Source organism: Glutamicibacter sp. AOP5-A2-18 (assembly GCF_052446055.1).
Lineage (GTDB): Bacteria > Actinomycetota > Actinomycetes > Actinomycetales > Micrococcaceae > Glutamicibacter.
Map to the genome: position 1 here is coordinate 966784 of NZ_JBQSVW010000001.1, position 230686 is coordinate 1197469.

211 protein-coding genes, 1 tRNA gene and 3 rRNA genes (2 of these 215 running past the window's edge) are annotated in these 230686 nt (G+C 55.9%); 155 read left to right on the forward strand and 60 right to left on the reverse strand.

Translation table 11 applies throughout. The annotated features are described in order from the left end of the window. The 4 genes from pyrH to ACT3RW_RS04680 all read left to right on the forward strand — a co-directional run. Positions 1-112: the 3' portion of a UMP kinase gene (gene pyrH, locus ACT3RW_RS04665; protein WP_131090031.1), read on the forward strand. 611 nt of this gene lie to the left of the window's left edge; 112 of the gene's 723 nt are visible here — the last part of the coding sequence; the start codon falls outside the window, past its left edge; the stop codon is at positions 110-112. A gap of 78 nt (positions 113-190) precedes the next feature. Then, positions 191-748, forward strand: coding sequence for a ribosome recycling factor (gene frr / locus ACT3RW_RS04670; RefSeq protein WP_131090030.1), 558 nt, complete (start codon positions 191-193; stop codon positions 746-748). Continuing rightward, on the forward strand, positions 748-1875 hold the full coding sequence (locus tag ACT3RW_RS04675; RefSeq protein WP_444612982.1) for a phosphatidate cytidylyltransferase: 1128 nt from the start codon (positions 748-750) through the stop codon (positions 1873-1875). The genes frr and ACT3RW_RS04675 overlap by 1 nt, the downstream gene beginning before the upstream one ends. Before the next feature lie 156 nt (positions 1876-2031). After that, a complete protein-coding gene (locus ACT3RW_RS04680) occupies positions 2032-2604 on the forward strand; it encodes a DivIVA domain-containing protein (protein WP_131090029.1) in 573 nt (190 codons plus the stop codon). A gap of 70 nt (positions 2605-2674) precedes the next feature. On the opposite strand, the gene ACT3RW_RS04685 is transcribed toward ACT3RW_RS04680, so the two are convergent. The 6 genes from ACT3RW_RS04685 to ACT3RW_RS04710 all read right to left on the reverse strand — a co-directional run bounded on the left by ACT3RW_RS04685 (position 2675) and on the right by ACT3RW_RS04710 (position 8516). Further along, positions 2675-3883, reverse strand: a complete 1209-nt coding sequence (locus tag ACT3RW_RS04685; RefSeq protein ID WP_444612983.1) for an MFS transporter — start codon at positions 3881-3883, stop codon at positions 2675-2677. Beyond that, the gene (locus tag ACT3RW_RS04690) at positions 3884-4555 is read right to left on the reverse strand and encodes a GntR family transcriptional regulator (protein WP_444612984.1); all 672 of its coding nucleotides are present in this window, start codon (positions 4553-4555) and stop codon (positions 3884-3886) included. Positions 4556-4663: 108 nt separating this feature from the next. Continuing rightward, positions 4664-6139 carry a sodium/solute symporter gene (locus tag ACT3RW_RS04695; protein WP_444612985.1) on the reverse strand — a complete coding sequence of 492 codons (1476 nt, stop codon included), beginning with the start codon at positions 6137-6139 and terminating at the stop codon, positions 4664-4666. After that, positions 6132-6554, reverse strand: a complete 423-nt coding sequence (locus ACT3RW_RS04700) for a hypothetical protein (RefSeq protein WP_242632571.1) — start codon at positions 6552-6554, stop codon at positions 6132-6134. Before ACT3RW_RS04700 ends, ACT3RW_RS04695 begins: the two co-directional genes overlap by 8 nt. A 17-nt stretch (positions 6555-6571) precedes the next feature. After that, the gene (locus tag ACT3RW_RS04705) at positions 6572-7288 is read right to left on the reverse strand and encodes a LytR/AlgR family response regulator transcription factor (RefSeq protein WP_444612986.1); all 717 of its coding nucleotides are present in this window, start codon (positions 7286-7288) and stop codon (positions 6572-6574) included. A gap of 46 nt (positions 7289-7334) precedes the next feature. Beyond that, a complete protein-coding gene (locus ACT3RW_RS04710; protein ID WP_444612987.1) occupies positions 7335-8516 on the reverse strand; it encodes a sensor histidine kinase in 1182 nt (393 codons plus the stop codon). Between the two features lie 195 nt (positions 8517-8711). Here ACT3RW_RS04710 and ACT3RW_RS04715 point away from each other — a divergent pair, with 195 nt between their 5' ends. Further along, entirely contained in the window at positions 8712-9056 is a 345-nt protein-coding gene (locus ACT3RW_RS04715) for a DUF485 domain-containing protein (RefSeq protein WP_131090023.1), read from the forward strand. Further along, positions 9057-10682 (forward strand): solute symporter family protein, encoded by a 1626-nt coding sequence (locus ACT3RW_RS04720; RefSeq protein WP_444612988.1) that lies wholly within the window; start codon positions 9057-9059, stop codon positions 10680-10682. A gap of 76 nt (positions 10683-10758) precedes the next feature. Here ACT3RW_RS04720 and ACT3RW_RS04725 read toward each other — a convergent pair whose 3' ends face one another. Continuing rightward, entirely contained in the window at positions 10759-11220 is a 462-nt protein-coding gene (locus tag ACT3RW_RS04725; protein ID WP_444612989.1) for an Lrp/AsnC family transcriptional regulator, read from the reverse strand. A 163-nt stretch (positions 11221-11383) separates the two neighbouring features. On the opposite strand from ACT3RW_RS04725, the gene pdhA reads away from it, so the two are divergent. The 11 genes from pdhA to ACT3RW_RS04780 all read left to right on the forward strand — a co-directional run bounded on the left by pdhA (position 11384) and on the right by ACT3RW_RS04780 (position 27072). Beyond that, the gene (gene pdhA, locus ACT3RW_RS04730) at positions 11384-12499 is read left to right on the forward strand and encodes a pyruvate dehydrogenase (acetyl-transferring) E1 component subunit alpha (RefSeq protein ID WP_444612990.1); all 1116 of its coding nucleotides are present in this window, start codon (positions 11384-11386) and stop codon (positions 12497-12499) included. A 2-nt stretch (positions 12500-12501) separates the two neighbouring features. After that, positions 12502-13503, forward strand: coding sequence for an alpha-ketoacid dehydrogenase subunit beta (locus ACT3RW_RS04735; RefSeq protein WP_444612991.1), 1002 nt, complete (start codon positions 12502-12504; stop codon positions 13501-13503). Further along, a complete protein-coding gene (locus ACT3RW_RS04740) occupies positions 13503-14801 on the forward strand; it encodes a dihydrolipoamide acetyltransferase family protein (RefSeq protein ID WP_444612992.1) in 1299 nt (432 codons plus the stop codon). The genes ACT3RW_RS04735 and ACT3RW_RS04740 overlap by 1 nt, the downstream gene beginning before the upstream one ends. A 196-nt stretch (positions 14802-14997) precedes the next feature. After that, a complete protein-coding gene (locus tag ACT3RW_RS04745) occupies positions 14998-16629 on the forward strand; it encodes a peptide ABC transporter substrate-binding protein (protein ID WP_444612993.1) in 1632 nt (543 codons plus the stop codon). A gap of 189 nt (positions 16630-16818) precedes the next feature. Beyond that, complete coding sequence (locus ACT3RW_RS04750; protein WP_131090017.1) at positions 16819-17745, forward strand: ABC transporter permease; 927 nt, start codon at positions 16819-16821, stop codon at positions 17743-17745. Further along, entirely contained in the window at positions 17738-18760 is a 1023-nt protein-coding gene (locus ACT3RW_RS04755; RefSeq protein ID WP_131090016.1) for an ABC transporter permease, read from the forward strand. The genes ACT3RW_RS04750 and ACT3RW_RS04755 overlap by 8 nt, the downstream gene beginning before the upstream one ends. Positions 18761-18763: 3 nt before the next feature. Continuing rightward, positions 18764-20407, forward strand: coding sequence for an ABC transporter ATP-binding protein (locus ACT3RW_RS04760; protein WP_444612994.1), 1644 nt, complete (start codon positions 18764-18766; stop codon positions 20405-20407). Positions 20408-20845: 438 nt separating this feature from the next. Further along, complete coding sequence (locus ACT3RW_RS04765) at positions 20846-22645, forward strand: ABC transporter family substrate-binding protein (RefSeq protein ID WP_444612995.1); 1800 nt, start codon at positions 20846-20848, stop codon at positions 22643-22645. Between the two features lie 139 nt (positions 22646-22784). Continuing rightward, a complete protein-coding gene (locus ACT3RW_RS04770) occupies positions 22785-24302 on the forward strand; it encodes an ABC transporter permease (RefSeq protein WP_444612996.1) in 1518 nt (505 codons plus the stop codon). 17 nt (positions 24303-24319) lie between these two features. Next, positions 24320-25378 carry an ABC transporter permease gene (locus ACT3RW_RS04775; RefSeq protein ID WP_444612997.1) on the forward strand — a complete coding sequence of 353 codons (1059 nt, stop codon included), beginning with the start codon at positions 24320-24322 and terminating at the stop codon, positions 25376-25378. After that, the gene (locus tag ACT3RW_RS04780; RefSeq protein ID WP_444612998.1) at positions 25375-27072 is read left to right on the forward strand and encodes an ABC transporter ATP-binding protein; all 1698 of its coding nucleotides are present in this window, start codon (positions 25375-25377) and stop codon (positions 27070-27072) included. Before ACT3RW_RS04775 ends, ACT3RW_RS04780 begins: the two co-directional genes overlap by 4 nt. 321 nt (positions 27073-27393) lie before the next feature. Here ACT3RW_RS04780 and ACT3RW_RS04785 read toward each other — a convergent pair whose 3' ends face one another. Next, entirely contained in the window at positions 27394-27855 is a 462-nt protein-coding gene (locus ACT3RW_RS04785; RefSeq protein WP_131090010.1) for a GNAT family N-acetyltransferase, read from the reverse strand. A 69-nt stretch (positions 27856-27924) separates the two neighbouring features. Continuing rightward, positions 27925-28542, reverse strand: coding sequence for a TetR/AcrR family transcriptional regulator (locus ACT3RW_RS04790; RefSeq protein WP_242632570.1), 618 nt, complete (start codon positions 28540-28542; stop codon positions 27925-27927). A 242-nt stretch (positions 28543-28784) separates the two neighbouring features. Between ACT3RW_RS04790 and ACT3RW_RS04795 the strand changes: the two genes are divergently transcribed. The 13 genes from ACT3RW_RS04795 (at position 28785) to ACT3RW_RS04855 (ending at position 41607) form a co-directional block, all read left to right on the forward strand. Continuing rightward, positions 28785-29939, forward strand: a complete 1155-nt coding sequence (locus ACT3RW_RS04795; RefSeq protein ID WP_444612999.1) for an acyl-CoA dehydrogenase family protein — start codon at positions 28785-28787, stop codon at positions 29937-29939. Positions 29940-30024: 85 nt separating this feature from the next. Beyond that, positions 30025-31239: a 1-deoxy-D-xylulose-5-phosphate reductoisomerase gene (dxr, locus tag ACT3RW_RS04800; protein WP_444613000.1), complete on the forward strand. Its 1215-nt coding sequence runs from the start codon at positions 30025-30027 to the stop codon at positions 31237-31239. Further along, complete coding sequence (locus ACT3RW_RS04805) at positions 31236-32585, forward strand: M50 family metallopeptidase (RefSeq protein WP_444613001.1); 1350 nt, start codon at positions 31236-31238, stop codon at positions 32583-32585. The genes dxr and ACT3RW_RS04805 overlap by 4 nt, the downstream gene beginning before the upstream one ends. Before the next feature lie 23 nt (positions 32586-32608). Next, positions 32609-32908 (forward strand): YciI family protein, encoded by a 300-nt coding sequence (locus ACT3RW_RS04810; protein WP_444613002.1) that lies wholly within the window; start codon positions 32609-32611, stop codon positions 32906-32908. A 108-nt stretch (positions 32909-33016) separates the two neighbouring features. After that, on the forward strand, positions 33017-33439 hold the full coding sequence (arfB, locus tag ACT3RW_RS04815; RefSeq protein WP_444613003.1) for an alternative ribosome rescue aminoacyl-tRNA hydrolase ArfB: 423 nt from the start codon (positions 33017-33019) through the stop codon (positions 33437-33439). A gap of 122 nt (positions 33440-33561) precedes the next feature. Beyond that, on the forward strand, positions 33562-34116 hold the full coding sequence (locus ACT3RW_RS04820) for an NAD(P)H-dependent oxidoreductase (protein ID WP_131090003.1): 555 nt from the start codon (positions 33562-33564) through the stop codon (positions 34114-34116). 142 nt (positions 34117-34258) lie between these two features. Beyond that, positions 34259-35425: a flavodoxin-dependent (E)-4-hydroxy-3-methylbut-2-enyl-diphosphate synthase gene (gene ispG, locus ACT3RW_RS04825; RefSeq protein ID WP_131090002.1), complete on the forward strand. Its 1167-nt coding sequence runs from the start codon at positions 34259-34261 to the stop codon at positions 35423-35425. 25 nt (positions 35426-35450) lie between these two features. Beyond that, positions 35451-36275 carry a GNAT family N-acetyltransferase gene (locus tag ACT3RW_RS04830; RefSeq protein WP_444613004.1) on the forward strand — a complete coding sequence of 275 codons (825 nt, stop codon included), beginning with the start codon at positions 35451-35453 and terminating at the stop codon, positions 36273-36275. A gap of 22 nt (positions 36276-36297) precedes the next feature. Beyond that, positions 36298-36996: a hypothetical protein gene (locus ACT3RW_RS04835; RefSeq protein ID WP_444613005.1), complete on the forward strand. Its 699-nt coding sequence runs from the start codon at positions 36298-36300 to the stop codon at positions 36994-36996. Positions 36997-37047: 51 nt separating this feature from the next. Further along, complete coding sequence (locus ACT3RW_RS04840; RefSeq protein ID WP_444613006.1) at positions 37048-37794, forward strand: hypothetical protein; 747 nt, start codon at positions 37048-37050, stop codon at positions 37792-37794. 78 nt (positions 37795-37872) lie between these two features. Continuing rightward, complete coding sequence (locus tag ACT3RW_RS04845; RefSeq protein WP_444613007.1) at positions 37873-38616, forward strand: hypothetical protein; 744 nt, start codon at positions 37873-37875, stop codon at positions 38614-38616. Positions 38617-38972: 356 nt separating this feature from the next. Then, entirely contained in the window at positions 38973-40760 is a 1788-nt protein-coding gene (locus tag ACT3RW_RS04850) for a proline--tRNA ligase (protein WP_131089998.1), read from the forward strand. Positions 40761-40818: 58 nt separating this feature from the next. Beyond that, complete coding sequence (locus tag ACT3RW_RS04855) at positions 40819-41607, forward strand: sulfite exporter TauE/SafE family protein (RefSeq protein ID WP_444614616.1); 789 nt, start codon at positions 40819-40821, stop codon at positions 41605-41607. A 21-nt stretch (positions 41608-41628) separates the two neighbouring features. Here the strand turns inward: ACT3RW_RS04855 and ACT3RW_RS04860 are convergent, their stop codons facing one another. Further along, on the reverse strand, positions 41629-42075 hold the full coding sequence (locus tag ACT3RW_RS04860) for a hypothetical protein (RefSeq protein ID WP_444613008.1): 447 nt from the start codon (positions 42073-42075) through the stop codon (positions 41629-41631). Between the two features lie 455 nt (positions 42076-42530). Then, entirely contained in the window at positions 42531-43598 is a 1068-nt protein-coding gene (locus ACT3RW_RS04865) for a hypothetical protein (protein ID WP_444613009.1), read from the reverse strand. A 174-nt stretch (positions 43599-43772) separates the two neighbouring features. Here ACT3RW_RS04865 and rimP point away from each other — a divergent pair, with 174 nt between their 5' ends. The 6 genes from rimP (at position 43773) to ACT3RW_RS04895 (ending at position 49987) form a co-directional block, all read left to right on the forward strand. Then, on the forward strand, positions 43773-44339 hold the full coding sequence (rimP, locus tag ACT3RW_RS04870) for a ribosome maturation factor RimP (protein ID WP_131089994.1): 567 nt from the start codon (positions 43773-43775) through the stop codon (positions 44337-44339). Between the two features lie 2 nt (positions 44340-44341). Then, the gene (gene nusA / locus ACT3RW_RS04875; protein ID WP_131089993.1) at positions 44342-45325 is read left to right on the forward strand and encodes a transcription termination factor NusA; all 984 of its coding nucleotides are present in this window, start codon (positions 44342-44344) and stop codon (positions 45323-45325) included. A gap of 100 nt (positions 45326-45425) precedes the next feature. Then, the gene (locus ACT3RW_RS04880) at positions 45426-45785 is read left to right on the forward strand and encodes a YlxR family protein (protein ID WP_131089992.1); all 360 of its coding nucleotides are present in this window, start codon (positions 45426-45428) and stop codon (positions 45783-45785) included. A 176-nt stretch (positions 45786-45961) separates the two neighbouring features. Further along, on the forward strand, positions 45962-48844 hold the full coding sequence (gene infB, locus ACT3RW_RS04885) for a translation initiation factor IF-2 (RefSeq protein ID WP_444613010.1): 2883 nt from the start codon (positions 45962-45964) through the stop codon (positions 48842-48844). Between the two features lie 101 nt (positions 48845-48945). After that, a complete protein-coding gene (gene rbfA, locus ACT3RW_RS04890) occupies positions 48946-49380 on the forward strand; it encodes a 30S ribosome-binding factor RbfA (protein ID WP_131089990.1) in 435 nt (144 codons plus the stop codon). Between the two features lie 160 nt (positions 49381-49540). Beyond that, positions 49541-49987 carry a YdeI/OmpD-associated family protein gene (locus tag ACT3RW_RS04895; protein WP_444613011.1) on the forward strand — a complete coding sequence of 149 codons (447 nt, stop codon included), beginning with the start codon at positions 49541-49543 and terminating at the stop codon, positions 49985-49987. Positions 49988-50001: 14 nt separating this feature from the next. Here ACT3RW_RS04895 and ACT3RW_RS04900 read toward each other — a convergent pair whose 3' ends face one another. The 4 genes from ACT3RW_RS04900 to ACT3RW_RS04915 all read right to left on the reverse strand — a co-directional run bounded on the left by ACT3RW_RS04900 (position 50002) and on the right by ACT3RW_RS04915 (position 53921). Then, positions 50002-51486 (reverse strand): molybdopterin-dependent oxidoreductase, encoded by a 1485-nt coding sequence (locus ACT3RW_RS04900; protein WP_131090365.1) that lies wholly within the window; start codon positions 51484-51486, stop codon positions 50002-50004. Between the two features lie 198 nt (positions 51487-51684). Next, entirely contained in the window at positions 51685-52509 is an 825-nt protein-coding gene (locus ACT3RW_RS04905; protein WP_444613012.1) for an anti-sigma factor domain-containing protein, read from the reverse strand. Next, on the reverse strand, positions 52509-53090 hold the full coding sequence (sigK, locus tag ACT3RW_RS04910; protein ID WP_444613013.1) for an ECF RNA polymerase sigma factor SigK: 582 nt from the start codon (positions 53088-53090) through the stop codon (positions 52509-52511). The genes ACT3RW_RS04905 and sigK overlap by 1 nt, the downstream gene beginning before the upstream one ends. A gap of 168 nt (positions 53091-53258) precedes the next feature. Beyond that, on the reverse strand, positions 53259-53921 hold the full coding sequence (locus tag ACT3RW_RS04915; RefSeq protein ID WP_013348387.1) for a fasciclin domain-containing protein: 663 nt from the start codon (positions 53919-53921) through the stop codon (positions 53259-53261). Between the two features lie 259 nt (positions 53922-54180). Between ACT3RW_RS04915 and truB the strand changes: the two genes are divergently transcribed. The 7 genes from truB to ACT3RW_RS04950 all read left to right on the forward strand — a co-directional run bounded on the left by truB (position 54181) and on the right by ACT3RW_RS04950 (position 58824). Continuing rightward, a complete protein-coding gene (gene truB, locus ACT3RW_RS04920) occupies positions 54181-55104 on the forward strand; it encodes a tRNA pseudouridine(55) synthase TruB (protein ID WP_444613014.1) in 924 nt (307 codons plus the stop codon). Positions 55105-55115: 11 nt separating this feature from the next. After that, positions 55116-55478 (forward strand): hypothetical protein, encoded by a 363-nt coding sequence (locus tag ACT3RW_RS04925; protein ID WP_131089985.1) that lies wholly within the window; start codon positions 55116-55118, stop codon positions 55476-55478. Positions 55479-55489: 11 nt separating this feature from the next. Continuing rightward, a complete protein-coding gene (locus ACT3RW_RS04930) occupies positions 55490-55957 on the forward strand; it encodes a hypothetical protein (protein WP_444613015.1) in 468 nt (155 codons plus the stop codon). A 62-nt stretch (positions 55958-56019) separates the two neighbouring features. After that, the gene (locus tag ACT3RW_RS04935; RefSeq protein ID WP_131089984.1) at positions 56020-56973 is read left to right on the forward strand and encodes a bifunctional riboflavin kinase/FAD synthetase; all 954 of its coding nucleotides are present in this window, start codon (positions 56020-56022) and stop codon (positions 56971-56973) included. Positions 56974-56978: 5 nt separating this feature from the next. After that, the gene (locus ACT3RW_RS04940) at positions 56979-57764 is read left to right on the forward strand and encodes a class I SAM-dependent methyltransferase (RefSeq protein WP_131089983.1); all 786 of its coding nucleotides are present in this window, start codon (positions 56979-56981) and stop codon (positions 57762-57764) included. 107 nt (positions 57765-57871) lie between these two features. Further along, a complete protein-coding gene (rpsO, locus tag ACT3RW_RS04945; protein ID WP_131089982.1) occupies positions 57872-58141 on the forward strand; it encodes a 30S ribosomal protein S15 in 270 nt (89 codons plus the stop codon). Positions 58142-58593: 452 nt separating this feature from the next. Then, positions 58594-58824 (forward strand): hypothetical protein, encoded by a 231-nt coding sequence (locus tag ACT3RW_RS04950; RefSeq protein ID WP_444613016.1) that lies wholly within the window; start codon positions 58594-58596, stop codon positions 58822-58824. A 16-nt stretch (positions 58825-58840) separates the two neighbouring features. Here ACT3RW_RS04950 and ACT3RW_RS04955 read toward each other — a convergent pair whose 3' ends face one another. After that, the gene (locus ACT3RW_RS04955; RefSeq protein WP_444612499.1) at positions 58841-60118 is read right to left on the reverse strand and encodes an ISL3 family transposase; all 1278 of its coding nucleotides are present in this window, start codon (positions 60116-60118) and stop codon (positions 58841-58843) included. Between the two features lie 150 nt (positions 60119-60268). Between ACT3RW_RS04955 and ACT3RW_RS04960 the strand changes: the two genes are divergently transcribed. The 4 genes from ACT3RW_RS04960 to ACT3RW_RS04975 are packed head-to-tail and all read left to right on the forward strand — an operon-like array spanning position 60269 to position 64105. Then, the gene (locus tag ACT3RW_RS04960; protein ID WP_444614617.1) at positions 60269-61051 is read left to right on the forward strand and encodes an ABC transporter substrate-binding protein; all 783 of its coding nucleotides are present in this window, start codon (positions 60269-60271) and stop codon (positions 61049-61051) included. 6 nt (positions 61052-61057) lie between these two features. Then, on the forward strand, positions 61058-61906 hold the full coding sequence (locus ACT3RW_RS04965) for an ABC transporter ATP-binding protein (RefSeq protein ID WP_444614618.1): 849 nt from the start codon (positions 61058-61060) through the stop codon (positions 61904-61906). Next, the gene (locus ACT3RW_RS04970; protein WP_444613017.1) at positions 61903-62745 is read left to right on the forward strand and encodes an ABC transporter permease; all 843 of its coding nucleotides are present in this window, start codon (positions 61903-61905) and stop codon (positions 62743-62745) included. The genes ACT3RW_RS04965 and ACT3RW_RS04970 overlap by 4 nt, the downstream gene beginning before the upstream one ends. A 31-nt stretch (positions 62746-62776) precedes the next feature. Next, a complete protein-coding gene (locus tag ACT3RW_RS04975; RefSeq protein WP_444613018.1) occupies positions 62777-64105 on the forward strand; it encodes an LLM class flavin-dependent oxidoreductase in 1329 nt (442 codons plus the stop codon). 200 nt (positions 64106-64305) lie between these two features. On the opposite strand, the gene ACT3RW_RS04980 is transcribed toward ACT3RW_RS04975, so the two are convergent. Then, the gene (locus tag ACT3RW_RS04980; protein WP_444613019.1) at positions 64306-65028 is read right to left on the reverse strand and encodes a type 1 glutamine amidotransferase domain-containing protein; all 723 of its coding nucleotides are present in this window, start codon (positions 65026-65028) and stop codon (positions 64306-64308) included. Between the two features lie 386 nt (positions 65029-65414). Between ACT3RW_RS04980 and ACT3RW_RS04985 the strand changes: the two genes are divergently transcribed. Continuing rightward, positions 65415-66512: a pyridoxal-phosphate-dependent aminotransferase family protein gene (locus ACT3RW_RS04985; RefSeq protein ID WP_444613020.1), complete on the forward strand. Its 1098-nt coding sequence runs from the start codon at positions 65415-65417 to the stop codon at positions 66510-66512. A gap of 128 nt (positions 66513-66640) precedes the next feature. Then, positions 66641-67084, forward strand: a complete 444-nt coding sequence (locus tag ACT3RW_RS04990; RefSeq protein ID WP_131089975.1) for a DUF4282 domain-containing protein — start codon at positions 66641-66643, stop codon at positions 67082-67084. Positions 67085-67157: 73 nt separating this feature from the next. On the opposite strand, the gene ACT3RW_RS04995 is transcribed toward ACT3RW_RS04990, so the two are convergent. The 4 genes from ACT3RW_RS04995 to ACT3RW_RS05010 are packed head-to-tail and all read right to left on the reverse strand — an operon-like array spanning position 67158 to position 70665. Further along, on the reverse strand, positions 67158-67559 hold the full coding sequence (locus ACT3RW_RS04995) for a universal stress protein (protein ID WP_131089974.1): 402 nt from the start codon (positions 67557-67559) through the stop codon (positions 67158-67160). Beyond that, a complete protein-coding gene (locus tag ACT3RW_RS05000; protein ID WP_242632567.1) occupies positions 67556-69151 on the reverse strand; it encodes a tripartite tricarboxylate transporter permease in 1596 nt (531 codons plus the stop codon). The genes ACT3RW_RS04995 and ACT3RW_RS05000 overlap by 4 nt, the downstream gene beginning before the upstream one ends. After that, positions 69152-69655, reverse strand: coding sequence for a tripartite tricarboxylate transporter TctB family protein (locus ACT3RW_RS05005; protein WP_262198114.1), 504 nt, complete (start codon positions 69653-69655; stop codon positions 69152-69154). Then, entirely contained in the window at positions 69652-70665 is a 1014-nt protein-coding gene (locus ACT3RW_RS05010) for a Bug family tripartite tricarboxylate transporter substrate binding protein (protein WP_131089972.1), read from the reverse strand. The genes ACT3RW_RS05005 and ACT3RW_RS05010 overlap by 4 nt, the downstream gene beginning before the upstream one ends. Before the next feature lie 203 nt (positions 70666-70868). Here ACT3RW_RS05010 and ACT3RW_RS05015 point away from each other — a divergent pair, with 203 nt between their 5' ends. From ACT3RW_RS05015 to ACT3RW_RS05025, 3 genes are all read left to right on the forward strand, one after another. Next, positions 70869-72476, forward strand: a complete 1608-nt coding sequence (locus ACT3RW_RS05015) for a sensor histidine kinase (RefSeq protein WP_444613021.1) — start codon at positions 70869-70871, stop codon at positions 72474-72476. A 10-nt stretch (positions 72477-72486) separates the two neighbouring features. Beyond that, positions 72487-73161 (forward strand): response regulator, encoded by a 675-nt coding sequence (locus ACT3RW_RS05020; RefSeq protein ID WP_444613022.1) that lies wholly within the window; start codon positions 72487-72489, stop codon positions 73159-73161. A 189-nt stretch (positions 73162-73350) separates the two neighbouring features. Beyond that, positions 73351-73725, forward strand: coding sequence for a hypothetical protein (locus tag ACT3RW_RS05025; RefSeq protein ID WP_444613023.1), 375 nt, complete (start codon positions 73351-73353; stop codon positions 73723-73725). 115 nt (positions 73726-73840) lie between these two features. On the opposite strand, the gene ACT3RW_RS05030 is transcribed toward ACT3RW_RS05025, so the two are convergent. The 4 genes from ACT3RW_RS05030 to ACT3RW_RS05045 form a co-directional block, all read right to left on the reverse strand. Then, a complete protein-coding gene (locus tag ACT3RW_RS05030) occupies positions 73841-74701 on the reverse strand; it encodes a prephenate dehydratase (protein WP_444614619.1) in 861 nt (286 codons plus the stop codon). A gap of 161 nt (positions 74702-74862) precedes the next feature. Continuing rightward, complete coding sequence (locus ACT3RW_RS05035) at positions 74863-75873, reverse strand: NAD-dependent epimerase/dehydratase family protein (RefSeq protein ID WP_444613024.1); 1011 nt, start codon at positions 75871-75873, stop codon at positions 74863-74865. Then, a complete protein-coding gene (locus tag ACT3RW_RS05040) occupies positions 75870-78458 on the reverse strand; it encodes an alpha/beta fold hydrolase (protein WP_444613025.1) in 2589 nt (862 codons plus the stop codon). Before ACT3RW_RS05040 ends, ACT3RW_RS05035 begins: the two co-directional genes overlap by 4 nt. After that, entirely contained in the window at positions 78455-79480 is a 1026-nt protein-coding gene (locus ACT3RW_RS05045) for a 3-oxoacyl-ACP synthase III (RefSeq protein WP_444613026.1), read from the reverse strand. Before ACT3RW_RS05045 ends, ACT3RW_RS05040 begins: the two co-directional genes overlap by 4 nt. 47 nt (positions 79481-79527) lie before the next feature. On the opposite strand from ACT3RW_RS05045, the gene ACT3RW_RS05050 reads away from it, so the two are divergent. Together ACT3RW_RS05050 and ACT3RW_RS05055 are read left to right on the forward strand one after the other, a co-directional pair. Next, positions 79528-79815 (forward strand): hypothetical protein, encoded by a 288-nt coding sequence (locus ACT3RW_RS05050; protein WP_444613027.1) that lies wholly within the window; start codon positions 79528-79530, stop codon positions 79813-79815. A gap of 139 nt (positions 79816-79954) precedes the next feature. Further along, the gene (locus ACT3RW_RS05055) at positions 79955-80434 is read left to right on the forward strand and encodes a PhzF family phenazine biosynthesis protein (protein WP_444613028.1); all 480 of its coding nucleotides are present in this window, start codon (positions 79955-79957) and stop codon (positions 80432-80434) included. On the opposite strand, the gene ACT3RW_RS05060 is transcribed toward ACT3RW_RS05055, so the two are convergent. Next, complete coding sequence (locus tag ACT3RW_RS05060) at positions 80367-81413, reverse strand: IS110-like element ISAar41 family transposase (RefSeq protein WP_444612951.1); 1047 nt, start codon at positions 81411-81413, stop codon at positions 80367-80369. The genes ACT3RW_RS05055 and ACT3RW_RS05060 overlap by 68 nt on opposite strands. Positions 81414-81699: 286 nt before the next feature. On the opposite strand from ACT3RW_RS05060, the gene ACT3RW_RS05065 reads away from it, so the two are divergent. Together ACT3RW_RS05065 and ACT3RW_RS05070 are read left to right on the forward strand one after the other, a co-directional pair. Further along, entirely contained in the window at positions 81700-82143 is a 444-nt protein-coding gene (locus ACT3RW_RS05065) for a PhzF family phenazine biosynthesis protein (RefSeq protein WP_444613029.1), read from the forward strand. 106 nt (positions 82144-82249) lie between these two features. Further along, a complete protein-coding gene (locus tag ACT3RW_RS05070) occupies positions 82250-83284 on the forward strand; it encodes a LacI family DNA-binding transcriptional regulator (protein ID WP_444613030.1) in 1035 nt (344 codons plus the stop codon). Positions 83285-83398: 114 nt separating this feature from the next. On the opposite strand, the gene ACT3RW_RS05075 is transcribed toward ACT3RW_RS05070, so the two are convergent. Continuing rightward, positions 83399-85030, reverse strand: coding sequence for a glycoside hydrolase family 32 protein (locus ACT3RW_RS05075; RefSeq protein ID WP_444613031.1), 1632 nt, complete (start codon positions 85028-85030; stop codon positions 83399-83401). 307 nt (positions 85031-85337) lie between these two features. Here ACT3RW_RS05075 and ACT3RW_RS05080 point away from each other — a divergent pair, with 307 nt between their 5' ends. The 3 genes from ACT3RW_RS05080 to ACT3RW_RS05090 all read left to right on the forward strand — a co-directional run bounded on the left by ACT3RW_RS05080 (position 85338) and on the right by ACT3RW_RS05090 (position 88371). Further along, positions 85338-86663 (forward strand): glycoside hydrolase family 68 protein, encoded by a 1326-nt coding sequence (locus tag ACT3RW_RS05080; protein ID WP_444613032.1) that lies wholly within the window; start codon positions 85338-85340, stop codon positions 86661-86663. A 110-nt stretch (positions 86664-86773) separates the two neighbouring features. Beyond that, entirely contained in the window at positions 86774-88081 is a 1308-nt protein-coding gene (locus tag ACT3RW_RS05085; protein ID WP_441665189.1) for an ISL3 family transposase, read from the forward strand. Continuing rightward, on the forward strand, positions 88078-88371 hold the full coding sequence (locus tag ACT3RW_RS05090; protein WP_444613033.1) for a glycoside hydrolase family 68 protein: 294 nt from the start codon (positions 88078-88080) through the stop codon (positions 88369-88371). The genes ACT3RW_RS05085 and ACT3RW_RS05090 overlap by 4 nt, the downstream gene beginning before the upstream one ends. A gap of 124 nt (positions 88372-88495) precedes the next feature. Here the strand turns inward: ACT3RW_RS05090 and ACT3RW_RS05095 are convergent, their stop codons facing one another. The 3 genes from ACT3RW_RS05095 to ACT3RW_RS05105 all read right to left on the reverse strand — a co-directional run bounded on the left by ACT3RW_RS05095 (position 88496) and on the right by ACT3RW_RS05105 (position 91450). Next, positions 88496-88798 (reverse strand): DUF1883 domain-containing protein, encoded by a 303-nt coding sequence (locus tag ACT3RW_RS05095; protein ID WP_131089961.1) that lies wholly within the window; start codon positions 88796-88798, stop codon positions 88496-88498. Between the two features lie 110 nt (positions 88799-88908). After that, complete coding sequence (locus ACT3RW_RS05100; protein ID WP_444613034.1) at positions 88909-89955, reverse strand: NAD(P)-dependent alcohol dehydrogenase; 1047 nt, start codon at positions 89953-89955, stop codon at positions 88909-88911. Positions 89956-90199: 244 nt separating this feature from the next. Further along, positions 90200-91450, reverse strand: a complete 1251-nt coding sequence (locus tag ACT3RW_RS05105; RefSeq protein WP_444613035.1) for an MFS transporter — start codon at positions 91448-91450, stop codon at positions 90200-90202. 133 nt (positions 91451-91583) lie between these two features. Between ACT3RW_RS05105 and ACT3RW_RS05110 the strand changes: the two genes are divergently transcribed. Both ACT3RW_RS05110 and ACT3RW_RS05115 read left to right on the forward strand, forming a co-directional pair. Beyond that, the gene (locus tag ACT3RW_RS05110; RefSeq protein ID WP_444613036.1) at positions 91584-92483 is read left to right on the forward strand and encodes a helix-turn-helix transcriptional regulator; all 900 of its coding nucleotides are present in this window, start codon (positions 91584-91586) and stop codon (positions 92481-92483) included. A 295-nt stretch (positions 92484-92778) separates the two neighbouring features. Beyond that, on the forward strand, positions 92779-95004 hold the full coding sequence (locus ACT3RW_RS05115) for a polyribonucleotide nucleotidyltransferase (protein ID WP_131089957.1): 2226 nt from the start codon (positions 92779-92781) through the stop codon (positions 95002-95004). A gap of 177 nt (positions 95005-95181) precedes the next feature. Here ACT3RW_RS05115 and ACT3RW_RS05120 read toward each other — a convergent pair whose 3' ends face one another. After that, entirely contained in the window at positions 95182-95742 is a 561-nt protein-coding gene (locus ACT3RW_RS05120; RefSeq protein WP_444613037.1) for a phosphorylase family protein, read from the reverse strand. Positions 95743-95867: 125 nt separating this feature from the next. Here ACT3RW_RS05120 and ACT3RW_RS05125 point away from each other — a divergent pair, with 125 nt between their 5' ends. The 5 genes from ACT3RW_RS05125 to ACT3RW_RS05145 all read left to right on the forward strand — a co-directional run bounded on the left by ACT3RW_RS05125 (position 95868) and on the right by ACT3RW_RS05145 (position 102037). Further along, the gene (locus ACT3RW_RS05125) at positions 95868-96359 is read left to right on the forward strand and encodes an S-ribosylhomocysteine lyase (RefSeq protein WP_131089955.1); all 492 of its coding nucleotides are present in this window, start codon (positions 95868-95870) and stop codon (positions 96357-96359) included. A 130-nt stretch (positions 96360-96489) separates the two neighbouring features. Then, positions 96490-96882, forward strand: coding sequence for a hypothetical protein (locus ACT3RW_RS05130; protein WP_262198100.1), 393 nt, complete (start codon positions 96490-96492; stop codon positions 96880-96882). 460 nt (positions 96883-97342) lie between these two features. Further along, entirely contained in the window at positions 97343-98851 is a 1509-nt protein-coding gene (locus tag ACT3RW_RS05135; protein ID WP_444613038.1) for a peptide MFS transporter, read from the forward strand. A gap of 215 nt (positions 98852-99066) precedes the next feature. Further along, positions 99067-100527 carry a PucR family transcriptional regulator gene (locus ACT3RW_RS05140; protein WP_444613039.1) on the forward strand — a complete coding sequence of 487 codons (1461 nt, stop codon included), beginning with the start codon at positions 99067-99069 and terminating at the stop codon, positions 100525-100527. A gap of 139 nt (positions 100528-100666) precedes the next feature. Further along, entirely contained in the window at positions 100667-102037 is a 1371-nt protein-coding gene (locus tag ACT3RW_RS05145; RefSeq protein WP_444613040.1) for a M16 family metallopeptidase, read from the forward strand. Between the two features lie 75 nt (positions 102038-102112). On the opposite strand, the gene ACT3RW_RS05150 is transcribed toward ACT3RW_RS05145, so the two are convergent. Continuing rightward, positions 102113-102847, reverse strand: a complete 735-nt coding sequence (locus tag ACT3RW_RS05150; protein ID WP_444613041.1) for an alpha/beta fold hydrolase — start codon at positions 102845-102847, stop codon at positions 102113-102115. 93 nt (positions 102848-102940) lie between these two features. After that, the gene (locus tag ACT3RW_RS05155; RefSeq protein ID WP_444613042.1) at positions 102941-103351 is read right to left on the reverse strand and encodes a hypothetical protein; all 411 of its coding nucleotides are present in this window, start codon (positions 103349-103351) and stop codon (positions 102941-102943) included. 195 nt (positions 103352-103546) lie between these two features. Between ACT3RW_RS05155 and dapB the strand changes: the two genes are divergently transcribed. Next, complete coding sequence (gene dapB, locus ACT3RW_RS05160) at positions 103547-104305, forward strand: 4-hydroxy-tetrahydrodipicolinate reductase (RefSeq protein ID WP_444613043.1); 759 nt, start codon at positions 103547-103549, stop codon at positions 104303-104305. Further along, on the forward strand, positions 104302-104754 hold the full coding sequence (locus ACT3RW_RS05165) for a tetratricopeptide repeat protein (protein WP_444613044.1): 453 nt from the start codon (positions 104302-104304) through the stop codon (positions 104752-104754). Before dapB ends, ACT3RW_RS05165 begins: the two co-directional genes overlap by 4 nt. Positions 104755-104906: 152 nt before the next feature. Here the strand turns inward: ACT3RW_RS05165 and ACT3RW_RS05170 are convergent, their stop codons facing one another. Then, positions 104907-106160: a heparan-alpha-glucosaminide N-acetyltransferase domain-containing protein gene (locus ACT3RW_RS05170; RefSeq protein WP_444613045.1), complete on the reverse strand. Its 1254-nt coding sequence runs from the start codon at positions 106158-106160 to the stop codon at positions 104907-104909. Between ACT3RW_RS05170 and dapA the strand changes: the two genes are divergently transcribed. Together dapA and ACT3RW_RS05180 are read left to right on the forward strand one after the other, a co-directional pair. Then, positions 106159-107070, forward strand: a complete 912-nt coding sequence (dapA, locus tag ACT3RW_RS05175) for a 4-hydroxy-tetrahydrodipicolinate synthase (RefSeq protein WP_444613046.1) — start codon at positions 106159-106161, stop codon at positions 107068-107070. The two genes, ACT3RW_RS05170 and dapA, sit on opposite strands and share 2 nt — an antisense overlap. Positions 107071-107089: 19 nt before the next feature. Beyond that, positions 107090-108796: a ribonuclease J gene (locus ACT3RW_RS05180; RefSeq protein WP_444613047.1), complete on the forward strand. Its 1707-nt coding sequence runs from the start codon at positions 107090-107092 to the stop codon at positions 108794-108796. Positions 108797-108873: 77 nt separating this feature from the next. Here ACT3RW_RS05180 and ACT3RW_RS05185 read toward each other — a convergent pair whose 3' ends face one another. Continuing rightward, positions 108874-109245: a hypothetical protein gene (locus tag ACT3RW_RS05185; RefSeq protein ID WP_444613048.1), complete on the reverse strand. Its 372-nt coding sequence runs from the start codon at positions 109243-109245 to the stop codon at positions 108874-108876. A gap of 172 nt (positions 109246-109417) precedes the next feature. On the opposite strand from ACT3RW_RS05185, the gene ACT3RW_RS05190 reads away from it, so the two are divergent. The 13 genes from ACT3RW_RS05190 to ACT3RW_RS05250 all read left to right on the forward strand — a co-directional run bounded on the left by ACT3RW_RS05190 (position 109418) and on the right by ACT3RW_RS05250 (position 122066). Next, positions 109418-110242 (forward strand): ABC transporter ATP-binding protein, encoded by an 825-nt coding sequence (locus tag ACT3RW_RS05190; RefSeq protein ID WP_444613049.1) that lies wholly within the window; start codon positions 109418-109420, stop codon positions 110240-110242. Continuing rightward, positions 110242-110928 (forward strand): ABC transporter permease, encoded by a 687-nt coding sequence (locus tag ACT3RW_RS05195; RefSeq protein ID WP_444613050.1) that lies wholly within the window; start codon positions 110242-110244, stop codon positions 110926-110928. Before ACT3RW_RS05190 ends, ACT3RW_RS05195 begins: the two co-directional genes overlap by 1 nt. Beyond that, the gene (locus ACT3RW_RS05200; protein ID WP_444613051.1) at positions 110925-111656 is read left to right on the forward strand and encodes an ABC transporter permease; all 732 of its coding nucleotides are present in this window, start codon (positions 110925-110927) and stop codon (positions 111654-111656) included. The genes ACT3RW_RS05195 and ACT3RW_RS05200 overlap by 4 nt, the downstream gene beginning before the upstream one ends. Next, positions 111653-112555, forward strand: a complete 903-nt coding sequence (locus ACT3RW_RS05205; protein WP_444613052.1) for an ABC transporter substrate-binding protein — start codon at positions 111653-111655, stop codon at positions 112553-112555. Before ACT3RW_RS05200 ends, ACT3RW_RS05205 begins: the two co-directional genes overlap by 4 nt. A gap of 203 nt (positions 112556-112758) precedes the next feature. Continuing rightward, complete coding sequence (gene mtr / locus ACT3RW_RS05210) at positions 112759-114159, forward strand: mycothione reductase (RefSeq protein ID WP_444613053.1); 1401 nt, start codon at positions 112759-112761, stop codon at positions 114157-114159. Positions 114160-114251: 92 nt separating this feature from the next. Next, positions 114252-114740: a hypothetical protein gene (locus ACT3RW_RS05215; protein ID WP_444613054.1), complete on the forward strand. Its 489-nt coding sequence runs from the start codon at positions 114252-114254 to the stop codon at positions 114738-114740. Positions 114741-114847: 107 nt separating this feature from the next. After that, positions 114848-117856 carry a DNA translocase FtsK 4TM domain-containing protein gene (locus ACT3RW_RS05220; protein WP_444613055.1) on the forward strand — a complete coding sequence of 1003 codons (3009 nt, stop codon included), beginning with the start codon at positions 114848-114850 and terminating at the stop codon, positions 117854-117856. 5 nt (positions 117857-117861) lie between these two features. After that, positions 117862-118464, forward strand: a complete 603-nt coding sequence (gene pgsA / locus ACT3RW_RS05225) for a CDP-diacylglycerol--glycerol-3-phosphate 3-phosphatidyltransferase (protein WP_131089931.1) — start codon at positions 117862-117864, stop codon at positions 118462-118464. Between the two features lie 11 nt (positions 118465-118475). Then, positions 118476-118961 carry a CinA family protein gene (locus ACT3RW_RS05230; protein ID WP_444613056.1) on the forward strand — a complete coding sequence of 162 codons (486 nt, stop codon included), beginning with the start codon at positions 118476-118478 and terminating at the stop codon, positions 118959-118961. Positions 118962-119154: 193 nt separating this feature from the next. Next, complete coding sequence (locus tag ACT3RW_RS05235) at positions 119155-119568, forward strand: helix-turn-helix domain-containing protein (RefSeq protein ID WP_131089929.1); 414 nt, start codon at positions 119155-119157, stop codon at positions 119566-119568. 111 nt (positions 119569-119679) lie between these two features. Beyond that, complete coding sequence (locus tag ACT3RW_RS05240) at positions 119680-119904, forward strand: DUF3046 domain-containing protein (RefSeq protein WP_131089928.1); 225 nt, start codon at positions 119680-119682, stop codon at positions 119902-119904. Between the two features lie 240 nt (positions 119905-120144). Continuing rightward, positions 120145-121197: a recombinase RecA gene (gene recA, locus ACT3RW_RS05245; RefSeq protein ID WP_131089927.1), complete on the forward strand. Its 1053-nt coding sequence runs from the start codon at positions 120145-120147 to the stop codon at positions 121195-121197. Next, positions 121197-122066 (forward strand): regulatory protein RecX, encoded by an 870-nt coding sequence (locus ACT3RW_RS05250; RefSeq protein ID WP_131089926.1) that lies wholly within the window; start codon positions 121197-121199, stop codon positions 122064-122066. Before recA ends, ACT3RW_RS05250 begins: the two co-directional genes overlap by 1 nt. Before the next feature lie 3 nt (positions 122067-122069). Here the strand turns inward: ACT3RW_RS05250 and ACT3RW_RS05255 are convergent, their stop codons facing one another. Beyond that, positions 122070-122276 carry a hypothetical protein gene (locus tag ACT3RW_RS05255; protein WP_444613057.1) on the reverse strand — a complete coding sequence of 69 codons (207 nt, stop codon included), beginning with the start codon at positions 122274-122276 and terminating at the stop codon, positions 122070-122072. Positions 122277-122533: 257 nt separating this feature from the next. Here ACT3RW_RS05255 and miaB point away from each other — a divergent pair, with 257 nt between their 5' ends. Genes miaB through dapF form a run of 3 tightly spaced genes read left to right on the forward strand, consistent with a single transcriptional unit; the run spans position 122534 to position 125938 of the window. Continuing rightward, positions 122534-124063 carry a tRNA (N6-isopentenyl adenosine(37)-C2)-methylthiotransferase MiaB gene (miaB, locus tag ACT3RW_RS05260; protein ID WP_444613058.1) on the forward strand — a complete coding sequence of 510 codons (1530 nt, stop codon included), beginning with the start codon at positions 122534-122536 and terminating at the stop codon, positions 124061-124063. Positions 124064-124067: 4 nt separating this feature from the next. Further along, complete coding sequence (miaA, locus tag ACT3RW_RS05265; protein WP_131089923.1) at positions 124068-124994, forward strand: tRNA (adenosine(37)-N6)-dimethylallyltransferase MiaA; 927 nt, start codon at positions 124068-124070, stop codon at positions 124992-124994. An 8-nt stretch (positions 124995-125002) separates the two neighbouring features. After that, a complete protein-coding gene (gene dapF / locus ACT3RW_RS05270) occupies positions 125003-125938 on the forward strand; it encodes a diaminopimelate epimerase (RefSeq protein WP_444613059.1) in 936 nt (311 codons plus the stop codon). 69 nt (positions 125939-126007) lie between these two features. Here dapF and ACT3RW_RS05275 read toward each other — a convergent pair whose 3' ends face one another. Next, positions 126008-126613: a class I SAM-dependent methyltransferase gene (locus ACT3RW_RS05275; RefSeq protein WP_444613060.1), complete on the reverse strand. Its 606-nt coding sequence runs from the start codon at positions 126611-126613 to the stop codon at positions 126008-126010. A 421-nt stretch (positions 126614-127034) separates the two neighbouring features. Between ACT3RW_RS05275 and hflX the strand changes: the two genes are divergently transcribed. The 3 genes from hflX to ACT3RW_RS05290 all read left to right on the forward strand — a co-directional run bounded on the left by hflX (position 127035) and on the right by ACT3RW_RS05290 (position 131744). Then, positions 127035-128603 carry a GTPase HflX gene (gene hflX / locus ACT3RW_RS05280; protein ID WP_444613061.1) on the forward strand — a complete coding sequence of 523 codons (1569 nt, stop codon included), beginning with the start codon at positions 127035-127037 and terminating at the stop codon, positions 128601-128603. Then, positions 128596-130596 (forward strand): ATP-dependent DNA helicase, encoded by a 2001-nt coding sequence (locus tag ACT3RW_RS05285; protein ID WP_444613062.1) that lies wholly within the window; start codon positions 128596-128598, stop codon positions 130594-130596. Before hflX ends, ACT3RW_RS05285 begins: the two co-directional genes overlap by 8 nt. A gap of 92 nt (positions 130597-130688) precedes the next feature. Further along, a complete protein-coding gene (locus tag ACT3RW_RS05290; protein ID WP_444613063.1) occupies positions 130689-131744 on the forward strand; it encodes a glycoside hydrolase family 76 protein in 1056 nt (351 codons plus the stop codon). Positions 131745-131806: 62 nt separating this feature from the next. Here ACT3RW_RS05290 and lexA read toward each other — a convergent pair whose 3' ends face one another. Continuing rightward, the gene (gene lexA / locus ACT3RW_RS05295; protein WP_131089917.1) at positions 131807-132526 is read right to left on the reverse strand and encodes a transcriptional repressor LexA; all 720 of its coding nucleotides are present in this window, start codon (positions 132524-132526) and stop codon (positions 131807-131809) included. Between the two features lie 257 nt (positions 132527-132783). On the opposite strand from lexA, the gene ACT3RW_RS05300 reads away from it, so the two are divergent. The 8 genes from ACT3RW_RS05300 (at position 132784) to ACT3RW_RS05335 (ending at position 139002) form a co-directional block, all read left to right on the forward strand. After that, positions 132784-133137: a LysM peptidoglycan-binding domain-containing protein gene (locus ACT3RW_RS05300; protein ID WP_444613064.1), complete on the forward strand. Its 354-nt coding sequence runs from the start codon at positions 132784-132786 to the stop codon at positions 133135-133137. Between the two features lie 81 nt (positions 133138-133218). Further along, the gene (locus ACT3RW_RS05305; RefSeq protein WP_444613065.1) at positions 133219-134325 is read left to right on the forward strand and encodes a histidinol-phosphate transaminase; all 1107 of its coding nucleotides are present in this window, start codon (positions 133219-133221) and stop codon (positions 134323-134325) included. Positions 134326-134347: 22 nt separating this feature from the next. After that, positions 134348-134968 (forward strand): imidazoleglycerol-phosphate dehydratase HisB, encoded by a 621-nt coding sequence (gene hisB / locus ACT3RW_RS05310; RefSeq protein WP_262198073.1) that lies wholly within the window; start codon positions 134348-134350, stop codon positions 134966-134968. Further along, complete coding sequence (hisH, locus tag ACT3RW_RS05315; protein WP_131089913.1) at positions 134969-135604, forward strand: imidazole glycerol phosphate synthase subunit HisH; 636 nt, start codon at positions 134969-134971, stop codon at positions 135602-135604. Positions 135605-135606: 2 nt separating this feature from the next. Continuing rightward, positions 135607-135756, forward strand: a complete 150-nt coding sequence (locus ACT3RW_RS05320; protein ID WP_165477352.1) for a hypothetical protein — start codon at positions 135607-135609, stop codon at positions 135754-135756. Positions 135757-135783: 27 nt separating this feature from the next. Further along, positions 135784-136521, forward strand: a complete 738-nt coding sequence (priA, locus tag ACT3RW_RS05325) for a bifunctional 1-(5-phosphoribosyl)-5-((5-phosphoribosylamino)methylideneamino)imidazole-4-carboxamide isomerase/phosphoribosylanthranilate isomerase PriA (protein ID WP_131089912.1) — start codon at positions 135784-135786, stop codon at positions 136519-136521. Between the two features lie 221 nt (positions 136522-136742). Further along, positions 136743-137624 carry an SseB family protein gene (locus tag ACT3RW_RS05330; RefSeq protein WP_444613066.1) on the forward strand — a complete coding sequence of 294 codons (882 nt, stop codon included), beginning with the start codon at positions 136743-136745 and terminating at the stop codon, positions 137622-137624. Between the two features lie 40 nt (positions 137625-137664). After that, on the forward strand, positions 137665-139002 hold the full coding sequence (locus tag ACT3RW_RS05335) for an MFS transporter (RefSeq protein WP_444613067.1): 1338 nt from the start codon (positions 137665-137667) through the stop codon (positions 139000-139002). Between the two features lie 22 nt (positions 139003-139024). Here ACT3RW_RS05335 and ACT3RW_RS05340 read toward each other — a convergent pair whose 3' ends face one another. Then, positions 139025-139561, reverse strand: a complete 537-nt coding sequence (locus ACT3RW_RS05340) for a GNAT family N-acetyltransferase (protein WP_444613068.1) — start codon at positions 139559-139561, stop codon at positions 139025-139027. Positions 139562-139686: 125 nt separating this feature from the next. Next, on the reverse strand, positions 139687-140052 hold the full coding sequence (locus tag ACT3RW_RS05345) for a DUF1844 domain-containing protein (protein ID WP_444613069.1): 366 nt from the start codon (positions 140050-140052) through the stop codon (positions 139687-139689). Positions 140053-140380: 328 nt separating this feature from the next. Between ACT3RW_RS05345 and infC the strand changes: the two genes are divergently transcribed. The 9 genes from infC (at position 140381) to ACT3RW_RS05390 (ending at position 148470) form a co-directional block, all read left to right on the forward strand. Next, positions 140381-141037, forward strand: a complete 657-nt coding sequence (gene infC, locus ACT3RW_RS05350; RefSeq protein WP_242632564.1) for a translation initiation factor IF-3 — start codon at positions 140381-140383, stop codon at positions 141035-141037. A gap of 166 nt (positions 141038-141203) precedes the next feature. Then, positions 141204-141398 carry a 50S ribosomal protein L35 gene (rpmI, locus tag ACT3RW_RS05355; protein ID WP_013348480.1) on the forward strand — a complete coding sequence of 65 codons (195 nt, stop codon included), beginning with the start codon at positions 141204-141206 and terminating at the stop codon, positions 141396-141398. 103 nt (positions 141399-141501) lie between these two features. After that, on the forward strand, positions 141502-142167 hold the full coding sequence (rplT, locus tag ACT3RW_RS05360; protein WP_131089906.1) for a 50S ribosomal protein L20, sunset domain variant: 666 nt from the start codon (positions 141502-141504) through the stop codon (positions 142165-142167). A 110-nt stretch (positions 142168-142277) separates the two neighbouring features. Then, positions 142278-143171, forward strand: a complete 894-nt coding sequence (locus ACT3RW_RS05365) for a TrmH family RNA methyltransferase (RefSeq protein ID WP_444613070.1) — start codon at positions 142278-142280, stop codon at positions 143169-143171. A 2-nt stretch (positions 143172-143173) separates the two neighbouring features. Further along, the gene (locus tag ACT3RW_RS05370; protein WP_131089904.1) at positions 143174-143620 is read left to right on the forward strand and encodes a (deoxy)nucleoside triphosphate pyrophosphohydrolase; all 447 of its coding nucleotides are present in this window, start codon (positions 143174-143176) and stop codon (positions 143618-143620) included. Positions 143621-143695: 75 nt separating this feature from the next. Beyond that, on the forward strand, positions 143696-144337 hold the full coding sequence (locus ACT3RW_RS05375) for an LppM family (lipo)protein (protein WP_444613071.1): 642 nt from the start codon (positions 143696-143698) through the stop codon (positions 144335-144337). A gap of 141 nt (positions 144338-144478) precedes the next feature. Beyond that, the gene (locus ACT3RW_RS05380; RefSeq protein WP_444613072.1) at positions 144479-145558 is read left to right on the forward strand and encodes a phenylalanine--tRNA ligase subunit alpha; all 1080 of its coding nucleotides are present in this window, start codon (positions 144479-144481) and stop codon (positions 145556-145558) included. Between the two features lie 3 nt (positions 145559-145561). Continuing rightward, positions 145562-148102 carry a phenylalanine--tRNA ligase subunit beta gene (pheT, locus tag ACT3RW_RS05385; protein WP_444613073.1) on the forward strand — a complete coding sequence of 847 codons (2541 nt, stop codon included), beginning with the start codon at positions 145562-145564 and terminating at the stop codon, positions 148100-148102. Between the two features lie 206 nt (positions 148103-148308). Next, entirely contained in the window at positions 148309-148470 is a 162-nt protein-coding gene (locus tag ACT3RW_RS05390; protein WP_165477351.1) for a hypothetical protein, read from the forward strand. Between the two features lie 17 nt (positions 148471-148487). Here ACT3RW_RS05390 and ACT3RW_RS05395 read toward each other — a convergent pair whose 3' ends face one another. Then, a complete protein-coding gene (locus ACT3RW_RS05395; RefSeq protein ID WP_131089900.1) occupies positions 148488-148943 on the reverse strand; it encodes a GNAT family N-acetyltransferase in 456 nt (151 codons plus the stop codon). Positions 148944-149058: 115 nt separating this feature from the next. Continuing rightward, positions 149059-149580, reverse strand: coding sequence for a phosphoribosyltransferase (locus ACT3RW_RS05400; RefSeq protein ID WP_131089899.1), 522 nt, complete (start codon positions 149578-149580; stop codon positions 149059-149061). A gap of 294 nt (positions 149581-149874) precedes the next feature. On the opposite strand from ACT3RW_RS05400, the gene ACT3RW_RS05405 reads away from it, so the two are divergent. After that, entirely contained in the window at positions 149875-151389 is a 1515-nt protein-coding gene (locus ACT3RW_RS05405; protein WP_444613074.1) for a DUF5129 domain-containing protein, read from the forward strand. Beyond that, positions 151389-152084, forward strand: a complete 696-nt coding sequence (locus ACT3RW_RS05410; protein WP_444613075.1) for a 4'-phosphopantetheinyl transferase family protein — start codon at positions 151389-151391, stop codon at positions 152082-152084. Before ACT3RW_RS05405 ends, ACT3RW_RS05410 begins: the two co-directional genes overlap by 1 nt. An 8-nt stretch (positions 152085-152092) precedes the next feature. Here the strand turns inward: ACT3RW_RS05410 and ppk2 are convergent, their stop codons facing one another. The 4 genes from ppk2 to ACT3RW_RS05430 all read right to left on the reverse strand — a co-directional run bounded on the left by ppk2 (position 152093) and on the right by ACT3RW_RS05430 (position 159527). Next, positions 152093-152989, reverse strand: coding sequence for a polyphosphate kinase 2 (gene ppk2, locus ACT3RW_RS05415; RefSeq protein WP_444613076.1), 897 nt, complete (start codon positions 152987-152989; stop codon positions 152093-152095). 66 nt (positions 152990-153055) lie between these two features. Continuing rightward, positions 153056-154357 (reverse strand): M1 family metallopeptidase, encoded by a 1302-nt coding sequence (locus ACT3RW_RS05420; protein ID WP_444613077.1) that lies wholly within the window; start codon positions 154355-154357, stop codon positions 153056-153058. Between the two features lie 14 nt (positions 154358-154371). Further along, positions 154372-158307, reverse strand: a complete 3936-nt coding sequence (locus tag ACT3RW_RS05425; RefSeq protein WP_444613078.1) for a Pls/PosA family non-ribosomal peptide synthetase — start codon at positions 158305-158307, stop codon at positions 154372-154374. A 251-nt stretch (positions 158308-158558) separates the two neighbouring features. Then, positions 158559-159527, reverse strand: coding sequence for a quinone oxidoreductase family protein (locus tag ACT3RW_RS05430; RefSeq protein WP_444613079.1), 969 nt, complete (start codon positions 159525-159527; stop codon positions 158559-158561). Positions 159528-159706: 179 nt separating this feature from the next. On the opposite strand from ACT3RW_RS05430, the gene argC reads away from it, so the two are divergent. From argC to ACT3RW_RS05465, 7 genes are all read left to right on the forward strand, one after another. Further along, on the forward strand, positions 159707-160738 hold the full coding sequence (gene argC / locus ACT3RW_RS05435; protein ID WP_444613080.1) for an N-acetyl-gamma-glutamyl-phosphate reductase: 1032 nt from the start codon (positions 159707-159709) through the stop codon (positions 160736-160738). Further along, positions 160735-161949: a bifunctional glutamate N-acetyltransferase/amino-acid acetyltransferase ArgJ gene (gene argJ / locus ACT3RW_RS05440; protein ID WP_444613081.1), complete on the forward strand. Its 1215-nt coding sequence runs from the start codon at positions 160735-160737 to the stop codon at positions 161947-161949. Before argC ends, argJ begins: the two co-directional genes overlap by 4 nt. 11 nt (positions 161950-161960) lie before the next feature. Beyond that, positions 161961-162899, forward strand: a complete 939-nt coding sequence (gene argB / locus ACT3RW_RS05445) for an acetylglutamate kinase (protein ID WP_444613082.1) — start codon at positions 161961-161963, stop codon at positions 162897-162899. Next, positions 162896-164152, forward strand: a complete 1257-nt coding sequence (locus tag ACT3RW_RS05450; RefSeq protein ID WP_444613083.1) for an acetylornithine transaminase — start codon at positions 162896-162898, stop codon at positions 164150-164152. The genes argB and ACT3RW_RS05450 overlap by 4 nt, the downstream gene beginning before the upstream one ends. A 30-nt stretch (positions 164153-164182) precedes the next feature. Next, positions 164183-165142 carry an ornithine carbamoyltransferase gene (gene argF / locus ACT3RW_RS05455; RefSeq protein ID WP_444613084.1) on the forward strand — a complete coding sequence of 320 codons (960 nt, stop codon included), beginning with the start codon at positions 164183-164185 and terminating at the stop codon, positions 165140-165142. A 4-nt stretch (positions 165143-165146) separates the two neighbouring features. Further along, on the forward strand, positions 165147-165650 hold the full coding sequence (locus tag ACT3RW_RS05460; RefSeq protein ID WP_131089888.1) for an arginine repressor: 504 nt from the start codon (positions 165147-165149) through the stop codon (positions 165648-165650). A gap of 130 nt (positions 165651-165780) precedes the next feature. Beyond that, positions 165781-167643, forward strand: coding sequence for an HNH endonuclease signature motif containing protein (locus tag ACT3RW_RS05465; protein WP_444613085.1), 1863 nt, complete (start codon positions 165781-165783; stop codon positions 167641-167643). 110 nt (positions 167644-167753) lie between these two features. On the opposite strand, the gene ACT3RW_RS05470 is transcribed toward ACT3RW_RS05465, so the two are convergent. Beyond that, on the reverse strand, positions 167754-168305 hold the full coding sequence (locus ACT3RW_RS05470) for a macro domain-containing protein (protein ID WP_444613086.1): 552 nt from the start codon (positions 168303-168305) through the stop codon (positions 167754-167756). A gap of 217 nt (positions 168306-168522) precedes the next feature. On the opposite strand from ACT3RW_RS05470, the gene argH reads away from it, so the two are divergent. Both argH and ACT3RW_RS05480 read left to right on the forward strand, forming a co-directional pair. Then, positions 168523-169941: an argininosuccinate lyase gene (gene argH, locus ACT3RW_RS05475; RefSeq protein ID WP_444613087.1), complete on the forward strand. Its 1419-nt coding sequence runs from the start codon at positions 168523-168525 to the stop codon at positions 169939-169941. 147 nt (positions 169942-170088) lie between these two features. After that, positions 170089-170829, forward strand: coding sequence for a maleylpyruvate isomerase family mycothiol-dependent enzyme (locus tag ACT3RW_RS05480; RefSeq protein ID WP_444613088.1), 741 nt, complete (start codon positions 170089-170091; stop codon positions 170827-170829). Positions 170830-170896: 67 nt separating this feature from the next. Here the strand turns inward: ACT3RW_RS05480 and ACT3RW_RS05485 are convergent, their stop codons facing one another. Further along, complete coding sequence (locus tag ACT3RW_RS05485; RefSeq protein WP_444613089.1) at positions 170897-171805, reverse strand: helix-turn-helix domain-containing protein; 909 nt, start codon at positions 171803-171805, stop codon at positions 170897-170899. A gap of 146 nt (positions 171806-171951) precedes the next feature. Between ACT3RW_RS05485 and ACT3RW_RS05490 the strand changes: the two genes are divergently transcribed. From ACT3RW_RS05490 to ACT3RW_RS05575, 18 genes are all read left to right on the forward strand, one after another. After that, positions 171952-172788: an SDR family NAD(P)-dependent oxidoreductase gene (locus ACT3RW_RS05490; RefSeq protein WP_444613090.1), complete on the forward strand. Its 837-nt coding sequence runs from the start codon at positions 171952-171954 to the stop codon at positions 172786-172788. 80 nt (positions 172789-172868) lie between these two features. Continuing rightward, on the forward strand, positions 172869-173849 hold the full coding sequence (locus tag ACT3RW_RS05495) for an aldo/keto reductase (RefSeq protein ID WP_444613091.1): 981 nt from the start codon (positions 172869-172871) through the stop codon (positions 173847-173849). Between the two features lie 80 nt (positions 173850-173929). Next, positions 173930-174463 carry an adenine phosphoribosyltransferase gene (locus tag ACT3RW_RS05500; RefSeq protein ID WP_396267936.1) on the forward strand — a complete coding sequence of 178 codons (534 nt, stop codon included), beginning with the start codon at positions 173930-173932 and terminating at the stop codon, positions 174461-174463. A 202-nt stretch (positions 174464-174665) separates the two neighbouring features. After that, entirely contained in the window at positions 174666-176915 is a 2250-nt protein-coding gene (locus ACT3RW_RS05505) for a HelD family protein (protein ID WP_131089880.1), read from the forward strand. A gap of 189 nt (positions 176916-177104) precedes the next feature. Continuing rightward, positions 177105-178424, forward strand: coding sequence for a tyrosine--tRNA ligase (gene tyrS, locus ACT3RW_RS05510; RefSeq protein ID WP_131089879.1), 1320 nt, complete (start codon positions 177105-177107; stop codon positions 178422-178424). Positions 178425-178947: 523 nt separating this feature from the next. Beyond that, positions 178948-180473, forward strand: a 16S ribosomal RNA gene (locus ACT3RW_RS05515). A 676-nt stretch (positions 180474-181149) separates the two neighbouring features. Next, positions 181150-184285 (forward strand): 23S ribosomal RNA (locus ACT3RW_RS05520). A 165-nt stretch (positions 184286-184450) separates the two neighbouring features. Next, positions 184451-184567 (forward strand): 5S ribosomal RNA (gene rrf, locus ACT3RW_RS05525). The 16S, 23S and 5S rRNA genes sit together here, the layout of an rRNA operon. A gap of 513 nt (positions 184568-185080) precedes the next feature. Then, positions 185081-186985, forward strand: coding sequence for a hypothetical protein (locus ACT3RW_RS05530; RefSeq protein ID WP_444613092.1), 1905 nt, complete (start codon positions 185081-185083; stop codon positions 186983-186985). Positions 186986-187034: 49 nt separating this feature from the next. Beyond that, a complete protein-coding gene (locus ACT3RW_RS05535) occupies positions 187035-188042 on the forward strand; it encodes an HAD-IIA family hydrolase (RefSeq protein WP_444613093.1) in 1008 nt (335 codons plus the stop codon). A 2-nt stretch (positions 188043-188044) separates the two neighbouring features. Further along, positions 188045-188218, forward strand: a complete 174-nt coding sequence (locus ACT3RW_RS05540; protein WP_165477242.1) for a hypothetical protein — start codon at positions 188045-188047, stop codon at positions 188216-188218. After that, complete coding sequence (locus ACT3RW_RS05545; RefSeq protein WP_444613094.1) at positions 188215-189003, forward strand: TlyA family RNA methyltransferase; 789 nt, start codon at positions 188215-188217, stop codon at positions 189001-189003. The genes ACT3RW_RS05540 and ACT3RW_RS05545 overlap by 4 nt, the downstream gene beginning before the upstream one ends. A gap of 74 nt (positions 189004-189077) precedes the next feature. Continuing rightward, positions 189078-190106: an NAD kinase gene (locus ACT3RW_RS05550; RefSeq protein ID WP_444613095.1), complete on the forward strand. Its 1029-nt coding sequence runs from the start codon at positions 189078-189080 to the stop codon at positions 190104-190106. Between the two features lie 116 nt (positions 190107-190222). Further along, complete coding sequence (gene recN / locus ACT3RW_RS05555) at positions 190223-191965, forward strand: DNA repair protein RecN (RefSeq protein WP_444613096.1); 1743 nt, start codon at positions 190223-190225, stop codon at positions 191963-191965. 122 nt (positions 191966-192087) lie between these two features. Then, positions 192088-193764 (forward strand): CTP synthase, encoded by a 1677-nt coding sequence (locus tag ACT3RW_RS05560; protein ID WP_131089738.1) that lies wholly within the window; start codon positions 192088-192090, stop codon positions 193762-193764. A 119-nt stretch (positions 193765-193883) separates the two neighbouring features. Continuing rightward, entirely contained in the window at positions 193884-194528 is a 645-nt protein-coding gene (locus tag ACT3RW_RS05565) for an NUDIX domain-containing protein (protein WP_444613097.1), read from the forward strand. Continuing rightward, the gene (xerD, locus tag ACT3RW_RS05570; RefSeq protein WP_444613098.1) at positions 194525-195448 is read left to right on the forward strand and encodes a site-specific tyrosine recombinase XerD; all 924 of its coding nucleotides are present in this window, start codon (positions 194525-194527) and stop codon (positions 195446-195448) included. The genes ACT3RW_RS05565 and xerD overlap by 4 nt, the downstream gene beginning before the upstream one ends. A 2-nt stretch (positions 195449-195450) precedes the next feature. Continuing rightward, positions 195451-195957: an 8-oxo-dGTP diphosphatase gene (locus tag ACT3RW_RS05575; protein WP_444613099.1), complete on the forward strand. Its 507-nt coding sequence runs from the start codon at positions 195451-195453 to the stop codon at positions 195955-195957. Between the two features lie 28 nt (positions 195958-195985). Here ACT3RW_RS05575 and ACT3RW_RS05580 read toward each other — a convergent pair whose 3' ends face one another. The 6 genes from ACT3RW_RS05580 to ACT3RW_RS05605 form a co-directional block, all read right to left on the reverse strand. Beyond that, on the reverse strand, positions 195986-196198 hold the full coding sequence (locus tag ACT3RW_RS05580) for a helix-turn-helix domain-containing protein (RefSeq protein WP_131087713.1): 213 nt from the start codon (positions 196196-196198) through the stop codon (positions 195986-195988). Further along, complete coding sequence (locus ACT3RW_RS05585; RefSeq protein ID WP_444613100.1) at positions 196198-196674, reverse strand: DUF2975 domain-containing protein; 477 nt, start codon at positions 196672-196674, stop codon at positions 196198-196200. Before ACT3RW_RS05585 ends, ACT3RW_RS05580 begins: the two co-directional genes overlap by 1 nt. A 148-nt stretch (positions 196675-196822) precedes the next feature. Beyond that, positions 196823-197962, reverse strand: a complete 1140-nt coding sequence (locus tag ACT3RW_RS05590; protein ID WP_444613101.1) for a bifunctional 2-methylcitrate synthase/citrate synthase — start codon at positions 197960-197962, stop codon at positions 196823-196825. A gap of 88 nt (positions 197963-198050) precedes the next feature. Next, positions 198051-198980, reverse strand: coding sequence for a methylisocitrate lyase (gene prpB / locus ACT3RW_RS05595; protein WP_131087716.1), 930 nt, complete (start codon positions 198978-198980; stop codon positions 198051-198053). Position 198981: 1 nt separating this feature from the next. Then, positions 198982-200499: an MmgE/PrpD family protein gene (locus ACT3RW_RS05600; protein WP_444613102.1), complete on the reverse strand. Its 1518-nt coding sequence runs from the start codon at positions 200497-200499 to the stop codon at positions 198982-198984. Between the two features lie 4 nt (positions 200500-200503). Beyond that, a complete protein-coding gene (locus ACT3RW_RS05605; RefSeq protein ID WP_444613103.1) occupies positions 200504-201151 on the reverse strand; it encodes a GntR family transcriptional regulator in 648 nt (215 codons plus the stop codon). A gap of 183 nt (positions 201152-201334) precedes the next feature. Between ACT3RW_RS05605 and ACT3RW_RS05610 the strand changes: the two genes are divergently transcribed. Continuing rightward, positions 201335-203251: an AMP-binding protein gene (locus tag ACT3RW_RS05610; protein WP_444613104.1), complete on the forward strand. Its 1917-nt coding sequence runs from the start codon at positions 201335-201337 to the stop codon at positions 203249-203251. A gap of 13 nt (positions 203252-203264) precedes the next feature. Here ACT3RW_RS05610 and ACT3RW_RS05615 read toward each other — a convergent pair whose 3' ends face one another. From ACT3RW_RS05615 to ACT3RW_RS05625, 3 genes are read right to left on the reverse strand one after another with little or no spacing between them, the layout of a single operon-like run. Beyond that, complete coding sequence (locus ACT3RW_RS05615; RefSeq protein WP_131087720.1) at positions 203265-204020, reverse strand: response regulator; 756 nt, start codon at positions 204018-204020, stop codon at positions 203265-203267. 14 nt (positions 204021-204034) lie between these two features. After that, positions 204035-205258 (reverse strand): sensor histidine kinase, encoded by a 1224-nt coding sequence (locus tag ACT3RW_RS05620; RefSeq protein WP_444613105.1) that lies wholly within the window; start codon positions 205256-205258, stop codon positions 204035-204037. A gap of 57 nt (positions 205259-205315) precedes the next feature. Further along, entirely contained in the window at positions 205316-205732 is a 417-nt protein-coding gene (locus ACT3RW_RS05625; RefSeq protein WP_444613106.1) for a hypothetical protein, read from the reverse strand. Between the two features lie 180 nt (positions 205733-205912). On the opposite strand from ACT3RW_RS05625, the gene ACT3RW_RS05630 reads away from it, so the two are divergent. From ACT3RW_RS05630 to ACT3RW_RS05690, 13 genes are all read left to right on the forward strand, one after another. Beyond that, positions 205913-207211: a cation:dicarboxylate symporter family transporter gene (locus ACT3RW_RS05630; protein ID WP_444613107.1), complete on the forward strand. Its 1299-nt coding sequence runs from the start codon at positions 205913-205915 to the stop codon at positions 207209-207211. Between the two features lie 122 nt (positions 207212-207333). After that, entirely contained in the window at positions 207334-207774 is a 441-nt protein-coding gene (locus ACT3RW_RS05635) for a cytidine deaminase family protein (RefSeq protein WP_444613108.1), read from the forward strand. A gap of 183 nt (positions 207775-207957) precedes the next feature. Beyond that, positions 207958-208854 (forward strand): ParA family protein, encoded by an 897-nt coding sequence (locus tag ACT3RW_RS05640; RefSeq protein ID WP_131087724.1) that lies wholly within the window; start codon positions 207958-207960, stop codon positions 208852-208854. Then, positions 208854-209753 carry a segregation and condensation protein A gene (locus ACT3RW_RS05645; protein WP_444613109.1) on the forward strand — a complete coding sequence of 300 codons (900 nt, stop codon included), beginning with the start codon at positions 208854-208856 and terminating at the stop codon, positions 209751-209753. Before ACT3RW_RS05640 ends, ACT3RW_RS05645 begins: the two co-directional genes overlap by 1 nt. Beyond that, complete coding sequence (scpB, locus tag ACT3RW_RS05650) at positions 209746-210336, forward strand: SMC-Scp complex subunit ScpB (protein WP_131087726.1); 591 nt, start codon at positions 209746-209748, stop codon at positions 210334-210336. The genes ACT3RW_RS05645 and scpB overlap by 8 nt, the downstream gene beginning before the upstream one ends. Positions 210337-210435: 99 nt before the next feature. Next, positions 210436-211533 carry a pseudouridine synthase gene (locus ACT3RW_RS05655; RefSeq protein ID WP_131087727.1) on the forward strand — a complete coding sequence of 366 codons (1098 nt, stop codon included), beginning with the start codon at positions 210436-210438 and terminating at the stop codon, positions 211531-211533. A gap of 3 nt (positions 211534-211536) precedes the next feature. Further along, positions 211537-212637 (forward strand): prephenate dehydrogenase, encoded by a 1101-nt coding sequence (locus ACT3RW_RS05660; RefSeq protein WP_131087728.1) that lies wholly within the window; start codon positions 211537-211539, stop codon positions 212635-212637. Next, positions 212619-213314 (forward strand): (d)CMP kinase, encoded by a 696-nt coding sequence (gene cmk / locus ACT3RW_RS05665; RefSeq protein ID WP_131087729.1) that lies wholly within the window; start codon positions 212619-212621, stop codon positions 213312-213314. Before ACT3RW_RS05660 ends, cmk begins: the two co-directional genes overlap by 19 nt. A 65-nt stretch (positions 213315-213379) precedes the next feature. Beyond that, a complete protein-coding gene (gene der, locus ACT3RW_RS05670; RefSeq protein WP_131087730.1) occupies positions 213380-214912 on the forward strand; it encodes a ribosome biogenesis GTPase Der in 1533 nt (510 codons plus the stop codon). Positions 214913-215013: 101 nt separating this feature from the next. Next, positions 215014-215090, forward strand: a tRNA-Pro gene (locus ACT3RW_RS05675). Positions 215091-215162: 72 nt separating this feature from the next. After that, positions 215163-216005, forward strand: a complete 843-nt coding sequence (locus ACT3RW_RS05680) for a PhzF family phenazine biosynthesis protein (protein ID WP_444613110.1) — start codon at positions 215163-215165, stop codon at positions 216003-216005. A 217-nt stretch (positions 216006-216222) separates the two neighbouring features. Next, entirely contained in the window at positions 216223-217929 is a 1707-nt protein-coding gene (gene abc-f / locus ACT3RW_RS05685; RefSeq protein WP_444613111.1) for a ribosomal protection-like ABC-F family protein, read from the forward strand. 319 nt (positions 217930-218248) lie between these two features. Beyond that, the gene (locus ACT3RW_RS05690) at positions 218249-220138 is read left to right on the forward strand and encodes an FAD-dependent monooxygenase (RefSeq protein ID WP_444613112.1); all 1890 of its coding nucleotides are present in this window, start codon (positions 218249-218251) and stop codon (positions 220136-220138) included. A gap of 229 nt (positions 220139-220367) precedes the next feature. On the opposite strand, the gene ACT3RW_RS05695 is transcribed toward ACT3RW_RS05690, so the two are convergent. Continuing rightward, on the reverse strand, positions 220368-220727 hold the full coding sequence (locus tag ACT3RW_RS05695) for a DUF488 domain-containing protein (RefSeq protein ID WP_444613113.1): 360 nt from the start codon (positions 220725-220727) through the stop codon (positions 220368-220370). 264 nt (positions 220728-220991) lie between these two features. On the opposite strand from ACT3RW_RS05695, the gene ACT3RW_RS05700 reads away from it, so the two are divergent. The 4 genes from ACT3RW_RS05700 to ACT3RW_RS05715 all read left to right on the forward strand — a co-directional run bounded on the left by ACT3RW_RS05700 (position 220992) and on the right by ACT3RW_RS05715 (position 223630). Beyond that, complete coding sequence (locus ACT3RW_RS05700) at positions 220992-221444, forward strand: FHA domain-containing protein (RefSeq protein ID WP_131087801.1); 453 nt, start codon at positions 220992-220994, stop codon at positions 221442-221444. 72 nt (positions 221445-221516) lie between these two features. After that, on the forward strand, positions 221517-222272 hold the full coding sequence (ftsR, locus tag ACT3RW_RS05705; protein WP_444613114.1) for a transcriptional regulator FtsR: 756 nt from the start codon (positions 221517-221519) through the stop codon (positions 222270-222272). A 39-nt stretch (positions 222273-222311) separates the two neighbouring features. Next, positions 222312-222794, forward strand: coding sequence for a bifunctional nuclease family protein (locus ACT3RW_RS05710; protein ID WP_131087803.1), 483 nt, complete (start codon positions 222312-222314; stop codon positions 222792-222794). A 242-nt stretch (positions 222795-223036) separates the two neighbouring features. Further along, on the forward strand, positions 223037-223630 hold the full coding sequence (locus tag ACT3RW_RS05715; RefSeq protein WP_131087804.1) for a MerR family transcriptional regulator: 594 nt from the start codon (positions 223037-223039) through the stop codon (positions 223628-223630). 91 nt (positions 223631-223721) lie between these two features. Here the strand turns inward: ACT3RW_RS05715 and ACT3RW_RS05720 are convergent, their stop codons facing one another. Then, entirely contained in the window at positions 223722-224537 is an 816-nt protein-coding gene (locus ACT3RW_RS05720) for a ParA family protein (RefSeq protein ID WP_131087805.1), read from the reverse strand. Between the two features lie 349 nt (positions 224538-224886). Here ACT3RW_RS05720 and ACT3RW_RS05725 point away from each other — a divergent pair, with 349 nt between their 5' ends. Beyond that, positions 224887-228339, forward strand: coding sequence for a pyruvate carboxylase (locus ACT3RW_RS05725; RefSeq protein ID WP_444613115.1), 3453 nt, complete (start codon positions 224887-224889; stop codon positions 228337-228339). Positions 228340-228447: 108 nt separating this feature from the next. After that, the gene (locus ACT3RW_RS05730; RefSeq protein WP_444613116.1) at positions 228448-228990 is read left to right on the forward strand and encodes a hypothetical protein; all 543 of its coding nucleotides are present in this window, start codon (positions 228448-228450) and stop codon (positions 228988-228990) included. Here the strand turns inward: ACT3RW_RS05730 and ACT3RW_RS05735 are convergent. Then, positions 228963-230686: the 3' portion of an AMP-dependent synthetase/ligase gene (locus ACT3RW_RS05735; RefSeq protein ID WP_444613117.1), read on the reverse strand. 88 nt of this gene lie beyond the right edge of the window; the window shows 1724 of its 1812 coding nt (coding positions 89-1812); its start codon lies beyond the right edge, outside the window; the stop codon is at positions 228963-228965. The genes ACT3RW_RS05730 and ACT3RW_RS05735 overlap by 28 nt on opposite strands.

Below are 230686 nucleotides of genomic sequence, written 5' to 3' on the forward strand. Positions count from 1 at the left end.
GACCATGTGCCAGGACAACAAGCTAGACATGCTGGTCTTCGGCATGGAAGGCGAAGGAAATGTCGCTGCAGCCATCCGCGGTGAGCGGATCGGAACCACCGTCACCGTTTAATCGGTGAACGTGGCCTAGGATTGAAGTAGATTTATTTTCCCGTAGCGGAAACACAGATGAAGAACTTGAGGAGTACCGGTGATTGAGGAAACGCTGGCGGAGACCGCCGATAAGATGGAACGCACCATTGATGCCGCCAAGGAGGACTTCGCGACGATCCGTACCGGTCGCGCCCACCCAGGTATGTTCTCAAAGGTCATGGTTGACTACTATGGTTCGCCAACCCCACTGCAGCAGCTGGCATCCTTCGCGGTTCCAGAAGCACGCACCATCACCATCACCCCATTCGATGTGACCGCACTGCGCGAAATCGAAAAGGCTTTGGGTGACCCAGAAGTAGGCGCTAACCCTTCTTCGGACGGCAAGATGATCCGCGTGACCCTTCCGGTACTGACCGAAGAGCGTCGCAAGGAATACGTCAAGCTGGCCAAGGCCAAGGGTGAAGACGCTCGTGTTGCACTGCGTAACCACCGTCGCAAGGCTAAGGACACCATCGACAAGTTGGTCAAGGATGGCGAAATTGGCGAAGACGAGGGTACCCGTGCAGAAAAGGACCTTGACGCGCTGACCAAGAAGCACGTTGATTCAGTCGATGAGATCCTGAAGAAAAAAGAAGCCGAGCTGCTGGAAGTCTAATGCCAGGCTCGACAGAGAACACTGAGGGCAACGCTTCGGCGGTGCCCTCAGTGGCATCCGGTAATTCTCAGCCGATGTCCCGGCGAGAGGCTCGCGCACTGCGTGAGGCTCAAAGCAAGGGGCAGCAAAATGCGACCGAGGCAAACAAAGGTGCAGACCAAAAGTCGTTGGGCGTAAGCAAGTCGGAACTTCGTGTGCCGGCCCCGCCGGAAACCGACTCAGAGGATCTTGCCGAAACTGGTGAACCCGATGCTAAGGAAGCGGCAATCCCGCCCGAACTGCTCATCGGCAACCCCGAACCCAAGGTCTCACGCGCCGGCCGAAACCTGCCGGCCGCTATCGGCGTCGGGGTAGTACTGCTGGGCGTTGTGCTCGTAGGACTATTCTGGGTGGAACCGTTGCTGGTCTTTGCCGTCACCGTACTAAGCGGCATCGGCTGCTGGGAAGTGGCACGAGCAACAACTCATGCCAAAACTGCGGTGCCTCAAATACCGCTGTATCTGGCATCGATCCTGCTCCCGGTCAGCGCCATACTTGGGGGAGTAGAAGCCCTCGGGTTTAGCTTTGTTGCCTGCGTTTTGGTTGCACTGCTCTTTAGGCTGATGGAAGGTCTGAAGGGTGCGGTCGCCTCGGTGATGAGCAGTGTGTTCATCATTAGCTGGATTCCGCTGTTGCTTTCCTTCGCGCTGTTGATGCTTGACGGAGAAGACGGACAGCTGCTGATTGCTACGATCCTGCTTTTGGCCGTTGCCAATGACACCTTCGGCTACATTGTTGGTGTGCTCATTGGTAAACATCCAATGGCGCCGAAGATCTCTCCGAAGAAATCTTGGGAGGGCTTTGGCGGATCGCTAATTGGCTCAATGGCTATTGGTGCTTGCGCGATGTACTTCTGGCTGGATATGCCGTGGTGGACCGGTGTGATTCTGGCCTTATTCACCACAATCGCGGCGACCACAGGCGACTTTGCGGAGTCGATGGTCAAGCGTGAACTGGGCATTAAGGACATGAGCAACCTGCTTCCTGGGCACGGCGGAATTATGGACCGACTTGATTCGGTGCTCTTTGTTATCCCGCTGGGATACTTAATTTCGCACTTGCTTGCGTGGAGCGTAGCGGTCTTCTGATCCGAGGTTTTCGCAGCGGGAATGGTGTAATCCTTGATTGGAGAACACCTGCTGGTGTGGCCATCGGGCCAAGTATTGGTTTGAACAAATAGAATATGAGGGTATCGCCTGAGGGTGATACGCCACTGACATCTCTCTAGAGAAAAAGGAACTGTCGTGTCGCAGCAGCAAGATGCTCCGTTTTCCCGCGTACCGGATGCGGAGTTTGGCTACAACGCAAAGCAAGTTGATGCGTTCCTTAGCCGTGCCCGTGCCACCTTCAACGGCGGGGGAAACGACGACAGCGTGGTGACCAGCCACCTGATTCGCCGAACCACTTTTGCTCCTCAAAAGGGCGGCTACCAGGCGCGCGAGGTTGATGGTGCGCTGGATAGGTTAGAGGACGTGTTTGCCAAGCGGGAACGCGACGATCTGATCAGCCACCAGGGCGAAGAAGTTTGGCTACAGCAGGTTGGACGACTAGCTGCCATTCTGCGTGGACGCCTGCACCGTGCCAAGGGTGAGCGCTTCCGCCGCCCATCGCGTACCAACGCCTCAAGCTACAACGTTGAAGATGTTGACCGTCTATGCGACCAGCTCATTGATTACTTCGAAAACGATGTTCCGATGGCCGTGGACGCCGTACGCCGTGTTGAATTCCGTTCTGCTCAGGGAACTGATGGTTATGAGGAGTCGCAGGTTGATGCGTTCTTAGACCGTGTGGTTGAGCTGATGGCCTCCATCGACTAGTTCAGGCACCACCAACTGAATATTTTCTGTGGGCACCGAATGTTATCGTTCGGTGCCCACGGAATTTAAGCTAAGTCGCATTTGGGATTCGCAAGCTGCGTGCGCAGTAGATGGCGCAGATGCCACAGACCGCGGCGACTAAGGCAAGCGAAACCGCATAGGATATCAACGGAAGTAGCGTCGCCAGAAGGGTCGGAAGCAAGAACCCGCTGTAGGCCAGTGAGTAGTACAGGCCTGAGAGGCCGGCCAAATCTTGTGCTGTGGCGATAGCCTGCACCTGTATTAAGCCCGCTACCGTGCAGATGCCGTATGCGGCACCTAGCAACACGGCCACGCACATAGCCAGTACAGGGGCATCGACCCACGCGACCAGTACTGAGAGCAACATTCCGATGGTCATCAATGTCATTCCCACGGGTAGTGCCCGACCGCCAGTGATTTTTGCGATCCACGGCACCAAATTCTGGCTCAACGCTCCGGTGCCCAACGTCAGCACGGTCAGCACCGTGGCGTAGAGCGTACTCCAAGTACCAAGTCGGTCTTGGACGGCCGCAGGGATGATCGCATAAGCGACTCCTGCAGCGGCAAAGATCCATGGGGCAGTGGGAATGATGACCTTACGGAATCGATGATGAGATGCCGAGGGGATTCGTAAATCCTTATACCAAGCTCCATCAGTCCGTTGTGCCGGAGCTAGAGACTCTTGAGCCCTGAGTAAGAAGGCCAGCGCTATGAGTGAGAGAACCAGATGAATGAGGTAGGGCGCTTGTTCGGGCATCGGGGCCCACTGAGCCATGGCTCCGCTGACAGCTGCTCCCAGACCGAATCCGAGCGTCAGAGTCAAAGATGAACGTTTTGCGCCAGCGGTGGGACCAGCATGAGTGTCGAAGGGGTGGCTTGAAAGTTCCTTGATCCAGCTTGAACCAACCGACATAGCCGCTCCCACGCCTACCCCTGACATCAGTCGCCCGAGGCAAAGCAACAGCAACGAATGAGAACCAAGGGCCAAAAGTGCACTGGCAAGGATGCTGATCACCGTCCCAGCAATCAATACGGGTTTGCGCCCGTGCTGATCAGATAAGGGACCGAGTAATAACAGGCCAGGGATCAGGCCCCCAACGTAGGTGCCCAGCAGCAAATTGGCTTGCCATGGCTGGAAACCTTCAAGCACCTCATATAGGTGCAGTAACGGTGTGAAGTGGTTTCCGCCCCAAGCGATCATGAATACGGCGCAGGCGACATAGAGATATTCGGTTTTGCCTCTGGTGGACGTGAACAATTAATTCGCCTTTTTCGGGAAATGAGCTTTGGTGAGGTGAGCGTTGAGGCATTGAGCAAATTCGGTCGCATTGGCTTGGCCAGCCAGATCGGCTAATCTCTCATGCTCTTGGAGGTAGGTGGCTAGTTGCTCCGGGTGTTCAAGGGCAGCCTCAAAGGTGAGCCTTGCCAGCCGGGGCGCCAATTCGGTGAGCAGGTCAGTGATCACATTGTTGCCGCCAGCCTGAACGAGCGCAGCGTGGAAAGCGAAGTCAGCACTGGCAAAACCCAAAAGATCTCCGGACGCGAGGGCTGCGCGCTGTGCTTGGAGCGGTTCGTTCAGTGAATTGGAAAGCTCGGCGAGTTTGCCGGGTGTGGAGGTGAGCGCTTCTAATGTTCCACGCTCGAACAGGCCGCGTGTAGCAAGTAGGTCTCTGCGTTCTTCGAAGGTGATTGCCGTGACTACAGCGCCTTTTTTGGGCATGAGTCTGACCAATCCCCATCGAGCCAGCTGAAGCATCGCTTCACGAGATGGCGTTCTGCTGACTCCCATTTCTAAGGACAGCTCGGCCTCGGTGAGTAGATGTCCAGCGGGTATGGAGCGTTCGACAATACGTTGCGCAGCATGAGCTGCGACGCGACGGGCCAATGACCCATCGGCTTGATCGGGTTCCCAGGGTAGCAAATAGCTCATACATTCACTGTACCCCTTGATGCATGCATCAATAAATTCTTGTGTCAGACAATGAAACTAGCGAATGGGGAGAGGAAAATCTGGCTCGTGGCCGTCAGGAGAAGATTTTTATGAATTGCTCGACGGGTCAGGTACATGCAGGAGCGCCATGACCCGATCGGTGTTCTGCGGAACCGCGCGTCGAGTGCCGCGCGACACCACGATCATCACCACAAAGGCCAGTGGTACGCTCCATGCTGCAGGCTGACGCAGAAGGTGAACCCACCACAGATCGATCGTGGGCAGGAAAATGCCGACGGACAGCGAAAGACCGCAGGTGATGGCGCCGGTGAGCAGGCCGGCGATCGCTCCCTTCGCGGTAAGCGAGCACCACCAAATCCCTAGAAGCAGTAACGGGCAGATGGTGGAGGCGGTAAAGGCAAAGACGTTGCCGATGGCTCCAGCAAGGGCCAGTGAACTGGTGAGTACCGCGATGAGCACGGGCAGGGCGGTGGCAAGGATCGTGGAGATTCTAAAACCACGTACGGTGCCGTTGAAGAATTCTTGGGAGATCGCGCCGGCTAATGAGACCACGAGACCAGAGGTGGTGGAGAGGAACGCAGCAAAGGCGCCGCCCACCACAATCGCGGTCAACGCATCGGCCACTACACCGTTAAGCAGCCTGCCTGGCAGTAACAGAATCGTCGCATCGCTCTCGTTAGCGGCGCCAAGTTCTGGGGTGTACAAGATACCTAGCACACCCAAGGTGGTGGGCAGCAGGTAGAACGCGGAGAGCAGGCAGAGCACGATCACCGTGGTGGTGCGGGCACTGGATCCGGTGGGATTGGTATAAAAACGGACCAGTACATGCGGCAAGCCAAGGGTGCCAAAGAGCAGGGCCAAGATGATCGAGATGGTCTCGTACATATTCATCGTCGTGACCGATTCCAGCTGGGTGGAAAGGCTCTGGGCTCGTTCACTGGCAGCATGTTCTGGGATGGCTCGGGCCAAGAGGAAAAGGGTGGGGATCACCAATGCTGCCAGCTTGAACCAGTATTGGAAGGCCTGGACGAAGGTGACCGAGCGCATGCCGCCGGATAGTACGGTCACACAAACCACCACTGCCACAACAATTGGCCCTACCCAGCCCGGGAGCCCGGTGGCGGTAGAAAGAGTCAGTGCCGCGCCGTGCATTTGCGGAACGATGTAGAGCCAGCAGATCACCACCACTAGGTAGGTGGTCAGCTTGCGCAACATCGGTGAATTATCGAAGCGGATCTGTGCAAAGTCAGGAATCGTGTAGGCCCGAGATCTGCGCAACGGGGCAGCCACAAACAAGAGCAGCATCAGGTAACCGGCGGTATAGCCGATGGGGAACCACAAACCTGATTGACCGGAAAGCACAATGAGCCCGGCGACGCCGAGGAATGATGCGGCGGAAAGATATTCGCCACCGATGGCCGAGGCATTCCACCACGGAGGCACGGTACGCGAAGCAACATAAAAATCTGAGGTGGTGCGCGAAATTCGCAGGCCATAAAAAGCGATCAGCATGGTGGTCAGACAGACCACGATGAGGGCGGAAACCGAAAGTAAACTAGCCACGGCTGATGCTCCGATACCTGCGCTCATTGCGTGCTGCCGCCCGATTATAGAGTATTCCGGCCACAATGATCAGTGGGTACATCCCTACCCCGAGGACCCACCAGGGCAAGGGGATATGGAACAGATGAATATTCGAGACCACTGGCCAAAACACCAGTAGTGAACAGATGCCCACCAACAGTGCCAATAATCCTGCAGCCACCGAGCAGCCTAATCGCAGTTGGGAACGGATCAGCTGACGGACATAAAATTCTTCGGCTGTGTGCTCTGGTGGCTGACGAGTCACGGTCAGCGAGGCATCTTGCGGTGCCTGGACAAGCACTCGTTGTGGGCGTTGTTGTGCAAACCGTCCTGGCAAAGCTTCGTCAGGCGAGTTTGTGTTCTGGCGTTTGTCGCCAGCTGCTGGATTCTGCACGCGGGCCCCGGGCAATCCTAGAGTGGACGGACGCGGTTGGCAGCCAGACGCTCACGCAGGTACGGCAGGGCGCGTCGGGAAATGGGCAACTCCGCTCCGTGCACGATCACCGCTGCCTTACCGGTCTGTAGCCGTACGGTCTCGATCTTCTCCATGCAGACCAGATAGGAACGGTGGATGCGCACAAATCCGGATTCTGCCCATTGGGCCTCCAGATCATTGAGTGGAACACGAATCAGGTAGCTAGATTCTTTGGTGTGTAGCCGGGCGTAATCACCTTGAGCCTGAACGTAGGCGATGTCGCCGCGCGGGATGAGTTTGGTGATGCCACCCTGATCTACGGTGATTATTTCTGGCTTGGCAGGCGTTTCCTCCACCAGTTCACAAATGCGGCGCACGGACTCGGCCAAACGCTGTGGGCGGATGGGCTTGAGTACGTAGTCGATAGCGGCCAGTTCAAAAGCCTGGAGCGCTTGGTCTTCATCGGCGGTGACAAAAACGACCAGTGGGGGATGGGCAAAGCGCGTGATGACTCGGGCGATGTCTAAACCGGAGAGGGCTGGCATGTGGATGTCCAAAAACAAGGCGTCAACTTCGTTTTCTTCTAAGGCTTTTAACGCCGCAGCACCAGAAGTAGCGCGGTGGATTTTGCCAATTCGCGAATCTTGGCTCAGCAGGAAACAGATCTCTTCCACTGCTGGGAGTTCATCATCGGCAACCACCACATTAATCATGCAAAAATTCTACCGTTTTCTTACTGTTTCTAAACATTTGGGATTCCTAAACCTCAGCACCGGTGGTGTCTGGCGCACGGAATTTAGGAACGCGCAGGGTGATCAAGGTTCCAGCTCCCGGGGCGGTCTCGATGATCAGCCCATTGGAGTTGCCGTAAAGCTGACGCAGTCGCAGGTCAACATTTCGAAGCCCCACATGCATGGTTGTGGTGGTGCCAGCGAGCACGCTGGCCAATTGCTCCGGGTCCATGCCCATCCCGTCATCTTCAACCGAGATCACCGCATGCATGCCGTCCTCGGTGGCGGTTATTGAAATGACACCACCATCGGGGCGAGCCTCCAGTCCGTGGCGGACGGCGTTTTCCACCAATGGTTGCAAGGCGAGGAATGGAATTTGAGTGGGGAGAACTTCGGGAGCAATCTGCAAGCTGACCTTGATTCGATCGCCGAAGCGGGCTTTTTCAAGTAAAAGGTAGCGGTCGATCTCTTCGAGCTCTTCGGCCAACGTAGTAAATTCTCCGCGGCGCCTAAAGGAGTAACGAGTGAAGTCGGCAAACTCAATCACCAATTCTCTGGCACGGGCTGGGTCGGTATTAATAAACGAGGCAATGGCGTTTAGCGAGTTGTAAATGAAGTGTGGGGAGATTTGCGCGCGTAATGCGCGCATCTGAGCTTCAAGCAACATTGCTTTGGACTCATCTAGTTGCGCAGTGGATACCTGTGCGGAGACAAAAACCGCGACTTCTGACACTGCACGAACAAAGCTCGCACCGGCGCGCTGCGAGAGAGCAATCACCGCGCCGACAACTTGATCGCCCACCATGATGGGAGCGGCAACAATGTCCATTGACGTTGAATGCTTCACCTGAGTTTTGCCGGTAGCCAGTGTAGAAGCCGAAGCCTCGGCGGCATCCTCTTCTAATTGTGCGGTGAACTCGATTCCGGAGTCGGTGGCGAGGATCCGGGTGCTGTCGCTGATCAAAAGCACCTGGCAATTGAGTAGCCGGCGCAGTGCCTTGGCGCTTTTTGCGGCGCCTTCTTTAGTCAGCCCGCGTTCCAAATGGGGTACGGCAACTGACATATGGTGCAGGGTTTTGTAGGTAGCTTCTTCGGCATCGGTGCCCATCTCTCTGGTTGAGCGAGAAATCCTAAAACCGAAGTAGCCAACGATAGTAATGCCAAGCACCACGATGACCACGATCAGGGTGACTTGCAATGCTGGAGACATGTTCTCATCCTAAAGCCCTTCAAGACCCTGTGCGTTGAGCGCGATGGTGCGTGCCGTTGAGCGCATAAAACAGCCCGTTGAGCCACGCTCCCTCGAATTTCCCTAGTCGCGCGAGGAATCATCACTAATAGTGAATTGAGTCACACTTTCGATGTGGGCTCGCCCGCATCTCTAACTCGCTCAAGGAGGGCCTCAATGAGTGCCAACCCGGAACCCGACGTCACTGGCGACGTCGATTTCGTCAAGGAGAGTCAATCTGAGGAATTTCAGGAACTACGCAAAACTCACCGTAGCTTCGTATTCCCCATGGCGATCTTCTTCCTCGTCTGGTATTTCGCCTACGTACTGCTAGCTGACTATTTCCACGACTTCATGTCAATCAAGGTTTGGGGCAACGTCAACCTCGGCATTCTCCTTGGGCTCTTGCAGTTTGTTTCGACCTTCATCATCACGGCAGCCTATGTCAGCTACGCCAATAAGAAGATCGACCCGCAGGCCACGCGCATTCGCGAACGCCTAGAAGATAAAGGAGTGAAATAAATGCAGTCACTAACACTCCTTGCTCAAGGTGCGGTCGCATCAACCAAGGTGGGTAACCCACTGGTTAATATCGGCATCTTCATTGCCTTTGTTGGCATTACCTTGGTGATCGTTCTGCGAGCATCCAAAAACAACAAGACCGCCGCGGACTACTACGCCGGTGGCCGTTCCTTTACAGGAACGCAGAACGGTACAGCTATTGCCGGTGACTACCTCTCGGCGGCGTCCTTCTTGGGCATTGTCGGAGCCATCGCCATCAACGGCTACGACGGCTTCCTGTACTCCATTGGCTTCTTGGCCGCCTGGCTTGTCGCGCTGCTGCTCGTTGCCGAGCTGTTGCGAAACACCGGTAAGTTCACCATGGCGGACGTACTTTCCTTCCGCCTCAAGCAGCGTCCGGTTCGCATTGCTGCCGCAATCTCCACCCTGGCAGTTTGTGTGTTCTACCTGCTGGCACAGATGGCTGGCGCCGGGGCGCTGGTGTCCTTGCTGCTGGGTATCGACGAAAAACTGGGTCAGTCACTGGTCATCGTGATCGTTGGTGCCCTGATGATCCTGTATGTACTGGTCGGTGGCATGAAGGGCACCACCTGGGTGCAGATCATCAAGGCCTGCCTGCTGATCGCTGGCGCGTTGATCATGACCGTCTGGACCCTGGCTATTTTCGGTTTCAACTTCTCGGAACTGCTGGGCAAGGCCGCCGAAGTGGCTGGCAACCCAGAGATCCTGAACCCGGGTATGCAGTATGGCAAGAGTGAAACTTCCAAGTTGGACTTCATCTCCTTGGCGTTGGCCCTGGTGCTTGGTACCGCTGGCCTTCCACACGTGCTGATGCGTTTCTACACCGTGCCAACCGCGAAGGAAGCACGTAAGTCGGTTGTCTGGGCCATCTGGTTGATTGGTGCTTTCTACCTGTTCACCCTGGTTCTTGGCTTTGGTGCCGGCGCACTGATTGGTCCAGACCGGATCAAGGCCGCCCCAGGTGGCGTGAACTCGGCAGCACCGCTGCTGGCTTACGAACTGGGCGGAACGGTTCTGCTGGGTCTGATCTCGGCAGTCGCCTTCGCAACTATTCTGGCTGTGGTGGCAGGTTTGACCATTACTGCAGCTGCTTCCTTTGCTCACGACGTTTACGCTTCGGTGATCGCTAAGGGCAGGACTACCCCAGAGAAGGAAATGAAAGTAGCTCGACGAACCGTGCTAGTTATCGGCGTCTTTGCTATCGCTGGCGGTATCGGTGCTCAGGGGCAGAACGTGGCCTTCTTGGTAGCTTTGGCCTTCGCGGTCGCTGCCTCGGCTAACCTGCCAACCATCCTGTACTCGCTGTTCTGGAAGGGATTCAAAACCCGCGGCGCAGTTTGGTCTATGTACGGTGGTCTGGGTTCGGCCCTGTTGCTGATCATTTTCTCCCCGGTCTTCTCCGGGGCAGAAACCTCGATGATCCCAAGCATCGACATGTCCATCTTCCCGCTGGCTAACCCGGGCATCGTTTCCATTCCGTTGGCCTTCTTGCTGGGCTGGTTGGGATCGGTTACCGATAAGAGGATCGAGGATCCAACTAAGGCAGCTGAAATGGAAGTTCGTTCGCTGACCGGTGTGGGCGCTGAAAAGGCCGTCGATCACTAAACAAATAACACGTAGGTAAAACACAGTTCTGGGGATTAACCACCAATGGTTGATCCCCAGAACTTTTAGTGTGGTATCACTGGCTGCTGGTTTGCAGCGAGTGTCGTAGCAGTGCGGTCGTTCGGTACGGGACCAGCTGCGCCATGGACAATGCTGAGTCAGCGCGATTGACCCCATCAATATGTAGTAGCTGGCCGTGGACCCTAAAAAGTTGTTCTGCATCCTTGGCTGCCACTCGTACCAAGATGTCGGCATTACCGGTGAGTCCGTGTGCTTCTAGCACTTCAGGGATGGTGGCTAACTTAGCGGTGATTTCCTCAAGATATCTCTGGTCCACATGTAATTCAATGAAGGAGAGTAGTCCGTAGCCCAATGCGGCCGGAGGGATGCGACGGTCCGGATTATCCAGAACTTCATTTTCAAGTCTGGTCATTCGAGTCTGCACCGTATTACGTCCGAGGTTCAAAGCCGTAGCGATGGCCGAACCGGTTCGTTTTTTGGCAGTGGCTAGCGCCAGTAGGATTCGTCGATCTGTCATGTCCAAGAGGTGCATAATGAGCACGTTAGCACCGTATGGGAAGGATAAATAGGGCGTTTGCGCTAATTTTCCGCTGACCATTGTGCGTCTTGCGTTACGTGAGTAGCATCACATTTAGCGGGGTTCGACCAGGAATCTCGCCAACGACTACGTGAAAGTAAGGATGCCGATCGTGTCCACACAGCACATGGACGTAGCCGCCGGATGCCTACCAACGCATCAGCTGCTGAACGTCGACGGGAAACGAATTCCGGACGAAGAACTAGACCACCACCTCAAGGACCTCAAAGAAGCGGACCTTGCCGATTTCTTGCGAGACATGGTGGTGCTGCGACGGATGGACAATGAGGCCACCGCCCTGCAACGCCAAGGTCAACTGGGCCTGTGGGCTCCGTTGCTCGGCCAAGAAGCCGCACAAATTGGTTCGGTGCGCGCCACCGAAGACGACGACTTTATCTTTCCCTCGTACCGCGAACACGGAGTCGCGTGGGCTAGGGGAGTGAAAGCAGAAGACCTACTAAGCGTTTGGCGCGGAGCCCAAGCCAGTGGCTGGGATCCGAACGAAGTAAATATTGCTTGCCAACAGATTGTCATAGGTTCCCAGGCGCTACACGCTGCTGGGTACGGGATGGGCATCAAGTTTGATGGCGGCAAGCAAGTTTCCGTGGCTTACTTTGGCGATGGCGCCACCAGTCAGGGTGACGTTAATGAGGCGATGATTTTTGCGACCAGCTACCAGGCGCCGGTCCTCTTCTTCTGCCAGAACAACCAATGGGCCATCTCAGAGCCCGTCGCCTTACAAAGCCGTACCCAGATTGCTGACCGTGCCCATGGCTTCGGGCTAAAAACCTGGCGGGTGGACGGCAATGACATTCTGGCCGTGTATGCGGCAACAAAGGCGGCTCTGGCCCACGCCCGACATGGACTTGGTCCAACGTTCATTGAGGCTGTTACCTACCGAATGGGTTCTCACACCACCGCTGATGATCCAACTCGATACCGTAAAACCGAGCAGCTTGAAGAGTGGAAAGCCAAGGATCCTATCGATCGCTTGGTGAAGTACCTGCATCAAATGGGTGCAGATGTTCAGTCTTATGAGCAGCGTGCGCAGAACGCCGCCGATGACATGGCAGCTCAGTTACGTGCCGCAATCACCACCATGGAAGATCCAAAGGTCCAAGAGCTGTTCTCCAATGTTTATGCAGAGAAGCATGAACCGACGCAGCGGGCAGCTAAAGAATATTTGGATTATCTTGCTGACTTTTCAGGTGGTGAATAATCATGGCAACAACTATGCTCAAAGCGCTAAATAAGTCGCTACACGATGCGCTCAGCGAAGATGAAAAAGTTATCTTGCTCGGTGAAGACATCGGAACCTTGGGGGGCGTTTTTCGTGTCACCGATGGGCTAAAGTCCGAATTTGGTGAGCACCGAGTGGTCGACACTCCGCTGGCCGAATCAGGAATTGTCGGAACTGCCATTGGTCTGGCCTACCGTGGCTACCGCCCGGTGGTGGAGATCCAATTTGATGGCTTCACTTACCCGGCTTTTGACCAGTTGGTTTCGCAGCTGGCTAAGCTGCATTACCGTTCGCGCGGACGGGTGAAAATGCCGGTCACTGTCCGTATTCCTTACGGTGGTGGCATCGGATCTCCGGAGCACCACTCGGAATCACCGGAAGCGTACTTTGCTCACACCGCGGGACTGCGAGTATTTGCACCTTCCAGTGTGGAGGATGCCTACACAATGCTGCGCCAGGCCATCACTTGCGATGACCCGGTGATCTTCTTTGAACCTAAACGCCGCTATCACGAAAAGTCTGACGCTGAACTCATTGAGCCAGAGCCGGATTCTTCACCTAAGGCAAGAGTGGTTCGAGAAGGAAATGACGTGACGATGGTCGGCTATGGGCCAACCACCTATACCTTGATCGATGCTGCCCTAGCGGCCGAGGACGAAGGTACCAGCCTAGAAGTCATTGATCTGCGCAGTTTAGATCCGTTGGATTTCGACACCATCGCTCAGTCGGTCCAGCGCACCGGAAAGCTGGTTGTGGTTCACGAGGCCAGTCGGACCGCGGGGTTGGGTGCCGAGATTTGTGCCGAGATCACCGAGCGTTGTTTTGATTACTTGGAGCACGCGCCCTTGCGTGTGACCGGATTTGACGTTCCCTATCCACCCTCGCGACTAGAGAGCCATCATTTGCCGGATCTAGACCGAGTGCTACACGCGGTAGATACGGTCATGGCCCACCACGAAGCCACCGAAGGAGCTGCCCAGTGATGAGCAATCAAACTTTTAAACTGCCAGATCTGGGAGAGGGGCTGACTGAATCCGAGGTCTTGAACTGGAAGATCAAGGTCGGCGAGCAAGTGAGCCTAAATCAGGTCATTGCCGAGGTGGAAACCGCTAAAGCAGTGGTGGAGTTGCCTTCACCGTTTGCCGGAGTGGTCCAACAGATTCATGCGTCCCAAGGAGAAGTTGTTCAAGTCGGTGGCCCGCTAGTGACTTTTGGCGACGAAGCACCAGCTAAGGATTCACCGCAACAACAATCACCACAAGATGCTTCCGGAGCCGAACGCACCCCGACTCTTGTGGGTTATGGTGCCCCCGCTGCTACCGGTGCTCGACCGCAACGCAAAACCCGTAACTCTCGGCAGGCAACTTCTGTTGTGGTGGATCATGGGAGTAATCAGCGCACCGTGACTCGTTGTACACCCCCGGTGCGAAAGCTTGCCCGTGATCACGGGGTCGATATTTCGGTGCTTGCTGGAAGCGGCGAAGATGGGCTGGTGCTTCGGCGTGATGTTCAACAGGCCATTGATGCTTCTGGCTCGGTCAGTGATTCTTCGGTTGCTCAACCGAAGGTGGACGCGCACGCGGGGGATAGGCACGTAAAAATCACCGCAGTGCGTAGAGCTACCGCTAAGGCCATGGTGAGTTCTGCCTTCACTGCTCCGCATGCCACGGAGTTCCTGACCATTGATGTCACCGAATCGTTGGCTTTGGTTGAAGATATGCGGGCCCACCGGTTGACGAAAGACGTCAAACTCAACATCACTACGCTCACTGCCTTGGTTGTCACTCGCTTGCTAGGGACCTATCGGGCATTGAACTCAACGTGGGACGAACAAGCTGATGAAATCGTTGAATTCGGATCGGTAAATCTTGGCATGGCTGTCGCCAGTGACCGCGGCCTGTTGGTGCCGGTAATCAAGGAGGCTCAGGCGATGCCGCTGGTTCAATTGGCTACCGGGCTGAGTGAGCTCATCGATCAAGGTCGGTCCGGAACATTGTCTCCGGCTCAACTTTCTGGTGGCACCTTCTCCATTACCAACGTTGGAGTGTTCGGCGTTGACGCTGGAACACCAATTCTTCCCCCAGGGCAGGCTGGAATTTTGGCATTAGGCCAAGTGAAGCGTCGGCCTTGGGAATACCAAGACGAAGTAGCGCTTCGCCATACCATGACTTTGGCTTTGTCCTTTGATCACAGGGTGGTTGACGGCAAGGAAGCAAGCGAGTTCCTCGCAGGTGTCGGATCAGTTTTACATGACCCCGGAATGATGAACATTTTTATTTGACATTCAAGTTATGTTGACCCGGACAGAATATCTTTGACGGAATGACTAAACCGATTTCAAGCATCGCTTTCATGAATATTCATTGGTTGTTTCGCAATTTTTGATGTAATCTCATTCACTACGTGCTACAGCTCACGCTTGCGCGCACGGCTCTGCGAAATGCAGAAGCAGCAACCTTATGTTGAGGAGAAATAGGATGCGATACTCGCACGCATCTAAGGCTGTCGTTCTTTCAGCAGCCTTGGCACTGACCCTGTCGGCTTGTGGAGGCGGTTCAAGTGACACCGCCAGCGGTGATGGGGACGGTTCATACGTCGTCACCGCTAACACCACAGAGCCGCAGAACGGTCTTCTACCTGCCAATACCAACGAAGTTGGTGGCGGTCGTGTCATGGACCTGCTCTTCACGGGCTTGGTCAGCTATGACGCAAAGGGTGCCCCTGTCAATGAACTCGCTGAGTCCATTGAGTCCAAGGACTCCCAGAACTACACCATCAAGATCAAGTCTGGCCAGACCTTCTCTGACGGCTCTCCAGTAACTGCTGCTTCGTTCGTGGATGCTTGGAACTTCGGTGCCGCAGCCAAGAACGCTCAGCTGAACTCCTACTTCTTCGAGTCCATCAAGGGCTACGACAAGGTAAGTGCTGAGAAGTCCAAGGAAGACAAGATGGAAGGTCTGAAGGTAGTTGATGACACTACCTTCACCGTCAAGCTTTCCCAGCCTGAATCTGACTTCCCACTGCGTCTGGGCTACACCGCCTTCATGCCGTTGCCAGAAGCAGCATTCAAGGATCCAAAGGCCTTCGGCGAAAAGCCAGTCGGCAACGGTCCATACAAGCTGACCGAATGGAACCACGACGTCAACCTGAAGATGGACATCAACGAGAAGTATGACGGTCCTCGCAAGGCTGCAAACGGTGGCATTGATTTCAAGGTCTACCAGTCCACTGACTCGGCCTACTCGGATCTGCAGTCCAACAACTTGGACGTACTGGATCAGATTCCTCCAGGACAGCTCGCTTCCTACCAGGATGACCTGGGTGAAAACTCAGTCAACTCGCCATACGCAGGTAACGCAACCATCACCATCCCAAGCTACCTTGATCACTTCAAGGAAGATGAAGAAGGTAAGCTGCGTCGTGCCGCGATCTCCAAGGCAATTGACCGTCAGCTGATCATCGACAAGGTCTACCAGGGTGGCAAGTCCATCGCTAAGGACTTCACCGCGCCTGTGCTTGAAGGCTACAGCGATGATCTGCCAGGCAGCGACGTGCTGGAATTCAACGGTGACGAAGCCAAGAAGCTTTGGGCTGAAGCCGACAAGATCAGCAAGTGGGATGCAGACAAGGAATTCAGCGTTGGCTACAACGTTGACGGTGCCGGTAACAAGGAATTTGTTGAAGCTGTAGTCAACCAGCTCAAGAACAACCTTGGTATCAAGGCAACCGCCCAGTCCTTCAGCTCCCTCAAGGAACTGCGCGCCAAGGTAACGACCTACGACATGTCCGGTAGCTTCCGCACCGGCTGGCAGGCCGACTACCCATCGCTCTACAACTTCCTCGGCCCACTATTTGGTACCGATGCAGGCTCGAACGATGGCAAGTACTCCAGCAAGGAATTCGACGAGAAGCTCTCTGAGGGCTTGGCGGCGACTGACCCAGCTGAGGGTGCAAAGATCTTCAACGAGTCCCAGGAAATCCTGTTCAAGGATATGCCTGTCATCCCACTGTGGTACCAAGCAGTTCAGGGTGGATGGAGCACTAATGTTTCCAACGTTGAGTTCGGTTGGAACGGTGTTCCAATCTACAACGAAATCACTGGTAAGTAAGTAATTTCAGCTTTCGGACTGGTCAAGTCTGAAATTCGCTGAAATGCATGTCAAGGGAGACCCGGATATTCATGGGTCTCCCTTTGGCGTGTTGATCTGCCTCCCAAAAATAAACGTCGCGCTAATTAGCGACGGAAAGAGGGAAATAATGGCCAAGTGCCCTCCGGCATCTCGAGGTGAGATGCACGCATGTTAAGTTTCATGCTGAAAAGAATCGCGCAGCTGATTCCGGTCTTCATCGGAGCAACCTTGCTCGTGTACTTCTTGGTATTTGCCACACCTGGCAACCCGATTGATGCACTATCCGGTGGCAAGCCGATGTCTGATGCGACTCGCGCTGCGCTGGAAGCCCAGTACAACTTGGACAAGCCTTTCTGGGTTCAGTACGGGTTGTACTTGAAGAATTTGGTGACCTTCGACCTCGGAACCTCGTTCTCAGGCCAGGAAGTTTCCGCCCTCTTGGGCCGTGCTTTCCCTGTGACCGCACGCCTGGCAATTCTTGCCCTGCTGATTGAAAGCGTCTTCGGCATCATTTTCGGTGTTATCGCAGGTATGCGTAAAGGCAAGTGGTTCGACTCGACCATCTTGGTTGCCTCACTGATCGTGATCGCTGTGCCAACCTTCGTTTTGGGCTTCGTGCTTCAGTTTGTTGTCGGCGTGAAACTTGATTTGGTAAAACCAACGGTTTCCGGTGCCGCGACATGGGGAGAGCTATTCCTCCCAGCACTAGTGCTCGGCCTGGTATCGCTAGCCTACGTAGTTCGATTGACTCGTACCTCGGTAATTGAGAACAAGAGCGCCGACTTCGTACGGACCGCAACCGCCAAGGGCTTGAGCCGTCGACGCGTTATTACAGTACACATCCTGCGTAACTCGTTGATCCCAGTGGTTACCTTCTTGGGAGCCGACTTGGGTTCACTGATGGGTGGCGCGATTGTCACCGAGGGCATCTTTAATGTCCCCGGTGTTGGACACTTGCTCTACCAAGCAATCCAAAAGGGTGAAACGCCGACCGTCGTTGCAGTCGTCGGTGTTTTGGTGATCGTCTTTGTCGTCGCCAACCTGGTTGTGGATATGCTTTACGCACTGCTTGACCCAAGGATCCGTTATGCCTGAGAACCAAAACTTTAATCCGGAAGACGGCCTGCAAATTAGCACGCCTCGCGCCGGAAAGGTTTCTAAGTACAAGATCGAGCACTTTGTTGCTCCGCTAGAGGAAACTCCGTTACAGGCAGTTGACTCGGTAAAGGAAACCGGCAAGCCGCTGTCCATGTGGGCCGAAGCTTGGCGTTCATTGCGCAAGCAACCGCTGTTTATCATTTCAGCGATCCTGATCCTTGCAGTCATTGTGGTCGCGGCATTCCCGCACTTGTTCACCTCGATTGACCCCAACGGTCAAAACGCTTGTCAGCTTGAAAACTCCAATGAGCCTGGGCGTCCGGGCCACTTCATGGGCTTCAACCTGCAGGGTTGTGACGTTTACGCGCGAGTTATTTACGGAACGCGTGCTTCGCTGCTTGTTGGTGTCTTCACCACACTCATCGTTGTCATCGTCGGCGGTGCACTCGGCGCCCTTGCCGGATTCTACGGTGGATGGATCGACGCCATCTTGGCTCGTCTGGGCGATATCTTCTTCGCTCTGCCACTGATCCTTGGTGCAATCATCGTTATGCAGCTTCCTGCATTCCGCGAACATCGCAGTGTGTGGACGGTTATCGTTACGCTAGCAATCTTCGGTTGGCCACAGCTGGCTCGAATCACTCGTGGTGCAGTTATCGAAGCGCGAGATGCTGACTATGTGAAAGCTTCACGCGCACTTGGCCTGTCGAGGTTTAAGTCGTTGGTCAAGCACGTGCTGCCGAACTCGCTGGCTCCAATTATTGTTGTCGCCACCGTGAACTTGGGTGTGTACATCGTGGCTGAAGCGACGCTGTCCTTCTTGGGTGTCGGTTTGCCGGGCGAAGTAATGAGCTGGGGTAACGACATTTCCCTGGCACAGCAGCAACTTCGTAGCAACCCAATGATGTTGATGTGGCCAGCACTGTTCCTTTCCGTGACAGTTTTGAGCTTCATCATGCTCGGTGACGCAGTGCGTGACGCACTGGATCCCAAGGCCCGGAAGGGAGCCTAGACTATGACTGAAACTGCAACACCTAAGCCGTTGCTGGAAATCAAGGACTTGGCGATTACCTTCTCCACCCCTGATGGACCAGTACACGCGGTACGCGATGCAAACTTCACGGTGATGCCAGGCGAGACCGTGGCCATCGTGGGCGAATCCGGTTCCGGTAAATCCACTTCAGCACTTGCTGCCATCGGTCTATTGGCCGGCAATGGTTCTGTCTCCTCGGGTCAGATTCTCTTTGACGGCGAAGACATTTCGCATGCCAGTGAAAAGCGATTTGTTGAACTGCGCGGAAATCACATTGGCATGGTTCCACAGGATCCAATGTCCAACCTGAACCCTGTGTGGAAAATTGGTTTCCAGGTCAAGGAAACGCTGAAGGCCAACGGTCTGGCGGGGGATAACCCCAAGCAGCGTGTAACCCAGATCCTGGCTGATGCTGGGTTACCTAACCCAGAGGCTCGTGCAGGACAGTATCCTCACGAATTCTCAGGTGGTATGCGCCAGCGTGCGCTGATTGCTATCGGGCTGGCTTGCCGCCCACGTTTGCTGATTGCTGATGAGCCAACCAGTGCGCTGGACGTGACCGTTCAACAGCAGATCTTGGATCACCTAGACACGATGACCAGTGAACTGGGCACCGCGGTTCTGCTGATCACTCACGATCTTGGTTTGGCCGCTGAGCGTGCTGAAAAAGTTGTCGTGATGTACAAGGGTCAGGTCGTTGAGTACGGCCCTGCCTTGGACATCCTGCGCAACCCACAGCACCCTTACACAAAGCGTCTTATCAGCTCAGCTCCTTCCTTATCCGCACAGCGTGGCGACAAGCACGAAGCTATCATTGACGAGATCGTGCCGGGTAAGGCTGAACCGCTGCTGAAGATCAGCAACCTGACCAAGGTATTCGACATCCGCAAGGGCTTCGGGCGCAAGGAAAAGTTCACCGCGGTGGACAACGTTTCCTTCGAAATCCCCAAGGGCACCACAACTGCCGTGGTGGGCGAGTCCGGTTCGGGCAAGTCCACGATTGCGCAAATGGTGCTCAACTTGCTGGATAAGACCAGCGGTGAGATCACCTTTGATGGTGAGCAGATTGGTAACTTGAGCGAGAAGAAATTGTTCAAGTACCGCCGCCGTGTACAGCCGATCTTCCAGGATCCTTACGGATCTTTGGACCCGATGTACTCGATCTTCCGAACCATCGAAGAGCCATTGCGAATCCACGGAATCGGCAATGCGGCTTCTCGACAGAACAAGGTTGAAGAACTGCTTGATCAGGTCTCGATGCCGGCTTCGACCATGCACCGATTCCCGAATGAACTCTCCGGCGGTCAGCGACAGCGTATTGCTATCGCCCGCGCACTGGCTTTGCAGCCAGAGATGATCGTTTGTGATGAGGCAGTGTCTGCGTTGGACGTTCTGGTTCAGGCGCAGGTTCTGGACCTTCTTGATGAGCTGCAGCGAGAAATGGGATTGACCTACTTGTTCATTACCCACGACTTGGCTGTCGTCCGTCAGATTGCCGACAACGTTTGCGTTATGGAACGAGGAAAGATCGTTGAGCAGGGAACTGCCGACCAGATCTTCGCCGCTCCTAAAAGCCAGTACACCCGCAACCTGTTGGGTGCTATTCCAGGTGCATCGCTGATCTAATTAGCGTCACCTGCAGCCAGAAGGGCCGTTGAAACCGAAAGGTTTCAACGGCCCTTCTGGCTTAACCAAAGGACCACACTTCGTCATATTCAACGAATATTTCAGATTTTTTCAACCTGAAGCAAACGTTGCAAAACTGTTATAAAACCATCCGTGAAACATACTGGTAACACGGTTGTTCTGATTGGTTTTTCTCAATGTGAAAGAAACCCTTGAAATCTCGCGGATGTGGCGTAGGTCGCTTGTACTGATGCGTAACAAGCGCGTTGCGAATCGGTCGCAGGAACGTGGCGTCGGGGGAGATGTGAAGCGAATCTTTCTCTATCCAAGCCAGAAAATTCAGGTTAGTGTATTGCTCAATGGATTGATCATGTGATTTGGTCCACAACGAATCGCACCGATTCACAACTCGTATCATCACGAATTCAAGGAGGCGAAATGCGGATTCAACGCGTTTCGAAAGCAGTAGCAGTAGGCGCTGCTCTAGCCCTAGCACTGTCGGCTTGTGCACCAGGCGGCGGCGACGCTACTAGCGATGCCAGCAAGAGTCCTGGCTCGAATGGTGGAGTCGAGGCCGAGAACTCGGGCCTCGCGGACTTGGGTGACATCACCACCAAAGATGATGAAATCAAGACCACCATTGGCGCTCCTGAATTCATTAGCTACAACGGCTACACCCCGCAGACTTACTCCACCTACAACTCGGGCATCACTGACCGTTTGTTCGCTGGTTTCTACTACATGGGTACTGACGGCAAGGTCTACCCAAACACCGACCTCGGCTCCTACGAGAAGGTCAGCGATGATCCACTGACCATCAAGTACACCATCAATGACAACGCGAAGTGGTCCGATGGCACTCCGATCACGACTGCTGATGCAGTGATGGCTTGGGCGATGCAGAACCTGAACCTCAACACCGGTTCAAAGGACAAGCCACTGTTCTCCTCGGTTTCGACCGACCTCGGTGACACTGTTCCTAAGGGTCCTGAAGGGGCCGCGGACAGCAAGGAATTCACCGTAACCTTCAAGAACCCAGATCCGGACTGGCAGATTCAGACCTGGCTGATGCACCCAGCTCACGTCGTTGCCAAGAAGGGTGGCCTGAGCACCGAAGAATTCGTGAAGGCTGTGCGTGACGGCGATTCCAAGAAACTTGAGAAAGCTGCCAAGTTCTGGAACGAAGGCTGGATGACCAAGCCAGGCACATTGCCTGATGAGGCAGACATGCCAGTATCCGGTCCATACAAGTTGGGCTCTTGGAAGGCCGGCGAGTCGGTCACCTTGACTGCCAATGAGAACTACTACGGTACCCCGGCAGCCACCAAGAACCTGACCTTCCGCTTCTTGGCAGACACCGGCATGGTCCAGGCTCTGCAGAACAAAGATGTTGACGTCATCGCTCCTCAGCCAACGGTAGATACCTTGGCGCAGTTGGAGGGACTGGGCAGTGCAGTCAACATCCAAAAGGGTGACACTCTAACTTGGGAGCACTTGGACTTCAACTTTGCCAAGGGCAATGAAATGACCAACTTGGAACTGCGTAAGGCATTCGCAATGTGCGTTCCTCGTCAGGAAATCGTTGACAACTTGATCAAGCCGCTGAACCCAGAGGCTCAGGTCATGAATGCACGCGAAGTCTTCCCATTCCAGGAAAACTACCAAGAGACTGTGGACGCTGCTTACGATGGCCGTTATGACCAGGTAGACATTGAAGGCGCCAAGAAGATCTTGGAATCTGAGGACGCTGTAGGAACCAAGATTCGCATCGGTTACTCGGCCCCTAACGAACGCCGCACCAACGAGGTCGCAGCGATCAAGTCTTCCTGTGACAAGGCTGGATTCAAGGTCGAAGATGCAGGCGATGCTAAATTCTTCGCACCAGGCGGAACCCAGGAACGCGGTGACTACGAAGTAGCACTGTTCGCTTGGGCTGGTTCGGGCCAGATTACTTCCGGTCAGAACATCTACGCAACGGGCAAGCCACAGAACTACGGCAAGTACTCAAACCCAGAGGTGGATAAAGCTTGGACCACGCTTGCAACCTCCTTGGACCCTGCAGTTCACGCTGAACAGACCAAGAAGATTGAAAAGCTGTTGTGGGATGACCTTTACGGAATCCCAGTATTCGCCCACCCTGGCCTGAGCGCTTCGGGTTCAGATGTCCAGAACGTCCGACACACAGCCACGCAGGGTGGCATTGTTTGGAACGCTGAACAGTGGTCCCGCGCTGAGTAAGCCGCAACGGCATACCAACAGCAAACACCAACTGTGAGCGCCCGCGGGGTCCGATCGATATCGGGCCCCGCGGTGCGTCAACCATCAGCACCGGATGGCGTCTACGCAAATAGGTGAATAGAAAGAGGACATTAGAACCGTGTTGAAGTTCATTCTCAAGAGATTAGGTTCCGCCGTAGGCGTGCTGTTCGGAGCTTCTCTGTTGCTCTACGTGCTGGTAATCAACGCCGGCGATCCGTTGGCCGACCTGCGTGAGAGCAACGCAGAAAATCGCGAATACCTGATGCAACAGCGCTCCGATTATTTGAACCTTGATCAGCCTTGGTACCTGAGGTACATTTCCTGGCTAGGAGGGGTCGGCAAATGCGTTGTCGGCTCGTGCGATCTAGGCAGAAATATCAACGGCGTTGAAGTCAGCGGGCTTTTGGCCAATGCAGCATCTTCGACTTTGCGCTTGGTACTTTTGGCGACATTCATCGCTGCGATTCTTGGTATCGCGATCGGCGTGATTACGGCCGTTCGTCAGTACTCTGGACTTGACTACATCATCACGTTCTTGACCTTCCTATTCTTCTCTTTGCCAGTATTCTGGGCTGCCGTTCTGCTCAAGGAGTACATGGCAATTGGCTACAACAACTGGTTGGAAAACCCTGAAATATCTTTGGGTAGAAGTATCCTCATTGGTGTCGTTGTTGGCTTGATCTTGCAGATGCTCTTGGCCGGTTCGCTCAAACGGCGCGGAGTAACTTTTCTAATCACCGCCATCTTCGTTCCATTGCTCCTGCAATACAGTGTTTGGTTGAACTTCTACCGCTATCCGCAAATGGGTCCAGCGATCATCGTGATCCTCACCCTGCTTCTTGCGCTCTCTGCAACCGCAATGACCGGTGGTCTAAAAGAGAAGAAAATTCTTTACCCGGCTTTGGTCACCGTTGCTCTCGTAGCAGCTCTGTACTACGCAACCTTCTGGCTACTCAAAGATGCGAATACCTGGATCTTGATTATTGGCGCGATTCTGGCCGTGGCTGTCCCGGGAGTAATCGGCAAGTTCATGGGTGGACGCCTTTCCAAAACTGCTGCCGGCGTATCCATGCTGGTTGGTTTTGTCGGCGCTACCCTTACCGTCGTGGATCATATCTTCCGCGCATGGCCTGGATTCCTTGAGCTGAAAGGACGTCCGATCGGAACTATCGGATCTTCCACGGCCAACCTTGGCGGCGGGTACTGGGATTCCTTCCTAGACAATGCAACTCAGCTTTTGTTGCCAACGATCGTGCTAGCGATCATTTCATTGGCAAGTTATTCCAGGTACACCCGTTCGTCGATGCTTGAAGTACAGCAGCAGGATTACATCCGTACCGCGCGTTCCAAGGGATTGAGCGAACGAACCGTAATTTTCCGCCACGCATTCCGCAACGCACTGATCCCGATTGCCACTATCGCGGCCTTCGACTTTGCAGGCCTCATTGGTGGTGCGGTAGTTACCGAGACGGTCTTTGGCTGGAAGGGAATGGGCGATATGTTCAGCACCGGCCTACACGCCGTCGACCCTGCACCAGTGATGGCATTCTTCCTAGTTACGGGTACCGCTGCGGTCCTCTTCAATCTGCTCGCCGACATAGTTTACGCGCTGCTTGATCCGCGGATCCGGGTCTAAGGAAATAAGGACTACCGATGAGTAATATAAACGACAAGACTCCAGAGAACCTCACCTCAATTGCTGAGGTGGAGGACGCGAAGCTTGCTGCTTCGACCGAACAATCGAAGAGCCAATCGCGGATCATTTTTGAGCGATTCCTCAAACATAAGCCAGCCATGATCTCCGCAGTGACGCTGGTGCTAATCACCGTAATCGCCTTTACCTCCATTGGTATCGGCCCGATTCCCGGCTGGTGGAAACAGAGCTACCTAGATGCTGGTTCCGTGATCAATGGCGGTAAGCCATCATTGTCGCTATTGCCAACATGGCTGGGCGGTTCGGGAATTCGGATTGGCGATCATCCTTTCGGCCAGGACTCGGTCGGCAAAGACTACTTTGCTTTGGTCATGAACGGCACCCAGAAATCAATCATTATCGGCCTTGTGGTCGGGCTCGTTGCCACTTTCCTTGGCGCAGTTATCGGAGCTGTGGCCGGATACTTCCGCGGGTGGGTTGATGAAGTGCTTATGCGCATCACCGACCTCTTCATCGTGATTCCACTGTTGGTTCTGGCCGCTGTTTTGGGCCAAATGGCAGGCCACGGCTCAGGGTCGATCATCACCCTAGCGCTCGTACTGGGCTTGGTCACTTGGACCGGACTCGCTCGACTTGTTCGTGGTGAGATCCTCAGCCTTCGCGAACGCGAATACGTCGCGGCGGCACAAGCCATGGGCTCAAAAACCAGCCGTGTGATCGCAAAACACTTGCTACCAAACACCGTCGGTGTGATCGTTGTGAACGCGACCTTCGCCATCGCTGGCGCCATTTTGCTCGAATCGTCGCTGTCCTTCCTTGGGTTTGGCGTACAGCCACCGGAGTCGTCACTTGGACTGCTCATTAGCCAGTACCAAAATGCCTTCTTGACCCGTCCATGGCTGTTCTGGTGGCCTGGCATGATCATCGTGGTGATCGCACTAGCCGTCAACTTCCTCGGGGACGGAATGCGAGATGCCTTTGACCCACGCCAAACCGGTAAGAAACGCCGTCGCCGTGCCGGACTATTTGCTATGCCAACCCGCAAGGACAAGCCATGAGCCATGCAGCGCCAATAAACGAACAGGACTCAAGCGGATACGCACTGAGTTTTAAAGACCTCAACGTCACCTTTGAGACCTCCGGATCAGACGTTCATGCAGTTAAGGGATTGTCGCTGACGGTTCGTCCAGGACAGGTCGTCGCATTAGTCGGTGAATCTGGTTCTGGTAAGTCGGTTACCTCAACGGCTGCGATGGGTTTGCTACCCAGTAACGCAATCGTTGAAGGTTCGGCCAAGGTCGGTACCGTCAATGTGGTCGGCTTAGAAGAAAGCAAGCTCCGCAAGATGCGGGCCACCGACATCGCCATGGTATTCCAGGAACCAATGACGGCGCTGAACCCGGTGCTCACCATTGAACGCCAGCTCACCGAAGCACTGGAACTGCACGACATTGCCTATGGCAAGGAAGCAACCGACAGAGCCATTGAGCTGCTGCGTTTGGTCGGCATTCCTGAACCTGAAAAGCGCGTCAAGCAATACCCACACCAGTTCTCCGGTGGACAGCGCCAGCGCATCGTGATCGCCATGGCCATCTCTTGTGATCCGAAGGTGATCATCGCGGATGAGCCAACCACCGCACTGGACGTAACCGTGCAGGCCGAAATCTTGGATCTGCTACGCGAACTCAAGGACCGTCTGAATACCGGTATCTTGCTCATTACCCACAACATGGGTGTGGTGGCAGATATGGCTGATGAAGTCGCCGTGATGTTCCAAGGAAACTTGGTTGAGACCGGTTCAGTTGATCAAGTTTTGCTACATCCGCAGCATGAGTACACGCAGCGTTTGCTGGCGGCAGTGCCGCGACTGTCGGCTCCGATTGATATCGCTGAGCATGCTCCACACAGTACCGCTACGGCTCCTCCGGGTCGTGAACTGGTATTGGAAGCCAAAGATCTTGTTCTCGAATATGACATGCGTGGAACTATTTTCCGTGCCGTGGAAAACGTGAGCTTTGATATTGCCAAGGGCGAAGTCTTGGGCATTGTGGGGGAGTCCGGATCAGGTAAGTCGACCATCGCTAAGGCAGTGCTCGGTTTGCTACCAGTGGCCGAAGGAACCCTGTCGGTCAAGGGGCACAACCTTCCGAAGCTTTCACCAAAGGAAGCTCGTGCGGTTCGCAAATCGATCGGTGTGATCTTCCAGGATCCGGCTGCCTCGCTGAACCCTCGTTTCCCAATTGGCGATTGCATCACCGAGCCGATGGTAGTTCACAAGGTAGGCACCAAAGCTTCTCGTATTAAGCGAGCGCAGGAACTACTCGATGCGGTAAAGCTTCCACGCAACGTGATCAACCGTTACCCTCATGAGCTCTCCGGTGGACAGCGTCAGCGTATATGTATTGCTCGCGCGCTGACTCTGAATCCTGAACTGCTGATCGCTGATGAGCCAACCAGTGCACTGGACGTTTCCGTTCAGGCCCTGGTACTCGAAATGCTTCAGGACTTGCAGCGCGACTTCAACTTCGCTTGCCTCTTTGTCAGCCACGACTTGGCCGTGGTGGACATGCTTGCCGACGCGGTAGTTGTTATGCAGTCCGGTAAGGCCGTGGAACAAGGCATGGTCAACACCGTGCTGCACTCGCCAACTCACGACTACACCAAGCGCCTCTTGGCTGCCGCGCCTGTGCCTGATCCGCATGCTCAGACAGAACGTCGCGAAGCGTGGCGTTTGCTGAACAACGCACGATAGGTAGTACCAGAAAAACCACTCAAGGAGCCGGAGAACATCTGGCTCCTTGAGTGGTTTTCGAGTACCGAAGGTCCGACGCAACGCTAACGGTGCTGTGCGTTTTCATTTATCATCGGCGCCTTCAGAGGCTTGGATAAAACGGCGGATGACTTAGATGACCGTGACCCGCCCACATCAAGAGCGTTGCGCAAGGCACGCAAAGATATAGACCGAGGCAAAGGGGACTACGATCCTCGGTTCTGATTGATGGTGAATAGATGAGGAGCTGGCCCTAGTGGGCCAGCTCCTCATCTATTAAACGGCTATTTTTGGACTGTAGTTTTAGTCCAGCTGCATAACGTTTTCGGTGACAACCTCGGCACGAGCGTTCGAGAAGATCTGCTCAGTGCCAACGGTCTTAAAGCCGCGGCGCTCAAGTACCTTGATGGATCCCAGATTGTCCTGAACCACATGTGCGGTCAGTGGACGCTTGGTGTACTCAGCGAGGAAGGCATCCACCGCGCTGGTGGTGATTCCCTTGCCCCAGTACTTAGTGGAAGTCCAGAAATTGATTTCTGGAGTTTCGCCGTCAAATACCAAGATTGACCCGACGACGTCACCGTCGTCTTCAATGGTGCGTACTAGAACACTTGGATCATTCAAGATCGAGTTCCAGTGGTGGTCGAATACCGCGCGGTCGGCTGGATTACGCGCCTGATAAGCGGCCATGAGGTTGGCCTCGGGTTCTTGCTGGTGAGCAAAGAATGCGTCCAAGTCGGAAGGGCGGACTTCACGTAGCTGCACGATAAAGGCCTTTCAATCGGGTAGGTCAGCATGCCGTTTTCGGAACGCTGCGGAACATTGGCTTGGGAACTACACTACCGGGGATGTGAGCGCAGCGAGAGCCATATTAGACAAAAGTGGCTTAAGACCAGACTTTTTAGTTCTCGGAGAGTGAGCTGAGTGGGCTGTCGAGTTTAACAGTCCAAATACGGCATGGGCCCGGAAGCGGTGAGATTGCTTGGAACCAGTCGGATGCAGCTTGGCAAGTTCATTGGTCCATAACGCGATATACGAGTTTTGGAGCTTGCGCACCAAGGCCAATTCCGCCGCCGGCAAGGATTTCAGATCGCGGTCTTGAACCTGAAGAATGTCCGGGCGAGACAGCGAAAAATCGGTGTGGAAATCAACTAGGCGGGAGAGCACTTCCAAGGCTGTGCCGCCAGCTTCGCAGGCCTTTTGTCCGCCGTCGTAGATGTCCTTTGACATGTCTACCAAGAGCGCAATTAATACGGCTTGTTTTCCCGCGAAATGACGGTAAACCGCCGGGCCTGAGATCCCGCAGGCAGCACCGAGATCTTCTAGAGAGACTCCTGCGTAACCGTGCTGGGCAAACAGTCTGGTGGCTTCGCGCAGTAGGGCTTCTCGTCGCTCGGCCTTGGCGCGTTCGCGGTCAGTTGGTTCATTGAGGGCTTGATATCTGCTCGCCATCACCATCATCTCCTTACGACTGCTACGCCGAACTCTGGACAAGTGTGACGCGTGCCACTACTGTCAAAAATGAAGCTGTTTACCGACCAGTAGGCGGCAATCAGTTAACAAGTATTAACCATACGCGTCGCGCAGTGTGCTTCCAAGACATATGCTCGCTGATCGCAACAAACGATCATCACTGGGCTCGTCAAACATTCTGCGTATCGCGTGCGTTAGTTCCTCAACGAAGAGAGAGTCTGATGATCAACCTCGAACTCGATGACCAGTACCAAGACCTGGTAGACATGGTCCGCGAATTTGCCCAAGAAGTCGTTGCTCCACAGAGCGCTGAAAACGACGCCAATCATGCTTTCCCTTATGACGTTGTTAAACAAATGGGACAAATGGGGCTTTTTGGATTACCGATTTCTGAAGAGTTCGGTGGCTCTGGTGGAGATTACTTCCATCTGGCTTTGGCACTCGAAGAACTGGGCAAGGTTGACCAATCGGTGGCCATCACTTTAGAGGCTGGAGTCTCTTTAGGGGCTATGCCCATATATCGGTTCGGCAGCCAAGAGCAGAAGCAACGTTGGCTTGAACCACTTGCCACCGGACAGCGTCTTGCAGGGTTCGGACTCACTGAACCGGGCGCAGGCTCTGACGCCTCGGCGGCGCTAACCAAAGCATCACTGGAAAATGGTCAATGGGTTATCAACGGGGCCAAAGAATTTATTACCAACTCCGGAACTGAGATCACCTCTCACGTCACGGCCACGGCAGTAACCGGGGTGGATGAGGCAACAGGTAGAAAAGAAATTTCTGCAATTATCGTGCCCACCGGAACCGAAGGATTTACTGTAGAGAAGGCCTACGACAAAGTTGGTTGGCGCGCCAGCGACACCCACCCACTGAGTTTTAATGACGCACGTGTCCCAGAAGAAAACCTCTTGGGCGGACGAGGACGCGGCTATGCCTACTTCTTGGAAATCCTGGATGAGGGGCGCATCGCTATTGCCGCCCTTGCTACTGGGGCGGCGCAAGGATGTTTGGACGAGGCAGTGAAATACGCCAAGACCCGAACAACCTTTGGTACCGCTATCGGCAAGAATCAAGGCATTTCGTTCATGATTGCTCGGATGGCATCCCGAGCACACACCGCGCGACTGGCCTACTACGCGGCCGCAGCCAAGATGCTGGCCGGAAAAGACTTCAAGATCGAAGCTGCTCACGCCAAACTTATTGCTAGCGAGGCTGCCATGGATAACGCGCGCGATGCGACCCAGATCTTTGGAGGATACGGGTTCATGAATGAATCCCTCGTCGCACGGCACTACCGCGATTCCAAGATTTTGGAGATCGGCGAAGGCACCACGCAAGTACAGCAAATGCTCATTGCTCGCAGTCTGGGCCTGTAGTCCCTAGACCGGCAGAGCGCTGCACGTTAAACACAACGTGTGGCGCTCTTTGGGCGCTCACAGTTAAACGAACCATAATGGTTGAGTGAGCTCCCAAAAAACTTTCGTACCAACCGGGCATCCTCGCCGGGTCAGCTTGATCGGTTCTACCGGTTCCATCGGCACTCAAGGTCTAGACGTCATTAGTAAGGCGCCAGAAAACTTCTCTGTGGCAGCCTTGTCCGGTGGCTACAATTTGGATCTGCTAGCCCAGCAAGCGGTGAAGTTCCGCCCGGCAATTGTCGGCTGTGCGTCGGAATCAACCGATGATCTTGCCTCCGCGATCAAGCGGGCTGCTGCTGATGCTTCGGTTACCGGCTATGAACCAGAACTGGTGGCCGGAGAAGGTGCGGCGACCACCATTGCTGGGTTCAGCGAAGCCGACGTGGTGCTCAACGGCATCACTGGAGCTATCGGCTTAGCGCCAACGATTGCAGCTTTGGAAGCTGGCCACTTACTGGCCCTGGCGAATAAAGAGTCGCTGATTATCGGTGGCCAAGTAGTCAAGCAAATTGCTGCCCCGGGCCAGATATCGCCAGTTGATTCTGAGCACTCGGCGCTGGCGCAAGCTTTGCGTTCGGGTACTCCTGACGAAGTTGCAAAGTTATTGGTCACCGCATCTGGTGGACCATTCTTTGGCTACACCTATGACCAATTGCGTGACGTGACTCCGGCCCAGGCGTTGGCTCACCCCACCTGGGACATGGGTCGCATGGTGACCACTAACTCGGCGACCATGGTCAATAAGGCGCTGGAAGTCATCGAAGCTCACCTGCTCTTTGATGTTCCACTGGAGAAAATCGAGCCAGTGGTACACCGCCAGTCAATCATTCACTCCATGGTGGAGTTCATTGACGGATCGGTGATTGCGCAAGCCTCGCCACCAGACATGCGCCTGCCTATTGCTCTGGGCATCAACTGGCCACACCGCGTTGCCGGGGCCGCCACACCATGCGATTTCTCCAAGGCGGCTAGCTGGGCCTTTGAGCCCCTGGACGAAGACGTATTCTTCGCGGTGAAACTTGCTAAGCAAGCCGCCGCGGCCTCGGGAACTCACATGGCCGTTTACAACGCAGCAAACGAAGTTGCCGTTGATGCATTCCATGAAGGACAAATTCAGTTCACCGACATCGTTGAGACCATTGAGTGTGTCCTAGATAACTACACGCCAATCAACGCTGAGCTCAGCGTTGAAACCGTTCTTGAAACCGACCGTTGGGCCCGTGCCCATGCAACGAAGATCGTGGGATCCAAAGCATGAGCGTCATCCTGTTCATAGGAGGCATCCTCTTTATGGTCGTGGCCGTTGGCCTGTCCATTGCGCTACACGAAATCGGTCACCTTGTTCCTGCGAAACTTTTCAAACTGCGTGTACCGCAGTACATGATTGGCTTCGGCAAAACTCTGATCTCGTTCAAACGTGGCGAGACTCAGTATGGGATCAAGGCCCTGCCTTTGGGTGGCTATATTTCCATGGTGGGCATGTACCCACCACGAGCCAAAACAGTTGATGGGCAGCCGGAGAAAAAACCGAACCTGTTCCAAAAGGTTTTCGGCCAGATGGTTGACGACGCTCGCTCACAAGCGAATGAAAATGTGTTGCCCAGCGACGAAGGTCGCCTGTTCTACCAGTTGCCGGTCTACAAGCGGGTAATCATCATGCTTGGTGGGCCACTGATGAACCTGATCATTGGTTTTGTGGTCATTGCCGTCGTGCTCACCAGCTTCGGCCAAGCAACTCCCAGCACCACCGTTTCCGAGGTTTACCAGTGCATTTCCACCGCGCAGGATGCGGATCAAAAGCAGTGCACCGATAAGGATGAGCAGGCGCCGGCCTATGCCGCGGGGCTCCGACCTGGTGACACCATTACCGCCGTCAACGGCAATGCCGTCAAAGAAGGCGAATGGTACGAGCTCACCGACGTCATTAGAGACAACCCGGGAAAGTCGATTACGTTGGACTACCAGCGTGATGGCAGTAGCCACTCCACCACGATGACGCCGTATCTGACTGACCGTCCTGCCACCGATGAAAACGGCTATGCGCTCACAGATGATCAGGGCCAGACCATCATGACCAAGGTTGGATTTGTCGGAATGAGTTCCTTACAAAAGGACATGACAAAGCCATTGAGCTCGGTGCCAGGAGTGATTGGTAATCAGCTTCTGACCATCGGAGACGTAATCCTGCATTTGCCTCAGCGCATGGTTGATGTGGCTCAGGCTGCCTTTGGTAGTAGCGAGCGAGATCCGAATGGGCCGGTCTCTATTGTTGGCGTCGGTCGGATCGCCGGAGAAATCAGTGCAGAAGACTCCATTTCCGTGGGGGACAAGTTCGCGACCCTGCTGTCCTTGGTCGGGGGACTGAACCTTGCATTATTCGCATTCAACCTCATTCCACTCTTGCCCTTGGACGGCGGTCACGTAGTTGGCGCGCTTTACGATGGCATCAAACGGCTCTTTGCTCGGATCTTCAAACTGAAAAACGTGAAGCCGGTGGACACAGTCAAGCTCCTGCCACTGACCTACGTTGTCGTAGTAGCCATGCTGGTTATGGGCGGCCTCTTAATATATGCAGATATTTTTAAGCCAATACAACTGTTCTAGGCGACAAGAATTAAGGTGTAGCTATGACTGTTTATGCTGTTGAATACGTGTACGCCCAAGACTCCGATGAACTACGAAACGAACACCGCCCGGCACACCGTGAGTACCTGTGCGATTTTCTTGTTGAAGGACCGGTTCGAGTTCTCGTTTCGGGTCCGACTCCGGTCAATGATGGTGCGTTGTTGATCTTTGCTGCCGAGTCCGAAGAGGGCTTGAATGAGTTCCTTGCCAATGACCCCTTTGCCAAGGTCGGCGCGATTGCAAAGACGACCGTCACCGAGTGGAATCCAGTTATCGGACGATTGCAGGAATTCGCTTCCTAAATTATTGGTAGGCTAAGCCCTCGCGCTCCAGAAACTGGAGGGCGAGGGCATCAGCATTTAAGTAGCTATTGAGAAGTCATCTGGGACCGACCGGGAGAGGAGTCAACGATGGATCTGCATGTCAACGATTCGCTAGTCATACCGGACACCGAGCTTTCGTGGAATTTCAGCCGTTCTTCGGGTCCCGGTGGCCAGCACGTTAATACTTCCGACTCTCGGGCTGAGCTTTCGTGGGTGATCGGCGCCTCGCGAGTACTTTCGCCCTGGCAACGTGAGCGGCTCCTGCAGAAATTGGCATCGCGGCTCGTCTCTGGCGCCGTGGTAGTTCGTGCCTCCGAGGAACGTTCCCAATGGCGTAATCGACAGATTGCAATGGACAAGCTTGCTCTGCTTGTTTCGAAAGCCTTGGCGCCGGATGCTCCAACTCGCAAGGCGACCAAGCCAACCCGCGGTTCGCAGCGACGCAGACTGAATGCAAAATCCAACCGCTCGGTCACTAAGCAACTACGGCAAAAGCCAGGGCGAGATTGATGTGTCTAAGGGTGAAGTGATCCCGGTCACCTTGTTTCGTGGAATGGATGGGCATCATTCATAGTTGGAAATAGATGAAGCGTCAGCTTCTTTTTCTATTTCCGTCTTTTAGGAGCACACCCATGGCCACAAAGGTCCTCACCCTCGTTGGATCCCTCCGCAACGGCTCGACCAACGTTCAGTTGGCAGAAGCTGCCGCTCACCACGCTCCAGAGGGCGTCGAAGTTTCGGTATTCAGCGGCCTAGAAAACATTCCTTTCTACAATGAGGATCTTGACGTCGAAGGTACCGTTCCAGTAACGGCACAGGTTCTGCGCGATGCAGCCGGCGAAGCTGACGCGTTGATCTTGGTGACCCCTGAGTACAACGGCACCATGCCAGCAGTTCTGAAGAACGCCATTGACTGGCTTTCACGCCCATTCGGTGCAGGCGCAGTTTCGGGCATGCCAACCGTTGTTGTTGGCACCGCATTCGGCCAGTACGGCGGCGTGTGGGCTCAGGATGAAGCTCGCAAGGCACTGAACATCGCTGGCGCCAACGTCCTGGAAGACGTCAAGCTGGCAATTCCAAACTCGGTTGTTCGCTTCGCTGAGCTGCACCCGAAGGATGACACTGAGGTTGTTGAGCAGGTTGCAGCCGTGCTCAACAGCATCAAAGAAATTGCTGAAGCCAACTAGGACCTAGTCAGCAAAATCAGCTTATTACTGCGAGAAAGGCCACGGTGACCCCGTGGCCTTTCTCGCATGAGTACCCGCTCACCTCGATACGGTGACATACTTGGACTAAGAGATTTATCCACAATTTACTCGGAGGCGTCCATTGACTTCGGTCAGCCTAGGCATGCCGGCAGGCCCACCGCCGGTTCTCACACCACGTCGTCAGACTCGCCAGTTCCAGGTCGGCTCGGTTGGTGTAGGTTCCGATTCGCCGATTTCGGTCCAGTCGATGACCACCACAAAAACTCACGACATCAACGCGACCTTGCAGCAAATTGCAGAGCTGACTGCCGCCGGTTGTGACATCGTGCGTGTCGCCTGTCCTACGGACAAAGACGCTGACGCGTTGAAGATCATTGCGATGAAGTCGCAGATCCCGGTCATTGCAGATATTCATTTCCAGCCGAAGTACGTCTTTGCTGCCATTGAAGCTGGCTGCGGTGCGGTTCGAGTGAACCCAGGAAACATTCGCCAGTTCGATGACCAGGTCAAGGAAATCGCTCAGGCCGCCAAGGATCACGGCACCTCAATCCGTATCGGCGTCAACGCCGGTTCGCTGGATCGCCGCCTGTTGCAGAAGTACGGCAAGGCGACTCCAGAAGCATTGGTCGAATCCGCTGTCTGGGAAGCTTCGCTTTTCGAAGAGCATGGATTCCACGACTTCAAGATTTCGGTAAAGCACAATGACCCAGTCATTATGGTTCGTGCTTATGAACTTCTAGCCGAACGTGGTGACTGGCCACTGCACTTGGGCGTGACTGAAGCTGGTCCCGCATTCCAGGGCACCATCAAGTCCGCTACGGCGTTCGGCGCACTGCTCTCAAAGGGCATCGGCGACACCATCCGTGTATCGCTCTCGGCTCCTCCAGTTGAGGAAGTCAAGGTTGGCAACCAGATTCTGGAATCGCTGAACCTGCGTCCTCGCAAGCTTGATATTGTTTCCTGCCCTTCGTGTGGACGTGCCCAGGTGGACGTTTACACCTTGGCTGAACAGGTCACCGCGGGACTTGAAGGAATGAAGGCTCCATTGCGTGTGGCCGTTATGGGCTGTGTTGTCAACGGACCAGGCGAGGCGCGCGACGCTGACCTTGGTGTGGCATCGGGCAACGGCAAGGGCCAGATCTTCGTCAGGGGCGAAGTCATCAAGACCGTTCCAGAGGACCAGATTGTTGAGACTCTGATCGAAGAAGCTAACCGTATGGCTGATGAAATGGGACTGAACGATGACGAGAATCCTACCTCGGGTTCTCCCGTGGTCTCCGTCAGCTAAAGAAAGCCGACGAGGCGACACAAGGGTGCCGCGGACTCTGGGCCGTCGTGATACGACGGCCCTCATCGAGCTACTCGACCGCGACCCCGTCGCCAATATTTTCACCCGTTCTCAGGTGAGTATGCACCGTTCAGCCGTCCCCGATGGCTTTGCCCATATTGTTGGGGTCGACGGTGACGATGGTTTGGCAGCTGCATGTTGGGTGGGTGCCAACGTGGCGCCCACCGCCATGAGCGAAGATCAGGCGCAAAAGTTTGCAGTCCACGCCTTGGATTCTCGACAGCGCTTTGCCTCGGTTTTCGGGCCCGCCACGTCGGTTCTTCCGATGCACGAAGTGCTGCGCGAAGGACCGCAGCCTATCTTTGATGTGCGGGAAAATCAGCCGTTGATGACGATTTCGCAACTTCCTGATGGCATTGAGCAGAATTCCTTGCGAGCCGCAAAGATTCACGAATTTGATCTGGTACTTCCCGCCAGCGCTGCCATGTTTGAAGAAGAGCTTGGGTATTCGCCGCTAGAAAATGGCGGAAGCTTCTACCGCAGCCGAGTACGCCAACTCATTCGAGACGGCCACACAGTCATTGACTGCGATGAACATGGTGACGTGATTTTCAAAGCTGATTTGGGAACGGTCACTGATGAAGTGGTCCAGATCCAGGGAGTCTGGGTCAATCCACGCTACCGTGGACTTGGCCTAGCAGCTGCTTACATGAGCTCCACCGTCCAGTACGCGCTGCAATTTGCGCCCATTGCCAGCCTTTATGTAAATGACTTTAATGTGCCCGCGATGAAGACTTATCAGCGCATCGGTTTTGAGCAGGTCGACACGTTCGCGACCATCTTGTTCTAACTGATCTGAGACAGGAAAATTTGTGGCTCCTTCTAACGGTTCTCGATTGTTGCTGGCCATGGCGCTGTGCATTGGTGCCGTTGCCCTGAGTAGTTGTAGCCAGGCTGAGCCAATCCCTGAACCAACTCCTGAGCCAAGTTCCCAAAAGCTAGTTAGCCTTGATAGCGACCAGTTGCAACGTAAATTAGCGGACTTCACATCTTCGGATAAAAACGCTGTTGTACTCTCTGACCAGCAGTTGCGCTCAACTATTCCAAAGGCGCAGGAATGGCTCGAATCAATCAAGGTCAATCCAAGTAAGTGCGGAGTCACCTTCGCCCAGCCGGTGGCCGACCAACTGAAGAATGCCACTATGGCCGCGGTTGAATTCGAAGGCCGTCACCTCACGGTTGCCATCTACAAAGATGAGCAGCTTTTGAGAAAGCATTGGGAAACCAAAAATGCTGCCAATGAGCAATGCTCGCGCTATTCGGTGACCGCCAATGGAGAACGACGGGCCTACCACCTAGCTGAACAAGCGTTGGACTCGGACGCGGATCACGATGAGGCCTACGTGTCCACAAGCAGTAACGGTAAATCTACTCAGCAACAGCTCGTGGTCAGTTCCAGCAATTCAAATGTGCTGATCGGCTTGCAGCAATCCACAACCCCAAGCCAAACGAAACAACAAATTCAAGCGGCACAATCGACGATCAACGAGTTGCTCAAGACGCTGAAATAGGCGATCCAGATCGCCAGGCGGCCCAATTTCAACACTCGTTAAGGACAACTTATGACCAAGCGTTTCGTATTTTCCATGGTTGCACTGACCGCATCTTTGGCCTTGGCCGGTTGTTCTGGCGGTGTGCAGAGTGAAGAAAACGGGACGCCGGGTCAGCCTTCTGAATCTGCAAAGAGCCAGAGCCAGGGCGCAGGAGACGGTAAGAGTCTGGACGCAAAGCAAGTAGAAACCGTCGCATCCACATTGTTAAAGTCCGACCAGTCAGTACAGGTTATAAGCAACGAGCAGATGCAACCCCAGCTTGAAGCTGCCAAAGACGCAGAAATGCCAGCCGGAATTAAGCCTGAAAAATGTGCAGAGCTCAACGCCAAGTATTCGGTTACAGACCTAACCAGTTCGGTGGCGGCGACCTCGACTAGCAGTTCGGAAGAAGTGGGCAAGGTGGTCCAGATATTTTCCATCACCGATGAAGCCACCAGGGCGAATGTATTAAATGCACTGGCCTTTGACGACCTAGAAGACTGCGGCACGGTGACTATCGAACAGAGCGGCAAAGAACTCAAAGCAAAACGTCAGATCTTGCCTATGGACGTGAATGCCGAACGCGCGCTGACCATGTCCACGGTTATGGATGCAGGTGGTGGGCAAACGTTGAGTTCAGTCGCAGTTCAAGCGCTAGATGGCAATAATTTTGTTCTAATTACGCTGCAGACCGGATCCGTGCAACCGGCCGAACTTGCCACCGAAGCAGTCAAGTTAACGGATCAAGCTTTTGATGAAATCAAATCGGTGCAATAGTTCTGGTAAATACTTTTATTTCGAACGTGTTGTGTAATACTGTAGTTGGAATTTCATCACCGACGTGAGGATTACATCATGAAGAAGCATGCTTTCTGGGTGCTGCCGATCGCGGCAGCATTCGCTTTGACCGGTTGTGGCGGCTCCAGCGACAACGCTGCAAGCAGTTCCGGTGCCACTGAAGCCGCTGAAGAACAGGCTCCCGAAGCCAAGGCACTGACCGCGGATCAGACCACCGCCGTCGTCAAGTCCATGGTGGGTGATGACTCCAAGGCTCAGGTCATGGACAGTGACACCATCAAGGCAGCACTGCCTGACTCCAAGAAGCTCATCGAGCAGATGAACATCAAGCCCGAGAAGTGCGCCGAACTGGTCACTCAGCAGGGAACAGAGAACCTCGACGGTACTAACATGGCAGTCGCCATGGTGACCGGTGAAGGCACTGCGTCCACCACCTATTCAGTCGTTGGATATGAGGACACTTCCAAGCTGGACAAGGCAAAGCAAATGGCGGAAAAGAAGGACATGCAGGGCTGTGACAAGTTCACGATGTCCATGTCCGGCCAGGAGATCGCCGCATCGGCAAAGATCCTGGATGCGACTTCTGACGCTGACACCACCATTGCCACCCAAACCACCATGACGGTCAATGGCCAGGAGTTCCCGGGCGGTTCGTACCAGGTACAGGGGCTCGTGGGAAGTAATGCTGTAGTCGTCGCCTACTCCGGTGGCGACGGTTCAGAATCTGCGGAAGACGTACTGAAGAAGCTCACCACTGAGCTGAACAAGGGCGTTGCTGAAATCAAGGAAACCGCTAAGTAGTCAGTAGCAAATTCGGAAGGCTCTCCTACAGTTCGCATCGAACTGTAGGGGAGCTTTTCTAATTCGTCGTGCCGGTGCGCTGAGCAATGCTCGGCCATGAATCTCCAAGTGGCAGGAAGCTCTGCCCATGTCTTGCTCGGGCGTAACCAAAGACGCCGGTGAATAGACAGCAGATGTACGGTAAGGAAAATCCGCAACACGAGCTAGCCGATTCCCCTTGAATTTATTGGGAAGTGATGCGAAGCGGTAGCATTAGAACTGGTCGACTTTGCGGCCAAAAACCCTTTTGATTTTGCATAGCTAGTCGGCACCGAAATACCCTTTCGGCGTCGACGGACGGAATAGGACGCCCCTCAGTGGTCTTGAAGCTTTCCACTACCTTCTTGCGCACCTTGCGTGAAGATCCGGTTGACGCCGAAGTCGCCAGCCACAAGCTGTTGGTCCGCGCTGGTTATATCCGCCGCGCAGCCCCGGGTATCTACACCTGGCTGCCGCTGGGCTTGAGGGTCCTTGCGCGTGTTGAAGCTATTGTGCGCGAAGAAATGAACGCCATCGGTGGCCAGGAAGTACATTTCCCAGCACTGCTGCCTCGCGAACCATACGAGCAGACCGGTCGTTGGACCGAATATGGGGATGGACTGTTCCGCCTCAAGGACCGCAAGGATGCCGACTACCTTTTGGCCCCAACCCACGAGGAAATGTTCACCTTGCTGGTCAAGGACCTGTACAACTCGTACAAGGACCTGCCGGTTTACCTGTACCAAATCCAGAACAAGTACCGCGACGAAGCACGTCCACGCGCGGGCCTGCTACGTGGACGCGAATTCATCATGAAGGATTCGTACTCCTTCAACATCGATGATGCCGGTCTGGACGAGGCCTACATGGCTCACCGTGGTGCGTACCTGAAGATCTTTGAGCGCTTGGGTCTGGAAGTTGTTCCGGTCTTCGCGCAGGCTGGCGCCATGGGTGGCTCCAAGTCCGAAGAATTCCTGCACCCAACACCGATCGGTGAGGACACTTTTGTCCGCTCGGCTGGCGGTTATGCTGCAAACGTTGAAGCCGTCACCACCGTGGTGCCTGAGGACATTGATTTCACCAATGCACCGGCATACGAAGTCATCGAAACGCCCGATACCCCAACCATCGCCACGCTGGTAGCTGCAGCCAACGAGCTGCGTCCACGTGAAGATCGTGCTTGGGAAGCCAAAGACACCCTGAAAAACGTGGTGCTGGCTGTTATTGATCCTGAAGGAAACCGCCACCTAGTTGTTCTGGGCATTCCGGGTGACCGTCAGGTCGACGAGAAGCGTTTGGAAGCAACCGTTGGTATCGCACTGGGTATCAACGGCGAAGTCGGTGTTGAGCAGGCTACTGCGCAGGATTTGAAGAGCCACCCTGAGATTGTTACTGGCTACCTCGGCCCAGCCTTGGGTCTGGATAACCAGTTGCTGGGCAAAGATACCGAAAATGCCATCCCGTACTTGGTTGATCCTCGCGTGGTTTCAGGTACTACCTGGATCACCGGCGCCAACGAGCAGGGCAAGCACGTCTTCGGTCTTGTTGCAGGCCGCGACTTCACTTTTGACGGCACCATTGAAGGCGTCAACGTACTCGAAGGCGATCCTGCTCCGGACGGCTCCGGTCCACTAAGGACCGAGCGTGGCATCGAGATGGGCCACATCTTCCAGCTGGGACGTAAGTACGCACAGGCATTGGACCTGAAGGTTCTTGACCAGAACGGCAAGCTCACGGTTGTCACCATGGGCTCCTACGGCGTCGGTGTAACCCGCGCAGTAGCCGCACTGGCCGAAACTTACCATGATGAAAACGGTCTTGCTTGGCCTAAGCAGATTGCTCCAGCCCAGGTTCACATCGTGGTCACTGGCAAGGGCGCCGAAATGCTTGAGGCTGCGGAGAAGCTGGCTAATGAGCTTGAAGCTGCCGGCCAGGAAGTCATTTTGGATGACCGTCCAAAGCTATCTGCTGGTGTGAAGTTCTCTGATGCAGAGCTCATCGGTGTGCCGACCATCGTTGTGGTTGGCCGCGGTTTGGCTGACGGAGTGGTTGAGGTCAAGGACCGCGCCACTGGTGAACGTCGCGACGTCAAGGTCGAAGATGTTGTTGCTGAGCTGACAGCCTAAAAGGCCGTACGTAAAAACTAAATAGGGGAGTAGCGCGGTGCAAGAAGTATTGGAATTCCTGTCCGTCAACGGTGAACCCGTATCCCTCTGGCCCTTGGCATTGCTGTTATTAGCTGCCTTGGGTGCTGGATGGATCGACGCGGTGGTTGGCGGTGGAGGACTGATTCAATTGCCCGCGCTACTACTTTTTCCGGGCATTACTCCGGTACAGGCGCTCGCGACTAACAAGCTTGGGTCAATTTTTGGTACCGCGACCAGTGCGGTCACGTACTATCGGCGCACCAGTCCGGATCTGAAGACCGCACTCCCTATGGCGGCTACAGCGCTGGTTGGTGCATTCGGTGGAGCGGGATTGGCAACAATTCTGCCTGCACAAGCGATCAAACCGATTATCATCGCCGCTCTAATTGCGGTGTTACTCTTTACCATCTTCAAACCGAAAGCCGGCGAACTTTCACGGCTGCGCTACACCGGACGCAAGCACTACCTGCGCGCCCTGGCGATTGGCCTCATTATCGGCGGTTATGACGGCATGGTTGGGCCCGGAACGGGCTCGTTCTTGATCATCTCCATGGTCACCGTGCTCGGTTACAACTTCCTGCAGTCTTCGGCGAAAGCAAAAATCGTTAACCTGTGCACCAATGCTGGCGCGCTACTTTTGTTCGTCCCCACCGGACACGTACTTGTTGGGCTGGGACTGGCCATGGGTGTTATGAACATGATCGGCGGATACCTCGGTGCGCGCATGGCGATTTCCAAAGGCAGCGGGTTCATCCGCATCGTATTTGTTGTTGTCGTCAGTGCGCTCATCATAAAGCTTGGATCGGACATGATCTTCGCCGGCTAGTGATGCGCCTAAAGCGCAGGGTTAGAGACTGTGTGAAGTGGAAGCTTCCACCGTTGTGTAGCCGTCCTCATGCTTAACGTGCTGTGGGGCGATTGCATGGACCACCGAGCTGGCCGGCATTTGAGCAATGCGGAAAGTTAAGAAACTTGTTGGGATTGCCGAGCGGTACAGTTGCTCGATGGTGGTCTTTTGAGGCAGGGGCTCAACAACCTGCAAAGCAGTGCAACCGATGGAGACGTACATAAACCACAGATCACCATTTGTTGGGTCAGTGGTGGCGACCAGTACTGGAGGTTGGTGGGCCGCGACCAGTGACATCACGTCGCTGAGGCTCTCTTCCGGTTGCGCAATGACAATCGGCATTCCTTGAACCCAGCCGTGAGCGCTGAGCTGAGCACGGCCCTGTCGCGAATTAATGATTTCGCTGACAAGTTCCGCAATTTTGGATCGTACAAATCGACCTGGCATTATCCATCCTCCTGTGTACGTTTTTGTAACGAGTGTCTGGATCCCCATGTAAGGCCCTCAGGTTTCGTAAATTCTCCGGAGCTTGTGCCGGTAAATACTTGAACCGTTGAACCTTGATTTCACCCTAGCCGTTTTATCCAGGAATTGCGAGAGAACGATCTTGCGAAGGACAATTCGATAATCGCGAATACGATTCCGTATAGCAGTAGGGCGGATATATCTGGTGAAATTGAAAACGATCTAAGACTCTAAAGACCGGTTGTCTTGGAAGTTTGCGCTAAGGATCCAGAGTGCTGGCCAAGGTGACCAACAATAATGTGCTGAGAGCTCCCCGCATATCTGCGTAAATTATCGTCACGGAATCATGCCACGGGTGAGCAAATATCAACGTTGTGATTATTTTGTAATAGCTATCTTCGAGGTGAACTCCACGAAAATCTAGGATGGATTCAGCTCTAATTGACGCTGGCGCCGGACACTAGGATGCGGTGCTCAGGATTGGCTTTAGCTTCGTTGTCCAGCACTTCAAAAGCAACAGCGGCGATGCGTTGGCCAGTGCCTTCATCCGAGCTGCCAGCGGCAAGAACTAACGCTTGATCAAAATCCTCGGTCGCATCTGAAACGACGTTCCCCAGATCCTTCAGGCCATCTTTGGGCAACGCGTAAGCAGGCTGGCGCAAATCTTCACACTTTGCATCTACCGCCGAACGCAAGCTTGCTAACTGCTTGCTCAGTGCAGTTCGTTTCTTCTCAATCGCGGCTGATTGCGAGGAGACACCACGGGCGGCCTGTAGCTGCAACGCATAGTCCAAGGCATAACCGCGGTCCAATGCACGAGCTACGGTGACGGACTCAAAGTTCTTTGAGTCTTTAACCTCGGCGTCAGCGTTAAGCAAATTTGGATCGGGAAGGCACGCCACTGGCTGGTTCTGATCCTGGTCGGCGACGGCACTGAGTGGCTTGGCAAGCTCCGGTGGGTTCTTTTCACCCAAGGAGTCCATCGCTTTGTTGGCATCGAGGTTGGTCTGGAACGCGATCTGAGAAAGAAGCTTTGTGCTCTGTAGCGACGGCTTCTTCAGCGCAGGCAGCGAAGCTGAAGACTTGGCCACATCTTGAGCCAATTCTTGTACGAGTTCGGGGGAGTAGGACTGCGGTAATGCAGTTGGTGTCTGCTCTTCGAACTGCAATTCGCCGAGTAAGGCAGCGCCCTGCGCCAGCGAAGCGCCTAGGTTTGCCAAAGCTTCAGCGCTGGAACCATCGGTTAGCTCGGCGAGCTTGTTGGCTCGGGCCGCGAGGTCTGCGAGCTCGCCTCCTCGAACCCACAAGGCACGTTCATCGTCCGAGGCGGACTGGACCTGTTCTGGTAGACCCTGATCAACTAAGGCCCCATGAAATATCGTGCTACCAATTCCCCAGGTGAGTGCTGCAGCAACAACACCGCCTAACACTGGTGCGATCCAGCTCGGCGCACGAGAAGCGATTTTCTTCTTGCGAGCATCGGCGTGAGGGAATTTTTCAGTCATAGCGATTCGATCATTTCACGTTCGAGCTCGAATTTAGGTCAATTCTCGTGTTGCGCACCACCACGAGAAGAAAAACTTCGTGAGTTCTTTCACCTGAGCGCGGTTGATAGTTCTCAACAAGCGAAACGCAATATACGCTTAACGGACAACATCGAATAGCGTGGGAGGATATCCATGACCGGAATACCGGCCGATACCGAACAGGAAGCGCAGCGTCTGACTGCTTTGCTTTCCAAGGAAGTAGAATCCCACGGGCTTCTCCTAGAAGAAGTAACTTTGCGCCCCTCTGGCAAGCAGATGATCGTTCAGATCATCGTTGACAAGCCAGACGGCAACGATTCGGTGATTCTTGATGAACTCGGTGAAGTAACCACCACCATCTCCAACGCTCTGGACAAAGACGCAGCTTATGCGTCGGCTGACCCTTATGAACTGGAAGTCAGCTCGCCAGGTCTTTCCCGCCCGCTGACTGCCAAGCGTCACTGGGTTCGCGCCCTAAACCGCATGGTTAAGATTTCCTTGGCCGACGGAACCAAACTGCGCGGCCGGCTGTTGGAAGTTAACGACGCTGATGTGTTGGTTGCTGAGCACCGTGAGCCAGCTAAGAAGGGTATGAAGACTAAGGTCCTAGAACCTGCCCTCCACACTTTTGAAAATATCCGTAAAGCTGTCGTCGACCCAGAACTGAACTTCGATGACGCACCACTAGACACCGTTGATTCTGAAGATTTGGAGGGCTAAGCGTGGATATTGATCTCAACGCTCTGCGTATTCTGGAAAAAGACCGCGACATCCCCATGGATGTACTGATTCCAACCATCGAGTCGGCTTTGCTGCTGGCTTACAACAAGACCGAAGGCGCAATGCCAGGCGCGCGTGCTTTTATTGAGCGCGCTACCGGTCACGTTGCCATCTTGGTGGAGGACCGCGATAACGCCGGTGTTCTGCTCGGCGAATTTGACGACACCCCACACGGCTTTGGACGCATCGCTGCTTCCACCGCTCGTCAGGTCATCATGCAGCGTTTGCGTGAAGCTGAAGATGCACAGGTTGTTGGTGAATACACCACCCGCGTAGGCACCTTGATCTCCGGCGTGATCCAGCAGGGCTACTCGGCTCACATGGTTCAGGTAAAGATTGGCGACCTGGAGGCATTGCTGCCACCAGTAGAGCAATCTCCAGGCGAGAAGTACCAGCACGGCAACCGCCTGCGCGCTTACGTCGTCTCGGCTGAACGCGGCAACAAGGGTCCAGCTGTGACCCTGTCACGTTCGCACCCAGGCATGGTTCGCTTGCTCTTCGAAATGGAAGTGCCTGAAATTGCTGACGGCACCGTTGTTGTTGAGGCACTGGCTCGTGAAGCTGGTCACCGCACCAAGATCGCTGTTCGTGCAACCAAGCCTGGCGTGAACGCCAAGGGCGCTTGCATCGGTGAAATGGGTACCCGCGTTCGTGCAGTAATGAATGAACTGAACGACGAGAAGATCGACATCGTTGACTACAACGAAGATCCAGCGAAGTTCATCGCCGCAGCACTGTCCCCATCCAAGGTCGTCTCGGTAGAGATCCTTGATGAGGCAGAGCGTCGTGCTCGCGTCGTCGTTCCAGACTCCCAGCTGTCGTTGGCTATCGGCAAGGAAGGGCAGAACGCCCGCCTGGCCGCCAAGCTGACCGGCTGGCGCATTGACATCTTGGCTGCATCCGGCGGCAAGGAGCCACAGCTCTAAAGCTGGATTGCTAAGAATTGCTAGTTAGTCGCGTGCAAGCCTAGCGTGTGTGAGCCACAACTCATGCGCGCTATGGCGTGCAAACGCGCTAGACTAGTAGATGGCTCGTACAACTAGGGAAGGTGGCGACGGCGCTCGCATGAAGCTGCATCAGCAACGCACGTGCATTGGCTGTCGAACCATTACCAGTAAAAACGAGTTACTCAGATGGGTCCTCAATGAAGGTACTCCGCTTCGTGCGGTGAGCTTGGATTTGCAGGGTTCCGCCTTCGGGCGAGGAACCTGGACCCACGGTACACAAAAGTGTGTGCGGCAAGCAGTACAGCGAAAAGCATTCGCGCGGGCCTTCCGGTCCGCCGTCGACGATTCGCAGGTAGTGCAGGAATTTACCGCATACGAAGATCAGCTGGCGGCACGTCAGCAATCTGGCAAACATGATGAAAGCGGGTCAGAAATCTGATGGCAACCCGATGAGTCGACAATGTTGAGCGCACAACGATGAACTATCAGTTCTGCGTGATCCACCGTGCGACGGAAGAATTTCACGAATTACACAGCTGATTTGCCAGACCTCCTGCATAGAAGATTTTTCTTTGAAATTGGGGTTTGAGCAGATCACATCGATACAGGAGAGATGTGGCTAAACCCCGCGTTCACGAGCTCGCTAAAGAGCTCGGAATCACTTCAAAAGAAGCACTAACCAAATTGCAGGATATGGGCGAATTTGTTCGCTCCGCATCCTCGACCGTTGAGCCTCCAGTAGCGCGCAAGTTGCGCGATGCTTTCCCAGGTTCCAACGCTGCTGCAGCCAAGCCGGCTGCAGCTAAGCCAGCAACCTCGGGCGCACCAAAGCCGGGTTCGAAGCCAGCGGCAGCTCCGGCTGCTTCTTCAGCAGCTAAGCCAGGCACCAAGCCTGCCGCTAAGCCTGCGGCAGCGACCCCAGCACCGGCAGCTCCAGCGGCGCCGGCAGCCCCAGCAGCACCGACTGCTAAGGCAACCCCGGGCGCACCACTTCCAGGTGCAGCACCAAAGCCAGCGGCCAAGTCGGGCCCAAAGCCAGGTGCTCCACGCCCAGGCAACAACCCATTCTCATCCCAGCAGGGCATGCGTTCGGGTGACTCGGGCGAACGTCGCGGCCAAAACCGCGAAGGTAGCCGCGAAGGCGGCCGTGCACCACGTCCGGGCGCTCCTCGTCCAGGCGGTCCACGCCCAGGCAACAGCCCGTTCTCTTCCCAGCAGGGTATGCGCGGCGAAGGAGGCCAGGGTGGCGCACGTCCAGCACGTGACGGCCAGCGCGGTCCACGTCCAGCCGGTCAGGGGCAGGGTGGCGGTCCACGCCCACCACGCGAAGGTCAGGGCGGTCCACGTCCGGCACGCGAGGGTCAGGGTGGACCACGTCCAGCAGGCGCAGGAACCTCCGCAACTCCACGTATGATGCCTAACCGCACTGATCGTCCAGCTCCAGCAGCTGGCGGTCGTCCAGGTGGCGCAGGTCGCGGGCGCCCAGGTGCCGGTGGCGGCGCTGGTGGCGCAGGTGGCGGTACCGGTGGCGGCTTCCGCCCAGGTGCACCACGTGGTCGCGGTGGTGTTGGCGGTGCTTTCGGTAAGGGAGGCGCCGGTCGCGGTAAGCAGCGCAAGTCCAAGCGCGCAAAGCGCCAGGAATTGGAGCAGATGAGTGTTCCAAGCCTGGGCGGTGTCAACGTACCTCGCGGTACCGGTGAGACCGAGATCCGTATGCGTCGTGGTGCCTCGATCACCGACTTCGCAGACAAGATTGGCGCAAACCCAGCAGCACTGGTGACCGTACTATTCCACCTCGGTGAAATGGCTACCTCCACCCAGTCGCTCGACGAGGCAACCTTCGAGGTCCTCGGCGAAGAGCTGGGCTACAAGGTTTCTGTCGTCTCCCCAGAGGACGAAGACAAGGAACTGCTTGAAGGCTTCGGCCTTGACCTGGAAGCCGAACTTGAGGCTGAAGGCGAAGACGAGCTTGAAGAGCGCGCCCCAGTTATCACCATCATGGGTCACGTTGACCACGGTAAGACCCGACTGCTTGATGCTATCCGTAAGTCCAACGTTATTGAGGGCGAGCACGGCGGCATCACCCAGCACATCGGTGCTTACCAGATCAACCACGAACACGAAGGTCGCACTCGTGCAATGACCTTCATCGATACCCCGGGTCACGAGGCGTTCACCGCCATGCGTGCTCGTGGTGCCGAGGTCACCGACGTGGCCGTGCTGGTTGTTGCAGCGGACGACGGCGTTATGCCACAGACCGTTGAAGCACTGAACCACGCACAGGCTGCTGGTGTGCCAATCATCGTTGCAGTGAACAAGATCGATAAGGAAGGTGCTAACCCTGACAAGGTCATGGGTCAGCTCACCGAATACGGTTTGGTTCCTGAAGAATACGGTGGCGACACCATGTTCGTGAAGGTTTCGGCATTGCAGAAGGAAGGCATCGACGAGCTGCTCGACGCTGTCTTGCTGACTTCCGATGTGCTTGAACTTCAGGCCAACCCAGACAAGTCCGCTCGTGGTGTAGCCATTGAAGCGAACTTGGATAAGGGTCGCGGTTCGGTTGTTACCGTGCTGGTTCAGTCCGGTACCTTGTGCGTTGGCGACACCATGGTTGTGGGTACCGCCCACGGCCGCGTGCGTGCAATGTTCAACGAAAACGGCGAGAACCTGGACGTGGCATTGCCATCGCGCCCGGTTCAGGTCTTGGGTATGTCTTCGGTGCCACGCGCCGGCGACGGCTTCTTGATCACCGACGATGAGCGCACCGCTCGTCAGATCGCTGACAAGCGCGAAACCGCAGAGCGTAACGCAATGCTGGCTAAGCGTCGTAAGCGCATCACCTTGGAAGACTTCGATAAGGCCGTCGCTGATGGCAAGATCGATACCTTGAACCTGATCCTTAAGGGTGACGCTTCGGGTGCTGTTGAAGCACTGGAAGATTCGCTGATGAAGATCGAGGTTGGCGACGACGTTCAGCTGCGCGTAATCCACCGCGGCGTGGGTGCTATCACCCAGAACGACGTCAACCTGGCTACCGTGGACAACGCCATCATCATTGGCTTCAACGTCCGCCCAGCCGAGCGCGTGTCTGAACTGGCTGACAAAGAAGGCGTGGATATGCGCTTCTACTCGGTCATCTACTCCGCTATCGACGACATCGAAGCAGCGCTCAAGGGCATGCTCAAGCCGGAATACGAAGAAGTTGCCCTCGGTACCGCCGAGATCCGCATGGTCTTCCGTTCCTCGAAGTTCGGCAACATTGCCGGTTCGATCATCCGCTCGGGCACCATCAAGCGTAATTCCAAGGCTCGCTTGGTACGCGATGGCAACGTGGTTGGCGACAACCTGTCGATCGAATCGCTACGTCGCGAAAAGGACGATGTCACCGAGGTCCGTGAAGGCTTCGAATGTGGTATCGGCCTGGGGTCGTTCAACGACATCAAGGACGGCGACATCATCGAGACCTTCGAGATGCGCGAAAAGCCACGCGACTAATTGCTCACCAGCAATTAGCAGTGTGACTCACTGATTCGTGGGCGTTTGACCGATAAGATTTGGTCAAGCGCCCACGAGTTTTGAACCATTAGGAGAAAACCATGGCTGATTCAGCCCGCGCCGCACGCTTGGCTAAGCGCGTGCAGGTCCTCATGGCCCAGTCGCTGCGCACCGTCATCAAAGACGAACGCATCGATAATGTCACCGTGACCGACGCCCGCGTTACCAACGACCTGCAGCACGCTACGGTGTACTACACCGTCTTTGGTGATGACGAGATGAAGAAGGATATCGCCGAAACGCTGGAAAAGCGCGGCGGTGCGCTGCGCAAGGAATTGGGCCGCAACCTGACCATCCGTCTGACCCCAACGCTGGCCTTCGTAGCCGACGAAATCCCTGAAGGTGCCTCGCACCTTGAGGAACTGCTGGCTAAGGCCCGCGAGAAGGACGCTGAAGTTGCAGCCCTTCGCGAAGGCAAAGACTTCGCAGGGGACCAGGACCCATACAAGAAGGACGAAGAGGAAGAAGAAGCTTAAGCTTCCTTGTTCTAGTCCTACTTAGTTTGATGCTCGGATCACTACGCATAATGCGTGGTGGCCCGGGCATCTGACGTTTAAACGCCAGAACCCTGGTGCTCACGTTGCTGATGAGATAGCGTGAGAAACCACTAACGGATTCGAACAAAGGTGCAAGTAGATGCCAGAATTCACCACCACCCTGATTGCCAGCACCGGGAACAATGTAGAGCTGGTCGTGCCCGATGAAATTGTTTACGGATTTGGTCGTGGCAAACGTGTACCGGTGACAGTTCAAATTAATGGCGACTACACCTACCGAACAACTATCGCCTCCATGGGCGGACAGTTTCTTGTTTCTTTTAACTCCGAGACTCGTGCAAATACCGGCAAAGGTGCGGGGGACGAAATTACCGTGAAGCTAGAGCTGGATGAAGAACCACGCACCGTGGAAATCCCTGAACCGCTGGCTGTGCTGCTCTCTGCGGAACCAGAGCTACTTGATGCGTGGAGCCAGCTGTCCTACAGCAAACAACGTGGGCACGTAGACCCGATCGTTCAAGCTAGGGGAGAAGATACCCGCACCCGCAGGGTTGAGAAAGTCATCAAGGTGCTGCGTAGCCAGTAGGCTACAGTCAGCGCCTACTGCACGGTGAATTGCAGGCGTTGCCAGCCGCTGGCGCCATTGGGCACCGGGTTGGCTTTCTCGCTGGTCTGCAACTGGCCCTGTGCGTCGTAGGCGCGTACAGTTGCCGAATGTGCGCCGGGCGTCGCATCCTTCCACACGAAGCGCCACTGTCGCCACGTATCCAAGGAGGCCTCGGCTGCCAAGTCGGCATCTTCCCATGGTCCGTCATCGATCTGCACTTGCACGCGGGAAATGCCGCGGGTCTGGGCCCAGGCGGTACCGCCCAGCACGACGTCCCCTGCGGGTACCTTGGCGAATGGGCGAGGCGTATCGATCCGGGAAGACATCTTGATAGGACCGCGTTCGGACCAACCGCGAGTCGTCCAATAGGCAGCCTTGTCCTGGAACCGGGTGACTTCCAGATCGACCACCCATTTGGTAGCAGACACGTAGCCGTACAGGCCAGGAACCACCATGCGCACCGGGAACCCGTGCTCGAATGGCAGCGGCTCTCCATTCATGCCGATCGCCAGCAAGGCCATCCGGTCATCTCTCAGAACTTCCAGCGGGGTTGAAGCACTGAAGCCGTCATGCGACGTGGACAGCACCATATCTGCGCCGGCTTGGGGAATCGCGCGTTCCAGCAGGTGGCGCAGTGGATAGCCCAGCCATTGTGCGTTGCCTACCAGGTCGCCGCCGACCGGATTCGATACGCAGGTCAGCGTCAGATAGGTTTCCACGAGCTCTTGGTCCAGCAGCTCGTCGAAGTTCATGGTGAATTCCTTCTCCACCATGCCGTGAACCCGCAAGGACCACTGTCCCGGGTCGATTTGGGGCACCGAAAGTGCGGTGTCGATACGGTAGAAATTCCGGTTCGGGGTAACGAAGCGTGGCATATCCGCTTCCTCGACCTGAACCCCTGCCGGCAGGGGTTTTGCCTTGGTACGGGGCGCAGGCAAGCGCAAGGCCTTGCGGGCAGCCTCAGCCATGTTCCGCGCAGCGGAGATCGAGCTCGAAGCGCCGGTAGCTATGGCCGAGGCGGCCAGGGCCAGGACCGAACCGAGCAGGAAGGTTCTGCGACTTGGACCCGGGGTGCTGGCGTCCTCGCCCGGAGGCGCGGCCGTGGCTGAAGCCAGCCGGTTGAGCCACTGCAAAACCCCGATGCCGGCAATCGCGCCGAGTACCGTTGGGACAATATCAAGCAGGCTGGTGGACGCACGGGTGACCACTGCGCTGGACATCACCACGGCCAAGGCAACGATGGCGGTGCAGGCAAGGGCGAAGCTTCGCTTAGCCAGCAGGCCGACTACCGCGGACAGGACCGTTGCGACGACGCCAATGGATATGAACAGCGCCAGCTTGTCATTGGTGCCGAAGGTCGCGATGGCAAAGTCCTTGAGCCATGGCGGAGTCAGGTCGATGATGGCCGAGCCCAAGGCGAAAAACGGTGACGAGGCGCTATTAAAAAATGCCGAAGCGAACTGGGCCACGGCGAACATGGCTGCTGCCGAACAGATTCCAGCCACCGCGTGGAATACGAGAACTCTGTCGTTGCGTTTCGTTGAAATGCCCACTGCCACTCACCTCATGCGTTGCGATCCATGTTCCCCTGCCGATCGCAGGGGAACAACCACTCACCATGTATTCGGAACATCCTGCGATGCGGATTGGAATCGGCTACGAGATTTTTTGCGGCTTCACAGCGACTGGACCATGATGGGATCTGTTGTCGGGGCAGGGGATCCAGCAGCTGGCTCCACAGTGATCCCGAAATGCGTGATGTCCTTCATCGGATCTGAAACCATGATCATGCCATCGGCATCGGCGCCGGCGAGCATGCCCGCAGAAACTGCCCCATCGGCCGAAATTAGCCATAGCTCATAGCCCTTGTCGCTGGACAAAGCCGGCATGCCGGAGGTGGAAACAGCCATCAGGCCCTCATCGGCCGAATAGGAAAGCGTGATACGGGCTCCGTCCTCCAGGGTCTGCGTTCTTGACTTCGCATCAGGGGCGCCCAGAATCCGCGTGAGCTCGTCTTCATGCGAGGCCATGGCGGCCATCTTGTTCTCCATCTCGCGCTGCTCGGAAGTCTGGTTGATCGCCAATCCTCCCAAGGCCACTGCTGCCAGCAGCAGCACGCCGGCGGCCAGGGCAAAGAAGCGCTGCGTGCCGCGTCCTGTTCCTGTCTGCTGGACCGGAGGTTCTGCAGCGGAACCAGGTTCCCCCGGAGCCTCGGTGGCTGGGACGGCTGCGGGGGAGCTGCCCAGGGTGGGTGCCTGGTCCGCAACGGGAGGGAGCTGCTCGGTGGTGCGGATGGCGGACATGATGTTGGCCTTCAACCGTGGCGGAGGCGCAACCGGCTGTGCCGCCAAGCCAAGCAATCCTGCAGTTTCCTGCAGTGCATCGAGTTCCTGGCGAGCCTGGGCGGAATTCGGAGACTGGTTGAGCAGGTCCTCGCGTTCTTTGTCTTCCAGGGCGTCCCGGGCGAAGCTATCGGTTCGCTCGTTTTCATGCTTGTCCATTACGCCACTCCCATCAGGTCTCGAAGTTTGCTCATTCCATCGCGTATTCGCGTTTTGGCGGTTCCCACCGGTATTTTCAGAATCTCGGCGACTTCCAGGTGGGTGTATCCGCCAAAGTAGGACAGGTGTATGGCCTCGCGCTGAGGCGCGCTGAGCCGTTGCAGTGCCTGGGAAACGCGCACGGTTTCATCGTGCAAGATGGCGTTCTCTTCCACATCATCGTAGCTGTCTTGGAAGTCCTTGATTCCAACGCGCAAATCCCGCGCTTGGCTTGCTTGGCTCGAACGCACACGGTCCACGGCTCGGCGATGGGCAATGGTCAGCAGCCAGGAAGCTGCGGTGCCGCGTGCCGGATCAAAGCGCCGGGCCTGCTGCCAGGCTTCGACGAAAACTTCTTGGGTGACTTCTTCGCTCTGTGCCCTGTCGCGAAGCACCCGCAGCACGAGTCCGAAGACTCGGGAAGCCATGGCATCGTAGAGCGATTCGAAGGCAACTTCTTGTCCCAGCGCGACCTGTTGCATCAGGGCGTCCGGCGTTTGAACGGAATCGTCTTCCATGGAGTCGAGTCTATTTGAACTCATGAATCCTAGAGTCTCACGCATCTGTGTCTGTTTCGCTGTCTGCTGTTCCGTGGCGCTTTGCGAAAGTTGCCGATGGGGGAGCACGGCCCGTTGAACCAGCGAAGGTGATGCCTGGATTTGGACTCCATGCATCACCTTCAGGCCATCGGCCTTGCAATTGCGCCGTTGCTACTTTTTGGCTGGTGGCATCAGGACGGTGTCCACCAGGTACACGGTCGCGTTGGCGGTCTGCACGCCACCGCAGATGACCGAAGCGCCATTGACTTCGAGGTCGTCGCCGCTGCCGGTGACTTCCACATCCTCGCCCTGGACGGTTGCATGGGTTCCGGGCAGATCATCCGGTGCGATCTGGCCGGGGATCACATGGTAGGTCAGGATGCTGCTCAGGGTGTCCGCGTCCTTGGCCACTGCGGCAAGGTCATCCTTGGGGATGGCGGCGAATGCGTCATCAACCGGAGCGAAGACGGTGAATTCGTCGCCATTGAGGGTGTCGACCAGGTCAACGTCCGGGTTCAGCTTTCCGGAAACTGCGGAAGTCAGCGTGGTCAACAGCGGGTTGTTGGAAGCTGCAACGGCCACTGGATCCTTGGCCATGCCTGCTACCGAACCGTCACCGGTTGGCACTGCTTCGGCGTAGGCGGCGCAGCCGCTGCCCACGAGATTGCTTGCCGGATCCATTGCAGATTCGCTGGCCATCGGCGAGCTGCTTTCCGATGCGGAGGCGGTGGGTGATTCCATGGTTTCCGAACCGGTCGAGCAGGCGCTCAGTCCCATGGCGGCGACTGCGATGAGCCCGAATGCTCCAGCGACTTTGCTGTATGTGCGCTTCATGATTTTCTCCTTGCTTCGCCGCGACTGATGTCGTCGGTCCTTTTCCTGTCCGTGCGGATCAGGTTGTCAATGAGCATTCGGGGCAGGATGCCCAACGGATTGGAATCTCTTGAAAAAATTTATTTTGCGGCCAATTCGCAGAGCCTGGAAGGACTTATCTGCAATCCGTGGCAGGAACAATCTGGGATGCGACGTGGCATCGGCCACGGTTGAACGGCAAGACGGGTGAATTTTCTGCCTAAGCCATATACTGGAAGGCGTGAGTAAAGCCGGGCAGAACACGCAAGAGCAGGCCTCGGGCCTGGTACTAGTCGACAAAGATCAAGGATTGACCTCCCACGACGTGGTTGGTCGTATCCGTAGACTCGCAGGCACCCGCAAGGTGGGCCATGCTGGCACCTTAGACCCGATGGCCACAGGTGTGCTTGTTGTCGGTGTTAACAAGGCGACCCGCTTACTCACCTACATCGTTGGTCACGATAAGACCTACACCGCCACCATCCGTCTGGGACAAAACACTGTCACCGACGATGCTGAAGGCGAAATTATCTCTCAGCGTATTGCTGCTGCGGTCACCGATGAAGATATCGAACGTGAAGTAGCAAAGCTCCGCGGTGATATTGAGCAGATACCAAGCCAAGTTTCAGCCATCAAGGTTGATGGTAAGCGCTCCTATGCACGTGTGCGAGCCGGCGAGCAGGTAGAACTCAAGGCGCGTCCGGTGACTATTTCACGCTTCGAGATTCACGAAATCCGTCGAGAAAACGGCGGCAAGATCCTTGACGTGGACGTCACCGTTTCTTGCACCTCCGGAACCTACATCCGTGCACTGGCACGCGATCTGGGCGAAGCACTCGATGTTGGTGGACACCTGACGGCGTTGCGCCGTACCGAGGTTGGCCCGTACAAGATTGATCTGACTAGCACTCTGGAACAGCTGGCAAACGAATTCACCATGCTGCCCCTTGAGAAGGCTGCCGCTGCGTTGTTCCCTAACCGTACGGTGAGCGTGGATGAAGCGATGGAGCTGTCCTTCGGGCGCACCATTGCCGCATCCCACCTGAGCATGGACATTGAGCCTGGCCAGACCGTCGCAGCCTTTGCACCCAATGGGGTGCTGGTGGCATTGCTGGAGGACAAGGGCGAAAAAGCTCGTACGGCCCTAGTCTTCACCGCTAAGTAAAGGTTGAACCGTTGTTTGCCTTGAACGGATTTTTCATCGCCGGAGTCATCGTTTGTGCACTGGCATTGCTTGTTGCTGTGGTGGCGACCATCATTCGCAAGCACCCGGATGACTGGGCTCTTATCGGCGCAGCTGCAACTGAAGTCTTCTTGATTGTTTACGGCGTTGCTGCCGCGATCAGGCAGGCCGGCGGAAACGCTGTACAGGGCGACCCGCTGGAATTCTGGGGATATCTGATCACCGCGCTGATCATGCCCCCGCTGGCATTCTTCTGGGCTGTCAGTGAAAAGAGTCGCTGGTCCAATGCGGTGTTGGGTGCCTCGGCAGCCGTCACCTTCATCATGCTGTTCCGTATGGAACAAATCTGGCACTAGGAGTAAACAACATGAGTCAGAATCCTCGTAACTCACGGATCATGCAGGCTGCACATTCTCGCAATGCCACTAAAGGTCCAAAGCCAAGCCGCTCCACTGGCCTAGGCCGAGTGATTATTGCGGTCTATGGCATCTTGGCTCTGGCGGCAACCGTTCGTGGTGCGTACCAAATCGTGAGCAAGTTTGATGAAGCGCCGGTGGCCTACACGCTGTCATTGCTTTCCGGCCTGATCTACATTGTCGCCACGTTCTCACTGTCATCTTCTAAGTCGCGCGCATGGCTTGTCTCGCTGTGGGCAGTGAGCGTTGAACTTGTTGGTGTGATCGTTGTGGGCATTTTGTCATTAACTCATCCTGAAATTTTCGCCCACCCATCGGTGTGGAGTGGTTTCGGTGAAGGCTACGGTTACATTCCGCTGGTACTGCCAATTGTTGGCTTGTGGTGGCTTTACCGTAACCGCAGTGAGCGTCTGGCCTAAAGACGTGTAAGAATTGCCTCGGTGGGTTCTCTACTCACCACAAGAATTTCTAAAGGAGCAAAGTGCACTATTGGAAGGGCTTGGACGCCGTCCCCACGGATGTGGCTCCCACTGTCGTGACCATTGGCAACTTTGATGGTGTTCATTTGGGGCACTGCGAAGTGCTCGACGCAGCAGTCACTCAAGCCAAGGCGCGCTCTGCTCAATCGGTGGCCATCACCTTTGACCCGCACCCAGCACTGGTGCATCGCCCCGAGGCTGCTCCACAGCTGATCATGGGAATCGCTGATCGGATCGATACCTTGGCCAGCGTTGGCTTGGATGCCACGCTGATGATCCATTACACCCTTGAATTTGCTGACCAAAGCGCTGAAGATTTTGTCCGCTCACTGATCGTTGAAAAGCTTCACGCTGTCGCGGTCGTGGTTGGTCATGATGTCCGCTTTGGCCGTAACAACTCCGGCGATTTCAGCTACATGCAAGAGCTGGGCAAGAAGTACAACTTCGATGTCATCGGCGTGCAAGACGTAGGGGATAAGCGTCGTTTGTCTTCGACCTGGGTTCGCGAAGAACTAGCTGCAGGCAACGTTGAAGCAGCAGCCCAGATCCTCGGCCGGCCCCACCGGATGCGCGGTGAAGTGGTCCACGGGCATGCCCGCGGACGCGAGCTGGGTTTTCCAACGGCAAACCTTGATCCTGAAGCCACCGGCATCATTCCTGCCGATGGTGTGTACGCCGGTTGGGTTATCGACGAGGCCGAGGTCCGTTGGCCAGCCGCCATTTCGGTGGGTTCCAACCCAACATTTGATGGTGTCTCCCGGGTGGTAGAAGCCCACGTGATCGACCGCCCAGATGAAGGTGTTGAAGACTTTGACCTTTATGGTCAGCAGATTGTTGTTGAGTTTATCTCACACCTGCGCCCTATGGTCGCCTACCGCGGTATCGAAGCTTTGATTGAGCAGATGACCCAGGACGTGGATCAAGCTCGCGCAGTGCTGGCCGTTGAACCGCGCTAAGTCTCATGTCTGAAATTCCATCTCTGCCACAACGTGCTTTTGTGGTCAGTGCCAAGCGTCGTGACGAATTAGCGTCAGCATTCCAGTCCGGTGCTGAGAGTTACGACAAGATCCGTCCGTCCTATCCACAGCTGGCCTTGGACTTCACCCTGCAGGACCAGCCAAAAGTGGCAGTTGATATTGGTTGTGGATCGGGGATCTTTACCGAACAACTGGTAGCACAGGGGTTGGACGTCACCGCTGTTGATCCGTCCCAAGACATGCTCTCGGTCTTGGCGAAGCGACTTCCACAGGTGGCCACGGTGTGCGCCTCGGGCGAAGCTACCAGCTTGGACGAGGACAGCGTTGATCTGGTGACCTACGCGCAAGCATGGCACTGGGTGGATCATCCCAAAGCCAGTGCTGAGGCTGCCCGTCTGCTGCATGATCACGGTTGGCTCACTTTATTGTGGAATCAACTCGACGTCTCTGTTCCGTGGGTGCACCGGCTAGCCCGCATTATGCATGCTGGAGATGTACACCGTCCCGAGCTTGAACCGCCTTTGGGTCGTGAATTCAGCAAACCTGAACACGGTATTTGGCACTGGTCGATGTCGCTGGATTTTGAAGAGATCGTTGAGCTGACTAAGTCGCGCAGCTACTACCGCAAATCTTCGCCGACAACCCAAGCCAAGGTTGAATCAAACCTACGGTGGTATTGGAACGAGCATCTGGGTCATGAACTGGGCGACAAGGTACAGGTGCCGTATCTCACCCATGCCTGGAGGTCCCGCCGGCGTGCCCGTCGGTGATATGATTGACGATGGTTCTCGCTGCAGTCCGCGGTTGCGGGTTTCCACCGTAGACGCTTCGGCGTTTGCACTGACTTATGAACGCGGTCCAACTCTAGGAGTTTGTTATGGCATTGGATGCCACTATCAAGAACGAAATCATCAAGGCTTACGCTACCCACGAGGGTGACACCGGTTCGCCTGAGGTTCAGATTGCCGTCATGTCCCGCCGTATCTTGGACCTGACCGAGCACCTGAAGATGCACAAGCATGATCACCACACCCGCCGTGGCCTTATGGCTCTGGTTGGTCGTCGTCGTCGTATGCTCGGCTACCTGAAGAACACCAACATCGAGCGTTACCGTACGCTGATCGAGCGCTTGGGCCTACGTAAGTAGTCTTTCGCACTGGTGCGAAGATCCCCGCCTTCCTTTTTGGAAGGCGGGGTTTTTTTTATGCCCGGATAACACTTGTGCGACATGTTCACTGCACGAGTGAACTGGAGATCATCATAAAAATCGACAAGCTGATTTTCTGCTGCCGCACACATACTGAACATGTCTTTCTATGACTGATACGTAGAGTCGCCCGCGCCGATACCTGCTAAAAACACGGGACTCTGTGCGACTTGTTAAACCAAATTAACGCCGTGCTGAAGGCACTATGACCCGATGTTTCCTCAGGCTATAACAGGTGCAGACATCAAGGACTTTTCCGGACATCTGATAGCGACTTTGACTTCGCGTTTCACTGAATTTCACCAGGTTTCAGAGCCCCTTTCTGACCCTTTCCAAAGGTGCTTGTATGGCTAGCAACAGCCCGCACCGGCAAAGGAAATGGAATACCAAAGATGTTCAAGACCCCGCTTACTCGACGGCAGCGCCAAGGCGCGGCAACGCTATTGCTGGCACCAGCACTTTTGCTGGCGTCATGCACAGCCTCCGCACACGGCACTGATCTGAAGAATGCAGACGGCACCGTCAATGTCCGCTACGAAGGCGCAGCCAACACCGTAACGCTCATTGAGCTGGCTGCCGGCCTCGGATATCTTGACGGCATTAAGCTGGCTCTTAAAACTTAAGCGTGGTGCAGAGTGTTCAGCACGGGCGCAGCCCTGCCGTATATAACAGTATCCGAAGGCGGTAATGCGCATGGTTCCGATAACCCCGGCCAATGCGTTTCAAGTTCTTCGCCGTCAGATTCGCTGCCTCACTCCTGGCGTTCGTCAATCTGGTTCTAACGAACACCAGCAACTCCCTGCGCCATCCGGTCAACGTCCGGAACAGCGACTTCGCCTCAACCATTGTTGTTGCTCGCACGGACTTTTCCAGCACCGCCCACCGGGATTGGAACTCATGGATATTCGTAGCTTTCAATAGTTCCCGCACATGCTCCTTGATCGCATAGATCACTCCGAGTTCCGGGTCTGATTCCAAGATCAGCTTCAACCGTTCAACCTGCTTGATCGACAAGTTCTCCAGATTGCAAGTCAATAATTTCCGGTACTTGTAAGCCGGATCAGCAGCCCGGCCACGACGATCAAAGACTTCGTGGGAGCGACGTCGGCGGACCTGGGTGATCATCAGATTCGCCCGCTGAATCACGTGGAAATGATCCACGCTAACCTTTACCTTCGGCAGATTCTCCCGCACCGCCTTGCGGAACTCCGATGACATGTCGATCGCGACGTACTGCACCCGTTGGCGCCAATACCGTGGCCGATTCTTCAGCCACCGTTTCACCGCCGTGCCGCGGCGTCCGTCCACGATATCCAGAATCTTTCCGGTATCCAGATCAGTAAACACAATCGACCACGGCTCAATCCGCACTACTTTCCCGGTCCGGCCCCGTGCGTAGCGGACTTTGCGAAACCGGTGCTCATCAATGCCGAGCCGGCGGATGAACATGCGGTCCACGTCCCCGACCAGTTCACCGATCGTGGTTAGCCGGGCCATGACCGTAGGCCAAGACACCCCATGCGCGGCAGCGACCCGGGACACTGCCCTGAGTTCGGAACTCATCTCGTCCACGAACTGTTGGGAGAGTCGTGTGGTGATCCTGGCACGGAACGGGAGTTGCTCGGTGGTTTGAACGAATGAACGGCGTTCGCAGGCCGATTCCTGGCAGGCCATACGGCGTTTGCGCACCAATACCTGCAGGTCGGTGCCGCCGACTGGCACGTCCTTCACCCGATGTATTGGTCTGGCCTGGATTCGTTGGGTGAGCACTCCACAGGTGGGGCATGCTGCTTCGGTAGCTTTGGGCTCGATGAGGGCTTGTCGTCCGTCTGCTTCGTGGGTGGCGCTGATGACGCGGTAGTCGTTGAGGTTCAACAGAATCGACGCAGCATCGATTGGCCCGGTATCCTTGAACACGGCTCGTAGTTCCTTGCTGATGTATGTCTAGACAACACTCATCTTCGCAGAGGACTGCGGGCCTTACTTCTTTTTCGGGGTCACCACGCTAAAACTTGAAGAGCCATTAAGCTGGAATGGGTCGGCAATAACTCCAGCGGTCCGCTGTCCATTCAAAACACGGCGACCGGCGAGACCGACATCGGTGGCGCATTTGCTGGCGCAGTTGTAAAGCTACAAGAAGCTGGCTCTCCGGTGACCGCGGTCGCCTCATATTACGGCTCCAATGACGATTACTTTGTTGGTTTTTATGCCGCGAAAGACAGCGGCATTAAAGAAGCCCGGGATCTGATTGGAAAGACTGTCGCGGTCAACACCCTCGGAGCTCACTCCGAAGCCGTGATCCACACCTATCTGAAAGCACAAGGATTAAGCCCGGACGAGATTGACCAAGTTCAGCTAGTCGTTCTGCCGCCGACAGATACCGAGCAAGCGGTTCGCACCCATCAGGTAGACGTCGGGGCACTCTCTGGTGCAGCCCAGGTCCATGCCGTGAAACAAGGGGATCTGCGGGAAGTCTTCCGGGACACTGAAGTTTTTGACAACTTCAATGGTGGTGAATACGTATTGCGTGACGATTTCATCGCTGAATATCCCGAAGGGGCACATGCTCTGGCAACGGGTACCGCCAAAGCGGCGAACTGGGCGTCATCGCATTCACGTGAAGAAGTGCTCAGAAAATTGACGGACATCATCGAGTCCAGAGATCGTGGCGAAGATGTTGAAGCTCTGCAGTATTTCAACGGTTATGGCGTAGGCAAGAATGCGCCGATCTCAGATGAAGACTTCAGCCGATGGTCCGAATGGTTGAAGAGCACCGGAATCGTTGACGGTGAAATAACACCCAGCGAGTACTACACCAACGAATTTAACGATCTCGCGAGCGAAGGGTAATGACCGATCATGTCGAGAATTGAAATCAAAAATCTGGGCAAGAAGTTCCAACGTACTGGCGCTAGCGACCAAAGCGCAGTCACGGCCATCGATTCACTAGATCTGTGGATTGAGGACGGCGAATTCTTCACCTTGGTGGGACCGAGCGGATGCGGTAAGTCCACCTTGTTGGACATCCTTGCTGGGTTGAGCACACCGAGCCAAGGCGAAGTTCTCGTTGACGGGCAGCCTATTTCTGGGCCTAGCCTGGAACGCTCAGTTGTCTTTCAACAATATGCGCTGTTCCCGTGGCTCACCGCAGCAGCCAATGTTCAGGTCGGCTTGGAAAGCCAAGCGCGACATGGCCAGGGCCTGAACAAGGCTGAACGCCGGATACGAGCGCACGAATACCTACGCTTGGTTGGCCTAGAAGGCGTGGAAGATAAGTACCCGCACGAACTTTCCGGAGGAATGAGACAGCGTGTAGCGATTGCGCGAGCTCTTGCCCACGAACCAAAGGTCTTGCTCATGGACGAGCCATTCGCAGCGCTGGATGCGCAAACTCGCGAACAGCTTCAAGACCTGTTGCTGGACATCTGGAAACGCACCAAGACCACCATCGTTTTTATTACCCACGGTATTGAAGAAGCGGTCTACCTAGGGCAGAAAGTGGCGGTCATGTCCGCCAGACCAGGGGAGATCAAGGAAATTGTGAACATCGATCTTCAAGATCGCCAGTCGGTAGATGACATCCGCTCAACCCAGCAGTTCGGTGAGTACCGTCATCACATCTGGTCACTGTTACATAGCCACAGTCGCCAAGACGTAGCCGCGTCGGTCGAAAAAACCTTGACTTCTTCAGGAGCCACAGCATGAGCACACTAGCATTGCCAGATCAGCAGATCAGAGTTGAAACTTCGTCCGCGCAACGAGCAGCACCAACGGGACGAGCTGGGGCAACGATAAGGAAAACGCTCTACCGTTCCGGAGCAATCATCGGGTTCTTACTGGTGTGGGAACTGATTCCACAATTTCTCCTTGAACCGGCCTCCAAGGTCTTTCTTCCACCATTGCACGAGGTACTTCAGCAATTATGGAAAATGATCGTGAGCGGAGATCTGCTGACACATATTTCCGCCAGCTTAGGACGCTCAGCCATCGGTTTCCTTCTTGCCGTGGTGATCGGTGTACCGGTGGGGCTAGTGGTGGCATGGTTCTCGCGAATCGGAGATTTTCTGAATCCGCTTCTGGAAGTATTCCGAAACACTGCGGCCCTGGCACTGTTACCGGTATTCACTCTCACTCTTGGCATTGGCGAACTCTCCAAGGTCACCATCGTGCTCTACGCAGCGTTCTTCCCGGTTCTGCTCAACACCATTCTGGGCGCACGCAGCGTAGATCCACTGCTGATTCGTGCAGGCAAAACGCTGGGACTAAACAACTTTGAGATTTTTTCAAAGGTCGTCCTACCGGCCTCTGTGCCGATTATCTTTACCGGCATTCGCATGGCAGGAACTTCTGCAGTGCTGGTTCTAATTGCTGCTGAAATGATCGGTGCAAAAGCTGGTCTTGGATATCTGATCACCAACTCGCAGGCCAGCTTCCTCATTCCAAAAATGTATGCAGCGATCTTGACCGTCGCCATTCTCGGCTTTGTTGTTAATGCAGCCCTTGTGGCATTGGAGCGACACTTTTCGCGCTGGGCTCGCGCCTAACTCTCAACTCTCACGGATAAGGACCAGAATTATGGCACGCACTTTAACCCTCAACGCATTCTTGCTAACCACCGGGCACCACGAGTCCTCGTGGCGATTGCCCGAGAGCGACCCCCATGCAGGAACAGAAGTTGACCACTACATTCGCTTGGCGCAGCTTGCGGAAAAGGCCAAACTCGACGCAATCTTCTTTGCTGACGGACCGGTGCTTCAAGGGCCGGTGGCACAACGACCAGCCGGAATCCTGGACCCGGTGACACTGCTTTCCGCTGTTGCGCCGGTGACTAAAAATATTGGACTGATCGCTACGGCTTCCACTAGCTACAACGATCCTTATAACCTTGCTCGCCGGTTCGCAACGTTGGATCTGATCAGCAATGGACGAGCAGGCTGGAATGTTGTGACCACTGCCGGTGACGCAGCTGCGCAGAATTTTTCCCAACAGTCACAGCTTGATAGTTCACAGCGCTATGCCAGGGCGCATGAGTTCCTGAGCGTGGTGAAAAAATTGTGGAATTCGTGGGAGCCAGATGCGGTCATCGCTGACAAGGCAAGTGGCACGTGGGCGGATCCGGCCAAGATTCATCCAGCCGCTCATGTGGGGGAGCACTTCCAGGTAGCGGGAGCGCTGAACGTTCCGCGTTCGCCTCAAGGACACCCGGTGATTATTCAAGCCGGAGCCTCACAGGCGGGCAAGGAATTTGCCGGTCAATGGGCTGAAGCTATATTCACGGCTCATCAGTCCTTCGAATCAGCAAGGGACTTCTATCAAGAGATCAAGACCAAGGCCGTGGGCTACGGACGCTCCGAGCAGTCCGTCAAAGTTTTGCCGGGTATCGTTCCCATCCTCGGATCAACGGAAGCTGAAGCTCTTGAGCTGGCTGATGCCTTGGATGACTTGATTCTTCCGGAGTATGCAAAGAAGACCTTGGCGCAGCAACTGCACGTAGCCCCGGATGTTTTGGAGCTTGACGAGGTGCTCCCCGAGGGGCTGGAGACAGCGACTTCCAAGGAAAAATCCACCTCACGTCGCGACCTGATTTTGGATCTGGGATACCGCAAAAATCTGACGGTTCGTCAGATTATTCGTGAACTCGGCTCAGGACGTGGTCACCAGACATTTGCTGGAACCCCTGAGCAGCTGGCGGACCGAATCGAATACTGGTTCAAGGCAGGTGCCGCTGATGGCTTCAACATCATGGCTCCGGTATTGCCCTCGGGCCTTGAAACCTTCGCCGAACACGTTGTTCCGTTGTTGCAGCAACGCAAGCTCTTCCGAACTGACTACGATCAGAGCACTCTGCGTGGTCACTACGGGCTTGAAGTGCCCACCGTCGATCATGCGGGCCTTGTTCACTAGTTACACTCAAACGCGCTGATGGCTCAAAGATCTAGTAGCTCACGCCAACAAAAATCGCGGATGCCATGGGAGCGGGTCCCATCGGTCCTTGCACCAATTCACCCTTGGAACTACTGGGCACAAAACGACGCTTGGACTCGTGATTTCACACGAGTCCAAGCGTCGTTACTGCGTAAATTCAGAGGTTGTTGCGTATCAGCCTAGTCGGCTTCGGCTTCTGCGGCTTCTTCTTCAGCCTTTTCCTGATGGATGGCTTCAGCTAGAAGCTTCTCCATCTCCTTGGCAACACCCGCGGCTGATGCAGGGTTCTGTCCGGTCACCAATCGTTCGGAAACCTGAACATTTTCTTCGAAGTTATCGACGGCAATGTGGTTTGCGCCCTGCTCGGTGAGCTTGTCTGCAAGGAAGAACGGAATGACCTTGTCCTTGCCCGCTGCAACTTCTTCATCATTCGTGAAGGCTGCGACATCCTTGCCACTAAGGAGCTTCAAACCGTGATGCAACTCGACATCAAGGAGTCCCGCTGGACCGTGGCAAACAGCGCCGACAACGCCACCCTTGTTGTAAATGCCACCAACAAGTTTCTGAAGGCCTTCGTTATTAGGGAAGTCCCACATGGTGCCGTGTCCACCTACGAGGTACACGGCGTCGTACTGTTCTGGATCAACAACTTCTACCCTGGCAGTGTTGTAAAGCCCAGCACGGGTGGTCTCATCTTCAGTAAATTGAACTTGGATTGGGTCGTCGGTATCGACCGTGTCCCGTGGCGGCTGACCGCCCTTAATTGAAGCAAAGTCGACAAAGTGTCCTGAATCTCGGAAGACCTTCCAAGGGTGGGCTGCCTCTGCCACGTTGTAGCCGGTGGGCTCTCCTCCTGCACCGAGTTCGGAAACGCTGGTTACGACCATGAGGATTTTCTTCACGGAGTACTCCTTTCGCATTTGTCCTTTCAGACTTATACAAACGGCGTTCAAGTTCAACCTGACTGATGGGGTTTTCAGACTTCTATATGATTCTTCCCTGACTTGGTGATGGTTTATTTGAGCAAAGCATCAGCCTTGCCAGCAACCTGTTGGCCAAACCGATCGAAGCTAGCGAACACTGCTCGGCGCTGAGCCCGCGATCTCGCAACGAAGTAACGGAGCATGTGAGTGCCAAAGCGGCTCATCATCATGTGTCATCTCGAAAATGGCGCTCTGGCTACAATTTATAAATTTCTACAATGTGGAACTAACCTTTCGTTTTTCAGCCTCTTGCGGATACGCTGAATCTCGATTGGAACAATTCGTATAAGTGAAAGTGAGCAGTCATGAGTCAGACCGTTCTTCAGCGTCATCTTTTCGGCCCAGGTCCATGTAACCCGTACCCGGAAGCAACGGCAGCTCTTGGCTTGCCACTGCTGGGACATCTTGATCCTGCATTCATTGCCCGAATGGATCATGTAGCCGATGGACTGCGAACACTGTGGGGCACACAAAACCTGCGCACCCTCCCGCTGAGCGCTACCGGATCAGCTGGAATGGAAGCTGCGTTTGTTAACACCATCAATCCCGGTGATGTCGCTGTGATTGCTATTAACGGTCTGTTCGGCGAGCGCATGTGCGAAGTTGCCTCACGTGTTGGTGCCGAAGTGGTCCGCGTAGATCACGAATACGGCACTCCGATTGATGCGCAGCGTGTGGCTGACGCTCACCCGAATCCTTCGGTGATTGCTGGTGTGCATGCAGAAACAACCACCGGTGTGCTTTCGGACATTGCTGCCTTGGGCGCTATCAAGGGTGACGCGCTGCTAATCACTGATGCGGTAACTTCCATTGGCGGTATGCCGGTACTGGCTGATGAGTGGGGGATCGATGTGGGATACGCCGGCACCCAGAAGTGCATTGGTGTGGCCCCAGGTTTGGCTCCGTTCACCATCTCTGACCGTGCCTTTGAACGTCGAGTACAGAAGCCACAATCGTGGTACTTAGACCTCGGACTGCTCGGAGGTTACGCCACCGGTTCTGCAGGTGGCGGTCGTACCTATCACCACACTGCACCGGTGGCCATGGTTGCCTCGCTGGAGGCGGGAATTGATCGAATTCTGTCCGAAGGATTGGACGCGGTGACCGCTCGGCATCAAGAAGCTGGCTCGTTGTTGCAAGATGGTTTGCAAGAGATGGGCCTGACGCTCTTCGCCCAAGAAGGACACCGACTCCCACAGTTGACCACCGTGAACGTCCCAGAAGGTGTGGACTCGGCGAAGGTGCGCGGCTATCTGCTGGATCGCTTTAACATCGAGATTGGTGGTGGTGTTGGTCAGTATGCCAGCACCGTATGGCGTATTGGCCTGATGGGGCCAAACGCCAACCCGGGTTCGGTAGTGCTGTTGTTGACGGCGCTGAAAGAAGCCATCTCCAAGGCGTAAAGAAGACCAAGGGAAATCAAAAAACACTACGACGGCCAGTACTTATTTTCTAGATCAGCTTTCCTCATGGCTCATAGTCCGATACTGTCGGCTATATCATTCGTTTCGACATGAGAGAAGGCAGAAGGATGAAAGCCCTTTTTGATTTCAGTTTCAAAAAGTTCGTAACTCCGTCCATCGTCAAGTTTGTCTACATCTTGATCATGGTCCTGTTGGTTATTGCCTACCTCGGCATGGTGATCAGCGCTTTTACGGAAAGCACCATGCTCGGACTGTTGGTTTTGATCATCATCGGACCACTATTCGTTTTGATCTACCTTGTTTTGATCCGCGCTGGACTTGAGTCGCTGATTGCTTCGATCCGTACCGCGGAGAACACTTCGGAACTTGTCCGACTTGCTGGTGGCACACCACCAGCTGAAGCAGGACATGGATCGTTGCCAAATAACCCACCAGCACCACAGGGTTATAACCCAACAACGCAATACCCATCGCAGGGTGGCGCACAGGTTCGCCCGGCTGATCCGGACAACGGTGGTACCACTCCACCACCAAATCCGTACCAGAAGTAAAGTCAGCAAAGAGAAATGATCCGCACCAATTGGTGCGGATCATTTCGCTTAAATTGAGGGTTCCACGTTTTGCTTACCAGTCGTTAGTTGCTTTGAGCGAAAGCACCGGACAACCAGCTTGAAGCAGCACTCTTTGAGCGACACTACCCATGATGAACTTTCCCATTGGGGTGCGCTTGCGCAGTCCAATGACAATGAGCTCGGCTCGTTGAGCTTCTGCCACTTGCAAAATCTGGTCTGCGGCATCGATGCCCTGGGTTTGACGCTGAATCCAGAAATCTACTCCGGATTCAGTCAATCGTGCTTCCAGATCGTGATGCTGTTTAGCATCGATGAGCCGATCATCAACTAGTTGGTCTCCTTTGGAGGAGTTCACCACAATCAACCTTGCTTGTCTTGCTGTTGATTCTTTGATGGCCCGCTCCAAAGCAGCTTCACCCTCAGGGGAGGGGATGTAGCCTACAACGATGCTCATGAGTTCTCCCTTTCGTCGTCGTCTGCGGTCGTGCCCGAAACTCCGGCCTTGTGCTTTGGATGGTCGGCCACTTCGCCAAGGACAGCTTCAGCAACAACATCATGGCGACCACGGGAACGGCGGATGTAAGTAATCACGGCTGGCAGTACTAGCAGTACCGCGATCAACACGTAGATCCCGACCGCTAATGGTTCACTCCAGATTCCTGACACACTGCCCGAGGAGAGCTGGAAGGTTTTGCGCAGTTGTTCCTCGGCCATCGGGCCGATGATGACACCAAGGATCAGTGGCAGCACTGGCAATCCGAAGCGACGCAGTGCAAAGCCCAACAGACCAATGAGCAGCAAAATCCACAAGTCTGCTACCTGCATGTTCACCGAGAACGCGCCCAGGGTAGCGAAGAACAAGATGCCCGCGTACAGGTAGGGGCGAGGAATCTTCAAAAGCTTGGCCCACAGTGGCGCCAACGGCAAGTTGATCAGCAGCAACAACGTGTTGCCGATAAACAGGCTGGCAATCAGTGCCCATACCAAATCGGGTTCATTCTCGAAGAGGAACGGGCCAGGCTGGATGCCCTTCATGGTCAAGAACGCCAACATCACCGCAGCGGTCGCGTTGGTTGGCAGGCCCAAGGCCAGCATTGGCGTCAGTGTTCCGGCAGCTGAAGCGTTGTTAGCAGCTTCTGGACCAGCAACACCTTCGATGGCACCGTGGCCAAATTCCTCAGGGTGCTTGGAGAGCTTCTTCTCTGTTACGTAAGACAAGAAGGTTGGAACCTCGGCGCCGCCGGCAGGCAATGCACCAAAAGGGAATCCGAAGGCAGTGCCGCGAAGCCATGGCTTCCAGGATCGCTTCCAATCTTCCTTACCCATCCAAGGAGTGCCGACAGGAATGGTGTGCGCCGGAGTACGGCGCAGGTGAGCGGCGATCCACAGCGCCTCGCCAATGGCGAAAATTGCCACGGCGACAACCACGATATCGATACCGTCAATCAACGGAGCAAAGCCGAAGGTCAGTCTCTTTTGGCCGGACACTGGATCCATGCCCACAAGACCAATAGCCAGCCCCAAACCGAGGGCAGCAAAACCGCGGATCTTTGACGAGCCCAAGACGGCAGTAACCGTGATCAGTGAAAGCACCATGATGGCAAAGTAACTTGGTGCGCCAAGGCTCACCGCAAACTTCACCACGATTGGTGTGACAGTCACCAGCAGCGCTGTACCGATGGTTCCGGCAACAAATGAGCCGATCGCAGCGGTGGCTAGTGCCTGAGATGCCCGTCCAGCCTTGGCCATCTTGTGGCCTTCAATGGCTGTGATGACGGTGGCCGACTCGCCTGGAGTATTAAGCAGGATGGAGGTGGTGGAACCGCCGTACATACCGCCGTAGTAGATACCCGCAAACATGATCAAGGCACTAGATGTTTCCATGCCGAAGGTTAGTGGCAAAAGCAGTGCCACGGCCATCGCTGGACCAATGCCAGGAAGAACGCCAACTGCAGTACCCAAGACCACGCCAGCGAAAGCGAACAGCAGGTTGATCGGGGTCAGAGCGGATTCAAATCCGCCCATCAATAAATTGAATGTATCCATTTACAGCACCCCCGAGAGAATTCCGGCGGGCAGTTTGATGCCCAACCCCAAGTAGAAGCCGTAGAAAGATCCAAACGCCAGTACCAGCGAGATCACCGCGGTGAGGGCCCAACGGCGAGCGCCCAAGCTAGTTGCAACGCCGAAGAACAGGATCGTTCCGGAAATAACCCAACCGGCCCAGTTGATCAGCAACAGGTTCAAGACGAAGAAGCCAAGTAGCGGCACAAGTACCTTCCAGTCCGAAGGCTGGCTCAGATCAACGTCTTCACCCTCATCTCCTTCAGCGAGGTTGCCTCGGGCCACGGTGATGCTCAGGGCAATAGAGGAGAGCACTAGGATTCCTGACACCAGGTAGGGCACTGCCTTAGGCCCGATAGCGTCAGCCTGGGAGTACGTCGCATGTAATTGCGACGCGTCAACAAACACAATGATTCCGACGAGAAGAAGAAACGCGGCGAACAACAGTTCGACGCGTTTCTTCTTTGCGGTATTTACTGCGCTCACGCCAGACCCAGGGTCTTCAGGACGCTTGCTACACGCTCATCCTGTTCGGTGAGGAAAGCAGAGAAATCATCACCGGTCATGAACGCGTCGGTCCAACCGTTAGTTTTCAGTGCTTCTTTCCACTGCTCGGAGTCGTGCATTTCGGTCATCAGCTCAACCCACTTGGTCTTGTCCTCATCAGAGATACCTGGAGGGGCAACCAGCCCACGCCAGTTTGAGAACACCAAGTCGATATCAGATTCCTTCAACGTTGGAGCGTCAACACCTTCAAGGCTCTTTTCGCCACTGGTTGCCAGAACTCGAACCGAGCCCTTTTCGATCTGCTGCATGTACTCGCCAGCACCCGAGGCTGCAAAGCCGACCTTGTTGCCCAAGATGGCTGGCAGTAGATCGCCACCGCCGTCGAAGGAAACGAAGTTCACGTCCTTAGGGTCAATACCAACAGCTTCTGCCAACTGCATTGGAAGCAGGTGGTCAGGACCGCCAGGGGAGGAGCCGCCACCGACGGAGATCTTTCCTGGATCCTTCTTCCACGCTGCGACCAAATCGTCGATGGTCTTGTATGGCGAATCCTTGGAGACCATGATGGCTCCTGGCTCTTCGATCAGCTTGGCGATTGGGGTGGTATCGGTCAGCTTTCCATCGGTGTCATTGGTGTAGCTGGCACCAACTACGCCCAGACCCATGAGCATGGCCAGATCGCCATTGCCCTTTTCGTTGATCATGCGGGCCAGACCTACGGTGCCACCAGCGCCGGCTAGGTTAAACACTTCTGGATTGGTGGCCAGCTTGGCTTCGTCCATGACCTTGGCGCCCACGCGTGCGGTGGTGTCGTATCCGCCACCTGGAGTATTAGGGACCATGATGCGCAGGTTGGCGATTGGTGCGTCTGACGTTCCGGCGTCGGATCCCGACTTCTCAGAGGTAACGCCACAGCCGGTGGCCCCCAAGGCCAGGGCTGCAGTGGCGGCGAAGACCGTCAGGGCACGGAAGGATTTGAAACTTTTCATTGATTGCAGCCTCATTGCTTGAATCGTAGTTGCGAGTAGTTCCACCGTATGCGTTGATGTGAAGCGGGTCACTCTTGCGTACTCAAAGAAAATACTGTTCATTGTGTAACCAAGAATTGTGATTTGAGTCATCGAAAAATTCGGTAAAGTTGCGGGGTGCCCCAAAGGTGGGGAAACGATGAATCTTGGAGAAGGATGTGTCTGTGAGCTCGAAAGGATTAAGACTCACCGATATCTTTGCTCGCAAGATTTCCTTGGCCGGACAGTACCTCATTCTGCAGTTACTGATTATCGCAGTGGTAGTTGCCGGGGTAGTTGCAGTCTCGCTAACCCAGTCCACCAATAACTTTGAAAAGGTGGAAGGTCGGCGCAGTCTCTCAGCTGCAGAGTCTTTAGCTGCTAACCCGCTCATGCGCGAACTTATGCCTCATGCAGCGCCGGAAATGGGATCAGCCCTTCCAGCGATGGCTGAATCCACGCGAAGTACTTCGGGGCTACAATTTGTCACCCTCGCTGATGAGCGCGGCACCGTAATTACTTCCACCTTCCCTGATGAGGTCGGCACCTCCATCCTGAAGCCAGAATCATCGGTCGCCGCAGGTAGAGGGTGGGCCGGTGAAATTTACCGCAATGGCAATCACTTGCTGATTGCACAGGTGCCAGTACTCGATGATGACGGAAAGCTCGTTGGTATCGTCAGCGCTGGTCAGAGCTACCCCAGCACTCAGGAGCTCATCCAAGAGATTGCTCCCAGCGCGCTGGTTACACTGTTCATTTCGGTAATACTCGGAACCATCGGTTCCGTTTTACTTTCGCGCAGGGTCAAGCATCAAACCCGCGGCATGGAACCGCAGGAGATCGCCGAACTCTTTGAACACCGCGAAGCGCTGTTGCATGGTGTAAAGGAAGGCATTATTTCGGTCTCACCGGATAGCCGCATCATGCTGGCCAACGATACGGCCATTGAATTATTGCAATTGCCGTTGCATTGCGTCGGTAAGAAGCTCGCAGAGTTGGACATAGCGCCACAAGTTAGCAGGGCTTTGACAACACAGCAGCAACACCCCGACCGACAGTTCCTCATTGGAGAGCGAGTTGTGGTGTTCAACCGAATGCCGGTGAAGACTGCTCGCAAAGATCTTGGGTCTGTTACGACCTTTCGTGATCGAACCGAGCTGACTTTGCTTGAGCAGGAACTTGGCGACAGTAAGGCAACCGCCGACATGCTGAGAGCCCAAACTCACGAATTCGCCAATCATCTACATGCCATCTCCGGGCTCATCCAGCTAGAGGAGTACAGCGAGGTGGTTCGCTTCATCGATGGAGTCAGTTTTAGTCGCAGTAAAATCTTTGAAAACCTCGCGGCACAAATTGCTGAACCCACGATCTCGGCCTTACTGATAGCAAAGGCCAGCGTGGCTGCTGAACGAGGAATCCAGCTTGAAGTTTCTGAAAGCTCAAGTCTGGGACGTGGGGATGACCAGAGTGCACGGGACCTAACTACGGTGCTCGGCAATCTGATTGATAACGCGATGGATGCCGTCGCCGAAGCCGAGCAGCCAAGCATCAACCTTTCCATCAATGATTCCGACGGACTAATAACCGTTATTGTCGGCGACAATGGATCTGGAATTGCAGATGAAGCGATGAATGAAATTTTCACTCAAGGATTCTCAACAAAGGACACCACCGTCTCAGGCGGTAGGGGTTTTGGCTTGGCACTAAGCCGACTAGTTTGTCGGCGCCGTGGAGGAGATATTGAAGCGATCAATGACAATGGCGCACGATTTACCGCAACACTCAGGAAGTAGGACCTACCCCGTGATCAAAGTTCTGGTGATCGACGATGACTTTATGGTGGCAAGAGTGCACGCCGGATTCGTCAGCAAAGAGCCAGGGTTCACCGTTGCCGGGATAGCACACACCGCCAAAGACGCCATCACGGCCACCAAAGAGCTGAACCCGGACTTAGCATTACTCGACATCCACCTGCCCGATATGAACGGTCTGGACCTGCTGCAACGGTTGCGCGAAGTTCAACCGGATCTGGACATATTGGTGATTAGCGCCGCCCGAGAAATGGATACGGTTCGCCGGGCGCTACGAGGCGGTATCGTGCATTACCTGATGAAGCCCTTCGCATGGGATGACCTACGCGAAAGGTTGGGGCACTATGCCAAGACGTACCAGCCATTGGATGAGGCTACCGATCAAGAACTGCAACAAGCCGATGTAAATCGCCTCTTCGGCCTTGGCGGGCAGACTCGGCGCCCACTGCCTAAGGGATGCAGTGCGGAAACTATGGTGCTGGTGGAAAATATCGTCAAGGACGCAACCGATCCCATTTCGGCCACAGAGACGGCAGAAAAACTTGGCACCTCGCGAGTAAGCGCTCGCCGGTATCTGGAGTACTTGGCTGAGGAAAGTCTGGTTCACGTGAACCTACGATATGGGGGAGTTGGGCGTCCCGAACGCCGGTATTCTTGGCGAGACTAACGCCGCGGGGTGCGCTTTACTGCCGAGAACGCTGGGAAAGGCGTCCACGAAGTTACATCAGGATGAACCTGGTGGAAGCAATTGAAAAGCGGTAATTTTCTCTGTTGCTTACTACGAATCGTTTGATAATCTGCTGGCATGGACGGCAACGGGTTGTACATCTTTTCAGAAACCATCCCCAACTGGATCATGGCGTTCAGTGCAATGGCGGCTGTCGTGGTGTTTTGGTGGCAAAAGCAAGACCAGCGAGAACAGGCCGAGCAACGCGAAGAAGAAGTTCTCAGTGGCGTCAAAGCAGTCTGGGTCAAAGCGGATGTAGGAGAAGCGGCTGAGTCAAAATGGGGTGTCATGGTCACTAATGATCTGCGCATCCCGGCGACGAACGTTCGGATTGAATGCAGTGGCAATAAGCACGCCGATGTATTGAACCATCCAAATGTTCAGCGCGGACAGCACTTTTTTGAGTCTTTGTCGCACATTGATCGTGGCAGATCATGGGCGCTACCCACCACAAACTTTAAGAACCCAGACCCCCATCACCAGCTCGCAAAAGTACGACACTAAAAATCTCAGCTTTTCCTACCGTGGCAAGACGTATCAGAAGGCAATTACCGAATGATCGCCACCATGAACTGGACAGCTCAACGAAACTGAGATGACGTTACCGTCGTTGGTCAGACTAAACGAAGGCCGCTGAAACGGTGCTGCGGTGCTCGCTGGCAGCGTAGGTCCCGAGTACCTTGATTTCCCAGGTGAAGAATTCTAGTTCTTCCAAAGCCAAGCGCACCGGTAGGTCCTCTGGGTGCCCTTCAACATCAATCATGAAGGTTGTGGCAGCGAAGGAAGAGCCAACCATGTAGCTTTCCAAACGCGTGATGTTCACGCCGTTGGTAGCGAAGCCACCCAACGCCTTGTACAGCGCGCTAGGAACGTTGCGGACCTTGAAGACCAAAGTGGTCACCGTTGATTCGGGAAGCTCAGAGCGCACGGGTAAAGGCTGTTCGCGCGCCAAAACCACGAAGCGTGTGGTGTTTGTGGGGTCATCCTCAACACCTGATGCCAGCACCTCAAGCCCATAGAGTTCGGCGGCCATTGGGGGTGCCAAGGACAGTTTTGTTGGATCGTTCCATTCGCTTACCTCGCGTGCAGATCCTGCGGTATCTCCGGCAATAACCGACGTTAGCTTGTGCTCGCGAATGATCTTTCGGCACTGTCCCAACGCGTGAATGTGGCTATGCACTTCCCTGGCGTCTTGAACTGACGCTCCGGGCAGACCGAGTAGGTCAAAACGGATCCGCAGATAGTGTTCACCGACAATTTGTAGGTCGGACTCTGGCAATAGAACATGGATGTCAGCAACGCGACCAGCCAGCGAATTCTCGATGGGAATCATCGCAAGATCAGCGTCCCCATTTTCTACCATGGCGAAGGCGTCCTCGAAACTAGCGCATGGCACTGCCTGCATTTCGGGGAATTGTTCAGTGCAGGCCATATTTGAATTGGAGCCAGCTTCACCTTGGTAAGAAATCTTGTTGCCCATCATTTCAAGGTACAGCTCTTTGCCCGTTGCAATGATGTCCGTGCCAATTCATGACGTAGTACTCCCATGAGGTAACAGCAAACAGCTGCAAGCCCAGAATGCGTTGAAGCCCCGAAGCATTCTTATGTTTCGGGGCTTCAACATCTTGTCTGATGCGCGGTCTAGGACTGCGAGTAGTGTGCGGTCAGCTTGGCTATACCTTCATCAATGCTGACGGCCGGCTTCCAATCAAGGATTTGGTGAGTCTCGCGCTGATCAAACCAGTGAGCTGTAGAAAGTTGCTCGGCTAGGAAACGAGTCATCGGAGGCTCGTCGTGAACCAAATTGCGAGAACCAGCAGCTAACCAGAGCTTCTCAATGATTGAACCGGCCCCGCGAGCCAACCAGCCTGGCACATTGAGCTTGGGTGCTGGAGCGCCGCCGGCCTGACAGATGCCTGCGATGAGCTCACCGACCGGTCGCGGCTCCCCGTTGGTCACCACCAATGCTCGACCATGGGCGTGGTCCATGCGCTCTAAGCCGCGAACGATGGCTGCGGCCGCATTATCGATGTAGGTGGTGTCAATGAGCGCAGCTCCGTGATCTAGCAACGGTAGGCGACCGCCTTTGGCGCGTTCGATGACGCGTTCTACCAGCTGTGTATCGCCAGGTCCCCACACCACATGCGGACGGATGGCTGCCACACGGAAATCCGACGAGTCTTGCGCCAATGCGTTGAGCTCGGCCGCAGCCTTGGACCGGGCATAGTTACCGTGTGCAAGATCAGGATTGGCAGTACCAGCTGTTGCGCCAGCTAGGGAATCACCAAAGTGGGCCACAGAAGGTGAAGAGACAAAAACAAAATCTTTGATTCCGGCCTTTTGTGATGCCTGCAGCAGATTGTTGGTACCGGTGATGTTGGTATCAACAAATTCTTGCCAGTGTCCGGTAAAGGAGACCTTGGCAGCCAAATGAATCACTGCATCCATGGACTCAACAGCTTGCGCCACCGCCGAGGGTTCGGTTAGGGAACCACGGACTTCATCCCCGGCATTACTCGAGGCGCTGCGTTGGAAGGTGCGCACATGGTGGCCCTTATCGCTGAGTAGCTGGGCTACGGCGCCACCGAGCAGACCGCTGGCTCCGGTGACCAGAACCCTACGCGGGGTCAATTGGTCAGTGCTATCGCTCATGGTGTGCGGATCCTTCCGCCAGCTAGCGTCGTGCTGGCCCATTGAGCCAACGCTGCGCGGTCAATCTTTGAATTATGGCGAATGTCGGTAGGCAAGGTTGGCAACACTAGTACGGCGGCCACCTCTGTACCGGTCTGTGCAACCGCGGCGCGAACCTTAGTGGCCAGAGCGTTCTCGGCAGGCCCAGGTTTACGGGACGCGGGGACGGTTTCCATGACTACCACTGCGGCTTGGGTTCCTGCTGGTCCAACACCTACCAGGGCGGCGCGTCCGGCGCCGACGACCGATTGCACTGCATGCTCGGCGGCGACGGGGGTGATAGCACCATTGGTGGTGCTCAACACATGACCCAGACGTCCTTCAACCCAGAGCAAACCGGCATCATCAAGATGCCCCACATCTCCGGTACGGTGCCAGCCATCGATGGAGCTGCTGGCCGCTTCCGTGATCCACAAACGGTCGTAGCGATCTTTGACGTGCGGTGCACGGACCAGAATTTCGCCGGTGACGTTGGGGGTGTACTGCGGTTCATCGCCCGCAATGCCGAGCGCGTCAATGGGGGCGATGGCTACCGTGGCGCCGGCAACCGCGGTGCCAACACACACGCCGTTTCCGTCCCCAGCGGCACGAATGCCGGCAAGGTCGATATCGGTGACCGGTAGCGCTTCGGTCATGCCATACGGGGTATGAACCTTCGCGTTGGGCACCAACTCTTGAACCTTTGCCAACAGCGGCTCAGGAATAGGAGCACCAGCAGAGAGCATTAGGCCAACGCCTGCCAGTGTCTTGCGCTGTGCGGTGTTTAGCTCGGATTTGGTCTCTAGTACGTTGGCCAGGGCTGCCGGGGAGGCAAATACCGTGGTGGCGTTCACTGCGACGGCGGCATCAGCCAGAGCAGAAGCGGTCAGCGTTCTAGGCGCAGTCACATCCATATCGGGGGTGACTGAGGTGGCGCCGAGGGCAGGACCGAGCAACGCGAATGGTGCAAAGCCAGCTACCAGTGCTGAACCAGCCTTCAAATCGTAGGTTTCACGCAGGGTGTCTCGCATGGCTGCAAGTTGGCGGTGCGTGTACACAACGCCCTTGGCGGGGCCGGTGGATCCGGAGGTGAAGAGCACTGCAGCATCAGCATCAGGATCAGCGGCGGTGAAGTTCGCCTGACTGGCCGATAGCTTGCTACCGGTTTCTAGTAGTTCATCTAGGGTGTGCGCGACACCCAAGAGCTTACGTTTGGTAGCAGGCAAGGAGCCGACGGCGATCTTGGTGCCAGGCCAGTTAAGCACTCGGGCACCGGTTAGCGCGCGGTCAATTCCTACCAGGAAGCTTGGGCCAGCGCCCTTGATGGCACGGCCAAGTCCCTTAGTTCCAAGTCCGGCATCGGCCACAACAATGACCGCGCCCAAACGCAGGCAGGCGTAGATCAACGAGGTCAGCTCAATGCCTGGCGGAACTAGAAGATTGACCCGGTCTCCGGATTTCACACCGACCTGCTGCAATCCAGCAGCTAGCGCGTTAACACGTTCGCCCAGTTGGGACCACGACAAGGATTGTGGCGGGTGAATGTCCACCACTGCGGTGCTGTGGTCATCGGAACGCGAATCCAGCTCTGCAAGCATTGGCTGATAGGGCGTGGAGCTTTGTGCTCGTGCTGACTCGGCGACGTGCTGGTTTCCAGCAAGCCAAGAAAAAATCGGGGAAGCGATATCTCGGTCTTCGCCCACCAGGTGGCTTGCACCTTCAAAGCGGTGCACCTGAGCGTGGGGGAGTCGTCCTAAGAGATCACGAAGGTAGCGGTCAGAGAAGACCGGGTCTTTCGGGCCCCACAGCATCAGTGCTGGAACCGATAGTGAGCGCACAGCCTCAGAAATTTCATCCAGCGCCGGACGGCTTGGATGCGAGGGATCAAATGGAATGTCCGCCACAAAGTTTGCCACACCATCGCGCACATCTGCGCTGGTGTAAGGGGCCATAAAAGTCTTACGAACCTCAGGCGCCAAAGCTGGCTGTGCCAAGGAGTGGGTGACCTGAAGGAAAGCACGCGTGGTTTTGGTTCCCCAGCCATGTACGGCAGGGTGGGTCGCCAGCTTCAGTGCTGACGGCAGTTCAAAACCAGCAGGGTGAATGGCGGTATTCGTCAAAACGACATTGGCCAGACGGTCCTGATGGGACACAGCCCAACCCAGAGAAATAATGCCGCCCCAGTCGTGGCCCACGGTGGTGACATTGTCACCTAAATCCATTGCCTCGGCCAGATCGCCCAGGTCATTAACGCGGTCTGCCAGTCGACGGAACTTGCCGGTGCGCTGCGAGAAGCCCATGTCTAGCTGGTCCACGGCAACTACACGCCAGGCCAACTGATTCTCAGAAACATGGTTGAGCAGGCTGCGCCATAGGTAAGACCACGTGGGATTGCCATGGACACATAAAAGCGTGCCTACTGGCGTGATGCCACGTTGAGCTAGTTCTTCCTGGTTGTCCAAGACATGCCACCGGTAGGTGGAGCCAGCGCCGTCCACCGGTGAGGTGGATGGAACATCGAGATATTTTGAGTAGATTTCCTTGACGCCGGGGAAAATCTCGGTCACCAGACAATCTCCATCATCGCGGTATTCAGTCCTGAACCAACACCCATGCACAGCACTCGATCGCCTGGCTTGAGCGTTTCAGCTTCCTGGGACAGAGTCATAGGCAAAGAAGCCGGTCCAACGTTGCCCCACTTGGAGAAGGTGATCGGCACACGATCCTTGACCAGGCCGACGGCCTTGATGATCGCGTTGGTGTAAGACTTTGAAACCTGGTGGGTGACGTAGCGGTCCATGGACTTCCACTCCCAGCCGGTGCGGTGAGCTTCATCCCACGCATCAACAACGAGCTCTAGGCCGTTATCGAGCAAGCCCTTGGTGTCGGTGTACATACCGTTGGGACCGCCAACACACAGCTCGTGGTGCTCGGTACCTGCACGGGAGACGCCACCAAGAATGCGGTGTGCATCTGGGTGGGCGTCGGCTGGGCCGATGACCGCTGCAGCGGCTCCTGAACCTAAGGTTAGGGTCGCGAATTCACGCATGTAGTCTTCGCGGGTGGATCCTTCAGCGTTCAGACGCTCGAAGGTGGTTTCCTGAGTTGCCTTGGCATCTTCGCCGGCAACGATCAGCGCGTACTTGATCTGACCGGAATCGATCATGTTCGCCGCAAGGCTCATGCCGTTAACAAAGCCGAGGCAAGCGTTGGCCACGTCGAAGTTCATTGCAGAGGATGGCAGGCCCAGTCCGTTGTGAATCTTGGAAGCAACCGATGGCTCCAGATTGCGACGGGTTACCGAAGTATTGATGAGCAGTCCGATTTCACCGGGCTCAATACCAGCTTCAGCCAAGGCTTTTTTGCCGGCGATAATTGCGGCGTCATCAAATTCGACGCCCTTGGACCACCAGCGTCGTTCTTTAACGCCAGAAACGCGTTCGAGCAGTTTCTTGGATAACCGCAAACGTTTCAAACTTGGAGCCAGCCGCTCATCAAATTCGGATGAGGTCACCACCTCGGGTGCGAGGACGCTGTTCACTGATAAGAGCGCAACGTTGTGGTGTTTAAAGGTGGCATTGCCGTTCAAAGTGTTGCCTTCGTTTCTGCTGGACTATCTGTGTGGTGCATGCTGCGATGAAACGCGATTACCAACGGGCAGGTGATGCCGAAGATAAGTTTGTACTCCTAGATTATTCCCTGCCAAGCCATTCGAAGAACTTGGAAGGCCAATTTCAGCCGAGGGCTGGAAACGGGAATAACGCAGACTCTCTTGATCCTACAGAGTTGTCCTATGAGAATCATGGAAAGATCGAAAGCTCACATTTAGATTTGGCCTGCGGGAGCGCCCTTTCGTTGGCGCAGTCCGTCCGCTTAGGCGCTATTTGGCTGTTCTTAATGGATAAGCCAGCGATGATTTTTTAGCCATTTGGCATCTCTTTCAGGGCTGGGAATCTTTGGGCTCAGGCCAAAAGAGGTGAGGTCAGCTTCGTAAGAGGTCTTGTTTTGTAGCAGTACAGAGCCAAGGGTCCTTTTCTAGTTATCTCCCCGTAGGATTTCAGTCATGACTTACCGTTTTAGCCAGGTGGACGTTTTCTCCGCTGATCCATGTTTAGGTAACCCAGTCGCAGTCATTTTGAATGCCGAGGGACTCGATGATGAACAGCTACGTCGCTTCTCTGTATGGACGAACCTTTCAGAATGCACTTTTGTACTTCCTGCAACGAGCCCTGAGGCCGATTACCGAGTCCGCATATTCAGCATGAACACCGAATTGCCGTTTGCTGGACACCCTACTCTTGGCACTGCGCGTGCGTGGCTGGAGGCCGGAGGCGTTCCAGCGACCGACGGAATGATCGTCCAAGAATGTGCAGCTGGATTGATTCCTATTCGAGTTGAAGACGAGATCTTGTCATTCGCAGCGCCATCGCTGCAACGTGGCGGCCCAGTGGAACCTGACCCTTCTATGGGTTCTGTCAAGGGACCAGCACGCGTAGCCGACGAAAAACTTTCCGAACGATGTACCGTTTCAGCACCCGTTTGATTTCCCGGTAGCTCAGCCCCTCAGCCTTGCGTTTCTCCACGTAGTCCTTGGTCTGAGGATCGAACTGCATCCGTACCTTGGCAATGACGTCCACCGCTTGATTCAGCATCCTGTCACCATGCCGATTAAGCCGGTGCCGTACCGTGTTCCCGGAGGATGCCTGCAACGGAGCGACCCCAGCCATAGACGCGAATGCCGCTTCAGAATGTACTCTGCCTGTGTGCGAGTAAGCGATCAGGATCCACGCAACAGTCACCGGCCCGTACCCGAACTCGGCGGCCAGCCCGGGGGCCATCTGCTCATCCAATTCAGCCATTTGTGTCTTGTTTGCGGCCAGTAGCTTGTCGGCGTCAAGCACCGCCGTGGCCAAGCGACTGGCCTCAGCCCTCGCGTAGCGTTGCGCTACCGAATCGGTGGGGTGCTCACGCCAGGCGCTGATCTGTTTGACCTGCATGTCAGTGAGTGCTTTACGCACATCAACACCGAGGTCGATTTCTCGTGCCAGAGCCGTCAGGGCATTGCGGTTCCGGGTGCGTTCAGCGTCGATGCGTTCGCGGCTGGCAACCAGTACGTTCAACGCTGAGCGCGTGCCTTCGGCGCGGGGCGTAAGCAGACGCTCGGTGTCCTGATAAAGAATGCCCATGGCCGCTGCGGTGGCGTCGATCTCGTCGGTCTTGCCCACCCTGGCACGGGCCTGTTTACGTGGTGGTTTGACCTCGACCACGGGGAACCCAGCCATGGTCAGGGCATGGGTGATGGTGGCCCCGTAAGACCGGGTTCCTTCCACTGCGGCCAGCAGGGTGCCGGTAGTGCGTTTGGTGATCCAAGCCAAGGTCCTGTTCATGCCGGCAGGGCTGGTCGGAAAGGCCTGGCAGGCTTCTCTGCTCCCGGTGCGGGTGTTGATTATGGCGTAGGTGTGGGTTCGTGCGTGGGTGTCGATTCCGATGACGTAGTCGTATGTTTCTGCAACGATGGTCATGACGGTTTCGCCTCCTTCATCGGTTGGTAGCCGTTATGGTTGGCACCGGTCCGGGAAAGAGTTCTTGGCAGGCGATTCTCTAATGAGTCACGCACCCGGTGGGGTGCGGACGGCCTTCTATGAAGCCATGTCAAGGGGCCGGGCTGGTGTCACCAGCTACGACGGACACGTCAGGCTAAAGTCACTCAGAATACTCTAAGGACAGAATTAGTGTGAGTCACATCGTGGCTGGTGGCACCTATCCTGCCAGCGGGTCCCAGACCTGCCAATAACCATTAGAGAATTAGTGGAACAACTTCGCGCGATTCTCGGTGTAGAGAAAGAAGAGGTCGTTGACACCCAGTGGATTGATAACGGCCCGGGCTGGGTCGGTGTGCTGCTCGATAGCGCGCAGTCGGTTCTTGCCTTGCGTCCCGATGCCTCGAAATTCCCCGGCCGGTGGGACATTGGTGTTATCGGTGCTCATCCTGAAAGATCCGAAAAGGCGTTTGAAGTGCGCGGTTTCTTTACCGAGGGGGAGGACCCGCTGCGTGAGGATCCAGTGACCGGAAGCCTCAATGCGTCAGCCGCCCAGTGGCTTATTAAAACTGGTCGTGCCACTGCTCCCTATGTTGCAGCGCAGGGCGGCGCGATGGGAAGAAATGGTGAAATCTTTATCACCAGTGTCGACGATCAGGTTTGGGTTGGCGGACGTGCCGAAGTAGTGCTCAGCGGCGTGGCAAAAATCTAGCTTAGGTAGTGCATGCCTTTTGGATCATTGACAATCAATTCCTCCTTGAACCAGACATCTTTGAGTTTGGTTTAAAGGGAAAAGAACTTGTGAATAGAATAAAGGCATGAATAATAAGCTCGGTTCCTCTGCCCGAGTAGGCATCAGGGACGTCGCCGCCGCTGCGGGAGTGTCGCTGACGACTGTTTCACACGCTTTAAGCGGTGCAAGGGCGATCAAGCCCGAGACGCGCGAACGTGTATTGGAGATTGCTGAACGGCTAGGGTACTCACCTGATTTACGTGCGCGCGGAATGCGAAGTTCGCGGACTTTCACCATAGGTCTGCTCAGCGACACCATCGCCGTGACTCCGTATGCGGGCCGACTAATCAGCGGTGCACAAGACGCTGCCGCCGAACATCAAAGCGTAGTGCTGGCCATCGATTCAACCGGGGACGCGCAACGTGAACTCATGGGAATCCGAACTCTGATGGATCACCGCGTGGATGGTCTGGTCTACGCCAAGATGTGGCACCAGCAGATTCAAGTTCCGCAAGAACTTGCTGGGGCGCGGGTGGTAGTTGCCAACGCGACTGATGCCGATTCGAATTATTCATCCGTTGTACCTGATGAGCGTCAAATAGGGATCGACGCAACCAACCATCTGATTAGCTTTGGTCATCAACAGATCGGTTTTATCACCGTCTCGCTGAGCGTACCGGCAGCGATTGGGCGCGAGCAGGGGTATCGCAACGCGTTGAAAGATGCGGGTATTGCTGTTAATGAGTCGTGGATCTGTGCCGCCAGTAATGGAGCCAAAGGCGGACGTGAAGCTGGAGGTGACTTACTGGATCGCGAAGACCGACCGACAGCTATCTTCTGCTTTAACGACGAGATGGCCATGGGCGTTTATCAGGCTGCAGCAGGTCTTGGTATCAGAATTCCCGAGGACCTATCGGTTATCGGAGTTGACGACCTTCAGCTTATTACCAAGGCACTGGTGCCAACTCTAAGTACTGTCGCCTTGCCGCACTACCAAATGGGGCATTGGGCAGTCTCTCAACTGTTTGCTGAGACAAAAGACAACCCAGAATCCAAAACCTCAAAGCAGTTACTTTGTGAGCTAGTGAGCAGGGAATCGGTAGCTGCGCCGGGGCGGTAATTATTTTCCGCCATCTTTGGCTTTGACGGTGTTGAAGATTCAGTGCAAATAACGGTGTGGTCTCCGCTTAGGAGGCCACACCGTTATTGGCTGAAGTGTACCCAGTTGCTTGGATTACTGTTCTGCGGTCTCGACAACTGCCATCGGCGCCAAACTGGCACCGCGCAAATCGGTGGTGCCACCCAAAGACTTCAAATTGAGTTCATGATTTCCAGGGGACAGGAACGCGGTTGAACTCAACGAGGCCTGTCCATCTTGGGCAAATACTTCAACCGAAGTTGTATCGACCAGTACATCTAAGTTGACCGCTCCGTTGTCGCTGGGAAGATGCTCGCTACGAATCTCGCGGTAAGCCTCGGGCATGGTGGAGGCTACCTTGTCTTTGTCGCGGTTGAGGAAGAGAGTTTGGTCTTTGAAGTTGTAGCCGACAGTCACGGTCGCACCATTGGCGTCCTTGATCTCAACTTGAGCCTCATCGCTTGGCGAAGTCTCATCTTGGGCAAGATCAACGTGGAGTCGGTAAGAATCCGTTTCAGCTTTGCCCACCGAAGCGCTGTGCCCCGTGGGCACATCTTGCGCTGTGGTTTGGGCTGGATCGCCGGCGAGCTTATCAACCGCTGCAATAGGCTCCGAGAATAAGGTCGGTTTTCCTGAAACCTCACGCAACGAAAGCTGACGAACCGTGGACATAGATCCGCCGGACCAATCGCCCAATGGAAGATCTGAGGCGTAAGCCCAATTGTTCATCCAGCCCAGTGCGTAACGGTGGGCCAAAGGATCTTCTGCTTGAGGATCCTCCCACGACACTGCCGCGTAAAAGTCGGATCCGGCATCAAGCCATTGAGGTTCTTGTTCGGCAGGGGTAAAGGTCTTGCCATCAAAGTCACCGGACCAGTAGGTGTAGCCGGTGGTACGTCCAGAACTTTCCCCGTTGGCGCTGATGCCTAAGACCCACGTAGTGCGTTCGGGGTCACCGTCTACGGACATTTGGAAGAAATCTGGGCATTCGACTGTGCCAAGGTCTGGCGCTTCGAAACCAGACTGGTAGTTCCAGGACTTGAGATCTTTGGAGGTGTAGAAGCCGACTTTGCTTCCTTCGGCCAACAGCATGAGCCATTGATTGCGTTCTTTGTCCCAGACAATTTTCGGATCTCGCCATGCGTCGACGCCGGGATTGTCCATGACTGGGTTGCCCTCGTACGAGGTGAAAGAGTGTCCGCCGTCGGTTGAGTAGAACAACGACTGACGTTGAACACCGTCTACTTGCTGGGTAACCAACGAGATGACTGCGTTTTTACCGAAACCTGCGGTGTTTTCTGTATCAACGACCGCACTGCCGGTCCAGATATCACCTAGACCGTTTTTGTATTTCTCAATGGCAACGCCTTCATCTTTCCAATGAACAAGGTCAGTGGAGGTGACGTGATACCACTCGGTACCGTTGCCGTCCGGGTAGTCAGCGTTATAGAGATAGTAGAAGTGCCACAGTCCGTCTAGGAAGAACGGGCGTTGCGGATCGTTCATCCAGTTTTGGCTCGGCGTTAGGTGATTGGCTGGGCGGAACTGCGACCAAGATTCTGGCCGTTGAAACTGTTCGGCTTCTTGAGCGTTGTTGTCGCTCTCAGTTTTTGGTGATTGTGGTGCAGGGCGTAGGAATTGCCAAGCCAGCAAAGCCACGAGGACCAGTGCACAGGCAGCTGCGGCAGCAATAAGAATCTTGGAGTTCTTGGTCTGTGGCTGAGTCATCGGTCTTTCCAGTAGGTCAGTTCAAACGCCGGTAAAGGGCAGCAACGATGGGTGTCGTCGCAAAAGATTTGGGGAGAGATCGTGCGTCGCTACGAGTGACAGTTACCCACGCTAACGAACAACCAAAACGTTTTGCAAAGAATGTGATGAAGATTTCGTTAAGAATCCTAAAAAATGTGATCCTGCTTCCAAAACGTTTTGAATCGATTGACAGGAGCTATGTGAATCCTTAGATTCGACTGTGGAGAGAGCGTGTGTCGCAGCCCGAGCGATTGTCCGATTCCGTATCGAACGAAGGCAAACAATCGTGAATAAGCAACGCACCAAACGCGGCATTCTTGCTGCTGTACTGAGCATTGGAGCGCTCGGTGCAACTTTGGTTTCGGCCCCAGCAGTGGCCGCAACCGAGCCGGTACCAGGTTTCCCTGCGCCAACTGAGCACACCCAAAAGGCTTACAGCCCAACCGATGATTTCACGTCGCGTTGGACCCGTGCAGATGCTAAGCAGCTGAAGGCAATGTCTGATCCAGACGCTGCTTCCCGCGAAAACTCGATGCCAACCGAGTACACCATGCCAACCGTTCCTCAGGATTTCCCTGACATGAGCAACGAAGAAGTATGGGTCTGGGATACCTGGCCACTGACTGACGCAGACGCTAACCAGTACAGCGTTGGCGGCCAGGAGATCATCTTCTCGCTAGTTGCTGACCGCGACTTGGGCTTCGATGAGCGTCACCAGTACGCGCGCATCGGCTACTTCTACCGTCCAGCTGGCGTCCCAGCTGACGAGCGTCCAAAAGACGGCGGCTGGACCTACGGCGGCGAGGTTTTTGACGAAGGCGTCACCGGCAAGATCTTCGAGGATAAGTCCTACAGCCACCAGACCCAGTGGTCTGGCTCGGCTCGTGTAGACAAGAACGGCGAAATCAAGCTGTTCTTCACCGACGTTGCCTTCTACCGCGATAAGGATGGCAAGGACATCAAGCCTTACGATCCACGTATCGCATTGAGCGTCGGCCACGTTCACGCAAACAAAAAGGGTGTAAAGTTCACCGGTTTCGACAAGGTCACCGAACTGCTCCAGGCAGACGGTAAGTACTACCAGACCGCTGAGCAGAACTCCTTCTTCAACTTCCGTGACCCGTTCACCTTTGAAGATCCAGCACACCCAGGCGAGACCTTCATGGTCTTCGAGGGCAACACCGCGCAGAAGCGTGATGCAGCAAAGTGCGATGCTGATGACCTTGGCTACAACAAGGGCGAAACCAACGGTGAAACCGTTGCAGAGGTCAACAAGTCAGGTGCAACCTACCAGATCGGTAACGTTGGTTTGGCTCGTGCAAAGAACAAGGAACTCACCGAGTGGGAATTCCTGCCACCAATCTTGTCGGCTAACTGTGTTACCGACCAGACTGAGCGTCCACAGATTTACATGCAGGACGGCAAGTACTACCTGTTCACGATTAGCCACCGCTCCACCTTTGCTGCTGGCATCGATGGACCAGAAGGCGTTTACGGCTTCGTAGGTAACGGTATTCGTAGCGATTACCAGCCACTGAACCGCGGTTCAGGCTTGGCTTTGGGTAGCCCTTCAAACCTGAACTTTGCAGGCTCTTCCGAATTCAGAGTGTAGATACCTAAACCCAACACCACAGCTCACAGGCATGTCATAAATCAATAAAAAGTCGAGGCCTTCACGAGAATGGAAGTTACCACACTAACGATTCTTGAAAGACCTCGACTGTGCACCATTCTATCTATTCCCCAGCGGATCTGACGACTTTCACCGGCCTCGACAGTCTAGGACTAACGGCTATCGCTCAACACATAACCTCAGCCAGGGCTGAGATTCTCTGCGAAGTCACCACCCCAAACCCATGGTGCCAATCCTGCGGAGCCCAAGGAATACCACGCGATACCGTCATCAGACGTATCGCGCACGCACCGTTCAGCTGGCGGCCCACCGCCCTAGCTATCCGTCACCGCAGGTACCGGTGCACGCAATGCCACCATGTCTGGCGTGAAGACCTCACCCAAGCTGTATCACCACGACAGAAAATCAGTAAAACTGGTTTGCGTTGGGCGCTCTATGGCCTGGTCACCCAACACCTTTCAATCTCACGGATTGCTGAAGGATTAGGCGTTTCGTGGAATACCGCCAATGACGCGGTGTTGGCCGAGGGTCAACGGTTACTGATCAATGATTCCACCCGCTTTGACGGGGTCAAAGTCCTTGGCGTTGACGAACACGTGTGGCGTCATACCCGCGACGGGGATAAATACGTAACGGTCATCGTGGACCTCACGCCCGTCATGGAAGACACCGGAGCATCCCGTTTATTAGACATGATTCCCGGCCGTTCCAAGGCCGTGTTTAAGACCTGGCTTGCTGAACGCGATGAAGCATGGAAAAACACTGTTGAGGTCGTCGCGATGGATGGTTTCACAGGCTTCAAAACCGCTGCCGCTGAAGAGCTACCTCAAGCCGTGGAAGTTTTGGATCCTTTTCATGTGGTCAAGCTCGGATCTGACGCGTTGGACCAGACAAGGCAGCGGGTTCAACGGGTGCAGCACGGTCATCGAGGGCGCAAAGATGATCCGCTGTATCAGTGCCGGCGGACCCTGACTACCGGGCTGTCATTGGCTACGGAGAAGCAGAAAGCCAAGGTTGAAGCGTTGTTCAAGAAACCTGAGTATGAGCCGGTTGAACTGGTGTGGAGTGTTTATCAGAAGATGGTTGATGCGTACCGGCAATCGAAACCAGAAGTCGGTCGGTGGGCTATGGGGCAGTTGATTGAGGAGATAGGAACGAAGGTGCCCAAGGGTTTGCCGGAGTTGAAGAAGCTCGGTGGAACTCTGCGGCGTAGGAAGAGCGATATTCTGGCGTATTTTGACCATGTTGGCTGTTCGAACGGTCCTACTGAGGCGTTGAATGGGCGGTTGGAGCATTTGCGGGGTATCGCTTTGGGGTTCCGAAATTTGACGCACTATGTCGCACGGTCATTGTTGGAGACCGGTGGATTTAGGAAGGTTTTACACCCTCATTTGTGAAGAGCCACTTTGCAGCAGGCAGCCCATTCGCTCCTGACTACAACCAGCACCCAGGCCAGTTCCAGGCATACTCGCACTACGTCATGCCTGGCGGACTGGTTCAGTCCTTCATCGACACCATTGGCACCAAGGACAACTTCGTCCGAGGTGGCACCTTGGGCCCAACTGTTAAGTTGGACATCAAGGGTGCGTCGGCAACAGTTGACTACAACTATGGCGACAATGGACTTGGCGGCTGGGCAGATATTCCTGCCAACCGCGAGCTGAAGAGCGGCAAGTTCGGCAAGTAATTCATCAACAACAACGGCCGGTTCAGCACCTAGGGTGCTGGGCCGGCTGTTGTCGTGTCTGATGCCTATATCCCACAACGGCTTCAGGCTGATCTTCACGGAATATGCATCCGAGATCTGTGCTTTAGGCTTTGCGCTCTTCGAGTTTCTGCGGCGGCTGAACAGTGACATCATGGCGTACCCCGCGCCCGGGTAAACCGTTGAGGTCAATGGCCAAATACCACGGACCCGAATGTGGAACCTTAATTCGAAAGGGTGCCCGGCGGGCAAGACCGCCATGAAAGTCGTACTTTTCGCCGTCTTGATAGGCCGCAAAATTCTCAGGGTCCATCAGTCGCACATTTGCTGGCCCGCTCAGTGTAATAACCAGAACACTGCGGCGTTCAAGGTAGTCCCACGAGTGTTCTGCAAAATTTGGTTCAGTCACGATGAAACTTTCCGAAGAAGAATTACTGGTTAAACAAACGGCTTAAACAAACGGCGCCCGAGCCACCAACTTATCAGTTGATGTTTCGGGCGCCGCGTGCGTTTGTGGCTTTAGGCCATGGTCGCGGTGTCAATCACGAAGCGGTAGCGAACGTCCGACTTGAGGACGCGCTCGTAAGCTTCGTTGATCTGATCGGCCGAGATAACTTCGATCTCTGCACCAATGCCGTGCTCACCACAGAAGTCCAGCATTTCCTGGGTCTCCTTGATGCCGCCAATTGCGGAGCCGGCGAACGAACGACGTCCACCGATCAAAGCGAAAGCGTTCACTGGAAGTGGCTCAGCAGGTGCGCCAACGTTGACCATGGTTCCGTCAACACGCAGCAACTGAAGGTAGGAGCTGATGTCGATCGAAGCGCTGACCGTGTTGATGATCAAATCGAAGGTCTTCTCAAGCTCAGTGAAGGTGCTCTTGTCACTGGTGGCGCGGTAGTCGCTAGCGCCCAACTTGAGTCCATCTTCCTTCTTCTTCAAGGACTGGGACAGTACGGTCACGTCGGCACCCATGGCGCTGGCGATCTTTACTGCCATGTGGCCCAAGCCGCCCAAACCGACAACTGCAACCTTCTTGCCTGGGCCTGCGCCCCAGTGGTGAAGTGGCGAGAAGGTAGTGATACCGGCGCAAAGCAGGGGAGCGGCAACATCAAGCTCGATGGAATCTGGGATGCTCAGTACGAAGTCTTCGGTGACAACCACGTTGGTGGTGTAACCACCCTGGGTGATGGTGCCATCGCGGTCGGTAGCACCGTAGGTGCCAACCGAGCCCTCGGTGCAGAACTGCTCTTCGCCAGCAACACAGTATTCGCACTTGCCACAGGAGTTGACCATGCAGCCAACGCCAACGCGGTCGCCGACCTTGTGCTTGGTGACCTCGGAGCCGACCTCGGCTACGATGCCAGCGATTTCGTGGCCTGGAGCCAGTGGGTAGGACTGTGGTCCCCAATCACCCTTGACGGTGTGGATGTCCGAGTGGCAGATACCTGCAAACTTGATGTCAATCAGAAAATCCTTTGGACCCACGGCCCGACGCTCAATCTGAAGTGGAACAAGTGCCTCAGTGGCCGATGGTGCAGCGTATGCGTTTGCCATAGTTGTCATAGGAGATTTTTCCTTTGTCTATCTGTTTACTTCTCATCGTGCACCGGTTCGGCGCACGGTGGTATTCAGTTACTGGCGGGTCCAGATTTTCACGCATGAGGGCAATCGAATCTTGAAAGATTCCCGTGCTCTGCTCACAGGCGCACAAGGTGCACCCAGAAGCATCAACGATGCCGGATACGTAAATAATCCCATCTCGCCGAGATTAGTGTTCTATTTTTAGCCAATGCACAGGAACGGTGCACTAGTTGTGAGCGGGAACGAGCTTTTGATTATTAGCGTTGCGTCGGGCAATGACGGCCAGACTGATAACGGGGATGAGCGTCAGCATGGCGATGCTCGCTCCAACAACTACCGGACCGGTGGTTCCAAGCTCAGTTTCCAAGGCTTTGCCACCGAGCCACGAAGCGATTGTAGTTCCCACATTAAAGCCCGCGACGGTGAGCGAAGAGGCCAACGTTGGTGAACGATCCCCATACTTGATGGCCAAGGAGGCAAGGATCGGGTTGGCGCCCAAACCAAAAAATCCGAGCAGGGTGATCAACACAATCATGGGCAGTTGCAGGCCGGAGAACAGGCACACTGAAACAAGAATCAGTGTGGACGCAGCGGGTGCAATGACTGTCATCACGTGTGGATGCGCGTCCCCTAAGCGGCCACCAATCAACGAACCGATCAGCGATCCCACACCAAAACCGATCAGCACCAAAGGTATGACCGATTCGCTGAAGCCGGTGCCGGTGATGAGCAACGGCGAAATATAGGAATAGGCCGAGAGCACGCCACCGGTGGTTGTGGCGCAGGCGGCCAAGGTCAGCCACAACCGCAGTGAACGCAGACCCGCCAGTTCACGAGGAATTGAGACCTGGGAATGTTTGGAAATATTGTGCGGAACAAAACGCGCTATCAGCGCCGCCGAGATGACCGCCAGGACAGCCAAGCCCCAGAATGATCCGCGCCAACCGAAGTACTGGGATGCAAAGGCGCCCAAGGGAACACCGAGTACGGTAGCGAGCATGCCTCCGGCATTGATAATTCCCAGCGCCCTAGACGCCATGCCCGGGCCAGCACTTTTAGCTGCAACGACTCCAGCGATGGACCAGAAAGCTCCGGTGGCCAGAGCAGTAACAAAACGAGCCACCATCAGCAGCGTGAAATCTGATCCCAAAGCGACAACCACATGTCCAGCAGCAAAGACTGCCAAGGACAAGATCAAGGTTAAACGCTGTGGCAATCGCAGGGTCAGCAGTGCCATCAGTGGTGCACCAATGACCATGCCCGCTGCAAAGACGGTGATCAGTAGTCCCGCTCGTCCCACGCTGACGTCAAGCTCGGCCGCCAGCTGGGTCAAGATGCCGGCCACGATGAACTCGGTGGTGAGCATCGTAAAGGTACCTACCGCCAAGACATATACGACCAGTGGGATTGACCGGTTGGCCTTGCCCCTCGTCGTAGCATCAGATCGCACCGCTACGCGGCGATCGTCTACGTTCATCAACGTCCTGTTCTATAAGAAGGAATCTTTCCATATCCATTACACCGTGACTGGAGCTATGCGAGAAAGGTTGCGTTTATAGGGGTACTGGTTGTACCCCCGAAAAACTTCAATCCTGACTTACCTTTAAAACATGACCGACCCGAAAAACCAGCGCAGCAACATCAAAGACTTCCTCACTAGCCGTCGCGCCCGCATCCGTCCCGAAGAAGTTGGGTTCGCTGTGGGGACTCGGCGTCGGGTCCCTGGGCTACGCCGGGAAGAAGTTGCAGTGCTCGCCGGGGTCAGTCCCGAATGGTACGCCCGACTAGAAAAGGGCAACATTTCAGGCGTCTCAGAAGAAGTGTTGCTCGCCGTGGCCACCGCACTGCGGCTAAATGAAGAAGAGCGCATTTATTTGCTGGAGCTGGCTCAGACCGCCCGGGGGAGCGCAAGTAAACCCGCGAGGCGTAAAAAGGTTGATCCGATCTCGCCCTCGGTGCAGTGGTTTATGGACTCAGCCACACTCTCGGCGACTTTTGTCCGTAACGGGCGATTAGATGTTGTGGCGTCAAACAGCTTGGGCCGGGCGTTGCACGCGCCCATGCTTAACAGTGACACCACCAAAGCCAACGCACACGCTAACTTTGCAAGGTTCCATTTCTTGGACCCAGCAGCCAAGGAGTTCTTCCTTGATTGGGAAGCTGGCGCAGCTGCGACCGCGGCGCTTCTTCGCGCCGAGGCCGGACGCGAGCCCAACGATAAGGCGTTGCAAGATCTCATTGGCGAGCTATCCACACTCAGCGACGACTTTAGAACACTGTGGGCCACACACAACATCCGCTTCACCCATGAGGGCATCAAGCGGCTGCAACATCCTGTGGTTGGTCGTTTGGATCTGGCCTACCGTTCCTTCGGCATCGCCCAGCTACCGCGTGCTGCCCACGAAATGAGCATTTATGTTGCTGAGCCAGGATCTGTGAGCGAAGAGAGTCTAAAGATGCTTTCCAGTTGGGCTTGCGCGCCAGAAGAGAAGTCTGCGCGCAGTAGCTAAGCGGATCATGATGATGTTCTCAGTTTGGGCTGGCCAGTCGAGATCTGCAGCTTTGGCCAATTCCCGGTAGGCTAGTACTTGGGTCAGCATGTTCTATGCAGACCCCGAATGAAAATAACTCCCAGGGCTGACCAACCGTTGGTCCCGACCGCCAGCTTCGCGGTCCTCGGTAGTGGCTTTCGCTCAAGTGCTTATCGCACGCTAGCGCGAGTCTCGATCGAAGACCAGATCTGGGTAGGGCCACACGGTTCGCTTATCCACCTAGCTGGGAGCGAACGAAAGGAGAACCCCCTTAATGGAGGGTCCAGAAATCCAATTCGCCGAAGCACAGATCGACAACGGTCGCTACGGCACCCGCACCATTCGCTTCGAGACCGGCCGCCTTGCTAAGCAAGCTGCAGGTTCGGCAATGGTTTACATCGATGATGAAACCGCATTGCTTTCGGCAACCACCGCCGGCAAGCACCCACGCGAAGGCTTCGACTTCTTCCCACTGACCGTGGACGTTGAAGAGCGTATGTACGCTGCCGGTCGTATCCCAGGTAGCTTCTTCCGCCGCGAAGGCCGCCCATCGACCGAAGCCATCTTGGCTTGCCGTCTGATGGACCGCCCACTGCGCCCAGCTTTCGTCAAGGGTCTGCGCAACGAGGTTCAGGTTGTTGTTACCGTCCTGTCCATCGATCCAGATGAGCTGTACGACGTTGTAGCAATCAACGCTTCCTCGATGTCCACTCAGCTTTCGGGTCTGCCATTCTCCGGCCCAATCGGTGGCGTTCGCGTTGCACTGGTTGACGACGGAAACGGCGCACAGTGGGTTGCTTTCCCACGCCACTCCGAGCTGAAGAACGCTGTCTTCAACATGGTCGTTGCCGGCCGTGTTGCAGGCGACGACGTTGCCATCATGATGGTGGAAGCTGAAGCTACCGACAACTCTTGGGAACTGATCAAGGAACGCGGCGCTCAGGCTCCAACCGAAGAGGTTGTTGCAGAAGGTCTTGAGGCTGCAAAGCCATTCATCAAGGTTCTGTGCGACGCTCAGGCTGATCTGGCTGCTCGCGCTGCCAAGGAAACCGTTGAGTTCCCAGTCTTCCGCGATTACGAAGAAGATGCTTTCGCTGCTGTTGAAGCTGCTGCTTCGACCCGCTTGGCTGAAATCTACACCATCGCTGACAAGCAGGAGCGCGACAACGCTGCTAGCGCTTACAAGGACGAAGTTCTTGCATCTCTGACCGGTGAAGGCAACACCTTCGCTGGCCGTGAGGGCGAGATCTCCAAGGCCTTCGGCGCAGTCACCAAGCACATCGTGCGCCAGCGCATCTTGACCGATCAGATCCGTATCGACGGACGTGGATTGGCTGACATCCGTCAGCTCTCCGCCGAGGTTGAGGTTCTGCCTCGCGTTCACGGTTCGGCAATCTTCGAGCGTGGCGAAACCCAGATCATGGGCGTAACCACCTTGAACATGCTGAAGATGGAACAGCAGATTGACTCGCTGTCCCCAGTGAAGTCCAAGCGTTACATGCACAACTACAACTTCCCTCCATACTCGACCGGTGAAACCGGCCGTGTTGGTTCACCAAAGCGCCGCGAAATCGGCCACGGTGCACTGGCAGAGCGCGCACTGGTTCCAGTGTTGCCAAGCCGTGAGGAATTCCCATACGCAATCCGTCAGGTCTCTGAGGCACTGGGCTCCAACGGCTCGACCTCCATGGGCTCGGTTTGCGCTTCGACCCTGTCGCTGCTGAACGCTGGTGTGCCACTGAAGGCACCAGTCGCCGGTATCGCTATGGGTCTGGTTTCGGACACCGTCAACGGCGAAACCCGTTACGCTGCCCTGACCGATATCCTCGGTGCCGAAGATGCCATGGGTGACATGGACTTCAAGGTTGCCGGTACTTCTGAGTTTGTTACCGCAATCCAGTTGGACACCAAGTTGGATGGTATTCCAGCTTCGGTTCTGGCCGCTGCGCTGACCCAGGCTCGTGAAGCTCGCCTGCACATCCTGAACGTGCTGAACCAGGCCATCGATACTCCAGATGAGCTGAACGTCAACGCTCCACGAATCATCTCCGTGAAGATTCCAGTGGATAAGATCGGTGAAGTCATCGGCCCTAAGGGCAAGATGATCAACCAGATCCAGGAAGACACCGGCGCTGACATCTCGATTGAAGATGATGGCACCGTGCTGATCGGCGCAACCGGTGGCGAAGCCGCTGAAGCTGCCCGCTCGGCCATTAATGCTATTGCTAACCCTCAGGTTCCTGAGGTTGGCGAGCGTTACCTGGGTACCGTCGTGAAGCTGACCACCTTCGGTGCGTTCGTTTCATTGACTCCTGGCAAGGACGGTCTGCTGCACATCTCCGAGCTGCGCAAGATCAACGATGGCAAGCGTGTTGAGGACGTCGAAGACGTTGTCGGCGTTGGCCAGAAGCTACAGGTTGAGATCACCAAGATTGATGACCGTGGCAAGTTGTCGCTGGCTCCAGTTGTTGAAGAGGACGAAGAAGCTGCTGCAGAGTAGTTTCTAGACTCCATCAAAAAACCTCGGTTCTCCACTTGGTGGGGGACCGAGGTTTTTTATACCCACTGCAGCGCCGCTGGGATTTCTTGGCTTGTGGTATTCAGCAAAAACACAAAACGCACCGGAGCTAAAAACCATGTGGTTCAAAGATCCGGTGCGTTTCAGAGAACTTAGTGCTTAGACCAAGTTCTTGTCGTAGAACTCGCGTAGTGCAACGCTCTTCTGCTTAGCGATCTCGTCCCACTCATCAATGGATGCCGAGTCGTCAGCGTAGTCAGATGGAATCTTGAAGATCTGCAGCGGAATATCAAAGCGCTGGCAGATGCTGGCGTAGGCGTAGCCTTCCATGTCCACCAAGGAAGCACCGAGCTCCTTGATGTGAACGCGCTGCTCATCATTTGATACAAACACGTCACCAGTAGCCATCACGGCTTGGAAGTCGGGCAGAACGATCTCGCCGGTGGGATCTACGTCCGCCGAAGGCAATGGGAAATCATGCTGGATGAGTTTCGTGACCTGGTAGATGGTCTCAAGGCTTGGACGGTCTTCGTCTGCATGTCCCACAACACCAGCGGTACCCAGAACGATGACATTCTTGATATTTCCGTCAGCAAGGGCGCCTGCCAGAGCAACCGATGCATTGATCTTGCCGACGCCTGAAATCAGGTGTTCTACATCTGCAAAGGCTACTGCTTCGTCTTGATGCGCAAAGACGAGCAAGGACTTCTGATCCGACATGAATTTCCCCTCTAAATGAAGTCAGCTCGGGTAGATTACTGCACCCGAACGTCCTAAGAAGTCTACCGGTTACGACTCATTAACAGGCATCGATTCTCGGTAGGCACAACGGATACACTTTATTCATGAGTGATATTGAACTTGCTGAAGTTGAAAGCTTTGCCTTGGATCACACCAAGGTCAAAGCGCCCTACGTGCGAAAAATTGGAGTTGAGCGTGGGCCTAAGGGCGATGCAATCACCAATTACGACATCCGCTTTGTGCAGCCAAACCACGGTGAAATCCCTACCGCTGGTCTGCACACGATTGAGCACACCATGGCCGGACTACTGCGCACCCGCATCGATGGCCTGATTGATTTCTCCCCATTCGGCTGCCGTACCGGCTTCCACATGATCTTGTGGGGCGAGCCCGAGCCAGCAGAGGTCGCTGCAGCGGTCAAAAGCTCGTTGGAAGACATTGCAGAGAAGATCACCTGGGACGATGTTCCAGGCACCGAAGCAAAGAGCTGCGGTAACTACCGCGACCACTCGCTGCACTCGGCACGCGAATGGGCCAAGGTAATTCTGGAACAAGGAATTAGCCTTGATGCCTTCAAGCGTTCCAAGCTTGCATAAATAGCTCGCTAATTTTCTCGGGATCTCGTGCTTCTTCTACGGAGAAGCACGAGATCTTTTGCGTTTTGCAGGCCACGAATAAATCAATGGGGCGCACCGTCTCAGCCAAACCCTAGGTGCTTTGGGTAGCATGGTTGATATGCGCAAAGTTCTTTCCTCAGCTGCCGTAGTAGCCTTCATTATTTGCTCAACCAGCGGATGCGCGGATCTAGATTCGGCCAGAACGGCCACCATCTCTCAGGGATGCCAAGATGCCATCTCGGCACAGAACAAGACTTGGTCAGATAAAGATGCCTCCGAAACCAAGATCAAAGAGGCTGAAGCCAAGGGCTTAGACGCATGCAAGGACTTGGACGAATGGAGCACCGCAGTTTCGTACAATCCGGGCTCCGTGGGTTACGAAGAGTTGAGTGTTGAAGAAGCGGCGAACTCTGCCTACCTAGCTTGTTCTTCGATTGACCCGGAACACAAGACGCCAGTATGTGATGACGCTGCAAAGCGTGGATACCTCGACGAGTCCTAAACAAACTAGTTTTGCGCCAAGCCGCGCGCGGGTTGAACCTGTAGAGAACAGGGGCGGCCCGGCATGGCCTGTTCCTGTTTTGAGCAAATCTGAAGTTATCTCGGGGATCTTGGCCCTTCTGGCCAAAATTTAATGTGAACCGTGGCACTTAGTGACTCGGTTTTCGCTCGCCCTCGCATCTCTGAGCGAACCCTGAAAAAGACCGAATTTTCGGCACTCACCAAAATGCTTGTGACGCACCTCTTGTTTCATTGGATAGTTGTTGCCCAAGCTTTTGTTGATCTGTATGAGGGTTGGGGCACCTTCAAGACTCTAGAGTGAGTCGGGTAACAAATGAGCTTTGAGAAACACGGAAAGTCGCAATGTCGCGTTCGTAGAGCAGTACGCTTCTGCGAGCTTTTCGCGGTGCCTATGGGCCAAGGCTGATCTTCACATTTTTGGAAAGCGGAGACCGACCACAATGCCAAACACTGAACTCGACGAGCAAGATCCGAGATTAGAACAAGCCGAGGCCGCCTCGGCGACGGCAGATAGTAGCGATAAGCCACGCGTACCACGCGGCGTAGGCACGCTAGCCTTTACCGAATTCTGGGAACGTTTTTCGTTCTACGGTCTCAACGGCATCCTGACCTTCTACCTTCTGTACACCGCCTCCGAAGGCGGCCTAGGAATTGACGCGGCGTCCGCATCGGGCATCGTTGGCGCCTACGGTGGTTCGGTCTACTTGGCTCAGCTGCTCGGTTCGTGGATGGGCGAACGAGTCATCAGCCCAAAGTGGATGGTATTCATCGGTGGCATCATCATCGCCGCCGGTCACGTCGCATTGGCCTTCATCTCAGGAATGACCGGCTTGGCTATTGGCCTGGGCTTGATCATCTTGGGTACCGGCGCACTGAAAACCAACATCACTAACATCGTTGGACTCGCCGTTGAAGGCCAAGATGAAGGTCGTCGAGACGTAGGATTTGCCTACTTCTACCTGGCCATCAACATGGGTGCCGTCACCGGACCACTGGCTTCGGGCTTCGCCCAGAACGAGTGGGGATTCCACGTAGGCTTCGGCTTGGCAGCAATCGGTATGTTGGTTTCGTTGGGCGTATATATGGCTTCCATGGCCAAGCTTCCAGCGAAGTCTGGTGTTGTTGAACGCCCCATCGAAAAGTCCAAGCTGGTGCGTCTGAGCATCATTGCCGTGGTGGTCTTGTTGGCCATTATCGTCATCTTGTCTTCGGGATTGCTCCCTGCCTCATCGCTGTCTGCCATCACCACTGTGCTGATTCTGGCTAGCGCCGCGTGGTACTTCATCATGATGCTTGGCAGCAAGGAAGTCACCAAGGACGAGAAGCGTCGTGTGAGCGCCTACCTTCCGTTGTTCCTGGCTGGTGGCCTCTTCTTTGGCCTGCTGTTCCAGCAATCAACCACCATTGCAATCCTGATTTCCGAACGCGTTGACCTCGTCATTGCCGGGTGGAGCGTTCCGGTTGCTTGGATCACCATGCTTGCGCAGTTCGCTGCAGTGCTGATTACCCCATTTGTCACCTACTTCTGGGGCAAATCGGGAAACAGCGGTCCGGGTGCACCGTCCAAGTTTGCGGTTGGCATGTTCCACATGGGTTGCGCGTACATCATCATGCTCCTTGTGCTCAAGATGTATGAAGGCGCATTGATCCCGCTGTTGCTCATCGTGCTTGTCATGATGGCTGCCGGTGCTTCGGAAGTCTTCGTTGGACCGATAAGCCTTTCACTGGCTACCCGTATCGGTCCTGAGCGCTTCCGTTCACAAATGGTCGGATTGAACTTCTTGACCCTGTCCCTAGGCTCGGCTTTCTCCGGACTCTTCGGCCAGCTCTACACCGTCATCAGCGATTACTCGTACTTCATCTGCATCATCGGTGCCGGCGTGATTGTCGGTATCGTACTGTGGATCTTCCGCCGGAAGCTACAGGAAAACCTGTACGCCGGGCTCTAAGCATCACAGTCTAAAACCTCCACAGGCTAGAACCACCACAAAGCCCGTTGGATTAATTGATCCGACGGGCTTTGTTGTATCCGCAGATAGTTCGGGTGAAGAACTGCACAGGAATTTTGTCTACTTTTGCTGAGGGGCAAAGGTACGGTTGAAGGCATGGCTTCAGTTGAGAAAGATTGCGCAGCTCTGCGCCCCGGCAGAGGCGGCAGGCTCAGATGATCATTTCTGACCTACTCGCTATGGAAGCCACCGGATGCCGGCTGATCGCAGGATCCGAGGGCATCAATCGAGAAATCCTCTGGGCACACAGCTGCGAATTGCCAGACCCCTACCGTTGGCTGGGACAGAACGAACTGTTGATGACCATCGGTCACTGTGTACCCAATGATGCGCAGGAACAAGTTGAGTTCATCCGCCGTCTGGAACGCGCTGGCCTTTGCGGAGTGGTGGTCGAGGATAACGACCTAGCACCACAGCTGCATCCCGAAGCACTAGAGACGGCGAACCATCTCGGGCTTCCGGTGATGTTGATGAAACGTGCAGTTCCGTTTGCCAGCATCGTGCGCATGGTCGCGGCAGCCAACAAGAGTAACCAAGCGCAGCAGCTGATGACGCTGAACCATTTGTATCGGGCAGCCCTGGGCGAGTACGAACACCCTTCTGGCTTTGCGCAACAACTGGAGAGTGTCTTCAAGGTTGCCATGACGGCAGTGGATGTAGCTACCGGTGTTGATGTACTTCCTGGATCGCTCACCGTAGATAGTTCAGAGATCAAGAAGTTGGCATCTGAGGTCTTGCCTTATGGGCAAGGGATGATCAACCGCATGGGTTCATTGCGCGGGGGAGAACTTTCGGTGTGGAGCCTTCCGACGCAACGCTCCACGGTGTTACTTGTGGAAGAAAGCCCTGGCTCTATGCTGGATTCTTTCACCATGACCCATCTAATTCAGGTCATCGCCGGGGAAGTTAATCGCCGGACTCATACCGCCCTTGGATTGGCGCATCAGCGCCGACACTTGCTCCCTGACTCGCTGGAGAGCAGTACTCCGCAAGACCGTTTGGTACGCGATGCCACCCAACTTGGACAACCAGTTCAAGACCTCATGGTGGCCATTACCTCCACGAACAATGAAGAGCTGGTCTTTTCATCCTTGAGCTTGGCCGGTATCGCCCACGCCAGTCATATACAAAATGGTTACTACGCGTCACTCGTACGCTCTGCGGACTTGCCGGTGCTTCAAAGTTTGAGCGAATACCATGGCATTGGAATTGGCATCTCGCCGACCATCACCAACCTTGGTGGGGTCAAAGATGGGCTACTTCGAGCACAGGTAGCCTACGAATCGTCGGACGGCCCGAAAACCGGAATTGTGCGTTATGACGAAGTCAGTTTTTCCTTAGCTCCGAAGTCCGAAAGCCAAGCCAAAGAAATTGTGGAACGCGTCTTGGGGCCGCTACGTCAGGCCGGTTCCTCTGAACAGAGCCTGATCGATACGCTCTGCGCTTACCTCGATGAAAACCGAAACTGGATTGAAACCTCAGCGAAGTTGGGGATCCACCGTCAGACCTTGAGCTACCGAATCGGGCGAATCGAACAGCTGACCGGCAGAAACCTGAAATCGAGTAAAGATCTGGCCGAGTTATGGATCGCAAGAATCGCGCTGAAGCGTAGCTGAAATTCGTGCCGATAGCTGACGTTTCACCGGCAAGTGTGCTGCTTGGCGGTTGCTTGCGCCCCACCGTTCTGTGGGAGAATGAGAGCAAAGTTCCAAGCCTTGAACAGGCTTATTTCTGAAGATTTAAGGACGTATATTCGTGGCCATGATTCCATTGCCGTTGCATTCGGTGGAGACAAATCAGTTCTCTCCGGCAGACCCGGCGGACCCTACCTTGGTCCACCGCGGAGAGGGCGGCTCTGAAGTCCGGCGCAGTATCTTGCCTGGTGGCGTTCGCGTACTTACTGAAGCCATGCCCGGACAACGCTCAACTACCGTAGGCTTCTGGGTTCCAGTGGGCTCACGCGATGAAGAGGCCGGCCACTACGGGTCAACCCACTTCCTAGAGCACCTGTTGTTCAAGGGAACAAAAAAGCGTTCCGCTCTGGAGATCGCGCAGTCATTTGATGCTGTGGGTGGCGAATCAAATGCCGCAACCGCCAAGGAATCGACCTGCTACTACGCACGGGTACTCGATACCGATTTGCCGATGGCACTGGATGTCATCGCGGACATGGTCACCTCGGCAGTCATTGACCCACAAGAGCTGGAGCAGGAACGCGGCGTCATCATCGAGGAATTGGCGATGGACGCTGATGATGCGACAGACGTAGCCCACGAACGTTTTGTTGCCCGAGTCTTGGGGGAGCACCCACTGGGTCGCCCGATTGGTGGCACCCCAGAAGAAATCAACAACATCAGCCGTGAAGCAGTGATGGAGCACTACCGCGCCCATTATCGTTCGAGCGAACTGATCATTACCGCCGCTGGCTCGCTAGAGCATGACACGTTGTGCACCATGGTGCTTGAAGCCCTGGGTGAAGCTGGCTGGGATCTAGATCCGCTGGCCGTGCCTGAACCGCGACGTGCGGCGCAACCGGCGCAGATCACCTCAAAGGCTGGCATTGAAGTCGTCAACCGTCCAGTGGAACAGGCCAATATCATCATGGGCTGCGCTGGCATCACCGGGCATGATGAACGCCGTCAGGTTTTGGCCGTCCTCAACGCCGTACTGGGTGGGGGAATGAGCTCACGTTTGTTCCAGGAAATCCGCGAAAAGCGTGGACTGGTGTACTCAACCTATTCCTTCTCGGCCGCTTACACAGATGCAGGTTACTTCGGTATGTATGCCGGTTGCGCACCGGCTAAGGCTGGCGAAGTCATCACGTTGCTCGGTGCTGAATTGGATCGGTTGGCCAGCGAGGGAATAACTGAAGCCGAGCTAACCCAAGCTAAGGGTCAGCTTGCTGGCGGCACTGTACTGGCTCTGGAGGATCCGGGAAGCCGTATGTCGCGTCTTGCACGCGCAGAGATGGTTACCGGCGAATTCCAAGACATCGATGAAGCCTTGGAGAAGGTGAACGCGGTGTCCGCCAAGCAAGTTCAAGAGCTCGCTCAGGAACTGGCCGCCAAGGACCGAGTCATCACCGTTGTCGGTCCGTTCGAAGACGAGGCCGCTCTGGGTCTATAGGTCCTATGAAAAACCGCGGTATCCTAGCTAAGAGCAGGGATACCGCGGTTTTTCTTGCTTCAGGCCGTTAGCTAGCTAATTGGCAGCGTCAATAATCTTGGCTATCTCGGGCGCATGAGAAAAATTGAAACCGTGGGCGCCTTGTTTCATGATGGTCAGCTTGGCGCGTTCAATTCCGGCGATCAGACGTACACCAAATTCTGGCGGAGATAATGGATCTCGAGTACCGCAGAGAACATCGATCGGACAGGTGACGGTCTTGAGCAGATCAATGGTGGAGTAACCCAACATCTGCTCGCAACTCTTGGCCCACCACGGAATGCCACAGCGAAGATAGTCAACTAGCAAGATGGCTTTGACCGAGTTCAGCTCGTGAGGAAAGTCTTGGATCAGTCGGCGTGCTTGCCGGAACAGCGTGGCTTCCCGGTCGTAAACCGAGGGGGCTGCGACAAGCAGGTGCTTGACCAATGTGGGCCAGGTTCGCGCAAGTTCGATGGAGACTTGGGCGCCCATTGAATGGCCGAGAACGATTGCCTTTTCAACTTTCAGCTCACGAAGAGCCAGAGCAACTTCGTGGGCAAACCGGGCTACAGTTACCGGACGGCCGTCATCTAAATTCTTGCCGTGACCCGGTAGCTCCGGAACGATGACCCGATATTTCCTCGCAAGGATATTTGCTAGGGGAGTGAAGTATCTGCTGGAAGCTCCCAATCCATGAATGAGAACTACGTCCGGTCCGGTTCCGGCAACCCGAACGGACAGACGGGTATTGAGGGTAGAGGGCAACTGCCCAAAATATTCGTGACGCACGTGGCCTTTCATGGCGCTAGATGTGCGCTCACAAACCTTTAAACAACAGCAGGATTGCTCACCCACCGTTTACTTCATCAACCGCCGCAAAACTTATCCGGTGGCCCCAGTGGCGTGCTGGTTGATGGCCGAACGTAGATCTTCAGGGAAAAGCTTCTCTACGTCCTTCGCATAGTTACCGCCTTCATCGGGGCGACGTAGCTTGTCACCATCGATGCGGAATGGGAAGGCATCTGCCTGGGCGACTGCTTGAGGATCGCTCTCTTCGGCCGGTGCACAGGTGGCCCAGCCATAAGTGGTGGAAGCTTCAATGCGGAAAATTTCGACCTGACAGGATGCGCCATCAATGACGGTTCCCTGCTCTTGAACTACGTTGACTACGTCGGCGAGTTCTTGATCGGACAGCGAAATCGGTTCGGTATCTGACCCGCACGATGTCACAGCGAAGGTGGCAACCAGTATGACACTGATGCCTAGACTTAAACGTCCAATTTTCTGACCCATAGCCCTGCTCACTGTTCGGAGGTTCCTGAAGCTTATTTTTCCCCGAGTTGCGGGGCAAAACAAGCTGGACTGGCCGTAGAGTAGCCACCGATTCAAATTATTTGGATGTTCAATGATCACCGGCATTACGGAATGGTGAGGCGGGCACGTCATTGTTGGCTAGAGGGAGCCGACGAAAACGATAGGCTTAAGCTCATGAGTGCACAGATCAAGGTAGCCGTGCTCGGTGCGGCCGGACGAATGGGAGCCGAAGCGGTCAAGGCCGTTAACGAAGCTGCCGACATGGAATTAGTAGCCAGTTTAGGTCGAGGCGATGACCTCGCTCAGATTCTTGAGGCGGGAGCAACCCACGTGGTTGATCTGTCGGTTCCGGATGCTACCGAAGCCAACGTTCGCTTCGCGGTGGAGAATCACCTGCACGCAGTGGTCGGAACCACCGGGTGGGATGACGAACGCCGGGCTGAGCTTGAAGCACTATTGGCCGAGAGTCCGCAGACCGGTGTGCTGATCGCACCAAACTTCGCTCTGGGATCGGTGCTGGCCAGCGCCTTCGCTGCCACCGCAGCAAAGTACTTTGAATCTGTAGAAATTATTGAATTGCACCACCCGAACAAGGTTGATGCTCCCAGCGGAACAGCAGTGCGTACGGCCGAACTCGTGGCGAAGTCACGTGAAGCCGCCGGAGTTCCAGCCAGCCCCGACGCCACCGAAACTCAACTTGATGGCGCTCGTGGCTCGGTAGTGGACGGCATCCATGTACATTCGGTTCGACTGCGTGGGCTGGTGGCACATCAGGAAGTACTTCTTGGCGGCCAAGGAGAACAGCTGACTTTGCGTCACGATTCCTTTGACCGTGCTTCGTTCATGCCAGGGGTCTTGTTGGGACTGCGAACCGTAGAGTCGCGCCCAGGACTGACCTATGGCCTAGACGGATATTTGGAGCTCGGACAGTGAAAACCAAGCTTTGGGTCGGCGGGATACTCCTGCTCTTTGCCTTGTACATCGGCATGACCTTCACTCAGGCCTTCCGCTTTATGGGCTCAGGCGTATTGATTGCTCAGCTCATGGGTGTGGCGATCTTAGTCATTCCTGCGCTCTGCGTTTGGATCCTGATTCGTGAAATCCTCTTTGGGCTACGTACCGAGAAGATGGGTAAATCCTTGGCCGCCTCGGGCGAACTGCCTAAGGACCTGCCCCGAAAGCCGTCGGGCCGTATTATTCGTTCCGCTGCAGACGAAGATTTCCCCAATCATCAGCGTGACGTTGAAGAGAACCCAGAGTCCTGGAAGTCTTGGTACCGTTTGGCCCTGGCCTACGAAGCCTGTGGCGATAAAGGTCGGGCTCGAACCTCCATGCGCACCGCGATTGGACTATGGCGCGAAGCCGAGAAGGTTAGCAACTAGCGTTTTGCGCGCGGAATTTAGATTCGTCTAATGCTGTAGTTGTGCTCTTGCCTGATCATGAATGGTCGTCGATCTACCTGAAGTTTCAGGCTGGTCGGCGGCTGTTCTTTGTTTAAAACACTTCCGAAGCTTCTGACTTCAAAATCTGTTTGTCATTTGTTATTCGGGGAGGACTTTTGCGTTTCGGAAGTTGCGTCGGCACCGCTGAGTACACGTACGCAGAATTCCAAAGGACCCGAAGCCTTGGTCAAGCCCAACCAGATGCCAAAACCTGCGGTGACGGTAATCAAGATCCACCAGATCACGACCGGTTCAAGGAAATACTGCAGGGCTGGCAGCAGCACAATATGTCCCGCATAGAGGGTTAGCGGTGCCCGGCCGGCCCCGGCGAGGATCCTTCCGAGCAGACCAAGGTGAGGGATGACAAGCAAGAGCAGACCAATGACTGCCACGGCGCAGCCGGCCGCATGCAGGGTAGCCAAGAGCGAGTTGCTGTGGCCGGAGGGTAGCCACAAGTAATTGATGTTCATAAGGTAGGGATCTAAATTGATGCCCGGTAACCGGCCTGCCGCGATGAGCGTAGGCACGGTCGAGGATGGCGTCCCTACGGCCTGGGAAATTTGCTCTGTATGACCCAAACTCACTGCACGGCCAACAAGGTAGGTGCCAAGAGCTACGAGGGTGCCAATGATGCTTAAGCTGACCGCGGTCTTTTGGCTACGCAAATTGCAACGAGCTAGGCAGATCCCCAGCAACCCGTAGCCGAACCAAATCATCAGTGGGTAGTATCCGGTAACCAACAAATCTTGGAACAGAGGTGCTGGAAGTAGGAGGTCAAAGTAGGTTGGATTATGGCCCAGAGATTGCCCCAACCAGGTTGCTGCGAGTGGACGCCATAAAATCGGCATAACTATCAACCAAGATGCCGAGACTACCCAAATGGTTATTCTCGGGAGCCTAAGGGCTAGCGGAAGCAAAAGAAACAGTAGCCCATAGTGGACAAGAATGACTGCGATACGTTCATTTACCGACCCAATTAGCATTCCGAGGCCTGCAATTATTAATGCTCTCCGTGCAAGGACTGAGTAAATCTTAGGGTACGAAAAGCCTTTACGAGCTAGCGATTCATGCATAAGACTCAGTGATAAACCCGCCAGCACCATGAACAAAACTGAAGCCCGCCCAGAAGCCACAGATCCGGTAAATGTAGGGGAAAATCCGCTGTCGCCGTTGACCTGATAGAGCGCAAAAATGTGTGCCGCAAACATGCCAAGAATGGCAAGTAGACGTGCTGCATCAACGCCCAACAGACGCTGTTGCTTCCCCGGAAATTGCATAAAGTTATCGCACCACGGATTTGTCTGTGGATGCCATCTCAACATGCGCGCGTGTAGATTTAAAACCATGGCTACAAGTGCAATTGATAATCAGGCATACCCATTCGGTACTGTGCTTACCGCAATGATCACTCCCTTCGATGACGCGGGAGAAGTCGACTACGCGTTGGCAACAAAAGTGGCACAGAAGCTTGTCGATGATGGCTGCGACGGTTTGGTGGTCACCGGTACCACCGGTGAGACCTCAACCCTGAGCGATGAAGAGAACATCAAGATGTTCCGCACCGTTGTTGAAGCAGTTGGAGACCGTGCAGCAGTGCTGGCCGGTTCCACCACCAACGACACCCGCCACTCGATCAAACTGTCGCTGGCCGCCAAGGCAGCTGGCGTAGACGGTGTGCTGTTGACCACCCCGTACTACAACAAGCCAAGCCAAGCAGGCGTCATTGCCCACGTAAAGGCCATCGCTGAAGCGGTAGAGCTGCCAATCATGCTCTACGACATCCCAGGACGAACCGGAATCGCACTGGCTCCTGAGACCATTATTGAACTTTCCAAGATTCCTCAGGTCATTGCCCTCAAGGACGCAAAGTCGGACTACCAGTCAACCACCACCGTGCTGGCCAACACCGACCTTCATGTCTACTCGGGTGACGACGGACTGACCTTGCCATTGATGGCAGCAGGTGCTGTCGGCGTGGTTTCGGTTACGGCTCACGTTGCAGCTGCTAAGTACCGTACGCTTGTTAATGCAATGCATGCAGGGGATTTGGCTACTGCACGCACCACACACTTTGAGCTGGACGCGATTCAGCGCGGCATCATGGGCCACATACAGGGCGCCGTGGCCGCAAAATATGGACTTCACTGGCAGGGTGTCCTGCCGAACACCGTCGTCCGACTGCCGCTTGTGGCACCGTCGGACGCAGAGCTCGATGCTATCCGCGCGGACCTACGTGAAGGCGGATGGGATCTGTAACGAAAGGGACTAACTACACATGACTGAGAGTTCAGTAGGTAAGGCTGATTCTGCACGTTTGCAGACTCCAGCCAGGCTGAAGAAGGGAACAATGCGAATTGTTCCCCTCGGCGGTTTGGGCGAAGTCGGCCGAAACATGACTGTATTCGAGCTCAACGGGAAACTGTTGATCATCGACTGCGGTGTGCTCTTCCCAGAAGAACACCAACCTGGCGTGGATTTGATCCTGCCGGACTTCTCGTACATCAAGAACCGCTTGGCTGACGTGGTGGGCGTAGTGCTCACCCACGGCCACGAGGATCACATTGGTGCTGTTCCATACCTGTTGCGTCTGCGCGAAGATATTCCAGTATATGGGTCGAAGCTGACCTTGGCCTTCGTTGAAGCAAAACTGGCTGAACACCGGATCAAGGCCAACACCAACATTGTGGTGGAAGGCGAGATCGCGCAGATCGGCAACTTCGAATGTGAATTTGTCGCTGTGAACCACTCGATTCCAGATGCACTGGCAGTGTTCCTGCGTACCGAAGCCGGTACCGTGCTGCACACCGGTGACTTCAAGATGGATCAGCTGCCACTAGATGGTCGCATCACTGACCTTCGCCACTTCGCCCGTTTGGGTGAGGAAGGCGTGGACTTGTTCCTGCCTGACTCCACCAACGCTGAAGTTCCAGGCTTCACCGTGGCAGAGCGCGAAATTGGCCCAGTGCTTGAGGCCAAGTTCGCACGGGCACGTCGCCGCATCATTGTTGCTTCCTTCTCCTCGCACGTTCACCGCGTGCAGCAGGTACTGGATGCGGCAGCAATGCACGGTCGCAAGGTGGCCTTCATTGGCCGCTCGATGGTTCGCAACATGGGCATCGCAGAACGTCTTGGCTACCTAGATATCCCGCAGGGTGTGCTCGTTGATCTTAAGCAGATCGATTCGCTACCAGACCACAAGGTCGTGCTGATGTCTACTGGTTCGCAGGGCGAGCCAATGGCTGCGCTGTCGCGTATGGCCAACGGTGAGCACAAGGTTCAGATCAACCCAGGCGATACCGTGATCCTGGCTTCCAGCCTGATCCCAGGTAACGAGAACTCGGTCTTCCGTGTGATCAATGGTCTGATGCGTCTTGGCGCCGAGGTCATCCACAAGGGCATGGCTAAGGTTCACGTTTCCGGTCACGCTTCGGCTGGCGAGTTGCTGTACTGCTACAACATCCTGCGTCCAAAGAACGTACTTCCGGTCCACGGCGAAACTCGCCACCTGATTGCCAATGGCCGTTTGGCTGCGCAGTCCGGTGTTCCAGAAGAGAACGTATTGCTGGCTGAAGATGGCTCGGTCATCGACATGAAGGACGGCGTCGCTCAGCTAGTTGGCCAGGTTGAATGTGGCTACGTCTATGTTGACGGTTCCAAGGTTGGCACCATCACCGATGATGACCTCAAGGACCGCGTCACCCTGGGTGAAGAAGGTTTCATCTCGGTGATCACCGTGATCAACCGCCAGAATGGCACCATCATTTCCGGCCCAGACATTCACGCTCGCGGTGTGGCTGAAGAAGACTCAGTCTTCAACGAAATCAAGCCAAAGATTGCAGCTGCGATTGTGGAAGCGGTGTCGAATAACCCGAACCACTCCACGCACCAGCTACAGCAGATCACCCGTCGTGTCATCGGCTCGTGGGTCTCGCGCAAGCTGCGCCGACGCCCAATGATCGTTCCGGTAGTGCTCGAAGCCTAAGCTTTGTGACTAGAAAACTAATGCCCCAAAACCACCGTTGCGTGGTTTTGGGGCATTGGTCGTTTTTGAGCAATTGTTTAGTTCCAGCCCAACAGCCTGTTCGGGGTTGAGGTAAATGACGGCGAGAGGGACTCGGGTGCTGCAATCATTGCGGGCGCCGATTCAACAACTTTGCCAGCGCAGAATTCTGAACCGGTAGCCTCGGGCCAGTTAGTGCAATCCACCTGATCCAGCACCTTGCCTGTGTGCACTTCCATCATGATCACCGATGTGGTCTCGGGCGCTTCCAACCGCTGGAGTACTTTTCCGGTACCAACTTCCATGACCACCACCGTACCCCACTGCGGTGAGCTGTCAGCTGGCGTCTGGCTAGCCGAAGCTGGGGAAGCCAGCGCTACTGCTGTGACTAGTAGTGGAGCGCTGAGCCAGGCAAAGGTTCGAAGCTTCATGAGGATCCTTATAATCGGTGAATAATCTGTCTAAATCCTACTGGTGACTAGAGCATTATTTGGCATTGATCGCGAGAATCAGCAGTAACGCAGAAAGATCCGTGCCGTACCAGTGTTCTTCGAGGTCCATTGAGGCAGAATTATCTTCAAAGCCATCTATAGGAGTCGGCACATGATTGAATTCGAGAACATATCCAAGCACTACCCGGATGGTACGACGGCAGTCAAGGATTTCAACCTGCAGATTCCTGCACACAGTTCCACAGTTTTTGTTGGTTCTTCCGGTTGTGGCAAGACTACTTTGCTACGAATGATCAACCGGATGGTGGACCCAAGCTCCGGAACGGTGCGAATCGATGGGGAAGACATTTCCACTAAAAATGCAGTGGAGCTTCGCCGCAGTATTGGCTACGTTATGCAGAACTCAGGATTACTTCCGCATTTCACCGTGGCCGATAATATCGCCACCGTTCCACGTCTAATGGGGCAATCGCGTAGGGACTCGCGCCGCAGAGCGTTGGAATTGATGGAGACCGTGGGCTTGCCTACTTCAATGGCAGATCGGTACCCGCACCAGCTCTCCGGTGGCCAGCAACAACGTGTCGGTGTAGCCCGAGGCTTGGCTTCGGACCCAAATATTTTGCTGATGGATGAGCCCTTTGGCGCAGTAGATCCCATCGTGCGCTCCGAACTGCAAAGCGAACTATTGCGGCTACAAAAGGAACTCGACAAAACCATCGTTTTTGTCACCCACGATATCGACGAAGCGTTTTTGCTGGGGGACCAAGTGGTCATCCTTGCTGCGGGTGCCCAAAAGCTTCAGGTAGGTAGCCCGAGCGAAATCATCGAAAATCCAGCCAATGATTTTGTCTCTTCCTTCATTGGGACAGACCGTGGCGCTCGCGCCATGAGCGTCAAACAAACACCACAAGGCCCGGTACTGGTGGATTCGCAGGGCCGAACTCAGGGCCGACTCGTTGACGACGGGCCGCGGTAATGAGTTGGATTTCTGAGAATTTTCAGTTGATAAGTTCACTGTCGATAGAGCACTTGCGACAGTCCTTGATCGCCATTCTCATCGGATTTGTGCTCTCCCTTCCCTTGGGTTGGGTGGCGTGGCGATACAAACTCGTTGGCGGACCGTTGGTGACCCTGACTGGCCTGCTTTACACGATTCCTTCGCTCGCGTTGTTGATGATTCTTCCGGTGATTACCGGAATGAGCGCGATTAGCGAAGCCAACCTGATCGTAGCTTTGAGCCTTTATGCTGTGGCCATCATGGTTCGTGGTGTTGTTGACGGGCTGAACTCTGTTGACCCCGCAGCTCGTTCGGCAGCTACCGCTATGGGGTACGGAACAACCCGCAGATTCTTCGCTGTTGACCTGCCACTAGCCGGTCCAGTAATTCTGGCGGGACTTCGGGTCACTGCAGTGAGCACCATCTCGCTGGCCACGGTGGGCATCCTGGTCGGCGTGACAAACCTGGGCTACTTGTTTACCAATGGTCTGCAGCGACGCATCATCGTTGAGGTGTTTGCCGGCCTATTGGCGGTGGCGCTGATAGCTTTGGTTGTTGATCTACTGTTGATGCTGATCGGCCGCTGGCTCATGCCATGGAGCAGAACAGATCACCGACGAAGCCGTTCGGTACAAGCTCAGGCTAGTGAAGCGGTGGCCTCATGAACCTACTATCGGACGCACTTAAGTGGCTGGTCGCCCCAGAACAATGGGAAGGCAAAGACGGGCTGGCCGTACTACTGGGACAGCATCTGCTGTTCACCTTCATCTCGGTCGTGATTGCCGGGGCTATCGCGATTCCTGTCGGCTGGGCCATCGGGCATACCGGTAAGGGACGAGAGATCGCGGTGGGGGCAGCTGGTATTGCCCGTGCGGTACCGTCTTTTGGATTGTTGATATTGCTGGTGTTGCTTTTGGGCGTCACCCACAAACCAGAAGCGGCTGTCCTAGCATTTGTCGTTTTGGCTATTCCGTCATTACTGGCCGGAGCCTATACAGGTTTCGAAGCGATTGACCGGAAAACCATCGACGCGGCCCGAGCTATGGGAATGACTGAATGGCAAATTTTGTTCCAAGTTGAGATACCTCTTGGGCTCTCACTATTAGTTGGCGGTATTCGAGCAGCAGTGTTGCAGGTAGTCGCTACGGTAACCATCGCAGCGTATGTAAACCTTGGCGGTCTCGGCTTGCCGATTATTACCGGACTGAATCTGCGTCGCTTCGACATGGTGCTCGGTGGCGCTCTGCTTGTAGCAGTGGTGGCCTTGCTGCTCGACATGCTCCTTGCCATAGGACAGAAAGCGGCAGTGCCCCGCGCACTAGGATCAAAGCAGAGAAAAGTTAGAACTCAAGATTCGAAAACTTCACTCGTACAAGAGAAAGAACTGACATGAGAATAAAGCAGGCATCACGCGTTGCTGCAGTAATCACAGCTGGAGCATTAACCCTGGCTGGTTGCTCTAGCTCGGATCCATTGGCCACGCAGAGTGGGTCGGAAGACAGTGGCGCCGAGAAAATCGTTGTAGGTTCACAGGCTTACTATTCCAATGAAATCGTCGCGGAGATCTACGCGCAGGCTCTGGAGAATTCTGGGCTTGAAGTTGAACGAAAGTTCAACATTGGCCAGCGTGACGCATACATGCCGCAGCTAGAAAATGGCAGCATCAATGTGTTCCCTGAGTACACCGGTAACCTGCTGCAGTTCTTCAAGGAAGATACTAAGTCTCGCTCATCTGCGGATGTGTACAAGGAACTAGAAGGCCAGCTGCCTGACTCGCTGGCTGTTTTGGATGAAGCGGAAGCCTCGGATCAGGACTCCTACACCGTCACCCGCAAATTTGCCGACGACAATAATCTGAAAAGCATCGAGGACTTGGCAAAGGTCAAAGATGAATTGACTCTTGGTGGTCCACCAGAGCTTGCCGAACGTCCTTACGGCCCGAAGGGATTGGAAAGCACTTACGGGGTGAAGACTGATTTCTCTGCCACTGGTGATACGACGGTTGAAGATCTTGTGGCTGGCACCGTGAACGTGGCTAACGTATTCACTGCGGATCCTCGCATCAAGACCGAAGATCTAGTGGTACTTGAAGATCCTAAGTCCCTCTTCCTTGCCTCGAACGTTGTTCCTGTCGTTACGGCGGATCAGTCTGAAGAGCTTGGGAAGGTCTTGGATCCAGTGAGCAAGAAGCTCACCGCTGAAGAGCTTATTGACCTGAACGTGCAGAGCACCGTTGATAAGAAGTCAGCTGCGGACATTGCAAAATCTTGGTTGTCTGACCAAGGTCTTTAGGTCCTAAAGCGCTAACTTATTTACTGTTCACTTCAACGGTCATCTTTACGGGAGTAAATCCTCAAGGATGACCGTTGACGTGCGCTAACGCACAATCCAGATACCCAGTGGTCTTCAGCAAAGTGATAGCCTCCCGATAGGTAGTGAACGCCACCCTGTTCAGCTACCTGTTCAATCAGTCGCCGCGAAAGGGACCAAGCAAGATGACATCCGAAGCAGTAAAGGTAGACAAGCACTACGACCTGATCATCCTTGGCACCGGCTCGGGTAATTCAATTCCTGGACCCGAATTTGATGACAAATCAATTGCCGTCATCGAAAAGGGTGCGTTCGGAGGTACCTGCCTCAACGTTGGTTGCATTCCCACCAAGATGTACGTCTACGCAGCTGATACTGCTTTGGAAACAAGGGAGTCATCGCGTTTAGGGGTTGACTCCCAAGTGAATTCCGTCGACTGGTCAAGCATTGTTGACCGGGTATTTGATCAGCGGATTGATCTCATCGCCAAGGGTGGGGAAGAATATCGACGCGGAGATAAGACTCCAAATATCGACGTTTATGATCAGCATGCACGTTTTGTATCCGAGCGTACTTTGCGAACAGGGCAAGGATCAGAAACCAAAACGATCAGCGCGGACCAGATAGTCTTGGCCGCTGGATCACGTCCGGTGATTCCCGAATTGATTGCCGAATCAGGCGTGCATTTCCACACCAATGAAGACATCATGCGCCTAGCGCAGCAACCAAAATCCATCGTGATCGTTGGTGGCGGATACATTGCCATGGAGTTCGCTCACGTCTTTGAAGCGCTAGGCACCAAGGTCAGCATCATCGCGCGCTCGCAGTTACTGCGCCACCTCGATACCGAGCTTCGCGAATCCTTTAATGAATTGGCTGCGAAACGCTATGACGTGCGTATGGGGCGAAACATCACCGGCGTGAGCCAAGGGGACTCAGAAGTAACGGTGGAAATGGATGATGGATCGACAGTGAGCGGGGAAGTACTACTTGTGGCAACAGGTCGCACTCCTAACGGTGACCAGCTGGATCTGGAATCAGCCGGCATTGACGCTAAAGATGGGCGCATCAGCGTAGACGAATATGGTCGCTCCACTTCGGCCGAAGGCATCTGGGCGCTGGGGGATATCTCCTCGCCATACATGCTCAAGCATGTTGCCAATGCTGAAATGCGCGCGGTACGTCATAACTTGCTCAACCCTGACGCGCTGAAGAAAATGCCACACGAGCACGTCCCTGCGGCCGTCTTTACGCACCCGCAAATCGCCTATGTTGGCATGACCGAAGAAAAGGCCCGCGAGGCGGGATACGAGGTCACCGTCAAGGTGCAGAACTATGGTGATGTCGCGTACGGCTGGGCCATGGAAGACAAAACCGGCATCGCCAAGCTCATTGCTGACAAGCACACCGGAAAGCTCTTGGGCGCTCACTACATGGGGCCGCAAGCCTCATCGTTAATTCAGCAGATGATCACGGTCATGGCTTTTGACCTAGACGTACGTGAAGTAGCAAGCAATCAATATTGGATCCATCCAGCATTGCCGGAAGTCACCGAGAACGCATTGCTCGGGTTGGAATTTTCCTAGCTCAGAAATCGCGCGGCAATGGTGTCCAAATCGTTACGAACAAATCAATAAAACTACTAGTGAACGGCACCTGAGCAACCTAGACTGAAGCCATGAACCAGATGACCGCTGCGCCAGTGTCCGACATGACCAAAACAATGTTCATGATCTCTGGCGCGGTGGGCATGGTCCTTGGCATAGTAGCTTTTTCCGCGATGTTCGGATCATTTGCAGTGGACGAGATTTCCAGCAGTGGCCTTTGGGCTTGGATCAGTGGCGGCATCTGGTTATGGGTTCTTATTGCAGCGTTGAGCGGAATAGCCATGGGAGTACTGTGCTGTTCCGCGATGTATGTGGCCATCGAGATCCATGCCGTGAAGTGCGCGTCAGATACCTCGGCTACACAATCAGTGGCTGCAGGCTTCGGCGCCGTAGTCGCGGGGGTTCTGCCAGCATTACTAATCGTTGGTCAAGGAATTAGCGCGCAGGATCCATGGCCTACCACCTTGATAGCACTAGGATTCTTGCTTGTCTGTTTTGCTGTTGGTTTTGTGATCGTCGCCGGCTTGAACCTGAATCATTCGCGTGGCCTAAGGGCATAGAGCGCTCTGACGAAGACTGGATACGTGATCCTTCTCTAGCCCCTGCCAAACCCCGAGCAGACGTGTAAATTCGGGGTGCATCCAGCCATTGACGATACCCTAGAACTATGGCCCCACGTACTCAGTCTCAGGGGACGAAGAAGCCGACGACGCGCAAACCCAAAGCGTCCGGTACTTCGTCCTCCAAGAAAACACCCGAGAATCCGGAACAGGAACTCGCCCTACCCCTACGCGCCCTGCGCAGCGTCTGGATGGGGATCGCTCGGATCTTTGGTGGCGCATTCCGCCGTATCGGTGGAACGGTCACTCCTGACTACGAACTTCGCCGTGACGGTACCGGGCTCTTCCTTGCCCTCATCGCGGTCACCGTAGCGATCATCGAATGGTGGGGCCTGCGAGAATCAGGATGGTTCGGTCAAGGTGTGCATGCAGTTGCCGGTGGCACCCTGGGCTTCATGGCAGTTTTATTGCCAGTGATTTTGTTCGTCGGTGCCTTCCGACTGTTCCGCTACCCAGAAGCAGTGACCGCCAACAACCGTATTGGTATTGGCCTGCTGATCATGACCCTTTCCGGCTCATCCATTGCATCGTTGGCTAAGGGCTCTCCTTCAGTCTCCGATGACTTTGAACTTTTGTGGAACGCCGGCGGTATGGTTGGCTCCATTTTGGGTACGCCACTGGGCATGCTGATCACCGTGCCAGGGGCCATGGCAGTGTTCATCTTCTTAGCGTTCATGTCCGTTCTGATCGTCACCGCAACACCCTTCACCCAGATCCCAGAACGGATCCGCGGTGGTTACAACCGTTTGTTGGGCCAAGACCCGAATGCTACTCGTCCGGCACGTCAGGCGGCCGCCCCCGAGCTAGACTCAACGCGCGAGGACCACGACCAGTCCTACCTCTACCCAGATGAAGAGGCCCAGACGCCGGCTCCAAAAAAGAAGAAGCCAGGCTTCTTTGAACGCCGTGCTGCCGCGGCCCGCCAGGTGACCGAGGTTTACGACGTTGATGGTCACGGTAGCGAGCGCTCGGACCGTCCAGGTGATGTCGCCTACGACAAGGCAGTGATCGATCCTGCTGATGTCTCAGAAGCATCAACTACTTCACTGCCTGTAGCTCAGCGCAACTCGGGCAAGATCTTTGATGCCGATGAAGCGGCCACTCAGGCTATCGCTCGTCCAACCTTTGACGATGAAGCAGAAGACGCTTCTGAAGCTGCGACTCAGGCCATTGCCGAAACGTCGATTCCCAAGCCAGCTGGCCCACCACCTGGGGTGAAGCGCCCGACCAAGGCCGAAAGCGAAATGGCCGAGATCATGGCCAATATCGGCTTAAACGCTGAGCCGGAAGCTACCACTTCCGCCATGGATCAGGTGTCCTCGCGCGCCGCTGGCCTTTCCGCCGGTCCGCAGTCACCGATCCCTGCCCGCAGCGAACAACTGCAGCTCTCCGGAGATGTCACCTACACCCTGCCCGAGGACCACTACCTGCCTGCCGGCCCGCCGGCTAAGGAAGCGTCCGAAGCTAATCAGGTAATAGTTGATGCACTGACTAATACCTTGCAGCAGTTCAAGGTTGATGCTCAGGTCACCGGCTTCTCCCGCGGACCTACGGTCACCCGCTACGAGATCGAACTTTCCCCGGGCACCAAGGTGGAAAAGGTCACCGCGCTGGCCAAGAACATCTCCTACGCCGTTGCTTCCTCTGACGTTCGTATCCTTTCTCCGATCCCGGGCAAATCCGCTATCGGTATCGAGATCCCGAATACCGACAAGGAAGTTGTCGCCCTCGGTGATGTGCTGCGCAGCAACAATGCGCGCAAGACCGAACACCCAATGGTGATGGGCGTGGGCAAGGACGTTGAAGGCGGCTTTGTTGTAGCCAACCTCGCCAAGATGCCTCACCTTTTGGTGGCAGGTGCTACCGGTGCAGGTAAGTCTTCGTTTGTGAACTCGATGATCACCTCCATCCTGATGCGCGCCACCCCTGATGAGGTGCGCATGGTGATGGTTGACCCTAAGCGCGTGGAACTTACCGCCTATGAGGGTGTGCCTCACCTGATCACCCCGATCATCACCAACCCGAAAAAGGCTGCCGAAGCCTTGGGCTGGGTGGTGCGTGAAATGGACACCCGCTACGACGACTTGGCCAACTTCGGCTTTAAGCACATCGACGACTTCAATAAGGCAGTTAAGGCCGGCAAGGTTCACCCGCCCGAAGGTTCCAAGCGAGTGCTTAAGCCCTACCCTTACCTTTTGGTGATTGTTGACGAGCTCGCAGACTTGATGATGGTCGCTCCACGCGATGTGGAAGAGTCCATCGTGCGTATCACCCAGCTGGCACGTGCTGCTGGTATCCACCTGGTGCTCGCTACCCAGCGTCCATCGGTGGATGTGGTGACCGGTCTGATCAAGGCCAACGTACCTTCGCGCATGGCCTTTGCAACCTCCTCGGTCACCGACTCCCGCGTGGTCTTGGACCAGCCAGGTGCCGAAAAGTTGCTTGGTCAAGGTGACGCCCTGTTCCTGCCTATGGGATCTTCCAAGCCGATGCGTGTGCAGGGTGCTTGGGTGACCGAATCTGAAATTCAGCGCGTGGTTGAACACGTCAAGACCCAGCTTTCACCTGAATACCGTGAAGACGTGATTCCGGTCGCCGAGAAGAAGAAGCAGATCGACGAGGACATCGGAGACGATCTGGATCTATTGCTGCAAGCCACCGAGCTTGTAGTGACCAGCCAGTTTGGTTCCACCTCGATGTTGCAGCGTAAGCTGCGTGTTGGTTTTGCCAAGGCCGGACGGCTCATGGACTTGATGGAATCGCGCGGCGTGGTTGGTCCTTCTGAAGGCTCCAAGGCCCGCGATGTACTCATCCAGCCCGATGACTTGCCGATGGTCCTTGCCGCTATGCGCGGCGATGATCCAGCCAACACGACCATGTCGGCCAGCGAGGCTGCCTTGGTCCAGGAGGCCAACGTAAACCACGCTGATCCGGTGGCGGAATACGCCGAGGATCTGGTGGCCAAGGACCTTGATGATCGAGAGCAAGCCGTGGACTACTTTGACGGCTCCGACGAACCTGGCGAAGACGCCTGGGACCTGACAGGAAGAAACTAATACCCATGAGCGAGCAAGCTGGCCCAGGCGCCCAGCCACCGGTACCGACGCTGAACATCGCCAACGTGCTCACCACCATCCGCATTATCATGGTGCCCTTCTTTGTGTGGGCACTGCTGGCCGATGACTCCGAGCAAGGCCTGTGGCGCTGGGTTGCCCTGGTGCTGTTTGTGCTGGCTATGTACACCGACAAGCTCGACGGGGATCTGGCCCGTAGCCGCGGGTTGATCACCAACTTCGGCAAGATCGCTGATCCGATCGCCGACAAGCTACTGACCGGTGCAGCGTTGGTTAGCTTCTCGATCTTGGCGGAGCTGCCATGGTGGGTCACCATCGTGATCCTGGTTCGTGAGTGGGGTATCACCCTACTGCGCGTTGTGGTGATCCGTTACGGGGTGATCGCGGCCAATATGGGCGGCAAGATCAAGACCGTATTGCAGTCCGTTGTTATCGGCCTGTACCTGTTGCCTTGGACCCAAGAGATTGCCTGGCTGCACACCGTGGCTTGGTACCTGATGCTACTGACCCTGGCGGTCACCGTGGTGACTGGCGTCGAGTACATCATCAAGGCCGGGCAGCTTGTTGCTGCCGCTAAGAAGCAGAAGTAAGGCGCCGGATCATGCTCAAGGCACAGGCACCCGCGGTGATTGCTGCCGCGATCGAACAAGGCGTACAGCTGGCCACTGCGGAGTCGTTGACCGCAGGGATGATCGCGGCACGGTTGGCCGAGGTGCCCGGAGCTTCTGCAGTATTGCGTGGGGGAGTTGTTAGCTATTCCTCGGACGTCAAGCGCGAGCTACTGCACGTAGATGCATCCTTGCTGCAGAGCAAGGGCTCAGTGGATCCTGAAGTTGCACGCCAAATGGCCGTGGGTGCGTTGCGCGCTTGTGGTGCGCAGCTGGCTATCTCGGCCACGGGCGTCGCCGGGCCAGAGGCTCACGATGGGAAGCCGGTAGGCACGGTCTTTATCGGATGGGCATGGGGTGCTGAGTCTGGGACTAAGGAGCACCACTTTGTGGGGGATCGCTCGCAGATTCGGGAGCAGAGCACTCAAGCGGCCATCCACCAGATGGCTGCCATGTTAGATAAAGCTTCTTCACAGTAAGACACGCAATACTATTTCTCCCGAGATATTTAGCAAAAATCGCCTTTTATGTGGCACGCGTCGCATTTTTCCGATTAGGCTGAGTTTAGGGAACAAAATCGTATGACCCACCGTTGTACGAATTACAGGGCCGCAAGGTTGGCCCCGTATTGAACAGATCTTCGAGATGGACCTAGGAGCAAAGGCTAAATTTATGGTCAAGCAACCCTTTACTGTCAATGGTGTTGTCCGTTGGCGCGATATGGGAGAAGCCCATACGGTCCAGCCCGAGAAGGAGGAGCACAAAATGGTAGTACTCCGTCATGAAATCGGCGATGTTCTGCGTGACGTCCGTCAACGCCAGGGTCGTACGCTTCGCGAGGTTTCGCATAGCGCCCGCGTATCCCTCGGATATCTTTCCGAAGTTGAGCGCGGTCAGAAGGAAGCCTCTTCTGAGCTGCTTTCCTCGATCTGCGTGGCACTAGAAATTCCACTGTCCCTGATGTTGCGCGAAGTTTCTGAACGCGTAGCACTGGCCGAGGGTATTGCTATCCCAGATACCGTGCCAATGGACATGGCGAACGAATTCGCCGACAAGAGCACCGGCAAGCCATTGGCTTCGGTCTAAATTCAACAAGTCTTTTGGTTGCCGCAGCTCAGTAATCGGGTTACCGGAGCCACACAAGGAGTCCACGTGTATTGCGTGGGCTCCTTGCCTATGTCATGGGAGAATAACTAGGTGAAAATCAGCGATTTCTGGCGCAATATGGAAGCCGAGTTCGGCCAGCGGTACTCGCATGTATTAGCCGACTCCATGGCACTGACCGAGTTGGACAGCCTGACGGCGTCTGAGGCAATAGACAAAGGGATCAAGCCTAAGCAGGTCTGGGAAGCATTGTGTCTGGCCCAGGACGTTCCGGCGGAACGCTGGCTTGGTATCGACATCGAACCCAAGGAGTCCTAGGAGGAAAACTCGAAAATTCTATTTTCGATCCTTCGAAAACCCCGTGTTGAATTTCGAACATCTGTTCGGATATGCTTATCCTAGAAGCAACACAGGAAACTGCAACAAAAACTTACGCACTGAGATTGTCCACACTTGAGGGCTATCCGAGTCCAAAGTGTCGGTGGACGAGCATACTGTCTACAGCAGGACATAAATCATGAGCAGGTCGCTAGAGGCTTGCACGAGCAAAGGTGAACCATGGCAGCAAATAATGATCGAGAAAAGGCTCTAGAAGCTGTCCTCGGACAAATCGACAAGGCCTATGGCAAGGGCTCGGTCATGCGTTTGGGCGATGAAACCCGTGCACCAATTGAAGTAATTCCTACCGGTTCGGTCGCATTGGACGTCGCTCTGGGAATTGGCGGCCTGCCACGCGGTCGCGTGGTGGAGATCTATGGTCCAGAATCCTCGGGTAAGACCACCGTTGCCTTGCATGCTGTAGCTAGCGCGCAGCGGGCCGGCGGCGTTGCAGCTTTCATTGATGCTGAGCACGCTTTGGATCCTGAATACGCAAAGAAGCTCGGTGTGGACACCGACGCCCTGCTTGTTTCCCAGCCAGATACCGGTGAGCAAGCACTGGAAATCATGGATATGCTCGTGGGCTCAGGCGCACTAGACATCATCGTCATTGACTCCGTTGCTGCTTTGGTTCCCCGCGCAGAAATTGAAGGCGAAATGGGCGACAGTCACGTGGGCCTTCAGGCTCGTCTGATGTCGCAGGCACTGCGTAAGATCACCGGTCGCCTGTCGCACTCGAAGACCACTGCAGTCTTCATCAACCAGTTGCGTGAAAAGATCGGTGTCTTCTTCGGTAGCCCAGAAACCACCACCGGTGGTAAGGCACTGAAGTTCTACGCTTCGGTTCGTATTGATATCCGTCGAATTGAAACCTTGAAAGAGGGCACCAACCCAGTTGGTAACCGCACTCGTTGCAAGGTTGTCAAAAACAAGATGGCTCCTCCTTTTAAGCAAGCAGAATTCGATATCCTTTACGGTCACGGAATCTCGCGTGAAGGCTCCCTCATCGACATGGGTGTAGAGCACAACCTGGTCAAGAAGTCCGGTGCTTGGTTCACCTATGACGGAGACCAGCTGGGACAGGGTAAGGAAAACGCTCGTCGCTTCCTGCGCGATAACCCAGATCTGTCTGATGAACTAGAACGTCAGATCTTGCAGAAGCTTGGCGTCATACCAAAGGACGAAGCTGAAGAAGACGAGACAGAACTGCGAGTTGTCGAGGGCGACAAGTAGTGAGCTCAAGCTTCCAACGACGTAGCGTCCGACCCGGATACAAATCCGGGTCGGACGCTACGTCCGTTTCCAAAGAGTTTCAGGGTGACTTTGAGGACATGCCAGACTGGGCCAAGCCTGATCCGGAAGAAATCCAATCGAAGCTTGCTGCCAAAGCCAATGAGCCGCGAGCTAGCACAGAGCAAAAGCCTGTCATTATTGCGCCTTTGCCTCAGGAGGATGACAAAAAACCTGAGAGCATCGACGAAATTCGCGAAGCCATGCAACGCATCGTTGCGGCACCGGTAACACCTGCGCCAGCAATACCTTCAAAAAAAGAACGACGCGAGACGCGTGCAGCGCGTAAGGCAGCTCGTGAATCGGGAGAACCCGAAGAGCTTAGCGATGATCAGTGGCGAGAAAAAGCTCGCGGTATCTTGCTTCGCCAACTAACGGCTGGTGACAAGACTGCCAAGCAGCTCAAAGATAAACTGCTGGACAAGGAATGCCCAGAAGAGATCGCTGATGAAGTCATCGAGCGCTATGCAGAGATCAATTTGGTTGATGACCAACGATTCGCCAAGTCCTGGGTAGTCACTCGTGCCCGTTCACGCGGACTTGCCCGCGGAGCCATCAAACACGAGCTACGTTCTAAAGGCGTGGACGATGAACTTGCGGCCGAGGCGCTCGAACAAATTGACGACGAGGCTGAGGAACAGCGAGCTCGTGAACTTGTCCGTGCCAAACTACGCCCAGAATCGATGGGGGTAGATCGTGATAGGTCGCTGCGCCGGTTGGTAGGAATGCTCGGGCGTAAAGGTTACAACGGCGGTATGGCCTTTAAAGTTGCTCGCGAAGAATGGGAAGAGCGCTTCGGATCTGAGATCTAGCGGTCACTCTCGCCGTTTGGAATGTTTGCTCAACCGGAAGATCCAATCATCCACGCTCTGGAAGACCCAGATGCTTATGACGCACACGCCAACAAGCACCGAGATCAGCCCAATATTAAAGAGCAATTTATCTGTTTTGTAATCGATCGGCGGGATGACACCGATCGTAATCGGTACGACCAGCACGAGTAGAGCCGTTAGCGAAGCCATCCACCAATGAAATTTTTTCATGCCCCGCGAGAGATTTGGCCGCGGTGGAGTGGAACTTGTTGACCGCTTTCGGGAGCTACGCATTCCCAAGTTTCCTCGTCTTAGATGATCTTGTACCCGACTACTCTGATTTATCTTATCTGGAAGATCAACGCAGGCGACGGCCCGACAAGATCACCGCCGTAGGTGGGGGAGCCGGGGTTCACCCTAGGGTTACCTATATTTCTGTACCACCGAAGTTTCGGTAATCTTAACGGGTGACTGAGCAACAAACCAATAGCAACTCGACCGCTGAAGAAGCGACGCGAACCTATGAAGTGCGTACCTTTGGCTGCCAAATGAATGTCCATGACTCTGAGCGTCTTTCAGGTCTGTTAGAAAACGCCGGACTGAACCGCAAACCAGAAGAGCGCGAAGATGAAGTCGCCGATGTCGTCGTCTTTAACACCTGCGCAGTTCGCGAGAATGCGGACAATAAGCTTTACGGAAACCTCGGCATTCTCAAAAACATCAAAGCAGAACGTCCAACCATGCAGATCGCTGTGGGCGGCTGCCTTGCCCAGAAGGATCGAGACTCGATCCTCAAAAAGGCACCTTGGGTAGATGTCGTTTTTGGCACCCACAATATTGGTTCTCTACCCACGTTGCTGGCTCGTTCAGAGCACAACAAAAAGGCGGAGCTGGAGATCCTTGAATCGTTGGATGTCTTTCCATCCACTTTGCCTACGCGACGTGAGTCGGTTTACGCCGGGTGGGTCTCCATTTCGGTGGGCTGCAATAACACCTGCACATTCTGCATTGTTCCTTCCCTGCGCGGTAAGGAACGAGACCGGCGACCAGGAGAAATTCTGGCGGAGATTCAAGCACTCGTTGATGATGGTGGCATTGAGGTCACTCTTTTAGGTCAGAACGTAAACTCGTACGGAGTCGAATTTGGTGACCGTCTAGCTTTCGGCAAATTATTGCGTGCCTGCGGAGAGATCCAGGGACTGGAACGCGTCCGGTTCACCAGTCCACACCCTGCTGCGTTCACTGATGACGTCATCGAGGCGATGTCCCAGACTCCCAATGTCATGCCACAGTTGCACATGCCACTGCAGTCCGGTTCAGACAAGGTGCTCAAGGATATGCGCCGTTCCTATCGCTCCAAAAAATTCTTGGGCATCTTGGACAAAGTCCGCGAACAAATTCCGAATGCAGCGATTACTACCGACATCATTGTTGGATTCCCCGGAGAAACCGAAGAAGATTTCCAAGCGACCATGGATGTTGTCGAAGCGTCGCGATTCGCCTCCGCCTTCACCTTCCAATATTCCAAGCGGCCCGGGACACCGGCAGCAACTTTGGAAGATCAGCTGCCCAAAGCAGTGGTCCAAGAACGCTACGAACGTCTCACCGCTTTGCAAGATCGGATCTCCAAAGAGGAGAACGCCAAGCAACTTGGCCGTACTGTTGAGATTATGGTTACCGAACAATCCGGACGAAAGTCTGAAGAAACGCACCGCATGGCCGGTCGGGGACAGGACCAGCGTCTTGTTCACTTCTCAGTGCCGGCCGGTGCACCAACCCCTCGACCCGGAGATTTAGTGACCTTACCAATTACCGAAGTAGCTGCCTTCCACTTAGTCTCAGATCCGAGCCTGGAACAGTTTGAACTACGTCGTTCGCGCGCCGGAGATGCGTGGGATCGGGCGCAGGCAGAAAGCTGCGGTGTACCGAGTATAGGAACTAGCTCTACTGCTGGCCGTGCAAATTTGGGTATGCCAACTTTGAAGGTGCGCAGCTAGCCGAATGAGAAATTCTCAATTACCAGTCATCGCAGTAGTCGGTCCCACCGGCACCGGAAAATCCGATCTAGCCATCGCCCTCGCCCAGGAACTGGACGGGGAAATTGTCAACTCCGATGCGCTTCAGTTTTACCGCGGCATGGATATTGGAACAGCAAAACTTCCTGTGTCCGAACGTGGCGGAGTTGCGCACCACTTGATGGATACCTTGTCCATTACTCAGGAAGCTTCCGTGGCTACCTTCCAAGCCCAAGCACGAGAGCATTTTGCGAATATCCGGGCACGCGGAAAAGTCCCGGTTATGGTGGGCGGTTCGGGCCTCTACGTGCGTGCTGCCTTGGACGTGATCGATTTTCCGCCCACCGATCCTGATGTTCGTCAGCGCTTGGACGCAGAAGTTCAAGCTATGGGCGACGGAGACTTGCGCCGTAGACTAGCTGATGTTGATCCCATTTCAGCTGCGCGAAATCTTGATGTGCGTCGAGCTGTCAGGGCATTAGAAGTTTTTGAAATCTCGGGCCGACCCTTCAGCTCATACATGCCACAGCGCGAGTATTTTGCTCCCGCCATTCAGATCGGACTAAATTACGATCGCTCGGCGTTGCATGAAGCATTGGAATCACGCGTACACAAAATGGATGCGATGGGACTAGCCGAAGAAGTTGCAGGACTGCTCGAACACGGGCTACGTGAGGGAAAAACTGCTTCACGCGCCATCGGTTATCAGCAGTACACCGATTATCTCGATGGAGAAATCAGTAGGGCTGAGGCAATCAACCAGACTGTTATCGCCACCCGTAAATTTGCCCGTCGCCAGATCACCTGGTTCAACGCTGACCCGCGGGTGAGCTGGCTGAATCCCACTGAACCGGACCTGATTGGTAAAGCACTTTCCCTCGTTGGCTCGGCCAGCGAAGCACCAACACGCTAGGAGTATCGATGTACACCACCGAACTAGAACAATTAGCTGGGCAACCTTTCGCTAAAGGTCACGCCACGGGAAACGACTTTGTTTTGATCTCGGACCCAGAAGGCCAGCTAGACCTGAGCGAACAGCAAGTAGCAGCGCTGTGCCATCGCCGCTTTGGCATTGGTGGTGACGGATTGATCCGTGCAGTTCCCACCGCTCAGGTCTCTGGATACCAGACGCAGGCCGTGGAGAATCCAGACGCTTATTGGTTCATGGACTACCGCAATGGCGATGGCTCGATTGCTGAAATGTGCGGCAACGGTGTACGCGCTTTTGCACACTTTCTAATTGCAGAGGGATTAGTGGATCTGCAGGTAGGTCAGAGCATCCAGATCGGTAGTCGAGCCGGGATCAAAACCATTACCCGGATTGTCGATGGCTATGCAGTGAATCTTGGACCATGGGGATTGATCCATGAAGAGAAAGCTACAGCAGAGTCCGTCGATTCCATGGTTAAGCCTCGCGACTGGGAGCAGGCCCTTCCGGCTTTGAGCATCACCATGGGTAACCCACACACGGTGGTGGCATTACCTGACCTCGACATGCTTGAAAGCCTTGATCTATTCCAGGCTCCAGAGGTGGCTCCAACTCCACCTAACGGCACCAACGTTGAATTTGTGGTGCCTAGTGATCCGTTGATCGAAGAAGACGGTGTAGCTCAGGTGCGTATGCGAGTACATGAACGTGGAGTCGGAGAGACGCTGTCATGTGGCACTGGCGCGTGTGCGGCAGCTGCCGCTGTCCGCTACTGGGCTCGCGGCACAGCACTGATCAATCAATGGGCGGTGGCAGTTCCCGGAGGCGTAGTCGGCGTAGAGTTCCGTGAAAATGCGGCTGGGGGAGAAGACACGATTCTTTCTGGCCCGGCTGAGCTTGTGGGCCGCGGGGTAATCGGCGCTGCCTAAAGGTCTTTGAGCAAAGCAAAAAACTGCAGGACCTAGTTTCAACTAGGTCCTGCAGTTTTTCTGTTCAGCTTAGGCCGGACGTGAAACCTTTAGTACACGGAACGCTTTGGACGTCGCTTCGCGAGTCACCGACCATTGTGCTGGCAATTGCTCAACAAGCCACTTTTGCAAGGAATCACTGCCCAGGTTCTTTTGGACTACCAGCCAGGCATCTCCGCCCGGTGCCAAGCGCGGAAGCCACAGCAGCAACAGCTCGTGTAGTGCTTCCTTGCCGATGCGAATTGGGGGATTGGACCAGATCGTATCGAACTGAAGCTGAGGGTCAACGGAATCGGGGGTACCGACAATGACATTTTTCAGCCCCAGACTCTGCGCATTCAGTCGCGTCAGTTCGATGGAACGTTCATTAACATCTACGCCATAAACTTCGGATTCGGGAGACTGCTCCGCCGCAGTCAAGGTAATCGGTCCCCAACCGCAGCCAATGTCCAATACGCGTCCGCGCGGGGTCGGGACGTATTGCAAGAGAACAGCAGTGCCCTTGTCTAGCCCGGTGGGTGAGAAGATCCCAGAAGCCGTCTGAACCTTGCGAGTCGAGCCATTAAGCTCAACCTCAATGGTGCGACGTTCGTCTGCCGAAGCCGGGCTGGCGGTGAAGTAATGATCCGAGGTCATGACCAAAGTTTATCGTTGTGCGTCGTCGGGCCAAAGACCAGCGCATTCAACGTGATCAAAGCGATATAGGCAAGCAGAATTTTCACTGATAGAGTTTTCCGTATGACTTTCGTATTCGTCTAAGACGTAACCGCTGTGGTTACCTCGTGATTTCCCTGAAGCAGGCGTGCCGGTTTGGCGTGCCCGAACAGCGAATCAGTAGACGGCGAAGTCTTTTTTGTTTTCCGTAAGTTGTGCATCACACTCCTTGCCAATCGACTTTGCGCCTCGGTAACCCAGCATTCACCTGACTAACTGCAGATTTGATTGCCTTTGCAAAGGATTACGAATGAGTGATGAAACGACTGACTCCCAACGCGCCACGTCGCGAAGTGGGGGTCCTCGGCACTATTCTGGAAAGCGAAGTACTTCTAAGGAGACCATGACTAACTCCGAGTCACACGAGCACGATTCGGCATCAATGGATGATGCCCAGATCCAGGCCGCTATCGACCGGATCCTCGAAGCTGATGAAGCCCAGAGTCCACAAATCCAGCACTTCGGCGAGGAAGATTCTTCAATCTTCTCCGGCCAGGCTACAGCGCTGAACCGTTTCTCTTCTGGCCTGTCCCAGTTCGATGGAAACCAAGACGATCTAGCTGAGCGACGCGCTCTGCGTCGTGTTGCCGGCCTGTCCACCGAATTGGAAGACGTTACCGAGGTTGAGTACCGTCAGCTGCGCCTAGAACGCGTAGTCCTTGCCGGTATTTGGAACGAAGGCACAGTTACTGATGCCGAAAACTCGCTGCGTGAACTAGCTGCGCTGGCTGAGACCGCTGGCTCTGAGGTTCTTGATGGCGTTGTTCAGCGACGCAGCAAGCCAGACCCTTCGACCTTCCTTGGATCAGGCAAGGCTGAAGAACTGCGCGGAATCGTTGCCTCAACCGGCGCTGATACCGTTGTTGTTGACGCCGAATTGGCACCATCCCAGCGCCGTGCGTTGGAGGATATCGTCAAGGTCAAAGTTATTGACCGCACCAGCTTGATCCTCGATATCTTTGCACAGCATGCGGCGTCCCGTGAGGGTAAAGCTCAAGTCGAGCTTGCTCAGCTTGAATATCTTCTGCCACGCCTTCGCGGTTGGGGTGAGTCGATGTCTCGTCAGGCGGGTGGCCGTGTTGGTGCTGCCGGTGGCGGTATCGGTTCGCGTGGACCTGGTGAAACCAAGATTGAAATGGATCGCCGTCGTATTCGCGACCGCATGGCCAAGCTACGCCGTGAAATCAAGGCGATGAAGCCGGCTCGTGAGGCCAAGCGCGCCAACCGAAAACGCAACGAAGTTCCGGCTGTAGCTATCGCTGGTTACACCAACGCCGGTAAATCCTCGTTGCTCAATCGCCTGACTAACGCTGGGGTTTTGGTGGAGAACGCCCTGTTCGCCACCTTGGATCCAACCGTGCGTCAGTCGTCCACAGAAGACGGTCTGACCTACACCTTGGCCGACACGGTCGGTTTTGTGTCGAACCTTCCAACACAGCTGGTGGAAGCCTTCCGCTCAACCTTGGAAGAAATCGCGGATTCGGATCTGATCTTGCACGTGGTTGACGCTGCGCATCCGGATCCCGAAGGACAGATTCAAGCGGTACGCACGGTGCTCGGCGAAGTTGACGCACTGAACATTCCTGAAGTTATTGTGCTGAACAAAGCCGATGTTGCTGACCCATTTGTCATTGAACGTATCCGTAACCGTGAATCGAACACTTCGGTGGTTTCGGCGCACACGGGTGAAGGAATTGAAGAGCTGCTTGAAAAGATCAGCGCCTTGATTCCACGACCCGGAATTCAGCTCGAAGTTCTTATTCCTTACAACCGTGGGGATTTGATCGCGAAGCTACACCAGAGTGAATCTGAAATTCTGGAAAGTGAACATTTAGATGATGGCACTCGGATGATCGTCAAGGTACGTGATTCCTTGGCTGCAGAGTTGGAGAACTTCAACATTCATGGATAAGCAAGAGCAGGCCCTGGAACTTCTCGAGGCCGCGGTCACTTCCATGGGTGGTGCCATGCGCAAGGGCCAACAGGAAATGGTCAAGCATGTGGTGACCGCCTTGGAAGATGAAGAACACTTGCTGGTGCAGGCCGGCACCGGAACGGGTAAGTCCATGGGCTACCTGATTCCGGCGCTGGCTCACGCGCAAACTAGCGCTAAGCCAGTGATTGTCTCCACCGCTACGCTGGCACTGCAGGCGCAGATTGTCGGTCGTGACGTGCCACGGTTACTCGAATCTCTCAAGGGCAAGCTCTCGCGTCCCATGGATGTCGCCCTGCTCAAGGGGCGCTCAAATTATCTGTGCCAATATAAACTCGGCGGCGGATACCCAGATGATGAAGGCACGCTGTTCACTATGGATGAGCCGGCCGTCCCTGCGGGCACGACCTACTCACCGCTAGCCAGCGAAGTCTTAAAGCTTCGTGAATGGGCTGATCGTACCGATACCGGTGACCGTGACGAACTGGTTCCTGGCGTCAGCGACAAGGCATGGAAACAGGTTTCAGTTTCAGCAATGGAATGCCTGGGATCTCAAAAGTGCCCCATGGCAGACGAATGCTTCTCCGAGATGGCTCGCGCGCGGGCATCTGAAGCAGACGTCGTGATTACCAACCACGCCTTGCTAGCCGTCTCAGCTTTCGAAGGCCTGTCGGTACTTCCAGACTTTGAAGTAGCAATCATTGACGAGGCCCACGAGCTTCAAGACCGAGTGACAAGCTCGGTCTCTGGAGCATTGTCGGCGCGTAGCGTAATGACAGCCGCAGGCGGTGCTAAACGCCATTGCGGAGTCAACGTAGATGAGATGGTCAAGGCTTCCAACCGGCTTGAAAAGTCTTTGACCGGAATTCCTACCGGCCTGCTAGAACAGGGTCTGCGTGAGGATATGGGCATTGCCCTCAACGACATTGTGGAGCAGGCCCGGCTCATTCTTGCATTGTCCAAACCGGAAGCCAATGCACCAGCAGATGGCGGACGGCAGACCGCTCGATCCCAGATGCAGGCAGTGATGGATGATGCCATCCGTATGCTTGAATCCGAAGAACGCCGAGAAGTCCTCTACACAACTCGACCACGCGAATTTGTGGAAGGCCGCGGATATGTTGAAGCTGACGATTCGCAACCGGCAACACTCAACGTGGCACCATTGTCGGTGGCGGGAAAGCTTCGAGAGGGGCTATTCGACGGCCGCACTGTAGTGCTGACCAGCGCAACACTGGCTATCGGTTCGCAGTTTGATGCGGTAGCGGGTTCCTTGGGATTGATGGGTGCAGGAGCTCCGACCTGGACCGGCGTTGACGTAGGTAGTCCATTTGACTACCCAAAGCAGGGCATTCTCTACGTTGCCAAGCACCTACCCAAGCCGGGCCGGCAGCTAGCCGCGGAGACCTTGGACGAAATCGAGGACCTGATCAAGGCCTCGGGCGGTGGCGCACTGGCGCTATTCACTTCCAAACGCTCAGCAGAGGAAGCTGCCAGCATCCTTCGGGAACGATTGGACGTGGAGATTCTGTGCCAGGGCGAAGCAAGCATGAAATCCTTGGTTGAACAGTTTGCAGCTGAACGCGACACCTGTCTCTTTGGCACGATGACCCTGTGGCAAGGTGTCGACGTACCCGGAGATTCCTGCCGACTCGTGATCATCGACAAGATTCCCTTCCCGCGTCCGGATGACCCGATTTCTAAAGCCCGCACCGAGGATGTTGCTAAACACGGCGGCAATGGCTTTATGCAGGTCTCAGCGACTCATGCTGCCATCCGGTTGGCGCAGGGTGCAGGACGACTCATTCGCTCTATCAATGACCGCGGAGTTGTGGCGGTTTTGGATTCACGCATGGCCACTGCACGCTATGGCAGCTTCTTGAAGGCCACGCTGCCACCGATGTGGCCCACCGTGGATAAGAAGGTTATTACCGGTGTCCTAGAGCGGCTCAAACCCGAAGAAGAGAAGTAGGCGTAAGCACCTACGGTGCGCCATCTAGATTCATTTACGCCAGATGCTAATGTCTGTGCCAAGTAGAGGAATCTTTATCTCCGGAAGGCACTATGGAGTCTTGGAAGACACTTGCCCGCACCGCCGCGCAAGACACCCACTCACGTTTTGGGCAACGTCTTCTTGGACTGCCCGGAACGTGGATTGGGCTGCCGTACAGCAAGGCGCACCAGCTTCGTGACGGCAGCATGCTCAGTGACCTCAACGGGATTTCGCATCCGCTACGCGAGTGGAATTACTGGTGGCAGGCTCATTACCTAGATGCCATCATCGACGACGGCTATGCCTACCTGGCTGACAATGACTTAGATGCAGCGCACCGGGAACTTCAGCGAGCCGTCGAGCTATTGCGGGGAATCCGGCTGCGGAACTTCGGTGTCTTCCCAAACTACTTTTTTGATGACATGGCTTGGCTAGCTTTGGCGAGCCAAAGATTACTTTCATTCTCACGTCGCCTTGATGGTCACAGCTCAGCTAATGCCAAACAGGCTGTCACCACTTTGAGAAAACAGCTCAACGGAGCCATTGACGATGTCCTAGATGGTGGAATGTATTGGTCCCGGAAGAAGGACTTCAAAAACGCGCCGGCTAACGCACCAGCCGCTCTATTTTTTGCCCGGAATGGTGAACGCGACCAATCACGGAAGCTACTTAGCTGGCTACGGGCAAGACTGTTTAGCAATGACAGCGGGCTGTACTTGGACGGGCTGCGGTTGGTGCCGGACGGGCACAGGATCGAGGACGCGCTCTACACCTATAACCAAGGGCCGGTTCTAGGCGCTTTGCTGGAGTTGGGATCAGATGCTGATTTAGAGCACTCAACAACGCTGATCCACGCCAGTGCACAATACTTGACCGACAGCACCGGTGCGCTTTCGCTGAACGGCGGTGGCGACGGCAACTTGTTTGCTGGAATCTTGGTCAGGTATCTGGCCCTGGCCGCTAATGATGTGCGCCTTGATGGCAGGACGCGGTCGACAGCACGCACGATGGTCGTGGCGACCGCCAACAGTTTGGTAGATCAGGAACCACGCAGGCTCTCGGCTGCAGTCCAGCGCTGGATGATATTCAGTGCAGCTGCTGCTTGTGAGTCCGACAGTCGAAATTGATTTAGCTAGACGATGTGGGGCAGATGCCAATGGCATCTGCCCCACATTGATCAGATCTCTATTTAGAGCGAACGCATTACCGAAACAACACGGCCCATGATCGTGGCCGCATCACCAAGAATAGGCTCGTAGCGGGAGTTCTGCGGCAACAGCCAAGTGTGACCGTCGCGCTGACGGAAAGTCTTTACAGTCGCTTCTTCGTCCAGTAAAGCGGCAACAATGTCGCCATTATCTGCAGTCTGCTGACGACGAACAACTACCCAGTCACCGTCGCAAATCGCAGCGTCGACCATTGAGTCGCCTGAAACCTTGAGCATGAACAGTTCTCCATGACCCACTAGCTGGCGTGGCAACGAGAAAACATCTTCCACGGACTGATCGGCAAGGATCGGACCACCTGCGGCAATTCGACCAACTAAAGGAACCATGGTGGTGTCGGCTGAAGTACTGAGCTCGATCACCATGGCATCGTCGGCAGCGGCAGTAGCGGGTACTTCCGTTGTCTGTGACTCGTCCTTATCGTCAGCCAACTGCAGCGGAAGAAGGATTTCCATTGCGCGGGGACGTCGAGGGTCGCGCCGAATGTATCCGAGCTTTTCGAGTTGGCTCAACTGATGAGTGACGCTAGACAAGCTCTTGAGGCCAACGGAGTCACCAATCTCACGCATCGATGGTGGATAGCCGTTCTTTCCGATAGACCGTTGGATCGTTTCCAGGATCTTCTTTTGGCGAATCGTCAGCGAACGGGCATTCGATCGCGGAGTGCGTTGTGAAGCTGACATGAGAGTTTGCCTTCCCTAGCAAGCAGTCGAAAGTTCGTGAGTCCAAACTGTCGGAGCTAGATGGTGTGATGTTTTCATTGCTCGTCTACTTCGAAATCTTAGTAGATAAGTTCCGTTCTTTCAAAGATTTGTTCGAAAACTTCTGGACAAGTTCGACAAAGCTCTGTTAGAACAGATGTACTAGTTTCGAACAAGTCTTCGAATCTAGATCATCGAACACAACTTCGCATCAAAACTATTTCTGAGGAGACATAGTCATGGCAACTGTCGCACTTGACTCAAACGAAACCCGTTCACCAATGAAGATCCGCATCAACCGCCGGGGCTGGGCCGTCCTTATCGGGATTCCAGTGTTCGTCTTAACTGTCGCCGCGGCCTTCTTCTTCTCGATGTTCGCGTCGGATGCTCACGCATCATCGGAAGTACCTGAGGGAGTTGAAACGGTAGACGTAACCGTCATCCCTGGCGATACGCTCTGGAGTCTGGCCAGCGAATACGCTGAAGGTTACGACGTCACCTCAGCCGTTAGTCACATCTCAGAAATGAACTCGCTTGATAGCACTCAGATTCATGTCGGCGACTCGCTGTCGATTCCAGTGCTTGCTGGCTAAAGGTAAAACGTGGTCAAGGGATTGTTACCTTGGCTCGTAGCGGATTCACTGCCCAAGCCCGTCCACACGTAGACTTATTGCGTGAATGACCGCAGTGAACTTTTGAGTCAGCTGCCCTTGCGTGAGAATCTCCGCGGGCTATCCCCATATGGCGCACCACAAATCGACGTGCCCATCCAGCTGAATGTCAACGAGAACACCCATCCATTGCCAACTACGGTCGTGGAAGCCATCGCACAAGAAGTCGCCAAAGCTGCGACAACTCTTAATCGATACCCTGATCGCGAATTCACCGAACTTCGTGAATTGCTGGCCGACTATCTTGGCCACGGATTAACTGCAGAGAACATGTGGGCCGCCAACGGTTCCAACGAGATTCTGCAACAAATTTTGCAAGCATTCGGTGGTCCGAACCGAAGCCTAATGAGCTTTGGCCCAACCTATTCCATGTACCCGTTGCTGGCCAGCGGTACTGACACCGCGTACATCGCAGGAGAACGGGCAGAAGACTTCACGCTCTCTGCGCAGTCCGCCGCCGAACAGGTTCGCAAAAACAAACCGAACATCGTTTTCCTTTGTTCCCCCAATAACCCAACCGGCACCGCTCTCGGGCTTGATGTCATCACCGAAGTGTACGACGCAATGAGCGAACACAATGGTGTAGTCATCGTCGATGAAGCGTACGCCGAGTTCTCCCTGGCAAGCACCAAATCAGCACTCACCTTGCTTGAAGGCCGACAGCGTCTGATCGTTTCGCGGACCATGTCCAAGGCCTTCGGTCTGGCTGGAGCCCGCGTGGGTTACCTAGCGGCAGCGCCAGAAGTAACCGATGCGATTCGTTTGGTTCGATTGCCTTATCACCTCTCGGCAGTCACCCAAGCAACGGCCATCGCGGCCCTGAAAAACATTGAATTGTTGCTTGCTCAGGTTGAGGACATCAAAACCCAGCGTGACCGAATTGTTGATCGTCTCAAGGCATTGGGTCTCAAACCCTCTGTCTCAGACTCCAACTTTGTCTTTTTTGGCGGGCTCGCTGATCCCCACTCCATCTGGGAGGGGTTGCTGGAAGCTGGCATCATCGTCCGCGACAATGGGATCCCGGGTACGCTGCGCGTAACTGCCGGAACCGAATCAGAAACTACAGCATTCTTGGATCGTCTCGCCGAACTGCTCGGCGCGGACAACTAATCAGGATCAAGCGAAGGAAGACATGTCTGCCGAATTGATTGGCGCACGTCGCGCCCGCATGGAACGCGTCACCAGCGAATCGTCGATTTTTGTTGAGCTAGATCTCGACGGAACTGGCGTTTCCGAGATCAGCACCTCTGTGCCGTTCTACGACCACATGCTTACGGCGTTGTCTAAGCATTCGCTGATCGATCTCACCGTGCGAGCCACGGGTGACACTCACATCGATGTGCACCACACCGTTGAAGACACCGCGATCACCATCGGTGAGGTTCTGCGTGTAGCCCTTGGTAATAAGGCGGGAATTCGTCGGTTCGGCACCTCGTACGCGCCACTAGATGAGGCGTTGTCTCGTTCAGTGGTCGACGTTTCCGGTCGTCCGTACCTGGTGCACTCCGGTGAACCAGCTGGTCAGGAATACCACCTTATTGGTGGTCACTTCACCGGATCGATGACTCGCCACGTATTTGAAGCCATCACATTCCACGCTCAGATTTGTGCACACATCGAGGTCCTCTCTGGCCGCGACCCGCACCACATCGTTGAAGCTCAGTTCAAGTCCTTTGCTCGTGCACTGCGAGAAGCAGTCGAACTTGATGAGCGCATGGGCGACAAGATTCCATCCACGAAGGGTGCCCTGTAAGTGGCAAAGAAAAATGTAGTAGTTCTCGACTACGGTTCGGGCAACGTCCGATCTGCAGTGCGTGCGCTCGAAGCTGCTGGGGCATCGGTTGAACTCACGGCGGATCCAAAGAAAATTGTTGCTGCTGACGGTCTAGTCGTTCCAGGCGTAGGTGCCTACGCATCGGTCATGGAACAACTCACCGCTACCGGATCGCTTCGCTGGATTGGTCGCCGCATTGCCGGAGGACAGCCAGTCTTGGGTATCTGCGTTGGCCACCAAGTGTTCTTTGAACAAGGCGTGGAGCACGGGGTGAAAACCGAGGGCATCGGCGAGTGGCCGGGAACTGTGGAGCGTCTGAAGTCCGATGTTATCCCGCACATGGGATGGAACACCGTACAGCCTCCAGAGGGAAGCAAGCTTTTTGCTGGCGTTGAAAACGAACGATTCTACTTTGTTCACTCATACGCAGTGCAGAAGTGGGAATTTGACGTTACTCAGCCTGCCATGACACCACCGCAGGTCACGTGGAGTACGCACGGAACTCCGTTCGTCGCTGCAGTCGAAAACGGTCCGCTGTCGGCCGTTCAGTTTCATCCCGAAAAGTCTGGCGACGCTGGAGCCCGACTGTTGCGCAACTGGTTGGATACCCTCTAAACATGTGGACTATCGTGCTTGGGTTCGTCGGTGCTTTCCTCGCAGGTGGCGCCATCTCCCTCAAAAGCCAAAAGGCCCATATCTCTTGGGTTATCGCACTCTGGGTACTCGCAGGCATGAGCATCATCGCCGCGTGGATACTGACCCTTTAGAACATTCGCTACTTCACTAAGGACATTATGAGCGAGCAACCAATCCTCGAACTTTTGCCTGCCGTAGACATCGCCGGAGGACAGGCCGTGCGCCTAGTTCAGGGCGAAGCGGGCTCCGAGACTGGCTATGGCGACCCGTTAGAAGCCGCACTTTCATGGCAGAACGCTGGAGCTGAGTGGCTCCACCTCGTTGATTTGGACGCGGCATTTGATCGTGGCAGCAACGTCGAGATTGTCCAGCGCATCGCACAGGAACTGAACATCAAAGTTGAGCTCTCCGGCGGTATCCGCGACGATGCGTCCTTGGACCGTGCGTTGGAGTTCGGTGCTACTCGCGTGAACCTTGGCACCGCGGCACTTGAAAACCCTGAATGGACCAAAAAGGCGATTGCTCGCCATGGCGACAAAATTGCTGTGGGCATGGACGTGCGAGGCACTACGCTTTCAGGCCACGGATGGACCAAAGACGGTGGCGATCTATGGGAAGTTCTGGCACGTTTGGAAGACGCAGGATGCGCCCGCTACGTCGTAACTGACGTAACCAAGGACGGCACCTTGCGCGGACCAAATGTTGAATTGCTTCGCGAGATTGCTACTAAGACCAATAAGCCTGTTGTAGCTTCCGGCGGAATCTCTTCGCTAGAGGATCTGCGGGTATTGCGCGAACTTGTTCCTGAGGGTATCGAAGGCGCAATTATGGGCAAGGCTTTGTACTCTGGTCAGTTCACGCTTCAAGAAGCGCTGGACGTTGCCGGTCGTCGCTAACGCGAGCTGATCTTCACTATTGACGGTTTGAAAGCCTAGGCTTTCAAACCGTCAATTTTTTGTTCTGAAATTGAACTCACTGCAGCTGGCCCGTTTGACGGTAACTAGCTAGCGAATTGGGCAATTATTGACTGACGTCATCGACAAGTGGTGTTCAAGCTCATGAATGAAGAATCAAAACTACCCTGCACCAACATCGATTCCCCAGATAGCATGGACTTATGAGCACGGAGCACAACGAATCAGCGCCTAAACGCCACCTGCCGGGACACATCGTCGCCGCGCTGGCGCAGGCCGGTTCACCCGTCGACTCGGCAGGTCAGAGTTGGGATGGACGCGACCTTAGCGGTGAGGGCAACCCGCTACATAACTTTGATAAAGACGACGGCAGCGCCGACGCAAAAGTCATGGCGGCACTCACTGAGCTACAAGCCGGTCGCGGCTCCGAGCTGGAAGTTCACAAAGCCATGGCTGCAGCCCGAGTGTTTGTTGCCGTTGTAGCTCAGCTAGGCGAAGAAGCTATGGGTGACCACGGCTTCGCCGCTGATAAAGAAGCCGACATGGCACTGGTGAAAATCAAAGCACCGGATGGTCGTATGGCGCTTCCAATTTTCACCACGGTGGAACGACTTCAGGCTTGGCATAAGGAAGCTCGTCCGGTGGCAGTATTTGCTCCCCGAGCAGCACTCTCAGCGGTCAGTGAAGATTGCCAACTACTAGTTCTAGACCCTGGTAGCGAATTTACCTTTGTCCTTCGACGACCCGGGGTCTGGAACCTAGCCAAACAGATCGAATGGATTCCGAGTTATCAGAATCAGCAGATCGCCAACCTAGTCCAAAACGCCACCGAAGGTTTCACGCAGTTGCAGGCAGTGAAGCTGGCGCCGGGCAGGGGAGTAGGCTCAAGAACCATGGACGGCCAAGTCGTTCTTGGCGGTGGTTCCGGACCAGAACTTAATTTACAGTTTGTTTTCGCACAGGGGACAAGCCCTAGCCAAGCGCAGGAAATTACCAGCGCAATTCAGGGACGACTGTCCCAAAACTCCGAATTCACCGAAGCGGTGGATTCTTTAGAACTTAGTTTGCACAGCGCGCCTAGCTAGACTCGGCGGGCTCCTTACCTAGCAAAGGAACACTTCGGGCATGAAAAGCTATTTGCAGATTTTGCGTCAGCCGCAGATTGCGCTGTTGTTGCTGATCGGCATGATTGCCCGACTTCCTCACTCGGCATTGAGCATGTTGTTGCTCTTGCACCTAGTAAATGACCTAGACCAGTCATGGGTATCAGCTGGCCTTGTCACCGCATTGATGACTGTTGGTATTGCTATCGGTGCGCCATGGCGTGGTGCTCGCGTTGACACCTGGGGCCTGCGCCGAGCCATGCTTCCCTCGGTGATCGTTGAGACCATCGTTTGGTGCACCGTACCGCACGTGCCGCTGGTCTGGGTTTATCCTTTGGCTTTCATCGGTGGCCTTTTCGCTCTGCCGGTATTCTCCGTGGTGCGTACAGCTCTGGGAATCATGACCACCGGAGAGCAACGTCGCACGGCCTTTGCTTTGGATGCCACCGCTACGGAACTCGTATTCATTGTTGGACCTGCCAGCGCAGGGATCGTCGCTACCCAGATCAGCAGCGTTATCGGACTGAGCGTTATTGGTGTTACCGCATCTCTAGCCGGTTTTGCCTTGATGATCCTGAATCCTCCAACACGAAGTGATGACCCGAAGGCCATAGCCTTGCGGTCTAACGCTCATGAAGAACGTCTCGGTGCGGAAGCCAGCTTTATCGCCGCAGCACCGATGGGTGTTCAAGAGGTTGAAGGCGAGCTGATCTTGGCCGGCTGGAAATCGGCGCGATCCCGCATCAAGAAACGTGGGCGGGCATTTAAAAGCCGGTTCAACTGGGTTAGCGCTTCGGTCCTGGCCGTATTCATTGCCTCGGCCGGTGCTGGCATGCTGTTGACCGGAACCGAAGTATCGATCGTCGCGGAGCTTGATGCATCAATGCAAAGCAACCGGTTGGGTCTGGTCTTCTTCTTCTGGTGCGGGGCCTCGCTGATCGGTGGACTCATCTACGGATCCATGAAGCGCGTTGTCTCGCCACTATTGCTCTTGCTGTTCATGGCGATCTTGACCATTCCCATGTACTTCGCGTGGGATACATGGTCCTTGGCTTTGCTCTCCGCTTTGCCAGGCTTCCTTTGCGCCCCGACATTGTCCGCTGCCTCAGAATGGCTCACGGATCTGGTGGCAGAAAAGCGCCGTGGCGAAGCCATGGGTTGGTATGGCTCTGCCATGACCGCCGGTACCGCTTTGGGCTCCCCGGTCACCGGACTATTTGTCGACAACGTCGGCCCTGATTACGCCTTTGTCGCCATTGGTGGCATGGCCGCCGTGGTTGTGCTCGTTGCGTTGGTTGCCCAGCAGATTCGTCGCCGGGTACGCCGTGCTCAGAAACGTCGTTGGGAAACCACCGTCTAATCGGCGGCATGACCGAAAGTTGTCAGCTCAGTCGTGAGTACATGTAGAGGTCCTTGGGTTCGCCGTTGATAATTTCCCAACCGCGAAGTAATCCCTCCCGTTCAAAGCCGCAGGCTTGCGCTGCGTGCCATGAAGCCAGATTCCACGGCTCTACATAAAGTTCGAGGCGATGAATGCCCGGATGCGCCAAACCCCAGATGCTGAGGGTTTCTAGTGCGCGAGTGATGATGCCACGGTCACGATGCTCCTTGGCGATCCAATACCCGATACTGGCCCGACCCCGGTCAGCGTTGCGTAGCCATAATCCAATCTGATCGACAACCAGATCAGATCCTGCATCGGCAATGGCGAAGGAATAGCCGGTTTTGTCGATGACCCGTTGGCGTTGACGCTGAATAAAGCTCAGAGCTTGTTCACGCGTTGATTCAAAGGCAAGCGTAGTGATGTGTGAAATGTACTGATCTGCTGAAGCTTGCTGAACCGCCACAACGTCGTTGTCCAAAAAGGGACGCAAACGAAAAGAGTTGGCATCGAGTGTTGGCTGTTCAAGGATCTTCATAATCCAACACTAGCGCTCACGCATTTGCAGGAAAGGCCGATTCGACGTGGCGGAGACAACAATGGGCCCGCTCCAAAGTGGAGTCGAGCCCATGATGTTAATCTCTTAAAAACTGCGAAAATTTCTTAGTTGACAGCGCCGGTGTACTTCTCGCCTGGACCCTTGCCGGGGGCATCTGGGATCAGTGAAGCTTCGCGGAATGCCAGCTGGAGGCTGCGCAGACCGTCGCGCAGAGGAGCTGCGTGCTGCGAGCCAATCTCCGGTGCGCCAGCGGTGACTAGGCCTGCAAGCGCGGTGATGAGCTTGCGTGCTTCGTCTAGATCTTTTAGTTCTTCGGCGTCTACGCCTTCAGCAAGGCCGCATTTAACTGCCGCCGCGCTCATCAGGTGAACAGCTGCGGTGGTGATGATTTCTACGGCCGGAACTTCGGCGATGTCGCGCACCTGCTGATCGACGAGGTGCTGATGCGAGTTGGTGTCTTCGGTACTCATACTGCTAAGCTTGTCACAGACCGACTCGATGCCGGTACTTCTCATGACGTTCAGTTAGCTCTGGACAAGAGATTCGTACTAGTATTGAGCCATGCAAGTGGAGGCCATCTCCCACCCGCTGTCGCCGTTTCTAGGCTTCCGGGTACTTCGGCAGGATCGCAGCAATGCAATCTGAAAACGCAGGCGCAAATATTTGCGCCTATCGTTATGTCGTTTCTCTTTTGGCCTTCGCCTGCAATCGCAGACGGGGGCCTTCTTCGTTTGCGGTCATGATTACGAATTTCAGGAGTGACACATCAGCGATCCACGCATTAATGAGCGCATTCGCGTGCCAGAGGTACGTCTCGTCGGCCCCAATGGTGAGCAGGTAGGCATCGTCCGCATCGAGGACGCGCTTCGTTTGGCTCATGAGTCCGATCTGGACTTGGTCGAGGTGGCACCCAACGCCAAGCCTCCAGTGTGCAAACTGATGGACTTTGGCAAGTACAAGTACGAAGCCGCTGTCAAGGCTCGTGAAGCTCGTAAGAACCAGACCAACACGATCTTGAAGGAAGTTCGCTTCCGTCTAAAGATCGATACTCACGACTACGAGACCAAGGTTGGGCATGCACTGCGCTTCCTGGGCGCTGGTGACAAGGTGAAAGCCATGATCCAGTTCCGCGGTCGTGAACAGCAGCGTCCAGAGATGGGTATCCGCTTGCTAGAAAAGTTTGCAGCAGACGTCGCTGAGGTCGGATTGATCGAATCCAGCCCACGCATCGATGGCCGAAATATGGTTATGGTTGTTGGTCCGCTGAAGAACAAGGCAGAGGCTCGCCGCGAACAGCAGCAGCAGCAGAAGTCCGGTGGCCGTGACTCGGCTAAGCGCAAGATCCGCACCGACGCTCCAGCTGAGACCGAGGGCCAGAACGTTGCCGCTTCAATGGATGACGAAGCCCGCGCCAAGTTGGAGCAGGCTCGTCAGGCAGCTGAAGGCGACGCCTAGCCAAGCCTGTTGGGCTTTCGAGCCCGTCACCGTTTATGGTGAAGGATCTTCCTTTTCGGAAGATCCAACTACAAGAGAACAACAGCGGTCACCTCAACGGGGCCCGCTTCGGATGATCCCCATTCGGTAATTTTGCCGGATGGAGCACGTTAGGAGAACGGCAGCTATGCCGAAGTTCAAGACTCACAGTGGCGCCAAGAAGCGCTTCAAGCTCACCGGTAGCGGTAAGCTCGCTCGCCAGCAGGCCAACCGTCGCCACTACCTGGAGCACAAGTCCTCGCGCGTTACTCGTCGCCTGGCTTCTGACCAGATCGTCGCTAAGGCCGATGTAAAGACCATCAAGCGGATGCTGGGCCTCTAAGCTCTCCCTTTCGCAACACGGGGAAGTTATAACCCCACCACCATAGATTTCTCCCACCTTGCATAGTGCAAGCACTGGGGAACCGACTTGAAGGAGTACACACGTGGCACGTGTGAAGCGGGCAGTAAACGCCCACAAGAAGCGTCGCGTCGTTCTGGAACGCGCAAAGGGTTACCGCGGTCAGCGTTCGCGCCTGTACCGTAAGGCTAAGGAGCAGTTGCTCCACTCGTTCGTTTACAGCTTCAACGACCGTCGTAAGCGTAAGGGTGACTTCCGTCGCCTGTGGATCCAGCGCATCAACGCTGCATCCCGCGCCAACGGCATGACCTACAACCGTCTGATCCAGGGCCTGAAGGCTGCTGAGATCGAGGTTGACCGTCGTATGCTCGCAGAGCTGGCTGTTTCGGACTCGAACGCTTTCGCTACCTTGGTAAAGCTTGCAAAGGAAGCTCTTCCAGCTGACGTCAACGCTCCACGCGGTGCTGCTGAAGTTGCTGCTCCAAAAGCTGCTAAGGCACCTAAGGCTGCAAAGGCTCCAAAGGCTGCTGCAAAGTCCACCGAGGGCGAAGGCGTATTCAAGGCTGTTGAAGGCCAGGATGCTCCAGAAGGCTTCGTAATCAAGGGCAACGCCGACTCGAACAAGTACCACGTTCCAGGTTCGACCTGGTACGAGCAGACTGAGGCAGAGTTCTGGTTCAACTCGATCGAAGCTGCTAAGGCTGCAGGCTTCGAACCAGCTGGTGGAGAATCCCGCCAGCAGATGAAGTAAATCTTTTCTCCCTTTGAGCTAAGGCTCAGGTAGGACAGATCACACCGATGGGTGGGTACCGCGTTTACGCGGAACCCACCCATTAGTGTTTCTACCGGTATTCTCGAGTAATGAGCAGTTTTTCCGCTGAAGTGATGACCAATCCGCGCGCCGAGAAAGTAAAGGCCGTGGCCCGCCTGGCCAACCGCAAGGGGCGTGAAGCTACCGGGGAGTTCCTCGTCGAAGGACCCCAAGCGGTGCGAGAAGCACTTAAGGCCCACGTTGAGGACGATAATCTCGTTCAGGCTGTCTATGTAGTGGGCGGTTTCCTTGAAAGCCACGAGGAGTTTGATCAGCTTCTTGATCAGGCCCAAGTACCTACCCGGATTGTCACCGGCGAGGTACTGCACGCCATGGCTGGTACCCAGACCCCACAGGGCATATTGGCCGTTGCCGCCATCGCGCAACCACAACTGAGTGAGGTGCTGGCCACTAAACCAAAACTCATCGCAGTTTTGTGCCGTGTGCAGGATCCAGGCAACGCCGGAACCGTACTTCGTGCTGCTGACGCAGCCGGAGCCGACGCGGTAATCCTGACCAAGGGCAGCGTAGATATCTACAACCCCAAAGCCGTACGATCCACCGTTGGTTCACTGTTCCACCTGCCGGTGCTGAACAACATCGAATTTGAGCACCTCGTTGAAGCCGCTAAGACTACCGGAAGCCAAGTGCTAGCAGCCGACGGTTATGGTGCCCTAGACCTGGATGCGTTGCAAGACGCCGCCGTCTTGCGTGCACACGGCACTGGCGCTGCCCCGGCAGCTGGTGAGCCAGCTTTGGAAGCACCAACCCTATGGCTCTTTGGCAATGAAGGTCAGGGCCTAGACGAGGGCGAAAAGCAGGCAGCAGATCACAGCATTGCTGTGCCACTCTACGGGGTCGCTGAATCCTTGAACGTTGGCACCGCAGCCACTGTTTGTTTGTATGCCTCGGCTCGTGCGCAGCATTCAGCCAAGCAGGACTAAGCATGGATAGAGCACAAAACCTGAAGCAAATTGTCGCCGTAGCCATCGTTGATGACCTGCACTCACCAACCAAACTATTAGCTGCTAGGCGCAATCGCCCCGAATCTTTGGCCGGACTATGGGAATTCCCTGGCGGCAAAGTGGAACCGGGGGAGAGCGAAATCGCAGCCGTGCACCGAGAACTGCACGAAGAGCTGGGCGTAAAGATCCAGCTTGGTGCTTTGATTCCCGGACCGCACGCCCAAGGTTGGCAACTGAACGATTCGGCGGCCATGCGCATGTGGTTCGCTCAGATTATCGAAGGTGATGCCCAGACTCTGGACGGTCACGACCAGCTGGCCTGGTTGGACCTAGATCAGAGCATGCAGCAGCTGGTCCCATGGATCCCTGCTGATGCCCCAATCGTCACGGCATGCCTAGCCCAGGCCCGTCGAGGGCCCGTTGGCTAAAGACGCGTAAGCTTGAATGAATGCCCATTGAGACATTGCAACAAACTACCAAAAAATTCTGAGGAGCCCTTTTCAGTGAAGAAAGTGTTCAGCGTTATCGCGCTGGTCTTTACCGCAGTCCTAGCCCTGTCCGGTTGCGTCAACATGAACGCAGAAATCAACGTTGTCGGTCAGGACAAGACCACCGGCGTTGTTGAAGTAACTATTAACAAGGAAAATCTTCAGGGCAAGAGCCTGGACGAAGTACTTGCTGCCACCGTGGACACCGCTGCCATGGAAAAAGAAATTGAAGGTCAGTGGACCTACAGCAAGGTCGAAGAGGGCGAGAACGTGGGCCTGCGCTTCGAAACCGACGGCACCAAGACTTACACCCAGTTGGCTGATGCCTTTAAAATCTTCGGCTTCCAGTTCGGCCTAGCCGACGACGGTAAAGAAGTTACCTTCTCCATGCCAGGGGACAAAGCCACCGTTGACCAAAACTTCACTGAAGCAAACTTGGAGGTAAATTTCCCCGGCGAAGTGACCTCTAACGGTCCAGGCGTTGTTCATGGCAAGGCCGTCACCTTTGACCTGGTCAAGGGCGCCGAGGTCTACCAGGCCACCGGCAAATTTGATCACAGCCTGCTGTACTCGCTGGTCTTTGGTGGCGCGTTGCTGGTCTTGAGCCTCATCTTCGTGGCGGTCTTCGCACCAAAGGGTGTCAAAGAGTCGCACTAAGCGAGCAAAAAACGCTTCGAGGTAAGGAGCTTCACGCCAAGGGCCCGTCATCGGTGAAACGATCACGGGCCCTTGGCAATAGAATGGAACCAAAGTGTTCTACGCGTAAGTACAAGATAAGAGTAAGGATCGATCGATCCCATGTCTGATCAGACAACTGGACAAGTTCCCGACGGGGAGTCAAATGTTCCGCATCCAACCGATGAAGCAGGAATTCAGCAGGCCGTTGAGGCTGCTCTAGCTGCCATCGAAGCTGCTGGAGACCTGAACGAACTCAAAGATGCCCGCCTTTCGCACACCGGCGAAAAGTCCGCACTATCGCTGGCTAACCGCCAGATCGGCAAGCTGGACAAGACGGAAAAGGCAATCGCAGGCAAGCTGGTAGGTTCAGCTCGCGGACGAGTCAACAAGGCCCTAGCTGCCCGCACCGTGGTGCTCGAAGAGGCCGAAGCTGAGCGCATCCTCGTTGAAGAGACCGTTGACGTTACCGCCGCACCGCGCCGCCGCTCGGTTGGCGCACGCCACCCGCTCTCGGTGCTCCAAGACCGTGTGTCCGACATCTTTGTTGGCATGGGCTGGGAAATCGCCGAAGGCCCCGAGGTTGAATCCGAGTGGTTCAACTTCGACGCGCTGAACTTCAAGCCGGATCACCCGGCCCGCGAAATGCAGGATACCTTCTTCATTGAGCCTGCCGACGCACACCTGGTGTTGCGTACCCACACGTCACCGGTACAGGTTCGCTCCATGCTCCAGCGTGAGGTGCCAGTGTACGTATTGTGCCCTGGACGCACCTTCCGCACCGATGAGCTGGATGCCACCCACACCCCGGTCTTCCACCAGTTTGAAGGTCTGGCCGTAGACAAGGGTCTGACCATGGCCGACTTGCGCGGCACCTTGGAGCACTTCGCTCGCCAGATGTTTGGCGAAGAAGCCCAGATCCGTCTGCGCCCAGCGTACTTCCCATTCACCGAGCCATCGGCCGAGCTGGACATCTGGCACCCAGGTGCCAAGGGTGGGCCACGCTGGATCGAATGGGGCGGTTGCGGCATGATCAACCCGAACGTATTGCGAGCTGCAGGCATTGACCCTGATCAGTACTCGGGCTTTGCCTTCGGCATGGGCATTGAGCGCACGCTCATGTTCCGTAACGATGTCCCGGACATGCACGACATGATCGAGGGCGACATCCGTTTCAGCCAGCACTTCGGGATGGAGATCTAAGTAATGCGTATTCCACTATCTTGGCTGCGCGAATATGCGCAGGTACCGGCCGACGCATCGGCCGAAGACATCATGGCGGACCTGGTAAAGGTTGGCCTTGAAGAAGAAGACGTGCACCGTCCCAGCGACGAGCTTTCGGGCCCGATCGTGGTTGGCCAGGTGCTCTCCTTGGAAAAGGAAGTTGCCTCCAACGGCAAGACCATCAACTGGTGCCAGGTCCGCGTGGTCCCAGAAGGTACCGAGCAGACCCTGACCGGTAAGGGCATCGACCCAACAGGTGTACAGGGCATCGTTTGCGGTGCGCACAACTTTGTGGAGGGCGACAAGGTAGTTGTCACCCTTCCCGGCGCTGTGCTGCCCGGTGACTTCAAGATTTCGCCACGCAAGACCTACGGCCACACCTCGGCTGGCATGATCGCTTCCTCGCGCGAACTGGGCATTGGTGATGACCACGACGGCATCATCGTGCTTTCCAACTACGGTCTTGACCCAGAAGTTGGCACCGACGCATTCGAGCTCTTCGGACTTGATGACCAGGCTGCTGAAATCAATGTGACCCCGGACCGTGGCTACTGCTTCTCCATTCGTGGTGTAGCCCGCGAATACGCACTGGCCACCGGCACTTCCTTCACCGATCCAACCACCACCGTGGTTGTTTCTGAAGCTAGCGCTGCGGGCCACGAAGTCACTTTGGCTGACGCTGCACCGATCTACAACGTTCCTGGCTGTAGCCGTTTTGTCACCCGCGAAGTCACCGGCATTAACCCGAGCTTGCCAACCCCACGCTGGATGGCTTCACGCCTACAGCTGGCTGGCATGCGTTCGATTTCGCTACCCGTAGACATCTCCAACTACGTCATGCTTGAACTCGGTGCACCACTGCACTTCTACGACGCTGACAAGCTCACCGGTGGTATCACCGTGCGCCGCGCCAACGCTGGCGAGAAGCTAACCACCTTGGACGACAAGGAGCGCGAGCTCTCCACCGAGGACCTGCTGATCACCGACGAGTCCGGAGCACTAGGCATTGCCGGTGTTATGGGGGGAGCGTCCACCGAAGTCTGGGGGACCACCAGCCGCGTGCTGATCGAGGCCGCTCACTTTGATGCGGTATCCATCGGCCGTTCACGTCGCCGTCACAAGCTACCTTCCGAGGCGTCCAAGCGCTTTGAACGCGGCGTAGATCCACACATCATGCAGGTTGCAGCACAGCGTGCGGTCAACTTGTTGGTGGAGCTAGCTGGCGGTACCGAAACCACCAACATCACCGACGCTGGCGCGCAGCCAGCCGATGTGCAGATTCAGTTGCCTGCTGGTTTTGCCGGCGCACTGATTGGTGTTGACTACACCGACGAGCAGACCGTTGCTGCCCTAGAGGGCATCGGTGCAAGCGTTGAGCAGAACAGTGCTGGCTTCTTAGTCACCGCTCCAAGCTGGCGCCCAGACCTGGCCATCAAGGAAGACCTGGTTGAAGAAGTAGCCCGAGTAGTTGGCTACGACAAGATTCCAGCAACCTTGCCAGTGGCGCCTCCGGGCCGTGGATTGACTCGTGCACAGTCGCAGCGTCGTCGCCTGCTTCAGGGCTTGGCTGACGCCGGACTGACCGAGATTCTGTCCTACCCGTTTGTCTCCGAGTCGCAGAACAACACCTTCGGTGCTGCGCAGGCTGGGACCCAGGTCAAGGCCATCTCGTTGGCTAACCCGATCTCCAAGGAATTCCGATTCCTTCGCACCAGCTTGCTACCAGGACTGCTGGAAACCGCACGCCGCAACATTGGCCGTGGCTTCCGCGATCTGGCCTTGTACGAGGGCGGTCTGGTGTTCTTGCCAGGAGCGCAGCTCGGTTCCTCGGTACTTCCACCGTTGGGCGTCAAGCCTAGTGATGAAGTACTGGCCGAATTGTTCAATGGTGTACCTAACCAGCCATGGCACTTGGCTGCAGTCTTCACCGGTAACGAGGCTTCGGCTGCGGCCGGCTTCGCGCCACGTGCGTGGGATTGGGCTGACGCACTGGACGCGGCCCACACCGTGGCAGAAATCCTCGGCGTAGAGCTCGAAGTTGCTCAGGGAAATCACCAAGCATTCCACCCGGGCCGTGCCGCAACCTTGAAGGTTGCCGGCGAAGTTGTTGGTTACGCAGGTGAATTGCACCCACAGCTGCTCAAGGATTCGGACCTGCCAGCACGCACCGTGGCTATGGAACTGAACGCCGCAGCACTGATGGAGGCAACTCCTGCTGTGGTAGTTGCGCCGCAGCTTTCCACTCAGCCGCTGGCTACTCAAGACGTCGCCTTGGTCGTTGACCAGGACGTCGTTGCCGGAGACGTACTAGCTGCACTGCGCGAAGGCGCAGGGGAGCTGCTTGAAGATGTTGCACTCTTCGACGTCTACCAGGGCAAGGGTATTGAAGAAGGCAAGAAGTCTTTGGCTTTCGGTCTTCGCTTCCGAGCTACTGATCGCACCCTGACTGCTGATGAAGCTTCAGAGGCGCGGGCCGCCGCCGTCGCAGTGGCAGCAGACAAGTTTGGTGCTACTCAGCGCTAACGCAGGTTTGCCGATGCCCCGGCGTTTGTTTCGATTTTTTTATCTGAGCAAGCACCGGGGCATTCTTGTGCGCAACCGCGCCCGAAAGTGGCGACTACAATTAATCTTGAGAAAGCTCTAAAGGGCTACGAGATGCAAAGGTGGAGTGACCGGCAGTGAAGGGTCTACGTTCTTGTGGTGCGGTACTTCTAATTTTATTTCTTGGAATGCTCGCCATTGCTGCACTAATCGCTGCTGGCTGGGGTGTTGTAGTCTTCATCGAACGCGGCGCCGGGGCACACCTCAAAGATGAACCGACACCTAGTTACCAACCAACGGACGAGCCTGTTGATCCATTGCGTCCAACCAGTGGAACCATGGCGCCTTAACTATTTGATGGCGGCCACTAAACGACGCTTTGTCGCATCGTAATTAGCTCTGCAGTGTCTTCTTGGACCACGAACCCAAGGCGTTGTAGTACCTTGAGCGACGCTTTGTTTTCCGGCATCACGCGCGCCATCAGCTGGCTAAAGCCCACCGCATTTAGCGCTTTGATACCTAGTGCTACGATCGCTTTCGCCAATCCCTGACCCCAAAATTCTGGGGCAATCCAATAACCGATTTCGGTTGCCTGCTCGCGCTGCACGGCAGTAAACAACCCGACCCTAATACCGTCTCTTCGAGCGACAAACCAAGAGATTTCAGGACTGTTTATCGCATCCTCAATACGTTGCCCCGTGTATTGATCGCTCCATGGCTGACCGTCACCGATGTAGGCAGTAATCCTCTTATCGGCAGCCAATTGCGCGATAAAATCTGCGTCGGCTTCGGTCAGAGCGGTCAGCACAATAGATGGATCCATAGGCTCAGCCTAGGACATCTGCATTCGCGGATTCTAATGTTGCTTATTAGATGGTTGCTTATTAAACACTGCAGGGAACGATCATCAGATCGTTCCCTGCAGTATCAGAAAATATTTACTTTGCTCCGCCAGCGGTGACCGGTGGCAGATCCGACCATGGGAAAGTGATCCACTTGTCGGTGCGGCGCCATTCGTAGTCTGGAACCATGATGGTGCGTGGCTTGGTGTAGAGGCAAACGGTCTTGACCTCTGCGCCCCAAGCGGAAACCAACTCGACAACCTTTTCCAGGGTGCGGCCCGAATCCGAGACGTCATCAACGATCAGGATCTTCTTGTCACGCAGGTGACCGTCATCCAGCATTGGAGGCAGAACTACTGGCTCTGGCAAAACGGTGCCGATGCCGGTGTAGAACTCGACGTTGAGGGCGCCGCAGGCCTTGACACCCAGCGCGTAGGAGATCGATCCGGCCAAGAGCAGACCGCCACGTGCAACAGCCAAAACGATGTCTGGCTCAAAGCCACTATCGACAACGGTCTGTGCAAGTTCGCGGGAGGCTGCGCCGAAGGTATCCCAAGTAAGGATCTCGCGTTCCGGCTCTGAAAGGACGGATGCGCCTGAATCATCAATGCTAGTCATTCTGTAATATTAGCGCCGAATTCGGGGCAATGTTGCACGGTTCAAACCAATCGTTCACTTTTTCCTCCCAAGCCCGGAGGATTCTTATCCGCTGATTAGGCGTGAATAGGTATGCAATGGACCTGCTTGAGGAATCCATCACTTTTCGGGAAACCGGGGTTGGAACGAACACGTTGTGACCCTAATGCGCCAAAAGCAGCCTTAAGGATGATCGGTGCCACATTCTGACTCGCTAGGATAGGGGAAAGGCCATCGACCGGAGATAACCCGGAAACCCGATGAAGGAGACGCGACATGGGCCCACGAACTTGGAACATTTCACTAGTCGGTGCCGTAACGGTGCTCTCCTTGGGGCTGATCGGAGTCCTGCCTGCCGCGCAAGCGGCCAACTCAGTGCAAGTCGCAGCCGGGCAGAACCTAGAATCGGTCACCATCGATGACTCCACGGGAAAACTTAATAAGCAGCGGCTGCGCGACGCCTTGGAAGACCTCGATTTTAATGAGCCAACAGACGTTGCAATTTATGCCCGCAACGGCGAATACTCCGATGACATCAACACCAAAACTCTTGATTACGCTAAGTCATCACATCCGGAATGGATATCTGACAAGCCTGAAGACTACGGCGACTACTGGGCCGACGGACTATTGATCATCACCCTGTCCATCGAAGGACCGGGAGATGGACAGATCGGAACGTACTTCGGCGAAGACCGTAAAGTCTCCGAGAGCGCCATAGAGAGCATCCATGAAGCTGGCTACGATGACTTTAATCTTTCCCGTTGGACTGACGGCGTCATCGCTGTCGCCGACCAAGCATCCGTGATCATGAATCGCCCCTGGTACCAGCACCCGGCCTTATGGATCACCAGTGGTGTCGGTGGATTTGTCGCTCTCATCGTGGGTGGCTTTGCACTGCATACCCGGTCCACACGACGAGAAACTTTTGCAGAAGAACTGCAACAAGGATCCGTGCATCTGACCAACGTCACCATGGACTTAGAAGAAACCGAATTGGCGGCCCGTACACTGCCGTCCACTTCAGCGCACGCCTCCGAGCTGGAACAGCGTTTCAGCAAGTTCATGACCAAATACCGTGCCTGCTTCGAAGCCCAGCAGTCGCTAGAAAGTTCAAACAAAAAGGAACGTTCCAGCGCCGAAGGTGTTCGCCTTACTAAGGAGTTCCGGGAGTCAGCGCAGTCCCTGGATCTGACCGATGACGCCATCATCGCTGCGTCTGCGCTCTATACTCGTTCGGCCTCCTGGCAAGACGCATGGCATGCACAGATCAAGCCGCTGGAAGATGACCTGGAGGAGATCAAGGGATTGGTCCATGATCTCGAACCAGAGCTGCAGAGCAGTGCAGCCGCGTTGACTTCCTACCGGGAAATAGCAATCACCAAACTCAACGAGCTGTCGGCACAGCTGACGCAAGAATCAATCACCGTGGATCAAGCGCTCGATGGATTATCTGCATTGCGTGCCGAGCTGAGCGAAAAGTTGGATGTCTTCGCTCAAGCGCAAATCGAAGTGTATGCACAAAACGCAGAAGAGAAGGCCGATATGCAATCGGCGCTTAAGAAATCCCGATATGAAACCGGCGCGTATTCGGGTCGCTCGGGCACCATCTTGGACGTGCTGAATCCCGCTACGATGTATTGGCGCGTGGGTAGTTATAACCACGGATATTCCACGGGCGTCAGTGCAGTGACTGCCTCGCGTGAAGCAGCGAGTTCCTCTGGGGGAGTGTCGGGCGGATACTCTGGTGGCGGAAGCTTCTCCGGTTCGGGTGGGTCTTCCCACTTCTAATGAAAGGCAACGATATCTTCGCATCGCTCTTGCCGTCTTCGGTGCACGTAGTTCAGTCCCGTACCGAGTTGGAGGATACCGAATCCTATGGAGAAGAAGAACGGTATATCGCCAATGCGGTGCCTGAACGACAGCATGAATTTCGTACCGTCCGGGTCTGCGCTCGCCGAGCGTTGGGGCAACTGGGTCATGCGGGTATTGCCTTGGTTCCCGATGAAAAACGGGCACCGGTTTGGCCCGCTGGCGTTGTGGGGAGCATGACCCATTGTGTTGGCTTTCGGGCAGCCGCAGTAGCCTCCACCAACGATATTCGCGGTCTTGGCATCGACGCCGAATTACATGCTTCACTGCCTGCCGAAACCCTCGACATCATTTTGCTTCCCGAAGAACAGCGGATGGTTGGCGAGCTAAATTCGCGCTATCCGGAAACGGCCTGGGATCGGCTGATTTTCAGTGCCAAGGAAAGTGTCTTCAAAGCATGGTTCCCGCTGACTAGGCAGTGGCTGGATTTCTTGGAATGCCGGATTATCCTTGATGCGCAGGCCCACAGTTTCGACGCTGAAATTCAGGCCAAAGGATCGGTTGCCGCAGAGCATGATCTCACGGTGATGAATGGGCGCTGGATAGCAGAAGGCCCCAGCGGCCGAGGGCTGCTGGGGACCTGCATTACCGTTCCGCTAGCGGCGGTGTGCTAGGTGCGGAGCTAGAATTCTTCACCGTGTGTGATGACATTGGCAGCGCGTCCCACGATGTGCGGGTCCGGGGAACCCACCAACTCATGATCTTTTCCCTTGTAGTCAAAGAGATCAAGCACGTGTCGCATCGCTTGGAGTCGGGCGCGCTTTTTGTCATTAGACTTCACCACGGTCCACGGAGCATGATCGGTATCAGTCTTGAGGAACATTTCTTTCTTTGCTTCCGTGTACTTCTCCCATTTATCCAAAGATTCAAGATCCATGGGGGAGAGCTTCCATTGGCGCACTGGGTCAATGCGGCGAATCGTGAAGCGAGTGAGCTGTTCACTAGAAGAGACCGAGAACCAGAACTTCACTAGATCGATGCCTTCGTCGACCACCATCTTTTCAAAGGATGGAGTCTGCTCAAGAAAGTGATCTACCTGTTCCGGAGTGCAGAAACCCATCACGCGCTCTACTCCAGCCCGGTTGTACCAAGAGCGGTCAAAGAGAACGATTTCCCCCGCTGAGGGGAAATGTTGCACATAACGCTGGTAGTACCACTGGGTTGATTCACGTTCGCTGGGTTTCTCCAGCGCCACCACACGGGCACCGCGCGGATTCAAATGCTCAGTGAAACGCTTGATCGTGCCGCCCTTGCCCGCTGCGTCACGGCCTTCAAAAACAATCATGATGCGACGCCCATTGGCCTTCACCCATTTTTGAAGCTTCAGCAGCTCAATTTGCAGGGCACGTTTTTCAACTTCGTAGGTATCGCGGTCAAGCTTCTCGTTGTAAGGGTAATCTTCACGCCACGTGTCAACGTCAGTTCCGTCGGCGCGCAACAACACTGGGTCGTCATCATCGTCGTCAAGCACCGAAAAACCGCGGAACGCTTCGTCAAGCAGGGGGACTTCTACACTCATACTTCTCAGCCTAAAATTTCAGAATGAACGGTTAGTGAACTCGTACTGAACTGGAATGGCGCAAGGCTATGCCGGGAAATCAGGCAACCTTTGTTCGGTTAACCAAGCAGTCAAGATTCCTTCAACGTCGACGTTCGTCGCATGCTTTTTTACGTGTTTGGCAAACTTCTCTGTGTTCACAGAAGCATGCTGATATGTGCTGGTCCAGTCCTGGAGCATGGCGTAAAAAGTCTTGTCACCAAGAGCCGTCAACAGGGCGTAGAGCGTGAGCGCACCGCGCTTGTACACGCGGTCATCAAACATGTCTTCGGGGCCCGGATCACCGACCTGCAGATCTTGGGGGAGGCCATCGAGCATTTCCCAAGCCGTGCGAGCGCGCTGTTCGAGGGACATGATCTTTGCCTGATCTGAATAGACCCACTCGCTGAAGCAAGCGAATCCTTCGTTGAGCCAGATGTCTTTCCACCGCTCAGGGGTCAGCGAATTCCCAAACCACTGGTGGGCAAATTCGTGGGCGATTAGTCGTTGGGCTTCCCAATCCAACGACAAATGGTTCCGGCCGAAAATGCTCATGCCTTGGGCTTCCAACGGAATCTCAAGGTCATCATCAACAACAACAATCTTGTAATCTTCAAAGGGATAAGGGCCGAACTTCAGTTCAAAGATTTGCGCCATGTCAGCTTGCTTCGCAAAGGCTCCGCGCACCGCGAGGTCATTACCCGGTACGGAGTAAGCCAGCAGGTGTCCACCACGGTCAAAGGAAATTTCTGCGTAGCGGCCAATCTGCAAGGTTGCCAAGTAGGTTGCCATTGGTTCACGTTGCTCATAAACCCACGTATTTCGGCTTGCCGAGCGGCGGTGATTCATCAACTCGCCGTTGGCAACAACCCGGTAGCCGGCGTCGGTAGAAACCTCAAAACGATACGAAGACTTGTGACTCGGGTGGTCATTGCAGGGGAACCAGGTTGAAGCGCCCACTGGTTGTCCGGACACCAAAATACCGTCGGTTAACTCTTCCCAGCCGACCTCGCCCCACTGTCCGTTATCTACGCTGGGGTTACCTCCGTAGCGCAATTGAAGTTCGATCTGTTCCCCGGCTTTGACCCGGCTTGGGGTGGCAACAACTACTCTGTGGTGCTTTTTGCTGACAGAAACCTTGCGACCTTGGCACGTGGCTTTGACGATTTTTAGCCCGTTGAGGTTCAGTTCAATTTCGTTCAGGTCTTCGAGCGCTCGTATACGTAGGGTGGCTCGGCCATCAAGGTGATTACTGGCAAGTTTGACCACTAAGTTCACGTCGTAATGCTCTACCGTGTAGCTTCCGGAGCCATAGTGTTTGGTGTACTCATCCAAAATGCGATGGGGCATATCTCTACGTATCCTCAGGCTTCGTGCGCGACTGGTTGCGTTGGTTGTTCAACTGGCTTGATGTTCCAGCGTACTGCGGGGTTGCCCCGCCAATAGGTATTGGCAGGCAGTACCTCTCCGCGCAGAACCAAACTGGCTGGACCGGTGGTTGTACCTTCGGAGATCTTGGCCGCTGGCAAGATGACACTATGTGGGCCCAGGGTAGCTCCCGCACCTAGGGTGACCTTGTCGATGGACATGATGCGGTCGTGGAACAAGTGAGTCTGTAGGACCGAACCACGGTTGACCGTTGAATGGTCTTCCAGAGTGACGAGATCGGCTTCGGGCAGCCAGTAGCTTTCGCACCAGACGCCGTGCCCAATCTTGGCCCCTTGGGCGCGTAGGAACCAGACCAAGGCCGGAGTGCCTGAAGCCAAGCGTGCAAACCATTGTGCGCACACAAGTTCGGTGAAGGAATCGACCATTTCGGTGCGCCAGATAAATGAGCTCCACAGTGTGTGTTCACTTGGGCGGATGGCGCCAACTACAAGCCATTTGGCCGCCACTGCGATCAGTGCTGCCAATGCTCCGGCAGCTACGAGTACTGCGCCACTGAGCAGGATGCTCAGCCACACGTTGGTGGAGGTGATCAATGCAGCTAGCGCCCACAGCACTCCACCGGCGATGGCTACGGTGGTGAAGACCGCCAGCGAACGGGTCAGTTCCCAGAAGGAACGCATGATCTTTAGCTTCAACCCTGGCTGATAGGTCCGCTCGGATTCGGCTTCCACGGTGGTACGGCGCAACTTATGTGGAGGCGAACCGATCCAAGAAGTGCCAGCCTTCATCTTCTTCGGGGTAGCGGACAATACTGCGATCAACGAACGCTTGGGGACTCTGCGACCGGCATGCAAGATGCCTGAGTTGCCCAGGAACGCCTTTTTACCAATGCGGACCGGGGCGATATGCATCCACCCGCCACCTAGTTCGTAGGAGGCCACCATGGTGTCGTCGGCCAAGAACGCGCCGGAGGAAATAGTGGTCATCTTGGGAATGAGCAGAACAGTGGAAATTTCGACGTCACGACCCACCTTGGCGCCGAGCAAACGTAGCCAGATCGGGGTGAATAGTGAGGCATACAGCGGGAAGAGCTGATCACGAGCGGTATCAAGTACGCGTTCGGTGGCCCATGCTTGCCAACCCACGCGGGAAGTGACCGGATGCCATCCTTCGACCAGGCCGATGGATAGCAGGCGCACGATGATGATGGTGAGCACCATGCTGCTCAAGAACCAGACAATGGCCGCCACCACAACGGCAGGGATAAAGCGCCAGCCGATTTCAGCTAACGAAGGTGCTGGCCGCAAGACTGGGGTGAGCGCAAGCAGTGCCAGAAGAATCGGGATCCACTGTGTCAGGTTGAGCAAGACTGAAGCGAGCCCGCCGAGTAGTCGCGGCAATTTACGATAGGCAGGTTCCTGCTCGGGCCATTTTGGTTTGGCCTTGGACTCTCTGGTTGCCGGGGAACCGGCATAGCGGGAGTTATCACGGGTCGTTCCATAGACGGCTGATCCCGCATCAACAATGGTGTTCGCCCCGATGACTGAGCCGGGAGTCAGGGTACTGCGTGCACCAATGGAGGCATGCGCGCCCACCTCGATGGTGCCCACATGCAGTTTGTCGCCGTCGATCCAGTAGCCACTGACGTCAACTTCCGGTTCAATGGTGGCGCCGGGGCCTACGGTGAGCATGCCGGTGACCGGTGGCAAGGAATGGATTGTCGCGGTGCGGTCAATTTTTGCGCCGAGCATCCGAGCGTACCAAGGCAGTAATGGTGCGCTGGAAAGGGAAATCGGGTCAACAACATCAGCGACATGCTGGGCCAACCAAAGACGCAGGTGCACGGATCCTGAACGAGGATAAGTTCCGGGTTTCAGTCCGCGTAGCAAGAGTTTATTGGCCAGGATTGACAAGCTCATGCGGCCAAGTGGAGTCACGAACACCAGCCACAGTCCGGCTATCACGTACCAAGGGGTTGGCAAGGGGTCTTCAAAAACGTTCATGGCCACGAGGACTAGGTGTCCGAGCAACAGGAAGGTGACCCAACGCAGTCCGGAGAGAATAAACAGCGGGAAGGCGACCAGGGTTTGCGCCAACTGGGTCAGGCGCTTGGTGCGAAGAACCGTGCGCGGTTCCACCGGTTCACTTGATACCTGTTGACCGCCCAGATACTCAACAAGAGCGCCGAATCGCGGGTAGTCGTAGAGTTCGGCAACCGTCAGGTCTGGGTAGCGAACGCGCAATGCCGAGACCAGCTGGGCAGCAGAGAGCGAACCTCCGCCGGAAGCAAAGAAGTCAGCGTCAATTCCGGATACGGGTGCACCGAGTGCCCCTTGCCATGCCTCGGCAATAAATTCGCCAACTTCATCCAGCGGTGGAAGATCTTGGGACTGTTCGGTGTTTTCAGATCCCGGTAGCGGCCAAGGCAATGCGTTGCGGTCTACCTTGCCACTGGTCTTCATCGGCAGGTTATCCATGACCGCAAGGATCGGAACCATTGGTGCTGGCAGGTCTTCTAACAGGGCGGTGCGTGCAGCGGACAGATCGTAATCTTGGGATGCTTGCAAATAACCGACAAGGATCTTGTTGCCGGTAGCCGTTTCACGGACCGCGACAGCTGCCGAAGATACTCCGACCAAGGAGTTCAACGCTGCGTCGATCTCACCAAGTTCGATGCGCCGTCCACCGATTTTCACCTGATCGTCAACACGACCAATAAAGATCAAACCCAGCGGATCATTGATGACCATGTCGCCGGAACGATAGGCGCGCTTCCAACCGAGTGTGGGCATCGGTGCGTATTTCTCTGCGTCTTTTTCAGGATCAAGGTAGCGGGCCAGTCCCACGCCGCCAATGATCAATTCACCAGATTCGCCTTCGGCAACCGGAATACCCGCAGGGTCAACGACTGCCAGATCCCATCCGTCCAGCGGCAAGCCGATGCGTACCGGAAGGCTGCCGTCCATGGTGGCGCCGCAGGCGACAACGGTTGCTTCGGTAGGTCCATAGGTGTTCCACACTTCGCGGCCTTCGGTGGCCAGTCGTGCGGCTAATTCTGAAGGACATGCTTCGCCACCAAAAATCAGCAGGCGAACCGAATCCAAGGCTTGGGCCGGCCATAGTGCTGCCAAGGTGGGAACGGTGGACACTGCGGTGATGGAACGGGAAATCAACCAAGGACCAAGGTCCATGCCGCTGCGCACGAGGGCGCGCGGGGCGGGGACGAGGCAGGCGCCATTGCGCCAAGCAATCCACATTTCTTCGCAGGATGCATCAAAAGCTACGGATAGCCCAGCAAGCACGCGGTCTGTGGTGTTTAGCGGATCAACCGGTAAAAACATCTTGGCTTCAGCATCAACAAACGCGGCCGCTGATCGATGAGAAACGGCAACACCCTTGGGCTTGCCGGTGGAGCCGGAAGTGAAAATGATCCACGCGTCATCTTCAAGCCCCGGAAGGCGCGGTGCGCTAAAGGGTTTAGGGCGTTGGGAATCCACCACGATGGTGTCCGTACCCTTAACGATTCCGGCAACTTGCGCTTCGGTAAATACCGTTTTGGCACGTTCGTCCGGGTCATCGGCGTCTACCGGAACGTAGGCGGCGCCGACCCAGAGAATCGCCAAGATCCACTCATATAGGTGACGAGTTCCGGACTCAACACGAACGCCAACGCGGTCGCCAGCTCCCAAACCTTGCTCGTGGAGGCGCAGCGCCTTGGCCTTGACCTCAAGGAGCAACTCTGCGTAACTCTCGGTGCGCTCGCCGTCGTCAATAGCCGCCGCGTCGGGGTGAGCCTGCGCGGTGTTCTGGAGAATGTCTATGAGGGTACGGGCAGCCGGAGCTAATGCACCGGAAGGAAATTGTGGGGTGTAAATTTCTTGATCCGGTACAGGAGTTTGATCGTTGTTCATTTTGAACGGATCCATCGCTTTCACAAAAATGTGTCAGTTGTGTCGGGTCGCTGGGGGAGTGCGTCCCGGAAACGAAATGGATCCTGGAGGGGTGGGACCTGCTGGTCCCGTATTCATTTAATACGCTTTGAACCTCGCCTTAGCCCAGACTTGCTTGAACTGTCGGCTATCTCTCAAAGGATTCACTTCTGCTACGCGAAAGGCCTTCGAAGCAATGGGTTTTATTGCTTCTCAGGCCTTATCGCTGGTACTTACGGCAACAGGATGACTTTGCCAGTGGTGGATCGAGATTCCAAGGCAGTATGCGCCGCGGCTGCCTCGGTCAGCGGATACTGTGCACCGATGCGCACATCAATCTTTCCGCTGGCTACCCAACCAACCATGTCGCCGAAGCGCCAGTGCATCTCCTGCTGCGAGGTCAAGAAGTCCACAAGCTTTGGACGTGTCACGGTCAACGAACCGCCGGCATTCAATCGCTGGATATCAAAAGGTGGGACCTGACCGCTGGCGCCACCAAAGAGAACTAGCGTGCCACGGCGGCGCAAGGCTGCCAGCGACGTATCAAAGGTGTCTTTGCCGATACCGTCATAGACCGCGTTAACTCCCTTGCCGCCGGTGACTTTGTCAACGGTTTGGGCCACCTGGTCGTAATCGACCACGTAGTCTGCCCCGGCTGCCTTAGCCAGATCCTTCTTTTCCTGGGTGGATGCGGTGGTGATAACGGTGGCACCCTTGAGTTTGAGTAGCTGGGTGAGGATCAGGCCTACTCCACCGGCACCGGCATAGGTGAGGATAACGTCGCCGTTGTGAACCATGTAGCTGGAGTGGACCAGATAGTGAGCGGTCATGCCCTGTAGGGGAAGGGCCGCAGCGACATGTAAGTCCACCGCGTCCGGGACCTTGCCGGTAAGCGCGGCATCCACCAATGCATACTGCGAGTAGCCCGCTTCTCCGGAGGCCGTTGCTACGCGATCGCCGATCTTGAAGTTCTGTACGCCTTCACCAATCTGCTCAACTACGCCAGAGAATTCTGAGCCGGGCACAAATGGGTAGTCCACGGTGTAAATGCCGCTGCGTTGGTAGGTCTCGATGAAGTTCACGCCGGTCGCCGCGATCCTGACAAGGAGCTGGCCAGCACCCGGGGACGGAACTGGGATTTGAGTTAGCTTCAGTCCGTTGGCGTCGGTTGGTTCGTTAATTGCAATGGCTTGTTGCTCCATGTTGCATTACTCCTGAAATTCTCAATGTCCCGGGGGGGGTGTTCCGGCGGGGTCTCTACGGCCAGTTTAGGACTTTGCTCTTCATGGTGGGGACAGCTTCGCAGGATGTCGGGTTACGTGACGAAGAATTTTATGAATATTTATTAGCGTGGGTGAATATTTCGCGATAGAATCTAGTCATGACGATTTCAGTAGCTGTCTCCGGCGCCAGCGGATACGCCGGCGGTGAGGTCCTTCGCATCCTTGCGGCCCATCCAGAAGTAGAGATTGGCGCAATCACCGCGCACTCCCAAGCCGGGCAGCGACTCGGCTCGATCGCGCCGCATCTGCATGCGCTCGCCGATCGAGTCTTGGTAGAAACCTCGGTAGAAAACCTCGCAGGGCATGACGTAGTATTCCTGGCCCTGCCACACGGTGCCTCCGGCGCCGTGGCCGCAGCGCTACCCGAAAACACCTTGGTCATTGATGCCGGGGCAGATCACCGCCTTGAATCAGCAGCCGCCTGGGAAAAGTTCTACGGCTCCGAACACGCAGGCTTCTGGCCATATGGGCTGCCCGAACTACCTGGCCAGCGTGAAAAACTGGTGGGCACCAAGCGCGTAGCCGTACCAGGCTGTTACCCAACCGGCGGTCAGCTCGCCCTTGCACCGGGCTTCGCGGCCGGGCTGCTCGAGTCAGATGACGTGGTCATCGTCTCCGCTTCCGGAACCTCGGGAGCCGGCAAATCGCTGAAGCCAAACCTCTTGGGTAGCGAAGTGATGGGCTCGATGAGCACCTACGGTGTTGGTGGCATCCACCGCCATATCCCGGAAATGGAACAGGGCTTCTCCAAGCTGGCCGGCGAAGAGGTCACCGTGTCTTTCACCCCAACGCTGGCACCGATGCCACGCGGAATTTTGACCACCGCCACCGCCAAGGTGAAAGCCGGAGTCACTGAAGCGCAATTGCGCACCGCTTGGGAACAAGCGTACGCCAACGAGCAATTTGTGCACCTGCTACCCGAGGGCCAGTGGCCGACTACCGGCGCGGTCCAAGGCTCCAACCACGTTCAGCTACAGCTGGCCTTTGATACGCACGCCAACCGTGTGATTGTCACCGCCGCGCTCGATAACCTCACCAAAGGCACCGCAGGAGCCGCAGTTCAGTCCATGAACATCGCCCTGGGCTTGCCAGAAAATACCGGATTGCTCATGCAAGGAGTTGCACCGTGAGTCTCGCCCACACCAATACCTATCCTTCGGCACCAACTCTAGGTGTCACCGCACCGGCCGGATTCAGCGCTGCCGGGGTACCAGCAGGTCTGAAGTCCACCGGCAAGAACGACGTTGTTCTGGTCAAAAACCTTGGTCCAAACTTTAACGCCGCGGGTGTCTTCACCTCCAACCGTGTGGCCGCCGCCCCAGTGCACTGGTCCAAGCAGGTCTTGGCTGATGGTCGAATTGATGCGGTGCTGCTGAACTCCGGCGGAGCCAATGCCTGCACCGGCGCCGAAGGTTTTGGCAATACCCACCAGAGTGCCGAATACGTCGCTGAACTGCTCTCGGTCTCCGCAGGGGATGTCGCAGTGGCCTCCACCGGCCTGATCGGCATGCAGCTTCCCATGGATAAGCTGCTTCCCGGGGTGAAAGCCGCCGCGGATGTGTTGGCTACCGACCAGAATGCCGCCGATCAGGCTGCAGCCGGAATTATGACCACCGATACCGTGCCGAAGTTAGTTTCGCGCACGGTGGGGGATGCTGCAAGTGGCCAAGTGGTCATCGGCGGTATGGCCAAGGGCGCGGGCATGCTCGCCCCGGCGCTTGCCACCATGCTGGTTGTTCTCACCACCGATGCGGTGCTTTCTTCCGATCAGGCCGATCAGGCTCTGCGCGTAGCCACTGCGATGAGCTTTGACCGTGCCGACTCCGATGGCTGCATGTCCACCAACGACACCGTGTTGCTGCTGGCCTCCGGTGCCTCGGGCACCACCCCGGACTTGGGCGAATTCACTGCAGCACTGACCGACGCCTGCTGCGAACTGGCCGCGATGCTGATCGAAGACGCCGAGGGGGCCGATCACACCATCGCGATCCGCACCTACAATGCCGCCAGTGAAGCCGACGCCCTGGAAGTGTCCAAGGCCGTATCCCGCTCCAACCTGGTCAAGACCGCAGTGTTTGGCAAAGACCCTAACTGGGGCCGTGTGCTCTCCGAGGTTGGCACCACCAAGGCCGCCTTTGAACCAGATCAGCTTAACGTCTCGATCAACGGCGTGATGGTCTGCAAAAACGGCGGGGTGGGCGAAGATCGAAATCTGGTCTCTCTTGAAGAGCGCAACGTGTCCATCGAGATCGATCTGAACGCAGGCAGTGAGGAAGCCACCGTGCTGACCAACGACCTGACCCACGACTACGTCCACGAAAACTCCGCCTACTCCAGCTAGGAACGATCCACATGGCTCAAAGCATCCGCACCAACCTGGATTCCGCCCAATCCAAAGCCGAAGCGCTCATTGAAGCACTGCCGTGGATCCAGCGCTTTGCCGGAACCACCATGGTCATCAAATACGGTGGCAATGCGATGGTCAACGATGAGCTGCGACGTGCCTTCGCCGAGGACATCGTCTTCTTGCGGCATGCCGGAATCAATCCGGTGGTGGTGCACGGAGGCGGACCGCAGATCAATAAGATGCTTGATACTTTGGGCATCAAGTCGGAATTCCGCGGGGGACTGCGGGTGACCACGCCCGAGGCCATGGACGTGGTTCGTATGGTGCTCACCGGCCAGGTGCAGCGCGATCTGGTGGGGCTCATCAACTCCCACGGACCTTACTCGGTGGGCATGTCCGGCGAGGACGGCGCCACCTTGCAGGCCGTGCGGACCGGCACCATCGTTGACGGATTGCCGGTGGATTTGGGTTTGGTTGGTGAGGTCACGCGCGTGCGCACCGATCAGGTTGACTCACTGGTGGACGCCGGCATGATCCCGGTGATTTCCACCGTCGCCCCGGAATTTGATGACAATGGCGATCCAACCGGTGCGGTGCTCAACGTTAACGCCGATACCGCCGCGGCCGCCCTAGCCACCGCGCTGGGCGCCACCAAACTGGTGATCCTCACCGATGTGGAAGGGTTGTACGCGGCCTGGCCGGACAAGTCCTCGCTGATCAGTTCCATCACCAACGATGAGCTGCGCGGCATGCTGCCAAATCTGGAATCGGGCATGATCCCCAAAATGGGTGCCTGCCTGAAAGCCGTCGATGAAGGCGTGGGCCAAGCGCACATCGTGGACGGTCGAGTCCCGCACTCCATGCTGCTAGAAATCTTCACCACCGCCGGTGTGGGCACCCAGGTGCTCCCGGGGGTAATCACCCACGCAAAGGACAACTTGTGAGCGAGCAATCCACGCACACCAACAGCGCTACCGATGTGGCCATCGATGAGGTGGCGCAATTAACCCAGCTTTCTTCGGCGGCTCTTTCCGAGCGCTACGCGACCTCGCTACTTGGCGTTTTTGGCACCCCGCAGCGTGTACTCGTGCGTGGTGCTGGCTGCCATGTGTGGGATGCTGACGGCAACCAGTACCTGGACCTGCTCGGTGGGATCGCGGTGAATACCCTAGGGCATGCCAACCCGCTGCTGACCTCCGTGATCACCAGCCAGCTGGCTACCTTGGGGCACGTGTCGAACTTCTTCACTTCCCCGAGCCAGATCGCGCTGGCCGAAAAGCTACTGGAAATCTCTGCCGCACCGGCAGGTTCCAAAGTCTTCTTCGCCAACTCCGGAACCGAAGCCAACGAGGCGGCCCTGAAGCTGACCCGGCGCAACGCTGGCACCGCCGATACCCCGCGTACCCGGGTGATCGCCCTAGAACACGCCTTCCACGGCCGCACCCTAGGTGCACTGTCGCTGACCTATAAGGAAAAGTACCGGGCTCCTTTCGCTCCGCTACCCGAAAACGTCACCTGGATTCCAGCCGGCGATATCGAGGCGCTGCGTGAGGCAGTGGACGAAACTGTCTCGGCGGTGTTCATCGAGCCGATTCAGGGTGAGGCCGGAGTGAAAATGCTCTCGGCTCAGTACCTGCAGGCAGCCCGGGACATTACCCGCAAGGCTGGCGCCTTGCTGGTCTTCGACGAGGTGCAAACCGGCATGGGGCGCACCGGCGCATTCTTCGCCTCGGCACCGGTCATTCCCGACGTGATGACCTTGGCCAAGGGTCTGGGCGGCGGCTTCCCGATCGGCGCGATGATCGTCTTTGGTGAAGAAAATACCGGACGCCTAACCCCGGGCGATCACGGCACCACCTTTGGTGGTAACCCGGTAGCCTGCGCGGCGGGCCTGGCGGTCATCCACACCATCGAATCCCAGAACCTGCTTAAACAGGTTCGAGAAAATGGTCAGTGGCTGCGTCAACAGCTCGCCGGGATCACCGGCGTGGGACAGGTGCGCGGGGCAGGGATGCTCACCGCCTTTGAGCTTACCGAGGCCAACGCCCCGGCACTGGTGACCGCGGCGCTAGATGCCGGATTTATCATCAACGCCACCGATGAGTTCACCATCCGTCTGGCCCCGCCACTGGTGATCACCGAAGAGCAGCTGGGCAGCTTCTTGCAGGCGCTGCCACAGCTGATCGCCGCCGCCTAAAACTTCGCACAAATTTTAAGGAACAAACTGATGAGCACAACCCGCCACTTTTTGACCGACCTGGATTTCACCGCCGACGAACAGTCCAAGGTGCTTGATCTGGCCGCTGCGATGAAGGCCGACAAGTACGGCTACCAGCCATACGCTGGCCCGCAGACCGTCGCGGTCTTTTTTGACAAGACCAGCACCCGCACCCGCGTTTCCTTCCACGCCGGCATCGCCGAACTGGGCGGCTCCCCGCTGATCATCAACTCCGGCGAATCCCAGCTGGGCCATAAGGAGTCCATCGCCGACTCCGCCATGGTGCTCGAACGTATGGTCTCCACCATCGTGTGGCGCACCTACGCCCAGTCTGGCCTGGAAGAAATGGCGGCAAACTCATCCGTGCCGGTCATCAACGCGCTGAGCGATGACTACCACCCGTGCCAGTTGATCGCCGATCTGCTCACCGTGCGCGAGCACAAGGGCGCCACCCAAGGTCTGACCATGAGCTACCTGGGCGACTCGGCCAACAATATGGCCAACTCCTACCTGCTTGCTGGTGTCACCGCCGGCATGCATGTGCGCATTGCCGGCCCCGAAGTCTACCTGCCTGCCGAATCGATCGTCGCCGCCGCACAAGAGCGGGCGAAACTCACCGGGGGATCGGTCACCATCACCACCGACGCTGCCGCCGCACTGAAGGACGCCGATGTGGTGGTCACCGACACCTGGGTTTCCATGGGCCAGGAAGATGAGAAGGAAGCGCGCCTGAAGCTGTTCACCGACTACTCGGTCACCTCCGAGGCGATGAAGCTGGCCAAGGCGGATGCGATCGTACTCCATTGCCTTCCTGCCTACCGCGGCTACGAAATTTCCGCCGAGGTCATTGACGGCCCACAGTCGGTAGTTTTTGACGAAGCCGAAAACCGCGTGCACGCCCAAAAGGCCGTCATGACCTGGCTTATGGTCGCTTCCGGCCTGGCCCAAGATCCCCGAGTGGAGCTGTAAAAAAATGTCCTCGCAGCCAAGCACCAAAACCGCTCGACAGGCCCGCATCCGCGCATTTTTGGGCAACAACTCGGTCAAATCACAGGCCGAGCTACTCGGGCTGCTCAAGGACGACGGGCTGGAAGTCACCCAGGCCACGCTTTCGCGTGATCTGGTGGAAATCGGCGCGGTGCGCATCCGCGACCACTCCGGCCAGCTGATTTACGCGGTCCGCCAAGAAGGTGGGGATCGTTCCCCGCAGACCGCGATTACCCAGGAAGTGCTCGACGCGCGCCTGGCCAAGATTTGCGCCGAGCAGCTCGTCACCGCCGAAGCCTCCGGGAACATCGTGGTGCTGCGCACCCCGCCCGGCGCGGCGAATCTGCTGGCCCTGGCCATCGACCACTCGCAGATGCCGCTCATTTTGGGCTGCATCGCGGGAGATGACACCATCATGGTCACCACCCGCGACGTGGATGGGGGAGCCGAGGTGGCTGCCCGCTTCCTCGCACTGGCCGAACCGCGCTAACCCGCTTCCACACGCCGCTTCCACACGCCGCTTCCACGCGCCCGCTTCGGCTAGCCCAGGCCGCCACGCACTTTTCCACAGTGCGCGGCGGCCTGCGTTGTTAACCGCCCGATCGGCGCATCATCAACCCATGGACAAAAACAGTGTTACCAGTGCGCTGACCGAGGTCGCTTCGGCGCTGGCCTCGGGCATCACGCTGGAGCCGGCGCAGCTGCTGCACGCCGAAACACTGTGCCTGGAACTGGTCCAAAACCTGAGCACCCAGGCATCTTCCATCGCCGATCCACGCGTTGCCGTGGCCCACGCACAACTGGCCGAAGCGTTGAGCCGGCAGGCCACACGCGCCAGCATAGCCGCGGCCAGCACCGTGGAAACCACCGCCGCGCATGCCCTGCACGTGAATGAATTCGACGACCTGCGCGCCGGCGTCACAGATTTCAGCGCCGAACCGGTTTTTGCCCCAGGCCGCACCCTCTACCAGGACGCGGCGGAGACCCTAGCCAGCGTGCTGGACCTGAACTATTTTGAGGCCGCCCGCCGGATCAGCGACGCACATTTGGTCCACGCCCGCGCCGATATCTCCGGCGCCGCCTGCGCCCCACGGTTCACCTTGTTGGCCGAGCATTTCCATCACGCAGCCACTTCGGATCCTGACCTCACTGCGGATTCTGCCGCATCGTCATCTTCCGGCTCTGCTCAGGGGTGGAGTTTGCCAGATCTGCACCAGCTGGCTGATCCACGCGAAGTGCTCAAAATTGCCCGCGCGCTCGACAAATTTGAACCCGCAGACACCACCTTCGATGGCAGTCCTACCTCGGCTACCGCCACCGCACCGGACGGCGTCCTGCTCGAAGTTCATGCCGCTGAGCACCTGAATATCCAGCAGGTCCGCACCCGCCAGAAGCAGTTGAATTCTTTGGTCAAGGCGTACAAGGACGCACACGGCGAAACAAAAGCTCCCAAGCTGGGGCTCTTTCGCGGCCCGGTGATCAATGGGGTCCACGAATTTATCGTCCGCGTCCGCTCGCTTGATGCAGAGGTCTGGGAATCGTTGATCGCTCAGGCGGACAACAAGCGCACCCAGGCTGGCGCCGCCGCCCGTCAAGCCGTCGATGCTTCCACCTCTTCCGCTAACGCCTCTTCCGCAGGTTCATCAGATTCCACTTCGGCCACCGGCAAAGCGGATCCGGAGGAAAAGACTGACGAGAAAAACACCAACGAGGAAAAGACGGGCGACGAAAGCACCAACGAGCAACGCCCCGACGATGCGGATGAGGCAATCGACCCACTCTGGCACAGTGATGACCCGATTCCTGACTGGGCCCGCAGCGACGCTGCGCACCCGCCCAACGAAGACCCGCCGGAACCACCCGATCCACCTGATCCGTTGGCTCCACCCGCACCAAACAAAGCCTTGCCGACGATGCCCTCAACGTGCAGCATTCCCGAGCGCAGACTCAACGCGCTGAACGCGGTGCTTCGAAATGTCGACCCCGACAGCGCCGGCAAACGCGTGACCCCGGAAATTGTGGTGCATGCAAACTACGCTGACCTGTGTGATTTGGCGTCCCTGCAGGGGATTACCGCCCATGGGGTCAAACTCAGCGGGCCCGAACTGCGCACCATGCTGTGCGAAGCTAAGGTGCTCAGCCCGATTTACAACGCCGACGGGGTCATCATGGATATCGGTCGCGACGCCCGGCTCTTCCCACGGTGGATGAAGTTGGCCGCCCGGGACCGCGATGGTGGCTGCCTGGTACCAGGCTGCACCACAGAACCTGCGTTGTTGGAGTTCCACCACTACACGCCTTGGGCCAAAGGCGGGCACACGCGGTTACAAGACTGCTGTCCCTTGTGCACAAAGCACCACGTCATGGTTCATAGCGGATACCTGAAGCTGGTCAAGATTAAGGGTCTGCCCTACGTCATCCTGCCCAAACATTTGGATCCCGAGCAGGTCCCACGGCGCAATACCTACTTCGCGCGCACCTAAACCCGAATAATACCCAAGCCCCACCAACCCGCAAAACCACACAAAAAACTGCCACGTTGTTCGATCAGTGAAACACTGTGCGAACAACGTGGCAGTTTTTGTCTCTCGGCTTAGGCTGCCAATTCGGCTACCGCATCCAACGAGAAGGCCCGCTCAAAAGCGACCTGAACTTCATCGGTGTGGGCGACCAACACGATCTTATGGATCGGCGAAATATGTTTGTTGGTGTCGATCCACCGCGAGATTGCCTCAAAGGCAATGTCGGCAACCTGTTGCGGATCCCAGCCGAAGGCCCCGGCCCCGATCGCCGGGAAAGCGATGGAATGCGCGTCGTGGCGTGCGGCCACGTACAACGAGTTCACAAAGCAGTCGTTGAGAATTTTCGGATTTGGTTTGATCAGTGCCAGGTTCGGCGCTGCGGTATGGATGACCCATTTGGCGTGCAGATCACCGGCCTTGGTAGCCACAGCAGTTCCCGAGGGAATCCCATCGGGATAGCGCTGGGCGCGAACTTCGCGACATGCGGCGAGCAGGCCGGGCCCGGCGGCGTCATGAATCGCTCCATCAACACCTCCACCGCCCAACAACGATGGGTTGGCCGCGTTCACAATGGCATCAACGTGCAGGGTGGTGATGTCGCCCCGGTACAACTGGATTTCCATTTCGTACCTCCGAAGGTAGTTCCGATTCGGTTATGGTCATCACCATACGCCCGGGCGACGTGGACTGGAAGAGATTAAATTTCGAGTTTCCTGTGTGTCCTGCCCTAAGCGAGGCTGCATGATTCAACGCAACAGTGAATATTTATGAGCAACATTGCATAAAACTTTGCTAGAGTGGGGTGCAGTGCAATTTTTTACCGGCAGAAAGGAACAGGCCATGGCCTCGTCAACTAATGAAGGATCGCTCTGGGGCGGTCGGTTCTCCGGCGGCCCAGCGGATGCAATGGCAGCGCTGAGCAAGTCCACCCATTTCGACTGGCGCCTAGCCAGCTACGACATTGCCGGTTCCCGCGCCCACGCAAAAGTCCTGAACCGCGCCGGCCTGCTCACCGATGCTGAACTCAAAGACATGATCGCAGCTCTAGATCAGCTTGAGGCCGACGTTTTATCCAAGGCCTACGTAGCCGCTGAGTCCGACGAAGACGTCCACGGTTCCTTGGAACGCGGATTGCTCGAACGCGCAGGCACCCAATTGGGTGGAAAGCTACGCGCCGGACGATCCCGCAACGACCAGATCGCCACCCTCGGCCGGATGTTCTTGCGCGATCACGCCCGCATCATCGCCACGGGCGTCATCGACACGCTTGATGCCATGGTTCAGCAGGTTAAAGCGCATCCTTATGCGCCGATGCCTGGCCGCACCCACCTGCAGCACGCCCAGCCGATCCTGCTCTCGCACCTTTTGCTGGCCTACTCGTGGCCACTGCTGCGCGATGTGCAGCGACTGGTCGATTGGGATAAGCGCGCGGCCGTTTCACCCTATGGCTCGGGCGCACTAGCCGGCCAAACCCTAGGTCTTGACCCGAATTTTGTGGCCGCAGAATTGGGCTTTGACTCGGCCGTACATAACTCCATCGACGGCACCGCGGCCCGCGACGTGTTTGCCGAGTTCTCGTGGATCGCTGCGATGATCGGTGTGGATCTTTCGCGCGTCTCCGAGGAGGTCATCCTCTGGGCCACCAAGGAATTTAGCTTCGTGAAGCTGCACGATTCCTTCTCCACCGGTTCATCGATCATGCCGCAGAAGAAAAATCCAGATATCGCTGAGCTGGCTCGCGGTAAGGCTGGACGTTTGATCGGCGATCTGACCGGCCTGCTGGCAACACTCAAGGCCCTGCCATTGGCTTACAACCGCGACCTGCAGGAAGACAAGGAGCCGGTCTTTGACGCGGCGGATACCTTGGAAATTCTGTTGCCGGCTGTGGCGGGAATGATAGGAACGCTGACCTTCAACACCGAGCGTATGGCCGAACTGGCACCCCAAGGCTTCGCTTTGGCTACTGATATTGCCGAATGGCTGGTTCGTCAGGGTGTGCCGTTCCGGGACGCCCACGAGCTTTCCGGCGCCGCGGTTCAGCTGGCAGAATCCCGTGGTGTGGAACTCTGGGACCTCACCGACGAAGAGTACGCCGGCATCTCCGAGCACCTGACCCCGGCGGTACGCGAGGTACTCTCCACCGAGGGTTCGCTGAACGCCCGCAACGGCCAGGGCGGCACCGCGCCGAGCGCCGTGGCAGCGCAGCTAGTTGAGTTCGAGCGCCAGCTTGAAGAGATCCGCGCGTGGGTTAACCAGTAACCCGTTAGCGCTCAACGACCACGGTCGACGCATCACCACAAATGTGTGGCCGCGTCGACCGTGGTCTTTTTCTGCCCTCAGCGCGCGGGGCTTGCACCGAGGTGAGACGGCTTTTGTTCGACCCGCACCAACGCTAGAGTGTGTACCATGACATATGAACTTCCTCCGGGTGAACTGATCAAGCAGGTAACCTCCGCCTTAGGTGAATTGCAGGCCCAGCTGGCCGGGCTGCCGGACGAAGTTTTCGCCAAGCCAAGCTCGTTGCCCGGATGGAGCACCGCGCAGCTCGTGGCGCACCTGCACTCACTCGCGCAGGCCGCGCATCGACAATTTGTCCACGCCGGACAAGCGCAGCTGCCTCAAATGTACGACGGGGGAACAACCGGCCGGACCGAAGCCATCAACATGGTGGCCTTACTGCGTCCGGAAAAGCTACGCGAACTTGTGGCCACTTCGCTGGATGAATTGCGCGCCGTGCTCCCCGAAGCACGTGAACGCTGGGATGAACCGGTCGGTTACCGTCCCGGGGCCAAGGTCGTCGACATGATGTACGCAATCTGGCGTGAGATGCTCATCCACGCGACCGATCTGGACGCGCAGCTACGCCCGGCGGCCAGCTGGCCACAGGAATTTTCCGAGCACCTGTTGCGTGCCCTCGGTGCGCGTGTTCGGCCAACCGATCGAATCGTGTTGCAACCACTGGGGAAAAAGCCTCTGGTGCTCGGCGACGGACCACATTCGTGGGTGTTGGAAGGAACCGATTTTGACCTGGCCGCATGGTTGGCCGGACGACCGGCGGGCGGTGTGGTGCGGGCTACGGCCGCAGCCGACGGCGCCGAATTCCCGACCTTGCTCCCATGGCCTAGCGATCGGCTATTGCCTCGTTAGATCCGGCACGGCACATGACCTGAGTATGCTGCCGATCCTGATCCCCACCAACATTAAGGCCTCGCGTTTAACTATCTCGACGTGTCTCGGAGTGATGCGCCAGTTTGTCGACGGGCGACTGAGCGGGTGCAGTTCTGGTCCACTGCGCCAAAATCTGCAGTCCATCATGCGAAGCGGAGCCAGGTTCGGCGGAGAAAATTAGCATCTGGTTCCCACGGTCCACCGACAAGTCCACCCCCACATAGGTCAGATCCAGATCGCCGACCAAGGGATGATGAACGCTCTTGGTTCCGGTGCGGTGCTCGCGCACATCATGAGCGCCCCACAATTTGCCAAAAAAGTTACTACGGGTGGACAGCTCGCCAACCAGATCGCTTAATTGCCGGTCATAGGGCGAACGACCAGCTTCGGCACGCAGAAGTGCCACAATCTGGTGCGCGTTTGCTTCCCAATCCCGGTAAAACTCTTGAGCTTTCGGATCGAGAAAAATAAAGCGCGCAGCATTCACCGGTTGCGATTGGTCCTGGAACATGGGTGAAAATAACGCGCGACCAAGATCGTTGGTGGCGATCGCGTCCAGCCGACCATTTTGCACAAAAACCGGGACCGTCGACATCGCGCTAATCGTCTGGAGCACGTCGGCGCTCAGCTGAGTTTTGCGTGGCGCAGCTCGACGCTGCGAACTGGCTCCCACATTCACTGCGCGAACCAGATCGAGCAAATGGGAGTGCTCAGCTGAATTAAGTTGCAGGGCCCGGCTGATGCCGTTGATCACCGATTCGGAGACTCCCTTGGCATTACCTCGCTCTAGGCGCTTGTAATACTCGGCACTCATGCCCGCCAAAAGGGCCACTTCTTCGCGGCGCAAGCCCGGAACGCGTCGGCGTCCACCGTAATCGGGCAGCCCAACTTGTTGCAGGTTCAACTTGGCGCGGCGCGAAATGAGGAACTGGCTGAGGTCATCCTGGTGGTCCATATTTTCGACGATACAGCACCACTCACGCGCTCAAGGTGCCCTGCTGGGGAACCCATAATCAGGGTCTGGCTCAGCGCTTCGGCCGACGATTGAATTGATGCATCGAGCCTTGAACCTCAAGGTATTGCACAACGAAAGGCACCATTATGAGCAACGTTTGGTTTATCACCGGAGCAGCCCGCGGCATGGGCATCGAACTGGCCAAGGCGGCACTGAACGCCGGACACCGCGTGGTGGGCACCGCCCGCGACGCCAAAAAAGTCACCGCTGCACTGGGCGAGCACAAACACCTTTTGCCACTCTCACTAGACATCACCAACGCCGAAGCTGCGGTGGCCGCGGCAGAAGCAGCCGTAGAACATTTTGGAAGCATCGACGTGTTGGTGAATAACGCCGGTAACTTCTACGCCGGATATTTTGAAGAAATCAGCGACCGGCAGATGCGCCTGCAAATGGAAACCAACTTTTTTGGTCCGCTGAACGTCACCCGCGCCATTCTGCCCACCATGCGCGCCCAGCGCAGCGGTCACATTTTCACTATCACCTCGGCCGCCGGGCTGATCGGACAAGAATTCTGTGCCGCCTACGCAGCCTCGAAGTTTGCGCTGGAAGGCTGGATGGAATCCCTGCACTTTGATCTTGCCCCCTACGGTATCGGGACCACCGTTGTTGAGCCAGGTTTCTTCCGCACCGAACTGCTAGTGGAAGGCGCCTCATCGATCTGGCCTGAACTGTCGATTAGCGACTATCAGGAACGAACCAGTTCAACGATCGCCGCGTGGAAGGCCATGAACGGAAAGCAGGGAGGCGATCCTGCCAAGTTGGGTCAAGCCTTGGTGACTTTGGCGGCGCTGCCAACACCTCCGCAGCGATTTGTGGCCGGCGCGGACATCGTCGCCGGCGCAGAGCAGAAGGCACAGCAGCTCCTGGCTCAGGTAGATGCCCATCGTGAACTCTCATCTGCCATGGATCTAGAGGATTAAGACTTCGATCCGCCGGTACATCACGGCGCAGCCAGTAATTTTTAGCACCCCAGAACATCTCAGAACAGGAAGTTGCACTCATGTTAACCGCACAATTGGGGGACCTAGAGGTCTCACAAATTGGCCTTGGTGCCATGACCATGGCCGGCACCTACACCAGTGAGGGCCAGCTGGATCATGCCCAGTCCATCCGCACCATTCACCGTGCCCTAGACCTTGGGGTCACGCACCTAGACACCGCCGAAATTTATGGACCATACTTGAGTGAGAAAATTGTTGGGCAAGCTCTCAAAGGGCGTCGCGACAAGGTAGTTTTGGCCACAAAATTCGGGCTGGTGTCACATGCCGGCGGTGGGCCGGGCACGATCGACAGCTCGCCGGCCAACGTGCGTCGTGCGGTAGAGGGATCGCTACAACGGCTGGGTACCGACTACCTCGATCTCTACTATCAGCACCGGGTAGATCCCAATACACCGATCGAACAGACCGCTTCAGCCGTCGCCGAGCTCATCGCCGAAGGTAAAGTGCGCCACTTTGGGCTCTCGGAAGCGTCGGTGCAGACAATTCGCCGGGCGCATGCAGTGCAGCCGGTCTCGGCGCTGCAAACCGAATACTCGTTGTGGACCCGTGATGTTGAAGCACAACTACTGCCGGTGCTGCGCGAACTTGGTATCGGGCTGGTTCCATATTCTCCGCTCGGCCATGGTTTGCTGACCGGTTCTATTCGCACTGTGGATGATTTTGCCGACGATGATTGGCGCAAAACCAATCCGCGATTCCTCGCGGAGAACTTCCAGAAAAACCTGGCGATCGTTGACGAAGTGCGCAAAATTGGTGCGGAAATTGGTGCGACGCCAGCCCAAACGGCACTGGCCTGGCTACTCTCGCAAGGAAATGACATCGCTCCGATCCCCGGAACCCGACGCATGAGCCGAGTTGAAGAAAATACGGCCGCCGCAGAGGTGCGCCTGAGCGCCGGGCAGCTTGCACGCCTCAACGCGCTAGAACCGGCGGCCGGAGCCCGCCATGACGATAACAACATGTCCTCGATCGACCAGTGAGCCAGCGCGGAGCCCGCGCGCAGGGGCAAGAAAAATGCTCCGGTTGGGAGTACCACGCTCAAGGAACTAAAATCTTATGCGTGACTAATAACGAGAGCATTACAGACCTGCTGGATCGACTGTGCGCGGTAGTGCCCGATTACCCACAGCCAGGTATCTCCTTTAAGGACCTCACCCCAGTATTTGCCGATCCGATCGGACTACGACGCCTCGTTGATGAACTGATCGCGCCGTTCGCTGGCAGCTACGACATTGTGGCTGGGCTGGAAGCACGTGGTTTTGTGCTGGCCGCGGCGGCAGCCTACGCATCGGGCAAGGGCATGTTGACCATTCGTAAGGCGGGCAAGTTACCGCGTGAGGTATTCCGCGACGACTACACCCTGGAATATGGGTCCGCCTCGCTGGAAATCCATAAGGACGAGATCGCACCGGGCACCCGAGTATTAGTGCTGGACGACGTGCTGGCCACCGGCGGCACGGTTGGTTCCTCGGCCCGATTGATCGAACGTGCCGGAGGCGTCGTCGCAGGTGTCGGCGTCATCTTGGAACTTGAGGAACTTGCAGGGCGCAAAAACCTGTCCGGTTACGACGTGCGCAGCCTGCAACTGGTCTGAGCTACCAATGCTCTGGGCTACCAATGCTCTGAGCCACCAAATTCCGGGCGTGATCTTGGCGCCGGGAAACCGCGTTGGTGCACACACTAAGTAGATGACGCCTAGGGTCCGCGAGGATTCGTTCCGAGCCACCTTAGGCGCGTATCATTATCTGTCCTGTGTTTTTGCGCAGGAGCAGATTTTAAGCGCGAGGGGAACTAGGTTGACCGAGACGATCGAACGCGACTTGTTAGCTGAATCCGACTATGTGGGCCGGCTGTATGCGCGACTTGATGAGTTGCGCGCCGAGAAGGTTGAGCAGCTTGAACGCACCCGAGCCCAGGGCGCCATCGGCACATTCCAAAATATGTCCGAACGCGACTCCTTTGCCACGTTGTACGAGGACCGGATCGCCCAATTAGACGCCGTGCAGGATCGCCTGGTCTTTGGCCGTCTTGATATGGCCGGCGACGAACAAACACCGCGCTACATCGGGCGTATCGGTCTGTCCGACGAAGAACTGAACCGGATGATGATCGACTGGCGCGCCACCGAGGCCGCCCCGTTTTATCAGGCCACCGCACTGAACCCGCGCGGGGTACGCCGCCGCCGCCACCTGATGCTCAAGGGCCGTGGTGTCGCAGGGATTGAAGACGACGTACTTGATGAAACCTGGCTGGATGAGGGACACACCCATCACGGCGAGGGTGCGCTGATGGCGGCGCTGCGTGAAAAGCGCACCGGTCGCATGGGAGACATCGTCGGTACCATTCAGGCCGAACAGGACGCGATCATTCGCGCCCAGCTGCCCGGCGCCGTGGTAGTTCAGGGCGGACCGGGTACCGGTAAAACCGCGGTCGCCCTGCACCGTGCCGCGTTTTTGCTCTACGAATACCGCGAACGACTCAAAAATGCTGGTGTGCTGATCGTCGGCCCATCAAATTCCTTCATGCGCTACATCGAGCGTGTGCTGCCCTCCCTTGGTGAGACCGGCGTGGTCATGTCCTCGGTGGGCGACCTGTACTACGGCCTGCATGCGATCCCGGAAACCAACCGCACCGTCGCGCGACTTAAAGGCCAGCTGTCCATGGCCAAGGTCATCGCCGCCGCGGTCCGTAACCGTCAGCGCCTCATTGATCAGAACCGCACCGTGGTGGTTGAAGGCACCCGCCTGACGCTGACCCCGAAGATGGTGCGCAACGCTCGGGAACGCGCGCGCCACACACATAAGCCGTACAACGAGGCGCGCGAAACTTTCACCAAGGTCCTTGTTGGGGATCTCGCGGAGCAGCTGCGTCGCAAACTGGAGGAATCGGCCGGTCAGTCCTCGACCACGGATCGTTCCTACCTGCCGCAGGAAGTGCGCGAAGCCTACGACGTGCGCATTGTGCTCAACCTATGCTGGATGCCGATGACTCCTTCGCAGCTGGTGAGCGAACTTTTTGCCAACCCGCACCTGTTAGAAGCCGCCGCACCGCATTTGAAGGAAGCCGAGCGCGACGCACTGTACCGTCGGGCCGGTTCACCTTTCACCGAGGCTGATGTGCCGCTGCTTGATGAAGCCGCGCAGCTGCTCGGCGAATTTGCGGACCCCAATATCGCTGCCCACACCGCCCAATACGAGGCGGATATTGAGAACGCGAAGGCCGCGTTGACCAATATGCATACGATGTTGGAGAACGCCGGGATCGACGGGGTGATTACCGCCGAACAGGTCGCCGGGGTCAACCAGGAAACCGCAGCGAAGCTTTCGGCTGCCGAACGTGCAGTGGCCGATCGCACCTGGGCCTACGGACATATTGTTGTTGATGAGGCGCAGGAACTTTCGCCCATGCAGTGGCGTTTGTTGGTGCGTCGATGCCCGATGAAGTCCTTCACCATTGTGGGCGACATTGCGCAAACTTCAGCTGCTTCCGGTGCGAGCAGTTGGGCCCAAGCGCTGAAGCCGTTCTTCGCAGATCGCTTTAATCTTGAAGAGTTGAGCGTGAACTACCGTACGCCGGCGCAGATCGCGGACGCGGCAGTTCGAGTGGCCCAAGCAGCTGGCCTACACATCACCACCCCGCAAGCCGTGCGTGAGGGGGACTGGCCACCGGTGCTCACACAAAGCACCGAGGAAAATCTGGAATCCACCGTCCTTGAGGCCTTGGCGCAGGAGTTGACGTATTCGGCTGGTGGCTTGCAGGCCGTGATCGTTCCACAACAGCATTTGGCCCGCATGCGCCAGGCGGTCAGCAATAAATATGGCGATCGTGTGGGAACCGGTTCGGGTGGTTTGAGCCAAGACATTGTGGTGATCACCGCGCGCGAGTCCAAGGGCCTTGAGTTTGATGGTGTGTTGATTCTCGAGCCGGCCCAGCTGGTCGCGGAAGTTGATGGTGGCGTGGGCGATCTCTATGTAGCCATGACCCGTACCACCCAACGCTTGCACGTGGTCCACAGCCAAGAGCTACCGCAGGGATTGCGCGCCTAGGAGCGAGTTGTTGAGTATCGAATTGTTGATTATCGACGGGCAAGGCAACTGGCACTTGTGTGTTGCCAAGCGATAATCTGGAAGTTGTGCGCTGGTGGGCAACCCCAACCGCGGCGCGAGAGCAAGTGCGCGTGAATTATCCACGCGTACTAGGGGCAGAACGAAGAGCGAAAATTGGTCACAGAGAGCATGTCTGAAACTAAGCAGAATCCGGTGATTGCCGGACAGAAGAATGATGCATCTTTCCAGAACGTCTGGCAGGAACTGAAGTGGCGCGGCCTAGTGCACGTATCCACCGACGAAACCGAGCTGGAGCGTGCCCTGTCCGAACAGACCGTGACCTACTATTGCGGGTTTGACCCCACCGCTCCGTCCCTGCACTTGGGCAACCTGGTTCAGCTACTGAACATGCGCCGTTTGCAGCTCGCGGGGCACAAGCCGCTGGCTTTGGTGGGCGGTTCCACCGGTTTGATCGGCGATCCGCGTCAAACCGCAGAGCGCACCCTCAACACCAAAGAGACCGTGAACGAATGGGTCGCCAAGCTCCAAGCCCAGGTATCGCGTTTCCTTTCCAACGAGGGGGATAACGCGGTCCAGCTGGTGAACAACTTGGATTGGACCTCCGGACTCTCGGCCCTGGACTTCCTACGCGATGTTGGCAAGTACTTCCGTGTGGGCACGATGATCAAAAAGGAGATCGTGGCCGCACGCCTGAACTCCGATGAGGGCATCAGCTACACCGAATTCTCCTATCAGGTCCTGCAGGGCTACGACTACCTGGAGCTAAACCGTCAGTACGGTTGCACCTTGCAGACCGGCGGCTCAGATCAGTGGGGCAACCTCACCAGCGGCACCGAGCTCATCCGCAAGGTCACTGGCAACTCCGCGTTCGCCTACGGCACTCCGCTGATCACCAACTCGGATGGCACCAAGTTCGGTAAGTCCGAGGGCAATGCCATCTGGCTGGATGCTCAAATGTGCAGCCCGTACACCTTCTACCAGTTCTGGTTGAATACTGCAGACGCCGATGTGGCTAATCGCCTCAAGGTCTTCACCTTCTTAACTCGCGAGCAGATCGAAGCCCTAGAGGTTGAAATCGCCGAGCGTCCGTTCAAGCGGGTTGCCCAGCGCACCCTTGCTTGGGAAGTCACTTCCTTGGTGCACGGCGAACAGGCTACCGAGCAAGTTATTGCTGCTTCGGCTGCGGTCTTTGGCAATGGCGATCTGAGCGCGATCGATTTGCCAACGCTTGAATCCGTCATCGCAGAACTCCCAACTGCCCAGGTGCGTGCCGAGGATCTTGGCATCCTCAACGTGCTGGTTGCTTCGGGACTGAGTAAGTCTCAGTCGGAGGCTCGACGCACTGTCAGCGAAGGCGGCGCCTACGTGAATAACGAAAAGGTTGAAGGTATCGACTCCGTACTTAGCGAGTCGGACTTCCTCCACGGTCGTTACGCAATTGTGCGCCGCGGTAAGAAGAACATGGCTGTTGTTGAACTGAGCAAGTAACCCTCAGCCGGACCCGTATTACACGAAACCACCAGAAAATGTTGTGAAGCAGCACACTTTTTTGGTGGTTTTGTTGTACATGGATACTAAAAGCACTAGTCGGAGTGGGAATAGGCCACTAAATACGACACGGAAGCCGATTTTGCGCCGGGTGGGAATCCGTGTAGAGTCTTATCTCGCGCCGCTGATCCGGACGGGCCGAAAAGGCCTGAATGAAACAGTGGGGTAAACAAGCTGGAAACATCGAGTTGACTTTGGTTGACGCGGTGGTAAGCTTGAAAAGTTGCTCCGGAGCGAAGCAGTCACTGAGAAATGGTGGTTGTGGTGTCGAGAGTGTTTGTTGTTTGAGAACTCAATAGTGTGCCAAGTTTGTTGATACCGAATATTTATTTTATTTGGTGAATACATAACATTTGCTTGAGGCATTGCACCCCCGTGTGATGTTCTTGAGTGTTTTTTATTCGCCAGGACTTCATTGGTTTCGCCCTTATTTTCCGAGGGGTTGCTGATGGCTTTTTATTTTTTTATGGAGAGTTTGATCCTGGCTCAGGATGAACGCTGGCGGCGTGCTTAACACATGCAAGTCGAACGATGACCCCGTGCTTGCACGGGTGATTAGTGGCGAACGGGTGAGTAACACGTGAGTAACCTGCCCCCGACTTTGGGATAAGCCCGGGAAACTGGGTCTAATACCGGATATGACTTCTTACCGCATGGTGGGTTGTTGAAAGATTTATCGGTGGGGGATGGACTCGCGGCCTATCAGCTTGTTGGTGAGGTAATGGCTCACCAAGGCGACGACGGGTAGCCGGCCTGAGAGGGTGACCGGCCACACTGGGACTGAGACACGGCCCAGACTCCTACGGGAGGCAGCAGTGGGGAATATTGCACAATGGGCGAAAGCCTGATGCAGCGACGCCGCGTGAGGGATGACGGCCTTCGGGTTGTAAACCTCTTTCAGTAGGGAAGAAGCGAAAGTGACGGTACCTGCAGAAGAAGCGCCGGCTAACTACGTGCCAGCAGCCGCGGTAATACGTAGGGCGCAAGCGTTATCCGGATTTATTGGGCGTAAAGAGCTCGTAGGCGGTTTGTCGCGTCTGCCGTGAAAGTCCGAGGCTCAACCTCGGATCTGCGGTGGGTACGGGCAGACTAGAGTGATGTAGGGGAGACTGGAATTCCTGGTGTAGCGGTGAAATGCGCAGATATCAGGAGGAACACCGATGGCGAAGGCAGGTCTCTGGGCATTTACTGACGCTGAGGAGCGAAAGCATGGGGAGCGAACAGGATTAGATACCCTGGTAGTCCATGCCGTAAACGTTGGGCACTAGGTGTGGGGGACATTCCACGTTTTCCGCGCCGTAGCTAACGCATTAAGTGCCCCGCCTGGGGAGTACGGCCGCAAGGCTAAAACTCAAAGGAATTGACGGGGGCCCGCACAAGCGGCGGAGCATGCGGATTAATTCGATGCAACGCGAAGAACCTTACCAAGGCTTGACATGTGCCAGACCGCCTCAGAGATGGGGTTTCCCTTCGGGGCTGGTTCACAGGTGGTGCATGGTTGTCGTCAGCTCGTGTCGTGAGATGTTGGGTTAAGTCCCGCAACGAGCGCAACCCTCGTTCCATGTTGCCAGCACGTAGTGGTGGGGACTCATGGGAGACTGCCGGGGTCAACTCGGAGGAAGGTGGGGATGACGTCAAATCATCATGCCCCTTATGTCTTGGGCTTCACGCATGCTACAATGGCCGGTACAATGGGTTGCGATACTGTGAGGTGGAGCTAATCCCTAAAAGCCGGTCTCAGTTCGGATTGGGGTCTGCAACTCGACCCCATGAAGTCGGAGTCGCTAGTAATCGCAGATCAGCAACGCTGCGGTGAATACGTTCCCGGGCCTTGTACACACCGCCCGTCAAGTCACGAAAGTTGGTAACACCCGAAGCCGATGGCCTAACCACCTTGTGTGGGGGGAGTCGTCGAAGGTGGGACTGGCGATTGGGACTAAGTCGTAACAAGGTAGCCGTACCGGAAGGTGCGGCTGGATCACCTCCTTTCTAAGGAGCTAACCATTATTATGGTTGCCCATGTCTGTGCACGAGTGTTGTACGGGTGGGTTGCTCATGGGTGGAATATCAATGAACTCAATACTGGAAAACGTGCGCACGCTGGTCCTCATTATGAGTGGTTGGGGTGTGTGTCGGGGTATTGGCTGTGGCTGTATGGTGTTGGTGCTTGCGAGTACGCATTGTTACTTCACATGAGTGAATCCGTCCTTTTGGGTGGGTTTGTTGGTGTGTGGTGGTGGTGTTGGAATGTGGGTGTTGATGGTGTGTGGTTTGTATGGTTTGGCATGCTGTTGGGTTTTGAGGCAACAAGCCTCCGTCCCTGGTGGATGATTTGATCAAGTGTTGTGGTGCTGGCCTTTTGGGGTTGGTGTTGTGATGGTTGGTTGATTGTCTTCTTGGGTGGCGGGGTTCTTGGTGTTTCGGTGTTTGTCCTGTGTTTGCTGCAGGCATGCTCGGTACGAGCAATAGTCCTTTTGGGTTGTTGTTGGTGGGTGTGTTTGTGGGGGTGTGGGGTTGTTGTTTGGGAACTGTATAGTGAACGCGAGCATCTTGCAGATGAGATGAGTCTTATGACCCTTTTTCCTTGGGTTGTAGGGTGTTTGAGTCTTGTCTGTGTGATTTTGTTAGATTGTTTTATTGCTCAATTCTGAGAACTTTGTTTTGTGTTGAAGTTTTTAAGGGCGCACGGTGGATGCCTTGGCATCAAGAGCCGATGAAGGACGTGGGAATCTGCGATAAGCCTGGTGGAGTCGATAACCGGACGTTGAGACCAGGATTTCCGAATGGGGGAACCCCGCACCATGTTATGTGGTGTGACCTGCAGCTGAATGTATAGGCTGTGTGGAGGGAACGCGGGGAAGTGAAACATCTCAGTACCCGCAGGAAGAGAAAACAATAGTGATTCCGTTAGTAGTGGCGAGCGAACGCGGATGGGGCTAAACCGGTTGGTGTGTGATAGCGGATAGGCGTTGCATCATCGGGGTTGTGGGGTTGACATGTACCAGCGCTATCTTGCTGGTGGGATGAGGTGCAGGCGTATAGGTGAATCGGTTGGAATGCCGGACCATAGAGGGTGATAGTCCCGTAGGTGTAATGCGTGTCTGCCGTTCTAGTGTTGATACCCGAGTAGCACGGGGCCCGTGAAACCTTGTGTGAATCTGCCAGGACCACCTGGTAAGCCTGAATACTACTTGATGACCGATAGTGAATCAGTACCGTGAGGGAATGGTGAAAAGTACCCCGGGAGGGGAGTGAAATAGTACCTGAAACCGTGCGCTTACAATCCGTTAGAGCCTGGGACTTGTTCCTGGGTGATGGCGTGCCTTTTGAAGAATGAGCCTGCGAGTTAGTGTTACGTCGCGAGGTTAACCCGTGTGGGGAAGCCGTAGCGAAAGCGAGTCTGAATAGGGCGTTTGAGTGGCGTGATCTAGACCCGAAGCGAAGTGATCTACCCATGGCCAGGTTGAAGCGCGTGTAAGAGCGTGTGGAGGACCGAACCCACTTCAGTTGAAAATGGAGGGGATGAGCTGTGGGTAGGGGTGAAAGGCCAATCAAACTTCGTGATAGCTGGTTCTCCCCGAAATGCATTTAGGTGCAGCGTTACGTGTTTCTTACCGGAGGTAGAGCTACTGGATAGCTAATGGGCCCTACAAGGTTACTGACGTTAGCCAAACTCCGAATGCCGGTAAGTGAGAGCGTAGCAGTGAGACTGTGGGGGATAAGCTTCATAGTCGAGAGGGAAACAGCCCAGAACGCCAACTAAGGCCCCTAAGCGTGTGCTAAGTGGGAAAGGATGTGGAGTTGCTTTGACAACCAGGAGGTTGGCTTAGAAGCAGCCACCCTTGAAAGAGTGCGTAATAGCTCACTGGTCAAGTGATTCCGCGCCGATAATGTAGCGGGGCTCAAGCACACCGCCGAAGTTGCGTCATTCAAATATTTGCTTGGTCTTCGGATTGGGCGTTTGGATGGGTAGGGGAGCGTCGTATAGCGGGTGAAGTCGCGGTGTAAACCAGCGGTGGACGCTATACGAGTGAGAATGCAGGCATGAGTAGCGAATGACGGGTGAGAAACCCGTCCGCCGAATGATCAAGGGTTCCAGGGTTAAGCTAATCTGCCCTGGGTTAGTCGGGGCCTAAGGCGAGGCCGACAGGCGTAGTCGATGGATAACGGGTTGATATTCCCGTACCGGCGAAGGACCGCCCATACTGAGCTGTTGATGCTAACCATGATGGATTCCAACTGTTGATGCCTTCGGGTGTTTTTGTTGGTTGATGTGGTGGGAACCGATGCAGTGAGGTCAGCGTATTAACAGGTGTGACGCAGGAAGGTAGCCGAGCCAGGCAATGGAATTGACCTGGTCCAAGGGTGTAGGACGAGTCGTAGGTAAATCCGCGGTTCATGATGTCTGAGACCTGATAGGCGCCCACTTTGGTGGGTGATTCGGTGATCCTATGCTGCCTAGAAAAGCATCGGCGCGAGGTCCTAGCCGCCCGTACCCCAAACCGACACAGGTGATCAGGTAGAGAATACTAAGGCGATCGAGAGAATCATGGTTAAGGAACTCGGCAAAATGCCCCCGTAACTTCGGAAGAAGGGGGGCCTGCCCCGTGATCAGCTCTTGCAGTTGTGAGCGGGTGTGGGCCGCAGAGACCAGGGGGAAGCGACTGTTTACTAAAAACACAGGTCCGTGCGAAGTCGCAAGACGATGTATACGGACTGACTCCTGCCCGGTGCTGGAAGGTTAAGAGGACCGGTTAGCAACTTGTTGCGAAGCTGAGAATTTAAGCCCCAGTAAACGGCGGTGGTAACTATAACCATCCTAAGGTAGCGAAATTCCTTGTCGGGTAAGTTCCGACCTGCACGAATGGAGTAACGACTTCCCCGCTGTCTCAACCATGAACTCGGCGAAATTGCAGTACGAGTAAAGATGCTCGTTACGCGCAGCAGGACGGAAAGACCCCGAGACCTTTACTATAGTTTGGTATTGGTGTTCGGTGCAGCTTGTGTAGGATAGGTGGGAGACTGTGAAGCTTGGACGCTAGTTCAGGTGGAGTCATCGTTGAAATACCACTCTGGCTGTACCGGTCACCTAACTTCGGACCATGATCTGGTTCAGGGACAGTGCCTGATGGGTAGTTTAACTGGGGCGGTTGCCTCCTAAAATGTAACGGAGGCGCCCAAAGGTTCCCTCAGCCTGGTTGGCAATCAGGTGTCGAGTGTAAGTGCACAAGGGAGCTTGACTGTGAGAGTGACAGCTCGAGCAGGGACGAAAGTCGGGACTAGTGATCCGGCGGCACCTCGTGGAAGGGCCGTCGCTCAACGGATAAAAGGTACCTCGGGGATAACAGGCTGATCTTGCCCAAGAGTCCATATCGACGGCATGGTTTGGCACCTCGATGTCGGCTCGTCGCATCCTGGGGCTGGAGTAGGTCCCAAGGGTTGGGCTGTTCGCCCATTAAAGCGGTACGCGAGCTGGGTTTAGAACGTCGTGAGACAGTTCGGTCCCTATCCGCTGCGCGCGTTGGAAATTTGAGAAGGGCTGTCCTTAGTACGAGAGGACCGGGACGGACTAACCTCTGGTGTGTCAGTTGTACTGCCAAGTGCATCGCTGATTAGCTACGTTGGGAAGGGATAACCGCTGAAAGCATCTAAGCGGGAAGCCTGCTTCGAGATGAGATTTCCATGCACCTTGAGTGTGTGAGGCCCCCAGCTAGACCACTGGGTTGATAGGCAGGATGTGGAAGCAAGGACTAAAGACTTGTGTAGCTGACCTGTACTAATAGGCCGATGACTTTCAACACACAATATATACAATAATGACTAATAAGATCATTGCTGTTCGCGTTCACTATGCGGTTACGAGACAACAACTCGACAACCGAAACTAAACATGAGACTTGACAAGTAGTTTTTGTCGCATCGTTTCATACAACACCAGAAAATTGGTTTGTGTGCTTCGTGATTGTTACGGCGGTCATAGCGTGGGGGAAACGCCCGGTCCCGTACCGAACCCGGAAGCTAAGGCCCACTGCGCCGATGGTACTGCACTCGTGAGGGTGTGGGAGAGTAGGTCACCGCCGGACTTAACTTAATAAAGATGAATGTTGGTTTGAGGCCCTAACCTTTTGGTTGGGGCCTCACCTGTTTAACCACCAACGGTGGGTTGGTTGCTGATTGCTGGTTGGTAGGGGGTTGAGCTGAAGCTCGACCCCCTTTTTCCTGTTTAAAGAACTGGTGGCAGGTGCCGGCTTATGGGCCTACAACCGTGGGACATCGGTGTTTGCTGGATTTCACCAAGTGCCTGGAACGATCTCCTGTACTTTCCTGTAGCGTTCAAGCTGCGTTCTCCGGAGGTGATTATCCGACTTTTGGTGTTGAACCGGCCGGAACGAAGAACTTTCGTACTCGGTATGTTGCTTTCCACTGAGTGTCTTACCACAATGGCACTCTTTCTCTATTGTGTGAGTCCATACTCCCGTAGACTGGAATTTAGTTGTTCGTGCCTATAGAGCACGCTGATTAATTAATAGTGAAGTGCATCGTGTGAGCGATCACGAAGGTTGCGGTATCGAGATTGCCGCTGAAGGGGACATTAAATGTCTAACGAATTCCGCCGTAATTCCGACACCGGACGAGGCGACTTCCGGAACTCAGATTCAAACCGCAACAATTCAGGTAACGACGGATTCAAACGTCGTGATGATCGTGGTGGTTTCAAGCGCAACGATGATAACCGTGGCGAACGCCGCGATGATAACCGCGGTGGCTTGAAGGGCAACGACGATCGCGGTGGCTTCCGTGGCGAACGCCGCGATGATAACCGCGGTGGCTTCAAGGGCAACGACGATCGCGGTGGCTTCCGTGGCGAACGCCGCGATGATAACCGCGGTGGCTTCAAGGGCAACGACGATCGCGGTGGCTTCCGTGGCGAACGCCGCGATGATAACCGCGGTGGTTTCAAGCGTGATGACAACCGTGGTGGCTTCAAGGGCAACGACGATCGCGGTGGCTTCCGTGGCGAACGCCGCGATGATAACCGCGGTGGTTTCAAGCGTGATGACAACCGTGGTGGCTTCAAGGGCAATGACGATCGTGGCGGATTCAAGCGCAACGAAGACCGTGGTGGATTCCGTGGCGAGCGTCGCGATGACAACCGCGGTGGCTTCAAGCGTAATGATGACCGTGGCGAGCGTCGCGATGACAACCGCGGTGGCTTCAAGCGTAATGATGACCGTGGCGGTTTCAAGCGTGATGATAACCGCGGTGGTTTCAAGCGTAATGATGACCGTGGCGGTTTCAAGGGCAATGACGATCGCGGTGGCTTCAAGCGCGACGATGACCGTGGTGGATACCGTGGTGAACGCCGCGACGAGAACCGCGGTGGCTTCAAGCGCGACGAGAACCGTGGTGGATTCCGTGGCGAACGCCGTGATGATGATCGTGGCTTCAAGCGCAACGATGACCGTGGCAACTTCCGCAAGGATGATCGTTCGAATGGGGATCGCCCAGCGCGCACTCCACGTTTCGAAGATCCACGCGGCGAGGCCGTTCGCGCTCACAACCCAGGCGATCTTCGTATCTCCAACCGTGCAGACCGCTCCCAGTCACCAGATATCGATGAGGACGTTACCGGTAAAGAGCTGGACCGCGTCGCTCGCGCCCAGCTGCGTTACCTCGAAGAGCGTTCTGCAAGCTGGGTAGCTAAGCACCTAGTTATGGCTGGCCGTTTGCTCGAAGAAGATCCAGAATTGGCTTACGAGCACACCTTGGCAGCTTCCCGTCGTGGTGGCCGCGTGGCAGTAGTGCGTGAAGCAGTGGGAATTGCTGCTTACCACGCCGGCAAATACGCCGATGCTTTGCGCGAACTGCGCACCCACCGTCGTATCTCCGGTTCGGATTACAACCTGCCGCTGATCGCCGACTCGCTGCGCGCCCTGGGTCGTCCAGAAAAGGCTATTGAGTTGGCTCACTCTGAAGAATCTGCGAACCTCGAAGCCGCTGTAAAGGTTGAGATGCAGATTGTTTCGGCTGGCGCTCACGGTGACTTGGGCAAGCTAGATGAAGCATTGGCTGAGCTGGAATCCTTGGAACAGCTGAACTTCAACCGCGCGTTCTCCTTCAGCCCACGTCTGTTCACCGCATACGCCGATCTGCTTTCGGCTGCCGGTCGTACCGAAGACGCACAGCGTTGGAACGAGCAGGTCGTTGTGGCCGAGAACGCTCTGGGCATTGAGCACGAAACCGAATCGTTCATCATGGACCTTGCTCCAGAAATGGATGAGGAAGAGGACGAAACTCCTCGTGCCAAGGACCTGATCGAATCCGGTGACGAAGACCAGGATGCTGACGAAGCTGAAGAAGCAGACGCTGACGAAGCCGAAGAAGCTGACGAAGTTGAAGCTGCTGAAACCGGCATCGACGAAGAAGACGGCTTGACCGAGGTTAGCGAGTCCGACACGGAAATCGAAACCACTGAGGTTGAAGACGACTCCGCCAAGTAAGCTGTGGCAGTAGTAGTCATAAACAACAAGTAGTAGGAACCCCCACCGAATGCTGATCTCTGGATTTGATTCTGTCCTCTCCGACCTTGACGGTGTCGTCTACGCTGGCCCTGATGCCATCGACGATGCGGTCCAGTCGCTGAACACCCTCGCGGAAGTGAACGTCACTTTGGCGTTCATTACCAACAATGCGGGGCGTTCACCGATGTCTGTCGCAGCGCACCTGCGGCAGCTAGGAGTTAAGACGAGCGCCGAGCAGATATTCGGTTCCGCTGATGCCGGAGCCGAAATGCTCGCCCGCGAATTAAATCCAGGATCCAAGGTTTTGGTGGTGGGTTCCCCCTACCTGCGTGAATGCATTGCCGTTCGCGGACTGGAAGTGGTCGAATCGCACGCTGATCAACCCGTTGCGGTGATTCAGGGATTCGATCCGGATTTGTCGTGGAAAAATTTGGCTGAGGCCTCCTACGCCATTAACAACGGTGCGATGTGGGTAGCCACCAACACCGACCTGACCATTCCCCGCGCTGAAGGTATCGCGCCGGGCAACGGTTCGCTGGTCAACGCGGTTAAGCTAGCCACAGGTAGCGAGCCGAAGGTGGCTGGTAAGCCTGAATCCTACCTCTTTGCTAGGGCTGCGGACCGTTTGGATTCAAAGCGCCCGTTGGTTGTCGGTGACCGATTGGATACCGATATTCTCGGTGGTTTCCGTGCTGGATTCTCCACCGCGTTGGTCTTGACCGGCGTTGATTCCCCGCGCACCGCGCTTGGTGCCCCCGTGGATCAGCGTCCAAACTACCTTATTAATACGCTGGCCGATCTGTACCGCCCGTACCCAACCATCAAGGTTCTTGGCTACGGAGTACAGGTAGGCGACGCGGTGGCCAAGATTGATGCTGGGGCCATCGAAGTTGCCGGCAGCGAATCAGATCTGAACGCATGGCGCGCAGCCTGCCACGCTTGGTGGTTGGCCCACCCACGCCAAGCTGGTCACGAAGAACCAGAAATTCGCTTCACCGAGCGTGGGCTCGATACCCTGCGCCGGGTTCGGAGCTAAAGGTGCTGCCACACAATTCGCAGCCGGCCCCCGGCCCGCATGGCGTTAACGATTCACAGGTCGAGCAGGTACTTTCCTCCTTGGCAGATCATGACATTACCGAGCACGCTGGGATCTACGAGCACCTGCTCAATGGTTTACAGCAGGAGCTCAATCGAACGGAGCAGGGCCGATGAATCGGGTAGACCAAGAACTTCTCACCCGCGGACTAGCACGTTCGCGCACCGAAGCTGGCAAACTATTGGCAGAAGGCCGTGTACTACTGGCCGGTGAGCCGGTGACCAAGGCTTCCAAAAAGGTGTCGGACACCGACGAACTAACGTTGGTACCTACCGACGGTGAAGAGTACGTCTCGCGCGCAGGGTATAAACTCGCCGGCGCACTAGATGTATTTACGACTATTAATCCCGAGGGGTTGCGCTGCCTAGATGCTGGCGCCTCGACCGGTGGATTCACCGACGTACTGTTGCGCCGCGGGGCAAAGCATGTGGTCGCAGCGGATGTAGGCCATGATCAGTTGGTCACCGAGATCCGCGAAGACCCACGCGTCTCGGTGCACGAAGGTCTGAATGCAAGGTACCTGACTCCCGAAGATATCGGGGGAGTTGTCGACCTCGTAGTAGCCGACTTGTCGTTTATATCCTTGCGACTGGTCGTTGATGCCTTGGCCGGGGCGACCAAGCCTGGCGGCTCGTTGGTCCTTATGGTTAAACCGCAATTCGAAGTAGGTCGTGAGCTGCAAAACCGCACGGGTGTGATCAGCGATCCGCAGCTACGCCAGTCAGCGGTTGAAGCGGTGATCGCCAGCGCGAAGACAGCAGGGCTGAACTTGCGCGGTTTGGCGCGCAGTCCGCTTCCTGGTCGAGACGGCAACATTGAGTTCTTCCTTTGGCTTGTAGCCGAAGAAGACGTACAGGCACCCGATGTTCCGCCGATCTGGCACAACGTTGACTATTCTTAGAAGTGAAGTGCATTAGCCGGGGTCGAACGCCACGGTCATTTTGCGTCTCACGATCCTGAGAGGGGCCGCCCGCCTTGCGTCGAATCCTAGTCTTCACTCATACCGGACGCCAAGAAGCGGTTGCCGCAGCCATTGAAACTTGCTCGCTACTTGCCTCCGCCGGCGCGATGAGCGTTATGCGCCGCAAAGACTACGAAGCGATGATCGACGCAGTCGGGTCCATCATAGAACCCATCGAGATCCTTGGTGAAGATTGCCAGATCGAAGATGTTGATCTTGGGGTGGTTTTGGGCGGAGACGGATCGGTACTGCGTGCAGCTGAGTTGGTTCGCCAAGCACCACTGCCGTTGGTGGGCGTAAACCTCGGGCACGTGGGTTTCCTTGCGGAGGCCGAGCGCACCGAACTGGCCGCGACGGTTGATGCCCTAGTCAATCAGGCCTACACGGTCGAAGAACGCATGACCATCGACGTGAAAGTCTGGCTCGACAACGTCTGCCTGGCACAAACCTGGGCGCTGAACGAAGCGGCAGTGGAGAAAGCCAATCGGGAACGCATGGTCGAAGTCGTGATCGAGGTTGACGGCCGACCCATTTCAACCTTTGGTTGCGACGGCGTCGTCATGGCAACCCCTACTGGCTCCACCGCCTATTCATTCTCCGCCGGCGGCCCAGTGGTCTGGCCAGATGTAGCAGCGCTGATCATGGTGCCAATTTCTGCCCACGCGCTGTTTGCCAAGCCACTGGTGGTTTCCCCAGATTCGGTGATGGCAGTGGAAATGCTGACCCGCACAGACGCCGGTGCGGTGCTCTGGTGCGACGGACGACGCACGATCGAACTTCCGCCCGGAGCTCGAGTAGAAGTAACCCGTAGCGATTGCCCGGTCTACCTGGCTCGACTGAACACCACTCCCTTCTCCGAGCGACTAGTTAACAAGTTTGAGCTGCCGATCGCCGGTTGGCGAGGTCCAGCTGATGAGCAATCGCGCCGACCTGCGACCTCGTCGCTGCCGGTGATTGGCTCTGGGGTGCAGAGTATTGAACCGCACTATCGTGATGAGCCCGGAATTCCGATGGTGGCTCGGCCTGAAACGAACGGCGACTAACCGCGCAAAGGCAAAAAACTTTTCCACACTCTCGAACATAGTTGCGAAAATCGTGATTAGAACACATATACTAAGTTCGCACGGTACGACTTGAACGCGACCTTCGGGAGTAGGCAATGATTCAGGAAATCCAGATCTCCAACCTTGGTGTGATCACCGAGGCGACCCTGCCACTGGGGCCGGGGCTGACTGTTGTCACCGGTGAAACCGGTGCCGGCAAGACCATGGTGATTACTGCCCTGTCCTTACTGCTAGGGCGTCGTGCAGATGCCGGAGCTGTGCGCAACGGTGCAAAGCACGCTCTGGCCGAAGCTGTCGTTCACCTTCCGCCGGATCATCACGTTCTTGACGCCGCCGGCCAAGCAGGTGCATTCATCGAGCCCGCCGGTGAGCAAAGTGAGCTGTTGATTTCGCGCTCGCTTTCCGCGCAGGGACGCTCGCGTGCCACCATTGGCGGACGTAGCGCGCCGGTTGGGTTACTCGCGGAGTTGGGGCATGACCTCGTAGCGGTGCACGGCCAATCTGACCAGATTCGCCTCAAAGAGCCGGTTGCACAACGCGATGCACTGGATCGTTTTGCCGGCCAATCCCTAGCTCGGACCTTGAGCAACTATCAACGTTCCTACCGCCAATGGCGCGCGGTCACCAAAGAACTAGCAAATCTGAAAACCGAATCCCGCAATCGAGTGCGCGAAGCGGAAAACCTCAGACTGGCCTTGGTGGAGATTGACGAGTTGGACCCGCAGCCGGGCGAAGATGAAACCTTGCGCGAGCAGTCGATGAAATTGGGCAACGTTGAGTCCTTGCGTTCGGCCAGCCAGCAAGCGCAGACCGTTATTGACTCCGAGGACTTTGAAAACCCTGGGGTGACCACGCTGGCTGAGACGGCTAGGGGAGTGCTCGCCCAGGCCAGCGACGATGATCCAGTGTTAGCTTCCTTTGTTGAACGGGCGGCGGAACTTGGCATCCTCGCTTCCGAATTATCCAGTGACCTCGCTGCCTACGTAGCCGACCTGGATGAGGAAGGACCGGAGCGTCTTGCACAGATCGAGGCGCGACGTGCGGATCTGAACAAGCTCATGCGTAAATACGCGCCGAGCATCGATGAGGTCATCAGCTGGGCTGCCGAGGCTCGCACTCGACTGGAACAGCTCGGGGGCGATGACTCACGCATCGAAGAGCTGGAAAGTGAAGTGGTGGAGCTAGAGCATCGTGTCGCTTCTTTGGCCTCCGAGCTTTCCGAGTCCCGCCGAAAAGCCGCCAAGAAGCTTTCGAGCCAGGTCTCCGCGGAACTCAAAGCGTTGGCCATGCCTGATGCAAAGCTCGTCATCGAAGTTACTGAATTGGATGAGCCGGGGGCGTTCGGACAGGACGGAATCTCGATGCTCCTGGCCCCACACGCTGGTGCGTCTGCTCGACCATTGGGCAAGGGTGCCAGTGGCGGTGAGCTCTCACGCGTCATGCTGGCCATTGAGGTCGTGCTTGCTGCCGTAGACCCAGTGCCCACATTCGTCTTTGATGAAGTCGACCAAGGCGTAGGCGGCAAGGCTGCTGTGGCCATTGGTGAGCGACTGGCGATGCTCGCAAGGCACGTGCAGGTTATCGTCGTGACGCACCTGCCGCAGGTTGCTGCTTATGCGGATCGGCATATTCGCGTTATCAAGAACTCCGATACCAAGGCGAAGGCCGGTTCCGGGTACACCGCCAGCGACGTTATCAGTCTTGATCAGGACGCGCGTGTTAAAGAATTGGCGCGCATGTTGGCAGGGCAAGAAGAATCAGACACGGCGCAGGCCCACGCAGAAGAATTGCTGTCGGAAGCGCAGCTTCTAGTGTCATCGCTCACCACTGCTAAGTAAATATTTGGCTAAAAGTCTTGGTGAAGCCCTGTTTTACGGCGTTGCTATGGCATCGCGTGATGGTGCACTAGAGTTTTAGAAGGATGCGAAATATTGGAATGGTGATAGGATGAAATCCCGTGATGCAGCGTAATTCAACTCGTGATTCTCGGTCGTCTGAAACGACAAAGCATATCTTCGTCACCGGCGGTGTGGCCTCTTCCCTTGGTAAGGGATTGACGGCATCCAGCCTTGGTCACCTACTTCGGGCTCGTGGTCTCTCAGTGACCATGCAGAAGCTCGACCCGTACCTGAACGTCGATCCAGGTACCATGAACCCATTCCAGCACGGTGAAGTCTTCGTTACTGACGATGGCGCTGAAACCGATCTGGATATCGGACACTACGAACGCTTCTTGGATGAAAACCTTCCAGGAACTGCTAACGTAACTACCGGTCAGGTTTACTCCACCGTTCTCGAACGTGAACGCCGTGGTGAATACTTGGGCGATACCGTCCAGGTCATCCCTCACATTACCGATGAAATCAAGCGCCGTATGCGCTTGGCAGCTACTGACCCGATCGAGGGTAAGTCGGCTCCTGACGTAATCATCACTGAAATTGGTGGCACCGTTGGTGACATCGAATCTCAGCCATTCCTTGAAGCCGCGCGTCAGGTCCGCCAGGACATTGGCCGCAAGAACGCGTTCTTCGTTCACGTCTCATTGGTGCCGTTCATCGGTCCTAGCCACGAACTGAAGACTAAGCCAACCCAGCACTCAGTTGCTGCTTTGCGTTCAATTGGTATTCAGCCAGACTCCTTGGTGATCCGTTCGGATCGTCCAATTCCTGCTGAGATGCGTGCGAAGTTGGGACGTACCTGCGACGTTGATACCGAGGCGGTCATCAACTGTGCAGATGCGCCAAGCATCTACGACATCCCTAAGGTCATTCACGCACAGGGCTTGGACGCTTACATCGTTCAGACTCTGGAAATGAAGTTCCGCGATGTTGACTGGACCTCGTGGGATCGTCTGCTTGACGTCGTACACAACCCAAGCACCGAACTGACCGTAGCCTTGGTCGGCAAGTACATCGACCTTCCAGATGCTTACCTTTCGGTAACGGAAGCTTTGCGTGCCGGCGGATTCGCTAATAATGCCAAGGTCAACATCCGTTGGGTACCTGCAGATGATTGCGCCACCGAGGCCGGTGCTGCCAAGGCACTAGCCGGGGTAGAAGCAATTTGCGTTCCTGGTGGCTTCGGCATCCGCGGACTTGAAGGCAAGCTTGGCGCCCTGCGCTTTGCTCGTGAAAATAAGCTGCCAACCTTGGGCCTATGCCTTGGTCTGCAGTCGATGGTTATCGAGTATGCGCGTAACGTCGCAGGACTTGAAGGCGCCTCGTCCACCGAGTTTGATCCAGAAACCAGCACCCCAGTTATTGCAACTATGGAAGAACAGCTGGCAATTGTTGATGGCAAGGGCGACCTTGGCGGCACCATGCGACTGGGTCTCTATGAGGCAAAGTTGGCTGAAGGTTCCGTACTGGCCGAAACCTATGGCAAGACCGATGTCGCCGAGCGCCATCGTCACCGTTACGAAGTTAACAACGCTTACCGCGCGCAGCTTGAAGAAGCAGGTCTGGTCTTCTCCGGAACCTCACCGGATGGCAGCTTGGTCGAGTTTGTTGAACTGCCAAAGGACGTACACCCTTACTACGTCTCCACGCAGGCTCACCCAGAGCTTTCCAGCCGTCCAACCCGACCACACCCAATGTTTGCGGGTCTGGTGGAGGCTGCTCTGTCGCAGCGTAGCTAGTAGTTCTCTTGCGGGGTGAAAACTCTGCAGACAAATGCGCGCCGGTCACTCTTGACCGGTGCGTTGCTGTTTAAGCTGGAGAATGCAGTCCAGCAATTACCGACCGAAGGACGAACCCGGTGCAGACGCCTCCGATTTCTGATGAATTTTCTCCGCGCGAACTATTGGCCCGAGAAACCCTATATCAAGGGCGAATCTGGAACGTGATTCACGATTCGGTAAAGCTGTCTGAAACCGGCGGAACCATCGAACGCGACTACATCGATCACCCAGGAGCGGTGAGCGTACTGGTGATGGACGAAGAAGAACGAGTGCTGATGATCAATCAGTACCGTCACCCAGTCGGAATGCGTTTATGGGAGATCCCGGCAGGTCTATTGGACGTCGAAGGGGAACTCCCACTAGATGGCGCCAAACGTGAGCTCTGGGAAGAAGCCGATCGAACGGCAGAGCAATGGTCCATTCTGACCGACGTGTTCCTCAGCCCTGGATCCTCAGCCGAAGCAGTACGCGTGTATTTGGCTCGTGAGCCAAAGCTCGCCCCCGAAGATCATCGTCACCTACGAACTGAAGAAGAAGCCGAGATGATCAGCGCCTGGGTGCCACTGCAGGATGCTGTGGCAGCAGTATTGTCGGGCAAGATCCACAATCCGACGGCGATGATCGCAATTTTGGCGGCGCAAGCGGCCCGCGCAGACAACTATGCGAACTTGCGAGACGCTAGCGAACCATTCGATGTGCATCCATACCTGCGCCAGGGATGAGCGGAAAGTTTGAGCGTGCTGTAAAGCGTTACCTGCAGCACTTAGCAATCGAGCGAGGTCTGGCCGAAAACACGCTCGACTCTTATCGCCGGGACCTTAACCGCTATACGGCCGCACTGTGCTCCTATGGGGTCCTCGATCCGCAGGACATCACCGAAGCTACGATTAGCGGTTATCTACAGGAGCTGTCCCGAGGCGATGAAGAGCATCAGGCTTTGGGTGCGCGATCGGTGGCCAGACATGCAGTGGCGATCCGGCAGGTTCATAAGTACTGGGAGCTAGAAGGGATTTGCGCGCCCAATCCAGCACGCGAAATTCAACCGCCCACCATCGGTGCGTCGCTACCGAAGGCAATTTCCATCTCTCAAGTCACCAAATTGCTTGACTCGATCAATACCGAAACTCCAGCCGGACTTCGCGATCGGGCGATTCTTGAATTCCTATACGCCACCGGAGCACGAATTTCTGAAGTTGTTGATCTGGATGTTGACGATCTGCACTTCGCCGATGATGCGGTCGTGAGGCTTTTTGGTAAGGGCTCAAAGGAGCGGATCGTGCCAGTAGGCGGATATGCCCAGCGAGCCGTCAGTGATTACCTGGTGCGTTCGCGCCCGGGGCTGGCAGCCAAGGGCAAAGGAACTCCGGCGCTGTTTTTGAACCAGCGCGGCGGCAGACTCTCCCGCCAATCAGTGTGGCTCTTACTTAGCAAAGCAGCGCAGCGGGCCGGCATCACCGGTGACGTATCTCCGCATACGATGCGCCATTCCTTTGCTACGCACCTCTTAGAAGGTGGAGCTGACGTAAGGGTGGTCCAAGAGCTTCTTGGTCACGCTTCGGTGACAACAACGCAGATCTATACCAAGGTGAGCGTTGATTCCTTGCGTGAGGCCTACCAACTGGCTCACCCGAGGGTGAACTAAAAATGCCGAATAGTCTGGCGTCCAATTCTGCTCGGCAAATAGCGCTGGTTGCCCTGACCGATGAGCGCGAGAGCCGAGTTCACGTTCTGTTGGGACGCAAGCTGCGCGGGTTTGGCCAAGGAAAGATCGTGCTTCCCGGCGGAAAAGTTGAGGTAGGCGAGAGCTGTGTGGATGCCGCGATTCGTGAGTTTCGCGAAGAAACTGGACTTGAGGTTGTGTCCGACGATTTAGAGTTGTCAGCTCAGATCAACTTCAGATTCAGCGCCCTTGAATCTGCGAATATGCACTGCACTACATTCGTCACCCGCCGTGCGTCGGGAGAAGCATTAGTTAGCGATGAACTTCAGCCACTCTGGGTGGATCCACAACGCCTTCCCATTGAACACATGTGGCAGGACTCGCCTTTGTGGTTACCAAAGTTGGTCGCCGGGGAGAAGTTTACTGCGACGATTGTGCTGGCTGCGGATAATGCATCGGTACAAAGTATCCACATTGAGCCTTGGACTTAGCCTGCCACGTGGGACCGTGTCTTAGCGGCTAATCCTCGTCAGGTTCGAAGACCAGCAGATCGCCAGGCTGGCACGCTAGTTCTCGGCAGAGCGCTTCAAGGGTGGTGAATCGCACTGCTTTGGCTCGACCGTTTTTGAGCACTGCAAGATTGGCTGGGGTAATGCCGATTTTCTCCGATAGCTCACCCACGGCCATCTTCCGCTTGGCCAACATGACGTCGATATCTACTCGAATCCCCATTAGATGACCTCGCCGAGTTCCGTGCGTAGCTGCGCGGCCTGTTCTAGAAGGTGGCGTAGGACCAGGGCGATGAAGCTGATGCCGATCATAAGAACCCCAGCGCCACCGATCAGAAGCACGATGCCTGGTGCGATTTCTGAACTGCTGGCGAAAATTGCCGCCACGGTGAATGTGGCCAGCGCACCAATAACAAATGCGAAGATGATCGGTGAAACGTAGCGTAGCGAGGCCGGATCAAACACGGTTCCGCGTCTCACCCGAGTGGCGAGCTTCCACACACAGTAGACGCAGGCTTCGATGATGAGCCCGGCAATGAACAAGTAGGCCAGAAATGATCCGCTGACTAGGCGTTCGGCTCCGGTTCCGGGGGAGTCGTTGAAGATGATCATAGGGATCATGCCAAATTGCACAAAGAGCGCGCCGGCGGTAGCGACGGCCAGAATGATCTTAAGGCCGAGAATGCTGAGTTTGCCCATGCCGAACGAACCTATCGTTAGTCGAAATTATTCTATCGTTAAACGATAGGTACGATCGGGGTTGAGCGCAAGTTCGCATGGCGCAAAAAAGCCATCGAGTCAACGCTGTGAAGCGTGGACCCGATGGCCTCGAGCTGATTTGAGCGTACTAGAGCGCGCGCTGATCCTCACCGTTGTAAGCGGAGAGTGGGCGAATCAGCGCGTTGGCTGCACGCTGCTCGAAGATATGGCTCGTCCATCCGGTGATGCGCGCCGCGATAAAAATCGGGGTGAACATTTCGGTGTCGAATCCCATCAGGTGATAGGTGGGGCCGGCGGGGTAGTCGAGGTTTGGCTTGATGGCCTTTGCCTCGTCCATGGCCGCTTCAAGACCGTCATACAGTCCGAGCATTTCTTGCCGGCCATAGTGCTCGATCATGCGATCGAGCGCGGCCTTCATGGTCGGTACGCGCGAGTCACCGTGCTTATAAACCCGGTGACCAAAGCCCATGACCTTCTTCTTGTTGGCCAGTGCGTCTTCCATCCAGGTCTTGGCACGCTTGGCGGCGTCCTCGCGAGATTCTTCCTTGTTGATGCCAATCTCATTAAAGGTGTGCATCACCGCTTCGTTCGCTCCACCGTGCAGCGGGCCCTTGAGTGCGCCAATGGCACCGGTGACCGCCGAATGCAGATCCGAAAGGGTTGAAGTAATCACGCGGGCGGTGAAGGTCGAGGCGTTAAAGGAGTGCTCCGCGTAGAGCACCATGGAGACACGGAACGCGTCGATCACCTCGGGTGCGGCTTCCTCGCCGAATGTCATCCACAAGAAGTTTGCTGAGTAGTCCAGATCTTCGCGCGGAGCAACTGCTTCTTGTCCACGACGTCGGCGCTGATCGTAGGCAACAACCGCCGGGAATGCCGCGAAAAGCTCTTTGGCTTTGAGCAGTTCGGCTTCGGGTGAGGAGTCTTGCGCCTGCGGGTGATTGGCACCGATGACGGATACCGCGGTACGGCCGACGTCCATCGGGTGGCAATCGGTAGGCAGCAAATCGATAGCGGCCTTCACCCGTGGATCCAGGGCGCGGTTGGCGCGTTCAAAGGCGCTGAATTCAGTCAGCTCGCTTTGGGAAGGCAATTCACCGCTCCACAACAGCAGGGCAACCTCTTCGAAGGACTTGCTGGCCGCCAGATCTTGCACTGGATAACCGCGATACAGTAGCGAATTTGTTTCCGGGTTGACCTTGGAGACGGCGGTGTAGTCAACGACGACGCCTGCTAGGCCCTTTTTGATGTCCTCGGTGGTAGTCATTCTTGCTCCTCTTCATTGGCGGAGTACTAATGCGTTGGGTGCGCCGACCGGATGTGCCGGTCGGCGCAGGTCCTGATTTGGTGCGAACCTAGAGGTTCGCGCTATTGGAATCAATGTCCAGGGTCGGAACCTGGAAGTTGAAAATACCGGTGTCGAAGCGGTTGTAAGCTTCGTAGTCCACGAGCTCGTAGAGACGTGACCTAGTTAACATGTTATCCACTTCGCGCTGCTGAGTTCCATCTTCACTGATGGCATCAAGCACACGTTCGGCCGCTCCCATGGCACTGCGCAACAGGGTGACCGGGTAGATGATCAGCGCGACGCCGGCATCGGCCAGTTCCTGACGGTTGAACAGTTCGGATTTGCCGAACTCGGTCATATTCGCCAGCACCGGCACGTCAACGGCCTTGCATACGGCCTCAAATTCGGCGACGGATTTCATCGCCTCGGGGAAGATCGCATCCGCTCCGGCATCGACCATGGCTTTGGCGCGTTCAATCGCTGCGTCAAGACCGTCCACCGCCCGAATATCGGTGCGGGCCATGATCAGGAAGTTTGAATCGATCCGGGCATCGGCGGCGGCGGCAATACGCTTGAGCATGGTTTCGGTATCAACCACATTTTTGCCGTCCAGGTGGCCACAACGCTTGGGGTTGAACTGATCCTCAATGTGGCACCCGGCCAGACCCGCGTATTCAAGTTCCTGAATGGTGCGTGCCACGTTCATTGGTTCGCCAAATCCGGTGTCGGCATCCACGATGGAAGGCAGATCGGACATGCGGGCGATCTGCCCGGCGCGGGTGGCAACCTCGGTGAGGCTGGTCAACCCAATATCGGGCAGGCCCAGATCGTTAGCTAATACGGCACCCGAGATGTAGATGCCGTCGAATTGCTTTTCGCTGATGAGCTTGGCCGAGAGCGGGTTGAACGCTCCGGGGAACTGGCGGGCAGCACCCGGGGTGAGCATTTCGCGCAGTGCCTGACGCTTGACGGCAGGGGTTTTTGTGGAGTACAACATTTTAGAACAGACCCTTCGGTGCCGCAGCGGTGTTGATGACTCCATCAGCGGCTTGGATGTTCAGCTGGTCTAGCTCGCCGGCGCCAAGGTTTTCCAGGTTTTCTGCGGCCGCGATGAAGCGGTCGATCTCTGCCTCGTCAACCAGGCCGGTGGCCAGGGTGCGGAACTTGTTGATGTACTGATCACGAGCGAAGGGACGAGCGCCCAGTGGGTGTGCGTCGGCCACGGCGATTTCATCGGTGATCACGGTGCCATCGTTCAAGGTGATTTCCACCGAGCCGCCGAAGGCCTTTTCTGCGATGTCCAGCGAGTGGTAGCGGCGGGTCCACTCGAGATCTTCTTCGGTGGTGACCTTGTGCCACAGCTCAACGGTGTCGGCACGGCCGGCACGCTCTGGCGAGTAGGAATCCACGTGGTGCCACGCGCCGTCCTGCAGGGCCACGGTGAAGATGTACGGGATGGAGTGATCCAGGGTCTCGCGGCTGGCGGTCGGGTCGTACTTCTGTGGATCGTTGGCGCCGGAGCCGATGACATAGTGGGTGTGGTGGCTGGTCTTGATCAGTACCGAGGCCACGTTTTTAGGATCGGCTGCTTCTGGATGTTCGCCGTGCAACTTACGAGCCAAGTCGATCCAAGCCTGCGCCTGGTACTCGGCGGAGTGTTCCTTGGTGTAGGTATCCAAAATGGCCCGCTTCGCTTCGCCGGCTTCTGGAAGTGGCACTTCATAGGCGGCGTCCGCCCCGTCAAGCATCCAAGCGATGACGCCGTCTTCACCCTCGTAGATTGGCACTGGGGAAGTCTGTCCACGCATGGCGCGGTCCGCAGCTTCCACGGCCATCTTGCCGGCGAAGGCCGGGGCGTGCGCCTTCCAGGTGGAGATTTCGCCCTTGCGTGACTGGCGGGTAGCGGTGGTGGTGTGCAAGCCCTGGCCCACAGCCTGGAAGATCGTCTCCAAATCCAAGCCGAGCAGGGTACCGATGCCGGCGGCTGCCGATGGGCCCAGGTGAGCCACGTGGTCGATCTTGTGCTTGTGCAGGCAGATGGCCTTGACCAGATCAACCTGAATTTCATAACCGGTGGCGATGCCGCGGATCAGGTCCTTACCCGATGCGCCGGTGTGCTGAGCGACGGCGAGGATCGGCGGGATGTTATCGCCCGGGTGGGAGTACTCGGCGGCCAAGAAAGTGTCGTGATAGTCCAGTTCACGCACGGCGACACCGTTGGCCCAAGCGGCCCACTCGGGGGAGACCTTTTCGGAAATGCCGAAGACCGAGGCACCGGATCCACCGGTGGATGGGGCGTGGGTTAGTGCCTGGGCGCGGGCAGCGATGATCGGCCCGCGGTTTAGCGAAGCAATGGCCACCGAGGCGTTGTCGATGATGCGGTTGATGATCATATCGGTCACTTCGGCAGTGACTTCAACCGGGTCGGTGGCAACCGCGGCAATTTTGTGGGCCAGCTGGTCTTCGCGGGCCAGCTTTTCCTCGGAGCGGTAAACGCGTACTGGGTGCTTGATCATAGTGTCAGTGCCTTTCTGATCCGACCGCGTGGGCCATGATGTGGGTGAAGGATTGGTGCAGGTGAACTGTGGTGGCTGCCGCGGCGACTTCTGGATTTCCGCTGGCGATCGCCCGTGCGATGGCGGCGTGTTCACCGGCGGAGGCTTTAAGGCGATCCGGATTGTCCTTGGCTAAACGCCGTACCCGTTGCAGGTGAACCCGCAGGGTTCGCAGTGCATTGGATAGGTAGGTGTTGTCCGCTGCCTCGTCGATACTCTCGTCGAGCAACTGAACCAATTCGTAGTAAGCCTCGCGAGACCCCGGGATCGATACTTCATCGGCGGCTTGCTCAAAGCGCTGCGCCAATTGGGTGAAACCTTGGTTCTTCGGCGAGGTGGCAGCCGCTTTGGCGCTGGCGCATTCCAAAGCGACGCGTAGTACAAACAAGTCTTCTACGTGGTCTTCGCTGACCTCGGAGACGACGGTGCCGCGTCCTTTCTGTTGCACGGCTAGCCCGTCAGCAACCAGTCGGCCCAATGCTTCGCGAACCGGGGTTCGTGAAACTCCCAGGCGTTCTGACTGCTCAACTTCGCCAAGTACGGTGCCCGGAGCCAAGCGCCATTGAACAATGTCCGCTCGGAGGCTCTCGTAAACCTTGTCGCTTGCTCTCATGGCTCAAGTGTATACACAGAAGCGTCGAAAATGGGAGATCTTCCGAAAATCTTGGCGAAACATTCGATATTTGTATACATAGACCTTGCAGTGGAGTGAGCTGGCTCATAGAGTTGTTAACGAGGGCGATCTCAGTCACCACGCAGATGTCGGGCAATGATGCCCGGTGTCAGGAGGAAAATCATGGCGCAGGAATACCGTCGGGCATTTGCCCAATCCACCACCGATCCATCGGCTTTCTGGCTTAAAGCCGCACAGGACATCCAGTGGGACTCATTCCCACACACCGCGATCGACGATTCGCGCAAACCGCTGTATTCCTGGTTCCCCGACGGGAAGCTGAACCTTTCGGTTAATGCGTTAGATCGCCATGTGGCTGCGGGGCGCGGAGAAAACACGGCGCTGATCTACGATTCCGCCATGCTCGAATCGGTGGAAACCTACAGCTACAACCAGTTACTGCACGAAGTTGAAACTTTCGCCGGTGTGCTGGCTGCCAATGGTGTGGGTCTGGGGGACCGTGTACTGATCTACCTGCCGATGATCCCGCAAGCGGTGATCTCGATGCTGGCCTGCGCACGCCTCGGGGCTGTGCACTCGGTGGTCTTTGGTGGTTTTGCACCCAAAGAACTAGCTGCCCGCATCACTGACTGCGCCCCGGTGGCGGTGGTGACAGCTTCGGGCGGTATTGAGCCGAGTCGGCATATTGAATATTTGCCGGCCGTGGCCGAAGCCTTGTTGATGGCGCAGCCCGCTGTCAAGAATGTGATCGTCGCTCATCGTGAGGGATTTGAGCACACCGTGGCCGAGTACCAAGACCAAACGATCAACGGCCAAGACATCAATTGGCTGGACTGGGACCAACAGTGTGCCCAAGCCACCGGCGCCGCACCGGTGAGTGTGCCCTCAACCCATCCGCTCTACGTGCTCTATACCTCGGGCACCACCGGAGCACCCAAAGGGGTCGTGCGGGATACCGGCGGCTACGGCACGGCGCTGCAGTATTCGTTGAACGCCATCTACGACGTGCACCCCGGGGATACGATGTTCACCGCCTCCGATGTGGGCTGGGTTGTGGGCCACTCCTACATTGTGTACGCACCATTGATCGCGGGAGCGACCTCGGTGCTCTACGAAGGCAAACCCGTGGGCACCCCGGATGCCGGGGTCTTCGGCCGGATTATTCAGGACCATCAGGTCACCACGATGTTTACCGCACCGACCGCACTGCGCGCGGTGCGCAAGGCAGATCCGCAAGGGACCCTGATCGCCAGCCATGACCTGAGCAGCCTGCGTTCGCTCTTTGTTGCCGGCGAGCGCCTGGATCCTGATACTTATCAATTTGCCGTCAACCTGTTCGGCATCCCGGTGGTGGATAACTGGTGGCAGACCGAAACGGGATGGCCGATTGCTTCGAACCCGCTGGGGCTTGAAGAATTACCAGCCAAAGCGGGATCACCGACTACGCCTGTTCCGGGTTTTGCGGTGGAAATTCGTGACGCGATGGGCCAGGCGGTGCCTGCCGGACAAGAGGGCAATATTGTGGTGCGCCTGCCGTTGCCACCGGGAGCACTGAGCACTTTGTGGGGCAATGATCAGCGGTTTATCGACACCTACCTGAGCCAGATTGATGGCTGTTACCTGACCGGTGACTCCGGATACCTCGATGAAGATGGCTACCTGTTTGTGATGGGGCGGACCGATGACGTGATCAACGTATCCGGTCACCGCTTGTCCACCGGCGCCATGGAACAAGTGCTGGCCAGTCATCCGGCGGTGGCCGAATGCGCCGTGATCGGCTTGGCCGATGCGCTCAAAGGCCAACGAGCCAGCGGATATGTGGTGCTCAAATCCGGGGTCGAGGTTGACGACGAGGTACTGAAGAAGGAAATTGTGGCGCTGGTGCGAAAGCATATTGGTGCCGTGGCGGACTTCCGCGAGGTCACCGTGGTGGCGGCGTTGCCAAAAACGCGTTCGGGCAAAATTCTGCGTAAGACCATGCGCCAGATCGCCGATGGCAAGGACTATACGGTGCCCTCCACCATTGAAGACCCCGCGGTACTCGATGAGCTAATGCCGTTGCTGCGTCCGGGGCACTAGGGGCTGATCCAGATTAGTTAGTGATGCCAGAGGCCGCACGGTATTCATATTCCGGGCGGCCTCTGGTGCCATGTCGAGGCTGTTTGATGACGGCTTTGGAATCGAAGAGGTGCTCCAAATAGCGTCGTGCGGTCACCCGGGAGATCCCCAACTCTTCGCCTAGCTCGGTGGCAGAAAGACAACGCTCAGGCTGTCGAGCAAGGTGATCGGTAATTTGCGCCAGAGTTTCGGGGATCAACCCTTTAGGTAGGGAAACTGAGGCCGTGGAGGTGCGCAGCGCCGAAAAAGCGTTATCTAGGGCGGCCTGGCTGGTATCCGGTCCGGTGGAGCGAATGGTGGCGATAAAACGCCGATGGTTTTCTAACTTCTCGGTGAAGGCTGCAAAGGTGAAGGGCTTAATCAGATACTGGGTGATTCCGGTGGCTACCGCGGAACGGACCACCACAAGGTCGCGTACCGCGGTGATGGCAATGATGTCGGTGGTGAGCCCGCGCCCACGCATTCTTTTGGCGACGTCGATGCCGTGCAGATCGGGCAGGGTCATATCCAAAAGGACTAAGTCGAAGGGGGTACCTGAGCGTTGTGCACGGGTGAGTAGTGCCAGTGCTTCTTGGCCGTTGCCGGCGATAGCGCCGGTGGTGAAGCCGGGAACACGATTAACAAACTTTGCGTGTGAGGCGGCGGTTTCGGGTTCATCGTCCACCACGAGGACCACAATGTCTTGGCTGCCCACCGAGGTGCGAGGTGCAATGATGCGCGGATCTGGCATAAAAAACTCCTGAGCTAGTTGCTGTGGGCCAGCGGTAGGGTCACGGTGAAGATCGCCCCGGCATCATTATCAACATTCATTGTGCCACCTAGTCGCAGTACCGCTTGCTGGACGAGGGCTAGACCCAGTCCGCGTGGCTGCGATCCTATTTTGGTGCTGACACCAAAACGAAGTAGCTGATCCAAGAATTCTGGTTCAATACCCGGCCCGGAGTCGGCCACGGAAATGATCAGCTCATCGTCGTCCGCAGTAACTTCCACCCACACGGTGGCTTCGGCGGTGCCCACCGAAACATCCAGAGCGTTATCTAGCAGGTTGCCCACGATCGTGACCATGTCACTGGCCGCAAACGCGTCGGGCGGGATGACGCCCTGGGCAGTGATATCCAATTTGAGACCACGTTCGTTCGCTTGGGCGGCCTTGGCTACCAGCAGGCTGGAGAGGTACGCATCGTCGATGGAGTTCACGATCGCGTCGGTCAGTTTTTGTGAGTGCTGTCGATCATCCACCGCAAATGCCAGCGCTCGGTCGCTTTGACCGTTTTCGATCAGCGTCGCGATGGTATGCAGGCGGTTGGCGTGTTCATGGGTTTGCGCTCGCAGGGCGGTAGAGAAGGTTTTCAGCGACTGCACTTCGCCAGCGAGTTCCTGCACCTCGGTTAAGTCGCGCAAGGTCAGCACCTGTACGGTCAGTGGCTGCATCCCAAACCAGCGCAGCGGTGCTCGTCCCCGTCCAGGAAGGCGCGTATTGGCCAGGCGTGCCGGTCCTTGAGATATGGACAGTACCGTCCGGGTGCCCATATGGATTTCGTCTTTACAACTGCGTCCGGTGGACATTAAGGTGCGCAGAGTTTCGGGCATACTTACCTGGCTGGGATCCAGTCCTGAGCTCGGGACTTGTTCGGGAAGGTCAAGTAGTCGCGCTGCCTCCTCGTTGTACAAGACGATTCGGTGGCGTCGGTCAAGTAGCACAAGTCCTTCTCGCACGGAGTGCAGTGCGGAGAAGTAGAAGGCGTAGAGTCGGCGCAGCCCGTTGGGGCCGAAGCCTAGGGTCGCTTGGTTGACATAGCGTGAGAACGACCAGGAAGTGAAACCGGCGAGCAGTAAGGCCAGTGCGGAAACCATCAGGATTTGTGGCAGCTCGCCGCGGTAGATGCTCTGCAGGTTCTCAAGGGTGATGCCGGTAGCTACGAGACCAACAAGTTTCCCATCGTGGTACACCGGAGCGATGGTTCGCACCGACTGTCCCAGAGTACCCAGCGCAATCTCGTTATAGGTCTCACCTTCCAGCGCCTGTTAGGTGGAGCCAGCGTATTTTTGGCCGATGCGGTTTGGGTCTGGGTGGGTGACACGTACGGTGTCTGGGGTCATGATCGAAATGAAGTCCACACCCTGGCCACGATCCAAAATTTTCTTGGTGTAGGGCTGTAGTTCTTCTGCCGGGTTTTTACCGGCCAGCGCGTTAATGACAAAGGGGTCGTTGGCTAGGGTGATGGATATTGTGGCCACGGTCGCCTGTTTGTCATCGAGGATGACCCGGGCCTGTTGCTGGTAGGTGGAGATGGCCATACCAATAACAACGAGGAAGACCACAAGCATTTGGGCAGCAAAAATAAGGATCGCAAAAGACCACCCACTGCGCCGTAGCGGAGCGGGGACGGCATCGTTATGCGCCTGTTGGGGCAACGACAGTTCGGTGAAATGATCTGTCATGTCGCTCTCCTTATTCTTGCGGTGAACTGCTTTAGAGTGCTAGTGCGTGACCAATATGAACGCAATAGAGATGCAGATCACCTAGTCGCGCAACATGGAACAGAACGATTCTACGTAATACCGGCTTGGCAACGACGCCAGGGGCCGTTACATGCGCATATTGAGGGTAGGACGAACCACATGACTGTCACTGATGACATGACGCCGGGTAGCAATGGCGCCCAGGCCGGACCGAAGAAAAAAGACAAAACTCACTGGCTCTACATTATGGTCATTGTCGCCGTTGTGCTCGGCGCAGCAGTAGGCCTGATCGCCCCTGAACTTGGCAAGTCGTTGAAGCCAATTGGCACCGCGTTTGTTGCCTTGATCAAGATGATCATCGCACCGGTGATTTTCTGCACCATTGTTTTGGGAATTGGCTCGGTAGCTAAGGCCGCTACTGTCGGCAAGGTTGGTGGCCTCGCGCTACTTTACTTCGTAGTGATGTCCACCTTCGCGCTGGCGGTTGGCCTGTTTGTTGGTAACCTCGTTCACCCGGGTGAAGGCCTGAAGCTTAAGCCATATGAGGAAGCTGCTGCGACCCAGTCGAATTCCACCGTCGACTTCCTGATGTCGCTGATCCCAGGGGACCTTCCGGTTCTGCCTACCTTGGTTGTTGCTTTGCTGGTTGGCTTTGCCCTGCAGGGTCTGGGCAAGAGCGGCGAGCCAGTACTGGTCGCTATCCAGCACATCCAGAAGGTCGTCTTCCGCATCATGATGATGATCATGTGGGTCGCTCCGATTGGTGCATTCGGCGCCATCGCCGCCGTGGTTGGTGCTACCGGCTGGGCCGCGATCGGTTCCATGGCAATCCTCATGGGTGCTTTCTACGTCACCTGTGCACTGTTCATCATCGTCATTCTTGGTGGCATTCTGCGTGCCTTCACCGGTTTGAACATCTTCCAGCTGCTGAAGTACCTGGCTCGTGAATACCTGCTGATCTTCTCCACCTCGTCGTCCGAGTCGGCATTGCCACGACTGATCGCCAAGATGGAGCACGCCGGTGTTTCGAAGCCTGTTGTTGGTATCACCGTTCCAACCGGTTACTCCTTCAACCTCGACGGCACCGCCATCTACCTGACCATGTCGGCATTGTTTGTTTCCACCGCGATGGGCATGCCAATGAACATTGGTGAGCAGATCGGCCTGTTGGTCTTCATGATCATTGCTTCTAAGGGTGCCGCCGGTGTGACCGGTGCAGGTCTGGCCACCTTGGCTGCAGGTCTGCAGGCACACCGCCCTGAGCTGCTTGATGGCATGGGCGTGATCGTGGGTATTGATAAGTTCATGTCCGAGGCTCGTGCACTGACCAACTTCACCGGCAACGCTGTTGCTACCTTGTTGATCGGTAAGTGGACCAACGAGCTGGACCTGGAGCAGGCTAAGGCCGTGCTAGCCGGTTCACGTCCATTCGACGAAAACAGCGTCGAAGGCCACTAAGGCAAGTGCGCTAGTAAAACTAACCGCCACCGCTAAGGATTTTTCTTAGCGGTGGCGGTTTTTTTATCGCCCCCAGATTGGCATAGAGCTACCGTGGCTGCAATATCGAATAGCCTGAGAGCATGAGCACAGATCAGCACATTGCGGGGCAACCCCTGAGCATTATCGAGCAAGAACTAGTAGCGTTCGCTGCCCATAGCATCGATCAGGTCACCGATGCCCACGTTGGTGGCGACGGTGTGTACACCATGGGAGCGGCGGTGCTGGACGCTAGCGGTGCCATGTACCCGGGCGTGAACTTCTATCACTTCACCGGTGGTCCCTGCGCCGAGCTAGTGGCTCTTGGCTCAGCGCGTGCCAACGGAGCCCACGATCCGCAAGTGATCGTCGCGGTGGGTAACGAGGGACGGGGAATCAAAAACCCCTGCGGTCGCTGCCGACAGATTATGGCCGATAACTATCCATGGATCCGAGTGATCGTTGTACAGCCTGAGGGACCGCGCACTGTAAGCATTAACGCGTTACTGCCACTAAATTTTGACTGGAACGCTGAACAGGCCTAGAGCGCCGTATTTGACCGGAGCCGGCGTACAGCTGGCTTACAACATTTGAGTTAAGGTTCAAGGTAAAGGCTCGCCGTAAAGGAACCCAAAACGCCAAGTTCTTTTGCTTAGACCGATAACCTTGAGTTGAGCTTACAGCTCGAAGAATTAGGTAGATCGAACGGGAAGTGTGGTTAACCCATCGTGAGCGAGGAACAGGGAAGCAAGCACCGTGGCGCAGGGATGCTCAAGGAGCCCCGCCCGGTGGGCCCAACCGGTAAGCCGTTGACAGATTTCCCGGTGCCAGCACCGTTGCCATCGCACGGGCCAGCCCGTGTTATTGCCATGGTCAACCAGAAGGGTGGCGTGGGTAAAACCACCTCCACCATCAACTTGGCTGCGGCGCTCGCCGAATACGGCCGTAAGGTACTTTTGGTGGACTTTGATCCACAGGGCGCCTTGTCTGCTGGCTTTGGTACCAACCCGCACGAAATGGACATCACCGTCTACAACGTGCTGATGGACCGTCAGGTGAAGATCACCGATGCCATCTTGAAGACCGATGTGGAAAACATCGACCTGTTGCCAGCGAACATTGACCTGTCCGCTGCAGAAGTGCAGTTGGTCAACGAGGTCGCCCGTGAGCAGGTGCTTGAACGCGCTCTGCGCAACGTCATCGACGACTACGACGTAGTACTAATTGACTGCCAGCCGTCCTTGGGTCTGCTCACCGTCAACGCACTGACCGCTGCCCACGGTGTGATCATCCCATTGACCGCGGAGTTCTTCGCACTGCGTGCCGTGGCCCTGCTGATGGAAACCATCGACAAGGTCAAGGATCGTCTGAACCAGGTCTTGGAGCTGGACGGCGTTGTTGCAACCATGTACGACGCGCGAACCCTGCACAGCCGTGAGGTCATCACCCGCTTGGATGAAGCCTTTGGCGACAAACTCTTCGAAACGGTCATCAAGCGAACCATCAAGTTTGCCGATGCCAACGTGGCCGCTGAACCAATCACTAGTTACGCTGCGAACCACCCCGGCGCCGAGGCCTACCGTAACCTGGCTCGCGAGCTGATTTGGCGTGGTGGCGCCCCGTAATGAGCAGCACGCTCACCGAGCAAACCGCCAACGATTCCACCGAGCCAGCACAGACTGAGCCGGAATCGTCTGGCGGTTTTCGCCTTGCCCTGCAAAATTTTAACGGTCCCTTTGACGTCCTACTTCACCTGATAACCCAGCGCGAGCTGGATATCACCGAGGTGGCTCTGGCGCAGGTGACCGACGAATTTATCGCCTACCTTCGAGAACTGCAAGCCAGTGTCACCGAGGGTAGTGACGGGATGAAGGTGCTCGATGAGACTACCGAATTTTTGGTAGTAGCCTCCACGCTTCTAGATTTGAAAGCCGCCCGGCTGCTGCCGCGTGGCGAGATGGCTGACGAAGAAGACTTTGAACTGCTTGAAGCCAGGGACCTCTTGTTTGCCCGACTTTTGCAGTACAAGGCCTTTAAGCAAGCAGCCGAGTTTTTGGGGGAGCAATACCAGAGTGAAGGCTCACGGTATCCACGCGAAGTTTCTTTGGAACCAGAATTTGCTTCCCTGCTTCCTGAATTAATTTTCACCATTGGCCCCGACGCCCTAGCTGCGCTGGCCGCCTCAGCACTGGCCCCTAAGCCTGCGCCAACCACCGAAGTTGGCATCGGACACTTGCATGGGGCCAACGTGACAATCGCTGAGGAAGCTGAGTCGATGACCGCGCTGCTTGAAGCACGCGGCCCGCTGGATTTCCGCGAATTGGTGGCTGATGCCTCAGCGCATCTGGTGGTGGTAGTACGTTTTCTGGCATTGTTGGAGATGTTTAGGCAACGCGCGATCAGCTTTGAACAAGTTGATCCGCTGGGACCACTGCGCATTAGCTTGCTTTTAGAGTCCAGCTTTGATGCCCAGTCGGTTCAAGATGAGTATGAGGGGAGCGCGGGTGAGGTGAATCATGAGTGAGATTGCACCCATTGACCAGCTGCCAGGAGGCCTAGAATCGGGCCTCGAAGCGGTACTAATGGTCGCCGATATCCCCGTAAGTTCGGCACATTTGGCACAAATCTTCCAGGTGCCAATTGAGCGGATCGCCCAGACTTTGGAGAAGTTGGCTACCGAGTATGATGGAAAGGATCGCCCGCGCGGATTTGAACTGCGTCGTGTCGCCTCCGGGTGGCGTTTCTATACGCGTAGCGATTACGCCGATTTCGTCTCCAGCTTTGTGCTCGATGGGCAGAGCGCGCGCTTGTCGCAGGCCGCCTTGGAAACACTGGCTGTCATCGCATACCGACAGCCGGTCTCGCGTGGACGTATTTCGGCGATTCGAGGTGTGAACGTCGATTCTGTAGTGCGCACATTGCTCACTCGCGGATTGATCACGGAGTATGAGGAAACTGGAGATGGTGGAGCAACGCTCTACCAGACCACCGAATACTTCCTGGAACGACTGGGATTGGGCTCGCTAGATGAGTTGCCTGCGCTATCCCCGTATCTTCCTGGGGTGGCCGATCTTGAATCGCTCGATTCGGCAACCTACGACGATTAAGAAACTGCCAGCAGGCAGCTACACCGGACCAACCACGCGTGATGCCCCTAATCGACGGGACCGCGCAGCGAAACGTAACAGCAAGGGACACAGGCAAGCATGAGCAGGGGATCTTCCTCCGGCCGCACACCACGCGGCAACAATTCAAACTTCGGCGGCAAGCCAGCAGGCGGCCGCGGCAAACAGGGCGGCAAGTCCTTCGGCGACAAGCCGTACGACAAGTCCGCCTCCGGCAAGCCAGGTGCTCGCAGTAACTCGGCCAAGTCAGATTCGGCACGGTCGGATTCGACCAAGTCGGGCTCGGCAAAGCGCAATACTGCCGCACCACGCAAAAACTCCGAGCGCGCCTTTGGTAAGGAACGCTTCGGCAATTCCGTACCAAACACCTACGCTCGTCCGACCCAGCGCGCTCGCGCTCAGGCCCGTGCTGAAAGCCAGGCTAACCGTCAGGAGCACGGCGAGTCACAAGACGGCATCCGCTTGCAGAAGGCCATGGCCAATGCAGGTGTTGCATCACGTCGTGTCTGCGAAGAGATGATCACCGAGGGCCGCGTTGAAGTTAACGGTCAACTGATTGTTGAACTTGGTGCCCGCGTTGATCCAGCCAAGGATTCCATCCACGTTGATGGCATGCGTATCCAGGTCAACCAGACCAACCGCTACTACGTGTTTAACAAGCCAAAGCACGTAATGAGCACGATGGATGACCCAGAGGGTCGTCGCACCATCGCTGACTACTTCAAAAATGAGCACCACGCTCAGCGCTTGTTCCACGTCGGCCGCCTTGATTACAAGACCGAAGGCGTGCTGATCCTGACCAACGACGGCGAGCTAGCTAACCGTCTGCAGCACCCAAAGTACGAGGTGCCAAAGACCTACCTGGTGCAGATCCCGGGCCCACTGCCACGTGCAGTGAGCAACGAGCTGCGTGAAGGTATTAAGCTGGAAGACGGCTGGATCAAGGTTGATGACCTGAAGATCATCGCCACCACCCCTAAAAACGTGATGGTTGAAGTGACCTTGCACTCTGGTCGCAACCGTATCGTGCGACGCATGTTTGACGCTGTGGGCCACCCGGTTCAGCGTTTGGTACGCGTAGCTGTTGGTCCCGTACTACTCGGAGATCAGAAGCAGGGCACCATCCGCTCCCTGGGCAACCAGGAAATCGGTCACCTGATGGCCATGGTGGGGATGTAACTAATGCCCTCTTCTCACCTTGCCGGCCCAGTTCTGGTCATCGGCACCGGGCTGCTGGGCACCTCGGTGGGATTAGGACTGCGCGCCAAAGGCCTGCACGTATACCTCTCGGATATTTCGCCAACCGCCGCTGGGGTAGCCCAGGATATCGGGGCTGGTGTGCTCCTTGAAGCGCGCACCATCGCTCCGGAACTTGTGGTGGTGGGCGCTCCGCCGGATGTCACCGCAGCCTTGGTTGCTCAAGCACTCTTGGATTACCCCAACGCCACGGTGGTTGATATCGCCAGCGTTAAGGGATCTATCCTTGCCGCTGTGTTGGCTGATGGGCGACTGGGAGAGCGCGAAACTTCGCGCTACGTGGGTACACATCCCATGGCAGGGCGAGAGAAGTCCGGCCCGGCAGCAGCTCGTGGTGAACTCTTCACCTCAATGCCGTGGGTTATCTGCGCGCATGAAGGTGCAGATGCCTCGCGGGTGAAGGTGGCAGAGTCTTTGGCTATCGATCTGGGTGCGACCATGCACCGGATGAGCGTGACCGAGCACGATGAGTCTGTGGCTTTGATCAGTCACTTCCCGCAGGCTGCCAGCTCGATGATTGCTTCGCGATTGCTCGACGCGCAACCACACCAATTGGCTTTAGCCGGCAACGGATTGCGTGACACGACGCGAATCGCCGCTAGCGATGAGAAGCTGTGGATTCAGATCTTTGCGCACAACGCCGCCGCATTGGTGCCCATCCTTACCGGGATGAAAGAAGATTTGGATCGACTGATCAACACGCTGCAAGAACCGAAGGCCCCTGGAGCTTTGCTGGATTTGTCGCAGTTGATGAGTGAAGGTAACGCCGGTAAGGCCCGCATTCCGGGCAAGCACGGCGCACCACCTCAAGCTTTTGCACTAGTGACTGTGGTGATCGATGACCGTCCAGGTCAGATCGCTCAGTTGCTAACTGAGATTGGCCAAGCGCAGATCAACATCGAAGATTTGCGTATGGAACACTCTGCCGGACATCAGGTTGGTCTGGTGGACGTTTCGGTGATTCCAGGCCGCCGCGACGAACTAATTGACGTATTGACCACTAACGGATGGAAAGTAGCCCAGTGAGCACCTTGAACAACGACACGCTTGTCATCGCCATCGACGGCCCTAGCGGCTCTGGCAAGTCTTCGGTCTCCAAGGCCGTCGCCCGCGAACTGGGTGCCGTCTACTTGGATACCGGTGCCATGTACCGTGCGATCACTTACTCGGTGCTCGATGCTGGAACCGACCTCACCGACGCTCACGCTATCGCCCAGGCGGTGCGAGACGCGCAGTTGGAAATTTCCGTTGACCCGGATGCTGAGCTGGTAAAGATTGGCGGGGTCGACGTGACGCAAGCCATTCGTGAACCACGCATCTCCGAGCAGGTTTCCGCCGTAGCAACCAATCTGGATGCCCGCGCGGAGCTGGTTCGCCGTCAGCAGGAAATCATCAAGGCAAACACTCGCATTGTGGCTGAAGGCCGCGACATCACTACCGTTGTTGCACCGGATGCTGATGCGCGTATTTTGCTCACCGCGTCAGAAGAAGCACGACTGCGTCGCCGTGGTCTGCAGCTCGGTGGTAGCCAGAACGACTCGCAGCTAGCCAACCAAGTGCTGGCCCGCGACGCCAAGGATTCCACCGTAGTGAACTTCACCCAGGCTGCCGATGGAGTCATGACCGTTGACTCCTCGGACCTAGATTTTGAACAAACCATCGCCGCAGTGCTTGACGCAATCAACACTGCAACGAAAAACTAGCCTCAAGCTGGTGCCCATCCTCGGCGAGAGCCGATGAAGATTACGATCGCTGTGAAGGGAAAATCATGAGCGAGAACAACTCCACCCACGACGAGGAATACATCCCCGTTGGAGACGACGATATCGCCGAGCGCCTGGCCGAACTGAGCGAGGAAGAAGCCGCCATTCGTGCGCAGGCTCTGCTCAGCGGACTGGAAGATTACGATCTCGACGAAGAAGACTCTGCCTTACTGGCAGGCCTCGACGCATTTGACGACGAGGATAAAGACGTAGTTATCCCGCCGGTTCTGGCGGTTATTGGACGTCCAAACGTCGGTAAGTCCACTTTGGTCAACCGTATTTTGGGTCGCCGCGAAGCCGTGGTTGAAGACACCCCAGGTGTTACCCGTGACCGTGTGTCCTACTCCGCTGAGTGGATGGGCCGTCCCTTCACCGTTGTTGATACCGGTGGCTGGGAGCACGATGCCAAGGGCATCCACGCTTCGGTAGCTGATCAGGCCGAAATCGCTGCAGACGTAGCCGACGCAATTCTATTTGTTGTTGACTCCCACGTTGGAGCCACCGCAACTGACGAAGCTGTGGTGAAGATGCTGCGCAAGAAGGGCAAGCCTGTCTTCTTGGTCGCCAATAAGGTTGATGACTTCAACCAAGAAGCCGAAGCAGCTGTGCTGTGGGGCTTGGGCTTCGGTCAGCCATGGCCAGTTTCGGCCCTGCACGGTCGCGGTACCGCTGACCTGTTGGACGCCGTCATGGAGAAGCTGCCTGAGCACTCGGCTTTTGGTGGTTTGATTCCTTCCGGCGGCCCACGCCGTATTGCCTTGATCGGACGCCCAAACGTGGGTAAGTCCTCGTTGCTGAACAAGCTTGCTGGTTCCGAGCGTGTGGTTGTTGACGAGTACGCCGGTACCACCCGCGACCCAGTGGATGAATTGATCGAACTGGGCGGGAACATCTGGCGCTTCGTGGATACCGCTGGTATTCGCCGTCGTCAGCACATGGCTGTTGGCTCCGACTACTACGCTTCATTGCGTACCCAGACCGCTCTGGAAAAGGCCGAAGTTGCCGTGATCCTGTTGGCCGCCAACGAGATCGTTTCCGAGCAGGACGTGCGCATCATTCAGCTGGCCATCGAAGCTGGCCGTGCCATGGTCATCGTTTACAACAAGTGGGACGAGGTGGATGAGGACCGTCGTTACTACCTGGATCAGGAAATCGATCGCGACCTCGCACACATCGAATGGGCCCCACGGGTCAACATTTCTGCCAAGACCGGCTGGCACAAGGACAGGCTTGTTCCTGCACTGAACACGGCTCTGGATTCTTGGGACAAGCGCGTTCCAACGGGCAAGCTGAACGCTTTCTTGGGCGAACTCGTAGCTGCGCACCCGCACCCAGTACGTGGCGGTAAGCAGCCACGCATCCTCTTTGGCACTCAAGCTTCGGCCCGTCCGCCACGTTTTGTGCTGTTCACCACCGGGTTCTTGGACCCAGGTTACCGCCGATTCATCACCCGTCGTTTGCGTGAAACCTTCGGTTTTGAGGGAAGCCCAATCGAGGTTTCGATGCGTATCCGTGAGCGTCGCTCACGCAACCGCTAAAGTTCGAAATTAGCCCTTCACTTGGTGTAGGGTAAATATGGAGCTTTTGCAGACGGCACCCTTGGATCTCACGACTTGGGGGATAACGGCTGCGGAAGCATCGGGCTATGGCGCAGCTTGGTAGCGCGCCTCACTGGGGGTGAGGAGGCCGTGGGTTCAAATCCCGCTAGCCCGACCATCTTGTAAAACCCCGTCGAGAATTTTTCTCGGCGGGGTTTTGCTCTGCCAAAATAATTACGGGAGCAACCAGATGCAACGCAGGTTCCAACAGGTAGACGTCTTCAGTAGTACTGCTTATAAAGGCAATCCGCTGGGGGTAGTTTTAGACGCCCCGGGGCTCTCTAGCCAAGAGATGATCAACTATTCGCGGTGGTCCAATCTTTCTGAGGTCACCTTTGTATTGCCGTCTGAAAATCCAGACGCGGACTATCGCTTCCGTATCTTCGCTAGGGAACGTGAGTATCCATTTGCTGGTCATCCTGCTTTGGGCACGGCGCGTGCATGGCTTGCCGAAGGGGGAGTGCCGAAGAATTCAGGGTTGATTCTGGCTGAATGCGAAGCCGGGGTTGTGCCAATCAAAATTCAAGGCGACGTATTGTCATTCGCCTCGCCGCCAACGATACGCAGCGGGACAATTGAAGCCAGCGAACTAGCCGAGGTTCTGCACATTCTTGGTGTGGAGCAATCGCAGGTGCTCGATTCTCAGTGGGTGGATAACGGGCCCGGGTGGATGGCCATCTTGCTGGATGACCATGACCTTTTGCTTGGGCTTGATCCGAAGATTCCAATCCGTCCCGGTCGATGGAAAATCGGAGTCATCGCGCCTTTGGCTCATGCGCAAGATGAAGAAAAATTTGAGGTCCGGGCACTGACCATCGAGAACGGAACCCTGCGAGAAGATCCTGTGACAGGGAGCCTGAACGGTGCAGCAGCGCAGTGGCTCATCAACACGCAAAAGGTCCACCCTCCACTGATTAACCGGCAAGGCTCGGTAATCGGGTACGAGGGACGCGTGTACCTAGACGTGAGTGATGAACATTTGTGGGTCGGTGGGCATACCCAGGTCTTGATCCGCGGAACTATTGAGCTCTAGGGCTCAATGCCTTGTCAGGGACTTTGAGCCGAACTAGTCTTGAGAAATGGGAACGATAATTTCTGGGATGTTCTTCCACGCAACGCCATAGCGTTGATTTATCCGATGTTGAGCCTAGCTCCATTGCCCACCCACGGCATCATGTTTCGGTGCCCGACAAATAACTGTGCTGCTTGATGGACTTTAGAAGTCTTTGCGCGCAAGGCAGGAAAATCCCATGACTCAGGCCAAATCTACAGACCTTGATGGTGAGGCTAACGGTGAAGACCGTAGCAATGCACTGTGCATTTTGGAGAACGTTAGTGTCAGTTTTGCAGACCTAGACGTACTGACCGATGTCGACGTTGTTCTTTCCTTCAACGAACGACTTGCCGTATTGGGCGATAACGGTTCAGGTAAGTCAACTCTCATGCGAGTGCTATCTGGAACGCTGGAACCAGATCAAGGGCACCGAGTGATCAACGCGCCCGGGGGAGTTGCCTACGCTGCACAGAACCCTAAATTCTCCGCAGACATGAGCGTACAAGAGGTCATAAACTCCTACCACCGACGATTCCGCGAACTGGAAACTCTGATCGCTGCCATCTCGCAACGACTGCAGAGCGCTACAGGCCAGACGGCTGAGCGCCTCATGACTCAATTGCAGCAGGTTACCGACCTTTATGAGGCAGCAGATGGTTATAGCTTGGAACAGCGAGTGGACAGCGCCCTCGAGCAGCTGAGCTTGGGGGAGATTGATCGGCAACGGCCCGTCTCCCAGCTCTCCGGCGGGCAACGTTCACGACTGGGGTTAGCCTGTGTACTGTGTTCGGGAGCCCAACTACTGTTACTGGACGAACCGACCAACGACTTAGACGATTCTGCGATGTCGTGGTTGGAGCGGAACCTTGAAAAGCACCATGGAGCGTTGGCGGTCATCAGCCACGACCGCATGTTCCTACAGCGGTTTGCGCGTTCCATCGTTGAAGTTCATGACGGTTCTTTGGCGCACTATGGGAACGGATACGAAGGTTATCTGCATGCCAAGGAGCAGGAACGAATTGCGATTCGGGCGGACTACGAACAGTGGCTGGAGGAGTTGGAGCATTCTCAGCGTTTGGTGGAAAAGAATGCGGCTCGCGTTGCAGCTGTACCCCGGAAACAAGAAAAGGCCGGGTTTGGGCACGGTAATTTCCGCATGCGCAGTCGCAGCCATGGATCGACTTCAAAGATTCGTCAGGCCAAATCTCGCATTGAGGATCTGGAATCAAACCCGGCACCGAAGCCCGCGGCCGAATTGGAATTTGCCATGCCAACCGAAAGTGGCACTGGCGATGGCAACACTTGTTTGGTCAGAGCAACTAAGGCACGACGCGAGGAAGCGCCGCTGTTGGCAACGAGTAATTTTGAAATTAACCTGGGCCAGCGTTGGTTAGTTACTGGTCCCAATGGTGCCGGCAAAACTTCGCTGTTAAAGCTGCTGGCTGGCGAATTAGATCATTCTCAAGGCCAAATCTGGAGAGCAGAAAATCTGAGCTATGCGTGGTTACGACAAGAGCTCGGACAGATCCCCGGAGAAAGCTTGCTCGAATCATTCGCTCTGGCGACGGACAGTTTTGTTGAAGAAGCTGCGCCGGTGCTGGCTAAGTTGGGGCTGTTTAGGGCCAATGATTTTCCGCGGCATCCGCTTTCGCTCTCGGTGGGCCAACGCCGCAGGTTTGAGTTTGCTGTGGCGGTCAGCACTCGGGCGCAATTACTACTATTAGACGAGCCGACAAACCATCTCTCGCCGGCGCTGGTTGAACAGCTTGAAGAAGCGTTAGAGCAATACCCTGGAACGGTTATTACCGTGACTCATGATCGCAGGTGGCAGCAGAAACTCAAGGCGCAATCGAACCTTCAGAGATTGCATGTACGAGATGGTCAGGTGCAAGTCGTGAAATAGGCGAGTGGACGCCACGAACAACATCATGCATGGATACTGCCAGTTCCTAAGGTGCAAAACTTATGACGGAAGTCTGAATCTGCGCGCAGGTTCCAATGGCTACCAACCAGCACACGTATGTGCTGGTTGGTAGCCATTTTTTCTGTGGAGAGTGCGCGGTCTTGGTGCGATCAGAAGTGAGAAATCCACGAATTCGGACAAAGATTGTGAGGCCTCTCACGGATTGTATATGATTAGTGTGCGATAAAAGAGCATCGAGTTCTATTATCGAACAAATGATATTCGAGTAAGTCATCACAGGGAAGCGGGGGATGGGACAATGCGGTTTCATCACAACGGATATGTCTCGGCGGATCCACGAGTTCAACCGGCAGCGGGAACGGGGATCAACCGTCCTGAAGAACTACCGGAATTCATGGACGTGCTAATTGTTGGCACCGGGCCGGCCGGAATTATTACCGCGGCACAGCTCTCACAATTTCCAGATGTGCATACCCGAATCATCGACCGTCGCCCACATCGACTTGAGATTGGCCAGGCGGATGGAATTCAGTCACGCAATGTTGAGACATTCCAAGCCTTCAACTTCGCAGAGCGGATCACCGCAGAAGCCTATGTCATCAAAGAGACCACATTTTGGAATCCGGATCCTGCCAAACCTGAGCAGATCATTCGCACCGACAGGACGGCAGATGATCCGACGGGTGTCAGTGAATTTCCGCATCTTGTGGTGAACCAGGCGAGGGTCATCGACTACTTTGCCGAATACGCCCTCAACTCACCTGCTCGAATTACTCCAGATTATGGCTGGGAATTCAAAGAGCTCAGCGTTGAACCTGCTCACGAATATCCTGCGAAAGTCACGCTGATTAACTGCGCTGACGGTGCGGATTCATTGGAACGCGTAGTTCGTGCCAAATACGTTGTGGGAGCAGACGGTGCACGCAGTCAGGTTCGCCGTTCCATTGGAGCCAAGCTGTCAGGCGACAAAGCCAACCATGCGTGGGGCGTCATGGATACCTTGGCCGTCACCGACTTTCCGGATGTGCGAACTAAATGCGCAATCCATTCAACCGCCGGCTCAATCCTGCTCATTCCTCGTGAAGGCGGACAACTCTTCCGACTTTATGTTGACCTAGGCGAGGTTCCGGAAAACGACGAGGGTAAGGTCCGCGAAACACCGTTGGAAGAAATCATTGAACGGGCCAAAGCGATCTTGAATCCCTACTCGCTAGAAGTGAAAGATGTTGTCTGGCATAGCGTCTACGAAGTCGGCCATCGACTAGCCGATCGCTTCGACGACGTCCCTCTGGAAAAAATTGATTCGCAAAATCCTCGAGTTTTCATCGTCGGGGACGCCTGCCACACACACTCTGCAAAAGCAGGGCAAGGGATGAATGTGTCCATGCAGGATGGATTCAACCTGGCATGGAAAATTGGTCATGTGCTTTCTGGGCAAGCACCAGCGCAATTGCTGCGGACTTACAGCGCCGAACGTAAGGTCATCGCCAAAGATCTGCTCGACTTTGATAAGCAATGGTCCTCCATCATGGCCGCAACGCCAGAAGACTTGGCAGGCAAGGAAGGCGTTGCCGAATTTTATGTTCGTACCGCTGAATTCCCGGCAGGATTCATGTCTGAGTATTCACCGTCCGAACTTACGGTCAACAAAACGTACCAGCATCGAGCAGCCGGATTCCCCATTGGTAAGCGTTTCAGATCCGCAGAAGTTATGCGTGTGGCCGACGCCAACCCAAAACACTTGGGGCGTCATCACAAGGCCGATGGGCGCTATCGAATTTATGTTTTTGCCGACCAGCAGCCAGCAGGTGCCTCGGGTGAAGTTGCAGAGCTGGCATCGTGGTTGACGGATTCACAAGATTCTCCGGTCCGGCGATTCACGCCAAAGGGCTCGGATCTTGATGCGCTCTTTGGTATCAAGGTGATCTACCAGCAAGATTACTCAACGCTGAACATCAACGACGCACCTGAGATATTCCGCCCCCATGTTGGACAGTTCGGACTCATGAACTATGAAAAGGTCTACACCGCTCTGCCCGCGGAAAATATCTTTGAACAACGACAAATTTCCCGTGAGGGAGCGATCGTAATCGTTCGGCCGGATATGTATGTGGCCAACGTTTTGCCGTTGAGTGCCACCGATCAACTATCCGAGTTTTTTGATTCAGTGTTACTCGATCAGAACTAATCAAGATATTTCCCCTACCAGTGTGAGGCCAGCTCAATGAGCTGTTCTTACGCTGGCTCGCAGTGTTGTCGCTGCGGAATATTTAATGCACTGTGTGAGTTGTTAAAGGTGCAAGGGATAAGTTCGTGGCGGAAGGAATGCGTTATGGATCAGGGTTTCAGTTTCGATCTACAACAGGTCGTTGAATCTGACATGGTGTGCGCCGACGGCGTCTGTTTTATTCCGACTTCTAACGAGTCCACTGCTCAAGCAAATACTCTCGCAGGACCACTGCGTGATTAGCTTGCTCGTTTTTTGAACTATAAACAAAAGTGACGATCGAATGTTGCTCTAGGATTTGCAGCAAGTCGTCTACAGCGGGGTTTTGATCCAACTCGGATTTGTAGACCTGAGCGTATTGTTCGAAGTGCTCGGTGTCGTGGATCCATACTTTGCGAAGTTCGTTGCTTGGAGCAACGGTCTTAGCCCACTGGTCTAAATGGAGTTTCTCTTTACTCTGACCACGCGGCCATAGACGGTCAACCAGTATGCGGTAGCCGTCTTCGGCAATAGCGTTGCTGTACACCCGCTTGAGTCGAATTTCAGACATGATTCACCTGTTAATTCCTGATCTGCGCTGGTTCTGATCCAAAATACCGAGAATGATCGGTGCCATGGAGACGATCGTGGTTTCGCTCAATTTACCTCAGATGTCACGCCTAGAATTCCATACGTCGGAAATTATGCGCTCATCTGTTATCACTTGGCTGGTGAGTAGGCTAATCTGTAGATAGTTTGGTATCGCAATATTGCCAAATTCGAACTCAAGGTCGTCGCGCACGAACTGTAAGCAAGATTTTCTGGAGGATCCCAAATGTCGGAACATGGGCCGGTTGACCCGCACAAAGAGTCTGCCTCCGAGACGACCAATATTTCTCTCCCATCAGCTGGCAAGCCAACTGAGCCCGCAGTCATCTACACTCTGAGTGAAGATGAGAAGAGCGCAGTACGCGCACTGCCTGCCGGTTCGGCATTGTTGATTGCTCACTCCGGGCCGAACAAGGGCGCACGCTTCTTGTTGGACACCGACGAGAGCATCGCTGGCCGGCACCCGAACGCTGATATTTTCCTAGACGACGTCACCGTTTCGCGCAGGCATGCAAAGTTCACCCGTAGTGGTCAGAGCTTCCGCCTCAGCGATATTGGTTCGCTCAACGGCACTTACATTAACGGTGACCGGATTGACGCTATCCAGCTCAACAGCGGAGTCCAGGTTCAAATTGGCAAGTTCCGTTTGAATTTTTACCAGAGCGTGCCGAACCTTTAAGCTAGTAGAGTTCTAGGTTTTCCGCCGACGGTTAGTCCGTCGTCTTCTCCATAATTCCGAGGTGTAGACCCTTTGTCGATTTTTGACGCAGCCCGAAGCCCACGACTCGAGGCGCAACGCCCCGAGACTGTCCGGCAGGCAGCGCTAAACATCGGTGAAGTGCTCTCGGAACTCAAGGATGAATTTCCACGCGTCACAGCCTCGAAGATTCGCTTCTTAGAGGACAAGGGATTGATCATCCCGCAGCGCACCTCAGCTGGGTACCGGAAGTACAGTTCTTCGGACGTTATCCGTCTGCGTTTCATCCTTTCGGTGCAGCGCGACCAGTACCTGCCGCTGAAGGTCATCAAAGATCACCTCGACGCGGTTGATCGTGGCGAGGCTCCTGAAGCATTGCCTGGGGGAGCCCCAGCCGCACCACAGCTCGTCAATAGCGACATGGCTGAAGCTGTGGAGCGCAAGACCCGACTGGTTTCTCTCGCTGAGCTACAGGGCCTAAGCGGCGCTAGTGAAGAGCTGGTTGATGAACTGCTTAAGTTTGGACTGGTTGAAGCCCAGGGCGGCCTCTTCGATTCGAACTGCATCAAGGTCACCAAGTCTGCAGTGCTTTTAGCTAGCCATGGCGTTGAACCCCGCCACCTGCGTCAATTCCGCACTGCCGCTGATCGCGAGTTCTCGCTTATCGAAACAATCGTCGGTAACGAGATGAGGAAGCCCGAGGTTTCCGCCCGTGCCCGCGCAGCGGAAGAAGCTCAGGAAATCTCTCGGCAGTGCTTGGAGATTCACGAAGCCCTCGTGCAGCGTGCTATTTCGCAGCTAGATCGCTAGGCTAAACACACCAGGCATTAACGACTCTAGGGGGCAGACATGCTGGAACTGGAGTTTTCCGGGATACGTATTCAACTGCCGGCAAATCAGCCACTGTTGCTACTGAAATACTCGGAGCGAAATCTTTTCCTTCCATTGTGGATTGGTGCTCCAGAAGCATCGGCTATTGCCATGTCCGAGCAGGGGCTAACGCCGCCACGTCCGATGACACACGATTTGATGCTCAGCATTTTTGAGGCCACCGGGGTGAGCTTGGAGCGTGTAGAAATCATCTCCGTGCACAACGCCGTTTTTGTGGCCGAACTTGTTTTGTCTAATGGCAAACGTGTGGATTCACGTTCCTCTGACGCAGTGGCCCTAGCCGTACGCACACAGTGCCCAATTTATTGTGCCGAGGACGTCCTCGAAGATGCCGGAGTGTCTATCGAGCTGGAAGCCGAGGGCGAGGAAGCTCCAGAAGAGCAGTTGCGTGAGTTCCGGGAATTTTTGGACAGTATTGACCCCGAGGACTTTTCTTCATAGGCATTTCTTTGTTGAATTCAGCGAATTATTGTCGCTGAATTGGGATATTCGATGTACGTGTGCGACACGGCTTAAAGTTAAGCTTGAAGGTCTTTGACCATTAGCGCCGATAGCCGTACCGTCGATGCATAGGGACATAGAACAAGAACTGTTTTTGATGATCATCGCTCGCATCTGTGCGGTTCTGAGTTAGTCGCTACCTTACTCATTTAGGAACGTGCTGATACACAAGGAGCAATTGGATGGAGTCTAGCCAGACAGGACCTCGTCGCGGGGTCGACGGCGGCAACAAGCATTCCAATACGCAAGGGCTGCTCTTCACCGACGACCTGCCTGAGCTCGATGAGCACGCCGGATACCGCGGTCCAGTTGTTTGCAAAGCCGCAGGCATTACCTACCGTCAGCTCGATTACTGGGCACGTACCGGCCTAGTTGAGCCAGCCGTTCGTGGTGCCAAAGGTTCGGGTAGTCACCGACTGTACTCCTTCCGCGACATCCTCGTTCTAAAGATCGTTAAGCGCCTTCTTGATACTGGCGTTTCCCTTCAGCAGATCCGTACAGCCGTCCTGCACCTACGCGAACGCGGTGTGGAAGACCTCGCTCAAATCACTTTGATGAGTGATGGCGCTTCGGTCTACGAATGCACCAGCGCGGATGAAGTTATTGACCTAGTACAGAAGGGCCAGGGCGTCTTCGGAATCGCCGTTGGACGTGTCTGGCGAGAAGTTGAAGGTTCACTTGCTCAGCTCCCATCAGAGAGCTCCACTGATCAGGATATGCCCGAAGATGAGCTGGCAGCGCGACGCGCAGCCAAGGCAGCTCGCAACGTAGGCTAGTCAAGTAAAATAAAAGCTTATAGATATGAGGCCAGGCCACCAATCGGTGGCCTGGCCTCATATCTATTTTGTCTTGAGTACTGCTTGATGCTTAGCTGTTCGATTTGTCTGCGGTCGACATGACTTCCTTGAGCAATGCATCAAACTGCGAGAGCATCGGTGCAGTTGCCTTGGAAGGCCACTGGTGTACCGAGTATGCCGCCCCCTGAATTTGCTGCCATTCGGAGTGCTCTGGGATTTCTGGCTTCACCATGGATTCACCAAACATCTGACGCATCTCGCCCAGACGGAAAGTGTGCTCTGCAGAGTCCTTGCGAACGCGGTTCGCAACAACCTTTACCGGGCCGAGTGACGGAGCGAATTCGCGACGGAAAAGATCCAGTGCGCGCTGCGTGCGTTCGGTACCTGCGACCGAGAAAAGGCTCGGTTCCGCCACTAGCAACAGTTGGTCTGAGGCGCTCCATGCCATGCGGGTCAACCCGTTCAGCGATGGAGGGCAGTCGATCAGCACTAGCTGGTAGCCGCTGGTTCGGCTGAGGATTTGGGTCAGGCGACGCAAGTCCCTGGTGCGCAAATCCGGGCGGTCATAAATGCCGGTGTAGGCATCGCCTACGGCAACATCAAGTACCGGAATGCGGGTACGCGACTTCTTCTCTGCTGCTTTTGATTGCCAAGCGCTGGCTACGACCTGCTCCTGCAAACGGACCCTACGAGCGTTCTTGAGCATTTGCCCAATTGGCTGTTTACCGTTGGCTCGAACTCCGAGGCCAGTGCTGGCATCCGCGTGGGGATCCAAGTCAATGACGAGAGTCGGAATGCCGGCGGCAAGTGCTGCTGAAGCCAGTCCGAGCGTTACGGAGGTTTTTCCTACGCCACCCTTGAGGCTGCTGATGCTCACTACGTGCACGGACCAGACCACGCCTTTCACTGTTCGCTATTTAACGTCCCACCGAATTTTTAGTCTCTCATCATCATAGTGTGCCGAAGGTCGTTTCCCCGACTTTGCAACGTTAGTTTTTGCTCTTGTATCCAACTTAGTGATTAAAAGAGCATTCAAGGCCAATATTTCTTATGGTCAGACCACAGGGTGAAATGTTTGTGCGTAATCCGCATCACCCGTGTAGTGTGTCTCACAGAAGTGGCGAAAGCTTGCTACTTTTCGAGACCCGAAAGGCTGTTGATGTCTTCTCATTGGCCACTGGAACAGCTTCCTGGCCAGAGACACCAACCCCGTAATGATTCGATGTAGGGACACTATGTTTGAAAAAATCTTGGTCGCCAACCGCGGTGAGATTGCAATTCGTGCTTTCCGCGCAAGCTACGAGCTCGGTGCAAAAACCGTAGCGGTTTACCCCCATGAAGACCGCAACTCGATTCACCGCCAGAAAGCCGCAGAGGCCTACCAGATTGGTGCAGAAGGCCATCCTGTCCGTGCATACCTGGACATCGAGGAAATCATCCGCGTCGCCAAAGAATCCGGCGCCGATGCAATCTACCCAGGCTACGGATTTATGTCCGAGAACCCGGATCTGGCTCGTGCGGCAGCAGCGGAAGGCATCAAGTTCATCGGTCCTAAGGCGGACGTGCTTGAACTGGCTGGAAACAAAGTTGCTGCACTGAAAGCGGCCCGTCAAGCCGGTATCCCAGTACTAGAGTCATCTGAACCAAGCGACGACGTCGACTTCTTGGTCGCTGAAGCGGACCGCATTGGATTCCCAATCTTCGTCAAGGCTGTAGCTGGTGGCGGCGGTCGCGGTATGCGTCGCGTGGACAAGCGCGAAGATTTGCAGGAACTGATGGGCGCGGCCATGCGCGAAGCTGGCACCGCCTTTGGTGACCCCACCGTGTTCCTCGAGCAAGCGGTACTGCGCCCTCGTCACATCGAAGTGCAGATCCTGGCCGACGAGCATGGAAACATCGTTCACCTGCACGAGCGTGACTGCTCCTTGCAGCGCCGCCACCAGAAGGTTGTTGAGATCGCTCCAGCGCCGAACCTGGATGATTCCATCCGTCAGGCACTGTTCCGCGATGCGGTGAAGTTTGCCAAAGCCCTGGGCTACCAGAACGCCGGAACCGTTGAGTTCTTGGTAGATACCGTCGGTGATCGAGCCGGCCAGCACGTATTCATCGAAATGAACCCACGTATTCAGGTTGAGCACACGGTGACCGAAGAAGTCACCGACATCGACCTAGTACAGGCGCAGATGCGCATTGCCGCCGGAGAATCGCTGAGCGATCTTGGCATTAGCCAGGACACCATTCAGGTCCGCGGCTGGGCACTGCAGTCCCGCATCACTACCGAAGATCCATCCAACGGCTTCCGCCCAGACGTAGGCACAATCACCGTTTACCGCTCGGCCGGTGGCTCGGGTGTGCGACTTGACGGTGGCACCATCTACGCTGGCGCTGAAGTCTCCCCACACTTCGACTCCATGCTGGTCAAGCTCACCTGTCGTGGACGCGACTACCAAACCGCCGTGGCTCGCGCCCGTCGTGCGTTGGCCGAGTTCCGCGTACGTGGTGTGGCAACCAATATTCCGTTCATCCAGAACGTACTGGCCGACCCGCAGTTCCTGGCCGGCGATGTAGCTACTGACTTCATCGACTCCCGCCCAGATTTGCTCACCGGTAACAAGTCTCAGGACCGCGGTACCAAGGCCTTGAACTACCTGGCGCACGTGACCGTGAACCATCCACACGGAGAGCGCATCGAAGGTATTGACCCACGCAAGAAGCTGCCAGCTTTCCCGGGCGATAAGTCCGATGAGCCAGAACGTTCTCCATTTGATGGCCCATCCAAGTCTGCTGCACCAGTTGACGGATGGCGCCAGAAGTTACTGGATCTGGGCCCGGAAGGCTTTGCCAAGGCACTGCGCGAATCCAAGGCCGTAGGCATTACCGATACCACCTTCCGCGATGCGCACCAGTCCTTGCTGGCTACCCGTGTGCGCACCCGTGACCTGCTTGCTGCAGCCCCGGCCTACGCACATACCACCCCACAGTTGTTCTCCATGGAAGTTTGGGGCGGAGCCACCTACGACGTGTCCCTGCGCTTCTTGGGTGAAGACCCATGGAAGCGTTTGGAACTGCTGCGTGCCGAGCTGCCAAACATCCCACTGCAGATGTTGCTGCGCGGGCGCAACACCGTCGGTTACACCCCGTACCCGACCGAAGTCACCGATGCGTTTGTTAAGCAGGCGGCGGCCTCAGGCATCGATATCTTCCGTATTTTTGATGCGCTCAATGACGTTTCGCAGATGGCTCCGGCCATCAAGGCAGTGCGCGAAACCGGAACTGCGGTTGCCGAAGTAGCCCTGTGCTACACCGGTAACCTGCTGGATTCCAACGAGAAGCTGTACACCCTGGATTACTACCTCCAGTTGGCACAGCAGATCGTCGACGCCGGTGCACACATTATCGCCATCAAGGACATGGCCGGGTTGCTCCGTCCGGCAGCTGCCACCAAGTTGGTTACTGCGCTGCGTGAGCGCTTTGATCTGCCGGTGCACCTGCACACCCACGACACCGCAGGTGGCCAGCTGGCTACCCTGATGGCAGCCATCGATGCCGGCGTGGACGCGGTTGACGTGGCCAGTGCCGCCATGGCCGGAACCACGTCGCAGCCATCGGCCTCAGCACTGGTCGCAGCGCTGGAATTCACCGATCGTGATCCAGGGCTGTCCTTGGATGCGGTAGCCTCGCTGGAACCATACTGGGAAGCAGTACGTGCGCTGTACAAGCCATTCGAATCAGGCCTGCCAGCACCAACCGGCCGCGTATTCCAGCACGAGATTCCAGGCGGACAGCTTTCGAACCTGCGCCAGCAGGCCATCGCATTGGGACTGGGCGAGCGTTTTGAGGCCATCGAGTCCATGTACGCTTCGGTGAACGACATGCTCGGCAACGTGGTCAAGGTGACTCCGTCCTCCAAGGTGGTTGGCGACCTAGCACTTCAGCTGGTCGGCTCCTCGGTGGCTGCTGCGGACTTCGAAGCCAACCCGCAGAACTACGATGTCCCAGATTCGGTCATCCAGTTCCTCTCCGGTGAGTTGGGCAATCCTCCGGGCGGATGGCCAGAACCATTCCGCACCAAGGCGCTGCAGGGACGTAATATCAAGAACCGCATTGAGGATCTCTCAGCCGAGGATGCTCAGGGCCTGCAGGGGGATGACGAGACCGTTCGTTCCACGTTGAACCGCTTGCTCTTCGCCGGACCAACCCGTGACTTTGAGAAGTCCGTGGAGAACTACGGAGATTTGTCCGTGCTTCACACCCGTGACTACCTCTACGGCTTCACTCCAGGCTTTGAGCACGTCATCTCGCTGGGTACCGGCGTTCGTCTGCTGGTCAAGTTGGTTTCCATTTCGGATGCCGATGAGAAGGGCCTGCGCACCGTGGTGGTCACCCTGAACGGTCAGTCACGTCAGATCAAGGTCCGTGACGAGTCGGTGGAATCCACCGTCAAGTCCGCACCAAAGGCTGACCCGAACAATGCCGGACATGTGGCAGCACCATTTGCTGGGGCTGTGACGGTGAACGTGAAGACCGGAGATTTGATCGAAGCCGGTCAGTCGGTAGCCACCATCGAAGCGATGAAGATGGAAGCTGGCATTACCGCAAACGCCTCGGGCGTTGTCACGCAGATCACCCTGGATGGCACCAGCCAAGTGCAGGGTGGCGATCTACTCTTGGTGATTGAACCGAAGTAGTACGTAGCAAGTCTTTTGCATCGGGCACAGGGGCCCGCAACATAAGTTGCGGGCCCCTGTGTTCACTTCACAATTTTTAGAAACACCTTAGACGTACAAGGAGCTGCGATGCGCGCCAGCAAGACTCCAGCAGGGGTAACTCCCCAGGAAATCAGCACCCAAGCCAGCGAATTCTCCGCACTGCGAAGCCGGCTGGGAGTTCTGGTATTTACCTTGGATACCCACCTGCCGTTTTTTGAAATCGCTGAGCATTTAGCCGAGCAATTTGGCGAGGTCAACGTCAAGGCCGAGGTCTCAACCTCTGGCCCGCAACGCGTGCAGACAGCCCTGGAAGGCAAATTCAGCGCCGCAGATGTACTGGTCGTTGTTGGTGAACCAGGTCCGGATAGCGAAGACCAGCTCATGGAACTGGTCGAGTGGCTGTTGGCTAATGGGCGCAAAGCTCTGGCCGAGAACCTCATCTTCGCGGTGCTCGGCGAAGTGCGTGCCGATCATCCGGTACCGGCCTTCAATCGGGTTGTACTTCCACGTAGCTACTTTGCCCGGACACAACACAGCGGCCTCAGGTTGCCCTGGGCCGCTTCAGCTCGCGAATCGTGGGAGCTAGTTGGTGCTGTTATGAATTACGCTGTTGGTTTAGGCGTCGAGTAGATCTCTTCGATGAGCTCGTTGTAGTCCTTGAGAACCGCAGCGCGCTTGATCTTCAGCGATGGCGTCAGGTGCCCGGTTTCCTCGGTGAAGTCCGAGGCTACAATCCGGAAAGACTTGATCGCTTCGGCACGGGATACCGAAGTATTGGCCTTGGCGATCACCTTTTCGATGGTTTCGCGCACGGTCGGGTTTTGCGCCAGTTCTTCGAGCGAGCTGTTCTTATCCAGGTGGTGACGATCAAGCCAGCCTGGCAACGCTTCGGCATCTAAGGTCACTAGCGCGGCGATAAATGGTCGGCCTTCGCCGACGACCACACACTGGGAGACCAATGCGTCAGCACGGATCTGGTCTTCGAGCAGCGCAGGAATCACGTTCTTGCCGCTGGAAGTGACGATGATTTCCTTCTTGCGTCCGGTGATGCTCAAGTAGCCGTCATCGTCCAACTCGCCGATATCTCCGGTATGGAACCAGCCATCGGTGAAAGCTTCGTCTTGAAGTTCTGGCCGGTCATGGTATCCGCTCATCACGCAAATACCCTTGGCCAGGATCTCTCCATCGCTGGCAATACGAACTGCATTGCCAGGAAGTGGCTTGCCCACGGTACCGATCTTGATGCGGTCCAAGGTATTAACCGTGATCGGAGCGGTAGTTTCCGTCAGACCGTAGCCTTCAAGAATGGTCACACCAATGCCGTTAAAGAAGTGGCCTAAGCGTTCGCCCAGTGGGCCGCCGCCGGATACTGCATGGCGGATATTTCCGCCCATGGCATCACGCAGCTTCTTGTAAAGAAGTGCGTCAAAGAGCTTATGCTTCAGCGTCAAAACTAGCGGAATTTTGCCCGACTGCTGCGCCTTGGAATAGGCCACAGCAACGTCGACGCCGGCATGGAAAATCTTGCCCTTGCCACCGTCTTCGGCCTTGAGCATCGCTGAGTTGTAGACCTTCTCAAATACGCGAGGCACCGCGAGGATGAAGTTCGGTTTGAAGGACTGAAGGTCACCAAGCAGGTTTTTCACATCTGGGGTGTGGCCGGTACGGCAACCAGCTGCCACGTTGATGACCGAAATGAATCGGGCAAAAACGTGTGCCAGTGGCAAGAACATGATGGTGGAGGCACCAGGGTACACAGCATCGGGTAGGGAAGCTGCAGCGTTTTCGGCCAGCTCGACAAAATTGCCGTGCGTCAGTTCGCAGCCCTTAGGCCGCCCGGTGGTGCCAGAGGTATAGATGATTGTGGCGATGTGGCTCAGCGAAACTGCAGCGCGACGGGATTCAAGTAGATCGTCATCGATCGCTCGTCCGTCTTCAACCAGCTGTTCTAATCCACCGTCAAACTGCCAGACGTGATCGAGAAGTTCGAGCTGCTCTTCGTGAGCTGCCCGGCGTACGACGTTTTCATGTGCTGCAGATTCAAGGACGACCGCTTTGGCGTCGGAATCCGAGATAATCCATGCAACCTGGCTAGGGGAGGAAGTCTCATAAATGGGTACGGTGACACATCCGGCAAACCAGATGGCGAAGTCCACGAGGGTCCACTCGTAGCGGGTTTTGGCCATCAGCGCGATGCGTTCGCCGGCGTCGATGCCGTTGGCGATAAATCCTTTGGCGATGGCTTTGGCATCGGCAGCAAACTGCGATGCGGTGACGTCTTGCCACGATGAGTCAGGTCCAGGCTTTGAGAACAAAGCCGGGTTTG

What these genes read in the sequence shown, in the direction of transcription:
- ACT3RW_RS05535 (WP_444613093.1), top strand. Translation starts at nt 187,035, where the DNA reads ATGCTGATCTCTGGATTTGATTCTGTCCTCTCCGACCTTGACGGTGTC.
- ACT3RW_RS05060 (WP_444612951.1), bottom strand. Translation starts at nt 81,413, where the DNA reads ATGACCATCGTTGCAGAAACATACGACTACGTCATCGGAATCGACACC.
- ACT3RW_RS04705 (WP_444612986.1), bottom strand. Translation starts at nt 7,288, where the DNA reads ATGATTAATGTGGTGGTTGCCGATGATGAACTCCCAGCAGTGGAAGAG.
- ppk2 (WP_444613076.1), bottom strand. Translation starts at nt 152,989, where the DNA reads ATGAGTGTAGAAGTCCCCCTGCTTGACGAAGCGTTCCGCGGTTTTTCG.
- ACT3RW_RS04750 (WP_131090017.1), top strand. Translation starts at nt 16,819, where the DNA reads ATGTTAAGTTTCATGCTGAAAAGAATCGCGCAGCTGATTCCGGTCTTC.
- ACT3RW_RS04805 (WP_444613001.1), top strand. Translation starts at nt 31,236, where the DNA reads ATGAGCGTCATCCTGTTCATAGGAGGCATCCTCTTTATGGTCGTGGCC.
- ACT3RW_RS05630 (WP_444613107.1), top strand. Translation starts at nt 205,913, where the DNA reads ATGACTGTCACTGATGACATGACGCCGGGTAGCAATGGCGCCCAGGCC.
- ACT3RW_RS05420 (WP_444613077.1), bottom strand. Translation starts at nt 154,357, where the DNA reads ATGCCCCATCGCATTTTGGATGAGTACACCAAACACTATGGCTCCGGA.
- ACT3RW_RS05110 (WP_444613036.1), top strand. Translation starts at nt 91,584, where the DNA reads ATGACCGACCCGAAAAACCAGCGCAGCAACATCAAAGACTTCCTCACT.
- pgsA (WP_131089931.1), top strand. Translation starts at nt 117,862, where the DNA reads ATGAGCGAGCAAGCTGGCCCAGGCGCCCAGCCACCGGTACCGACGCTG.
- ACT3RW_RS05170 (WP_444613045.1), bottom strand. Translation starts at nt 106,160, where the DNA reads ATGGTTTTAAATCTACACGCGCGCATGTTGAGATGGCATCCACAGACA.
- ACT3RW_RS04795 (WP_444612999.1), top strand. Translation starts at nt 28,785, where the DNA reads ATGATCAACCTCGAACTCGATGACCAGTACCAAGACCTGGTAGACATG.
- ACT3RW_RS05320 (WP_165477352.1), top strand. Translation starts at nt 135,607, where the DNA reads ATGTGGACTATCGTGCTTGGGTTCGTCGGTGCTTTCCTCGCAGGTGGC.
- ACT3RW_RS05230 (WP_444613056.1), top strand. Translation starts at nt 118,476, where the DNA reads ATGCTCAAGGCACAGGCACCCGCGGTGATTGCTGCCGCGATCGAACAA.
- dapB (WP_444613043.1), top strand. Translation starts at nt 103,547, where the DNA reads ATGAGTGCACAGATCAAGGTAGCCGTGCTCGGTGCGGCCGGACGAATG.
- pdhA (WP_444612990.1), top strand. Translation starts at nt 11,384, where the DNA reads ATGCCGATCGTGTCCACACAGCACATGGACGTAGCCGCCGGATGCCTA.
- ACT3RW_RS04970 (WP_444613017.1), top strand. Translation starts at nt 61,903, where the DNA reads ATGAGCACACTAGCATTGCCAGATCAGCAGATCAGAGTTGAAACTTCG.
- ACT3RW_RS05495 (WP_444613091.1), top strand. Translation starts at nt 172,869, where the DNA reads ATGTTAACCGCACAATTGGGGGACCTAGAGGTCTCACAAATTGGCCTT.
- ACT3RW_RS04865 (WP_444613009.1), bottom strand. Translation starts at nt 43,598, where the DNA reads ATGACTGAAAAATTCCCTCACGCCGATGCTCGCAAGAAGAAAATCGCT.
- ACT3RW_RS04900 (WP_131090365.1), bottom strand. Translation starts at nt 51,486, where the DNA reads ATGTTCGCCGTGGCCCAGTTCGCTTCGGCATTTTTTAATAGCGCCTCG.
- rpsO (WP_131089982.1), top strand. Translation starts at nt 57,872, where the DNA reads ATGGCATTGGATGCCACTATCAAGAACGAAATCATCAAGGCTTACGCT.
- ACT3RW_RS05585 (WP_444613100.1), bottom strand. Translation starts at nt 196,674, where the DNA reads ATGGGCAAACTCAGCATTCTCGGCCTTAAGATCATTCTGGCCGTCGCT.
- rimP (WP_131089994.1), top strand. Translation starts at nt 43,773, where the DNA reads ATGACCGGAATACCGGCCGATACCGAACAGGAAGCGCAGCGTCTGACT.
- priA (WP_131089912.1), top strand. Translation starts at nt 135,784, where the DNA reads ATGAGCGAGCAACCAATCCTCGAACTTTTGCCTGCCGTAGACATCGCC.
- cmk (WP_131087729.1), top strand. Translation starts at nt 212,619, where the DNA reads ATGGAAAGTAGCCCAGTGAGCACCTTGAACAACGACACGCTTGTCATC.
- ACT3RW_RS05610 (WP_444613104.1), top strand. Translation starts at nt 201,335, where the DNA reads ATGGCGCAGGAATACCGTCGGGCATTTGCCCAATCCACCACCGATCCA.
- ACT3RW_RS04735 (WP_444612991.1), top strand. Translation starts at nt 12,502, where the DNA reads ATGGCAACAACTATGCTCAAAGCGCTAAATAAGTCGCTACACGATGCG.
- dapA (WP_444613046.1), top strand. Translation starts at nt 106,159, where the DNA reads ATGGCTACAAGTGCAATTGATAATCAGGCATACCCATTCGGTACTGTG.
- ACT3RW_RS05125 (WP_131089955.1), top strand. Translation starts at nt 95,868, where the DNA reads ATGAGTGATATTGAACTTGCTGAAGTTGAAAGCTTTGCCTTGGATCAC.
- ACT3RW_RS05470 (WP_444613086.1), bottom strand. Translation starts at nt 168,305, where the DNA reads ATGGAAATCCAGTTGTACCGGGGCGACATCACCACCCTGCACGTTGAT.
- ACT3RW_RS05725 (WP_444613115.1), top strand. Translation starts at nt 224,887, where the DNA reads ATGTTTGAAAAAATCTTGGTCGCCAACCGCGGTGAGATTGCAATTCGT.
- ACT3RW_RS05340 (WP_444613068.1), bottom strand. Translation starts at nt 139,561, where the DNA reads ATGAAGATCCTTGAACAGCCAACACTCGATGCCAACTCTTTTCGTTTG.
- ACT3RW_RS04775 (WP_444612997.1), top strand. Translation starts at nt 24,320, where the DNA reads ATGAGTAATATAAACGACAAGACTCCAGAGAACCTCACCTCAATTGCT.
- ACT3RW_RS04715 (WP_131090023.1), top strand. Translation starts at nt 8,712, where the DNA reads ATGAGTGCCAACCCGGAACCCGACGTCACTGGCGACGTCGATTTCGTC.
- ACT3RW_RS04690 (WP_444612984.1), bottom strand. Translation starts at nt 4,555, where the DNA reads ATGAGCTATTTGCTACCCTGGGAACCCGATCAAGCCGATGGGTCATTG.
- ACT3RW_RS04725 (WP_444612989.1), bottom strand. Translation starts at nt 11,220, where the DNA reads ATGACAGATCGACGAATCCTACTGGCGCTAGCCACTGCCAAAAAACGA.
- ACT3RW_RS05105 (WP_444613035.1), bottom strand. Translation starts at nt 91,450, where the DNA reads ATGAACGTAGACGATCGCCGCGTAGCGGTGCGATCTGATGCTACGACG.
- ACT3RW_RS05185 (WP_444613048.1), bottom strand. Translation starts at nt 109,245, where the DNA reads ATGAAGCTTCGAACCTTTGCCTGGCTCAGCGCTCCACTACTAGTCACA.
- ACT3RW_RS05290 (WP_444613063.1), top strand. Translation starts at nt 130,689, where the DNA reads ATGGAGTCTTGGAAGACACTTGCCCGCACCGCCGCGCAAGACACCCAC.
- ACT3RW_RS05190 (WP_444613049.1), top strand. Translation starts at nt 109,418, where the DNA reads ATGATTGAATTCGAGAACATATCCAAGCACTACCCGGATGGTACGACG.
- pheT (WP_444613073.1), top strand. Translation starts at nt 145,562, where the DNA reads ATGCGTATTCCACTATCTTGGCTGCGCGAATATGCGCAGGTACCGGCC.
- ACT3RW_RS04860 (WP_444613008.1), bottom strand. Translation starts at nt 42,075, where the DNA reads ATGCCAGGTCGATTTGTACGATCCAAAATTGCGGAACTTGTCAGCGAA.
- ACT3RW_RS05660 (WP_131087728.1), top strand. Translation starts at nt 211,537, where the DNA reads ATGCCCTCTTCTCACCTTGCCGGCCCAGTTCTGGTCATCGGCACCGGG.
- ACT3RW_RS04950 (WP_444613016.1), top strand. Translation starts at nt 58,594, where the DNA reads ATGTTCAAGACCCCGCTTACTCGACGGCAGCGCCAAGGCGCGGCAACG.
- ACT3RW_RS04740 (WP_444612992.1), top strand. Translation starts at nt 13,503, where the DNA reads ATGAGCAATCAAACTTTTAAACTGCCAGATCTGGGAGAGGGGCTGACT.
- ACT3RW_RS05425 (WP_444613078.1), bottom strand. Translation starts at nt 158,307, where the DNA reads ATGAACAACGATCAAACTCCTGTACCGGATCAAGAAATTTACACCCCA.
- ACT3RW_RS04915 (WP_013348387.1), bottom strand. Translation starts at nt 53,921, where the DNA reads ATGAAGCGCACATACAGCAAAGTCGCTGGAGCATTCGGGCTCATCGCA.
- argB (WP_444613082.1), top strand. Translation starts at nt 161,961, where the DNA reads ATGGCTCAAAGCATCCGCACCAACCTGGATTCCGCCCAATCCAAAGCC.
- ACT3RW_RS05055 (WP_444613028.1), top strand. Translation starts at nt 79,955, where the DNA reads ATGACTTACCGTTTTAGCCAGGTGGACGTTTTCTCCGCTGATCCATGT.
- ACT3RW_RS05205 (WP_444613052.1), top strand. Translation starts at nt 111,653, where the DNA reads ATGAGAATAAAGCAGGCATCACGCGTTGCTGCAGTAATCACAGCTGGA.
- lexA (WP_131089917.1), bottom strand. Translation starts at nt 132,526, where the DNA reads ATGTCAGCTTCACAACGCACTCCGCGATCGAATGCCCGTTCGCTGACG.
- ACT3RW_RS05615 (WP_131087720.1), bottom strand. Translation starts at nt 204,020, where the DNA reads ATGCCAGATCCGCGCATCATTGCACCTCGCACCTCGGTGGGCAGCCAA.
- ACT3RW_RS05480 (WP_444613088.1), top strand. Translation starts at nt 170,089, where the DNA reads ATGACATATGAACTTCCTCCGGGTGAACTGATCAAGCAGGTAACCTCC.
- ACT3RW_RS04840 (WP_444613006.1), top strand. Translation starts at nt 37,048, where the DNA reads ATGACCAAGCGTTTCGTATTTTCCATGGTTGCACTGACCGCATCTTTG.
- ACT3RW_RS05490 (WP_444613090.1), top strand. Translation starts at nt 171,952, where the DNA reads ATGAGCAACGTTTGGTTTATCACCGGAGCAGCCCGCGGCATGGGCATC.
- ACT3RW_RS05545 (WP_444613094.1), top strand. Translation starts at nt 188,215, where the DNA reads ATGAATCGGGTAGACCAAGAACTTCTCACCCGCGGACTAGCACGTTCG.
- ACT3RW_RS04755 (WP_131090016.1), top strand. Translation starts at nt 17,738, where the DNA reads ATGCCTGAGAACCAAAACTTTAATCCGGAAGACGGCCTGCAAATTAGC.
- ACT3RW_RS04720 (WP_444612988.1), top strand. Translation starts at nt 9,057, where the DNA reads ATGCAGTCACTAACACTCCTTGCTCAAGGTGCGGTCGCATCAACCAAG.
- ACT3RW_RS05335 (WP_444613067.1), top strand. Translation starts at nt 137,665, where the DNA reads ATGAAAAGCTATTTGCAGATTTTGCGTCAGCCGCAGATTGCGCTGTTG.
- ACT3RW_RS05655 (WP_131087727.1), top strand. Translation starts at nt 210,436, where the DNA reads ATGAGCAGGGGATCTTCCTCCGGCCGCACACCACGCGGCAACAATTCA.
- der (WP_131087730.1), top strand. Translation starts at nt 213,380, where the DNA reads ATGAGCGAGAACAACTCCACCCACGACGAGGAATACATCCCCGTTGGA.
- ACT3RW_RS05155 (WP_444613042.1), bottom strand. Translation starts at nt 103,351, where the DNA reads ATGGGTCAGAAAATTGGACGTTTAAGTCTAGGCATCAGTGTCATACTG.
- argC (WP_444613080.1), top strand. Translation starts at nt 159,707, where the DNA reads ATGACGATTTCAGTAGCTGTCTCCGGCGCCAGCGGATACGCCGGCGGT.
- ACT3RW_RS05400 (WP_131089899.1), bottom strand. Translation starts at nt 149,580, where the DNA reads ATGACTAGCATTGATGATTCAGGCGCATCCGTCCTTTCAGAGCCGGAA.
- ACT3RW_RS04985 (WP_444613020.1), top strand. Translation starts at nt 65,415, where the DNA reads ATGAGTCAGACCGTTCTTCAGCGTCATCTTTTCGGCCCAGGTCCATGT.
- argF (WP_444613084.1), top strand. Translation starts at nt 164,183, where the DNA reads ATGAGCACAACCCGCCACTTTTTGACCGACCTGGATTTCACCGCCGAC.
- ACT3RW_RS04760 (WP_444612994.1), top strand. Translation starts at nt 18,764, where the DNA reads ATGACTGAAACTGCAACACCTAAGCCGTTGCTGGAAATCAAGGACTTG.
- ACT3RW_RS05345 (WP_444613069.1), bottom strand. Translation starts at nt 140,052, where the DNA reads ATGAGTACCGAAGACACCAACTCGCATCAGCACCTCGTCGATCAGCAG.
- ACT3RW_RS05730 (WP_444613116.1), top strand. Translation starts at nt 228,448, where the DNA reads ATGCGCGCCAGCAAGACTCCAGCAGGGGTAACTCCCCAGGAAATCAGC.
- ACT3RW_RS04780 (WP_444612998.1), top strand. Translation starts at nt 25,375, where the DNA reads ATGAGCCATGCAGCGCCAATAAACGAACAGGACTCAAGCGGATACGCA.
- ACT3RW_RS05380 (WP_444613072.1), top strand. Translation starts at nt 144,479, where the DNA reads ATGTCTGATCAGACAACTGGACAAGTTCCCGACGGGGAGTCAAATGTT.
- scpB (WP_131087726.1), top strand. Translation starts at nt 209,746, where the DNA reads ATGAGTGAGATTGCACCCATTGACCAGCTGCCAGGAGGCCTAGAATCG.
- sigK (WP_444613013.1), bottom strand. Translation starts at nt 53,090, where the DNA reads ATGAGTTCAAATAGACTCGACTCCATGGAAGACGATTCCGTTCAAACG.
- ACT3RW_RS05365 (WP_444613070.1), top strand. Translation starts at nt 142,278, where the DNA reads ATGAGCAGTTTTTCCGCTGAAGTGATGACCAATCCGCGCGCCGAGAAA.
- ACT3RW_RS04845 (WP_444613007.1), top strand. Translation starts at nt 37,873, where the DNA reads ATGAAGAAGCATGCTTTCTGGGTGCTGCCGATCGCGGCAGCATTCGCT.
- ACT3RW_RS05710 (WP_131087803.1), top strand. Translation starts at nt 222,312, where the DNA reads ATGCTGGAACTGGAGTTTTCCGGGATACGTATTCAACTGCCGGCAAAT.
- miaA (WP_131089923.1), top strand. Translation starts at nt 124,068, where the DNA reads ATGAGAAATTCTCAATTACCAGTCATCGCAGTAGTCGGTCCCACCGGC.
- ACT3RW_RS05195 (WP_444613050.1), top strand. Translation starts at nt 110,242, where the DNA reads ATGAGTTGGATTTCTGAGAATTTTCAGTTGATAAGTTCACTGTCGATA.
- ACT3RW_RS04765 (WP_444612995.1), top strand. Translation starts at nt 20,846, where the DNA reads ATGCGGATTCAACGCGTTTCGAAAGCAGTAGCAGTAGGCGCTGCTCTA.
- ACT3RW_RS04675 (WP_444612982.1), top strand. Translation starts at nt 748, where the DNA reads ATGCCAGGCTCGACAGAGAACACTGAGGGCAACGCTTCGGCGGTGCCC.
- ACT3RW_RS05215 (WP_444613054.1), top strand. Translation starts at nt 114,252, where the DNA reads ATGAACCAGATGACCGCTGCGCCAGTGTCCGACATGACCAAAACAATG.
- ACT3RW_RS04975 (WP_444613018.1), top strand. Translation starts at nt 62,777, where the DNA reads ATGGCACGCACTTTAACCCTCAACGCATTCTTGCTAACCACCGGGCAC.
- hisB (WP_262198073.1), top strand. Translation starts at nt 134,348, where the DNA reads ATGTCTGCCGAATTGATTGGCGCACGTCGCGCCCGCATGGAACGCGTC.
- ACT3RW_RS05115 (WP_131089957.1), top strand. Translation starts at nt 92,779, where the DNA reads ATGGAGGGTCCAGAAATCCAATTCGCCGAAGCACAGATCGACAACGGT.
- ACT3RW_RS05050 (WP_444613027.1), top strand. Translation starts at nt 79,528, where the DNA reads ATGAAACGCGATTACCAACGGGCAGGTGATGCCGAAGATAAGTTTGTA.
- hflX (WP_444613061.1), top strand. Translation starts at nt 127,035, where the DNA reads ATGACTAACTCCGAGTCACACGAGCACGATTCGGCATCAATGGATGAT.
- ACT3RW_RS05300 (WP_444613064.1), top strand. Translation starts at nt 132,784, where the DNA reads ATGGCAACTGTCGCACTTGACTCAAACGAAACCCGTTCACCAATGAAG.
- ACT3RW_RS05025 (WP_444613023.1), top strand. Translation starts at nt 73,351, where the DNA reads ATGGCGTTCAGTGCAATGGCGGCTGTCGTGGTGTTTTGGTGGCAAAAG.
- recA (WP_131089927.1), top strand. Translation starts at nt 120,145, where the DNA reads ATGGCAGCAAATAATGATCGAGAAAAGGCTCTAGAAGCTGTCCTCGGA.
- ACT3RW_RS05635 (WP_444613108.1), top strand. Translation starts at nt 207,334, where the DNA reads ATGAGCACAGATCAGCACATTGCGGGGCAACCCCTGAGCATTATCGAG.
- ACT3RW_RS05460 (WP_131089888.1), top strand. Translation starts at nt 165,147, where the DNA reads ATGTCCTCGCAGCCAAGCACCAAAACCGCTCGACAGGCCCGCATCCGC.
- ACT3RW_RS05100 (WP_444613034.1), bottom strand. Translation starts at nt 89,955, where the DNA reads ATGACAACTATGGCAAACGCATACGCTGCACCATCGGCCACTGAGGCA.
- ACT3RW_RS05625 (WP_444613106.1), bottom strand. Translation starts at nt 205,732, where the DNA reads ATGACAGATCATTTCACCGAACTGTCGTTGCCCCAACAGGCGCATAAC.
- ACT3RW_RS05600 (WP_444613102.1), bottom strand. Translation starts at nt 200,499, where the DNA reads ATGATCAAGCACCCAGTACGCGTTTACCGCTCCGAGGAAAAGCTGGCC.
- argH (WP_444613087.1), top strand. Translation starts at nt 168,523, where the DNA reads ATGGCCTCGTCAACTAATGAAGGATCGCTCTGGGGCGGTCGGTTCTCC.
- ACT3RW_RS05680 (WP_444613110.1), top strand. Translation starts at nt 215,163, where the DNA reads ATGCAACGCAGGTTCCAACAGGTAGACGTCTTCAGTAGTACTGCTTAT.
- ACT3RW_RS05605 (WP_444613103.1), bottom strand. Translation starts at nt 201,151, where the DNA reads ATGAGAGCAAGCGACAAGGTTTACGAGAGCCTCCGAGCGGACATTGTT.
- ACT3RW_RS05000 (WP_242632567.1), bottom strand. Translation starts at nt 69,151, where the DNA reads ATGGATACATTCAATTTATTGATGGGCGGATTTGAATCCGCTCTGACC.
- ACT3RW_RS05485 (WP_444613089.1), bottom strand. Translation starts at nt 171,805, where the DNA reads ATGGACCACCAGGATGACCTCAGCCAGTTCCTCATTTCGCGCCGCGCC.
- arfB (WP_444613003.1), top strand. Translation starts at nt 33,017, where the DNA reads ATGGATCTGCATGTCAACGATTCGCTAGTCATACCGGACACCGAGCTT.
- ACT3RW_RS05010 (WP_131089972.1), bottom strand. Translation starts at nt 70,665, where the DNA reads ATGAAAAGTTTCAAATCCTTCCGTGCCCTGACGGTCTTCGCCGCCACT.
- ACT3RW_RS05430 (WP_444613079.1), bottom strand. Translation starts at nt 159,527, where the DNA reads ATGGAGCAACAAGCCATTGCAATTAACGAACCAACCGACGCCAACGGA.
- ACT3RW_RS05275 (WP_444613060.1), bottom strand. Translation starts at nt 126,613, where the DNA reads ATGACCTCGGATCATTACTTCACCGCCAGCCCGGCTTCGGCAGACGAA.
- ACT3RW_RS05715 (WP_131087804.1), top strand. Translation starts at nt 223,037, where the DNA reads ATGGAGTCTAGCCAGACAGGACCTCGTCGCGGGGTCGACGGCGGCAAC.
- ACT3RW_RS04995 (WP_131089974.1), bottom strand. Translation starts at nt 67,559, where the DNA reads ATGAGCATCGTTGTAGGCTACATCCCCTCCCCTGAGGGTGAAGCTGCT.
- tyrS (WP_131089879.1), top strand. Translation starts at nt 177,105, where the DNA reads ATGTCTGAAACTAAGCAGAATCCGGTGATTGCCGGACAGAAGAATGAT.
- ACT3RW_RS04810 (WP_444613002.1), top strand. Translation starts at nt 32,609, where the DNA reads ATGACTGTTTATGCTGTTGAATACGTGTACGCCCAAGACTCCGATGAA.
- ACT3RW_RS05410 (WP_444613075.1), top strand. Translation starts at nt 151,389, where the DNA reads ATGAAAGGCAACGATATCTTCGCATCGCTCTTGCCGTCTTCGGTGCAC.
- dapF (WP_444613059.1), top strand. Translation starts at nt 125,003, where the DNA reads ATGTACACCACCGAACTAGAACAATTAGCTGGGCAACCTTTCGCTAAA.
- ACT3RW_RS05330 (WP_444613066.1), top strand. Translation starts at nt 136,743, where the DNA reads ATGAGCACGGAGCACAACGAATCAGCGCCTAAACGCCACCTGCCGGGA.
- ACT3RW_RS05590 (WP_444613101.1), bottom strand. Translation starts at nt 197,962, where the DNA reads ATGACTACCACCGAGGACATCAAAAAGGGCCTAGCAGGCGTCGTCGTT.
- ACT3RW_RS05530 (WP_444613092.1), top strand. Translation starts at nt 185,081, where the DNA reads ATGTCTAACGAATTCCGCCGTAATTCCGACACCGGACGAGGCGACTTC.
- rbfA (WP_131089990.1), top strand. Translation starts at nt 48,946, where the DNA reads ATGGCTGATTCAGCCCGCGCCGCACGCTTGGCTAAGCGCGTGCAGGTC.
- ACT3RW_RS05285 (WP_444613062.1), top strand. Translation starts at nt 128,596, where the DNA reads ATGGATAAGCAAGAGCAGGCCCTGGAACTTCTCGAGGCCGCGGTCACT.
- prpB (WP_131087716.1), bottom strand. Translation starts at nt 198,980, where the DNA reads ATGTTGTACTCCACAAAAACCCCTGCCGTCAAGCGTCAGGCACTGCGC.
- ACT3RW_RS05070 (WP_444613030.1), top strand. Translation starts at nt 82,250, where the DNA reads ATGAATAATAAGCTCGGTTCCTCTGCCCGAGTAGGCATCAGGGACGTC.
- ACT3RW_RS05135 (WP_444613038.1), top strand. Translation starts at nt 97,343, where the DNA reads ATGCCAAACACTGAACTCGACGAGCAAGATCCGAGATTAGAACAAGCC.
- ACT3RW_RS05580 (WP_131087713.1), bottom strand. Translation starts at nt 196,198, where the DNA reads ATGGGGATTCGAGTAGATATCGACGTCATGTTGGCCAAGCGGAAGATG.
- ACT3RW_RS05695 (WP_444613113.1), bottom strand. Translation starts at nt 220,727, where the DNA reads ATGTCTGAAATTCGACTCAAGCGGGTGTACAGCAACGCTATTGCCGAA.
- ACT3RW_RS04820 (WP_131090003.1), top strand. Translation starts at nt 33,562, where the DNA reads ATGGCCACAAAGGTCCTCACCCTCGTTGGATCCCTCCGCAACGGCTCG.
- ACT3RW_RS05405 (WP_444613074.1), top strand. Translation starts at nt 149,875, where the DNA reads ATGGGCCCACGAACTTGGAACATTTCACTAGTCGGTGCCGTAACGGTG.
- ACT3RW_RS04880 (WP_131089992.1), top strand. Translation starts at nt 45,426, where the DNA reads ATGGCTCGTACAACTAGGGAAGGTGGCGACGGCGCTCGCATGAAGCTG.
- ACT3RW_RS05645 (WP_444613109.1), top strand. Translation starts at nt 208,854, where the DNA reads ATGAGCAGCACGCTCACCGAGCAAACCGCCAACGATTCCACCGAGCCA.
- ACT3RW_RS05370 (WP_131089904.1), top strand. Translation starts at nt 143,174, where the DNA reads ATGGATAGAGCACAAAACCTGAAGCAAATTGTCGCCGTAGCCATCGTT.
- ACT3RW_RS05035 (WP_444613024.1), bottom strand. Translation starts at nt 75,873, where the DNA reads ATGAGCGATAGCACTGACCAATTGACCCCGCGTAGGGTTCTGGTCACC.
- ACT3RW_RS04940 (WP_131089983.1), top strand. Translation starts at nt 56,979, where the DNA reads ATGTCTGAAATTCCATCTCTGCCACAACGTGCTTTTGTGGTCAGTGCC.
- ACT3RW_RS05255 (WP_444613057.1), bottom strand. Translation starts at nt 122,276, where the DNA reads ATGGCTTCGCTAACGGCTCTACTCGTGCTGGTCGTACCGATTACGATC.
- ACT3RW_RS05690 (WP_444613112.1), top strand. Translation starts at nt 218,249, where the DNA reads ATGCGGTTTCATCACAACGGATATGTCTCGGCGGATCCACGAGTTCAA.
- ACT3RW_RS05235 (WP_131089929.1), top strand. Translation starts at nt 119,155, where the DNA reads ATGGTCAAGCAACCCTTTACTGTCAATGGTGTTGTCCGTTGGCGCGAT.
- ACT3RW_RS05390 (WP_165477351.1), top strand. Translation starts at nt 148,309, where the DNA reads ATGCTCGCCATTGCTGCACTAATCGCTGCTGGCTGGGGTGTTGTAGTC.
- ACT3RW_RS04790 (WP_242632570.1), bottom strand. Translation starts at nt 28,542, where the DNA reads ATGGCGAGCAGATATCAAGCCCTCAATGAACCAACTGACCGCGAACGC.
- ACT3RW_RS04710 (WP_444612987.1), bottom strand. Translation starts at nt 8,516, where the DNA reads ATGTCTCCAGCATTGCAAGTCACCCTGATCGTGGTCATCGTGGTGCTT.
- ACT3RW_RS05120 (WP_444613037.1), bottom strand. Translation starts at nt 95,742, where the DNA reads ATGTCGGATCAGAAGTCCTTGCTCGTCTTTGCGCATCAAGACGAAGCA.
- mtr (WP_444613053.1), top strand. Translation starts at nt 112,759, where the DNA reads ATGACATCCGAAGCAGTAAAGGTAGACAAGCACTACGACCTGATCATC.
- ACT3RW_RS04905 (WP_444613012.1), bottom strand. Translation starts at nt 52,509, where the DNA reads ATGGACAAGCATGAAAACGAGCGAACCGATAGCTTCGCCCGGGACGCC.
- ACT3RW_RS05130 (WP_262198100.1), top strand. Translation starts at nt 96,490, where the DNA reads ATGGTTGATATGCGCAAAGTTCTTTCCTCAGCTGCCGTAGTAGCCTTC.
- recN (WP_444613096.1), top strand. Translation starts at nt 190,223, where the DNA reads ATGATTCAGGAAATCCAGATCTCCAACCTTGGTGTGATCACCGAGGCG.
- abc-f (WP_444613111.1), top strand. Translation starts at nt 216,223, where the DNA reads ATGACTCAGGCCAAATCTACAGACCTTGATGGTGAGGCTAACGGTGAA.
- ACT3RW_RS05200 (WP_444613051.1), top strand. Translation starts at nt 110,925, where the DNA reads ATGAACCTACTATCGGACGCACTTAAGTGGCTGGTCGCCCCAGAACAA.
- ACT3RW_RS05560 (WP_131089738.1), top strand. Translation starts at nt 192,088, where the DNA reads ATGCAGCGTAATTCAACTCGTGATTCTCGGTCGTCTGAAACGACAAAG.
- xerD (WP_444613098.1), top strand. Translation starts at nt 194,525, where the DNA reads ATGAGCGGAAAGTTTGAGCGTGCTGTAAAGCGTTACCTGCAGCACTTA.
- rpmI (WP_013348480.1), top strand. Translation starts at nt 141,204, where the DNA reads ATGCCGAAGTTCAAGACTCACAGTGGCGCCAAGAAGCGCTTCAAGCTC.
- ACT3RW_RS04745 (WP_444612993.1), top strand. Translation starts at nt 14,998, where the DNA reads ATGCGATACTCGCACGCATCTAAGGCTGTCGTTCTTTCAGCAGCCTTG.
- ACT3RW_RS05180 (WP_444613047.1), top strand. Translation starts at nt 107,090, where the DNA reads ATGACTGAGAGTTCAGTAGGTAAGGCTGATTCTGCACGTTTGCAGACT.
- ACT3RW_RS04990 (WP_131089975.1), top strand. Translation starts at nt 66,641, where the DNA reads ATGAAAGCCCTTTTTGATTTCAGTTTCAAAAAGTTCGTAACTCCGTCC.
- ACT3RW_RS05030 (WP_444614619.1), bottom strand. Translation starts at nt 74,701, where the DNA reads ATGGGCAACAAGATTTCTTACCAAGGTGAAGCTGGCTCCAATTCAAAT.
- ACT3RW_RS05220 (WP_444613055.1), top strand. Translation starts at nt 114,848, where the DNA reads ATGGCCCCACGTACTCAGTCTCAGGGGACGAAGAAGCCGACGACGCGC.
- ACT3RW_RS05575 (WP_444613099.1), top strand. Translation starts at nt 195,451, where the DNA reads ATGCCGAATAGTCTGGCGTCCAATTCTGCTCGGCAAATAGCGCTGGTT.
- ACT3RW_RS04895 (WP_444613011.1), top strand. Translation starts at nt 49,541, where the DNA reads ATGCCAGAATTCACCACCACCCTGATTGCCAGCACCGGGAACAATGTA.
- ACT3RW_RS05700 (WP_131087801.1), top strand. Translation starts at nt 220,992, where the DNA reads ATGTCGGAACATGGGCCGGTTGACCCGCACAAAGAGTCTGCCTCCGAG.
- ACT3RW_RS05465 (WP_444613085.1), top strand. Translation starts at nt 165,781, where the DNA reads ATGGACAAAAACAGTGTTACCAGTGCGCTGACCGAGGTCGCTTCGGCG.
- ACT3RW_RS05075 (WP_444613031.1), bottom strand. Translation starts at nt 85,030, where the DNA reads ATGACTCAGCCACAGACCAAGAACTCCAAGATTCTTATTGCTGCCGCA.
- ACT3RW_RS05395 (WP_131089900.1), bottom strand. Translation starts at nt 148,943, where the DNA reads ATGGATCCATCTATTGTGCTGACCGCTCTGACCGAAGCCGACGCAGAT.
- ACT3RW_RS05140 (WP_444613039.1), top strand. Translation starts at nt 99,067, where the DNA reads ATGATCATTTCTGACCTACTCGCTATGGAAGCCACCGGATGCCGGCTG.
- ACT3RW_RS04930 (WP_444613015.1), top strand. Translation starts at nt 55,490, where the DNA reads ATGAGTCAGAATCCTCGTAACTCACGGATCATGCAGGCTGCACATTCT.